206 protein-coding genes are annotated in these 230,686 nt (G+C 50.5%); 140 read left to right on the top strand and 66 right to left on the bottom strand.

Annotated features, from left to right (window positions below; genetic code table 11):
- Positions 1-255 precede the first annotated feature (255 nt).
- The 4 genes from ACN0TT_RS04550 (at position 256) to ACN0TT_RS04535 (ending at position 2,832) form a co-directional block, all read left to right on the top strand.
- A complete protein-coding gene (locus tag ACN0TT_RS04550) occupies positions 256-867 on the top strand; it encodes a site-specific integrase (protein WP_417760960.1) in 612 nt (203 codons plus the stop codon).
- Between the two features lie 112 nt (positions 868-979).
- Complete coding sequence (locus ACN0TT_RS04545; RefSeq protein WP_417760959.1) at positions 980-1,237, top strand: helix-turn-helix domain-containing protein; 258 nt, start codon at positions 980-982, stop codon at positions 1,235-1,237.
- Positions 1,237-2,469 (top strand): type II toxin-antitoxin system HipA family toxin, encoded by a 1,233-nt coding sequence (locus tag ACN0TT_RS04540; protein WP_417760958.1) that lies wholly within the window; start codon positions 1,237-1,239, stop codon positions 2,467-2,469. Before ACN0TT_RS04545 ends, ACN0TT_RS04540 begins: the two co-directional genes overlap by 1 nt.
- 150 nt (positions 2,470-2,619) lie before the next feature.
- Positions 2,620-2,832 (top strand): hypothetical protein, encoded by a 213-nt coding sequence (locus ACN0TT_RS04535; RefSeq protein WP_417760957.1) that lies wholly within the window; start codon positions 2,620-2,622, stop codon positions 2,830-2,832.
- 83 nt (positions 2,833-2,915) lie between these two features.
- On the opposite strand, the gene ACN0TT_RS04530 is transcribed toward ACN0TT_RS04535, so the two are convergent.
- From ACN0TT_RS04530 to prmA, 4 genes are all read right to left on the bottom strand, one after another.
- The gene (locus ACN0TT_RS04530; protein ID WP_417760956.1) at positions 2,916-3,146 is read right to left on the bottom strand and encodes a hypothetical protein; all 231 of its coding nucleotides are present in this window, start codon (positions 3,144-3,146) and stop codon (positions 2,916-2,918) included.
- Between the two features lie 324 nt (positions 3,147-3,470).
- Positions 3,471-3,776 (bottom strand): DNA-binding transcriptional regulator Fis, encoded by a 306-nt coding sequence (fis, locus tag ACN0TT_RS04525; RefSeq protein WP_037441607.1) that lies wholly within the window; start codon positions 3,774-3,776, stop codon positions 3,471-3,473.
- Positions 3,777-3,790: 14 nt separating this feature from the next.
- Positions 3,791-4,762: a tRNA dihydrouridine synthase DusB gene (gene dusB / locus ACN0TT_RS04520; RefSeq protein WP_417760955.1), complete on the bottom strand. Its 972-nt coding sequence runs from the start codon at positions 4,760-4,762 to the stop codon at positions 3,791-3,793.
- 145 nt (positions 4,763-4,907) lie between these two features.
- Positions 4,908-5,795 carry a 50S ribosomal protein L11 methyltransferase gene (prmA, locus tag ACN0TT_RS04515; protein ID WP_417760954.1) on the bottom strand — a complete coding sequence of 296 codons (888 nt, stop codon included), beginning with the start codon at positions 5,793-5,795 and terminating at the stop codon, positions 4,908-4,910.
- Positions 5,796-6,167: 372 nt separating this feature from the next.
- Between prmA and ACN0TT_RS04510 the strand changes: the two genes are divergently transcribed.
- The 5 genes from ACN0TT_RS04510 (at position 6,168) to ACN0TT_RS04490 (ending at position 12,935) form a co-directional block, all read left to right on the top strand.
- Positions 6,168-6,890 (top strand): fumarate reductase cytochrome b subunit, encoded by a 723-nt coding sequence (locus ACN0TT_RS04510; RefSeq protein ID WP_417760953.1) that lies wholly within the window; start codon positions 6,168-6,170, stop codon positions 6,888-6,890.
- Positions 6,891-6,951: 61 nt separating this feature from the next.
- A complete protein-coding gene (locus tag ACN0TT_RS04505) occupies positions 6,952-8,958 on the top strand; it encodes a fumarate reductase flavoprotein subunit (protein ID WP_417760952.1) in 2,007 nt (668 codons plus the stop codon).
- Positions 8,951-9,688, top strand: coding sequence for a fumarate reductase iron-sulfur subunit (locus tag ACN0TT_RS04500; RefSeq protein WP_417760951.1), 738 nt, complete (start codon positions 8,951-8,953; stop codon positions 9,686-9,688). The genes ACN0TT_RS04505 and ACN0TT_RS04500 overlap by 8 nt, the downstream gene beginning before the upstream one ends.
- Positions 9,689-9,954: 266 nt before the next feature.
- Entirely contained in the window at positions 9,955-12,042 is a 2,088-nt protein-coding gene (locus tag ACN0TT_RS04495) for a TonB-dependent siderophore receptor (protein WP_417760950.1), read from the top strand.
- A gap of 236 nt (positions 12,043-12,278) precedes the next feature.
- Positions 12,279-12,935, top strand: coding sequence for an SDR family oxidoreductase (locus ACN0TT_RS04490; protein ID WP_417760949.1), 657 nt, complete (start codon positions 12,279-12,281; stop codon positions 12,933-12,935).
- On the opposite strand, the gene ACN0TT_RS04485 is transcribed toward ACN0TT_RS04490, so the two are convergent.
- Positions 12,932-13,438, bottom strand: a complete 507-nt coding sequence (locus ACN0TT_RS04485; protein WP_417760948.1) for a YbaK/EbsC family protein — start codon at positions 13,436-13,438, stop codon at positions 12,932-12,934. The genes ACN0TT_RS04490 and ACN0TT_RS04485 overlap by 4 nt on opposite strands.
- Positions 13,439-13,827: 389 nt before the next feature.
- On the opposite strand from ACN0TT_RS04485, the gene ACN0TT_RS04480 reads away from it, so the two are divergent.
- Entirely contained in the window at positions 13,828-16,230 is a 2,403-nt protein-coding gene (locus ACN0TT_RS04480) for a TonB-dependent receptor plug domain-containing protein (RefSeq protein ID WP_417760947.1), read from the top strand.
- A gap of 118 nt (positions 16,231-16,348) precedes the next feature.
- Here the strand turns inward: ACN0TT_RS04480 and ACN0TT_RS04475 are convergent, their stop codons facing one another.
- Both ACN0TT_RS04475 and ACN0TT_RS04470 read right to left on the bottom strand, forming a co-directional pair.
- Positions 16,349-16,681 (bottom strand): AzlD family protein, encoded by a 333-nt coding sequence (locus ACN0TT_RS04475; protein WP_417760946.1) that lies wholly within the window; start codon positions 16,679-16,681, stop codon positions 16,349-16,351.
- Positions 16,681-17,445, bottom strand: a complete 765-nt coding sequence (locus ACN0TT_RS04470; protein ID WP_417760945.1) for an AzlC family ABC transporter permease — start codon at positions 17,443-17,445, stop codon at positions 16,681-16,683. Before ACN0TT_RS04470 ends, ACN0TT_RS04475 begins: the two co-directional genes overlap by 1 nt.
- Before the next feature lie 203 nt (positions 17,446-17,648).
- On the opposite strand from ACN0TT_RS04470, the gene uvrD reads away from it, so the two are divergent.
- The 6 genes from uvrD to ACN0TT_RS04440 all read left to right on the top strand — a co-directional run bounded on the left by uvrD (position 17,649) and on the right by ACN0TT_RS04440 (position 26,378).
- The gene (gene uvrD, locus ACN0TT_RS04465) at positions 17,649-19,817 is read left to right on the top strand and encodes a DNA helicase II (protein ID WP_417760944.1); all 2,169 of its coding nucleotides are present in this window, start codon (positions 17,649-17,651) and stop codon (positions 19,815-19,817) included.
- 178 nt (positions 19,818-19,995) lie between these two features.
- Positions 19,996-20,871, top strand: coding sequence for a 4-hydroxybenzoate octaprenyltransferase (gene ubiA / locus ACN0TT_RS04460; protein ID WP_417760943.1), 876 nt, complete (start codon positions 19,996-19,998; stop codon positions 20,869-20,871).
- A gap of 660 nt (positions 20,872-21,531) precedes the next feature.
- On the top strand, positions 21,532-21,993 hold the full coding sequence (locus tag ACN0TT_RS04455; RefSeq protein WP_417760942.1) for a (2Fe-2S)-binding protein: 462 nt from the start codon (positions 21,532-21,534) through the stop codon (positions 21,991-21,993).
- On the top strand, positions 21,990-24,245 hold the full coding sequence (locus ACN0TT_RS04450) for a molybdopterin cofactor-binding domain-containing protein (RefSeq protein ID WP_417760941.1): 2,256 nt from the start codon (positions 21,990-21,992) through the stop codon (positions 24,243-24,245). The genes ACN0TT_RS04455 and ACN0TT_RS04450 overlap by 4 nt, the downstream gene beginning before the upstream one ends.
- A 57-nt stretch (positions 24,246-24,302) precedes the next feature.
- Positions 24,303-25,640 (top strand): c-type cytochrome, encoded by a 1,338-nt coding sequence (locus ACN0TT_RS04445; protein ID WP_417760940.1) that lies wholly within the window; start codon positions 24,303-24,305, stop codon positions 25,638-25,640.
- Positions 25,641-25,778: 138 nt separating this feature from the next.
- A complete protein-coding gene (locus tag ACN0TT_RS04440) occupies positions 25,779-26,378 on the top strand; it encodes a hypothetical protein (RefSeq protein WP_417760939.1) in 600 nt (199 codons plus the stop codon).
- Between the two features lie 41 nt (positions 26,379-26,419).
- On the opposite strand, the gene ACN0TT_RS04435 is transcribed toward ACN0TT_RS04440, so the two are convergent.
- Positions 26,420-27,001 (bottom strand): nucleoside triphosphate pyrophosphohydrolase family protein, encoded by a 582-nt coding sequence (locus tag ACN0TT_RS04435; RefSeq protein WP_417760938.1) that lies wholly within the window; start codon positions 26,999-27,001, stop codon positions 26,420-26,422.
- Between the two features lie 239 nt (positions 27,002-27,240).
- Here ACN0TT_RS04435 and ACN0TT_RS04430 point away from each other — a divergent pair, with 239 nt between their 5' ends.
- Entirely contained in the window at positions 27,241-27,678 is a 438-nt protein-coding gene (locus tag ACN0TT_RS04430) for a YhbP family protein (protein ID WP_417760937.1), read from the top strand.
- An 81-nt stretch (positions 27,679-27,759) separates the two neighbouring features.
- Here the strand turns inward: ACN0TT_RS04430 and hslU are convergent, their stop codons facing one another.
- The 5 genes from hslU to priA all read right to left on the bottom strand — a co-directional run bounded on the left by hslU (position 27,760) and on the right by priA (position 34,474).
- Positions 27,760-29,085, bottom strand: coding sequence for an HslU--HslV peptidase ATPase subunit (gene hslU / locus ACN0TT_RS04425; RefSeq protein ID WP_417760936.1), 1,326 nt, complete (start codon positions 29,083-29,085; stop codon positions 27,760-27,762).
- Positions 29,086-29,106: 21 nt separating this feature from the next.
- Positions 29,107-29,631 (bottom strand): ATP-dependent protease subunit HslV, encoded by a 525-nt coding sequence (gene hslV, locus ACN0TT_RS04420; RefSeq protein ID WP_207354491.1) that lies wholly within the window; start codon positions 29,629-29,631, stop codon positions 29,107-29,109.
- A 158-nt stretch (positions 29,632-29,789) separates the two neighbouring features.
- Complete coding sequence (locus tag ACN0TT_RS04415) at positions 29,790-30,389, bottom strand: SPOR domain-containing protein (protein ID WP_417760935.1); 600 nt, start codon at positions 30,387-30,389, stop codon at positions 29,790-29,792.
- 3 nt (positions 30,390-30,392) lie between these two features.
- The gene (gene argS, locus ACN0TT_RS04410) at positions 30,393-32,138 is read right to left on the bottom strand and encodes an arginine--tRNA ligase (protein ID WP_417760934.1); all 1,746 of its coding nucleotides are present in this window, start codon (positions 32,136-32,138) and stop codon (positions 30,393-30,395) included.
- Positions 32,139-32,278: 140 nt separating this feature from the next.
- Positions 32,279-34,474, bottom strand: coding sequence for a primosomal protein N' (priA, locus tag ACN0TT_RS04405; RefSeq protein ID WP_417760933.1), 2,196 nt, complete (start codon positions 34,472-34,474; stop codon positions 32,279-32,281).
- A gap of 117 nt (positions 34,475-34,591) precedes the next feature.
- Here priA and ACN0TT_RS04400 point away from each other — a divergent pair, with 117 nt between their 5' ends.
- The 33 genes from ACN0TT_RS04400 to ACN0TT_RS04240 all read left to right on the top strand — a co-directional run bounded on the left by ACN0TT_RS04400 (position 34,592) and on the right by ACN0TT_RS04240 (position 73,241).
- Positions 34,592-35,548, top strand: coding sequence for a hypothetical protein (locus ACN0TT_RS04400; protein ID WP_417760932.1), 957 nt, complete (start codon positions 34,592-34,594; stop codon positions 35,546-35,548).
- A gap of 226 nt (positions 35,549-35,774) precedes the next feature.
- Entirely contained in the window at positions 35,775-35,987 is a 213-nt protein-coding gene (rpmE, locus tag ACN0TT_RS04395; protein ID WP_417760931.1) for a 50S ribosomal protein L31, read from the top strand.
- 440 nt (positions 35,988-36,427) lie between these two features.
- Positions 36,428-37,675: a malic enzyme-like NAD(P)-binding protein gene (locus ACN0TT_RS04390; RefSeq protein ID WP_417760930.1), complete on the top strand. Its 1,248-nt coding sequence runs from the start codon at positions 36,428-36,430 to the stop codon at positions 37,673-37,675.
- A 163-nt stretch (positions 37,676-37,838) separates the two neighbouring features.
- On the top strand, positions 37,839-39,746 hold the full coding sequence (gene csrD / locus ACN0TT_RS04385) for an RNase E specificity factor CsrD (RefSeq protein WP_417760929.1): 1,908 nt from the start codon (positions 37,839-37,841) through the stop codon (positions 39,744-39,746).
- A 154-nt stretch (positions 39,747-39,900) separates the two neighbouring features.
- Positions 39,901-40,788, top strand: coding sequence for an MSHA biogenesis protein MshI (locus ACN0TT_RS04380; RefSeq protein ID WP_417760928.1), 888 nt, complete (start codon positions 39,901-39,903; stop codon positions 40,786-40,788).
- A complete protein-coding gene (locus ACN0TT_RS04375) occupies positions 40,785-41,387 on the top strand; it encodes a PilN domain-containing protein (protein WP_417760927.1) in 603 nt (200 codons plus the stop codon). Before ACN0TT_RS04380 ends, ACN0TT_RS04375 begins: the two co-directional genes overlap by 4 nt.
- Positions 41,384-42,040 (top strand): MSHA biogenesis protein MshJ, encoded by a 657-nt coding sequence (locus ACN0TT_RS04370; RefSeq protein WP_417760926.1) that lies wholly within the window; start codon positions 41,384-41,386, stop codon positions 42,038-42,040. The genes ACN0TT_RS04375 and ACN0TT_RS04370 overlap by 4 nt, the downstream gene beginning before the upstream one ends.
- On the top strand, positions 42,024-42,350 hold the full coding sequence (locus ACN0TT_RS04365) for an MSHA biogenesis protein MshK (RefSeq protein ID WP_417760925.1): 327 nt from the start codon (positions 42,024-42,026) through the stop codon (positions 42,348-42,350). The genes ACN0TT_RS04370 and ACN0TT_RS04365 overlap by 17 nt, the downstream gene beginning before the upstream one ends.
- 2 nt (positions 42,351-42,352) lie before the next feature.
- Positions 42,353-44,065 carry a pilus (MSHA type) biogenesis protein MshL gene (gene mshL, locus ACN0TT_RS04360; RefSeq protein WP_417760924.1) on the top strand — a complete coding sequence of 571 codons (1,713 nt, stop codon included), beginning with the start codon at positions 42,353-42,355 and terminating at the stop codon, positions 44,063-44,065.
- A 4-nt stretch (positions 44,066-44,069) separates the two neighbouring features.
- Positions 44,070-44,969: an ExeA family protein gene (locus ACN0TT_RS04355; protein WP_417760923.1), complete on the top strand. Its 900-nt coding sequence runs from the start codon at positions 44,070-44,072 to the stop codon at positions 44,967-44,969.
- Positions 44,966-46,237, top strand: a complete 1,272-nt coding sequence (locus ACN0TT_RS04350) for a tetratricopeptide repeat protein (RefSeq protein WP_417760922.1) — start codon at positions 44,966-44,968, stop codon at positions 46,235-46,237. The genes ACN0TT_RS04355 and ACN0TT_RS04350 overlap by 4 nt, the downstream gene beginning before the upstream one ends.
- Positions 46,234-47,985 carry a GspE/PulE family protein gene (locus ACN0TT_RS04345; protein WP_417760921.1) on the top strand — a complete coding sequence of 584 codons (1,752 nt, stop codon included), beginning with the start codon at positions 46,234-46,236 and terminating at the stop codon, positions 47,983-47,985. Before ACN0TT_RS04350 ends, ACN0TT_RS04345 begins: the two co-directional genes overlap by 4 nt.
- Entirely contained in the window at positions 47,985-49,205 is a 1,221-nt protein-coding gene (locus ACN0TT_RS04340) for a type II secretion system F family protein (RefSeq protein ID WP_417760920.1), read from the top strand. Before ACN0TT_RS04345 ends, ACN0TT_RS04340 begins: the two co-directional genes overlap by 1 nt.
- Positions 49,205-49,690 carry a hypothetical protein gene (locus tag ACN0TT_RS04335; protein WP_417760919.1) on the top strand — a complete coding sequence of 162 codons (486 nt, stop codon included), beginning with the start codon at positions 49,205-49,207 and terminating at the stop codon, positions 49,688-49,690. Before ACN0TT_RS04340 ends, ACN0TT_RS04335 begins: the two co-directional genes overlap by 1 nt.
- 110 nt (positions 49,691-49,800) lie before the next feature.
- Positions 49,801-50,403 carry a pilus assembly FimT family protein gene (locus ACN0TT_RS04330; protein WP_417760918.1) on the top strand — a complete coding sequence of 201 codons (603 nt, stop codon included), beginning with the start codon at positions 49,801-49,803 and terminating at the stop codon, positions 50,401-50,403.
- Between the two features lie 52 nt (positions 50,404-50,455).
- Positions 50,456-50,980: a type II secretion system protein gene (locus tag ACN0TT_RS04325; protein ID WP_417760917.1), complete on the top strand. Its 525-nt coding sequence runs from the start codon at positions 50,456-50,458 to the stop codon at positions 50,978-50,980.
- Between the two features lie 43 nt (positions 50,981-51,023).
- Positions 51,024-51,485: a type II secretion system protein gene (locus ACN0TT_RS04320; protein WP_417760916.1), complete on the top strand. Its 462-nt coding sequence runs from the start codon at positions 51,024-51,026 to the stop codon at positions 51,483-51,485.
- Positions 51,475-52,035, top strand: coding sequence for a type IV pilus modification PilV family protein (locus tag ACN0TT_RS04315; protein WP_417760915.1), 561 nt, complete (start codon positions 51,475-51,477; stop codon positions 52,033-52,035). The genes ACN0TT_RS04320 and ACN0TT_RS04315 overlap by 11 nt, the downstream gene beginning before the upstream one ends.
- Positions 52,035-52,820: a prepilin-type N-terminal cleavage/methylation domain-containing protein gene (locus ACN0TT_RS04310; RefSeq protein WP_417760914.1), complete on the top strand. Its 786-nt coding sequence runs from the start codon at positions 52,035-52,037 to the stop codon at positions 52,818-52,820. Before ACN0TT_RS04315 ends, ACN0TT_RS04310 begins: the two co-directional genes overlap by 1 nt.
- 46 nt (positions 52,821-52,866) lie before the next feature.
- Entirely contained in the window at positions 52,867-53,277 is a 411-nt protein-coding gene (locus ACN0TT_RS04305; protein ID WP_417760913.1) for an MSHA biogenesis protein MshP, read from the top strand.
- Positions 53,264-56,977: a DUF6701 domain-containing protein gene (locus ACN0TT_RS04300; RefSeq protein ID WP_417760912.1), complete on the top strand. Its 3,714-nt coding sequence runs from the start codon at positions 53,264-53,266 to the stop codon at positions 56,975-56,977. The genes ACN0TT_RS04305 and ACN0TT_RS04300 overlap by 14 nt, the downstream gene beginning before the upstream one ends.
- A gap of 279 nt (positions 56,978-57,256) precedes the next feature.
- Positions 57,257-58,306, top strand: coding sequence for a rod shape-determining protein (locus ACN0TT_RS04295; protein ID WP_417760911.1), 1,050 nt, complete (start codon positions 57,257-57,259; stop codon positions 58,304-58,306).
- A gap of 46 nt (positions 58,307-58,352) precedes the next feature.
- Positions 58,353-59,228: a rod shape-determining protein MreC gene (mreC, locus tag ACN0TT_RS04290; protein WP_417760910.1), complete on the top strand. Its 876-nt coding sequence runs from the start codon at positions 58,353-58,355 to the stop codon at positions 59,226-59,228.
- Positions 59,225-59,713 carry a rod shape-determining protein MreD gene (mreD, locus tag ACN0TT_RS04285; RefSeq protein WP_417760909.1) on the top strand — a complete coding sequence of 163 codons (489 nt, stop codon included), beginning with the start codon at positions 59,225-59,227 and terminating at the stop codon, positions 59,711-59,713. Before mreC ends, mreD begins: the two co-directional genes overlap by 4 nt.
- On the top strand, positions 59,714-60,295 hold the full coding sequence (locus ACN0TT_RS04280) for a Maf family protein (protein ID WP_417760908.1): 582 nt from the start codon (positions 59,714-59,716) through the stop codon (positions 60,293-60,295). It begins immediately after the preceding gene.
- A 92-nt stretch (positions 60,296-60,387) separates the two neighbouring features.
- Positions 60,388-61,896: a ribonuclease G gene (rng, locus tag ACN0TT_RS04275; RefSeq protein ID WP_417760907.1), complete on the top strand. Its 1,509-nt coding sequence runs from the start codon at positions 60,388-60,390 to the stop codon at positions 61,894-61,896.
- Positions 61,896-66,149: a YhdP family protein gene (locus ACN0TT_RS04270; protein ID WP_417760906.1), complete on the top strand. Its 4,254-nt coding sequence runs from the start codon at positions 61,896-61,898 to the stop codon at positions 66,147-66,149. Before rng ends, ACN0TT_RS04270 begins: the two co-directional genes overlap by 1 nt.
- Positions 66,073-66,918 carry a carbon-nitrogen hydrolase family protein gene (locus ACN0TT_RS04265; protein ID WP_417760905.1) on the top strand — a complete coding sequence of 282 codons (846 nt, stop codon included), beginning with the start codon at positions 66,073-66,075 and terminating at the stop codon, positions 66,916-66,918. The genes ACN0TT_RS04270 and ACN0TT_RS04265 overlap by 77 nt, the downstream gene beginning before the upstream one ends.
- 34 nt (positions 66,919-66,952) lie before the next feature.
- Entirely contained in the window at positions 66,953-68,401 is a 1,449-nt protein-coding gene (tldD, locus tag ACN0TT_RS04260; RefSeq protein ID WP_417760904.1) for a metalloprotease TldD, read from the top strand.
- Between the two features lie 167 nt (positions 68,402-68,568).
- Positions 68,569-69,969: a TolC family protein gene (locus tag ACN0TT_RS04255; protein ID WP_417760903.1), complete on the top strand. Its 1,401-nt coding sequence runs from the start codon at positions 68,569-68,571 to the stop codon at positions 69,967-69,969.
- Positions 69,959-70,936, top strand: a complete 978-nt coding sequence (locus ACN0TT_RS04250; RefSeq protein WP_417760902.1) for an HlyD family secretion protein — start codon at positions 69,959-69,961, stop codon at positions 70,934-70,936. Before ACN0TT_RS04255 ends, ACN0TT_RS04250 begins: the two co-directional genes overlap by 11 nt.
- Positions 70,936-72,078: an ABC transporter permease gene (locus ACN0TT_RS04245; RefSeq protein ID WP_417760901.1), complete on the top strand. Its 1,143-nt coding sequence runs from the start codon at positions 70,936-70,938 to the stop codon at positions 72,076-72,078. The genes ACN0TT_RS04250 and ACN0TT_RS04245 overlap by 1 nt, the downstream gene beginning before the upstream one ends.
- Positions 72,075-73,241 carry an ABC transporter permease gene (locus tag ACN0TT_RS04240; RefSeq protein WP_417760900.1) on the top strand — a complete coding sequence of 389 codons (1,167 nt, stop codon included), beginning with the start codon at positions 72,075-72,077 and terminating at the stop codon, positions 73,239-73,241. The genes ACN0TT_RS04245 and ACN0TT_RS04240 overlap by 4 nt, the downstream gene beginning before the upstream one ends.
- Positions 73,242-73,245: 4 nt before the next feature.
- Here the strand turns inward: ACN0TT_RS04240 and ACN0TT_RS04235 are convergent, their stop codons facing one another.
- Both ACN0TT_RS04235 and yjgA read right to left on the bottom strand, forming a co-directional pair.
- Positions 73,246-73,647, bottom strand: a complete 402-nt coding sequence (locus tag ACN0TT_RS04235; RefSeq protein WP_417760899.1) for a hypothetical protein — start codon at positions 73,645-73,647, stop codon at positions 73,246-73,248.
- A 102-nt stretch (positions 73,648-73,749) separates the two neighbouring features.
- Entirely contained in the window at positions 73,750-74,283 is a 534-nt protein-coding gene (gene yjgA, locus ACN0TT_RS04230) for a ribosome biogenesis factor YjgA (RefSeq protein ID WP_417760898.1), read from the bottom strand.
- Between the two features lie 158 nt (positions 74,284-74,441).
- Here yjgA and pmbA point away from each other — a divergent pair, with 158 nt between their 5' ends.
- Positions 74,442-75,785, top strand: coding sequence for a metalloprotease PmbA (pmbA, locus tag ACN0TT_RS04225; RefSeq protein WP_417760897.1), 1,344 nt, complete (start codon positions 74,442-74,444; stop codon positions 75,783-75,785).
- Between the two features lie 45 nt (positions 75,786-75,830).
- Here pmbA and ACN0TT_RS04220 read toward each other — a convergent pair whose 3' ends face one another.
- Positions 75,831-76,463 (bottom strand): hypothetical protein, encoded by a 633-nt coding sequence (locus ACN0TT_RS04220; RefSeq protein ID WP_417760896.1) that lies wholly within the window; start codon positions 76,461-76,463, stop codon positions 75,831-75,833.
- A gap of 201 nt (positions 76,464-76,664) precedes the next feature.
- Between ACN0TT_RS04220 and ACN0TT_RS04215 the strand changes: the two genes are divergently transcribed.
- Positions 76,665-76,886: a ribosome alternative rescue factor ArfA gene (locus tag ACN0TT_RS04215; RefSeq protein WP_417760895.1), complete on the top strand. Its 222-nt coding sequence runs from the start codon at positions 76,665-76,667 to the stop codon at positions 76,884-76,886.
- A gap of 49 nt (positions 76,887-76,935) precedes the next feature.
- Here the strand turns inward: ACN0TT_RS04215 and rimO are convergent, their stop codons facing one another.
- Positions 76,936-78,378 (bottom strand): 30S ribosomal protein S12 methylthiotransferase RimO, encoded by a 1,443-nt coding sequence (rimO, locus tag ACN0TT_RS04210; RefSeq protein WP_417760894.1) that lies wholly within the window; start codon positions 78,376-78,378, stop codon positions 76,936-76,938.
- Between the two features lie 205 nt (positions 78,379-78,583).
- Here rimO and ACN0TT_RS04205 point away from each other — a divergent pair, with 205 nt between their 5' ends.
- Positions 78,584-79,285, top strand: a complete 702-nt coding sequence (locus ACN0TT_RS04205) for an oxidative stress defense protein (RefSeq protein ID WP_417760893.1) — start codon at positions 78,584-78,586, stop codon at positions 79,283-79,285.
- Positions 79,286-79,289: 4 nt separating this feature from the next.
- On the opposite strand, the gene ACN0TT_RS04200 is transcribed toward ACN0TT_RS04205, so the two are convergent.
- Both ACN0TT_RS04200 and ACN0TT_RS04195 read right to left on the bottom strand, forming a co-directional pair.
- The gene (locus ACN0TT_RS04200) at positions 79,290-79,811 is read right to left on the bottom strand and encodes a GNAT family N-acetyltransferase (protein ID WP_417760892.1); all 522 of its coding nucleotides are present in this window, start codon (positions 79,809-79,811) and stop codon (positions 79,290-79,292) included.
- A 47-nt stretch (positions 79,812-79,858) separates the two neighbouring features.
- On the bottom strand, positions 79,859-81,367 hold the full coding sequence (locus tag ACN0TT_RS04195; RefSeq protein WP_417760891.1) for a diguanylate cyclase: 1,509 nt from the start codon (positions 81,365-81,367) through the stop codon (positions 79,859-79,861).
- A 166-nt stretch (positions 81,368-81,533) separates the two neighbouring features.
- On the opposite strand from ACN0TT_RS04195, the gene ACN0TT_RS04190 reads away from it, so the two are divergent.
- Entirely contained in the window at positions 81,534-82,046 is a 513-nt protein-coding gene (locus ACN0TT_RS04190) for a GNAT family N-acetyltransferase (RefSeq protein WP_417760890.1), read from the top strand.
- A 76-nt stretch (positions 82,047-82,122) separates the two neighbouring features.
- Here ACN0TT_RS04190 and ACN0TT_RS04185 read toward each other — a convergent pair whose 3' ends face one another.
- On the bottom strand, positions 82,123-84,282 hold the full coding sequence (locus ACN0TT_RS04185) for a methyl-accepting chemotaxis protein (protein WP_417760889.1): 2,160 nt from the start codon (positions 84,280-84,282) through the stop codon (positions 82,123-82,125).
- A gap of 224 nt (positions 84,283-84,506) precedes the next feature.
- Between ACN0TT_RS04185 and ACN0TT_RS04180 the strand changes: the two genes are divergently transcribed.
- The 3 genes from ACN0TT_RS04180 (at position 84,507) to pncB (ending at position 87,207) form a co-directional block, all read left to right on the top strand.
- The gene (locus ACN0TT_RS04180; RefSeq protein ID WP_417760888.1) at positions 84,507-85,175 is read left to right on the top strand and encodes a tellurite resistance TerB family protein; all 669 of its coding nucleotides are present in this window, start codon (positions 84,507-84,509) and stop codon (positions 85,173-85,175) included.
- A gap of 129 nt (positions 85,176-85,304) precedes the next feature.
- Positions 85,305-85,931 (top strand): nicotinamidase, encoded by a 627-nt coding sequence (locus ACN0TT_RS04175; RefSeq protein WP_417760887.1) that lies wholly within the window; start codon positions 85,305-85,307, stop codon positions 85,929-85,931.
- Positions 85,932-85,941: 10 nt separating this feature from the next.
- Positions 85,942-87,207: a nicotinate phosphoribosyltransferase gene (gene pncB, locus ACN0TT_RS04170; RefSeq protein ID WP_417760886.1), complete on the top strand. Its 1,266-nt coding sequence runs from the start codon at positions 85,942-85,944 to the stop codon at positions 87,205-87,207.
- 53 nt (positions 87,208-87,260) lie between these two features.
- On the opposite strand, the gene fre is transcribed toward pncB, so the two are convergent.
- Together fre and ubiD are read right to left on the bottom strand one after the other, a co-directional pair.
- Positions 87,261-87,959, bottom strand: a complete 699-nt coding sequence (gene fre / locus ACN0TT_RS04165; RefSeq protein WP_417760885.1) for an NAD(P)H-flavin reductase — start codon at positions 87,957-87,959, stop codon at positions 87,261-87,263.
- A gap of 52 nt (positions 87,960-88,011) precedes the next feature.
- Positions 88,012-89,493: a 4-hydroxy-3-polyprenylbenzoate decarboxylase gene (gene ubiD / locus ACN0TT_RS04160; protein WP_417760884.1), complete on the bottom strand. Its 1,482-nt coding sequence runs from the start codon at positions 89,491-89,493 to the stop codon at positions 88,012-88,014.
- A 192-nt stretch (positions 89,494-89,685) separates the two neighbouring features.
- Here ubiD and ACN0TT_RS04155 point away from each other — a divergent pair, with 192 nt between their 5' ends.
- On the top strand, positions 89,686-90,219 hold the full coding sequence (locus ACN0TT_RS04155; RefSeq protein ID WP_417760883.1) for a hypothetical protein: 534 nt from the start codon (positions 89,686-89,688) through the stop codon (positions 90,217-90,219).
- 31 nt (positions 90,220-90,250) lie between these two features.
- On the opposite strand, the gene aroQ is transcribed toward ACN0TT_RS04155, so the two are convergent.
- Both aroQ and arfB read right to left on the bottom strand, forming a co-directional pair.
- A complete protein-coding gene (gene aroQ / locus ACN0TT_RS04150) occupies positions 90,251-90,700 on the bottom strand; it encodes a type II 3-dehydroquinate dehydratase (RefSeq protein WP_417760882.1) in 450 nt (149 codons plus the stop codon).
- A 68-nt stretch (positions 90,701-90,768) separates the two neighbouring features.
- Positions 90,769-91,185 carry an alternative ribosome rescue aminoacyl-tRNA hydrolase ArfB gene (gene arfB, locus ACN0TT_RS04145; RefSeq protein ID WP_417760881.1) on the bottom strand — a complete coding sequence of 139 codons (417 nt, stop codon included), beginning with the start codon at positions 91,183-91,185 and terminating at the stop codon, positions 90,769-90,771.
- A gap of 125 nt (positions 91,186-91,310) precedes the next feature.
- Here arfB and ACN0TT_RS04140 point away from each other — a divergent pair, with 125 nt between their 5' ends.
- The 24 genes from ACN0TT_RS04140 to ACN0TT_RS04025 all read left to right on the top strand — a co-directional run bounded on the left by ACN0TT_RS04140 (position 91,311) and on the right by ACN0TT_RS04025 (position 118,628).
- Complete coding sequence (locus ACN0TT_RS04140; protein ID WP_417760880.1) at positions 91,311-91,679, top strand: STAS/SEC14 domain-containing protein; 369 nt, start codon at positions 91,311-91,313, stop codon at positions 91,677-91,679.
- A gap of 29 nt (positions 91,680-91,708) precedes the next feature.
- Complete coding sequence (locus tag ACN0TT_RS04135) at positions 91,709-91,894, top strand: DUF3012 domain-containing protein (protein ID WP_417760879.1); 186 nt, start codon at positions 91,709-91,711, stop codon at positions 91,892-91,894.
- Positions 91,895-91,899: 5 nt separating this feature from the next.
- On the top strand, positions 91,900-92,298 hold the full coding sequence (locus ACN0TT_RS04130) for a hypothetical protein (protein WP_417760878.1): 399 nt from the start codon (positions 91,900-91,902) through the stop codon (positions 92,296-92,298).
- A 230-nt stretch (positions 92,299-92,528) separates the two neighbouring features.
- Positions 92,529-93,641: an efflux RND transporter periplasmic adaptor subunit gene (locus ACN0TT_RS04125; protein ID WP_417760877.1), complete on the top strand. Its 1,113-nt coding sequence runs from the start codon at positions 92,529-92,531 to the stop codon at positions 93,639-93,641.
- Between the two features lie 9 nt (positions 93,642-93,650).
- Complete coding sequence (locus ACN0TT_RS04120) at positions 93,651-96,767, top strand: efflux RND transporter permease subunit (RefSeq protein ID WP_417760876.1); 3,117 nt, start codon at positions 93,651-93,653, stop codon at positions 96,765-96,767.
- 79 nt (positions 96,768-96,846) lie between these two features.
- The gene (gene pnuC, locus ACN0TT_RS04115; RefSeq protein WP_417760875.1) at positions 96,847-97,578 is read left to right on the top strand and encodes a nicotinamide riboside transporter PnuC; all 732 of its coding nucleotides are present in this window, start codon (positions 96,847-96,849) and stop codon (positions 97,576-97,578) included.
- Between the two features lie 2 nt (positions 97,579-97,580).
- Entirely contained in the window at positions 97,581-98,309 is a 729-nt protein-coding gene (locus ACN0TT_RS04110; protein ID WP_417760874.1) for a nucleoside phosphorylase, read from the top strand.
- Positions 98,310-98,935: 626 nt separating this feature from the next.
- Entirely contained in the window at positions 98,936-100,060 is a 1,125-nt protein-coding gene (locus ACN0TT_RS04105; protein WP_417760873.1) for an NAD(P)-dependent alcohol dehydrogenase, read from the top strand.
- Between the two features lie 194 nt (positions 100,061-100,254).
- Positions 100,255-100,755 (top strand): NifB/NifX family molybdenum-iron cluster-binding protein, encoded by a 501-nt coding sequence (locus tag ACN0TT_RS04100; RefSeq protein WP_417760872.1) that lies wholly within the window; start codon positions 100,255-100,257, stop codon positions 100,753-100,755.
- 540 nt (positions 100,756-101,295) lie between these two features.
- Positions 101,296-103,002, top strand: coding sequence for an FAD-dependent oxidoreductase (locus ACN0TT_RS04095; protein WP_417760871.1), 1,707 nt, complete (start codon positions 101,296-101,298; stop codon positions 103,000-103,002).
- A 68-nt stretch (positions 103,003-103,070) separates the two neighbouring features.
- On the top strand, positions 103,071-103,508 hold the full coding sequence (locus tag ACN0TT_RS04090; protein ID WP_417760870.1) for a PaaI family thioesterase: 438 nt from the start codon (positions 103,071-103,073) through the stop codon (positions 103,506-103,508).
- A gap of 234 nt (positions 103,509-103,742) precedes the next feature.
- On the top strand, positions 103,743-104,912 hold the full coding sequence (locus ACN0TT_RS04085) for a methyl-accepting chemotaxis protein (RefSeq protein ID WP_417760869.1): 1,170 nt from the start codon (positions 103,743-103,745) through the stop codon (positions 104,910-104,912).
- Positions 104,913-104,959: 47 nt separating this feature from the next.
- Positions 104,960-105,328, top strand: coding sequence for a response regulator (locus ACN0TT_RS04080; RefSeq protein WP_238895385.1), 369 nt, complete (start codon positions 104,960-104,962; stop codon positions 105,326-105,328).
- 11 nt (positions 105,329-105,339) lie between these two features.
- Complete coding sequence (locus ACN0TT_RS04075) at positions 105,340-105,657, top strand: STAS domain-containing protein (protein WP_417760868.1); 318 nt, start codon at positions 105,340-105,342, stop codon at positions 105,655-105,657.
- Positions 105,658-105,681: 24 nt separating this feature from the next.
- Positions 105,682-107,844 carry a chemotaxis protein CheW gene (locus ACN0TT_RS04070; protein ID WP_417760867.1) on the top strand — a complete coding sequence of 721 codons (2,163 nt, stop codon included), beginning with the start codon at positions 105,682-105,684 and terminating at the stop codon, positions 107,842-107,844.
- Positions 107,845-107,891: 47 nt separating this feature from the next.
- Positions 107,892-109,820, top strand: coding sequence for a HAMP domain-containing methyl-accepting chemotaxis protein (locus ACN0TT_RS04065; protein ID WP_417760866.1), 1,929 nt, complete (start codon positions 107,892-107,894; stop codon positions 109,818-109,820).
- A 6-nt stretch (positions 109,821-109,826) separates the two neighbouring features.
- On the top strand, positions 109,827-110,399 hold the full coding sequence (locus ACN0TT_RS04060) for a chemotaxis protein CheW (RefSeq protein WP_417760865.1): 573 nt from the start codon (positions 109,827-109,829) through the stop codon (positions 110,397-110,399).
- Positions 110,396-111,235, top strand: coding sequence for a CheR family methyltransferase (locus ACN0TT_RS04055; protein ID WP_417760864.1), 840 nt, complete (start codon positions 110,396-110,398; stop codon positions 111,233-111,235). The genes ACN0TT_RS04060 and ACN0TT_RS04055 overlap by 4 nt, the downstream gene beginning before the upstream one ends.
- Before the next feature lie 2 nt (positions 111,236-111,237).
- Positions 111,238-111,747 (top strand): chemotaxis protein CheD, encoded by a 510-nt coding sequence (locus ACN0TT_RS04050; RefSeq protein ID WP_417760863.1) that lies wholly within the window; start codon positions 111,238-111,240, stop codon positions 111,745-111,747.
- Positions 111,748-111,795: 48 nt separating this feature from the next.
- Positions 111,796-112,854 (top strand): protein-glutamate methylesterase/protein-glutamine glutaminase, encoded by a 1,059-nt coding sequence (locus ACN0TT_RS04045; RefSeq protein ID WP_417760862.1) that lies wholly within the window; start codon positions 111,796-111,798, stop codon positions 112,852-112,854.
- 362 nt (positions 112,855-113,216) lie between these two features.
- Complete coding sequence (locus ACN0TT_RS04040) at positions 113,217-116,246, top strand: EAL domain-containing protein (protein ID WP_417760861.1); 3,030 nt, start codon at positions 113,217-113,219, stop codon at positions 116,244-116,246.
- Positions 116,247-116,349: 103 nt separating this feature from the next.
- Positions 116,350-116,715: a response regulator gene (locus tag ACN0TT_RS04035; RefSeq protein WP_417760860.1), complete on the top strand. Its 366-nt coding sequence runs from the start codon at positions 116,350-116,352 to the stop codon at positions 116,713-116,715.
- Positions 116,712-117,290, top strand: a complete 579-nt coding sequence (locus ACN0TT_RS04030) for a chemotaxis protein CheC (protein ID WP_417760859.1) — start codon at positions 116,712-116,714, stop codon at positions 117,288-117,290. The genes ACN0TT_RS04035 and ACN0TT_RS04030 overlap by 4 nt, the downstream gene beginning before the upstream one ends.
- A 3-nt stretch (positions 117,291-117,293) precedes the next feature.
- Positions 117,294-118,628 (top strand): ATP-binding protein, encoded by a 1,335-nt coding sequence (locus ACN0TT_RS04025; RefSeq protein ID WP_417760858.1) that lies wholly within the window; start codon positions 117,294-117,296, stop codon positions 118,626-118,628.
- A 179-nt stretch (positions 118,629-118,807) separates the two neighbouring features.
- Here ACN0TT_RS04025 and ACN0TT_RS04020 read toward each other — a convergent pair whose 3' ends face one another.
- Positions 118,808-120,115: an HD domain-containing phosphohydrolase gene (locus ACN0TT_RS04020; protein ID WP_417760857.1), complete on the bottom strand. Its 1,308-nt coding sequence runs from the start codon at positions 120,113-120,115 to the stop codon at positions 118,808-118,810.
- A 135-nt stretch (positions 120,116-120,250) separates the two neighbouring features.
- On the opposite strand from ACN0TT_RS04020, the gene ACN0TT_RS04015 reads away from it, so the two are divergent.
- On the top strand, positions 120,251-121,384 hold the full coding sequence (locus tag ACN0TT_RS04015; RefSeq protein WP_417760856.1) for an HDOD domain-containing protein: 1,134 nt from the start codon (positions 120,251-120,253) through the stop codon (positions 121,382-121,384).
- Between the two features lie 139 nt (positions 121,385-121,523).
- Positions 121,524-123,623 (top strand): TonB-dependent siderophore receptor, encoded by a 2,100-nt coding sequence (locus ACN0TT_RS04010; protein WP_417760855.1) that lies wholly within the window; start codon positions 121,524-121,526, stop codon positions 123,621-123,623.
- A gap of 59 nt (positions 123,624-123,682) precedes the next feature.
- On the opposite strand, the gene ACN0TT_RS04005 is transcribed toward ACN0TT_RS04010, so the two are convergent.
- Genes ACN0TT_RS04005 through ACN0TT_RS03995 form a run of 3 tightly spaced genes read right to left on the bottom strand, consistent with a single transcriptional unit; the run spans position 123,683 to position 127,619 of the window.
- Positions 123,683-124,396 (bottom strand): hypothetical protein, encoded by a 714-nt coding sequence (locus tag ACN0TT_RS04005; protein WP_417760854.1) that lies wholly within the window; start codon positions 124,394-124,396, stop codon positions 123,683-123,685.
- Positions 124,397-124,453: 57 nt separating this feature from the next.
- Positions 124,454-126,076, bottom strand: coding sequence for an alkaline phosphatase (locus ACN0TT_RS04000; protein ID WP_417760853.1), 1,623 nt, complete (start codon positions 126,074-126,076; stop codon positions 124,454-124,456).
- Between the two features lie 19 nt (positions 126,077-126,095).
- The gene (locus ACN0TT_RS03995; protein WP_417760852.1) at positions 126,096-127,619 is read right to left on the bottom strand and encodes an alkaline phosphatase; all 1,524 of its coding nucleotides are present in this window, start codon (positions 127,617-127,619) and stop codon (positions 126,096-126,098) included.
- A gap of 456 nt (positions 127,620-128,075) precedes the next feature.
- Here ACN0TT_RS03995 and ACN0TT_RS03990 point away from each other — a divergent pair, with 456 nt between their 5' ends.
- Entirely contained in the window at positions 128,076-128,729 is a 654-nt protein-coding gene (locus ACN0TT_RS03990; protein WP_417760851.1) for a YitT family protein, read from the top strand.
- 245 nt (positions 128,730-128,974) lie between these two features.
- Positions 128,975-130,699: a ubiquinone-dependent pyruvate dehydrogenase gene (poxB, locus tag ACN0TT_RS03985; RefSeq protein WP_417760850.1), complete on the top strand. Its 1,725-nt coding sequence runs from the start codon at positions 128,975-128,977 to the stop codon at positions 130,697-130,699.
- A gap of 210 nt (positions 130,700-130,909) precedes the next feature.
- Here the strand turns inward: poxB and ACN0TT_RS03980 are convergent, their stop codons facing one another.
- Positions 130,910-132,766, bottom strand: coding sequence for a DEAD/DEAH box helicase (locus tag ACN0TT_RS03980; protein WP_417760849.1), 1,857 nt, complete (start codon positions 132,764-132,766; stop codon positions 130,910-130,912).
- A gap of 236 nt (positions 132,767-133,002) precedes the next feature.
- Entirely contained in the window at positions 133,003-135,828 is a 2,826-nt protein-coding gene (uvrA, locus tag ACN0TT_RS03975; RefSeq protein WP_417760848.1) for an excinuclease ABC subunit UvrA, read from the bottom strand.
- Positions 135,829-135,924: 96 nt separating this feature from the next.
- On the opposite strand from uvrA, the gene ACN0TT_RS03970 reads away from it, so the two are divergent.
- The 6 genes from ACN0TT_RS03970 to xdhC all read left to right on the top strand — a co-directional run bounded on the left by ACN0TT_RS03970 (position 135,925) and on the right by xdhC (position 143,771).
- Positions 135,925-136,086, top strand: coding sequence for a hypothetical protein (locus ACN0TT_RS03970; RefSeq protein WP_417760847.1), 162 nt, complete (start codon positions 135,925-135,927; stop codon positions 136,084-136,086).
- Positions 136,087-136,666: 580 nt separating this feature from the next.
- The gene (locus ACN0TT_RS03965; RefSeq protein ID WP_417760846.1) at positions 136,667-138,037 is read left to right on the top strand and encodes an MFS transporter; all 1,371 of its coding nucleotides are present in this window, start codon (positions 136,667-136,669) and stop codon (positions 138,035-138,037) included.
- A 697-nt stretch (positions 138,038-138,734) separates the two neighbouring features.
- Positions 138,735-139,127 (top strand): hypothetical protein, encoded by a 393-nt coding sequence (locus tag ACN0TT_RS03960; protein WP_417760845.1) that lies wholly within the window; start codon positions 138,735-138,737, stop codon positions 139,125-139,127.
- Entirely contained in the window at positions 139,108-140,517 is a 1,410-nt protein-coding gene (gene xdhA, locus ACN0TT_RS03955) for a xanthine dehydrogenase small subunit (RefSeq protein ID WP_417760844.1), read from the top strand. Before ACN0TT_RS03960 ends, xdhA begins: the two co-directional genes overlap by 20 nt.
- A 28-nt stretch (positions 140,518-140,545) precedes the next feature.
- The gene (xdhB, locus tag ACN0TT_RS03950) at positions 140,546-142,882 is read left to right on the top strand and encodes a xanthine dehydrogenase molybdopterin binding subunit (protein WP_417760969.1); all 2,337 of its coding nucleotides are present in this window, start codon (positions 140,546-140,548) and stop codon (positions 142,880-142,882) included.
- A complete protein-coding gene (xdhC, locus tag ACN0TT_RS03945) occupies positions 142,857-143,771 on the top strand; it encodes a xanthine dehydrogenase accessory protein XdhC (protein WP_417760843.1) in 915 nt (304 codons plus the stop codon). Before xdhB ends, xdhC begins: the two co-directional genes overlap by 26 nt.
- A gap of 73 nt (positions 143,772-143,844) precedes the next feature.
- On the opposite strand, the gene puuE is transcribed toward xdhC, so the two are convergent.
- Entirely contained in the window at positions 143,845-144,774 is a 930-nt protein-coding gene (gene puuE, locus ACN0TT_RS03940) for an allantoinase PuuE (RefSeq protein WP_417760842.1), read from the bottom strand.
- 431 nt (positions 144,775-145,205) lie between these two features.
- Between puuE and ACN0TT_RS03935 the strand changes: the two genes are divergently transcribed.
- Genes ACN0TT_RS03935 through ACN0TT_RS03910 form a run of 6 tightly spaced genes read left to right on the top strand, consistent with a single transcriptional unit; the run spans position 145,206 to position 152,271 of the window.
- Positions 145,206-146,021 (top strand): MurR/RpiR family transcriptional regulator, encoded by an 816-nt coding sequence (locus ACN0TT_RS03935; protein WP_417760841.1) that lies wholly within the window; start codon positions 145,206-145,208, stop codon positions 146,019-146,021.
- A gap of 12 nt (positions 146,022-146,033) precedes the next feature.
- Entirely contained in the window at positions 146,034-147,041 is a 1,008-nt protein-coding gene (locus ACN0TT_RS03930; protein ID WP_417760840.1) for a bile acid:sodium symporter family protein, read from the top strand.
- A 12-nt stretch (positions 147,042-147,053) separates the two neighbouring features.
- The gene (locus tag ACN0TT_RS03925; protein ID WP_417760839.1) at positions 147,054-148,235 is read left to right on the top strand and encodes an amidase; all 1,182 of its coding nucleotides are present in this window, start codon (positions 147,054-147,056) and stop codon (positions 148,233-148,235) included.
- Positions 148,232-149,806 carry a gamma-glutamyltransferase family protein gene (locus ACN0TT_RS03920; protein WP_417760838.1) on the top strand — a complete coding sequence of 525 codons (1,575 nt, stop codon included), beginning with the start codon at positions 148,232-148,234 and terminating at the stop codon, positions 149,804-149,806. The genes ACN0TT_RS03925 and ACN0TT_RS03920 overlap by 4 nt, the downstream gene beginning before the upstream one ends.
- The gene (locus ACN0TT_RS03915; RefSeq protein ID WP_417760837.1) at positions 149,793-151,016 is read left to right on the top strand and encodes a pyridoxal-phosphate-dependent aminotransferase family protein; all 1,224 of its coding nucleotides are present in this window, start codon (positions 149,793-149,795) and stop codon (positions 151,014-151,016) included. The genes ACN0TT_RS03920 and ACN0TT_RS03915 overlap by 14 nt, the downstream gene beginning before the upstream one ends.
- Positions 151,017-151,038: 22 nt before the next feature.
- Positions 151,039-152,271 (top strand): allantoate amidohydrolase, encoded by a 1,233-nt coding sequence (locus ACN0TT_RS03910; RefSeq protein WP_417760836.1) that lies wholly within the window; start codon positions 151,039-151,041, stop codon positions 152,269-152,271.
- A 64-nt stretch (positions 152,272-152,335) separates the two neighbouring features.
- Here ACN0TT_RS03910 and hpxO read toward each other — a convergent pair whose 3' ends face one another.
- Both hpxO and uraH read right to left on the bottom strand, forming a co-directional pair.
- A complete protein-coding gene (hpxO, locus tag ACN0TT_RS03905) occupies positions 152,336-153,487 on the bottom strand; it encodes an FAD-dependent urate hydroxylase HpxO (RefSeq protein ID WP_417760835.1) in 1,152 nt (383 codons plus the stop codon).
- Positions 153,488-153,969: 482 nt separating this feature from the next.
- A complete protein-coding gene (gene uraH, locus ACN0TT_RS03900; protein WP_417760834.1) occupies positions 153,970-154,326 on the bottom strand; it encodes a hydroxyisourate hydrolase in 357 nt (118 codons plus the stop codon).
- A 111-nt stretch (positions 154,327-154,437) separates the two neighbouring features.
- Between uraH and uraD the strand changes: the two genes are divergently transcribed.
- Positions 154,438-154,968, top strand: a complete 531-nt coding sequence (uraD, locus tag ACN0TT_RS03895) for a 2-oxo-4-hydroxy-4-carboxy-5-ureidoimidazoline decarboxylase (protein WP_417760833.1) — start codon at positions 154,438-154,440, stop codon at positions 154,966-154,968.
- Positions 154,969-155,478: 510 nt separating this feature from the next.
- Here uraD and ACN0TT_RS03890 read toward each other — a convergent pair.
- Positions 155,479-157,215, bottom strand: coding sequence for a sigma 54-interacting transcriptional regulator (locus tag ACN0TT_RS03890; protein ID WP_417760832.1), 1,737 nt, complete (start codon positions 157,213-157,215; stop codon positions 155,479-155,481).
- Positions 157,216-158,066: 851 nt separating this feature from the next.
- On the opposite strand from ACN0TT_RS03890, the gene ssb reads away from it, so the two are divergent.
- From ssb to ACN0TT_RS03840, 10 genes are all read left to right on the top strand, one after another.
- A complete protein-coding gene (ssb, locus tag ACN0TT_RS03885) occupies positions 158,067-158,765 on the top strand; it encodes a single-stranded DNA-binding protein (RefSeq protein ID WP_417760831.1) in 699 nt (232 codons plus the stop codon).
- A 263-nt stretch (positions 158,766-159,028) separates the two neighbouring features.
- Entirely contained in the window at positions 159,029-159,508 is a 480-nt protein-coding gene (locus ACN0TT_RS03880) for an Sbal_3080 family lipoprotein (RefSeq protein WP_417760830.1), read from the top strand.
- A 723-nt stretch (positions 159,509-160,231) separates the two neighbouring features.
- Positions 160,232-160,405: a hypothetical protein gene (locus ACN0TT_RS03875; protein WP_417760829.1), complete on the top strand. Its 174-nt coding sequence runs from the start codon at positions 160,232-160,234 to the stop codon at positions 160,403-160,405.
- A gap of 91 nt (positions 160,406-160,496) precedes the next feature.
- Positions 160,497-161,000, top strand: a complete 504-nt coding sequence (locus ACN0TT_RS03870; RefSeq protein WP_417760828.1) for a MarR family winged helix-turn-helix transcriptional regulator — start codon at positions 160,497-160,499, stop codon at positions 160,998-161,000.
- Positions 160,997-162,460, top strand: a complete 1,464-nt coding sequence (locus ACN0TT_RS03865; RefSeq protein WP_417760827.1) for an efflux transporter outer membrane subunit — start codon at positions 160,997-160,999, stop codon at positions 162,458-162,460. The genes ACN0TT_RS03870 and ACN0TT_RS03865 overlap by 4 nt, the downstream gene beginning before the upstream one ends.
- 21 nt (positions 162,461-162,481) lie before the next feature.
- Complete coding sequence (locus ACN0TT_RS03860; protein WP_417760826.1) at positions 162,482-163,675, top strand: efflux RND transporter periplasmic adaptor subunit; 1,194 nt, start codon at positions 162,482-162,484, stop codon at positions 163,673-163,675.
- 9 nt (positions 163,676-163,684) lie between these two features.
- On the top strand, positions 163,685-165,184 hold the full coding sequence (locus tag ACN0TT_RS03855) for a DHA2 family efflux MFS transporter permease subunit (RefSeq protein ID WP_417760825.1): 1,500 nt from the start codon (positions 163,685-163,687) through the stop codon (positions 165,182-165,184).
- Positions 165,185-165,337: 153 nt separating this feature from the next.
- Positions 165,338-165,586 carry a hypothetical protein gene (locus ACN0TT_RS03850; protein WP_417760824.1) on the top strand — a complete coding sequence of 83 codons (249 nt, stop codon included), beginning with the start codon at positions 165,338-165,340 and terminating at the stop codon, positions 165,584-165,586.
- 115 nt (positions 165,587-165,701) lie between these two features.
- Positions 165,702-166,004 carry a hypothetical protein gene (locus ACN0TT_RS03845; protein ID WP_417760823.1) on the top strand — a complete coding sequence of 101 codons (303 nt, stop codon included), beginning with the start codon at positions 165,702-165,704 and terminating at the stop codon, positions 166,002-166,004.
- Positions 166,005-166,318: 314 nt separating this feature from the next.
- Positions 166,319-166,660, top strand: coding sequence for a hypothetical protein (locus ACN0TT_RS03840; RefSeq protein ID WP_417760822.1), 342 nt, complete (start codon positions 166,319-166,321; stop codon positions 166,658-166,660).
- A gap of 82 nt (positions 166,661-166,742) precedes the next feature.
- Here the strand turns inward: ACN0TT_RS03840 and ACN0TT_RS03835 are convergent, their stop codons facing one another.
- The 3 genes from ACN0TT_RS03835 to ACN0TT_RS03825 form a co-directional block, all read right to left on the bottom strand.
- On the bottom strand, positions 166,743-167,639 hold the full coding sequence (locus ACN0TT_RS03835) for an MliC family protein (protein WP_417760821.1): 897 nt from the start codon (positions 167,637-167,639) through the stop codon (positions 166,743-166,745).
- A gap of 229 nt (positions 167,640-167,868) precedes the next feature.
- Positions 167,869-168,372 carry a hypothetical protein gene (locus ACN0TT_RS03830; RefSeq protein ID WP_417760820.1) on the bottom strand — a complete coding sequence of 168 codons (504 nt, stop codon included), beginning with the start codon at positions 168,370-168,372 and terminating at the stop codon, positions 167,869-167,871.
- 89 nt (positions 168,373-168,461) lie between these two features.
- On the bottom strand, positions 168,462-169,484 hold the full coding sequence (locus ACN0TT_RS03825; RefSeq protein WP_417760819.1) for a Solitary outer membrane autotransporter beta-barrel domain: 1,023 nt from the start codon (positions 169,482-169,484) through the stop codon (positions 168,462-168,464).
- 416 nt (positions 169,485-169,900) lie between these two features.
- On the opposite strand from ACN0TT_RS03825, the gene ACN0TT_RS03820 reads away from it, so the two are divergent.
- The 11 genes from ACN0TT_RS03820 to ACN0TT_RS03770 all read left to right on the top strand — a co-directional run bounded on the left by ACN0TT_RS03820 (position 169,901) and on the right by ACN0TT_RS03770 (position 178,123).
- A complete protein-coding gene (locus tag ACN0TT_RS03820) occupies positions 169,901-170,152 on the top strand; it encodes a hypothetical protein (protein ID WP_417760818.1) in 252 nt (83 codons plus the stop codon).
- 520 nt (positions 170,153-170,672) lie between these two features.
- Positions 170,673-171,077 carry a hypothetical protein gene (locus ACN0TT_RS03815; protein ID WP_417760817.1) on the top strand — a complete coding sequence of 135 codons (405 nt, stop codon included), beginning with the start codon at positions 170,673-170,675 and terminating at the stop codon, positions 171,075-171,077.
- 134 nt (positions 171,078-171,211) lie between these two features.
- On the top strand, positions 171,212-171,373 hold the full coding sequence (locus ACN0TT_RS03810; RefSeq protein WP_417760816.1) for a hypothetical protein: 162 nt from the start codon (positions 171,212-171,214) through the stop codon (positions 171,371-171,373).
- Positions 171,360-171,977, top strand: a complete 618-nt coding sequence (locus tag ACN0TT_RS03805) for a Fic/DOC family protein (protein WP_417760815.1) — start codon at positions 171,360-171,362, stop codon at positions 171,975-171,977. The genes ACN0TT_RS03810 and ACN0TT_RS03805 overlap by 14 nt, the downstream gene beginning before the upstream one ends.
- Positions 171,978-172,280: 303 nt before the next feature.
- Entirely contained in the window at positions 172,281-173,249 is a 969-nt protein-coding gene (gene nifU / locus ACN0TT_RS03800) for a Fe-S cluster assembly protein NifU (protein ID WP_417760814.1), read from the top strand.
- On the top strand, positions 173,239-174,477 hold the full coding sequence (gene nifS / locus ACN0TT_RS03795) for a cysteine desulfurase NifS (protein WP_417760813.1): 1,239 nt from the start codon (positions 173,239-173,241) through the stop codon (positions 174,475-174,477). Before nifU ends, nifS begins: the two co-directional genes overlap by 11 nt.
- Positions 174,478-174,516: 39 nt before the next feature.
- Complete coding sequence (gene nifV, locus ACN0TT_RS03790) at positions 174,517-175,701, top strand: homocitrate synthase (RefSeq protein WP_417760812.1); 1,185 nt, start codon at positions 174,517-174,519, stop codon at positions 175,699-175,701.
- Positions 175,688-175,963, top strand: coding sequence for a nitrogenase-stabilizing/protective protein NifW (locus tag ACN0TT_RS03785; protein WP_417760811.1), 276 nt, complete (start codon positions 175,688-175,690; stop codon positions 175,961-175,963). Before nifV ends, ACN0TT_RS03785 begins: the two co-directional genes overlap by 14 nt.
- A 21-nt stretch (positions 175,964-175,984) precedes the next feature.
- Complete coding sequence (locus ACN0TT_RS03780; RefSeq protein WP_417760810.1) at positions 175,985-176,473, top strand: nitrogen fixation protein NifZ; 489 nt, start codon at positions 175,985-175,987, stop codon at positions 176,471-176,473.
- The gene (locus tag ACN0TT_RS03775) at positions 176,446-177,297 is read left to right on the top strand and encodes a peptidylprolyl isomerase (protein ID WP_417760809.1); all 852 of its coding nucleotides are present in this window, start codon (positions 176,446-176,448) and stop codon (positions 177,295-177,297) included. Before ACN0TT_RS03780 ends, ACN0TT_RS03775 begins: the two co-directional genes overlap by 28 nt.
- Positions 177,298-177,790: 493 nt before the next feature.
- A complete protein-coding gene (locus ACN0TT_RS03770) occupies positions 177,791-178,123 on the top strand; it encodes a hypothetical protein (protein WP_417760808.1) in 333 nt (110 codons plus the stop codon).
- A gap of 119 nt (positions 178,124-178,242) precedes the next feature.
- Here ACN0TT_RS03770 and ACN0TT_RS03765 read toward each other — a convergent pair whose 3' ends face one another.
- Positions 178,243-179,703, bottom strand: coding sequence for a family 43 glycosylhydrolase (locus tag ACN0TT_RS03765; protein WP_417760807.1), 1,461 nt, complete (start codon positions 179,701-179,703; stop codon positions 178,243-178,245).
- 1,038 nt (positions 179,704-180,741) lie between these two features.
- On the opposite strand from ACN0TT_RS03765, the gene ACN0TT_RS03760 reads away from it, so the two are divergent.
- From ACN0TT_RS03760 to ACN0TT_RS03750, 3 genes are all read left to right on the top strand, one after another.
- Positions 180,742-181,908 carry a PepSY-associated TM helix domain-containing protein gene (locus tag ACN0TT_RS03760; RefSeq protein ID WP_417760806.1) on the top strand — a complete coding sequence of 389 codons (1,167 nt, stop codon included), beginning with the start codon at positions 180,742-180,744 and terminating at the stop codon, positions 181,906-181,908.
- Entirely contained in the window at positions 181,908-182,378 is a 471-nt protein-coding gene (locus ACN0TT_RS03755; protein ID WP_417760805.1) for a hypothetical protein, read from the top strand. The genes ACN0TT_RS03760 and ACN0TT_RS03755 overlap by 1 nt, the downstream gene beginning before the upstream one ends.
- Positions 182,379-182,468: 90 nt before the next feature.
- Positions 182,469-184,724, top strand: coding sequence for a TonB-dependent receptor (locus ACN0TT_RS03750; protein WP_417760804.1), 2,256 nt, complete (start codon positions 182,469-182,471; stop codon positions 184,722-184,724).
- A 250-nt stretch (positions 184,725-184,974) separates the two neighbouring features.
- Here ACN0TT_RS03750 and ACN0TT_RS03745 read toward each other — a convergent pair whose 3' ends face one another.
- Positions 184,975-185,481: a MarR family winged helix-turn-helix transcriptional regulator gene (locus ACN0TT_RS03745; protein ID WP_417760803.1), complete on the bottom strand. Its 507-nt coding sequence runs from the start codon at positions 185,479-185,481 to the stop codon at positions 184,975-184,977.
- On the opposite strand from ACN0TT_RS03745, the gene ACN0TT_RS03740 reads away from it, so the two are divergent.
- Complete coding sequence (locus ACN0TT_RS03740; protein ID WP_417760802.1) at positions 185,480-185,755, top strand: DUF3861 domain-containing protein; 276 nt, start codon at positions 185,480-185,482, stop codon at positions 185,753-185,755. The genes ACN0TT_RS03745 and ACN0TT_RS03740 overlap by 2 nt on opposite strands.
- Positions 185,756-185,966: 211 nt before the next feature.
- Complete coding sequence (locus tag ACN0TT_RS03735) at positions 185,967-186,332, top strand: hypothetical protein (protein WP_417760801.1); 366 nt, start codon at positions 185,967-185,969, stop codon at positions 186,330-186,332.
- A 345-nt stretch (positions 186,333-186,677) separates the two neighbouring features.
- Here ACN0TT_RS03735 and ACN0TT_RS03730 read toward each other — a convergent pair whose 3' ends face one another.
- The 9 genes from ACN0TT_RS03730 to ACN0TT_RS03690 all read right to left on the bottom strand — a co-directional run bounded on the left by ACN0TT_RS03730 (position 186,678) and on the right by ACN0TT_RS03690 (position 193,948).
- Positions 186,678-187,214, bottom strand: a complete 537-nt coding sequence (locus ACN0TT_RS03730; RefSeq protein ID WP_417760800.1) for a flavodoxin — start codon at positions 187,212-187,214, stop codon at positions 186,678-186,680.
- Between the two features lie 158 nt (positions 187,215-187,372).
- Complete coding sequence (locus tag ACN0TT_RS03725) at positions 187,373-187,639, bottom strand: RnfH family protein (protein ID WP_417760799.1); 267 nt, start codon at positions 187,637-187,639, stop codon at positions 187,373-187,375.
- Positions 187,636-188,358, bottom strand: a complete 723-nt coding sequence (locus tag ACN0TT_RS03720; protein ID WP_417760798.1) for an electron transport complex subunit E — start codon at positions 188,356-188,358, stop codon at positions 187,636-187,638. Before ACN0TT_RS03720 ends, ACN0TT_RS03725 begins: the two co-directional genes overlap by 4 nt.
- A complete protein-coding gene (locus ACN0TT_RS03715; RefSeq protein WP_417760968.1) occupies positions 188,342-188,965 on the bottom strand; it encodes an RnfABCDGE type electron transport complex subunit G in 624 nt (207 codons plus the stop codon). Before ACN0TT_RS03715 ends, ACN0TT_RS03720 begins: the two co-directional genes overlap by 17 nt.
- A complete protein-coding gene (locus tag ACN0TT_RS03710; protein ID WP_417760797.1) occupies positions 188,965-189,963 on the bottom strand; it encodes an RnfABCDGE type electron transport complex subunit D in 999 nt (332 codons plus the stop codon). The genes ACN0TT_RS03715 and ACN0TT_RS03710 overlap by 1 nt, the downstream gene beginning before the upstream one ends.
- On the bottom strand, positions 189,960-191,447 hold the full coding sequence (gene rsxC / locus ACN0TT_RS03705; RefSeq protein WP_417760796.1) for an electron transport complex subunit RsxC: 1,488 nt from the start codon (positions 191,445-191,447) through the stop codon (positions 189,960-189,962). Before rsxC ends, ACN0TT_RS03710 begins: the two co-directional genes overlap by 4 nt.
- Positions 191,448-191,456: 9 nt before the next feature.
- Positions 191,457-191,987 (bottom strand): RnfABCDGE type electron transport complex subunit B, encoded by a 531-nt coding sequence (locus tag ACN0TT_RS03700; RefSeq protein ID WP_417760795.1) that lies wholly within the window; start codon positions 191,985-191,987, stop codon positions 191,457-191,459.
- 12 nt (positions 191,988-191,999) lie between these two features.
- Positions 192,000-192,575, bottom strand: coding sequence for an electron transport complex subunit RsxA (gene rsxA, locus ACN0TT_RS03695; RefSeq protein WP_417760794.1), 576 nt, complete (start codon positions 192,573-192,575; stop codon positions 192,000-192,002).
- A gap of 362 nt (positions 192,576-192,937) precedes the next feature.
- Positions 192,938-193,948: an alpha/beta fold hydrolase gene (locus ACN0TT_RS03690; RefSeq protein ID WP_417760793.1), complete on the bottom strand. Its 1,011-nt coding sequence runs from the start codon at positions 193,946-193,948 to the stop codon at positions 192,938-192,940.
- A 395-nt stretch (positions 193,949-194,343) separates the two neighbouring features.
- On the opposite strand from ACN0TT_RS03690, the gene nifL reads away from it, so the two are divergent.
- The 5 genes from nifL (at position 194,344) to ACN0TT_RS03665 (ending at position 199,757) form a co-directional block, all read left to right on the top strand.
- Positions 194,344-195,873: a nitrogen fixation negative regulator NifL gene (gene nifL, locus ACN0TT_RS03685; protein WP_417760792.1), complete on the top strand. Its 1,530-nt coding sequence runs from the start codon at positions 194,344-194,346 to the stop codon at positions 195,871-195,873.
- Positions 195,874-195,880: 7 nt separating this feature from the next.
- The gene (gene nifA, locus ACN0TT_RS03680; RefSeq protein ID WP_417760791.1) at positions 195,881-197,458 is read left to right on the top strand and encodes a nif-specific transcriptional activator NifA; all 1,578 of its coding nucleotides are present in this window, start codon (positions 195,881-195,883) and stop codon (positions 197,456-197,458) included.
- A 160-nt stretch (positions 197,459-197,618) separates the two neighbouring features.
- Positions 197,619-198,956, top strand: a complete 1,338-nt coding sequence (gene nifB / locus ACN0TT_RS03675; RefSeq protein WP_417760790.1) for a nitrogenase cofactor biosynthesis protein NifB — start codon at positions 197,619-197,621, stop codon at positions 198,954-198,956.
- Positions 198,934-199,200, top strand: a complete 267-nt coding sequence (locus tag ACN0TT_RS03670; protein WP_417760789.1) for a 4Fe-4S dicluster domain-containing protein — start codon at positions 198,934-198,936, stop codon at positions 199,198-199,200. The genes nifB and ACN0TT_RS03670 overlap by 23 nt, the downstream gene beginning before the upstream one ends.
- The gene (locus ACN0TT_RS03665) at positions 199,200-199,757 is read left to right on the top strand and encodes a nitrogen fixation protein NifQ (RefSeq protein WP_417760788.1); all 558 of its coding nucleotides are present in this window, start codon (positions 199,200-199,202) and stop codon (positions 199,755-199,757) included. The genes ACN0TT_RS03670 and ACN0TT_RS03665 overlap by 1 nt, the downstream gene beginning before the upstream one ends.
- 62 nt (positions 199,758-199,819) lie before the next feature.
- Here the strand turns inward: ACN0TT_RS03665 and ACN0TT_RS03660 are convergent, their stop codons facing one another.
- The 6 genes from ACN0TT_RS03660 to ACN0TT_RS03635 form a co-directional block, all read right to left on the bottom strand.
- A complete protein-coding gene (locus ACN0TT_RS03660) occupies positions 199,820-200,134 on the bottom strand; it encodes a pyrimidine/purine nucleoside phosphorylase (protein WP_417760787.1) in 315 nt (104 codons plus the stop codon).
- 172 nt (positions 200,135-200,306) lie between these two features.
- Entirely contained in the window at positions 200,307-201,287 is a 981-nt protein-coding gene (locus ACN0TT_RS03655) for a diguanylate cyclase (protein WP_417760786.1), read from the bottom strand.
- Complete coding sequence (locus ACN0TT_RS03650; RefSeq protein WP_417760785.1) at positions 201,284-202,243, bottom strand: response regulator; 960 nt, start codon at positions 202,241-202,243, stop codon at positions 201,284-201,286. The genes ACN0TT_RS03655 and ACN0TT_RS03650 overlap by 4 nt, the downstream gene beginning before the upstream one ends.
- Positions 202,213-205,749, bottom strand: a complete 3,537-nt coding sequence (locus ACN0TT_RS03645; protein WP_417760784.1) for a PAS domain S-box protein — start codon at positions 205,747-205,749, stop codon at positions 202,213-202,215. Before ACN0TT_RS03645 ends, ACN0TT_RS03650 begins: the two co-directional genes overlap by 31 nt.
- A gap of 27 nt (positions 205,750-205,776) precedes the next feature.
- Positions 205,777-207,072 carry a PAS domain S-box protein gene (locus tag ACN0TT_RS03640; protein WP_417760783.1) on the bottom strand — a complete coding sequence of 432 codons (1,296 nt, stop codon included), beginning with the start codon at positions 207,070-207,072 and terminating at the stop codon, positions 205,777-205,779.
- Positions 207,073-207,374: 302 nt separating this feature from the next.
- Positions 207,375-208,328: a ketopantoate reductase family protein gene (locus ACN0TT_RS03635; RefSeq protein WP_417760782.1), complete on the bottom strand. Its 954-nt coding sequence runs from the start codon at positions 208,326-208,328 to the stop codon at positions 207,375-207,377.
- A 742-nt stretch (positions 208,329-209,070) separates the two neighbouring features.
- Between ACN0TT_RS03635 and mtgA the strand changes: the two genes are divergently transcribed.
- On the top strand, positions 209,071-209,751 hold the full coding sequence (gene mtgA / locus ACN0TT_RS03630; protein ID WP_417760781.1) for a monofunctional biosynthetic peptidoglycan transglycosylase: 681 nt from the start codon (positions 209,071-209,073) through the stop codon (positions 209,749-209,751).
- Between the two features lie 47 nt (positions 209,752-209,798).
- Here mtgA and ACN0TT_RS03625 read toward each other — a convergent pair whose 3' ends face one another.
- Both ACN0TT_RS03625 and ACN0TT_RS03620 read right to left on the bottom strand, forming a co-directional pair.
- Entirely contained in the window at positions 209,799-210,230 is a 432-nt protein-coding gene (locus ACN0TT_RS03625) for an FKBP-type peptidyl-prolyl cis-trans isomerase (RefSeq protein WP_417760780.1), read from the bottom strand.
- Positions 210,231-210,336: 106 nt separating this feature from the next.
- Positions 210,337-210,951, bottom strand: a complete 615-nt coding sequence (locus tag ACN0TT_RS03620; protein WP_417760779.1) for a glutathione S-transferase family protein — start codon at positions 210,949-210,951, stop codon at positions 210,337-210,339.
- Positions 210,952-211,157: 206 nt separating this feature from the next.
- On the opposite strand from ACN0TT_RS03620, the gene ACN0TT_RS03615 reads away from it, so the two are divergent.
- Positions 211,158-212,303, top strand: coding sequence for a TonB family protein (locus ACN0TT_RS03615; protein ID WP_417760778.1), 1,146 nt, complete (start codon positions 211,158-211,160; stop codon positions 212,301-212,303).
- A gap of 88 nt (positions 212,304-212,391) precedes the next feature.
- Here ACN0TT_RS03615 and ACN0TT_RS03610 read toward each other — a convergent pair whose 3' ends face one another.
- The 4 genes from ACN0TT_RS03610 to crp all read right to left on the bottom strand — a co-directional run bounded on the left by ACN0TT_RS03610 (position 212,392) and on the right by crp (position 215,471).
- On the bottom strand, positions 212,392-213,735 hold the full coding sequence (locus tag ACN0TT_RS03610; protein ID WP_417760777.1) for an ATP-binding protein: 1,344 nt from the start codon (positions 213,733-213,735) through the stop codon (positions 212,392-212,394).
- A 3-nt stretch (positions 213,736-213,738) separates the two neighbouring features.
- On the bottom strand, positions 213,739-214,410 hold the full coding sequence (locus tag ACN0TT_RS03605) for a response regulator transcription factor (RefSeq protein WP_238895312.1): 672 nt from the start codon (positions 214,408-214,410) through the stop codon (positions 213,739-213,741).
- Positions 214,391-214,756 carry a PepSY domain-containing protein gene (locus ACN0TT_RS03600; RefSeq protein ID WP_417760776.1) on the bottom strand — a complete coding sequence of 122 codons (366 nt, stop codon included), beginning with the start codon at positions 214,754-214,756 and terminating at the stop codon, positions 214,391-214,393. Before ACN0TT_RS03600 ends, ACN0TT_RS03605 begins: the two co-directional genes overlap by 20 nt.
- A gap of 79 nt (positions 214,757-214,835) precedes the next feature.
- The gene (gene crp / locus ACN0TT_RS03595; protein WP_037442706.1) at positions 214,836-215,471 is read right to left on the bottom strand and encodes a cAMP-activated global transcriptional regulator CRP; all 636 of its coding nucleotides are present in this window, start codon (positions 215,469-215,471) and stop codon (positions 214,836-214,838) included.
- A gap of 370 nt (positions 215,472-215,841) precedes the next feature.
- Here crp and ACN0TT_RS03590 point away from each other — a divergent pair, with 370 nt between their 5' ends.
- On the top strand, positions 215,842-216,624 hold the full coding sequence (locus ACN0TT_RS03590) for a tetratricopeptide repeat protein (RefSeq protein WP_417760775.1): 783 nt from the start codon (positions 215,842-215,844) through the stop codon (positions 216,622-216,624).
- Positions 216,625-216,764: 140 nt separating this feature from the next.
- Here ACN0TT_RS03590 and ACN0TT_RS03585 read toward each other — a convergent pair whose 3' ends face one another.
- From ACN0TT_RS03585 to ACN0TT_RS03560, 6 genes are all read right to left on the bottom strand, one after another.
- Positions 216,765-217,694: a phosphoribulokinase gene (locus ACN0TT_RS03585; protein WP_417760774.1), complete on the bottom strand. Its 930-nt coding sequence runs from the start codon at positions 217,692-217,694 to the stop codon at positions 216,765-216,767.
- Positions 217,695-217,803: 109 nt separating this feature from the next.
- A complete protein-coding gene (locus ACN0TT_RS03580) occupies positions 217,804-218,058 on the bottom strand; it encodes a YheU family protein (protein WP_417760773.1) in 255 nt (84 codons plus the stop codon).
- A complete protein-coding gene (locus ACN0TT_RS03575) occupies positions 218,052-219,014 on the bottom strand; it encodes a hydrolase (protein WP_417760772.1) in 963 nt (320 codons plus the stop codon). Before ACN0TT_RS03575 ends, ACN0TT_RS03580 begins: the two co-directional genes overlap by 7 nt.
- Before the next feature lie 80 nt (positions 219,015-219,094).
- Positions 219,095-219,667, bottom strand: coding sequence for a hypothetical protein (locus tag ACN0TT_RS03570; protein WP_417760771.1), 573 nt, complete (start codon positions 219,665-219,667; stop codon positions 219,095-219,097).
- Between the two features lie 65 nt (positions 219,668-219,732).
- Complete coding sequence (locus ACN0TT_RS03565) at positions 219,733-220,167, bottom strand: TIGR02444 family protein (protein ID WP_417760967.1); 435 nt, start codon at positions 220,165-220,167, stop codon at positions 219,733-219,735.
- A 141-nt stretch (positions 220,168-220,308) separates the two neighbouring features.
- Complete coding sequence (locus ACN0TT_RS03560) at positions 220,309-222,219, bottom strand: ABC transporter ATP-binding protein (RefSeq protein ID WP_417760770.1); 1,911 nt, start codon at positions 222,217-222,219, stop codon at positions 220,309-220,311.
- Positions 222,220-222,371: 152 nt separating this feature from the next.
- Between ACN0TT_RS03560 and ACN0TT_RS03555 the strand changes: the two genes are divergently transcribed.
- From ACN0TT_RS03555 to ACN0TT_RS03525, 7 genes are all read left to right on the top strand, one after another.
- Positions 222,372-222,563 carry a YheV family putative zinc ribbon protein gene (locus tag ACN0TT_RS03555; protein ID WP_417760769.1) on the top strand — a complete coding sequence of 64 codons (192 nt, stop codon included), beginning with the start codon at positions 222,372-222,374 and terminating at the stop codon, positions 222,561-222,563.
- A 423-nt stretch (positions 222,564-222,986) separates the two neighbouring features.
- Positions 222,987-226,664: an ATP-binding protein gene (locus tag ACN0TT_RS03550; protein WP_417760768.1), complete on the top strand. Its 3,678-nt coding sequence runs from the start codon at positions 222,987-222,989 to the stop codon at positions 226,662-226,664.
- Positions 226,661-227,299: a hypothetical protein gene (locus ACN0TT_RS03545; protein ID WP_417760767.1), complete on the top strand. Its 639-nt coding sequence runs from the start codon at positions 226,661-226,663 to the stop codon at positions 227,297-227,299. The genes ACN0TT_RS03550 and ACN0TT_RS03545 overlap by 4 nt, the downstream gene beginning before the upstream one ends.
- Before the next feature lies 1 nt (position 227,300).
- Positions 227,301-228,518, top strand: a complete 1,218-nt coding sequence (locus ACN0TT_RS03540) for a phosphoenolpyruvate carboxylase (RefSeq protein WP_417760766.1) — start codon at positions 227,301-227,303, stop codon at positions 228,516-228,518.
- Between the two features lie 296 nt (positions 228,519-228,814).
- Positions 228,815-229,954 (top strand): transglutaminase domain-containing protein, encoded by a 1,140-nt coding sequence (locus tag ACN0TT_RS03535; protein ID WP_417760765.1) that lies wholly within the window; start codon positions 228,815-228,817, stop codon positions 229,952-229,954.
- Positions 229,955-229,970: 16 nt separating this feature from the next.
- Positions 229,971-230,279 carry a mercuric transporter MerT family protein gene (locus ACN0TT_RS03530; RefSeq protein WP_417760966.1) on the top strand — a complete coding sequence of 103 codons (309 nt, stop codon included), beginning with the start codon at positions 229,971-229,973 and terminating at the stop codon, positions 230,277-230,279.
- Positions 230,280-230,284: 5 nt separating this feature from the next.
- The gene (locus ACN0TT_RS03525; RefSeq protein ID WP_417760764.1) at positions 230,285-230,569 is read left to right on the top strand and encodes a heavy-metal-associated domain-containing protein; all 285 of its coding nucleotides are present in this window, start codon (positions 230,285-230,287) and stop codon (positions 230,567-230,569) included.
- The last annotated feature ends 117 nt before the right edge of the window (positions 230,570-230,686 follow it).

Genomic DNA, 230,686 nt, shown 5'->3' with positions numbered 1-230,686 from the left:
TTGAAATAATTTTAATAAGGTGAGCCTCTTCAAAATTAAAAATCTAATTAGTAAATATCATTTTTAATGACGTGTATCACACTTAAAATCACTTTTTTGATCAGGTGTTAATTTTTAAAAAATTAAATACAACTTTTATATATCAATAAAATAAATAAAAAATCGAATTAAATGCTAATAATGTCAGGGCAAGAACTTGAACGATTGTGCCGAGTTCGACGGTACGCAATTAGCTGCGAACTTGAAGATTTAACCGTGACGGATGTGGTTACCAAACAACGTAAAAAAGACAGCGTGCAGTCAGAAGTTGAGCTTCATGACCTGCTAGTTTTTATTCAAACTCGTAAATGCAATCGTTACTACGCCGATTTGATTTGGTTGCTGGTAGTCTTTGGCGCTCGCACCCAAGAGGTTCGTTTATCAACATGGGATGAATGGGACTTTGAGAAAGGGCTTTGGACAATTCCACGCGATAACAGTAAGAACTCAGAAATCATCTTACGGCCAATCCCTGATGCAATGCGACCATGGCTGCTCCAGCTTAAAGCCAAAAACCAGAAAAGTGGTTACTTGCTTGGCGAGCTGAAGAATTCCCCCGCTGTTAGTATGCATGGCGGTAATATATGGAAGCAGTTAGGGCATGATGAAAAGTGGACGCTACATGACTTACGCCGCACCTTGGCTACTCGTCTTAACGACCTCGGTATACTGCCCCATGTAGTTGAGCATCTATTAGGTCACACCATCAGTGGTGTTGAGGGCATTTATAACCGTAGCCAGTATATGAACGAGAAGCGTGCAGCTCTTGATTTATGGCTAGCCACTATCACATCAGCGTCATGGGATGATTTCAGGGCGTTTGGTTAAGGCTTATGTTCCGTAATGGGGGCGAATATTGCCTTAAATGGTGTTAGCTATATGGCTAATATTGATGTTTTGAGTTATTTTGTTAGCTATATAGTTAACTTTCGGTGTTTACATGGCAAGCAGACAAGAAATTGGTAAAACGGTCAGCGAACAACGTAAAGCGCTTGGGTATACCCAGCAGCGCCTCGCGGAGTTGACGGGTATCCATAAAGTCACTATTTCAGAAATAGAGAATGGTCGTTTTACTGGCTCGTTTGATATTTTCGAGCGTTTGCTGGATGCGGTTGGCTTGCAGTTTAACGTGACAACTAAACGTCACGAATTACCTGATTGGGATGAGATTGATAGCTTGTTTTCGGAGGATGACTAATGGCTGTCGAAGCGAGTTTGCCTAATAAAATCAGCCGTATCACGGTTCATGCTGATGGTGCAGAGTTAGGCGTATTGACCCATGGCTCAGTGCATCATTACCAGCCAACACAGGATAAATGCCATGTGTCGCTGACCATGACGAAAAAGGGCATGGATGGTTACTCATCCGGCGCATTGCATCCAATATTTGCACAAAACCTACCAGAAGGGTTTAACCGTCGCTTCATTGCTGAAAAGCTGGCGCGCTATGCCAAAGTCAATGACATGTACTTACTGGCGTTGCAAGGCGATCACAGTGTAGGCATGTTGTCTTATCAAAGTGAGTTGGACTTACCAGAAGCTGAGGCTGTATCTCTTAACGATATTCTGTCGTATCAAAGTGCTGAACCACTATTCCCGCAACTGCTTGAAAAATACTACTTGAGAAACTCACTTGCTGGTGTGCAGCCCAAGGTCAGTATTCCTCATGCTGGTGGCGCTAAAACGGATAGAACCGTTGAGCAAAAAGACCTGATTGTTAAGTCATTTGATGAGCAGTTCCCACTATTAACGGTAAATGAGTTTGTTTGTATGGAGGCTGCTCGCCATTGCGGTTTGAATCCACCAGCAACGTATCTCTCAGATAATCTGGAAACCTTTGTGGTTGAGCGGTTTGATAAAACCGCTGAGGGCATAAAGCTTGGCTATGAAGATTTCACCACGTTGTTGAAAAAGCCTAATGATCCCGATGCAAAGTACAGTAGCAGTTATGAAACGTTACTGAGGGCGACGTATCTTTACACCCATAGCCAAACTGAAGTTGAAACCATGTTCCGCTACATTGTGTTTAACAGCTTGATTGGCAATGGTGATGCGCACCTCAAGAATTTCGCCTTGCAGTATTCGACAGATATGTCGCAGATTTTTGTTTCACCGCCATTTGATATCACTCATACGCTGATCTACGACACCATAGATAACAAGATGGCGCTCAAGCTCGCAAGCAGTAAGGCGTTTCCCGATGAGTCTCATTTGCTGAAGTTGGCTGAGGGCAAAGAGTTTCGCATTCGTAGGGCAAAGGAAATCATCGAGTCCACTAGCGATGGCATTATGGATTATTTAAAGCACTCTGATTCAGTGCAGTTATTCGCTGGGTTACGTGATTCGATTGAGCAAGCAGTATCAAGCGTGATGACACCAACCTATACCACCAAAAGCTATCGCCACGACCGCAAGAAGAAGTTTGAGTAAGTGCGTAGATAAGAAGCGTGCGGCACTTGATTTATGGCTAGTCACTATCACTCCAGCATCATGTGAATGATTTCAGAGCGTTTGGTTAACCTTCTAAGCCATAGAGATATCCAAACAATATATGCCCATACTTTGATGAATGGTGAACAGATGATTCAATTATTAGTCGTGACACAGATTGCTAACAATACGCGAGAGCAGGCGATGCTAGGTGATTTCCCTAAAGCGATGGATGATGCCATCTTAAGCAGTAGCGAGGCTCATCAAGAGCAGATGATGCAACTGCTGTCAGATCCTGCTAGAGCTCATGATTTTGCGCGGGTAATGTTTGATATGCTTACCCACATGTCTAGGAGTGAGTAGTCACTCGTATTCATGATGTCTATGATTATATAGGGATTAAAATGAAAACAGCACCTTATAACGGTGCTGTTTGTCTTTCATGGTTACTCGTTCTCTCGCCATTGGTGTTTACGGTGCTTTTTCCAGCTTCGTTGTAGCTTTTGCTGGTGGCTATTACGGGTTTCAATCTCATGGGGAAAGCAGTGAGAGCAGCCCATCTCTTCACCCACGCAAAACCGCGATATCTGCCTACCGGATACTTTGTAAGGCAGTAGTGCTAAACCACCAGCTTCGCTCACACCATAAATGCGAACCAGCCGAGTTTCTTTCTTCATAGTTCTCTCCTAGGTCATTACCTAGAACAGAACCCCTTTGTTGAATTGAATAAACATTCGCCTCCTGAACGTTGTTGCGCCCAGCTTGCTTAGTTGACTAAGCGTCGCTGGTCTCGCCTCGTTCATAACGCGTTTAATTTGAACAAAAATTAAACACTAAAGATAAACAGCCCCTAGCGTGAGTAGTGATTATTGCATATCTATTTTTGTGGTTCGGATGTGCTGGCTCACATAGCTTTAGAAATGGTGAGAAAACGGTTGCTTATAAAAGCAAAAAGCCACTTCCGAGGAAGTGGCTTTTCTTTAAATAACAGGAACTAAATCTTAGTTCATGCCATATTTTTTCAATTTTTTGCGCAGAGTGCCGCGGTTGATACCCAGCATGTTCGCAGCGCGAGTCTGGTTACCACGGGTGTGTTGCATAATGATATCAAGCAGTGGAGCTTCTACTTCGCAAAGCACCATTTCATACACTTCCTGAGCTTCTTGACCATCTAACTGGCTGAAGAAGTTGCTCACGGCGCGTTTTACTGCGTCACGTAACAGTTGAGGCTTGATAGTGCCGTTAGCGGTTTCGATTTTGCCTACGGTAAGCGGATGAGCTTCTGTGTGAGTTGTCTGATCAAACATTCGTATTCTGCTCTTTAATTATCTAAAACACATTCATCAAAATATCGTTCCACCATGGAACATTGTTCAGCAGCGTTTTCTAACCGATTAAAATCGGCGCGGAATTGACGCTGTTCTTCCTGGTCCAGGTACCAACCTATATGTTTTCTGGCGATGCGAACGCCTTTAAGTTCGCCATACAATCCATACAACTTGGCTAGATGCTCCAGCATCACTTGATGCTTTTCAGCATTCCCAACGGGCTCCAGTTTTTCACCGGTATCCAGGTAATGCTGGATTTCACGAAAAATCCAGGGTCGTCCTTGTGCGCCTCGTCCAATCATTAGGGCATCGGCACCGGTGTAATCCAGCACAAAGCGGGCTTGCTCCGGTGTGGTGATATCCCCATTGGCCACCACAGGAATCGACACAGTTTGTTTAATTGCTTTGATGGTGTCGTACTCAGCGTTGCCTTTGTACATGCATTGCCGCGTGCGACCGTGAACCGCTAGCGATGCAATACCACTCTCTTCAGCAATTTGGGCTATTTGAACACCATTCCTGTGCTCTGGGTCCCAGCCCGTGCGAATTTTCAGCGTGACCGGTACATCCACTGCTGCGACAACGGCATCCAAAATCTGTTTAACCAGTTCGGGTGACTGTAGCAAAGCGGAACCTGCCAGCTTTTTATTCACTTTTTTCGCGGGGCAGCCCATGTTGATGTCGATGATTTGTGCCCCTTGCTCCACATTGAAGCGTGCGGCCCATGCCATCTCATCAGGATCTGCTCCGGCAATTTGTACTGAGCGTATACCTTCCTCACCGGAATGCGCCATGCGCAAACGGCTTTTGTCGGTGTCCCAAATATCGGGATTGGCCAACATCATTTCTGATACTGCTAAGGCGGCGCCATAGCGTAAACAGAGGTTGCGGAAGGGCTGATCAGTGACACCTGCCATTGGTGCCACGATCAGCTGATTGTTCAGTTGATATGGGCCAATTTGCATGTCGCGGCTTCACCTCGCTCTTCAAAGGGGCGCTATAGTACGACTTTTTATCGGCCATGAAAAGGTTAAAAAATCACCTGAGCTAAACTTTTTTTCTTGACTTTTAATCGCAACGAAATCAGTGGTGGCGCGCCTTGGCGGCCTATTACTGCGTTTTGCGGGTTCCTGTCAAGCGGCTCCAGTCTTCTTTGTGAGCAGCTGCATCCATGTCAAACCATTGGCTGTAAATTTCGCGTAGCTCTTCTGCTTGTTCGTTTAACAAACCTGATAGCGCCAAAACGCCATGCGGTTTAACTAGGCTAGCGATTTGTGGTGCCAGTTCGCGCAGCGGGCCTGCAAGAATGTTAGCCACTAATACGTCGGCTTGAATATCGCTTGGCTGATCTTGTGGCAGATAGAGTGACAACTTGTCTTCAACACCATTACGGCGAGCGTTTTCTTTAGAGGCATCGATGGCTTGATAGTCGATATCAATACCGGTGGCGTGCGGTGCGCCGAGTTTCAGCGCGGCCACCGCGAGAATGCCGGAGCCACAGCCAAAGTCGATCACTTGCTTGTCGGCGAGGTCTAAACTGTCGAGCCATTCCATACATAAGGCGGTGGTTGGGTGAGTACCAGTACCAAAGGCCAAACCGGGGTCGAGCAAGACGTTAACAGCGTCTGGCTCTGGGGCTTCGCGCCAGCTTGGGCATACCCACAGGCGATGACCAAATTTAATCGGGTGGAAGCTGTCCATCCATTCACGTACCCAGTCTTTATCTTCCACTTGCTCAACTTTGTAGTCAGTGTTGGCTGGTATATAAGGCAGAGCTTTTAGCGTTTCAATCACAGGTGCGAGATCTTCGCCTGCATCAAACAGTGCCACTACGATAGTGCTGTCCCACAGTGGCGTTTCACCCAGCTTAGGTTCAAAAATTGGCGTGTCGAGGCCATCTTCAAAGGTAATCGATACACTGCCTAGCTCCATTAGCAGGTCACTTAAGGGCTCAGCGTGTTCTTTATTGCTGTTGAGGCGTAGTTGGATCCAAGGCATTGGCATTCTCTTGTTAGCTGGGTGGCGGCAGTGGCCACAATCAAAGTGGCGCTATTTTAGTGCAAGGTGGCGGATCATCGCCAGTTTGATAACCGTTTGCGTTGTAATCGGCTTTCTATTTGTGGCGCAAATTTAGGTAAACCACTGAAACTTGCTTTCTTTTTTGTTTTATTTATACAAATAACTGCTTGATTAATAATGGCTAATTGGTATTACCATTGTTCATATTTATGTAAATAACCCATCACTGATACTGCAAAATCTGCTTTTTTATTGAACAGGATCACAAAGGTTAGTTAAGCCGTTTGGCATTTAAGCGCATTTGGATATTTTGAAATGCTCGCTAAATTAACTTAAGTAACTTTGGTAACTATGTTGACGAAATACCATTTGGGTGAGCGTTGGCTCGGCTTTCCTCGCAGTTATCGCTGGGCGGCCTTGGCTGATCGATTACAAAGTGCCAGTGGCGTGTTACTTGGGTTATTCCTGCTACTTCATCTGCACTTTGAGTCATCTATCTTGCTTGGTAAGGCGGCATTTTATCGGGTGGCGCAAGTGCTCGAAGGGGGGCTTTTTACTGCATCCGGCCATGGTATGCCGATGCTCACTCAGCTGTTTTCATTGTTTATGCTGCTGGTGTTAATGGTCCACGCTGCCACCGCTTTACGGCGGTTTCCGGTACAGCTGGGGCAGTGGCGTGCGCTGCATAATCATCTACATCTCATCAAACATAACGATAGCAAGCTGTGGTTTTGGCAGATGCTCACCGGTTTTGTGATGTTTTTTGTCGTGCCGATGCATTTGGTAACCATGATTACCCATCCAGAAATCGGCCCACATCTATCGGCATCCCGCGTTTATCACGATAACTATTGGCTGGTGTATCTAGTGTTACTGCCCGCCGTGGTCGTGCATGCCATGCTCGGCTTGTATCGGGTCGCTATCAAGTGGGGCATCAGCTTTCAACGCCAAGGGTTGCTGCTGCTTGCCAAAATTCTCATCGGCTATCTGTTGGTGCTCGGTGCCAGCAGTCTAGTGGCTTATATGGTGATTGGGTACTCACTGACATTGCCTATCACACCATTTAAGCCATAAGCATGAATAACCATAAATCGCCACAGCGATAAAGCAGAGCAATAGATCTGAAGGAGCACGTGTGAAACTGATTTATACCGATGCATTAGTGGTGGGCGCTGGTCTCGCTGGGTTACGGGTGGCGATTGCTGCTAAAGAGCGAGGTTTAGATACGCTGGTGCTGTCGCTGATCCCCGCCAAACGGTCGCACTCTGCCGCCGCTCAAGGTGGCATGCAAGCCAGCCTGGGCAATACGGTTAGAGGCGATGGCGATAACGAAGATGTGCATTTTCAAGATACGGTAAAAGGCTCCGATTGGGGCTGTGATCAAACTGTGGCGCGGATGTTTGCCCATTGTGCGCCTAAAGCGGTGCGGCAGATGGCTAATTGGGGCGTACCGTGGACGCGCGTCACCGCAGGGCCGCGGCAAGTGGTGGTCAACGCTGAGCGCATCACCATTGAAGAAGCCCAAGCAGCCCATGGCTTGATTAACGCCCGCGATTTTGGCGGCACTAAAAAATGGCGCACCTGTTATACCGCCGACGGCACTGGCCACTCTTTACTGTATGCGGTGGATAACAAAGCCATTTCGCTCGATATTCCGGTACATGAACGCATAGAGGCGCTGAAGATCATTCACGATGGTAAGCGCTGCCACGGGGTGATTGCTCGCTGCCTTATCACCGGTGAACTGCGCGCTTATATCGCCAAATCGACCACCATTGCCACTGGCGGCTACGGCCGCATTTATGAAGTCTCCACCAACGCGATTATTTGCGAGGGCATCGGCCAAGCGTTGGCGTTAGAAACCGGTGTGGCGACGCTGGGCAATATGGAAGCGGTGCAATTCCACCCAACGGCGATTGTGCCGGTAGGCATTCTCACCACCGAAGGTTGCCGCGGCGATGGCGGCTTGCTGCGCGATCGTAACGGCCACCGCTTTATGCCAGATTATGAGCCAGAGAAAAAGGAACTGGCATCGCGCGACGTGGTCTCGCGCCGCATGACCGAACATATGCGCAAAGGTTTAGGTGTTGATAGTCCGTACGGGCCGCATTTGTGGCTGGATATTACCCTGCTAGGCCGCCAACACATTGAAACCAACCTGCGCGAAGTGAAAGAGATCTGCGAGAACTTTCTTGGCATCGATCCCGCCGATGAATGGATTCCGGTGCGGCCAACCCAGCATTATTCCATGGGGGGCATTCGTACTAAGCCCACCGGTGAAAGCCCACAACTTAGCGGATTATTCAGTGTCGGCGAGGCCGCCTGTTGGGACATGCATGGCTTTAATCGCCTTGGCGGTAACTCACTGGCAGAAACCGTGGTGGGCGGCATGATCATCGGCAGCTATGTAGCTGATTTTTGCCAGCAACACGAGTTAGTCGTGGATACTGCGCTGGTGAGTAAATTCAGTAATGAGCTGCAAACAGAGATTGATGAACTGTGCCAAGGTGGTGCGGGCGAGAATGCTTTTACCCTCAAAACGCAGATGCAGCGAGTGATGATGGATCATGTCGGTATCTTCCGTAACGGTGCCGAGTTAGCAGTGGCCGTGGCGGAACTTACCGAGTTACTGCAGCGCTCGCGCAATATTCAACTCAAGTGCACCAAACGTCACGCCAATCCAGAACTGGTAGAAGCACTGCGCGTGCGGCGGATGATTAAAGTGGCACTCACCGTGGCATGTGGCGCGCTGGCGCGTACTGAAAGCCGTGGTGCCCATGCTCGCGAAGACTATCCGCAACGTAATGATAAAGATTGGCTGTGTCGCACGCTCGCCAGTTGGCCAAACGCCAACGATCTCACCCCAACGCTGAGCTACGAAGCGCTCGACGTGATGCAGATGGAGTTGCCACCGGGCTATCGTGGCTACGGTGCCGACAACGCCATCGCTCATCCCGATACCGCCAAGCGGCAAGAGCAAATTGCCACGATTACTGCAGGCCTAGGCAGCCATGTTACCCGCGAGCAACTGCAGCAAGCATTAATGCCGTTTGAATTGCCAGCGGCGCTGCGTCATGCAAATCAACGCCTGCAAGATCAAGTAATGACTTCCACCCAGCATGATGGAACATCCCATGAGTAACAGCCGTACTTTGACCTTTAACATCTTCCGTTACGATCCGCAGCAGCCCAGCGATGCGCCCGCCATGGTGCAATATCAATTGGAGGAAACGGCAGGCATGACGGTGTTTATCGCGCTCAATCGCCTGCGCGCTGAGCAAGACCCGTCACTGCAATTTGACTTTGTCTGCCGAGCGGGGATTTGTGGCAGTTGCGCCATGGTGATTAACGGCTTCCCAACACTGGCGTGCCGCACACTCACCGCCAAATACCCTGATGGCAATATCACCTTGATGCCGCTACCAGGGTTTGAGTTGATTGGTGATTTATCGGTAAACACCGGCAAGTTTATGCGTGAGCTGGCGGAGCGACTCAAGCTATGGTTGCATCCGCACGCTGAGCAGCAGGATATTCACCGGATTGAACAGCCGATGGACCCCGCCGAGGCCGCCAAACTTTACGAGTTGGAACGTTGCGTTGAATGTGGCGTGTGCGTCTCCGCTTGTGCCACCGCGCAGATGCGTGACACCTTTGTGGGGGCGGTGGGCATGATGAAAATTGCCCGCTTTGAACTCGATAGCCGCGACGCTCGTAGTGCGGAAGATTTCTATCATGTCATCGGCACTCAAGACGGCGTGTTTGGCTGTATGACGCTGCTCGGTTGCCAAGACAACTGTCCAAAAGACTTACCGCATATGCAGCAAATTGCCTATCTGCGGCGCAAGTTGTCTAGCACGCTGCTTATTGGCTAATGTCATTCCTGTTTTCTGCTTGTTCTATGTTCCTTGTTGATGTGTTACTGCAAGCCTTGAACTTGTGAAATACCGAATGTTTCCTTGGCTGGAATTGGTGAGATGTCGTGTGATGTCTAGGAGACATTTATCTGCCTAGTTTGTATTGGTCGGTCACATTCTGATGTAAATCTTTTTAAGGTAATATCAATTTAATTGATAACAATATTGATTATCAATACGATTCTTTGCTTATTCATTTTCAGTGGTCGGGGAATATCAAAGAAATGTTCAAACTCAACGCTATTACAGTCAGCCTGTTATTAACGACTAGCGCTTTAAGTTACCTAGCGCATGCCGCAGAAGAACTTGATGCGGATATCGAACACATTAGTATCACAGGCACGCGAGAGAATCGTGCAAGTTCTGGGGCGACTGGGTTAGTACTCGATATTCAAGACACCCCACAATCTATTAGCGTTATTAACGGTGACACAATGTCGTTGTTTGGCGCAGACAATATCAATGACGCATTAGATCTGGTGACTGGTGTCAGTGTTGAACGCTGGGAAACTAACCGAACCAATTACTTATCACGTGGTTTTGAGATTAAAAGCACGCAGATTGACGGTGTTGGTTTACCAAATAGCTGGGGCATTGTCCAAGGGCAGGTTGATGCATATGGCTATGAACAGATTGAAGTTATTCGTGGCGCCAATGGTTTGCTTACTGGCGTAGGTAATAGTTCAGGTACTATCAACTACATTCGTAAACGTCCAAAAAACGATGCCCAAGGGGAAGTTGGTGTTAGCATCGGCTCCTATGCGAACTATCGTGTACAGGCAGATTACTCTACTCCGCTTACCGACGATAAGTCTTGGGCTGCGCGTGTCGTTGTTGCAGCCGAACAAGGTGACTCCTATCTCAGAGGTTATTCATCTGACAGACGTTACTTATACGGTACCGTTGATGGACAACTTTCTGATAATAGTAGTATTGCGTTCGGAGTGTCATATCAAAAAGACAATACTGATGGTGCAATGTGGGGCGGCTTAACGTTAGTCAATGAAGACGGCTCGATGGCTGAGTTTGATGTCAGTGCATCTACGGCCCAAGATTGGACCTACTGGAACACTGAAAATACCAATGCTTTCATTGAATATAACTACTTGTTATCACCAGATTGGCAGTTGGCACTAAGCTACAACTATCGAGAAAGTAATGCTGATTCTAAATTGTTCTTTGCCTATACCTATACTGGATTGACTGACACGGGAGAGGGATTAGTCGGTTGGCCAGGGAAGTATCCGAGTAAAGGGGATGCCGATATTTTTGAAGCTAAGCTGACGGGCTATTATAGCCTGTTTGGTTATGAACATCAGTTATTAGCTGGTGTTTCACGGGCAAAAAGTACTGATGACGAGTACTACTATGATGTCGACAGTAGTGAGCCTGCTTTTGGCAATTTACCAGCCTTTCCTTACGCGTTTAATGCTATTCAAGAGCCCGCTTGGGGTGACAAGTTTCTTGATAGCGCCACCGAAAACACGCTAACTCGCTATTTCCTTGCGACGCACTTAAAGTTTGACGACTTAGCGTTTACCTTAGGGATGAACGTTATTGAGTTTGAACGTACGTCGTCATCCTTACTCACTAAGCTAGATGAGTCAGAAATCAGCCCTTATGCAGGGATCAGTTACCACATGACTCCTAGCATGATGCTTTACGCCAGCTATTCCGATATCTATGAGCCGCAAGATTATTACGATGAAAGCGGAGACTTCTTAGCGCCAACTAAAGGTGAGAATTATGAGCTAGGGTTAAAAACCGACTGGTTCGATAAAAGACTCGCCGCTAACTTTGCGTTGTTTAAAGCTAAGCAACTTGGCTTAGGCGTTTACGCTGGTCTCAACATGGACACCGCGCAGTACTATTATGTTGGTGAAGATGTTTACTCCGAAGGTGCGGAGCTGGATATTACGGGGAAAATTGACGATAACACAGTGATCAATTTCGGTATTACACACACTGAAGTTGAAGATGAACACGGTGCTAAAAGTCATGCTTGGGTACCCAACACCGTAGTTAACTTTTCACTACAACACACGTTAGCCGCTATGCCTGAGCTTACCGTGGGGCTGTCTGGTAAGTGGCAAAGTGACATTTCAAAAATTGAGAGTTACACCGGCTACAAGGTACGTCAAGACAGTTACGCTAAACTCAATCTATTTGCTGCTTGGAATGTATTTGACAATACCACCATCAAGTTGAATGTCGATAATTTAACTAATGAAAAATACATTACCAGCCTATGGGAAATTGGCTATTACGGTGCGCCACGTGAATACAAACTGAGTTTGGATTATCGATTCTAGATAGTCGATTAACAGATAATTAGCGGCCAACTATCGGCCGCTTTTTTTGTCTATATCACATGTTTCATAAAGCTTAAATTGTACCTTCCTTAGCTGTTGGCCAATACAGTGCTTGGTTCATTTAAGCATTCAGCCGATGTTAGCTTGGGCTATGTTAGTCTGACCCTCCAATAAGCTCGTTAATTCACTCAATAGACAACCCGCCACTGGGCAGTTGTCGTTTATTCGGAGGTTGTATGAAACGGATATTTATTGTCGGTGGCAACGGTAAAGTTGCCCGTTATCTGGCACCACGCTTAACTAAGCAAGGTGATCATCCGGTGAGTTTGTATCGTCATTTTGACCAAGAGCCAGAGCTAAAAGCACTGGGCGCGGAACCTGTGTATGGCGATCTGGCTAAGTTGAGCCCAGAGTCGCTGTCACAGTTAATGGCTGGCTGCGATGCAATAGTATTTTCTGCCGGAGCGGGCGGAAAAGGCGGTACGGAAAACACCAAAGCGATCGATGGCGAAGGGCTCGAAAAATCGGTGGAAGCTGCCAAGTTGGCGGGAATTAGCCGCTTTATTCTGGTATCTGCATTTCCTGAGGCGGGCCGTGGTCGTCAGCTATCTGATACCTTTGAATACTACATGGAAGTGAAAAAGGCGGCCGACGTCTATTTGGTGGCAAGCGGTTTAGATTGGGTGATTGTGCGCCCCGGTACCTTAACCGATGGTGCCGCAACAACGTTAATTAATACGGGCTTAGCCATCAGCTACGGCAATGTGTCACGCGATAATGTTGCCGCCACTTTGGCGTATATTCTGGCGCATGACCAGATCAATCATGTCATTCTCGAACTGACCGATGGCGATAAGCCGATTGAGCAAGCGCTGGCACCGTTTCAGCGTTAATGCGTGCTCCTGACAAAATCCACTAACTGTGGCTGGGCGATGCGGCGGTAATCGTCGCTCGCCACAATGATCGACCTGTCTAAACTGCCTGCATTAAACGCCAATTCATCAAAGCGACCAAACAGTTGTGGTGCTGCCACTAAAGTAAGCTGTGGATGGAAACTAAACGGCGGAATGGTGCCCGCAATACAACCGGTAAGTTCACTCATCTCCCGCGGGCTGGCGAGTGAGGCTTTGCGCGCACCAAAATGTGCCGCCAGTTTACTCAAATCTGCCTGCATATCACCGGGTAGCACGGCTAACACATGGCGTTTGACACCGTTGCCTTTTATATGGGTTAACAAGCCTTTGGCACCTTGTCCAAGTTCGGTGCCGCGCAGCGCTGCCACCGCCTCACAACGGCCGGCACAGGCGTGTTCTACCACGCGAAAGCGCGCCTGCTGTTGGCGTAATTGCTGAGTAATAGCGGTAAAAATATCGGTTGTTATGATCTCTGCTAACATTAGAACCTGTTGACTCCTGCGCATGGTTGTCGCTGCTAGGCGCGCATCATATGCGCGTGGCTGTTGCGCTTTGGTGACGCCGTTTTGCGCACTGTATCTACTGTGATATTCATCGCGGCAGCAGCCTGTAGGCAGTCTAAAGGTCAACCGCCTGACGTGGCAACGTCTTATGTTGGTCAGTAGATGAGCAACAAAGTGTTGAGCGTGGTGCGCAATGATTGCTCAATATAACTGGATTGAATTTTCTAGTGTAAATTTGAATAAATTAGTTATAAAGAGAGTGTTAGAATGCGCGCAATTAATTTTTAAGGTAGAAAATTTTTCTACTTGTTATTTTTTATTTCTATTACCCATTGATTTTATTGCACATTCGTAAGGTTCGATAATCTATGAAACGACTTTCTCTTTTAGCTCTGGCAGTCGCTGGCCAGTGGGTAGCGCCTGCAGTTTTAGCTGCGGATGATGCCAACGATAACAACATGGAAAAAATTTCTGTCGTAGGTTCACGCATTGCGATGCGTACAGCTACTGACAGCGTAGCTCCTGTGGACATCATCACCGCCGAGCAGTTGCAAGCCACTGGCTTGACTGATACTGCGCGCGCGTTGCAATTTGCCGCACCTAGCTACAGCTTCCCATTCTCGGCAGTAACTGACGGTTCAGATGCCGTACGTCCGGCTAACCTGCGCGGCTTGTCACCGGATCACACCTTGGTGCTGGTGAACGGCAAACGCTACCACAGCTCAGCGCTGGTGCACTTGTCTGGCACTGTAGGTAAAGGCGCATCCAACGTTGATTTGAACACCATTCCAATGGCGGCGATCAAACGTATCGAAATTCTGCGTGATGGTGCCGCGGCACAATATGGCTCTGACGCCATCGCTGGCGTGATCAACGTAGTACTGAAAGACAACCGTGACGGCGGCATGATCACCACCCAAGTTGGTCAAACCTATCAAGGTGATGGCGAGCAATGGCGTGTGGGTGCAAACAAAGGTTTGAGCTGGAGCGACGACGGTTTTGTGAACATCTCGCTGGAAGCGCAACACAAAAACAAAACCAACCGTGCCGGTCTTGACCCTCGCCAGCAATATCCAACCTTGGCAGATGGCAGCCCAGATCCACGTGAAGAAACGTTTGATCGCAAAAACTTCCACGTAGGTGATGCGGAATACGATAACTTGTCACTGTTTGCCAACGGTGCCCAGTACTTCGGCGAAAACAAACTGTATTTCAGCGGTGGCATTAGTGACCGTGAAACGCACTCAGGTGCGTTCTATCGTAGTGCGATCCAAGATAGCAACGTGCCAGAAATCTATCCTGACGGCTATTTGCCTATTTTGGCACCACGCATTAAAGATTACTCAGCGCTGGTCGGTTATGAATTCGAACTGGGCAAATGGCACGTTGATACCTCAGCGGGTTATGGCAAAAACAGCTTCCAATATCGCGTAGAAAACTCAGTAAACGCATCGTATGGCCCTGAGAGCCAAACCACGTTTGATGCAGGGACCTTGTCTACTGATGAAATCGACTTAACCGTTGATGCATCGCGTTATTTCCCATTCTTCAATGAATCCGACATCATGCTGGCAGTGGGTGCTGCATGGCGTGAAAACGGCTATGAAATTGAAGCGGGCGAAGAAGCGTCTTATGCCAATGGTGGTTATCAAAACAAACCTGCGGGCAGCCAAGGTTTTGGTGGCTTTACGCCAGAATCTGAAGTTGACGAAAGCCGTCACAACACTGCCGTTTATGCTGAATTGGAAAACCAACTGAGCGAAGCCATTTACTGGTCTGCGGCGCTGCGTTATGAAGATTACTCTGACTTTGGTGACAAAGTGAGCTGGAAATTGGCCGGTCGTTATGACTTTAACGACAACTTTGCAGTACGTGCGACGGCTAACACAGGTTTCCGTGCGCCAAGCGTACAACAGCTGTACTTCACCAACATCTCAACTCTGTTTAACCCAGATCCAAACACCGGTGAGATGGTGCCCACGGAATCAGGTACTTTCAACAACTTATCGCCTGTTACTCAAGCGCTGCAAGTGGGTAAATTGCGCCCTGAAGAGTCAACCTCATTCAGCTTAGGCTTTGTTTACACCGGTGATAACGGTCTGACTATTACCCTTGATAGCTACCAGATTGATATTGATGATCGCATCGTATTGTCTAGCTCACTGACGCCAGATGATTCTGTTGTCGTGGGTGACGCACTGGCGGGCACCAACGCTGAATCAGCACGTTTCTTTGTTAACGCAGTTGATACGCGTACGCGTGGTGTTGACTTAGTGGTCGCGCAACAGTTTGATTTGGGTAGCTTTGGTGACTTGAAAGCCAACTTGGCGTACGCCTACAACGATACCAAAATTGAAGGCATTCACCTGCCAGAAATTCTGGATGGTTTGCAGGATGAACTGTTTGACCACATCGAACAGGTGCGTATGACTGATGCTACCTCACACCACACTGGTAGCTTAGGTTTGACTCACCACTTGGGTGATTTCACCACGAGCTTGCGTTTTAGCTACTTTGGTCCTTACACCATTGCTTACAGCAGCACGGGTGATAAAGAGTACGAAGGCAAAACAACAGTTGATTTGTCGGTGGCCTATGCGGCAACTGACAACCTGACGTTCACAGTAGGTGCACAAAACTTGTTTGATACTTACCCAGAAAAACGTCCAGAAAACAACAACTACAACGGTATCTTCCAGTACCCTCTGACCAATACGCCATTTGGCTTTAACGGTGGTTACTACTTCGCAGAAGCCACTTATCGCTTCTAAGATGACCGAACTTGGTGAGGTGTAAACGGCGCCTTATCGAAGTATAAAAACCTGAGTTTTATGGCCGCTCTTTGAGCGGCCTTTTTTATGCGCCGTTGTCGCTAGTTTCCGCCGTCAACTAGGCCAGCAAGTGGCGCAGTAAGCCAGTGGCAACAATGGCAATGATCACCGTCGGCAGCAGAGAAAACCGCAGCGTTGCCAATAAAGTGATCAACACCGCTAGAATATCACTGACATGGCCGGAGAAGATCACTGGGGCAATCACGGCAATGAGTACGCAACCGGGCACCACTTCCATCACCCGTTCCAGCCGTGGATTAAGCGTGCGATTGCGCAGCGCTAAATAGCCAATAATCCGCGTTATATAGGTGGTGATGCCCATCGCCAAAATGGTCAATACTGCCATATGTGCGCTAAATAGCTGCTCAATGGATGCTTGCTCGAAAGCCATTAGCGTTTCCCCCATATCAACGCGGCGACAATGCCTGCCAGCGTACCGCCCGCCACATACCAAGCGCCGGGCAGTAGCTGATATAAAATTCCGGCCACCACTAAGCTCACCAACCACGGCCAGCAGCGGCCGAGACCGCGCCACATGCCTTTGAGTAACACCAAAAACACCGCCGTAAACGCCATGTCAAACCCGTATTGTTCCACATCGCCAATCAACGGCCCCACCGCAGCACCAATGCCCGTAAAAATCACCCATGAGCTATATAAACAGGCGGCAACACCGAGATAAAACGGCACGCTTAACCGCATAGAATCACGCTTTTGGCAGTCGGTAATCCCCATCGCCCACGCTTCATCACACATGAAAAACAGCAGCGGCAGTGATTGCTTGTTGCTGAGATGACGCATAAATGGCACAAATGCCGCCCCCATGATGATGTGGCGGCTATTGACTAAAAACGTCATCGCCACAATCAGCAACAAATGTGGCGGCGATGTCCATAAACTGATGGCAGTAAACTCAGAACCGCCAGCAAAATTCACCCCAGTCATCAGCGGCACTTGCAGCACAGTAAAGCCTTTTTGCACCGCTTGCGCGCCCATCACTAAAGCAAATGGAATAAACCCCAGCGTCATCGGCAGCGCGGTTTTGAGGCCACGAAGAAGTTCACTGCGGGCGCTATGGTGCATTTCGTGGACCACGGTTTCTGTGGCTGAGTTGGATGTCGGCCTGGGCACGTCGTTACTGCTGGGATCAGTCATCTGCGGGCTATCATCTTTTGCAAGTTAGCTGGGCACTCGATATTGCCAGCCAGCACGGCGTTGTAAAGTAAAAAGCGGAAAATGTCTTCGGCTGCGAAGGTTTGCCAAGCTGAAGCTAATGATCGACTACTGCCCTGTAATCTTCGTCAAACTCAGCGGGCTTTTCTTGCTATAATGCCGCCTCGATTTTGACGGAGGCAGTGATGGACGTATCTTCTTTACTTGATGGCCTGAATGAGAAACAGCGCGAAGCGGTGGGCGCGCCGTTGTCCAGCATGTTGGTGCTGGCGGGGGCAGGCTCAGGCAAAACGCGGGTGTTAACTCATCGTATTGCATGGCTGATGCAGGTGGAGAACCAAAGTCCGTACTCGATTTTGGCGGTAACCTTTACCAACAAAGCGGCACGCGAGATGCGCGAGCGGGTCGAGAAAGTGGTTGGCCACAACATGAGCCGCATGTGGATTGGTACTTTCCACGGCCTTGCACACCGGTTGTTGCGCACTCATTGGCAAGACGCCAACCTGCCGCAAAATTTCCAAATTCTCGATGGCGATGACCAATACCGTCTGATCAAACGCATTCTCAAAAGCCTCAATCTGGACGAGAAACATTATCCGCCGCGGATGGTGCAAAACTATATCTGCACCCAAAAAGATGAAGGTTTTCGCCCGAAAGATATTGAAGCGGGGCCGTTTCCGTTAGAGCAAAAATTAAAAGAGATCTATCAGGTTTACCAAGAGTCGTGCGATCGTGCGGGCCTCGTGGACTTCTCCGAAATTCTGCTGCGCGCCTATGAACTTTGGCTCTACAAGCCGCTGATTTTGCAGCATTACCGCGACCGTTTTCAGCACATTTTGGTGGACGAATTCCAAGACACCAACACCATTCAGTACAAGTGGATTCAAGTGCTGGCAGGCACCACGGCGCATGTGATGATTGTGGGCGATGATGACCAATCCATTTACGGCTGGCGCGGTGCGCAGGTGGAAAACCTGCACAAATTCTTAAAAGACTTCCCCGGTGCTAGCACCATTCGCTTGGAGCAAAACTACCGCTCAACGGGCAATATTTTGAAAGCCGCGAATGAACTGATTGCCAACAACCCGGGCCGTTTAGGTAAAGACTTGTGGACTGAAGATACCGCTGGTGAACCTATTGCGGTGTATAGCGCCTTTAACGAACTCGAGGAAGCGCGCTTTATTGTTGGCCGTATTAGCGATTGGCAAGACATGGGCAACGATTTAAAAGGTTGCGCCATTTTATATCGTTCTAACGCCCAGTCGCGGGTGTTGGAAGAAGCGTTATTACACAAAGGCTTACCGTACAAAATCTACGGCGGTTTACGCTTCTTCGAGCGGCAAGAGATTAAAGATGCCATGGGCTATCTGCGCTTAATGGCTAACCACGATGACGATGCGGCATTTGAGCGAGTGGTGAATACGCCGACGCGCGGCATTGGTGATCGCACACTGGAAATTCTGCGCTCGACTGCACGGCAACACGGTTTAACGCTGTGGCAAACCGCGCTGCAAACGCTGGATAACAAGATGCTCAGTGGCCGCGCTGCCACGGCGGTGCAAAACTTCCTCGACTTGATTGTTACCATGGCACGCGATACCGACGAAATGGCGCTGTATCGCATGGTGGACCATGTGTCACAAGCGTCAGGCTTGAAGACCATGTACGAGCAGGAAAAAGGCGAGAAAGCGCAAAGCCGAGTGGAAAACTTGGAAGAGTTGGTCACCGCGGCGCGCACTTTTGAAGTGCCAGAAGAGCTGCTGGATATGGGCGAACTGAACGCATTTTTGTCACACGCTGCGCTGGAAGCGGGCGAAGGCCAAGCGGATGTTAACGCTGATGCGGTGCAGTTGATGACCTTGCACACGGCGAAAGGCTTGGAGTTTCCCGTGGTGTTTATGGCGGGTGTTGAAGAGGGCTTGTTCCCCAGTCAATTGACCTTGGAAGAGGGCGATCGCTTAGAAGAGGAACGCCGTCTGTGTTACGTCGGCATGACTCGCGCAATGCAGCAGCTGTACATCACTTATGCCGAATCACGGCGGATTTATGGCCGGGAAAACTACTCGCGGCCATCACGCTTTATCAAAGAGCTGCCACCTGAGTGTATTCGTGAAGTACGCTTGAAGGCGCAAGTGAGTACACCAGCGTTTAGTACACGTTTTAGCCAGTCAGGTGGTGCTAGCACTAACGAAACAGGCTTACGCCATGGCAGCAGAGTGCGCCACTTCAAATTTGGCGAAGGAACAGTGGTCAATACCGAGGGCGCTGGGGCACAATCTCGCGTGCAAGTTAACTTTGACGATTTCGGCAGCAAGTGGCTGGTGGTGGCCTATGCTAAGTTGGAATCGCTTTAATGTCAGTTGCTGGCGCAGACGGTGAGCACAACCTTGCGTAGTGCTTCAGCCAGCTTTCGCGTCAACCAGCACAGAAGTTTCGATGATGAAAAGCTAATTTGTGGTGTAAATCACATTTTTGCTGCGCCATAATAGGCTGCAGTTAGCAACCACGGCAGCGGTGCGGAGAACCAAGCCAATGACACTCAGGGATAAGTTACACGCCTATGCGCGCCTCGCGCGAATAGACCGCCCAATTGGAACCTTTCTATTACTCTGGCCTTGTTTGATGGCGTTGATGCTGGCGTCTGGCGGCATGCCGGATCTCAAGGTACTAGCCATTTTTATTGTTGGTGTGTTTGTCATGCGCGCCTGTGGCTGCATCATCAATGACTATGCTGACCGTAAGCTAGACGGCCATGTTGAACGCACTAAAATGCGGCCCTTGGCGAGCGGTGAAGTCAGCGTCAAAGAAGCGTTGTTGCTGTTTGTGGTACTGGGCTTGCTGGCATTTGGCTTAGTGCTGATGCTCAATCCGCTAGTGGTCAAACTGTCGTATATCGGTATTGTGCTGACGGTGATCTATCCGTTCACCAAGCGTTTTACTAACATGCCACAGATGTTTTTGGGGGTGGTGTGGAGCTGGTCGATTCCCATGGCTTACGCTGCTGCCACGGGCGAAGTCCCTGCTGAAGCTTGGTGGTTGTTTGCCGCTAACTGGTGCTGGACCGTGGCCTACGACACCATGTACGCCATGGTCGATCGTGAAGATGATCTGCGTATCGGTATCAAATCGACTGCCATTTTGTTCGGTAAATATGATCGTCAAATCATTGGGTTATTCCAAGTGGCGGCGCTGGCGTGCTTTATGACCGCGGGCTTTATTGCCGAGCGTGGTGCGCTGTATGCGCTCGGTTTAGTGGTGTTTATCGGCTTTGGTTTGTACCAACAACGGCTGATCCACGGCCGAGAACGCGCCCCCTGTCTCAAGGCATTTTTGAATAATAACTGGGCGGGTATGTCGCTGTTTGTCGCGCTTGGTATGGATTATTTACTGCACACTGCCGCACTGTAATCTAGGGGCTGTTTATCTTTGGCGTTTAAATGAACCCTTTGGGCAGCGACAGAGCGCAATTTATTCAGCGTTAGGTGCTGTTTGCGGAAAACAAAGGCCACGTCATGTGGTCTTTGTTGTATCAAAAGTCCCATTCGCGGGATTTCATCACTAATAATACTGACGTTAGCCCCCTTTTGATGGCGAGTTTATTAACGCGGAAATGATCTCGAAGATGACTGAATTTACCGTGGCACAATGTGGTATGTATCGTTAGTTATCACAATTCCTCCTCAATAGATCACTCTCACCCACAAAGCACTTTTAAACGCCAGCGCGATTGGCATGCTACCCATCTTGCCTAAATCCCGCTCTGCCTGTTGCAAAAACAACCAGCAAAGATAAACAGTCCCTAGCTGTTTTACTGTTTGTTGGCAACCGTGTATTGTGTTAACCAGCACACAAAATGAGTATTTACTGACTAACTTTACAGTTAACCTTCGTGTGTACGGTTAACTGCTTCAGATCAGACACGCAGTAATTTGGCGATGTTAACCAGCTTAACTGCGACACTGGTATCAACAGCCATTTTCAATAGAAATGGCAGTTTCAAACATACTAATAACTACTTTCGTTAGTGCGACGGCTGTCTGTCGAGCAAATATGGAGCTTTGGAACGACATGAAACTTCAGATCAATCAGCAAACTTATGATGTCGATGTGGCCGAAGATACCCCGCTACTTTGGGTGATTCGTGACAACCTTGGCCTCACGGGAACTAAATACGGCTGCGGTTTGGCCCAATGTGGTGCTTGTTCAGTGCTTATCGACGGTGAGGCCGTGCGCTCCTGCGTTATGCCAGCCTCCAGCGCGGTAGGTAAACAGATCACCACCATTGAAGCTATCGAGCAAGATGCGGTCGGTAAACGTGTGGTACAGGCTTGGGTGAATCATCAAGTGCCGCAATGCGGCTACTGCCAATCAGGGCAGGTGATGGCGGCCACGGCCTTATTAAAAGCCACACCTTATCCAAGCAAAGAAGAGATCACTGCTGCCATCAGCAACTTGTGTCGTTGTGGGACTTACAACGCCATTGATGCGGCGATTGATGAACTGGCTAAACCTGTGGGAGGCAACGCATGAAACCGTTAACCGAACACCCACTCGCTGAACTGGCATCGGAAACGCCGATCAATGTGTCACGCCGTAATTTTTTGTTGTCCTCTGCGGGTGTTGCCGCTGGGGCATTGGTGTTGAGCGTGGGTATTCCGCTCCGCCAAGCGCGCGCCGCAGAAGGCGCTAAGATGGCACCAGGCACGCGAGTACCCGCTTTTTTGCAGATCACGCCAGACAACCGCATCATTCTACAAAGTCCGTTTGTTGAAGGTGGCCAAGGTGTGTTCACCGCCATGGCGCAGATTGTCGGTGAGGAACTCGATGCCGAACCAGCACGCTTTAACGTGGTAAACGCGCCAACTGGTGCTGATTATAAAGTGATGGAAGGCGGTCCCGGTCGTATGACTGGCGGTAGTATGTCGGTACGTACCAGTTACCACAACATGCGTAAACTCGGGGCGTTGGCACGACAGTTAATGCTGCAAGCCGCCGCTAATGAGTGGCAGGTGCCGTTGAGTGAACTGACGACTGAGCCGGGCATGGTGTTGCATAAAACCAGCAATCGCACGCTCAGCTACGGCGAACTGGCGAGCAAGGCTTTGGATCTGCCTGTACCCGATCCGGACAGCGTTAGCCTAAAAGATCCGAGCGCATTCCGCTGGATTGGTAAGCCTGTTGATCGCGTCGACGTGTACGAAAAATCCACCGGTAAAGCCAATTACACCATTGATTTGAAAATTGATGGCATGCTGCATGCTGCGGTGCAACACGCGCCACGCTTGGGATTGGTGGCGGACGACATCGTCAACCTTGAGCAAGTAAAAGCGATGCCGGGCGTGCACTCAGTGCATAAAGTCACCGGTGCTGTTGCTGTCGTAGCACCACATTGGTGGGACGCCAAACGCGCCGCAGAAGCGTTGCAAGTGAAGTGGCAAGCACCCACTTCGCCGCGTAAAGGCATTCGCACTATGCCGGCAGACTTCTCGACAGAAGCGTTTAGCGACATGCTGGCTAATCGCACCGAAGCGGGTAAAGCTGCGGAAACCGCAGGCGACGTCAGCAAAGTATTTAGCGCAGCAGCGCCAGAGAGCGTTATCAGTGCTACTTATCAAACGCAATATGTGCACCATGCGCAGTTAGAGCCGCCATCAACCATTGCACGTTTTAATGATGATGGTCGCTTAGAGATCTGGTTACCGAACCAAGCGCCAGACATGTTCCTCAGTGACATTGCTAAGCGCGCTGGTTTGGCGGAAGAGCAAATTATTCTGCATTCACCGATTTTGGGGGGCTTCTTTGGTCGCCACTTCCTCTATCCCGATGCTAACCCGTACCCACAAGCGATTGAGTTGGCCAAAGCGACGGGCAAAACTATCAAGCTGATTTGGAGCCGTGAAGAGGAGTTCCTGCGTGATCCATTGCGCCCAATGGCGGCAGTACGCATGAAAGCGGCGATTCAAGATGGTATGCCGCAAGCGCTGGAAGTGATCTCATCGTGCGAAGGTCCAAGTGAAGGCATCTCGGGTCATAACCCTGACAAGATAGATGGCTCCGCCGTTGAGGGGCTGACAGGTAAAACCTATAGCATTCCGAACGTGCGTATCGCGCAAGATTACGTGGAAAACCCAACCATGCTGGCCTATTGGCGCTCAGTGGGTAACTCTATGAACGACTTTGTTTATGAGTGCTTCTTTGATGAGATGGCTGATAAGGCGGGAGCTGATCCGTACGAGTTACGTAAGCAGTTACTCAAAGATAATCCGCGTTTGTTGCATCTGCTTGAGACCGTAGTGAAATCAGCGGGTGGTTGGAAACGTGGGCCATTTACCGCAGAAGATGGTTCTAAGCGGGCGCGCGGGATTGCGATGGCATCACCGTTTGGTTCGCACACGGCCACTATCGCCGAAGTGTCGATTGAGCACGGGCAGGTGCGGGTACACGAGATCTGGGAAGCGATCGACCCCGGTTCTATCGTCAATCCCGCCATTATTGAAGCGCAGGTTAACTCTGCCGTTGCCCTCGGTTTGTCGCAAGTGCTGTTGGAAGAGGTGATCTATAAAGACGGTGAACCTCTGGCGCGTAACTACGACATGTACCCAATTTTACCACCGCATATGATGCCGAAAGTTAATGTCAGCATCGTCGAGAGCGGCGAGAAAATGGGCGGGATCGGTGAGCCGGGTTTGCCACCTGTGCCACCAGCTGTGGTTAACGCAGTATCGCAGCTGTTGGGACGTCGTATTCGCCGTATGCCGTTGTCTCGTGAAACCTTCGCTTAAGCGTCGGTTTCGCCTCACGGCTACTTCCATTTGGACTGAATAAGAACGAGGGATTCGGTGAAAAAATTAACGCTATCAATTGTTGTCATTATCGTACTCGTGGCGGCGGGCGCTTGGTACAGCACCCGTATGCCAACCACGCCATTGGCTGATACCAATAGCAGCGAGCTAAACGCTAGCGAACTGATTGCTAAAGGTGAATATGTGGCGCGCGCCAGCGACTGTGTGGCTTGCCACACCATTCCAGATAGTCCTGCGTTTAGCGGTGGCTTGAAGATGGCGACGCCTATTGGGGCCATTTACTCCACTAACATTACGCCAGATAAAACCCACGGCATTGGTCATTACACGCTGGCGGATTTTGATCGGGTGGTGCGTCATGGAGTCGCGCCGGATGGTCATCGACTGTATCCGGCGATGCCATTTCCATCATACGTGAAGCTGAGCGATGACGACGTTAAAGCGCTGTATGCTTACTTTATGCATGGGGTAAAGGCGTCAGATAAACCTAACCAAGAGAGTGATATCCCATGGCCGCTGAACATGCGTTGGCCATTGGCATTTTGGAGCGGATTGTATACTGATAGCGGTAGCTACCAAGCTAAAGCGGACCAAGACGAGCAGTGGAACCGTGGTGCCTATTTAGTACAAGGTGCTGGCCACTGTGGCAGTTGCCATACACCACGTGGCTTAGCCATGCAGGAAAAGGCGTTAGATGAGTCTAGCGAGCAGTTTCTGGCGGGTGCGTTGTTAGATGGTTGGTATGCCCCAAGCTTGCGTAACGATCACAACACTGGCATTGGTCGCTGGAGCGAAGAAGATGTGTATCAGTTCCTCAAAAATGGCCGTAACCAACATGCTGTGGTGTATGGTTCGATGACGGATGCGTACAACAACTCAACCCAGTTTATGTCGGATGAAGATTTGTATGCGATGGCGCACTATCTGAAGTCACTGCCGGGCGATGAGCAGCGCGACGGTAAACCATGGCAGCATGAGCCGACAACGGTAACGGCTAGCATGGCGGCGAAAGATGCGGGTGCTAAAACCTATTTAGCGCGTTGTAGCGCTTGCCACGGTACAGACGGTATGGGCCGCGGTGAATATATTCCACCGTTGGCGGGGGCAACCTCTATGTTGGCAAAAGAGGATGATTCAGCCATCAATGTCACGCTCAACGGTTCAGGCCGTATTGTGAGCCACGGTGTGCCGGATGCGTATCGCATGCCGCCATTCCGCCAACATCTGTCGGATAAAGAGATTGCCGAAGTGCTGAGCTTTATTCGTACCTCGTGGGGTAACCATGGTGGTGCGGTTAAAGTTGAAAATGTTAAAGCGCTGCGGGAAAAAACCGATCCGGCCAGTAGCCAAGTGATTATTCTGCAGATGCGCTAACACCATAGCCGCGTTAACAAGGGTACACTGTGAACGCAGTGTACCTTTTTTTATATTTATCAGTATACTCGGTTCACCAACCGAGCAGCGCTGTAAAGGCTTGCATTACTACATTGCCAAACAGAAAAGGATATCAGGGTGGGGATAGTATATAGATTAGTGGTAAATGATGATGTATCTGCAGCGATAACTTTTGGTGGCATGCCAACCGCTACCGCTGTTCAGCCTGTCAACCCAGCGGGTGATGCGCTAAGTTTATTGGTAGCTATTGATTGTTTTCAGGTTAACCAAGCTATTGGTCAGACGTTGCTACCGAGTGATAAATATATCACGGTGTTTTCCTCTTACAGCCCAACCGACTATTTCCTTGATGAAGTGACCTTTTTTGGCGGAGCTGAAGAACTGGCTAATATTCGACTTGGTTACACGCAAGTGCTGATAACGGATCGCAAGTTGATGCTTGACGGGGTGGTTGGCGGTGCAAAGCTACAGCCGTACGAACTCGATACAGGGGCTTTCCCGGCATTCTCTTTCTTCTCTAATACTGTACCCAATGGGCTAGTAGGTTGCGAATCACTGCTGGATGAATATCTGTTTGTCTGCCAGTTATATTCGGCAGATCTTCCAATATGTGATGGTGAGGCGCTAGGTTTGCGGGATGCGAACGGATATCTGTTTATTCGCAGACAGTGCCGCGGTGACCAACATGATGGTTTGTTCTTTGTGCAGTGCGCTTAGCGCGAGCGTCGGGGCGAGCGCTATGTCACCCCAATATGGCATTAGGCGATTACCAGCTTGGCCAGATCGGCAGGGCGGTAGTACACCGATTTTAATACCTTACCGCGACGCACCAGCTTGCTGCCTTGCTGAAAATCTTCGGCGCATTTGGCAATCAGGTAATCGCCTTTGGTCACGCCCTCAATTTTGATGCCTTGCTCGGCATAATGGGCAATAGTATCTGCCAGCTCTTGCTGAGTGCGGCACACTTTGCTCATGTTGCTGCTGTGTACTTCGTCCCAGCATGGTTCAAATTCAATACCACGGCGGTGCGCCACTTGCAGTAGCACGTCAATCATATAGCTGATGCCAGTGGTGTCATCATCGATATTATCAATGCCCAAGTGCGATAAACGGCCAACCAGCACGTAGATGCTGTCCACAATCGCATCGGCTTGTTCCACTGTGTCTTGTGCTTCGGCCAGCTCTGTTAACTCTTCGGTGATGAGTGAGGTGTGCAGTGTGTCCTGCTGCTCGTTGAGAGAGGCCGCATCGGCCACAGGTAGATCATAGGTGTGGCGAAACTCGCAAATATCATTATAGATTTTGGTAAACAGGGCAGGGGTTAACAGCTGTAATTTCATGGCAGACTCAGCAATATTCAAAACGCGTATGATAAAGGCTGCGCGGCGTGGATTCAAAACTGTGTGCTGTAGCGTGGAGGTTCTAGGTCGGTTGACTCTGTCTCAGCAACTGCGCCTTGTCTAAAACAGGTTTCATCTGCACAAAAATCCGCGCAAGTGCCCTGCTGTGTACGCGCCGCTGATTGGCACTGACAGCGGGGTCACGTACACTATTAGCTTGATAATTGAGGTGAGGTTTCATGGCTGATTTTGAGCAACTGCCACCGGCGATAGTGGCCTATCTGCAACGGCAACACGTGCTGACGCTCGCGACACAGGATGCTGACGGCTTATGGTGTGCCAGCTGTTTCTACTTTTTTGATGCCACCAGTGTTAGCTGTTACTTGATGACCAGCGACAACAGTCGTCACACTCACGCGATGTTAGCTCAGCCGCAGATTGCTGGCACCATTGCTGAGCAAACCCGCAACGTCGCCAAAATCCAAGGGATTCAATTTACCGCCATCGCCAAACGAGTGGCAGAGGCGGAGGAGAAGACGATAAAGGATAAATATTGTGAGCACTTTCCGGTGGCGCGATTAAAGTCAGCGCCGCTGTGGCAGCTTGAACTACACACCATCAAAATGACCGACAACCTGCTAGGATTTGGTAAAAAACATCACTGGCAGCGGGGTTAGCTTTACGTACCGAACGGTTGTTGGCAGAGCAATAAAAAAGAGCACGCTAGGTGCTCTTTTCAGTGAACTGGGTTAACGGCATTACAGAATGAAGCGACTCAAGTCTTCATCGTGTACCAGTGTGTCCAGATGCGCATTAACGTATTCAGCATCAATCACATAGCTGGCGCCAGATTTGTCAGATGCCTCGTAAGAGATATCTTCCATCAAGCGTTCCATAATAGTGTGCAGACGGCGGGCACCGATGTTTTCGGTGCTTTCGTTCACTTGGAACGCCGCTTCGGCAATGCGGTCAATGCCGTCATCGGTGAAGCTAATTTCAACGCCTTCTGTTGCCATCAATGCGCGGTACTGTTCAGTCAGCGCCGCATGTGGCTCGGTTAAAATACGTTTGAAATCGCCCGCCGTCAGTGCGTCTAACTCGACACGGATTGGCAAACGACCTTGCAGCTCAGGGATCAGATCCGAGGGTTTTGACATCTGGAACGCACCCGAGGCGATAAACAGAATGTGGTCGGTTTTCACCATGCCATGCTTGGTGTTAACGGTACAACCTTCTACCAACGGCAGCAGGTCACGTTGTACCCCTTCGCGGGAGACATCAGGGCCGGAGCTTTCGCCACGCTTACAGATTTTGTCGATCTCATCCAAGAATACGATGCCGTGTTGCTCAACCAATTCAATCGCTTGGTCTTTCAGATCTTCTTGGTTCACCAGCTTCGCCGCTTCCTCTTCGGTGAGCTGCTTCATGGCTTCTTTAATCTTCAGTTTGCGACGCTTGGTTGGCGTTTGGCCCATGTTTTGGAACAGGCTCTGCAATTGGTTGGTCATCTCTTCCATGCCGGGAGGCGCCATGATCTCTACGCCCACTTGCGGGCCCATCACGTCGATCTCAATCTCTTTGTCATCCAACTGACCTTCACGCAGTTTTTTGCGGAAAATCTGGCGAGTATGTGATTGCTCGTCTTTCTCACTGTCCCAGTCGTTTTTCGGCTTAGGTAGCAGCGCATCCAACACGCGTTCTTCGGCCGCTTCCTCGGCGCGAGTGCGGCATTTTTTCATCTGCTGCTCGCGGGTCATTTTTACCGCGCTGTCGGTCAGATCGCGAATGATCTGTTCCACTTCTTTACCGACGTAACCCACTTCGGTGAATTTGGTCGCTTCTACTTTGATGAATGGCGCGTTGGCCAGCTTGGCCAGACGACGAGCGATCTCGGTTTTACCGACACCAGTGGGGCCAATCATCAAAATGTTTTTTGGGGTCACTTCATGACGCAGTGCATCATCAAGTTGCATACGGCGCCAGCGGTTACGCAGGGCAATTGCTACCGAACGTTTGGCTTTATTCTGACCGATAATGTGGGTGTCCAACTCATGGACAATCTCGCGGGGGGTCATCTCAGACATATTCTTTCCTCACGCTCCGGCTTAGTAATTCAGTTCTTCAATGGTTTTGAACTGGTTGGTGAACACACAGATATCACCGGCGATGGTCAGCGACTTTTCACAGATGTCGCGTGCGCCCAGTTCAGTATTTTGCAGCAGGGCAATCGCCGCTGACTGCGCGTAGTTACCACCGGAGCCGATGGCAATTAAATCATTTTCTGGCTGCAATACATCACCATTACCGGTGATGATCAGCGAGGCGGAGTGGTCAGCTACTGCTAGCAGCGCTTCTAGCTTGCGCAGGGCGCGGTCGGTACGCCACTCTTTGGCGAGCTCAACGGCAGCCTTCATCAGGTGGCCTTGGTGCATCTCCAACTGCGCTTCAAATTTTTCAAACAGGGTGAAGGCATCGGCAGTACCACCGGCAAAACCGGCAATCACTTTGTTGTGGTACAGACGGCGAACTTTACGCGCGTTGCCTTTCATGACGGTGTTTCCCAATGAAACCTGACCGTCACCCGCCATAACAACCTGATTATTGCGGCGTACTGATACGATTGTGGTCACGATACTTCCTCTCAAATGCTGGTGGGTGAACCAGTGGGTGATACAGCTCTATATGGGGGAGTGCAGTCAAATATCAACTCTCGCTGCGGTAATTCCTGTTGGGTTTAGCCCAAAAAATAAAAAACCGCCACGAGGGCGGTTCTTTTGTGACCGGGCTGTTAACCTTGCCAGTACCAGATCATACAACCGTTAACACCGGCGCGTTGCAGGGTGTGGCGATCGCGTTCGGCTTGGCGTTTTTGATCGTACGGCCCTAATACCACTTTGTACCAATCGCCGCTGGAACCTGCCGATTTACGTACTTGGGCTTCTAAGCCTTGGAAGGCGATCACCGCTTTCAGCTCTTGCGCCTGTGAGTCTTTACGGAATGAACCACATTGCATTTGATATGGACGCGTCGGCTCATTACTGCGTACCGGCACATCCACTTCAACTTGCTTGTTTTCCAGTTCTTTCTGGTAGGTCCATTCCTCTTTTGGCATCGGTGGCAGCGCATCTTTTACTACAGGCGCTTTTACCACCACCTGTTTTTCAGTCGCTGGGGCGACTTTTTCAATCTTTTCGGCTGCGGCTGAAGCCTCATCATCATGCTTTAAAAACCACAACATATAACCAAAGGCCGCAATCACGACCAAGCCCAGTACCAACTTTAAGGGTGATACAGGCCGTGGTGCCGGGGCAGCGGCTTTGGCTGGCGTACTCCGTTTACCGCGCGGCTTGGACTTGCGCGGCTTGCTATTGGCATAGTCGCTTCGCATGAGTTACATCCGCTCCAAAGTCTCAATACCCAGCAAACCTAGACCTTGTTTCAGGGTCTTAGCGGTCAGCTGTGATAACAACAAACGGCTGTCACGGGCGGCTTCATTATCGGCGGCCAATACAGGGCAAGCTTCGTAGAAGCTAGAGAATGCGCCCGCCAGTTCATACAGGTAAGCACACAGTAAATGGGGTTGGCCTTTGTCGACCATCCGCGCCAATACTTCACCAAACTGTGCCAGTTTATTGCCCAGCTCTTTTTCCTTCTCTTCGTTGAGCACGATGGTGGCATTGCTCAAATCGATATCGGCCGCTTTCTTAAAGATGCCCACTACGCGGGTGTATGCGTACAGTAAGTAAGGAGCGGTGTTACCTTCAAAGCTGAGCATTTGGTCAAAGCTGAAGATGTAATCGCTGGCGCGGTTTTTCGACAGGTCAGCATATTTCACCGACGCTACGCCAACCACGCGGGCGATCTCTTCCAGCGTTGCTTGGTCCATATCTGGGTTTTTGCTACGTACCAGTTCAATGGCGCGGCTGTTGGCTTCATCGAGCAGATCAACCAGCTTCACTACGCCGCCAGAACGGGTTTTGAATGGGCGACCATCTTCACCGTTCATGGTGCCAAAGCCCATGTGTTCTAAGGTCATCTCTGGGCGTACAAAACCCGCGGTACGCGCAAGGCTAAATACTTGTTGGAAGTGCAGCGCTTGACGTAAGTCTACAAAGTACAGGGCACGATCGGCGTGCAGCGTACCTGAGCGGTAACGCATGGCGGCTAAGTCGGTGGTGGCATATAGGTAACCGCCATCGGCTTTTTGAATAATAACTGGCAGTGGCTCGCCTTCTTTGGTGCGGAATTCCTCTTGGAACACCACTTTGGCGCCATTGCTTTCAGACAGCAGGCCTTGGGCATCCAAGTCAGCAACAACCTTGGCTAGGTCATCGTTGTAAGCGCTTTCACCGTGCACGTCTTGGCGAGTGAGGCTCACACCTAAACGCTCATATACTTTGTGGCAGTGACTCAGCGAGATGTCATTAAATTCGCGCCACAGTTTATTGCAGTATTCGTTGCCAGATTGCAGTTCAACCACTAAGTGACGAGCGCGGGTAGCAAACGCTTCTGATTCATCAAAACGCACTTTAGCTGCACGATAGAAGGTTTCTAAGTCAGACAGTTCAATGTCAGTGGCTTCACCGTTGGCTGCACGCAACTCTTCCATATAGGCCAGCAGCATACCGAATTGGGTGCCCCAATCGCCGACGTGGTTTTGGCGGATCACTTTATGGTTTAAAAACTCCAGTGCGCGCACTACTGCATCACCAATAATGGTTGAACGCAGGTGACCCACGTGCATCTCTTTGGCGAGGTTAGGTGATGAGTAGTCAACCACCACAGTTTGGGACGTAGGCAAGTTAATACCGAACTTGTCGCTCTGTAGCGCGGCTTGCAGTTGGTTGGCGAGTGCGTGCTCGTCAATAAAGAAGTTGATAAACCCAGGACCAGCAATATCCACTTTGGTCACGTTAGCTGACGCAGGCAGATTGTTGATAATCAACGCGGCCAGTTCCCGCGGATTTTTGCCCGCCAGTTTACTCAGCATCATCGCCAAGTTGGTGGCTAAATCGCCATGTGTTTTATCCTTGGTGCGATCGACCTGAATCCTTGGTGCGGCATCTTCGGGAATAATCCCTTGTTGTTTCAAGGTAGTTACGGTTTGTTCGAGCAAAGATTGAATATGTGCTTTCATTGGCGTTTTATCGACACTGACGACTAATTAGGTGGATAACGGAATAACCGCACATTGTAGCGGTTATCGATTAAAGAAAGCTATGGGGTTAAGTATTTTTATGCGATTGTTGCGCCAATTTTGGTGGTTAAATGGGCAGGCTACAGCAAATCTTGTGGATCGCGGTCGATGGTCCAGCGGCAGCGGCGCGCCAATGGCTGTTGCTCAATGATGGGTAGCACTTGCTCAAAACGTTGTTGCAACAAACGGCGGTCGGCAGCTTGCACCAAGAGATGGCGGCGGTGGAATCCCGCTTTACGATCTAGTGGTGCGGGCATCGGCCCAATTAACTCTAACTGCTCGTGTTGGCCCAACTGCTCAGCAAAATTGCGCAAAAACTGCTCGGCATCTTCGGCTTTGTGCGCCTCAGCGCGGACCAGCACCATGTGCCATACCGGTGGCAGCAGTGCCATGCGGCGGTCTTCCAACTGCGAACGGGCAAACTCGCCATAGCCGCGTTGCAGCAGATCTTGCAGCAGGGGATTATCCCCTTGGTGAGTTTGCAGCAGCACAGTTCCGGGTTTGTTGGCGCGCCCCGCACGGCCAGCCACTTGGGTATATAGCTGACCAAAGCGCTCCGGTGCACGAAAGTCGGCACTGAACAGCGCGCCGTCTACATCCAACAACGCTACTAAGGTAACATCGGGGAAGTGATGGCCTTTGGCCAGCATCTGCGTGCCGACCAAAATGCGAAAACTGCCGCGGTGAATCGCGTTGAGTTGCTGTTCCAACGAGCCTTTGCGGCTGGTGGTATCGCGGTCGATACGCACCACCGGATATTCGGGAAACTCTTTCGTTAAAATGCCTTCGAGCTGCTCTGTGCCGATGCCTTGGCCTTGCAACATGGTGCTGCCACAGTGGTGGCATTGACGCGGAATCGCGTATTGGTTGCCGCAGTGATGACAGCGGATTTCGCCTAATGATTGATGCACGGTAAAGAAGGCATCACAACGGTCACATTCGTGCAGATAACCACATTCGTGGCACAACAGCGCTGGGGCAAAACCGCGACGGTTGAGGAACAGCAACACTTGGTTACCTGCCTGTAGATGGATGCGCATCTCGTTGAACAGCGCTTGCGATACGCCGCCGTGCAGCGGTTGATTGCGAATATCAATCACCCCTTGGCGCGCTTTAACTGCATTGCCCGCACGCTCGTTGAGTTGCAGGTGGTGATAGCGGCCGGAGAGGGCATTGTGCAGTGATTCTAGCGACGGCGTGGCGCTGCCGAGGACGACCGGAATATTCTCCAAATGGCCGCGCATGACGGCTAAATCACGGGCGTGATAACCCACGCTCTCTTGCTGTTTAAAGCTGCTGTCGTGCTCTTCATCGAGAATGATCACGCCGGGCCATGCCATTGGCGTAAAGAGTGCCGAGCGTGTGCCGATGATGATCGCTGCTTCGCCACTACGGGCTTGGCGCCAAGCATCGAGCCGTTGCTTGTCGGTGAGACCGGAGTGGAGCACCGCCATCGGTACTTGAAAGCGATGTTTAAAGCGGTTGATGGTTTGCGGGGTTAGACCGATTTCAGGCACTAGCACTAGCGCTTGTTTGCCCGCACGCAGCATGGTTTCAATCAGTGCCAGATAGACTTCTGTTTTGCCTGAGCCGGTTACGCCTTCCAGCAAACTGCAATGGTAGCCTTGTTGGTGATTTAACGTTGCCACCGCCACCGCTTGCTGCTTATTAAGCTGATGCGGTGTTTCACCCATTTTTAGCTCATCGCGCCAGCTAATATCGGTCGTAGTGGGCCGTTGGTAAATCCCTACCCAATCGCGTTCGCGCAATGCTTTAAGGCCGCTAGCACTGAGTTCCAATGCTTGAAACTCTTCCACGGTCAGTTCGCTGCCTTTGAGTAGCTCTAGAATCTTTTTCTGCGCCGGCGCACGGTTGAGGCTGGTGAGTTCCGCTTGCTCACCTTTGTCTGTCAGCGCGTAGTAGCGGATGCACTCTGGCTGGGCACTCGCGCCTTTGCGTAAGGCGACTGGAATCGCCTGCGACAACATCATGCCGTGACTACAAAAATAATATCTTGCTGCCCATTCCGTCAGTTTATACAGTGGTTCGTTGAGCAGCGGTTCATCGTCTAGCACCCGCAAAATATTACGGATTTTTTGTGGTGGCAGGTCGCAGCTATCGTTGATGTTGGTCACTAAGCCAATCAACTTTTGCGGGCCAAATTGCACCTCAACACGCACGCCCGGTTGCAGTGGTGTGGTGATCGAGTCAGGGATGCGGTAGCTAAAGTTTTGCCGTAACGGGACAGGAAGAGCGATTTCGGCAAATTGCGACATGAAAAATAGCGTCAATAATAAAAAGGGGCGTCGGCTCAGTTTACCTATAGTGGCAAGACAGGGCTAGCCATCGCGGAATAAAACCCACTAACTCATGCTTCACGGAGTAGAAACTTAATGAAATGGACGTCAATGTTTATCTGGTTGTTCGTCACTGTCAGCTGTGGCTTTATGCCGTGCTCCATGGCGGATGTGGCGCACGTTAGCATCAATTTACGCATGTTTGATGTGGGGAAATTGCCGTTATTGAAAATCAATATTGTGTCTAATGTCACCGATACGGATCGCTTTCAATTTATCATGCATCAAGCCAGCGGCGATGAGCGGCTGATGGTCAGCCGTATCAATGACTTTATGTTGTTGGTACAAGGTATTGATGAGGTGACCGACAAACAAGCGGTGCTGCAAGTTAAAGAGTATCGCGACAACTATTGGATGGATGTGGCGACATTGCCGCTGTTTGTTGACTCAGTGCCAGTTGGCTCTCCACCCGATCATAAAAAGCTAGCGCTGTATAAACGGCCACCTGCGACTGTCCCCCTGCACAGCGCTACGTTATCAACCGCTGCCACTCCGGCAACAAGTCAACCCGCTACGTTGGTTGCCTCGGTGTCCACTGTCAGCATGGCAAGTAGGCCTGCAACCGTTACGCCCCCTGTGGTTACGGCCGTTGCGAGTAAGCCTGCCATCGTCGTTGCTGCGGTAGATACTGCCGCTGTAAGCAAGCCCACCACCATTGTTGAACGAGTGGATACAGTGACTGATGCGCTCCCCGTGGATGCCGTCACCGCTGCGGCCAGTCGCGCGCCCGTTGTCACCGTGCCAACGGGCTGCATGTTGGAATACGACGGTGAACAGACGTTATGGCGGCTAGCGTCGCGCTATGCCAAAGAGTGGCAAACCAATGTGTACGCCGCCGCTATTGGCATTTTTGAAACCAACCCCAAAGCGTTCGCCCAAGGTAAGCTGTCTGGTTTGCGCCGAGGTGCCATATTACAGTGTCCCAGCAGCGAAGCGTTGGCTCAGTATGCTGATAAGCGGGTAGCAGAGAAGAAGTTTGATAGCCTGCTGTAACACGCCATTGCTGAGGGCTAGTGGTGTTATCGAACGGCAGGTTGGATGATGCGCGGCTAAGCCTGCCATAGCAGAGTATGCGGCGAACTATATTCGCGTAGTGATGCTTGAATTAACTACAGTGATGGCGTAGAATCCTGCGCCCTAAACATATTGTATTTAACCGCATGTGGTGCTCAACTTCGGGTTGGGAGAGCGACATGGCCTTAAATTTGAGGTAATCCCTATGAAACCAGGTATCCATCCTGAATACGCAGAAATCACTGCTACTTGCACTTGTGGTAACGTGATCAAAGTCCCCTCAACTGCTGGTAAAAACCTGCACTTGGACGTTTGTGGTGCATGTCACCCATTCTACACTGGTACCCAGAAAGTTGTTGATACCGGTGGTCGTATCGAAAAATTCAACAAACGTTTCGGTGCTCTGGGCAAAAAATAATTGCCAACGCACAGATTCTGAAAAAGGCGTTCCAATGGACGCCTTTTTCTTTGCCTATAGCGTGCAACCGTGGCGCCTGTCATTCCTCTGCCGTACAACACTCTCGCGAATTTTAATTAGCACAATCGGTAATATTATTTAAATATATTTCACTAAAGTAATATTATATCGATAAAAGAACGCTTTTTCTGAAAGTAGATTTCAACATTGATTGCTTATTTCATCAGGCCTTATGTAAAGTAACTTTTGAACATAAAATAAATAATTACTGTGGTTGGATGAGCACTGTTTAATAGCGAATAGTGTTTTATTAATGGCCAATTTCAAGTATTGTTAGCGGCCAAATTTGTATTAAGTCACGTCCTATCAAATAATCAATGTGATCTAAATAGCAAATATTGAAGCACAGTATTTTTTGGCTTGAATTTCAGGAAAGATAGATGACCGATTTCCGTCAACGCGCACTCGATTACCATGAATTCCCTGTTCCAGGAAAAACCGCGGTAACGCTCACTAAATCAGCAGAAAGCAGCATGGATCTTGCGCTGGCATATAGCCCCGGTGTGGCTGAGCCAGTACGTGAAATCGCCGATAATGCTGACAATGCTTATCGTTTTACCAATAAAGGTAACACTGTGGCTGTTATCTCAAATGGTACCGCTATTTTGGGACTCGGTAATCTTGGACCGCTAGCATCAAAACCCGTTATGGAAGGAAAAGCGTTATTATTTAAACGTTTTGCCAATATTGATGCCACCGATATTCAGGTTAAACATCGTACAAGTGAAGATTTTATTAATACCGTTGAGTCGATTGCCGATACTTTTGGCGGTATTAACTTGGAAGATATTAAAGCACCAGAGTGTTTTGAAATTGAACGTGAATTAATTACGCGTTGTGATATTCCGGTATTTCATGATGACCAACACGGCACCGCAATTGTTACTGCTGCAGGTATGTTGAACGCGTTAGAAATCCAAGGTAAGAACATTGCAGAAGCGGTGTTTGTTTGCCTTGGTGCTGGCGCTGCCGCGATTGCGTGTATGAGCCTGCTGATCAAATGTGGTGCTAAGCGCGAAAACATCTTCATGTTAGACCGCAAAGGCGTGATCCACAGTGGTCGTGACGATCTCAATGAATATAAAGCACTGTTTGCTACGCCCACAGACAAACGTACTCTGCGTGATGCCATCGCGGGTGCTGACGTGTTCTTAGGCTTGTCAGGTGCCAACCTGCTGGGTGCTGAAGAGTTAGCGTTGATGGCAGAAAAGCCAGTTATCTTTGCTTGTTCAAACCCAGATCCTGAGATCAGCCCAGCTATCGCACATGATACTCGCCAAGACTTGATCATGGGCACCGGCCGTAGCGATTACCCTAACCAAGTGAACAACGTATTGTGTTTCCCATTCATTTTCCGCGGAGCATTGGATGTGCGCGCCCGTGAAATTAATGATGAAATGAAATTGGCTGCGGTACACGCCTTGGCTGAGTTGGCCAAAGAGGACGTGCCAGCATCAGTATTGGCGGCCTATCCCGGGATTGATAGCCTTAGCTTTGGCGCTGATTATGTGTTGCCAAAACCGATGGATCCACGTTTGTTGCCGCGCGTGGCCGCTGCCGTAGCACAAGCGGCTGTGGCCTCAGGTGTCGCCCAATTGACGACGATTCCTGATTACACTGAGCTGTAAGCCAAGCCCGCGTTAGCATAGAGAATGCCCTCAACTGATGAGGGCATTTTTGTTGCTCATGGAGGAGGTTGCGTTTTGCTACCTTCTGCTGAATAATCAAAAGCCTCGCGGGTCAAATGTTGGATTTTGGCCAGAAATTATCGGTGATCAGGAAGGCCAACCGATGGAACTCACCCGACTTCTCACCATTCGCTTATCGCGTTTCTGGTTATTGTCATTAACGTTGACCTTAGCCGTTGGCCTCGTGGTCGCCGCGATGGCCTACTCCCAACTGACTTACCGTTTCCAGCAGCACAATATCACCGCCATTGAACAAGCCTTTAATCGCCACGTGCATCGGCAAGATATGGATGATGCCAACCTGTGGCTGCCTGATCTGCTCAAAGCTACCGACACCCTGCAAGCGCGAGTGTGGAATGGGCAAGAGTTAGTGTATGAATACCACAGTGCTGAGTCGCCCGATCTGCCACGCGTGATAGATATTCAACTGCCGCAGCAACCCAATTTACGGGTGCAGTTGTTGATGCCGCAGCCGTTATGGCGCTATCTGCCCAATCGTTACGAAGTGGGCGTCTTGCTACTGGGGCTACTGTGTTTTGGGGTGATCACGCGTCGCGGCTACTTATGGTATCGCGAGCAGTTGGTCGGCCTCGAAACCATTGGTGAGCGCTGCCACCTCATCCTTAAAGGACGCTTTGAACAAGCGCGCGGGCGCTATAGCAAAGGCCATCCTCGCTTTATCAATCGTGCCATTTCATTGCTGTTAGATGAGTTAGTTGAAGCCAAAAAAGATCGTGCGCGCTTTGATACTTTTATCCGCAGCAATACCTTCCTCGACCACGAAACCCACATCGGTAACCGCTTATTTTTCGATAGTCGTTTAGATGCTTTGAGTAGCCACAGCGGCATGATGTCGCATGGGGTGCTAATGTTATTGGAGTTTGAGGAACTGGATCAGCTACACAGCGAGTTAGGCGATCATGGTCTCAAGGAATATCTCACACTCAATGTGGAGCATATGCGGCGCTTATTGCAATCGCAGGCAAACAGCGTATTTGCGCGCCGTAGCTACAGCCAGTTTGCCATTTTGGTGACACAAATTAACTTGGCAGAAGCTGAACAGTTGGGCTCAAGATTAGTCAAACTCTGTGCGAGTTTAGCGCCTCCGGGGAGTAGCGCTAACCAAAGTTTATGTCACCTTGGCTGTGCCTATTTTAAGTTGGGTGATGAACAGCAACAGATAGTAGAAGAAGCAGAGATGGCGTTGCGCGCGGCGCAAATGCAAGGCAGTAATAACTGGTTCATGTATGACAAAGGCGCAGTAGATCAAGAGTTTGCTCGTGGTTCAGTGCGTTGGCGTACCTTCTTAGAAATGGCACTGACTGACAAACGATTTGTCGCCTTTGCCCAGCCAGTGATTGATGTTGATGGCATAGTGCAACAGCGGGAGATATTTACCCGAGCGCGGGAAACCAACGGTAACTTAGTGCGGGCAACACTGTTTTTACCTATGGCAATCAAGTGTGGCCTGATCGCGCCGATAGAACAGTTAATTGTTGAAAAAGTGATTCAACATCTTTTGGTTGCTGGCAGCGGTGATGAACAATATAGCGTGAACTTGTCGTTTGAAACCTTGATGAATAATGACTTTTTCCGTTGGCTTAAGCGCATCATGTTGGAACACCGTGACCTGATGCCGCGGTTAACTGTCGAAGTTGATGAAGCATTTGCTAGCCGTGAATTAGCTGCGTTAAGCCCAAGATTGCAGAGCATTAAAATGATGGGCGCGCGGATTGCGGTTGATCATGTAGGGCAGGAGTTAGTCAGTACCCAATATATTGTGGAAGTGGGCTTTAACATAGTGAAGCTGCATCGCTCTTTGGTTAAGCAGATTCATTTACGGCCAGAGAACCAACTGTATATTCGCAGTTTATTGGGGAGTTTGCCATTGGCGGATATCAGCGTGGTGGCAGAGGGGGTTGAGTTACTGGAAGAGTGGCAAACCCTGAAAATTCTCGGTGTTGGGGCTGCCCAAGGTGCGCTGTTTAGTGAGCCTGTGGCAGTGGAATAACTGGTTTGCAGGGATGAAAGCAGATCGATCACGCAACTTTTGCATCATTAACAGACTATTCTGTGTAAAATGAACAGATTAGCGTGTAGCATGCTAATTAATTTGTTGGTTATTTAGCGACCAGCGCTCCCGTTCGCCGGTGGCACATTAGCAGATGAGAACCCAAAGCAATATGACAACTGCGGCGTTAAAACGATGGCAATTCTGGCGCGAACGTTGCCCAAAACAGCAACTGGGCGTATTTATTGGTGTACAAGCGGCTTGGGTTTCCAGCACGGCGGAGCCTGATAAAATTCGCTTCTATGCCCATCAGCGCGATTGGAACAAGCTGTGGGATAAAATTGCAGATGATTTTGATGAGTCACAAGTACAAATTGTGCTTGGGGCTGGGCAGTATCAATTGTTAGCGGCTGACAAACCTGCCGTTGCTGATGATGAAATTCCGCAGGCGTTACTGTGGAGCGTTAAAGATATGGTGGCGACTCCCGTTACCAATATTCACCTCGACTATTTTGAATTTCCCTCCAAAGCGATCAATAAACTGCAAGTGGTGGTCACCGAAAAGCAGCAGATGATGCAACTCGCCCAAGCGGTTGAGGCACATGATTTTGCACTGCAAGGGATCAGCATTGAAGAGCTGATGCTGGCCAACCTGTTTGGTAATGAACCACAAGCGCGTTTAGTGCTGAGCCATCTGCCCAGTGAAGAGGTGCTGCTGACGGTAGTACGTGATGGTGAGTTGTGGATGCAGCGCCGTTTACGCGGTTTTAGTGGCTTAGATAGTTTCAGTGCCGATGACTTACAGCAACGCATTGCCGACGCGTTAAGCCTAGAAATCCAGCGCTCAATGGACTTTTTTGAGAGCCAACTGCGCCAAGCGCCAGTGAGTTCTATCGAGTTACTGTGTGGCGGTGAAAAGCAACTGCTTGCCCAATTAGTGGCTGCCAACTTTAATCAGCCAGTGAATCTGGTTGCCGCCCATGATATTGGTGGCAAACTGGCTCAACTTAGTTGCCTAGAATTGGCGCGGGAGGTCGAATGAGCAAGACCCGCATCAATTTATTCAACCATACGTTACTGCCACCCAAACAACGCCTTACTTTAAAAACACTTGGGCTAGCGAGTGCGGCAATACTGCTGCTTGGCGGCGTTGCTATCGGCTTGATGGGATATTTCAACGGCCAACTGCAAGCGGATGCCGCACAGACCAAAGCACAATTAGCCAGCCAGCAAACGCAGTTAGCACAGCTACAAAAGCAACTACAACAACACCAACCTAATCCTGCCTTGCAGGCTGAAGTGAAGCTGCAGCAGCAAGAGTTGCAGCTCAAATCACTGCTGCTTAACGAGCTGGCGCAGCGGGAGCAGTTAAAATCTGTCGGCTTTACCGAAAAATTACAAGAACTTGCCAAGGTATCGAATGGCAATATCTGGCTGACACATCTACATTTTGATGAGCAAAAGATGGTTTTTGAAGGTTATGGCAGTAGCCCAGAAGCGGTACCTGATTGGATTGCTCGATTATCGTTAACTCAGAGCTATCGTGGTAAAGCGTTTGCCTCCATGACCATGGCTAGGGAAGAAGGTAAGCCGTTGGCGTTTAAACTCACCACGGAAGCTGAGGAGAAAGACGCTCAATGAATTTTCTGAGCAAATTAGCGCAGCAATACAATCCGTTATCAATGCGTGAACGGCTATTGATTGCTATTGTCTGCTGGCTGGTTGTTGCCACGGTGATTTTCTTGCCTCTAGATAGCCAATGGAGCCAACATCAGCAACTGGCACAGCAACAAGCGGGACAACAAAAACAGCTTGCAGGTGTTGATACGCAAATCACCTTGTTGCAACAGCGCCTGCTGGAAGATCCCAACAAAGAGCTGCGGGCGCAACAGCTACAACTGGTGAGCCAAATCCATTCTGTCGATCAGCAACTGACCGAACAAACGGTTGACTTGATCCCCGCCGAAAAAATGCCTGCGCTGCTAGCGCAACTGCTTAAACAAAGCCGTGGTGTGACGTTATCAAGTTTTCAATCTATTGCGCCTGTGCCATTGCTGGTAGTGGGCGATAAACAAGCGGGGGAAATGAATCTGTTTAGTCACGGCATAGTGCTGACCTTTGAGGGAGACTATTTTGCGGTGATGAAATTTGTACAAGCAGTTGAAGCACTGCCAGAAAAACTCTATTGGAAGTCACTGGATTATCAGGTCGATGAATATCCTAATGCCAAAGTGGCGTTATCGCTTTACACCCTCAGCATCAATAAGGATTTTATCAGTGTTGCGGCAAATTAGTGGCTTAGCTTTATTGCTGGCGCTGCCGGTGATGGCGGCGGACCTGCGCGATCCGACCTTGCCACCTGCGGGCTGGCAAATTGATACCAGCGCTGCCGCACAAACGGCCAGTGACACAAGTTTGGTGTTGAACGCCATCATTACCGGCGCGGCAGGTAAACGCGCGGTGATCAATAACCAACGCTATCATGTGGGCGATAAGGTCAACGGTGTGACCATTAGCGCTATTGACGACCATCAAGTATCACTGGCGAATGGCAACAAATTACGGTTGTTTGAGCCAGTGACGGCGCCAAATAAGAAGAGATAACAATGAAGAATAAACTGTCCTTACTCTTTTGCTGTCTGACATTCGCGCTCACGGGCTGTCAACTCATTGGCCGTCCGGCGCCGACAGCCTCCAAGGAAGCGCTCAACAACGCCGTGCAAGCGGATAACAGCAAAGCCAATGTTCCCGCCGCGGCACCTATGCCTAGTGCATTGCAGCAAGAGCTGACAGGCGGTGGCTTACTGGCAGGGGTAGAGCAGGCACCGCCAGAGAAACGCTTTAATGTGTCGGCGCATGATGTTGATGCCAAAGTATTTTTTAACAGCCTAGTGGAAGATTCGCCGTTGAGTGTTGCTGTGCACCCCAGCGTCAGCGGCACGATTTCGTTATCACTGAAAGGGGTGACGCTGCCGGAAGTGCTTAAAGTGGTGCAGGATATCTACGGCTACGAGATCTCCCGTTCGGGCAAAGTATTGCAGATCTATCCTGCGGGAATGCGTAGCGAAACCTTCTCGGTTAACTACCTGTATATGGAGCGCGAAGGGTTATCGTTGACTTCCGTTAGCTCCGGTCGCATCACCGACAGCAACAATAATAACAGTGGTTCGTCCAATAATGGCTTTGGTAACAACAGCTTTGGCGGAGGCGATAACGGCAGTAATAATTTTGGTGGTGGTAATCGCAATAACAACAGCAATACCACTAACGGCACCTTTATCTCTTCTAAAACCAAAACGGATTTTTGGGGCAAGCTGCAACAAACCTTAGAATCGATCATTGGCACCAATGGCGGTGGTCGCAGTGTGGTGGTCAGCCCACAAGCTGGGTTAGTGACTGTGCGTGCCTTTCCTAATGAGCTGCGGCAGATCCGCCAGTTCTTAAGCCAATCTGAGCAGCACTTGCAGCGCCAAGTCGTGCTGGAGGCCAAGATTGTCGAAGTCCGTTTGTCTGATGGATATCAGCAAGGGATTCAGTGGGACAACGTGCTTGGCACCGCCATGGCTAATGGTAATACCTCGTTCAATTTTGGCACCTCGCCCGGTACTATCGGCAATAGTGTCAGCCAGAGCTTAGGCGGAGTGACTTCATTCTCGTTTAACCATAATAGCGCCGACGGTAACTCTGATTTTGGTGGCTTGATTAGCCTGCTGAAAACCCAAGGTGATGTGGATGTACTTTCTAGCCCACGAGTAACGGCTTCTAATAACCAAAAAGCGGTGATCAAAGTGGGTACCGACGAATATTACGTGACCAACGTGTCCACCTCGACCATCGCCAGCGCCTCAACTTCCACCATCACTCCCGATGTGGAACTGACGCCGTTCTTCTCTGGTATCGCCTTGGATGTCACGCCGCAGATTGATGCCGATGGCAACGTGCTGTTGCATGTGCATCCGTCAGTGACGGAAGTGTCTGAGCAAAACAAAACCATCAGTGCGGGCAGTGCGGAACCGTTGGAGCTGCCGTTGGCGCAGAGTGAGATCCGTGAATCTGATACGGTGATCCGTGCTCGCTCCGGTGATGTGGTGGTGATTGGCGGTTTGATGAAGAGCGATAGTCAGAATCAAGAATCGAAAGTGCCGTTGTTGGGTGATATCCCCATACTCGGCCAGCTGTTTACCAACAAAGTGACCACAGTGAATAAAACCGAGTTGGTCATTTTGATTAAACCAACAGTGGTTGATGCCAATACGTGGCAGCAGCAGTTGCGTCAGTCGCAATCCTTGTTGGATCGCTGGTATCCAACGAGCCATTAAGCCTATGTACCAGCAGCACTTTGGCTTGCAAACTTTGCCGTTTGCGTTAACCCCCAACACCGGATTCTTTTTCGGTTTAGCGCCGCATGTTGAGGCGCTACAAGTGCTGCAAGTTGCGTTGCAAAGTGGTGAGGGATTCATCAAGGTGACGGGTGAAGTCGGCACCGGCAAAACATTAATCTGCCGGAAATTGCTCAACGATCTGCCCGACAGCTTTGTTTGTGCTTATCTGCCTAATCCCTATTTAACGCCTGCTGAGCTACGCATGGCGGTAGCGCAAGAGCTGGGTATCGACATTAGCAGTGTGCATGACCAACAACAGCTGACAGGCGTGATCCAGCAGCGGCTACTCGCCTTAAGTGCGGCAGATAAACAGATTGTGTTGGTGTTGGATGAGGCGCAAGCACTGCCGGATGACAGCCTTGAAGCGCTGCGATTATTTACCAATTTAGAAACTGAGCTGCGCAAGTTGGTGCAAGTGGTGTTGTTTGGTCAGCCGGAGCTCGACCAACGATTGGCGCAGCCGCAGTTACGTCAGTTACGGCAACGGATCACCTTTAGTTATCAGCTAAGGCCATTAACGCAAGCCGAAGTGGCCGCTTATGTGCGTCATCGTCTGGCGGTCTCAGGTTATCAAGGGCGGCCGTTGTTTAACGCACGCGCTCTCAAGTTGCTGTTTATCGGTTCGCGCGGAGTGCCACGGTTGATTAACATTTTGGCGCATAAGGCACTAATGCTGAGTTACGGTGCCGGCGAAGATGGGATCAACGCCGGACATATTCGGTTGGCGATAGGTGACACTGAAGATGCTCAGCCGCTATCACACTGGCACTGGTGGTTACTTAGCGGCGCGTTATTGTTAGTGATGACGGCATTGATATTGGTATGGCGAGGAACGCTATGAGTGTAGTCAATCGAATGCTGAAAGACTTGGATAAGCGCCAACAGCAACATGCGTTTCCGCCAGTAGCGCAGGCCAATATTCCCGCCGCTCGCGGTCGCAGCGGTTGGCGGTGGTTAGCCATTGGCATTTTGTTAGGCGCGCTGTTATTTGCGGTGGGTTGGTGGTTGCTGAGTCAGGCGAATACGTCGTCAGCCAGTTTACCCGCATTAGTGACCATTGATGCCACGGCACCGAATACTCAACCCACGCCGCCAGCTGCGGCGAAAAGTCCTGCGCCTGAACCCGTTGTCGCGGCCAGCGAGAAAAACGACACGCATGTTGATGTGGCGGCTGCACAGAACGCTGCTCCAGCAGCAAGCATCGCGCCAGCTGATGCTACGGTGACGACAGCCACAGACGATACCACCACCGTAGCTGCAACGGCAGCGCCCGCTGATGAGCCGCCGGTGTCAGTCAAGGCAGCGCAACCGTCTACAGTTGCTGCTTCTGCGGCAGTACTGACGACGGCTGAACCTCTGACCGCTAAGTCAAGTGCTGAGGCAACATCAGCCGCGAATAATGCCAACGGGGCGAACGCGCCGAGCGCCGCCGTGGCTCAGCCTGTTGAGATAGCGACTGACGCGCCAACCCCCGCGGCTAAAACCCGTCGCCAAGCGCAGCAATTACAGATCACCGCGGTAGAACTTACCCCTGCGCAATTGGCGCAAAAGCAGTTACAGCAGGCCAAAACGGCATTAGATCAAGGCGATAACGCCGAAGCCATCGGGCTGTTACGCCAAGCATTGCAGCATGATGCAGGTTTACATGAAGCGCGCCGCCAACTGGCCGCGCTGTATTTCGCTGCGGGCAATCTCAGCGATGCCGAAGCCATTTTGCAATTGGGCGTGCAGCGCTTTCCGGCCCATGAAGAGTTTTGGCTGTTATTAGCACGAGTGCAGTTGGCGGGCAGCCAATGGACCGCAGCCGATGGCAGTCTGTCGCATATCAGTGATACCTCGACGCTGGCGCCGGAGAAATGGCTCGCCAAAATCCAGATCGCGCAACAAGCGCAGCAATGGCCGGCGGTGCAACAAGGTTATGAGCAATTGATTCGCATAGCCCCAAGTAATAGCCGTTGGCACTTTGGCTTAGCCCATGCGCTGGATGTGCAGGGCCAATATGCCGCAGCGGTGAGCGAGTACCAACAAGCGTTGAACCTAACGGGATTATCGGTGGATGCCCGCGCCTATATTGAAAAACGCTTAGTGCAGATAGGAGATTTACGTTGAAACCCAGACTCAAAATGCGTCTCGGGGATCTGCTAGTACAAGAGCAGATTATCACCGAGGAACAACTGCACAATGCGCTGGCGGAGCAACGCAGTACTGGCCGCAAGCTCGGCTATACCCTGATCAATCTTAACTACATCAGCGAAGATCAGATGCTGCAATTCCTGTCGCAGCAGTTAAGTATTCCTGTGATCGATATCAGCCGCCGCGTGATTCCACAAAGCGTGGTGACGCTGCTGTCGGAAGTACAAGCGCGTCGTTTCCGTGCATTACCGATTGAAGCTGATGCGGATTCGGTGCTGATAGCCATGAGCGATCCCGCCGATCTCCAAGCCTTAGATGAACTGGAATTATTGCTCGCGCCACGGCAGCTGAACTTAGCCGTAGTGAAGGAGCGGCAGCTGTTCACCGCCTTTGAGAATCTTTATCGTCTCACCAGCCAGATTGCCGAAATGGCAGGGCAGTTGGAGGAGGAATACTCCGCTGGTGAGCAGTTTGACCTCAGTGCGATTACCGCCGCCGACACTGACAACGAAACCACCGTTGTTAAGTTACTGCAGTCTATTTTTGAAGATGCGGTACAGATCCGCGCTTCAGATATTCATATCGAACCTGGCGAACATACCCTGCGTATTCGGCAGCGGGTCGACGGCTTACTGCAAGAAACTGAGCTGAAAGAGGTCAACATTGCCGCCGCCTTGGTACTGCGCTTGAAGTTGATGGCGGGGCTGGATATTTCCGAAAAGCGTTTGCCGCAAGATGGCCGTTTTCACATCGATGTTAAAGGCCATCACATCGATGTGCGTATGTCGACCATGCCGATTTATCACGGCGAATCGGTGGTGATGCGTTTGCTGGATCAATCCGCTGGCCTGCTAACGCTAGCACAGACTGGGATGCCCGATGATATTTTGCAGCGGGTGCGGCGTCAGATTAAACGGCCGCATGGCTTGCTGCTGGTGACCGGCCCCACAGGTAGCGGTAAAACCACCACCTTATACGGCATTTTGAGTGAGCTTAATAAGGCAGAGCGCAAGATCATCACCGTAGAAGATCCCGTGGAATACCAACTGCCGCGTATCAACCAAGTGCAGGTGAACCACAAAATCGGCCTCGATTTTGCCAACGTGCTGCGTACCACGTTGCGGCAAGACCCCGACGTCATCATGGTCGGTGAGATGCGTGACCGTGAAACCGTCGAAATTGGGCTGCGCGGTGCGCTAACGGGGCACTTTGTGTTATCCACCCTGCACACCAACGACGCCATCACCAGCGCGCTGCGTTTGATTGATATGGGCGCGGCGGGCTATCTGGTGGCGAGCGCCTTGCGGGTGATTATTTCCCAGCGGTTGATCCGCCGTGTGTGTGACCATTGCGCCGAGGATTATCAACTCACCACGCAGGAACGCACTTGGCTCAGCAGCAGTGCGCGGGTGGACTTTAGCCAAGCAAGCTTCCGTAAAGGCTACGGTTGCCAAAGCTGTTCCGGCACTGGCTATCGCGGTCGGGTCGGGGTGTTTGAAGTGTTAGAGCTGGACGAAGCGATGATCGATGCCATGCGAGCTGGCGATCCAGAAAAATTTGCCCGCGTTGCCAAACAATCAGCCTTGTTTAAGCCATTGTTGCAATCGGCGTTGGAATATCTGTTTCAAGGCTTGACCACGCTAGAAGAAGTGGCCAACTTAGTTGAAGATGTATCAGATCCCCAGATCCCCGTGGCTGATGCGTTGAGCACAGGAGCTGAATAATGCCGATCTTCGAATATCGTGGACGAGATGCAAGCGGCCAAGCGGTCACTGGACGCCTAGAGGCGACCAATGCCAACGCGGCTGCCGATCAGTTGATGTCTCGTGCCGTTATTCCGTTGGCGCTAAAGGAAGCTAAGCACAAGCAGCAGGTGGATATTGCCGCGCTATTTCGCCGCCGCATCAGCTTAGATGAACTGCAAATATTTACGCGGCAGATGTACTCGCTCACGCGCAGCGGTATTCCGATTTTGCGCGCCATCTCTGGTTTGGCCGAATCCACCCATTCCAAACGTTTGAAGGCCGCGCTGGAGCAAGTTGCGGAGCAATTGACCTCTGGCTTTACGCTATCGTCGGCGATGAATCAGCATCCCGATATCTTTGATCCGCTGTTTATCTCGATGGTACACGTGGGTGAAAACACCGGTAAGTTGGAAGAGGTGTTCTACCAACTGTCGCAATATATTGAGCGTGAACAGGAAACGCGGCGGCGTATCAAAGCTGCCATGCGTTATCCGATTTTTGTGTTGCTAGCCGTCGCTATTGCGCTGGTAGTGCTCAATATTTTTGTTATCCCCAAATTCGCCGACATGTTTAGCCGTTTTCACGCTGAGTTGCCGTGGGCGACCAAACTGCTGATCGGCACCTCTAGCTTGTTTGTGCATTACTGGCCGCTTATTTTGATACTGCTGGTGGGTAGCTATTTCGGCGTGCGTTACTGGGTGAAAACCGAGCGCGGCCAGTGGCAATGGGACAAAATGAAACTACGCATTCCGGTGGTGGGTTCGATCATCGAGCGCTCCACTTTAGCGCGTTATTGTCGCAGCTTTGCCATGATGCTCAGTGCTGGTGTGCCGATGACGCACGCCTTGAGTTTGGTGGCCGATGCGGTAGATAACCGCTACATGCACGACAGCATTGTGGATATGCGCCACGGTATCGAGGCGGGCGAGTCGATGCTGCGGGTATCGCGCACCAGTGGCCTGTTTACCCCGCTGGTGCTGCAGATGGTGGCCGTGGGAGAAGAAACCGGACAGATTGAACAACTGCTCAATGACGCCGCCGACTTTTATGAAGGTGAAGTCGATTATGATTTGAAGAACTTAACCGCCAAACTCGAGCCGATTTTGATCGGTATTGTGGCGGTGATTGTACTGATTCTGGCGTTGGGTATTTACCTGCCGATGTGGGATATGCTCAATGTGGTTAAAGGTGGCCGCTAATGCCGCTGGCACCGCAGTCTGAAGCTAAGTCGCTTGGACTGTTTCGACAGCTAGTGGCGGTGGTGGTGGTGTTACTGATTTTAGCGGTATTGGCGCAGCGCTATTTTAGTGGCGTTAACAATGTCTCAGCACAGAGTCTAGCGATGGAACATACTCGGCTGATTAACGTATTGGCCATGGTTCGCTCGCAATGGCAGAGCTTAGGCCGCCCCGCACAGTTACAGGCCGATTGGTTGCTGCACCAACAAGCTGCCAGCAGCTTAACCATGGCGAGTGGTGGCTGGCCAACGGTGACGGAGAGCAGCGTCGCAGGTTGTGAGCAGTTATGGACACAACTGCTGGGCATTACCCCAGCGCAAGCCGAAATCGGCGTGGACTTCGTGGCGCAATCGCAGGTGTGCCAGTTTTTTGCGGCGAGTGGCCAACGGTTGGAATATCAACTTAGCACGGGTCAGCTGTATTACTTTGCTGACGGCAACCAATAGCAGGTGTTGAGCAGTTCTTGGCGGGGCGCTGGGCTATTCAAAATTTCCTGAAGTGCATTAGATTTTATATAGTTACCTGCTAGAATCGAACAGATTCAGAGGAGAGCAGCATGCAACGTAAAGTACAGGGGTTTTCACTGATCGAGCTGGTGATCGTCATCATGATCCTCGGCTTATTGGCGGCAACTGCCATTCCACGTTTTCTTAATGTGGCTGATGACGCTGAAAATGCCAGTGTGGAAGGTGTGGCAGGCGGCTTATCTACCGCGGTGAGCTTTGTACGCTCGCAGTGGGAGGTGGACGGACGCCGCAATAACTCCGTGATATTAGACGGCACCAGTATCAGCCTAGATATGCGCTTTGGTTTTCCTACCGGTACGGGGAATACCTCGGCCACCAATATGACCGATGCCAGTTGCCAAAGCGTATTTAACAGTGTGCTGCAAAGCGCGCCCAAAAACGTTATTTACACTGCCGATGCGCGTGATCAACGCTACACTGTCAGGGTTGAGGATGGTGCTGGCGGTACAGTGAACTCTTTGGCTGGCGAATCAGTCAGTGGAGTCGATGTGTGTGTTTATCATCAAGTGGCTTCGTTGCGACTTGATCAAACCAGTGGGGTAGCGAGTCCCGCTCCCACACAAACCACTGCCGACGCAAACGGCATAGTATACAATCCGGCCACAGGTCAGGTGTTTACGTTTACGAATTAGCCTTAATAGGGAAATTCGATATTAATACCAAACGTTCTAAGGAAATTGAAAAATGCAAAAACAACAAGGTTTTACCCTGATTGAATTAGTGGTAGTGATCATCATCTTAGGGATCCTTGCCGTGGTCGCCGCACCTAAGTTTATCAACCTGCAGTCGGATGCGCGTGGTTCAACTTTGAAGGGTATGAAGGCCGCCATTGAGGGCGCTAACTCAATGGTTTATTCAAAAGCCGTTCTTCAAGGTGCTCAAAATGGCACAGGGACAGTTGATATAAATGGTACTGAAACGACCGATGATGACATAAGTACTGTGAATGGTTATTTAGCGGCAACCCAAACTTCACTGCAAGCTGGATTGGATGTCACTTTTGACTCTGGGAATAATCCTAGTGCTACTGGTAGTAATGACTGGGTTATCAATGCTCCAGAGGGTGGTACAACAGCTCAAATTTGGCAACGTGGTGCACCAGCTGATGCAGGAGCAGATGATACTGCAACTTCGTGTAGCTTGACTTATACACAGTCAACTGGGGCAGGTGTTAAGCCAACCATTACAGTTGATACTTCAGGCTGTTAATCACTTTAGGTGAGCCCATATGCTCACCTAATGATTTAGCTTCATGATTCTTAGGACGCGGCGAAATGTTCTAGCTTTCACGCTCATCGAACTGGTCGTCACCATTTTATTGTTGGCGATCATTTCGGTGGTGGTACTGCCGCGTTTTTTTGGCGCGTCTTCCTATAGTGCCTTTGCTTTACGGCAGGAGATCATCGCCGAGCTGCGGCGTGATCAACTGCTGGCATTCAATAATAGTGACCGCTGTTTTCGGCTAAATGTCACTGATAGCGGTTACCAACTCCTTCACTTAACGCAAGATTGCAGCGCCGAAATTTTTCAAGAATCCCTACAAGAATGGCCGCGAGGTGCGCAGTTGCAACTCGATGGCCGTAATCAATTTTCCATTCTGTTTGACACACTTGGTCGTCCGCAACTCAGTTGCACTGAAAGTTGTTTGCAGGCCGTCGCTGATGATGTATTACCGATAGTTGTCGAGCCGGAAGGATATATCCATGAAGGCTAAGCGTGGTTTTACCCTCATTGAGCTGATTGTCGGCATGTTGGTATTTAGCATCGCCATTGTGTTGCTCACTAGCGTGTTGTTTCCGCAAAGTGACCGCGCAGCGCAGACCCTTCAACGCGTGCGCGCGGCGGAGTTGGCTCAGAGTGTGCTCAATGAAATCTGGGGCAAGGCGTACGACGATGAAACCCCCATCGGCGGTGTGCCTGCTGCATGTAATCCGAATGACATTGATAGTCTCTGTAGTAATCCTAATGGTGGTTCGCCTATTGTATGTAAACAAAATGGCAACAATAGTCCGTGTAGAAGTCATATCGGCCCAGAGGAAGGGGAAGGACGCAACGATTTTGACGATGTCGATGACTATGATGGCATGACCGAAACGGCCTCACAGCTTAATAGCAACCGTACTTATGAAGATGATTATTCAGGATACCTACTGCAGGTTAATGTGAGCCATGGTGCGGTGGATAATACTAAGTTAATTCACATTGTCGTCACCACACCGCAGGGTGAGCCAATCGCCTTTGATGCGGTGAGGAGCAACTACTGATGCGCCGCGCCACACGAGGTTTCACCTTAGTTGAACTGGTCACCGTGCTGGTGTTGCTGGGGATTCTTGCCGTTGGTGTCAGTAGCTTTTTGATTTTCGGCACCCGTATTTTTGTTGATTCAGCAGCGATTGACCGGATCATCGGCAGTAGCCGCTATGCCATGGAGCGTATGACTCGCGAGTTGCGTAGCTCGGTGCCGGGCAGTTTGCGCCTGAACGACAACGGCACCGTACAGTGCTTGGAGTTTGTGCCGATTGCAGCAAGTAGTAGTTATCTGGAGATGCCCTTTGAGAGCAGTAGCAACCAAGGGCGCATATTTACCCCGTCCATTCCATTACAGTCTGGCTGGCAGTTAATCATCTATCCGCTGACGAGTGATGAGATCTACGATGATCGGCTAGATAAGCGTTTTACCATCGCCAGTAGTTCCACGACTGGTGACACTACTCAGGTTAATTTTGACCGCAGTGTGCGCTTTGCGGAAGCCTCGCCCGCGCAGCGTTTTTATGCAGCATCCAGCCCCGTTAGTTACTGTTTCTTCGTTAGTGGCGAGTTAGTTCGCTACCAAGGTTATGGCTATAGCCGCAGTCAGAACTTACCGCCTGCCAGCACCGGCGTGTTGATGGCAGAAAATATGGCTAACGATTTTAGCCAACAGTTGCCAGTCACCATCGCCCCTGCCAGCTTAACCAACAATGCCATTGTGCAGTTGTCGCCACGTTTTGCTGTCGCGGGAGAATCATTTACCTATCAACATCAAGTGCAGGTGTTCAATGTGCCATAGTTATCCTAGGCGCCTTGGGTGCCAACAGCAGCGTGGCGCGGCCTTGATGATTGCCTTGTTTATCATTGTGGTGATGGCGATATTGGTCACTAGCCTGATCAACATTGGCTCGGATGCCGATGAAGGCGTCAATATAGAGGTGTGGAGTTTACGCGCGTTTAACGCGGCTAACAGTGGCGCAGATGCGGCGTTAGCACAACTGTTTCCGCTAGATGGCAGTGCACCCAATTGCGCAAACGTCAGTAACAAGTGGGCACCGCCAGCTAGTGTCGGATTCAGCGGTTGCAAAGCTGTCGAGCTAAGTTGTACTACCTTAACAGCGGATAGTTTATCTTTGTATCGGATTACCAGCCAAGCCGTATGCCAAACAGGTGTATGTGATGCGGCAAATACTGGCAATAGCCCATGTTTGCGCGTACACCGCAGTGTGGAGGTAGAAGCACGTGATAGCGAATAACGGTTGGCTCAAATTCCGAGCCACGATGTCGGCATTGGTTTGCGGCGTTACCTTACTGCTATCCCTGCTGGGTGGTTCAGCGCAGGCATTTGAACAGATCAACTATCAAAATGTGTTTCCCGCCGTTGCGCAAGGGACGAGATCCTCTTTAGATTTGTTGTGTCTGCTGGTCGATAGGCCGCAGCTTGGCATATACAACAGCAGTAAAATCAACGGCACTAGGGGCAATCGTTTACAGTATTGTAATTCCAATCTTGGGGCTGGCATGCCAACTGATGCCTGTGATACCGCTGGAGCGAACCGTGATTATTGTCGAATTAATGGTTCATCACAGGTGCGCTTATCAACCAGTGGCAGTAACAGTTTTTTATATTCAGCTAGCCGTTATGACGGTAGTAGCAGTAGCAACATCGGTTATTGTAATTACGGTGACCAGTTACGACTCGGCTACGATGGTCGCAGTCAGTTCAACAGTGTCAGTTTGTACAGCAACTGTGATTTGTCGTTTTCTTCCGCGCAAACGGAATACCGTTTGCGCTCACTCGCTATCGGTGGCGGGGCGACAGTGACGCTCAGTTCTGGCGATTTTTGGATCGAATCACTCTATGTTAATGGCAATGGTCATCTACGTATCGAGGGTACTGCACGGGTGTTTGTTAACCAAGGTGCATTGAACAATGGGCTTATCGATAAAGGTGAAGCCAGTGCGTTAACGTTAGTATCCTACGGTGATTTTTCTATGAATGGCGCTAGCCGCTTGCAAGGCTATGTTTATACTAACAACCGCCTCTTCATGAATGGCAGTTCTGTGCTGGAGGGGCGAGTGACCGTTGGGGCCCTCTCCATGACTGGCAGCAGCGTGATCAATGATGCCGATCGCTATACCCTGCCAAACCTTAGCTGTTTTACTGATGATTTTTCATCATCAACCCTACCTAACTGGGTGGTAGCCAGCAGTAGTGGTAACTTCACTCCTGCACCAGTGAATGGCCGTTTGCGGATGACACAAGCACAATCCAATGAAGCCACCTCTGCCACTTATCAACGGCTGTTTCCTGGCGCGGGAAACTACGTCACCGTAGAGTTTAACCATTACGCCTATGGTGGCAGCGGCGCTGATGGCATGGCATTGGTGTTATCCGATGCGGCGGTTACCCCTCGCCCGGGAGCGTTTGGTGGCCCGCTAGGCTATGGTTACAAGCCCGGTATTGGGGGATTTGCGGGTGGTTGGCTCGGGATTGGCCTCGATGAATACGGTAACTACTCATCCGAAGGGGGAGATAACAACTATGCGGGCATTTTACGGCAAACCGTGGCGCTGCGTGGTTCTGGCCGCGGCACCTCGGGCTATAATTTCTTGGCGGCGGTGTGCGATACATCAACATTGAACTATCGGCTGTATGGCATCTGTATGTCGCCGAGCATTGATAACAACAACGGCCAGAATCATCAATATCGTGTCACACTCGATAGCCGTAACAGTGGGCGCACTGTGCTCAAAATTGAGCGCAATACCGGTAATGGCTACCGCACGATTGTGGATAATTTCAACGTGTTGAACCGTGCGGGTCAGGTGGCTTTGCCGCAAAACCTGCTGTTATCCTTGACGGGCTCAACTGGCCAAAGTGATAACGTGCACGAGATCGATAATCTACGGATTTGCGCATTGAACTCGACCCCCATTACTGGCGTGATCGATCACTTTGAAATTGAAATTAACGACTCACCGCTCACCTGTACGCCGCTGAGTATGACGCTTAAAGCTTGCAAAAATGCCTCTTGCAATGAGTTGTATACCGACCCTGTGACGGCAACATTAGCGCCTGAAGGCAATTCATGGCTGCCGAACAACCCAGTGAGTTTTTCTGGCGGATCGACCACCATTGAGCTTGCTCATACTCAGCCGGGCCCAGTGACGCTTGATGTGATTGGCTCCGCTCCCGTGACTAAAGCCTTTAGCACCACCTTGTGCCGCCAAAACGGCGGGGCACTCTCTAATGCGGCGTGTACCGTGAATTTTAGCGACAGTGGCTTTGTGTTTGATGTACCGGATAAGTTAGCGGCCAAGCCAGCGGATGTGCTGATCAAAGCGGTCAAAAAAGATGACATAACCAAACGCTGCGTCAGTGCTTTTGCTTCGACCCAAAAGAGTCTGAAATTCTGGTCAAATGTGGTCGAGCGGCCGAGCATTGCTGGTTACACACCTCCGCCTGTGACGGTGGATAGTCGTGCGATTGGTACCGCTGCTGCGACCACCCAAGCACAAGTTGTGCAGTTTAATCACCAGGGCGAAGCAACGATAACGGTTAACTACGATGATGCGGGCAAATTGGCGTTGCACGCCCAATATATCGGCAGCGGTATTGATACTGGTTTGGTGATGGAGGGGAATGACGCGTTTGTCAGTTTTCCTGTCGGCCTGTGCGTTAGCGCACCTGAACCTAACGCCGACTGTGCCTCGGCGAGCGCGAGCTGCTCGGCATTTCGTGCAGCGGGGGAGCCGTTCACACTGAATATTAAGGCTAAGCGTTGGCAAAACGATAACGACAGTAATATCTGCAGCAACGGCGATACGCCATCCTTCGCGATGAATTCCATCACGTTGGCACATCAGTTGGTTGCGCCACAAAATGGTCAGCTGGGTGAACTGGCGCAACGTGATTATGTGCAACAGGCGAGTGTTAATGGCACCAATGTGCAGCAGTCGGTCTCTGAAGTGGGTGTGTTCAACTTCTCCGCCTACAGCCAATTGCCCTATTTAGGTTCGCAAGCATTGACTATTGCTGCCTATCCATCTGATGCCGTTGGCCGTTTTTATCCAGCAGGCTTTAAGGCGGAAAATACCAGCGTAACGCCGGGCTGTGGTGCGTTTACCTATATGGATCAGCCATTCGCGCTTAGCACCGATTTGCAGGCGATCAATCGTAGTGGACAGCTGACGCTGAATTACACTGGCAGCTTTGCTGATGGTGCGCCGCGGTTGCAAGCCGCCAATAACCTCGATGGTATTGATCTATCGTCCCGTCTCTCGGCGTTAGCCGGCACATGGACAAATGGAGAAATGAGATTTAGCCAAGCGTCAGTGACCTTCTCGCGACTGCCAGCACCGCAAGCGGATGGGCCGTTCGCTACTTTAGCGTTAGGGGTATTGATCGATGACCGCGATCTGGTACCTATGATTGACGCAGATATGCGTGCCAATGCGGTAGGCAGTTGTACTGGCAGTTGTAATGCGCAGCAATTAGCGACGTTAGACGTGCGCCTTGGTCGCGCCGTGTTATCCGACACCTATGGCCCTTCAAATCAGCCGATCATGATGGCGGGTACTAGCCAATATTGGGATGGACAACAGTGGCGCAAGAACACCGATGACAGTTGTAGTGTGGTTGATGGACAAATGCAGAGCTTAGTGAATGACCACGATTGGGGATATTTATTTGAGCCTGAGTTGCAGTCGCCACAAGTTATTGACAGAGAGGGGGCTCCAGCAGCGGTCAACCAAGGGGAATTTGGTATTCGCTGGAAATCATCGGGGGATTATCAAGGTAAGGTCACCGCCCCTGTTGAAGTGCAAGACTATCTCAAATGGTATTGGCAATTCGATGGTGCAACGAATGTGCTGCAAGATCCGCGTGGCAGTGTCTACTTCGGCCGTTATCGTGGTAATGACCGCATCATCAATTGGCGTGAGCTACCTTAATTTGCCACGAGCAATAGCCGATCGCTATTGCTCGTGCGCTTATGCGCCGATAATTCATCAATGACCGAATTGCGCGATGATGTTATCGAACTGCTGATAAAATAGGCAATTTACGTCACTTTAATGACACTTTGCCATCAATGAGCAACTCAGTTGGAAAAAAATGCCATTCGTCAGCGTTTGTTAGCCTTGTCAGTCTTGTGGAACTAGGGAGGCATTGATAAAGTTAACCGATTTTCAAATCATCTTCTCCGACTCCACAAATTACAGGCTAGTTACATGTTGAAAAAGCTGCGTGGCATTTTTTCGAATGATCTTTCGATCGACTTAGGTACCGCCAACACCTTAATTTATGTCCGAAACGAAGGCATCGTACTGAACGAACCTTCTGTTGTTGCTATTCGAGTGGATCGCAGCGGCAATAGTCAGCGTTCTATTGCCGCCGTCGGGATGGAAGCAAAACAGATGCTGGGTCGTACCCCAGGCAATATTCAAGCAATTCGCCCAATGAAAGATGGCGTGATTGCCGATTTTCACGTGACTGAAAAAATGCTGCAGTACTTTATCAAACAAGTACATAACAACAGTTTTTTACGTCCAAGCCCTCGCGTTTTAGTCTGTGTTCCTGTCGGAGCGACCCAAGTTGAACGCCGCGCGATTAAAGAATCAGCCATGGGCGCTGGTGCACGTGAAGTCTATTTGATTGAAGAGCCAATGGCCGCTGCCATTGGTGCCGGTTTGCCAGTGTCAGAAGCGACAGGTTCTATGGTGGTTGATATCGGTGGAGGTACTACCGAGGTGGCCATTATCTCTTTGAATGGTGTGGTGTATTCGTCATCTGTGCGTATCGGCGGCGACAAGTTTGATGAAGCGATCATCAACTACGTACGTCGTAACTACGGCAGCCTGATTGGTGAAGCCACCGCAGAGCGTATCAAGCACACCATAGGTACTGCTTATCCTGGCGATGAAGTGCTAGAGATTGAAGTCCGTGGCCGTAATCTGGCCGAAGGTGTACCAAGAAGCTTCACGCTGAACAGCAATGAAATTTTAGAAGCATTGCAAGAGCCGCTGTCTGGCATTGTCAGTGCTGTGATGGCCGCACTGGAGCAATCGCCTCCAGAATTGGCGTCTGATATTTCTGAGCGCGGTATGGTGCTCACAGGCGGCGGTGCATTACTGCGTGATTTGGATCGCCTGCTGATGCAAGAAACTGGTATCCCAGTGATGCTGGCAGAAGATCCGTTAACTTGTGTGGCCCGCGGTGGTGGTAAAGCGATTGAAATGATCGATATCCACGGTGGTGACCTATTCTCGGAAGAGACTTGAGCTAACAGTTCAGTATAAGGCGGTCTAGCACCGCCTTCTCTTTATTATGACGCCAATATTTGCTCGTAGCGTTTCACATCAATTTCGTCTCACACTGGCGGTTATTCTGTCGGTGGCTTTGCTATTTGCCAATAAAAAGCTCGAACCAGCACGCGAGGCGCTCGCCTCAGTGCTCAGCCCAATGCAATATGTTGCCACTGCGCCTGGCTCGCTGTTTGATTGGGGCGCTGAAAACCTCGCCTCACTCAGCATGCTGAAAAAGCAAAACCAAGAGCTATTGCGCCAGCAAGTGATGATGAGTGAACGTTTGCAGCGATTTGAACATCTGCGCCAAGAAAACCAACGCCTGCGGGCACTGCTCGGTTCACCGCTGCATATGGACGCCAAAAAGATGGTGGCCGAAGTGGTGGAAGTGGCCAGCGATCCGTTTCATCAATTTGTGGTGATTAATCACGGCAGTAAAGAGGGCGTATTTGTTGGGCAGCCCGTGGTGGATGCGCAAGGGGTGGTGGGTCAAGTGGTGGAGGTGAACGCACTGACGTCGCGAGTCCTGCTGATCTCTGATCCGAAGCAGGGCGTTCCCGTGCGGATTACTCGGAACGATGTGCGGGTAGTTGCTAATGGTACGGGCGAACTCGATCAGTTAGATCTGCGTTATGTGGCCAAAAGCACCGACATCAAAGTGGGTGATTTACTGGTAACTTCAGGCTTAGGCAACCGTTTCCCTGAGGGCTATCCGGTGGCGCGGGTGATGACCATTAACCGCGATGATGGGCAGAATTACTTAAAAGTGACGGCACAGCCAATGGCGGCATTAGATCGTATTCGTTACCTGCTGTTGATTTGGCCGGAGCATCCCCCCGCGGAGGATGTTGCCCCCGCTGCCACTGAGCCAACAACGACTGAGGATGTGAGCCAATGACATTAGAACATGCTCATGGTCGGTTGGTGGTGTGGTGTTCGCTGCTGATTGGTTTACTGTTTGAGTTAATGCCTATTCCCGATGCGGTGATGCCGTTTCGACCGGATTGGTTACTGCTGATCATGATCTATTGGGCGATGGCGCTACCGCATCGCTACAACATTTTGACTGCCTTTGTGATTGGAACTCTGCTGGATGTGCTACTCGGCGCACACTTGGGGGTACGTTCCTTGGCATATTCTATAGTTATCTACCTGATTGTGATGAACTTTCAGCGTTTAAGAACCTTCCCCGTATTGCAGCAATCGGTGCTTATTGGCTTTGCGCTGTGTTGCTATCATCTGATTGTATTTTGGGTGCAGTTTCTATTAGATCGCCCGCCATTCTCGATTGAATTAATATTACCAGCGGTATCTGGCATGATTTTGTGGCGTTGGATCTACTGGATGCTGCGCCGCTTACGCCGTCGCTATAAGGTAAAGTAAATGACATTGATTTTAGCTTCTGCTTCGCCACGGCGACGGGAATTATTGGCGCAACTGGGCCTCGGCAACACGACATTTCAGTTCAGCGTGCAACCCGCAGATATTGATGAATCGTTGCATGAGGGCGAAGCGCCCGCGTCATTTGTGTGCCGTTTAGCGCAAGAAAAAGCGCAAGCTGGCCTAGCGGCAAGTGGCGATGCCGCTGCGGTCGTGCTGGGCTCGGATACCATTGTGGTGTGTGATGACACTATTCTCGGAAAACCTAGCGACAGCGCCGATGCTGTTGCCATGCTGTCGTCGCTCAGTGGTCGAACGCACCAAGTGCTGACCGCTGTCGCTTTGTGTTCAGCGCATCGTACCGAGTCAGTACTCGTATGTACGGAAGTGACGTTTACTGAGCTAACCGCCGCGCAAATTCATGCATATATTGCCAGTGGTGAGCCGATGGACAAAGCGGGCGCGTATGGCATTCAGGGGCTGGGTGGCAGTTTTGTCAAACAATTGCATGGCAGCTACTCTGCGGTGGTGGGATTACCGTTAGTGGAAACCCGCGAGTTATTGCAAAAAATGAACATTATTTAAGGCTTAGTAGGCATAAACCTACCTAATTGAGCAGATTTCACTGCCCGCAATCGATAGAATCAGAACATCAGCGTTTTCAACAGGGGTAAATTGTGAGTTCCACTGGCATAGTCAATAGCAAAACACCGCGTAAGGCAGGTTCAGAGCTGTTGATCAACGTGACTCCAACCGAAGCCAGAGTTGCCTTGATCGAGCATGGTGTATTGCAGGAAGTTCATATCGAACGCCGCATGAAACGTGGCTTGGTTGGCAATATCTATAAAGGAAAAATCAGCCGCGTATTGCCCGGTATGCAAGCCGCCTTTGTTGATATTGGGCTCGAAAAAGCGGCCTTTTTACACGCTTCGGATATTTTCCCACACACAGAATGCGTCGCCGACGTTGAAAAAGGCAATTTCGTGGTGCGAGACATTGCTGAGTTGGTGCGGCAAGGGCAAGACATTATGGTTCAGGTGGTGAAAGATCCTCTGGGCACTAAAGGCGCCCGTCTCACCACAGATATCACCTTGCCATCGCGCTACCTAGTGTTTATGCCGGGTTCGAGCCATATCGGCGTGTCACAACGGATTGAATCGGAAGAGGAGCGCGTGCGCCTCAAAGATATTACGGTGCCGTTTGTGGATGAAGATGGTGGCTTCATTATCCGTACCGCCGCTGAAGGCGCTGGGGCGGATGAGCTACGGCAGGATGCTGCATTTTTACGCCGCGTATGGGCGAAAGTTAGCGAGCGGCGTAAGCGCCCCGGCACCATGCTGCTGTATCAAGATTTAGCTTTGCCAGTGCGTGTAGTGCGTGATTTTGTTGGCCTCGAACTGGATAGCATTCAAGTCGATGCAGGCGGCACTGTCGAAGAGCTGCAACAGTTTGCGCATGAATTTATGCCGGAAGTGGCAGGTAAAATTGAACACTACACTGGTCCAGCGCCACTGTTTGATCTGTACGATGTTGAGAACGAAATCCAGCGCGCGCTGGAACGTAAAGTCGAACTGAAATCAGGCGGCTATCTGATTATCGATCAGACCGAAGCCATGACCACTGTGGATATCAATACTGGCGGTTTTGTTGGCCATCGCAATCTCGAAGAAACCATCTTCAACACCAATATGGAAGCCACGCTAGCAATCGCTCGCCAGCTCAGGTTGCGCAACCTCGGTGGCATTATCATTATCGACTTTATCGATATGACCAACGAAGAGCACAAAGCGCGCGTGCTGAACAGTTTGGCGAACGCGTTGTCCAAAGACAGAGTGAAAACCAATATTTCCGGCTTCAGCGGCTTGGGACTGGTCGAGATGACGCGCAAGCGTACCCGTGAAAGTTTGGAGCATGTGCTGTGTGGCGAATGTCCCGCATGCCGTGGTGCGGGGTCAATGAAGACGGTAGAAACTGTGTCTTACGAGGTCTTCCGCGAAATCATCCGCCTTGACCGTACCTATAAAGCCGATGAATTTTTAATCTACTGCGCTCCTGCGGTGTATGAGACCTTAGCCGCTGATGAAGCGCATTCGCTGGCGGAGTTGGAGGTCTATATTGGCAAACGGGTACGGCTGCAGTGCGAACCTATGTATGTGCAAAGTAAGTTTGATGTGGTGATGGTTTAGTGACGTTACGCTGGCGCTCTTTTAAGTTTGGCCGTTTATTGGGGCAATTTTTAGCCCTCATCTTAGTGCTGTTTGCGCTGATGGTCAGTCTTATTCGCGGTTTGCTGCCGCAGCTTGATGCTGAGCGCTTAGAGCAATATGTGGCTGAGCAATATGGCGTGCAGGTAGAGCTGGGGCGTTTGTCCGCTAAATGGCAGGCCTACGGGCCGTCGGTCAATATCGACTCGGTGACCTTGCCGGAACAGGGTGAACTGCCCGTCAGTTTTAATATCAATAACGTACAGATAAAACTCGATTTCTGGCAGACGTTGTTGACCCTATCACCCCAGGTCGAAAACGTTAATTTTGGTAACGTCTATCTGGCATTAGATCTGGATAAAATCGGTGGCGACGAGCGTAATGCTCCCGCCGTCCAGCCACTGCATAAGACCCATCTTGATTGGCTTTATAGTTTATTGCTGGAACAGTTACAGCAATACTCCATCGACAACGCCACCGTGCAGTTGTTATCCGCTAGCCACCGGTATCGCCCGATCCAACTGCAGCAGCTCCGCTGGCTAAACCATGGTGAAAAACATCGTGCCAATGGTGCGTTATATCTGGATAAAGTCCCCATGGGTGGGCAGCACTTACTGCTCAACGTTGACTTAAGCGGTAACGGCAACAAACCTGATTCCATCAAAGGGCAATTGTATCTGGCGGCGAACGAGCTGAATTTAGGCGCATGGGCCTCTGAACATAGCAAAGCGTTAGATGAACCTTTGTCGATTCCGCTGCAAGGTGTGGTCAATCTGCAAGCATGGTTTGATGTGGCTCATCGCAGCATTGAACGCGGCTTAGTGCAATTTGGCCATTCGGTGTTGGACTGGCAACAACAAGATGAGCAGCAAAATTTCACCATTGATGGTGGTCAACTGTTGTGGCAAAAGCGTGCTGATGGCTGGCAACTATCGAGCCGCGACTTAGCGTTTAGCAGTAACCAACAGCCATGGCAGGATTTTTCTATTTACGCCGCCAAACGGCAACAGCAGCTCTTTGGGCATGTATCCAGTTTTGCGCTGGAGCAGTTACGGCCATTAGTGCCATTAATCCCTGCTATCACCCCTGAGCATCTAAGCCAATTGCTGGCGCTGGACGCCAAAGGACAGGTTGAGCAGCTACAACTCTATCAAGCGGCCAATGAGCCGTTACAGCTACAGGTGCCAATTAAGTCGCTGAGTTGGCAGGCCGTTGCGGCAATCCCCGGTACTGAGCCTATCGACATTGAGCTGGGCAGTCATGGCAGCTTCTTGAGTGCGCGGTTACCGGCACAACATTATCAATTGAGTTTTACTGACCAATTTAACGGGCCAATTGCCGTTGATGGCGAGGCGATTGACGTCGGTTTTGATACTGCCTCGCAGCAGCTGTTGGTGCCATCATTGGTACTCAATAATGCCGACCTCAGTTTAGATGCTAGCGCGCGGCTGAGCTTTGCCGATACACCCGACCTCAGCCTTACCGCCTCGTTAGCCCTGCACGATTTATCGCAGGCACATCGTTACTTCCCGATTAAGGCGATGGGAGAAGATCTGAGCCACTATCTCACCGAGGCCATTAAAGCGGGTCACAGCGAAGATGCGCGGGTGGCATGGCGCGGGCCGTTAAGTGGATTCCCATACGCTGAGCATCAAGGGGTTTTTCAGGCGGCGTTTACCTTGCAAGAAGGTACATTTGCCTTTCAACCAGATTGGCCCGCAGCGGACAAGTTGACCTTAGCGGCTCTGTTTGAAAACGACAGCATGGCCATTGATGTGCAGCAAGGCATGTTGAAAAAAGTGGATATTAGCGGTGCCCAAGTTAGCATTCCGACCATGGACGCGCACAGCCACCTGATAGTTAACGCCGACCTTCATGCTAACGGGCCTGATGTGACCCAAGTGATAGCGCAGTCGCCACTTACTAGCGTCAGTTCAACCTTGAATGTGATTAATATTCGCGATGCCATCAATGGTTCACTCGCGTTAGATATTCCGTTGTATGCCGGCGGTAAGCCGGATATTCATGGCAAAGTGGTGCTAGATAACAATACGGTTTATGTCAGTAAACCGGGGGTGTTACTGCGCAAGCTCAATGGTGAAGTCACCTTTGATAATGACGTGGTGCACAGTGATAAAATCACCGGCTTGATGTACCAACAACCGCTGCGGATGGACTTTACCACTGGCCGCAACAATGATGACTTTGGTGTAACGGTGCATCTCGACGGCGACTGGGATCTCGATAAGTTGCCACAAGAGCTCAACAATCCGCTGCAGTCGTTCTACGCTGGCAAAATGCGTTGGAAAGGTTATTTGCAGCTGATTTTTGATGAAGGTGGTTTTCGCATTCAGGCTAACGCCGATACTGATCTAAAACGCAGCGAACTGACATTGCCTGCGCCGTTTAATAAAGCCAAAGGCCAAACGTTGAAAGTCTCCGCCGAACTGCTTGGCGATAATAAACAGGCGTCGTTGGGGATCCGCATGGCTGACCTCGCCGAGTTTTGGGGCAGCTTTGATGTTACAGAAGAACGACTTAAACATTACGACATCATGCTTGGCCGCCTGTTCCGCAGCGGCGACCAGCTCAACAAAGCGGATGGCAAATTGTGGTTGGCGTTAAAAGACACGCAATTTAGTGATTGGCAGCCAGTGATTGAATCTTTCCTCGACTTTAATAAGCCCGCGGCGGATAGCCAAACGGCAGCAAACAGAGCCGCGAGCGATACACCTGCTACCGCTAAGCCAGCGACCACCGAATCAACCGTTGCATCGACGGCTACAGCATCACACGCGGCGGCCAAACGGGGATTCTTCCCGCCTTTAGTGGCGATTGGTGGCACGGTGGCGCAGCTTGATATGTTGGGGCAACGATTCACCCAAGTCTCGTTAGATGCGCAGGATACCCAATCATCTTGGTTATTCAATATTGACGCGCCAGCCTTTGCTGGCAGTATCGAAATTTTCCCAGATTGGTGGCAGCAAGGATTAAAAGTGGTGGCCTCTCGAGTGTACCTTAATGCCACACCACCGTTGGTGGCCGCCAATGGCGCAGCACCTGCGGTAGACAATGCGCTTACGCAACTACCGCCGTTGGCGCTGGATATTGCCGATTTTAGTTATCAAGGTCGGTCGTTAGGCCACTTAGTTATGCAAGGTGCGCCCGCGCCGAAGGGCTATCATTTTCAGATGTTTTCACTCAATGCTCCGCAAGGAAATCTGCAAGGCAGTGGTGATTGGATTACGGAAGGCAATAACCGTACCTCAGTTAAATTCGCGCTGGATGCCGAGAACTTTGAAAAGCTGGCGGCGGTGTTTGATGTGACGCCAGGGGTGAAAGATTCACCGTTGAAAGTTAAGGCCGAATTAGATTGGGCTGGCGGGCCGAGCGACTTTAATCTGTCATCGCTTAGTGGCAAGGTACGCTTTGATTTAGGCAAAGGCCATATGGAGCAGTTGAGCGATAAGGGCGCGCGTATTTTCTCGCTGTTTAGCCTCGACTCCATTCTGCGTAAGTTGTCGCTCGATTTCTCGGACGTGTTTGGTAAAGGGCTGTATTTCAACTCTTTTAACGGTGATTTAGCGTTAGATAATGGCATCTTACAAACCACCAATACCGAAATGGATGCAGTTGCGGGCACCATGAAAGTGCGCGGTTATACTAACTTGGTGAGTGAAAGCCTGAATTACGACATCAGTTTTGCACCGAAACTCGCTTCCAGCGTGCCTACCGTGGTGTTGTTGAGTACCAGCGCGTGGACCATGGGGATCGGTGCTTTTGCCTTGACGAAAGTACTGGAACCGGTGATTGAGGTGATATCCGAAATCCGCTTCCGCCTAACTGGCACTATCAGCGAGCCCAAGCTGGAAGAGTTAGAGCGTAAGAGTAAAGAGATTGAAATTCCAAAAAGTATTTTGCCTGAAGATAAGCAAGGCGAGGCGGGTGCTGAGGATAACAACTTAGGCCCTGATAGCGATGCAAGTACGGATAGCCAAGCTCCTGCTGCCAATGCCCCTACGCCATCTGAACATACGCCAACGGTTGCTAGCCAAAGCCCGAGTACGCAGGCCAACAGCGCGCCGCTGTCGGTCACATCTGCCGCCAATGATGATACGGTAGCGCCAGTTACTCCGTCACCAAGCAAGGAAACGCAGCATGCAAGTGAGTCTGTTACAGTGCCAGAGCAGCCGCAAGCCCGCCGAGAATCTGGCGTTTATCCAGCAGCAGCTTAAACAACTTCCGCGTCAGCCAGAGCAGCCACAACTGGTGGTATTACCTGAGTGTGCCTTACTATTTGGGGGGCATGAAGGGGAACAATTAGCTTGGTCTGCCGCCGATGCGCCGCTTGATCTTATCGCTGAACTTGCCGCGTTAGCGTGTCAATATCAAGTCTATCTGGTCGGCGGTACAGTGCCGGTGGCGAGTGGTGATGGCCGAGTATACAGTCGTAGTATCTTATTTGATGACCAAGGTTGCGAGGTCGGTAGTTACGACAAACTGCACCTGTTCGATGTTGATGTCAGTGACAACACTGGCAGCTATCGCGAGAGCGACACCTTCTGTGGCGGTGACCATCTTACAGTATTACCTACACCATTTGGCCAATTAGGCCTAACGGTATGTTACGATTTACGTTTTGCAGACCTGTTTCGTGCTCTACGCTTACAAGGTGCGGAGTTAATTGTCGTGCCAGCGGCGTTTACCAAAGTCACTGGCGCCGCGCATTGGGAAGTGTTACTGCGAGCGCGGGCGATTGAAAGCCAATGCTACCTTCTCGCCGCGGGGCAATGGGGCGCCCATAATCAAGGTGGCCGCGAAACGTGGGGACAATCGATGATTATTGACCCATGGGGGCGGGTGCTAGCGCAACAGGCCAGCGGTACCGGTTGGGTACAAGCACCCATCGACCTGTCGCTAGTTGCACAGATCCGCCAAGATATGCCAGTCTGCCAACACAATCGATTTGCTGCACCGCAATTACTGCCGTTGCAGCCTAAATAGTTTTCAATCACAAGATCTTAGTGAGAGTGCATTCATGCCAGTTTTAACGCAAGTCGGAGCCAGTCTACTGCAGCAAGGGTTAGATCTCGAAGATCTGCAGGGATACCTGAAACACATTCACCAGCACCAAGTCGACTTTGCCGATCTCTATTTCCAAGGCAGTCGCCATGAATCTTGGGTGCTCGAAGATGGCATTATCAAAGAGGGCAGCTTCCATATTGAGCGCGGTGTCGGCGTGCGCGCTAACGCGGGCGAAAAAACTGGCTTTGCTTATGCCGATGAAATTACTCCCAATGCATTAACCGCCGCGGCTGATGCTGCTCGCGGAATTGCCTGCAGCGGTGGCAAGCATAAAGTGCACGCGTGGAAACGCCGTGGCGCTGTGGCGCTGTACTCTGAACAAGATCCGATAGCGGCGCTCAACGAAGCCAGCAAAATTGCTCTGCTAAAACAAGCCGACGCTTATATTCGCAGCCTCGACAGCCGCATTATTCAAGTGGTGGTCAGCTTATCTGGGGTGTACGAAGAGATCCTAGTAGCGGCGAGCGATGGCACTTTGGCGGCGGATATTCGCCCGTTGGTGCGTTTTAACTGTTCAGTGATTATTGAAGAAAATGGTCGTCGCGAACGCGGTAGCTCTGGTGGTGGTGGCCGCCATGATTACAGTGTGTTGATGGCAAATGCCGATGATGGTCTGCCGATGTGTTTTGCGTTTGCCCGTGAAGCGGTGCGCCAAGCGCAAGTGAATCTTACCGCGATTGATGCACCTGCGGGCGAGATGCCAGTGGTGCTCGGTGCCGGGTGGCCGGGGGTGCTGTTGCATGAAGCGGTTGGCCACGGCCTAGAAGGTGACTTTAACCGTAAAGGCAGCAGTGCCTTTAGTGGGCGTATTGGTCAGCAAGTCGCATCTGAGTTAGTCACTGTGGTGGATGATGGCACACTGCCAAATCGCCGTGGTTCGCTCAGTATCGACGATGAAGGTACGCCAACCCATCGCACCGTGCTGATTGAAAACGGCATTCTCAAAGGCTACATGCAGGATAAACTCAACGCACGTTTGATGGGACAAGCGCCAACCGGTAACGGCCGCCGCGAATCCTACGCGCATCTGCCGATGCCACGTATGACTAACACCTACATGCTGGCAGGCAATAGCGATCCAAAAGCCATTATTGCCTCTGTGGAAAAGGGCATCTACGCGCCTAACTTTGGTGGTGGTCAAGTGGATATCACCTCCGGCAAGTTTGTGTTCTCTGCCTCAGAAGCCTACTTAATCGAAAAAGGGGAAATCACCCAAGCGATTAAGGGCGCCACCTTGATCGGTAACGGGCCTGAAGCCATGGGGATGATCTCTATGGTCGGTAATGATTTGGCGTTGGACCAAGGCGTGGGCGTCTGTGGTAAAGATGGCCAAAGTGTACCTGTGGGGGTCGGTCAACCAACGCTGAAGTTAGACCGTTTGACCGTCGGTGGTACCGCCTAAGTGATTCGCGGCGTGAACCATGCCTGACAGATAAAGGCACTAAGCCGCTGCAGAGCAGGGACGTTTTTGCACCTAACTAGCTAGCCTACTACCATGGCTAGCTAGTATCGCTATCGATGCGATGGTAGAATCTACACGGAATTAGAGTAAATACTCTAGAGGTATGAATGAAGCTCACTAAAATGTTTGCTGTGGTGGCGTTGAGTAGCTGGGGAGCTGTTGTACAAGCACAACCTGTCACTCTAGCCAACGCTTGGCAACAGTTACAACGAGTTAGCGATAAGCTGGCCGCAGATGGCGAACAAGTCAATGCGGCACAAGCTGAGCAGCAGGGCGCTAAAGATCTCTATCTGCCACAGCTTTCCATCGAAGGCAGCTACACACGGTTAGAAAAGCCCATTGAGCTGGATCTTACTAAGCTCAATCCATTGGCGTCGATGGATCTTTCTTCACTACCCGCCCAATATGCGGCGATTTTTGCCAGTATTCCCCATTCAATGTTTGTCACCCCGTTTACCGAACAAGAGGTGTATAACGCCAGTTTAAGGGCAATGTGGCCTATTTATACTGGTGGGCAGATCACTGCGGCACAGGCCATTCGCGAAGCGCAAGTGGCCGAAAAGCAGCAACAGCATGAGTTGACCCGTCGCGAGTTGTTTACCCAATTGATTGACCGCTACTACGCGGTAGACGTGAGCCAGTCATTGGTGGTGACGCAACAGCAATTAGTCAACTCGCTGACCACTCACTATGAACATGCGTTGAAGATGGAGCAGCAAGGGCAGATTGCTAAGGTGGAGTTGCTCAACGCCGAAGTCGCGTTAGACGATGCCAAGGTGACGTTAGGCAGTGCCAAGCGTCAGTTGGAAATGGCGCAGATCGCTTTGCGACGTTTACTGCATGAGCCGAACGCCGATGCGATCTCGCCGATGTTTGTATTGGATACACCCCCATCGTTACCGCAAGTTACCCAATTGACCTTGGCTCAGCATCCGGCACTGAAGCTACTGCACTCTAAAGAGGAGCAGGCCAAGGGGCTTATCGACATGGAAAACGGCAAATACAAGCCAACCGTGTATCTGTACGGCAATTACACCTTGTATGACGATGACAGCCTCGTGACCGAAATGACGCCCGATTGGATGGTCGGCGTAGGTGTGCGGGTGCCGCTGATCACTCGCGATGGTCGCAGCGGTAAAGTACTGGCTGCCAAAAGTGCCTTGTTGCAGGCGCGCTATACCAAAGCACAGACCACGCAAGATTTGAGCCTGCTGGTGGATCAAAGTTACCGGCAGATGCAGCAAGCGGCAGAGGAGATTAGTTCGCTCAATACCTCACGCAAGCTCGCAAAAGAGAATTTACGTCTGCGGGAGTTGGCCTTTAATCAAGGGCTGGCGACCTCTGTCGAGCGGGTTGATGCCGAGTTGAAACTTAGTGCAGTGAATACTCGGCAATTGGCCGCCAAATATCGCTACATGCAGGCTTATGCTCAACTCATGGCTGTGAGTGGGCAACTGGATGATTTTATTGGCTATAGCAAACAGCAGGAGATGAAGGATGCGCGCTAATCCTTTACTGGCGACAGTGGCGTTGGGTGGTATTGCCGCCGCGCTGATTTATGGACTGATTTTAGCTTATACCCCCGCCCCGCAACCGTTGCAGGGGCAGATAGAAGCGCGCGAGTACAACGTCTCCTCCAAAGTGGCCGGTCGAGTCGAGCAGGTGATGGTACGTCGTGGCGACCATGTTAAAGCGGGCGATCTGCTGTTTTCCATCGACAGCCCCGAATTAAATGCCAAGCTGGTGCAAGCCAGTGGCGCACTGCAATCAGCAAAAGCGATGCAAGCGGAAGCCGACAACGGTGCCCGTAAACAGCAAATTGCTGCAGCGCGTGAGCAATGGCTGAAAGCCAAGGCCGCCGCAGAGTTGGCACAGACCACTTATCAGCGGGTCGAAAACTTATTTAACGACGGCGTGGTGGCACGGCAAAAACGCGACGAAGCCTACACCCAATGGCAAGCGGCGAAATACACTGAACAATCTGCCAAAGCGATGTATGACATGGCGCAAGAAGGCGCGCGTGACGAGCAGAAATTGGCGGCAGAAGGCAATGCCAAACGCGCTGAAGGAGCGGTGCAAGAGGTTAACGCTGTGCTAGCCGATAGCCAGATGCGCGCGCCCAAAGCGGGTGAAATTACCGAAGTGCTGTTACAGCATGGTGAGTTGGCGGGTAGCGGCTTTCCGGTGGTAACCTTAATTGACATGCAAGACAGCTGGGCGATTTTCCAAGTGCGTGAAGATCTGCTCGACCAGTTCCACAAAGGCGATATCAAACAGTTACGTATTCCGGCGCTGGGTAAAAGTTTTGAATTTAAGGTCAGCTACATCAGTGCCTTGGGTGACTTTGCCACTTGGCGTGCCACTGAAAGCGGCCACGACTTCGATATGCGCACCTTCCAAGTTGAATTACGTCCAACAGCACCTATCGCAGATTTACGCGTTGGCATGTCAGTGTTGTTGGCTGGAGCCGAGTAATGCGAGCTTTGCTGCGACGTGAGTTGCTAGCACTCAAGCACGATAACTGGCAGCTCGCGCTAGTCAGCTATGTGCCCTTGTTAGGTTTTTTGTTGTTGTGGTGGCTGTTCTCCGCGGCGTTGCCACGGCATTTGCCTGTGGCAGTGGTCGATCAGGATCACTCCAGCATTAGCCGCATGTTAGGCCGTACCATCAATGCTAGCCCCGTCAATCGCGTGATTGATTATCCCAATCAAACTGAAGCGATTGCGGCCATGCGCCGTGGTGAGGTGTATGCCCTCGTGACTTTGCCAGTGGATCTGCGTCGCGATCTGCTGCTCGGTAAGCAGCCACAAATTGATGTGCGCTATAACGGCCAATTCCTGTTGGTGGGCAAGCTATTATCGGCGCAAATTAGCCTCAGTTTAGCCGATGGTTTGCATCAGATAGCACGAATGAACCTGCTCTCCCAGGGTGTGCCGAGTAAGCTCGTGGCCGCCCATATGCAGCCTGTGTCGACGCAAACCACCGCCTTATTTAATATCAATAACAACTATGTTGGCTTCTTAGTTCCGCCCATTTTAGTGGCCTTGTGGCAGTTAGTTGCCATGCTTACGTTTGCCAATGCCATGAACCGCGAGCTAACGCCTGCACATTGGCGGCACGCCTATCAACAAGGCTGGCTGAAATTGATTGCGGCTAAGGCGTTGTTTTACGCGCCTATCTTATTGTTGCACGGCCAGTTTGTGCTGGCGCTGGTCTATGGCTATTTAGGCTTACCTGCAGAGCAACTGTTGTGGCTACTGCCGTTGCAGTTACTCACCTTGTTGGCCGTGTGGTTGTGGGTGGTTGCGATTTTCTTCCTACTGCGTGATGGCGCACGGGTGATCAGCTTTTGTACCGCGTTGTTTGCTCCAGCTTTTGCCTTCATGGGGATCACCTTTCCCACCGATCAGATGCCACTGCTCGCTAAGTGGTGGCGCGAATTGATGCCTTCAAGCCACTACATTGAGGCGCATGTCAGCTTAGTCAGTTATGGCAATGTCAGCTTAATGTGGCAGCACGGTCTGGCACTGCTAGGCTTTTTGATTCTGCTAGTACCGATAGTGGCGTTAGCTTACTTACATCGGCCCAAAGCTGGCACAGTGGAGGCGTTGTCGTGAGTTATTGGCGCTGGATTGTGACCGACATTATGAGCCTAGCGCGTGATCGTGCGATTGCGCTGACCTTGTTTGGTGGGGTGCTGTTTTACGCGGTGTTATATCCGCTACCGTATATTCATGATGTTGCCACCGAGCAAAGCGTGGCGGTGGTTGATCTAGATAACTCCTCGTTGTCACGGCAGATGATCCGATACGCCGATGCTAGCCCGCAAGTTAAGGTGGTCGCCCGTGCAGGCTCGGTGGACGAAGCAAGAGCAATGATTGACCGCAACCAAGCCAAGGGATTGTTGGTGATCCCTGCGGGCTTCCGTCATGATCTGTTGCGTGGTCAGCAAGTGACCTTGAGCTTTGCGGGTGACGCCAGTTACTTTCTGATTTACTCAGCCATTGTGCAGGGGTTAACTACTGCTGGTTTAGATGTGGGCAGCCAACTGCAACTGCAAGGTTTGCTGGCTAACGGTACGCTACCTGCGGCGGCAGCGCGGCAAGTTGCGCCAGTTGCGTTGAATGAAGTGGCGGTGTTTAACCAAGGTTTAGGCTATCCCGCTTATGTGATCCCTGGACTGTTCCTGCTCATTTTGCACCAAACCTTGTTCATTGGTATGGGCATTTTGGGCGCAGGGCAATGGCGTCAACCCGGCTACTGGCAGCAATTTTCCCCATTGACGACAGTGTGCTTACGCATGGCATCATTTACGCTGGTGTACACCTTTTTGAGCGCTTTTTATATCGGCTGGTGTTATGACTACTATGATGTGGGACGCCAAGCGTCGTTAGGCCAAGTGTTACTATTGATGTTGCCATTTTTGCTGGCTACGGCGGCTGCGGGGATGGCGTTTAGCACGCTATTTGTGCGCCGTGATCTGCCGACACAAGTGATGCTGCTCAGTTCGATGCCCATTCTGTTTGTGGCAGGCTTTGTCTGGCCGCTATCGATTATCCCTGAGCCGTTAGTGTGGCTGTCTCAATGGGTGCCAGCGGTACCGGGCATGATGGCGATGTTGCAGCTTAATCAAATGGGCGCAAGTTGGTCGCAAGTGCTACCGCTGTGGCTACAGCTTTGGGGCTTATGCGGTTTATATCTGCTGCTGGCTGTGTGGGGTGTGCGCCGCCGGCGGCAAGCGTTAGCGGCACAATTAGCTGAAAGGTCAGGGAAGCATTAACGTATTAGAAAAACAGGGTTTCTAGTTTCTTTCCAGAAATATACATATCACATCTATCGGCGCTGCTGGATTTGGCATTTTGTACGGCACTGGCGATGATACCAAAGGCGCCACCTTGGTTGCCTAAGATTGAACCGAAATAGCAATTGCCTTCAAAGTCGTGGTCGGCATATTTGGCTTTGAGGATGAGTTTGGGTGTATAAGGGGGGAATTTACCGCTCATCAGCGGATCACCGTTTATAGTGAGGGTGACTTTACCGTCATCTGGCATATAAACCCCAGCAAACTCATAATTGGTGCCTTCAAAATCAGCGTTTTTGGGTTGTGCAACGATTGGTTTAGCGGCGCAGCCTGTCAATGCAACAGCGACAACAGCCGCTGATATTAGCGAGATAAGTTTGTTCATTATCCATCCTTGAAGTAAGTAAAAGCGCTTCCCTGAGCGTATGAATTATACCGTTTTTGTAAAAAAAAACGCCAGTGGTAACTGGCGTTTGTTATGACTTAGTTACACTCTCGTTTCTGTAAGTAAGTACTTAAATAAGTTAGCTTTGGCTGTTGACTCAGTCCCTTTTTCTAACTCTTTCTTCGCTTGGCGCACCAACTGCCGCAGTTTTTGGCGCTCTAGCTGTGGGTGCAGATCAAGCAACGCTTGAATCGCTTCATCACCTTCTGTTAACAGCTTATCGCAAAGTTTCTCGGTGATCTGTGCTTGTGCTGCTACTTGGTTTTTACGGTTGAGTACTTTATCTAACGCCGCTTTGATCTGTGCAAGATCGATATTACGCATCAATCGGCCAATATATTGCACTTGGCGACGATGAGCATCGGTATTAGGTTTAATTTTTTTGGCTAATGCCAATGCATCAAGCAGGCTATCTTCCAGTGGGATTTTATCCAGCTGGCTTTGACTTAATGTCAGCAATTGTGCCCCTAGATCCTGAGCCGCAGTACTTTCCCGCTTCATAGCGGATTTACTGACGTACTCTTCATCATGGTCATAGGGTTGTTTCATCAGTTCAGAATCGTCGACGATTTTCATAACTCAGTTTTCCAGTGAAATCGCGCAGATTGTAGCAGTTCTGTCAGAATTCGTCTGTAGTGGCGGCAATTTTCATTAGCTTTGCCATGTTTTATACATGAGAAACCTAGCGGGGTTTGTTATGCTCTAAATATCATTTGTTTAAGTTGAGTAACACCGTGTCAGTTCCGTTTATCGATGCTGAGCTGCCTGCATTAAAAGATGCAGTGGCCACCGCGCTTGAATATGCCCGTAGTCTCGGCACTAGTGCCGCAGAAGTTGCGATTAGTAAGCAGCAAGGGTTAAGTGTTTCTAGCCGTCTTAAAGAAGTGGAGACGGTGGAATTCAATAAAGACGGCGCCTTAGGTATCACAGTGTATCGTGATGGCCATAAAGGTAATTCCTCTACCTCTGATCTGTCGCCGGAAGCGATTAAAGAGGCGGTGAGAGCTGCCGATGGTATCGCGCGTTATACCAGTGAAGATCCGTCAGCGGGCCTCGCCGATGCTGAGCTTATGGCAACCGAATTCCCTAATCTGGATGTCTACCATCCACGCGATTGCAGTGCGGAAGAGTTGGCGGAGTTAGGCATTGCGGCAGAGACCGCCGCACTAGCGACAGACAAGCGCATCACCAATTCTGACGGCGCCAGCGCCAATGCCCACAGTAGCATCAAAGTGTATGGCAACAGTCATGGCTTTTTGCACGGCTATTGCAGCAGTCGCTACAGTTTAAGCTGTGTGGTGATTGGTGCGGATGACCAAGGTGATATGCAACGCGATTATGATTACACCGTGGCGCGTCGCTTTGAACAACTGCAATCCGCTCAGTTGATTGGGCAAAGTGCGGCGCACAAAACAGTGAGTCGCCTTGGTGCACGTAAATTGCCTACAGGCAAACTTCCGGTCATCTTTGCTGCGGATATTGCCACAGGCCTGTTAGGGCACTTGGTTGGTGCTATTAGCGGTTCAAGTTTGTATCGCAAATCCAGCTTCTTACAAGATTCCCTTGGGCAGACCTTATTCCCTGAGTGGTTCAATATTCACGAGCAACCGCATCTGCTCGGTGGCTTAGCGAGTGCGATGTATGACAGCGAAGGTGTGGCAACCAAAGATCGTCTGATCGTTGATAACGGTGCGTTGCAGACTTATCTGCTCACCAGCTATTCGGCGCGTAAACTCGGTATGAAAAATACGGGTCATGCTGGTGGCATCTATAACTGGCGTGTTAGTGATAGCGGTAAGAATCTCGCGCAGCTGTTGCAGCAAATGGGGACTGGCCTACTGGTCACTGAAGTGATGGGGCAAGGGGTGAATTCGGTAACGGGAGATTACTCTCGCGGGGCAGCAGGTTTCTACGTTGAAAACGGTGAGATCCAATATCCGGTCGAAGAGATCACCATCGCTAGCAACTTGAAAGATATGTATCGCAACATTGTGGCGGTCAGCGGTGATCGTGAGCAGCGCTCTTCGATCAATACTGGCGCAATCTTTATTGAACAGATGAAGATTGCCGGTAACTAACAAAGCGTGACTTCCAGCAAACAAAAAGGCGCCATCGGCGCCTTTTTAATAGGGGTCGAGTTGTTGCGCCATCGGCAACAGTTGTCGGGAATAGTGTTCCGATACCACGCTAAATGGAGTTTTGTCGTTACGATAGAGCATAGCTTGCTGCTGCAACACTATGGCAGGTAATGAGCCAGCATCAGACTTTGGCCACAATGGGCTATAGCTCAGGTTTTGACGATAGTAGCCCAGTTTACGCAGTTCTCGACCAAAACTGACGGGGTGGTCGAGCATCTGCGCTTCGATCTCGCTGGGCAGCATTTTGGGCAGATACCAGTGCTCAAATACCGCGACGACTTTGTTATCACACTGGTATTGCAGTTTGAGATAGCGCGGTTGTGTTTGTGGGCCAATATGTAGCTGCTGCCTTACGGTATCTGGCAGTGGCGGCGTTGGCTCAGTCACGCTGTTTACTGTCAATGCTGTGGGTGAGGCTAAATAGCTATGGCACCAAGAATCGAGGGTGGCTGGTGCGTTTTTACTGTTGATGAGATGTTGATTGAGCTGAGTGAGTAGCTCTGAAGCGGTCATCAGCGGAGGAATACTTAAAGACACTGCCTGCGTTTGGCCGTTGAACAGCATACAAACTAGCGCCATTCCGCTGTAGCGAATGAATCCTTTTGCGCCAACTGTCATGAAAATGGGTACTCTCTTGTTATTTTAATGGTGATTAACTGGCTAAATTCAGCACAGTCGTGGAGATCTTCACCAATGTAAGCATTGTCGCCATGAATTACAATTAAAAATCGCTGGACATTTAGCCACAACCGCGTAGTCTAGCGGGCGATTTTTAGACACATTGACCACTATTGGTCACCCATTGCTAATGAGGTAGTTATGGCAAAACGTAGTAAGCGGCCGCAGCCGCAACATGAGTTTGGGCGTGGTGAGATAATGGACAACGCGCTCAAGGCGGCAGTCACCAGTGCACTGTTTCGTACGCGAACAGAGAGCGCCAAAAAAGGTAAAGGTGCCTTCCAACGTAAACAACGCAACCAGAAGGGGCAAGCACACAAGGGCTTTGCCCCTTTTGATTTATATGGACTAACGTTTTGTTAAGCAATAAAAAAGCGCACCCTAAGGCACGCTTCTCTCTATCGTTCTAGGTTCAGGCCTGTTCAGTTTCATCCGGCATGTCTACCAACTCTGCCCACAAATCGTGTTCATCAGAGTGAGTGATACGCGCCCGCACTAAGTTGCCGGGTTCCAATTCGGTTTGCTCATTGATAAATACCATGCCATCAATCTCTGGGGCATCGGCATAGCAGCGGCCAATCGCGCCTTCTTCATCAACGTCATCAATCAGAATATCCAGTTCACGTCCCACTAGGCGTGCTAAGCGTTCGGCACTGATCTCTGCTTGCACTTCCATAAAGCGTTCGTAACGTTCTTCTTTTACTTCTTCGCTGATTAGCGCTTCACCGAGCGAGTTGGCGGCGGCGCCTTCTACTTCTGAATATTTGAAGCAACCTACGCGGTCTAAACGCGCTTCTTTCAAGAAATCGAGCAGGATTTGGAAATCCTCTTCGGTTTCGCCAGGGAAGCCGACAATAAAGGTTGAGCGGATTACTAAGTCTGGGCAGATCTCACGCCATTTACGGATCGCATCTAACTGACGATCTACTCGGCCTGGACGCTTCATCAACTTGAGCACACGTGGGCTGGCGTGCTGCAATGGCAGATCCAGATATGGCAGAATCAAACCTTCAGCCATCAACGGAATCAACTCGTCCACCCAAGGGTATGGATAAACGTAATGCAGGCGGATCCACGCGCCCATTTTGCCGAGCTGGCGTGCCAGTTCGGTGATGTTTTGTTTGACGGGCATGCCGTTCCAAAACGCGGTGCGGCCACCTTGGTCTTTGCCGTAGGCTGAGGTGTCTTGGCTGACCACTAAGATCTCTTGCACTCCACTCTCAACTAGGCGTTTGGCTTCATCCAGTACGCTGCCGATGTCACGGCTATCGAGATCGCCACGCAGTGACGGAATAATGCAGAAAGTGCAGCGGTTGTCGCAGCCTTCAGCAATCTTCAGATAGGCGTAGTGTTTAGGCGTAAGCTTCACGCCAGTTTGTGGGATCAGCGAGGTAAACGGGTTGTGTTCTGGCTTGGGTACGTATTTGTGAACGTGCTCTAACACGGCTTCGTAGCTATGTGGGCCAGTAATTTCCAAGACATCTGGGTGCACTTCACGGATTTGGTTTTCTTTGGCACCTAGACAACCAGTCACCAATACTTTGCCGTTTTCTTCCAGCGCTTCGCGGATCGCATCTAATGACTCTTCCACTGCAGCATCAATAAAACCGCAGGTATTGACGATCACTAAGTCGGAATCGTGATAGCTGTTAGTGACTTCATAACCGTCGATACGCAGTTGCGTCAGAATACGTTCTGAGTCTACGAGGTTTTTTGGGCAGCCCAAGCTGACAAAGCCAATACGATTGCCGTTGGCTACAGCGTCCGCAGTCGCGGCAGATTGTGCCAAGGTTTTTTCGGCGGTGTCCAATGTAGTGGTTTGTTTGGGATCAAAAGTCTCAACTGAATTTTTCAAGATAAGCGTTCCGCAGTGCTATTAACTTAATGGGCAGGGTTACCCCAAAAATAAGGCGGCGATTATACCGCAGCCATATAAAAGGTACAGCGTGGGTGGTTAAAAAATATCCTGACGTGATACTGAACAGTTTAGTGGTAGCCCTTGCCAAGTTCGCTTAACTCTCATAGCGTTAGGCTATTGTGCCTAACGAGGAAAGCATGCGATGAAATTTACCTCTTCAAACAAGTTGTTATTATTAGGTTTACCCTGTTTATTCGTGTCATCTGCGGTATTGGCGGCAGAGCAACCGCTACTGGAAACTGTCGGTGTTAGCCAGATCCAAGCGGAGCCAGATCGGGCGGAAGTGACCGTGGCCGTGGTGGCCAAAGGTGACAATGCTTCAAGCGCTAAACAGCAAGCCGATAAAGCGGTATCAGCCTTTATCGATCGTTTGTTGAATTCTGGGGTTCATAAAGATGATATCAGCAGCGCCAATTTAAATTTAACGCCGCAATACCGTTATCCAAAAGAACAGGAGCCAGTATTGACCGGTTATCGCGCTAGCCGCGATGTCACGCTAACGCTGTCTTTGCCGCAGTTGAATTCGGTGCTTGATAAAGCATTGGCAGAGGGTATGAACAACGTACGGCAGATCAATCTCAAATCGAGCAAAGAGGCTGAACTACGGCTCAAAGCGCGTGATGCCGCCATTGCCGATGCCAAGCAAAAAGCCAAAGCCTTGGCGAAAGGTTTTGATACTGAACTCGATGGCGTCTGGTCGATTCGTTACTTTGAGCAAACGCCAGTCACTACGCTGCGCTTCAACGTCGCAGAAATGAAGCAGGCATCGACCGACCAGAGCTACCAATATGGCACGGTGGAATTTTCTGATCGGGTTGAAGTTAGCTACAAATTGAAAGACTAAGCCGCTAGTCGTCGCAGGGTGCGTTCGGGGTTGGCAGCAGTTTTTGGTAGAAGGCCAGATCCAGCCAACGACCAAACTTGAACGCCACTTGCGGCAAGGTGCCTGAATGGCTAAAGCCCAGTGTCTCATGCAGATGAATGCTGGCGCCGTTAGCGGCATCAATGGCACCTACCATCACATGCAACTGCTGCTGTTGCGCTTGTAACAGCAGCGCTTGCATCAAGGTTTTTGCTACTCCTCGACCACGAAATTGCTGGTCAACATACACTGAATGCTCTACCGAATATTTGTTAGCGGGATAGCCACGAAACGGCCCATAGCTGGCAAAGCCCAGCAACTGCCCATGTTCATCTACAGCACCAATGACAGGAAAATTGCCTGCTTGCTTAGCAGCAAACCATTGTTGAATGCGCGCATGATCCCGCGGAGCGTATTCATATAACGCGGTGGTGTTGGCGATGGCATCGTTAAAAATCTTCAGAATAGCATCGCCATGAAGGGCGTATTGGCAGTCGATAATGTGCATGGAACGGTGGTAGCAGTCGAATAATGTGCCAGTATGCCATAGCTGTTTTATGAGCGTGATGCCTCGGCATCAATTTTCAGTTGGTTAGAGGCAACTACCTGATTGCGGCCCTGTTTTTTGGCGGTAAATAGTAAGCAATCGGCACGCTCAAACGCGCGGATGAGTGAGTCTTCCGGTTTCACCTCTGTCACGCCCACACTGCAACGCAGGCTCAGTTCAAGTTGCCCCAATTCTAATTGGCTGACTTCGCTAAAAATGGTCGAGAGCTTTGATTGCGCTTGTGCCAATGACGTCGCGGGCAGCAGCAGCATAAATTCATCGCCACCAAAGCGCCCTAACAGCTCTGCTGGTCCAAGCCGCTGGTCAATCTCTGCGGTGAGAAATTTCAACGCACCATCGCCAGCGCTGTGGCCGTAGGTATCGTTGATCGCTTTGAAATGATCAATATCAAATACCGCAATACATACAGGCTGTTGATAGAAGTTGGCACGTTGCACTTCCTGCTGTGCTAAGTGAAAGAAGTGTTGGCGACTGAGCACCTTAGTTAATGGATCTTTGTAGGCTATCTGTTGCAGGCGCTCGTTATTGGAGGCTAACACGGGAATTAACAAGCCAAAGTAGGTACTGGCGGCCAGTACACTCATTGAAAACTGATAGATCAAGGCGTCTTCACCTAAATCCAGCCATTTCACTAATATCGCCGTTAGACCGCTGAGTAACGCAATCGATACCGCACTGCGCAGTGGGGTTTCGGTATAGACAATCCACATCTGCGCGATACCGATAAAGAAGATGGCAAAGGCGAGTTCACGAATATCCAAGCGCGCGGCGGCCACCATAATCAAGCTCGAGAGTACCAACGCCAGCAGCAGTTTAACCAGAAAGGTGTATATCGAGCCCGGTGTTTGCCGTAAGCCTACCTCACTGAGCCAAATACCGCTGGTGGGATAGATGCGACTGATTAAGCCAATCGCTAATGGCGTCAGTACGATGATGCCAATCAGATCGCCTATCCATAGCGGTAACCACAATAGATGACTTTCATCGGTAATGGCGCCAGTAATGTGCAGCGCAACCTGAATACAGTAGGCGGCGCTGAGCGAGGCCAATGGGCCGATGATCATAAAGGCGAGAATCATCCGCGGTAGTTTTTGCTCATCATTATGTACAAACACGCGTAACAGGCTGGCCGCGGCGTAGTAGGGCACGATATGGGCAAAAGCAAACAAGCAGCCAATCATGATAAGTTGCGCTGAGCTGGTATCTGACTGATACAGCGTTGCCTCCCAGAATGTCGCCAACATACAGCTGATGGCAACTGAGGGGATAGCGCGCAACCCAAGTAATAAAAAGGCAGCAAAGCTTACACCGGCTGGTGGAAACCACACGCTGGCATGAGGGGCATATTCCATTAATGCGGATACACGCCATAATCCCAACCATAACAGCAGCAAAAGCACGTCGCTTAATAAAGGTTGCTGCACCAGCAGGCGATTCAACCAGAGACGATGGCCGAATACCGAAGTTGGCGGAAGATGGCTATTGGTTGATGGCAATGCGCTGCTCTCGTGTGACTACGCCGTATTGGCCTAAAGGGTTAATACATCTTGAGTTTAGTTGCCGTGACGCGAGTTTTGCTAATTTACAAAAAATTCCTCATTATCTCGACCATGACTTGTCGGATATTTGTGCAGCTTTGAGCTTAGCGTTATGGGAGTAGAAATGCAGCTAGTGATACCAAGATTGGAACATGAGTCAGCTTTTCGTGCTTTTTATGACGATTTTGCCGCACATGATGCGGTAAATGCACCCTACTATCAGCCTGGTATCGTAGATTTTGGCGAGTATATTGCCAGTATCACGGCGCAAATGCGTGGTGAGCACTTGGCGGATGGCCAAGTGCCTTGCCATCACTTTTGGTTACTGGAACAGCGGCAATTAGTGGGGGCCATTCGCGTTCGGCACCATATCGATACGCCTTATCTTAATTGGGAAGGTGGCCACATTGGTTATGACGTCGCTCCCTCTCAACGGCAGCAAGGCTACGGGAAACAGCTGTTAAAATTGGCATTACCCGAGGCCAAACGTTTAGGTTTGTCGCGGGTGTTACTGGTCGCAGAGGAAAGTAACCGCGCCTCTCGAGCGGTGATAGAAGCCAATGGCGGTGTGTTGGAGGCGACGATTGTTGGCCTTGACGAGCCGACGCCTCTGGTACGTTACTGGATTGAGTTGTAAGCCAGTAACGAGCGCAGGGTAATAAAAAGCCACTCCGATTAAGTGTGGCTAGGTTGATTGCGAGCTCTGCCGTGGCTTATTTCACCTTGAAACGTGCCACTAAGGTATTGAGCTGTTGTGCTTGTCGTTGCAACTCCGACGCTGACGCCTTACAGGCATTGGCGTTTTCGCTGTTGCGTTGGGTGACACCATCCACTTGATTGAGACCTTCAGTGGTTTCAGTAATCCCTTGCACTTGTTCCTCGGATGCAATCGCAATATTGGCGACCAGCGCAGAGACTTCCTCGGTGGAGGCGCGGATCTGTGTCAGTGCCTCAGCGGTGCGTTGCGAGATATTAATCCCTGCTTGAGTATTGCTGGAGCTTTCATCAATTAACTTGGCTGCGTCGCTTGCCGCATCAGCACTACGCTGTGCTAGTTGACGGACTTCATCTGCCACCACCGCAAAGCCGCGGCCAGCATCACCAGCGCGTGCCGCTTCAATCGCCGCGTTCAATGCCAGCAAGTTGGTTTGGGCGGTAATTTCATCAATCGAGTTAATGATTTGATGAATGCGTTCTCCGGAGTCATGTATCGCCCGCATCGCTGCCACCATCTCCTCCATATGACTAGCGCCTTTGTCGGCTGCGGCTCTGGATTCGTTGGAGAAGCGATTTGCCTTGTCTGCGTTTTGAGCGTTAGCAGAGGTTTGACTGGAGATTTCCACCATTGCGGCGCCCATTTGAGTAATAGATGAAGCGGACTGCATCGCACCATCAGACAACACATCACTGAGGTCAAATACTTGGGTAGAGTTTGCTGCGATACCGTCAGATGTCGCTTGAATTTGACTCACTAGCTGGCTCAGGTGATGCACCATCTCTTGCAATGCTTTGCCGAGTTGGTCGTTGTTGGAGGCGAGCTCGACGTTAACCGTCAAATCGCCTTCACTGATCCGTTTGGCTAAGGTGGCTCGTTCATTCAGGCTGGTGCCCATCTCATTGAGCGCATCTGCCAGTTGACCCACTTCGTCACTGGAGCTGTGTTTCATTCGCTGGGAAAAGTCGCCCAAACGAATGGTACGGGCAACATTTGCCGCTTCACGGATGGGGCGGGCGATGCTACCGGCAGATATCCACAGCGCCGCTAATGCCGCTAAGGTAACCACTATTCCCACCACAAACTGCCACACCATAGTGCTGTGGCCGTTATCGGCGAGTTCGTTACCTAATGCCATCGCTTCAGCGAGCACTTGCGTTTTAGGCACTTTGATTAAGATGGCCCATGAGCGGCCAAGATCACCCATTACAATCGGCGCAAGCACGCGCATGTTGTCACCGCTAGGATCGGTATCGAGTATTGGCTTACCTTGCTGCACACGTTCAATGGCTTGTTTAGCTTCGGCATCACCTAATAATTGGGCCAGCGGTTGGCCGATTTTATCTGGATGGGTGCTACTTGCCACCACCATACCTTGGTAACTGACAATAGTTACTTCTGAGGCGCCGTTATACAGTTCCTGCTGGAGTTGATTGGTCAACTTCTGCACAAAATTCAGATCATAGTCGACCCCTACGACACCATAAAATTTACCATTTTCAATAATCGGCGTGGAGATTGTCGCTAACCACACCTGTTTGCCTTGCACTACATAGGGAATGGGATCTAGCACGCTAGGTTGCATGGTGGTTTTGGGGCCAATATACCAACCGCCTTTGAGTACACCGTTAGGATGGCGCGCATCAGAGTCATACTCCACCAAGGCTTGTACGGCAATGTTGCCTTGCGCATTGCGGGTCCAATAGGGGGTAAATCGACCCGTTTCAGGATGGCTCCCCTCGTTGCCACCAGTGAAATCGCTGTCTCTGCCATCTAAGGCGTTGGGTTCCCAACAGGTGTAGGTACCGTTCAGATCTTTATATTGGGTTAATACGTTATAAAGAATGTTGTTAACCTCAGCACGATTAATATCAATCGGATGAGTCTTGGAGTGCACGAGGTCAAAATTACTGGCAAGTGTTTGCGTGATATCGAGCGCATGTTCAAACTCTACTGCGATAGTTCCCGCACGTTCTTGAGCTAGCGTCAGAAGGCTATCACTGGCCTGCTTTTCCACCAAAGTGCCTACCCGATCAGCCACCAGCTGTTCGTTTGCATTGGCACTGTATAGCGCATAGCTGATTAGAGCGATGGCTGAGATGAGCAGGCATATCCCTGCCACAGAAGCAATTTTCCCTTGAATGGAAGCAATTTTCATTAACAAACATCCTACTTGGACTATCGAAATTAACGGAGGTTTAGGGGGCACTAAGATAGTTTGGACGATATTGTTTCGATTGCCACTTTTTCGCAGATGATAATGTCGGTTAAGGCGCTAACCGTTGAATAATTGTGCGGTAAGCTGACATCATCTCTATTTCATTCTTGTTTCAGTATTTATTGCTGAGATGTGGCTGTTACCATCAACCAGAGGTATGCAGCATGGATTTACGTGGGTTACTCAACCAAGCGCTTAATTCAAATATCGTACAAGTTGGCAGTCAACAAACACGCGAGATTGTTGCTGGCGTTAATCGACAACAACTCGCCACGCTAGGCATTGGCGCCGCTGGCGGTACGTTAATGGGGTTATTGCTAGGCTCGCGCAAGAGTAAGAAATTTGCGGGCACCGCGCTGAAAATTGGTGGCGCTGCCGCGTTAGGTGGTGTGGCTTATAAAGTGTATCGCGATTGGCAAGCCAAGCGTGGCAACAGTAGCGCTGAATCTGCCGCATTACCGAGCGACACGGCCACCGCTGAAGCACAGATTGCACATGAAGTGTTGATCGCCAAAGCGATGATTGCTGCCGCCAAAGCCGACGGGCATGTGGATGAGCAGGAGTCGGAGAAAATCAGACAAACCTTAGCCTCGTTGCAAGCCAACGGCGAGGTACAGTTGCTGTTTCTGCAAGAGCTATCTAAGCCATTGGATGTTGGCGAGATTGCCAAGTTGGCTCGTACGCCAGAGCAAGCGGCGGAGGTCTACCTTGCGTCGCTGTTGATGACTGATGGTAACAATTTTATGGAACGCGCTTATCTCGATGAGTTGGCTCGGCAGCTAGCGTTAGCCCCAGATCTGGTACAGCAGTTAACGCTGCAAGCGCGGCATTAGCTGTCAATTTAAGCTGGCAGTGTCTGCCAGCTTAAAATTGGCTTTAAGACACTTTTTACTTAGCGGTCATCGTTAGCTTTGGTATAGTGCCTTCAGGAAAAATGTTAATGGTTCCGAAGGAATGAGCTTATGATCGCTGCATTTGACGTTGATGCTCAGCGCACCTTTACTCCACTTTGTCCCAATGAACTCCCTGTTGCTGGCGGTGCCGATATCGCCGCAGAACTCAATGCCCAAGCGGCACTCGCCCATTATCGCGTTGTGTCAAAAGATGCGCACAGCGCCCATGCAAAATGGGTCGTGGATGCGCCTGACAAGATGCTACAACCTCTGCCCTACGCGGATGCTGACCTGACATGGGTACGGCATGCAGAACCCGGCACTGATGGCTTTGAGTTGATCCCAGGCTTGCCCGATCCGGCGGAATATGACTTTCTGGTGTATAAGGGCGTTGAATCCGCCATGCATCCCTACGGTGCCTGTTATCACGATCTGAATAATCGTATTTCTACTGGCGTGATTGAATGGTTACAGTGTCGCAATGTGGACACAGTGCTTGTTGGGGGCTTAGCGTTAGATTTTTGCGTAAAAACCACCGCGTTACAGCTGGCTGAAGCGGGATTTCGGGTCTATCTAAACTTGGCCGCCTGTCGTGCGATTTCGCCGCAAGGTGCCGAACAAGCCTGCAATGAGATGCAAGCCGCTGGCATTATTTTAATGCAGGATGCGGCGTTAATCTCTGCCATGCTAGGTTGAGGTAACTACCATGTTTACACCGCTTGCCGTTCGTAGTTTGCTGGATACTGACTTTTATAAACTCACTATGCAGCAGGCTTACCTGCACCAACAACCCAGTACTCAGTCACGTTGGACTTTCCGCTGTCGCAGTAATGAAGACCTCAGCATGTACGTTAAGCCGCTACAAGAGCAGTTTGAACGTATGGCGGAGTTGACTGCAACGCCAGAACAGCTGGAACAGATGCGTCGCTATCCGTTTCTCAAGAGTGACTATTTAGAATTTCTGCGCTTATTCCGTTTTAACCCCAAGTTTCTTAATGTAAGTGCTGAAGATGGTCAACTGGTGATTGAAGCCGACGGGCCGATGCTGCATGTTTCGCCGATGGAAATTCCGGTGCTGGCAACTGTCTCTGAGTTGCGTAACCGCCATCGTTATCCGCAGATTGATTGCGATAAAATCTATCAGGCAACCAAACAGAAGATCCAAATTTTAGAGCGCTTGGGTGATGATGTAGATCTGAGTGAATTCCTGTTTACCGATTTTGGTACTCGGCGCCGTTTTAGCTTTGAAGCGCAAAAACAGGTGCTGACCCAGCTGCAAGAATCGTTACCGAACCATTTTGCTGGCACCTCGAATCCCCATTTAGCGATGGAACTGAATCTGCGCTGCCAAGGCACCATGGCGCACGAATGGCTGCAGAGCCATCAAGCGTTGAACTATCGCTTGGTCGATAGCCAAAAGATGGCGCTGGAAAACTGGGTGAAAGAGTATCGTGGCGACTTGGGCGTAGCACTGACCGATGTGATTGGTGTGGATGCTTTCTGCCGTGATCTCGACCGCTACTTAGCCAAACTGTATGACGGTTTCCGTCATGACAGTGGTGACCCAATTGTGTGGGGCGAGAAGATTATCAAACGCCTCGAAGCGCTGGATGTTGACCCAACCTACAAGCGTTTAGTGTTCTCTGATGCGTTGGACTTTGAACGGGCGGTGCACATCTATAAGCACTTTCGTGGCCGTATCAATACGTCGTTTGGCATCGGCACTTGGTTGATGGGCGACATGTTTGAAAATAAGCCGATCAATATTGTGATGAAGCTGACCCAATTGAACGGTATGCCTGTCGCGAAAATCTCCGATACACCAGGTAAAACCATGTGTGATGATGAAAACTTCCTGCGCTATTTAATGCAGGTGTTTCAGGTGGAAGATGGTGCGCAGCAAAAAGTGCTGCAGCAGTTTTTTAAACGCGACAAGCTGATTGACGATCGTGACCCAACCTACATCGCGTAGTGCTCAAACATAAAAAATCCGCCAACTGGCGGATTTTTTATTGTGGCGATGCGTTACTTAATAAAAGCGAATGCATCACCGTAAAGGTGCTGCTCGTCTACGCCTTTTTGGCGGAACAGTTCACGTGCCGCGCCTACCATGGGGAAGCGTCCCGCAATATAGATATCGTAGCCGCTGAGGCTGACAAAATCTTCATCGATCTGATCGAGCAAACGGTTGGTGCGGCCTTGCCAGTCGACTGGGGCTTCCTCAACCACGGGCACAAAGTGCAACCATGGATGGGCGTCGTGCCACTCGCGCGCGATGGACTCATAGTACATCGCTGCGGGAGTACGGCAGCCCCAATACAGGAGGGTTTCTACGTGCTGGCCCAAGGCAATCTGCTGCTCCACAATACTTTTGATATAAGAGAAACCTGTGCCACCCGCAATCAAAATACGTGGGCGTTGGCTTTGATCGCGCAGATAGGCGTCTCCCGCTGGCGCTTCAATGGTGATTTCACCTTGCTCACGCAAACGATCAACGACTTGCATCGGATAGCTTTCGGTAACCGCAGCGCCAATGTGCAGCTCCAGTAATTCACTGTTAGGCGCAGAAGCGATAGAGAATGGGCGCTTATCCTGCTCACCCATAACAATGCTGAGGTACTGGCCTGCTGCAAACTCAAACGGCTGCTCTGGGCGCAACGTTACCTGATATACGGCATCATTAAATGGCGCGAGATACTCTACTTTGCAGCGAATGCTGTTCATGCGTTTTCCTCATCAACTCAATTTTACGTGCGCTGGCTTACTGTTTGCACTGTTATAGGGTGGGGGCGTCATCCAGGCCTAACTGGTCCCAAATGGCATCCACTTTTTGTTTGACGGCATCATCCATTTTAATTGGCGTGCCCCATTCGCGTTGGGTTTCGCCCGGCCACTTGTTGGTGGCATCCAGCCCCATTTTGGAGCCAAGGCCCGCCACTGGCGAAGCAAAATCCAGATAATCGATCGGCGTATTATCCATCAGCACCGTATCACGGATCGGGTCCATACGGGTGGTAATAGCCCAGATCACATCGTGCCAATCACGGCAGTTCACATCATCGTCCACCACCACAATAAACTTGGTGTACATGAACTGGCGCAGGAACGACCAAGCGCCCATCATCACCCGCTTGGCATGGCCAGCATACTGTTTGCGAATCGAAATCACCGCCATACGGTAGGAACATCCCTCTGGCGGTAGATAGAAATCGACAATCTCTGGATACTGTTTACGCAGGATTGGCACAAACACTTCGTTCAGCGCCAGACCCAGCATCGCTGGTTCATCTGGTGGACGGCCAGTGTAGGTACTGTGGTAAATCGCATCTTTACGGTGGGTAATGTGGGTCACGGTAAAGACGGGAAACTTATCGGTCTCGTTGTAATAGCCGGTGTGGTCGCCGTAAGGCCCTTCCTCTGCCAGCTCATCTGGATCAATATAGCCTTCTAAAATGATCTCACTGGTGGCCGGAACCTCTAAATCACACGTCAGCGATTTTGCCACTTCGGTACGTTCACCACGCAGTAAGCCCGCAAATGCATATTCACTCATGCCATCTGGAACAGGGGTGACCGCACCAAGAATGGTCACAGGATCGCTGCCCAAAGCCACCACGACGGGATATTTTTCGCCAGGGAATTTCTCTTTAAAATCTTGAAAATCGAGCGCACCACCGCGATGAGATAACCAACGCATGATCAGCTTGTTTTTACCTAACAGCTGTTGGCGGTAGATACCGATATTTTGTCGTTTCTGCCGCGGGCCTTTAGTAATCGTTAAGCCCCAAGTGACTAAGGGCGCCGCGTCACCCGGCCAACAGTGCTGAATGGGCAGTTGCGTCAGATCGACATCATCACCGCTAATCACCATCTCTTGGCAGGGCGGTTTACGTACTGATTTGGGCGGCATATTCAGCGCTTGTTTGAACAGCGGTAATTTTTCCAGCGCGTCCTTAAAGCCCCGTGGCGGTTCGGGTTCCTTTAAAAACGATAGCAGTTCGCCCACTTCACGCAGCGCCATTGGGTCATCTTTACCAAGTGCCATAGCCACCCGTTTGGTGGTGCCAAACAGGTTAAGCAGCACTGGCATAGATTTGCCAATGGGGTTTTCAAACAGCAACGCGGGGCCACCAGCACGTAGGACGCGATCGCCAATTTCGGTCATCTCTAAATGAGGATCGACCGGATGGCTGATCCGTTTTAATTCACCCTGACTTTCTAGATGCGCTAGAAAGCTGCGTAAGTCCTTAAAACTCATGTGGATACCGATCTGATATGCAAAAATGTGATGTGGCGCACTATAGCATTTTTCTGTCAAGCGGTTAACCATTTGCCGTCAAATTGGTGCGAGGGCTAGGAATTATCCGTGCGCTTAATTTTTAAGCGCGGTAAAATGTGGCGATAACGCAGTCTTCTCTATCTTTGATTGCAAGCGTTGCAGGAGCAGATCATGAAAGCAAAAACCATGACGTGGTTGTTATGCGCTGCGCTAACTATAGCGTGCAGTACACCGGCCGTGGCTGGTCATCGGCACGGCGGACATTATTATGAGCATTATCGTCCCCATCACAGCCATCACCATCGTTGGGGCAATGATTTTGGTTGGTTTGTGGGCATGAGCGCCTTAGCGATATTGCCGCAGGTGCTTTATGCGCAACAAATGCAAAGTGAGAGTGTGTCGGTGCCTTATCAATATGATGAAGCGCCGTCAGTGTCGATGACGCCAACCAATCAGGCGATTGTGGTCAGCAATAATGATTACGGTGATGATGTCGGACAGTATCAAACGGCGGTTGCTAACGAAGTGATGAGCCGCGTCAATGCGGATGATAGCGCTGCTCGCCGCCAGTATGTGGAAGCGGTGCGCAGTTTGCCAGCCAATGCGCGGGTGATTCAGACTGCTAACGGCACTGAATATGAGTGGTTAGGTCAACGTTATCATTATGATTGGCAAAGCGATCTCTACCAGCCTGTGAGCCAGTAACGCTGGCTCAACAGTGGCGGTAGTGTGCAGGTTAGCTCAGTTTTTTGACGTAACGCATGGCGGCGGTAAGGGCAAATTCATAGCCTTGGGCGCCTAAACCGACAACCGTGCCTTGTGCTTTGTCGGACAGATAAGAGTGATGGCGGAACGGTTCGCGCGCGTGGATGTTGGACAGATGTACCTCAATAAACGGCAAATCTACCCCTAAAAATGCATCGCGGAGCGCCACACTCGTGTGCGTAAGGCCGCCGGGGTTGATGATGGCAAATACCGCGTCGCTGGCGTGAATCGCTTCAATCAATTCGTACTCCGCATTGGACTGCAGATGTTCCAACTGAAAACCCCCACCTGATGCTTGCGCCCGCAACACGCCAACAATGTCATCCAAAGACTGGCTACCGTAGATTTCTGGCTCACGGCGACCTAGTAGATTCAGGTTAGGGCCGTTGAGTAGCAGAATTTTTCCTTTATTACGTATCATCTCGTTTGCCTTAAATTGCTGTGGCAGGTGCTATTGATTTCAGCACTTCCTCATCCGCTTGTCGATGACTAACCATTAAATTTTTGTTGCCGTAGTGCCTTGGTGGTGCCGCGTTTTTTCTTGCTGTCCAAACGGCGCTGTTTGCTGCCGTAAGTGACTTTGGTGGCAATGCGTTTTTTGGCGACAATCGTCACCGATTGCAGCAGTTGGATAAACTGTTCCAGCGCTTGCTGGCGGTTGCTGTCTTGGCTGCGGGTTTGTTGGCACTTGATGATCACCTTACCACTGGGCGTGATACGGTGGTCGCGTAGTGTAAGTAATTTTTGTTGATAAATTTCCGGTAAGCTGGAGCTGCGAATATCGAAAATCAGCTGTACTGCGGTGGAGACTTTATTGATGTGTTGGCCGCCTGCGCCGCTGGCACGGATAAACTGCCATTCGATTTCATTTTCTGAAACTTGCACACGGTTTGAAATTTTAATCATGGCAAACTACCGCCAGTCGAAGTGTTCCTGTTTAACATCGGCAATCGAACGATGTTGTTAGCAACTCCAGTCTAACACTGTTATTATCGGGCCGGTCGCGTTTCCGGGTTTTGGAGCCAATCTATATGTTGTGTCAGATCCCAGATATCTCCAAAGGGATTATCAGTTTATTTGCCAGCGGTCGTATTTCAGCGCTGGATTATCGCACCAAACTTCAGCCAGCGATCAAAAGTTACCGTCAGGATTGGGGACAAGTGTGTCTCTATATTGAAGCCGATGTGTTACTCGAAGGTTGGGACATGCAGTCTCTGTCTGGTGTTGGTGAAGTACAGCTGCCTGCGTTTGATGCGTTAGTGTTTGTTGGCGGCCCCGATTGGGTCGGCAATGCGGTACGTTTACTTGGCCCATTTGTGAGTGGCGAAATCGCGTGGTTTCCGCTAGAACACAAACAAGATGCGGTCAGTTGGATCTGCAAACGTTCGCATACTGCGTAACTTAGTGCACGATATTAGGAGCGTTGAACATGCAAAAACTCACGGGATTGTTGCTAGGTGTTATGGCGGTAACTTGGTTAAGTGCTTGTGCGCCAGAAGTCGGCAGTGAGGCTTGGTGCAAGCAGATGAAAGCCAAAGATGCAGGTGATTGGACGGCTAACGAAGCCACCGATTACGCCAAGCATTGTGTGTTCAAATCGGACGATAAAAAGTAACTTACATGCGGCAGCGTAGTTACTGGTTATTACTGATTCTGGCATTGCAGGCGTTGTTGCCTGCAATGGCGCAGCATCAGCTACATGCGGGTAATCGCTACGAAGAGTCGTTGCAACATGCCCATGTACAATTGACCCAGCAAATCCTCGCCGTGAATGATTGCGCTGTGCACGGCTGCGATCCGCATGATGCCAATGAGCAACACCATCGTTGGCATCAAGACACCCAAGAGATAGACCTCTGTCTAGACTGCCCCTGTCATGGCGGTCACGTTCCACTACCTTTGGTGGTTCAGACCAGTGCTTCCCTCAGTTCATCACTGTTAGTGGCGTTGCCCGCAACCCATTACTTTGGTTTAGCCAGTGAACCCGCTTACCGTCCTCCCATTACTGCTGCTGTCTGAAAAATTTACCCAGTAACTCGCGAGTTACTGTCTCAATTTCTTAGACGCGTCACTTGGCTCGGCACGGTGCAACCAATACTTCGTGGCAGGTTGTCAACGTAAGCGACTCTCTGCTAGCTCGTTAACTGCAGGCATACCTGTGTTGACGTCGGTAGTGCGGTGAAGGCTTATCCATTGCATCACGCGGTTGGCATAGCCAACTCTGCTAAGTGAACGCAGGAGTATTTTCTGTGTCTGTTTTTCATTTATGCAAACTAGCAGTGTCATTACTGCTAACCTCGGCGTTGCCTTATCTGTTGGCATTCGCGCCCACAGCGCTGGCTGATACCGCCGATGAACACGTCCCCACCGTGCTGCAACTTAGTGCGGCACAACGCCAGTTGGCTGATATTCAGGTCGGGCTACCACAACGCGGCTTTAATCCAACACTCTCCGCTAATGCGGTGCTCAATGTCGACCGCGATCTGAGCTACACCATAGTGCCGCAACTTGATGTACGCGTACTGCAACGGCATATCTCACCTGGGCAATTGGTCAGCAAAGGCCAGCCGTTGTTGACCTTAGGCGGTGTGGCAGTGGCACAAGCGCAAGCCACATTTATTAATGCCGCCAGTGATTGGCAGCGCATCAGCGCGATGTCGCCCACGGCTGTGAGTGATAGCGAACGGGCGCAAGCGCAAGTGGCGGTAGAGCAAGCGCGGGCGATATTAGAAGCGTTACCCATGACGGCCGAACAGATTGCGCAGCTGCGAGACCGCCCTGAACTGATCGGCCGCTTTCAGCTATTAGCGCCGATGGCGGGCACAGTGCAGCAGGATCATAGTCAGCTCGGGCAACTGCAACAAGCGGGGGAGTTGTTGCTGCAACTCAGTGATGAATCTTCCTTATGGGTTGAAGCGGAGTTGACCCCGTCGCAAGCGACCCGCTTAGCCGAAGCCACTGAAATCTTGGTGCGTATTGATGAGCAGATGGCCAATGCCACTGTTATTGGTCGTACACATCAATTTAATGCCAGCACTCGTACCGAACGGTTGCTCGCACGCATTGATAACCGCCAAACCCGCTGGCACCCGGGGCAGTTTGCCGAGGTGCTATTGCCGCAAGCGGGGATAGATGGCGTGTTGCTACCCGACAGTGCGCTCACCCGCAGCGCCGATGGTGATTGGCAAGTGTTTATCGACACGCCCGCTGGGTTTGTGGCGCAGGAAGTGGCGGTATTACAGCGGCAGCGTGGTGTAAATCTGGTGGATGGTGTGCAAGCGTCGCAGCGCGTGGTGTTGAACGGCGCCTTCTTTCTGGCGGCCGAGTTGGCTAAGTCTGGCTTTGATATTCACAATCACTAGGAGGTGCCGATGCTAACGCAATTAATCGCTTTAGTGCAGCGGCAGCGCTTGCTGTTACTGCTGCTACTTATGGCATTGGTGGCTCTCAGTTGGTTTATGTTGCCACGGCTAGAGCTAGATGCCTTTCCTGATGTCACCAACGTGCAAGTGACGGTCAACACTGAGGCAGAAGGTTTAGCTGCTGAAGAGGTCGAGCAACTGATCAGCTATCCGGTCGAGTCGAGCATGTATGCGCTGCCGGGGGTTACCGAAGTGCGTTCCTTGTCGCGCACTGGGCTGTCGGTGGTTACTGTGGTGTTTGAAGAGGGCACCGACATCTACTTTGCGCGGCAGCAAGTGTTTGCTCAGTTAAGTGAAGCGCAAGCGGCGATCCCGAGCAACTTGGGCGTGCCAGAGATGGGCCCCAATACCTCGGGACTTGGGCAGATCTATCAATACACGCTACGTGCCTCGCCCGATAGTGGCATTGATGGTGCGCAGCTACGTAGCCTCAATGACTATCTGGTGAAGCTGTTGCTGATGCCCGTAGCGGGCGTAACGGAAGTGTTGTCATTCGGTGGAGAGGTGCGTCAATACCAAGTGCGCGTTGACCCCAATAAGTTGCAAGCCTACGACCTGAGTTTGGCACAGTTACAGGCTGCGCTGGCCAACAATAATCGTAACGCTGGGGGTTGGTATATGCCGCGTGGCGACGCGCAACTGGTGGTGCGTGGCTACGGTTTTCTGCCTCCAGGCGAGGCGGGATTGGCGGCAATTGCTGCCATTCCGGTCACTGAAGTGGATGGCGTACCGATCAGTGTGGCCGATGTGGCGGAGGTGGGTTTCGGCGGTGAGATCCGCGTCGGTGCGGTCACCATGACCCAACGGGATAGCCAAGGCGAACCGCAGTCCCTGGGGGAAGTGGTCGCCGGTGTGGTGCTAAAACGCATGGGCGCCAACACTAAGGCCACGATTGATGATATTAAAGCGCGCGAGTCATTGATTCGACAGGCATTGCCCGACGGGGTGATGTTTGAGGTGTTTTACGATCAAGCCGATTTAGTCACTCAAGCGGTCAATACCGTGCGCGATGCGCTGCTATTTGCCTTTGTGCTGATCGTGGTGATTTTGGCGTTGTTTTTGGTCAATCTACGCGCCACCTTATTGGTGTTGCTATCGATCCCTCTTGCAATCATGTTAGCGCTGTTGGTAATGGCTTACTTTGGTGTGTCGGCCAACCTGATGTCATTAGGCGGGCTGGCGATCGCCATTGGTATGCTGGTGGATGGCTCGGTGGTGATGGTGGAGAACATCTTTAGCAAATTGGCGGCGAAACACGATCCGTCAGTCACTCGGCGGTTATCGCAACAGATTTTGCTGGCTGCCAATGAAGTCAGTCGGCCGATTCTATTTGCCACCGCCATTATCATCATCGTCTTTGCTCCGCTGTTTAGTTTGCAAGGCGTCGAAGGCAAGCTGTTTCAGCCGATGGCAATCAGCATCATTTTGGCGATGTTAGCTGCGTTACTGGTGGCATTATTGGTGGTGCCAGCAATGGCCACCTATCTGTTTCGCCAGCCAGTACGCGCACGGCGTAGCCCTGTCATGCAGCTGTTATTGCCACTCTATCAGCGGCTACTGCGCCGAGCGGTGGCGCATCCGAAAGTTGTGCTATCACTGGCGTTGCTGGCACTAGTTGCCAGTGTCAGTTTGCTACCGCGGCTAGGCACAGAGTTTGTGCCAGAGTTGGAGGAGGGCACCATTAACTTAAGGGTCACCCTAGCACCTGATGCTAGTTTGGCGACCGCCTTAATGGTGGCGCCTAAGTTGGAGCAGATGTTGCTGGAGTTTCCAGAGGTGGACTATGCACTGTCACGCATTGGCGCGCCTGAGTTAGGCGGTGACCCCGAACCGGTAAGCAATATCGAAATCTACATCGGTCTCAAGCCGTTAGCACAATGGCGCAGTGCTGATTCGCGCTTGGCGTTGCAACGTTTAATGGCCGAGCGGCTCAATCAATTCCCTGGTTTGCTGCTGACGTTCTCCCAGCCGATTGCGACGCGCGTGGATGAGTTGCTCTCGGGTGTGAAGGCGCAGTTGGCGGTCAAGCTATTTGGCCCCGATCTGAAGGTACTGGCCAGTAAAGGCGAACAGCTAGCAGAGCTGATTAAACAAGTACCCGGTGCGGTGGATGTGGCGTTGGAGCAAGTCTCTGGCGAAGCGCAGTTGGTGGTACGGCCGAAACGGCAACTGCTGGCGCGCTACGGTATTAGCGTGGATGAATTGATGGCGTTAGTTAGCACCGGCGTAGGCGGCAATAATGTCAGCCAAATCATTGATGGGAACGCGCGTTATGACATCAATTTACGCTTGGCAGCGCCGTTTCGTACCAGTGCCGATCAGCTTGCCGATGTGCGTTTTACCGCGGCCAACGGCGCATTAGTGCGGTTAGGTGATATTGCCGATATCGTCGAGGAAGCCGCGCCACCCAATATTCGCCGTGATGACGTGCAGCGCCGCGTGGTAGTGCAGGCCAATGTCTCTGGTCGCGATATGGGCTCGGTGGTGGCGGACATCTACGCCTTAGTGCCGCAAGCGCAACTCCCCGCAGGTTACACCTTAGTCGTCGGCGGCCAATACGAAAACCAACAACGGGCACAGCAGCGGTTACTGCTGGTGGTGCCGCTGTCGGTGTTGTTGATTGGCTTACTGCTGTATTTGGCCTTTGGGTCACTGCCGCAAACCTTGCTGATTATGGCGAATGTGCCACTGGCATTGATTGGCGGCGTATTGGCGCTGTGGTTGAGTCATACCTATCTGTCAGTGCCCAGTGCAATCGGCTTTATCACGCTGTTTGGCGTGGCAATCTTAAATGGCGTGGTGTTGGTGGATGCCATTAATCAGCGGCGTCAGCAAGGACAGACTCTCGCCGATGCGGTCTATTGGGGCGCGGTAGGGCGCTTGCGGCCAGTGTTGATGACGGCATTAACCTCGGCCTTGGGTTTGCTCCCCATTTTGCTATCGCATGGTGTGGGCAGTGAGATCCAACAGCCGTTGGCGGTAGTGGTGCTTGGTGGCTTGGTCAGCAGTACCTTATTGACCTTATTGGTATTACCGACGCTGTACTCGTTGCTATACCGTAAATAACGGCGGCAGGCGCAGCAATCAATAGCCAAGGATGGCGTTCCATGGAAAAATAGCCGCAACTAAACAGTAAGGAAAACAGATGGATATTGTGAGCTGGTTCGATATTAATAACACCTTAGTCAATATTCCGTTGGGTGGTGGTTACGCCATGTCGTGGATTGAAGCGGTGGCTACCGTGTTTGGCTTGCTCTGTATCTGGTTAGCGAGCCAAGAAAAGACCATTAACTATCCGTTTGGCTTAATCAACGTGACGCTGTTTGCGGTGATTTTTTTCCAAATTCAGCTGTACGGCTTGTTGCTGCTGCAGCTTTTTTTCTTCTGCGCCAATGTCTATGGTTGGTACGCTTGGACGCATCCCAGCGCCGCTGGCAAACCCTTGCAGGTGCGTTGGTTGTCGCGCCGCAGGTTGCTGCTGATTATCGGCATCGCTATCGTGGGGATTGGTTTGCTGGCACATTATATCGACCCGGTATTTGGCACCTTGGCAACCTGTAGTGTCGATCTGCTGAATCTGCTTGGGGCTAACATTGATATGCCGCCACTACAGCCGGACGAGTTTCCCTTATGGGATGCGCTGATCACTGTGTTATCGCTGATTGCCCAAGTGCTGATGACCCGCAAATATGTGGAAAATTGGATGCTGTGGGTGTTGGTTAATGTCGTCAGTGTTGGCGTGTACGCTGCGCAAGGGGTCTATGCCATGGCGATTGAATACGCCATCTTAACTTTTATTGCCGCTAACGGAACTCGTGGATGGATGGCGACCGCCAAAGCCAATGGCAGTCGCTCAGCATTCACTCAAGGAGCGTGATCATGAGCCTACAACCGCATATTTTATTAACGCCAAGTCAGGTAAGTGAACGGGTGATTTTGTGTGGTGACCCAGCGCGAGTGAATCGCATTGCAGTATTGCTTAGCGAGGTTAAACCGCTGGCGAGTAACCGCGAATTCACCAGTATTACTGGCGAGTTTCATGGCCAGCACATCACGGTGTGTAGTACAGGTATTGGCGCGCCATCGGCAGTCATCGCACTCGAAGAGCTGGTTAAATGTGGTGCCAAATATCTGATCCGTGTCGGCTCTGCCGGCGCGTATCAATCACACATCGGCTTAGGCGATATGATTATTGCCGAAGCCGCCGTACGTGATGAGGGTGGCAGTAACAGCTATGTGCCACTGAGTTTTCCTGCGGTTGCTAATCGCGCGTTGATGAATGGCTTATGTGACTACATGCAGCACCAGCATGAAAACCATCACTGTGGCGTGGTGCGCTCGCATGACAGTTTTTATACCGATGATGAGTTGGATATCTGCCGCAAGTGGCATCAGCTCGGTGTTCTCGGTGCCGATATGGAAACCGCGGCACTATTCACGGTAGGGCGGTTACGTCGCGTGGCTGTGGCATCAGTACTGAATAATGTGGTGATGTACGGCGAGAATGTGGCTGACGGCATCAATGATTATGTCAGTGCTGAACGAGCGATGATACACGGTGAATTGCTTGCAGCACGGGCAGCGCTAGCGGCACTCACCTCAGTGTAAATTCTGACGCTGCTGTGGCGATATCATCGGTATTGCCATCGCCGCATTTCGGCGCTGATTCATAGGCCTCGTTCATTGCGCTACTATAAATTTCATGATTTTCGAAATAATTGAATAATTGCCGCTGGCCAGCATTTGGCTGGCTGATTATTGAACGCTTATCGTCATTTAATGCGACTAAAAGCTAATTGATATATTCAGCTTAACGAAATAAGTAAATTACTGTTATAGGTAATATTGTCTAATGCGAAATTAGTATATTTTTATTAATTATTAGGTGATTACAGGTTTTGGTTGTGAAGGGCTATTCACGATTTGCTTTGGTCAGTTACATAATATGACAGTCGCTGATATCTGTTTTTCTTTCTCCTTAGAGCGTTGTTGATCTACTCCTTAAACGTAAAATCATTCTAAAAAATAGAAATAACCTATAGAAAAAACGCAATGTTTTTTTGGCAGCTTCGGCGTTATTTTTGTGACTAAGTTAACAAAATACGTTGCGGTTTGAGCACTTCTGTCAAAGTATCTCCACAGCAGCGTTTTGCCTTGTCACTTGCTCTGGCTTCAGCCTAATCGCTGGCCCGCAAGTCGGTCTTTTAACCTTTTGTAGTCAAGGAAGGTGCAGTATGAGTTCTCCAGCTTTTTACGATATCCGCGCAGCCGTCACTCGTGAACAGAGTGCGCCATTTGTGATTGAAGACGCGCGTATTCGTGCGCCCAAGAACGACGAAGTCTTAGTCAAAGTGCTCGCTACCGGGATGTGTCACACCGATATGATCGTGCGCGATCAATACTATCCAGTGCCGTTGCCTGCGGTACTCGGTCACGAAGGTGCCGGTATTGTTGAAGCGGTGGGCCCACAAGTGAAAGACCTCAAAGTGGGTGACCACGTGGTACTGACCTACGGTTACTGCAGCCACTGCCATCAATGTTCTGATGGTCACGCGGCGTATTGTGATGAATTTTACCCACGTAACTTCCAAGGTTCGGGCACAGATGGCAAAACTGCGCTACAAGACGCTAAAGGTGAACCACTGCATGACCACTTCTTTGCACAATCGTCTTTTGCTTCTTACGCACTGAGCCTAGAAAGCAACGCCGTGAAAGTGCCAACTGATGCGCCATTGGAACTGCTTGGCCCATTGGGTTGTGGTATTCAAACCGGTGCTGGTGCGGTGATTAACTCACTGAAAGTCGCCCCTGGTAGCAGCTTTGCATCATTTGGTGCAGGTGCTGTCGGTCTGTCAGCGGTATTGGCGGCGCGTGTTGCTGGTGCGACCACTATCATCGCCGTTGACGTAGTGCCTTCACGTCTGGAACTGGCGTTGGAACTGGGGGCTACCCATGTCATCAACAGCTTGGAAGAAGATCCGGTTGCTCGCATCAAAGAGATCACTAACGGCGGCACTAAGTTCGCGTTGGAATCTACTGGTCGCCCACAAGTGTTGCGCCAAGGTATTGATTCACTTGGCCTGTTGGGTGCTATTGGTGTTGTTGGTGCGCCTAAATTGGGCACAGATTCAAGCTTCGATGTGAACGATCTGCTGCTGGGTGGTAAAACCATTCGCGGTATCGTAGAGGGTGATTCTAATCCTAAGCAGTTTATCCCAATGCTGGTGGAACTGTTCCAACAAGGTCGTTTCCCATTCGACAAGTTGGTGAAATTCTACGATTTTGAGCAGATCAACGAAGCGGCGGCTGATAGCGAAAAAGGGATTACTTTGAAGCCAATCGTGCGTATCGCTAAATAAGCAAAACTGCTTTGCGTCAAGGAAGCCCGCGGGCTTCCTTTTTTTATGGCAGCTCACAATGTGAGCTGGATCGAACAATGATCATTTTGGCGTTAAAATACTTAGCATATGCCATTTATTAGCGTTATAAATTGCATATGCTATTTATTAAAACGTAAATGTTAGCGATAGTAGCTGACAATAAGGAGCAAAAGATGATCACTGCTATTCCGATGACGGGCGATAAAATCGCAAATCATTTCAGCAAGGCTGATAGCTTTTTATTTATTGATGAGCACGGCGCAACGTTGGCTGAGTCGGACAATCCTGCATTAGCGCAAGGTTGTGCCGCCAAAGCCAACATTATTAAGTTACTGCAGCAACAACAGGCGCAGCGGGTGGTTGTGCGCAACATCGGAGAGCGCTTGTTAGCACGGCTAATACAGAGCAAGTTCGCGGTATTTCAAATCGGTTCCAGCCGCTGGGATAGCCAACAATTTCTGGCCGATGCGCCGCGTTATCTGCTGCCACTAACCTCTGCGGATCAAGGGCGTCCGTCGGTGAATTTTCAACACAAGCACGCAGCTGGAACCTGTGGCTGCGAGCATGGTGGCGAGCAGGGCTGTTGCAAGCAGCAACAGGGCGACGGACAGCCAGCCGCAGGGCATAACTGCCAACATCACCGTGAGCATGGACATTGTTGCCATCAGCATTAGCGGCCGAAACCGTGGCGCTTTAACGGTGCCACATCAACTATTCAATGGCGTCGAATGTCCAATCTTTCTCGGTTATCTTAGCTCTCCTCGCTTAAGGGAGGAGGGGCGGTCTATCCTTCGTGGACCGCACCTTTTTTAGCTTATGTTAGCTATTCATAAAATAAATCTAATGTAGAAAAATCTTTTGGATTCTGCCACCATCATTTTTATGCATACTGCGCGGCAGTCGCCGAGTCACTGTAATGGTTGGCAGCAGCGCCAATGTTGGGCTAAACATCAACTCAATGAGTTGAGGGGTGTTAACCCGTTAGCGTCTGACTTTTCAAATTAAATACGTTATGAACAAGGCGCGGCCCGTGCTGCATAGCCAACTCAACGGGTTGGATGCAACCAAGGTTCGCCGCCCTCAGCGTTTACCGTTGGCCTCAACGGTGGTGTGGCATTGGGCTTAGGCATTTGCTACGACGACATCGACACTGGGCTGTTGTGCGATCAGCGTTGAGTAGGCCTGTCTGCAGGAATGGATAAATAGGAGTGAATATGAGCAGAATTGTCATTATTGGCGGTGTAGCGGGTGGTGCCTCAGCCGCTGCACGGGCGCGTCGCATGGATGAACATGCCGAAATTATTATGTTGGAGCGCGGCGAATTTGTGTCGTTTGCCAACTGTGGTTTGCCGTATCACATCGGCGGTGAGATTGAGTCGCGCAATGCATTACTGCTGCAAACTCCTGAGAGTTTTAAGCAACGGTTCAATGTGGATGTGCGGGTATTTAGTGAAGTGACCGCCATCGATTGTCAGCAAAAAACGCTAACGGTGACGTCCCAGCATAGTGGCGAAGCCTACCAGTTAACGTATGACAAGCTGTTACTCAGCCCAGGTGCCGCACCGATTAAACCGGCCATTGCTGGCAGTGATCATTCGTTGGTATTCACCCTGCGAAATATTCCCGATATGGATGCCATTCTCGCGGCTATCGCCACCCATAAACCGCGCCATGCGACCGTAGTCGGTGGTGGTTTTATCGGATTAGAGATGGTGGAAGCGCTGCGCCATCGAGGTTTAAACGTGACATTAGTCGAATTGTCTGCGCAGGTGATGGCCTCTGTCGACCCAGAAATGGCCAACATGCTGCATCAAAAACTGCTCAGCAACGGTGTAGATTTGCGGCTTAATACAGGCCTTGAAGCCATTACGCCGATTGAGCGGCATCCTGCTGAAGCGGATGCTACCGCTCAGTATGATGTGGCGGAAACCGCGCAACACGAACTGCAATTGACGCTATCCCACGGCCAAGTAGCCACCGATCTCGTGATCATGGCGATCGGCGTACGGCCAGAGACGCTACTCGCCAGCAAAGCCGGACTCGCATTGGGCGATCGCGGTGGTATTAAGGTGAATAGCGCCATGCAGACCTCAGATCCCGACATCTATGCCGTGGGCGATGCGATTGAAACGGCGGATTTTGTCACGGGCAACGCCACCTTAGTGCCACTTGCTGGGCCTGCCAACCGCCAAGGCCGTATCGCCGCCGACAACATGCTGGGTGGCGATAAACATTACCGCGGAACGCAAGGCACGGCGATTTGTAAACTGTTTGATATGGCGATCGCCAGTACTGGGCTCAACGAGAAAACTCTAAAGCGCCTTGGGATGGCCTACGAAAAAGTCTATGTGCATGCGGCGAGTCATGCGGGGTATTATCCCGGAGCGCAGCCGGTCACCCTCAAGCTATTGTTTGCCCCTGACAGCGGCAAAATTCTTGGGGCGCAAGCCGCAGGATTAGATGGGATTGACAAGCGTATCGACGTGCTGGCGGTGGCGCAGCGTGCGGGATTAACCGTGCGTGATTTGCCAGATCTTGAGCTGACGTATGCGCCACCATTTGGTTCGGCGCGAGATGTGATCAACCAAGCTGGCATGGTGGCAACCAACTTACTCGATGGCGTAGATCCTGTGTGTCAGGTCGAAGATGTGCTGGCGTTGACTGACGAACAGTTGCTGTTGGATGTGCGTAATCCACCAGAGCTTAGCAACATTGGCGCGTTTCCCCACGCGTTAAATATTCCACTCGACCAATTGCGGCAGCGCTTAGATGAATTGCCGAAAGATAAAGAGATTTTAGTGACCTGTATGGTGGGGCTGCGCGGTCACGTGGCAAGCCGTATGCTGCAACAACACGGCTTTAAGGTGCGCAATCTGACGGGCGGCTACAAAACCTATCAAATGAGCATCGCCAGTTATTAACTGAGCGGTAGTTAACTTTAAGCAGCCGCTCAGATTGAGTGGCTGTTTTTGTATCACAAGGATGAAAAATGACGTTTATTTATGCAGAGAGTCATCGAGAATGTGTGGTGTGTGCCACACCACAGCACAATAGAGCATCGCTTCACTTACGGTTTCGAGCAATGCCGCCACAACAGGTGCAAGCACGTTTTGTGGCTGTAGCTGCTTATCAGGGTTACCAAGGAGTATTGCACGGTGGTATTGCGGCAACCTTGTTAGATGCGGCCATGACCCAATGTTTGCTGATGCAAGATATTGAAGCGATGACCGCCAGTTTGAATATTCGTTATCACTATCCGATTGCTGTCGGCACACGGTTAACGGTGATTGGTCGGCAGCTTGCGGTCACTCGTGGTATCTATTCGATGGAGGCTGAGCTGGTGGCGAATGGGCGTTGTTATGCCAGTGCTCTGGCTAAGTTTATGCAGCCTAAGGTCGTGAAATTGGTAACAGAGGCGCTGCAGTGACTGCTAACCAACTCAGCTAAAATTCTTATAAAACAACTGTGTATAGCAATACAGCTCACAAATGAAAAGCATGAGAGTATTTACGTAAATTTTAACTTGCTGAAAATTAAACAATATTTTTTGTGATTTAAGTATGTGATTAAAAAACACACTTAAGTTTTCTTGTAGAGCGTTAATGTTCTGCAATACTCAATTGATGGATATTTCAACATATAATCAATTGAGTCGATTGTTATGATGCTTTGGTTAGTGGTTATTGCCCTTGCACCGATTGTGCTTATTGCGTTGGTGCTTACGGCGTTTAACTTAACAGGGACAGCGTGGTTAGCAGTGCTGATTGCCAGCGTTATTGGCGCAATTATCAGTGTGTGGGCGGCGCAGCGTTTAATGGTAATGGCGGCTTCGGCTTCCCCCCAAACACAGACCAACGCCAATAGTGCGCAGGTAGCGGCGGCCGCGACGACCACATCATCGACAGCGTTAGAGCTGCTATTAGATAAATCGTTGCCGATTTGGCAGAGGCATATCGATTACGCCGACGACCAATCCACCGCCGCCGTTGCTGGCTTATCCACTCTCTTTGGTCAACTGGCCGAACATCTATCCCATGCGGCCACCATTTCATCGAGCAGTAATCAACACGGTGAACAGCAGGTGGTTGATGTGATCCGTAGCAGCAGTAACCGTCTTACGGAAGCCATTTCAGCACTGCGTGAAACCCAATCCTCCCGTGCTGCCATGTTAGAGCAGATGCACCATTTGGAAAATTACACGACAGAACTCAGCGATATGGCTGCGGATGTGGTGGTGATAGCCAAAAACACCAACTTATTAGCATTGAATGCAGCCATTGAAGCAGCTCGTGCTGGTGATTCAGGCCGTGGCTTTTCCGTGGTGGCCGATGAAGTGCGTTCCTTATCCATTCGCTCGCAAGAAACCGCGACCAAGATGACCGAAAAAGTCGGACTGGTGAATGAAGCGATTGAAACAACCTTCACCACCGCCCAGCAGGCGATGGAGCAAGAGTCACAACAGATCTATCAAACCGAGCAATGTATTGATGAAGTGACCTCGCACTTTACTGACATTGTAGTGGCGCTGGAGCAGCAATCACGCGACCTGCTCAACGATTCCGAAGAGGTTAGAAACGCCATATCTGGGGTCATCATGGAGCTGCAATTCCAAGACCGTGTCAGCCAAGTATTACAGACCATAAAAGGTAACTTGGCCGATTTGGCGAGTTTAGTTGCTCAATTTCAAACATCACCCGATGAAGCGACTAAGCTTGATGTTGATGCTTGGTTAAGCAACATGACGCAGCGCTACACCATGATTGAGCAGCACCATATTCATAGTGGTGAACAGCGTGCCAAAGAGGAAGATGATGACATTACTTTCTTCTAGTTTTCCCATAAACATCGTCGTTTAAATAAGCAGAAGGGATATCGCATATGAGTAAAACCATACTGGTAGTGGATGATTCAGCCTCGATTCGTCAAGTTGTCAGCATGACACTCAAAGGGGCGGGCTACAGCACTATTGAGGCAAGTGATGGACGCGATGCCTTAGCTAAACTGACGGGCAACCGTGTCCATTTAGTGATCAGTGATGTCAACATGCCCAATATGGATGGCATTACCTTACTCAAAGAGTTGAAAGCGCGGCCTGACACCAAATTTACCCCCGTCATCATGTTGACCACTGAATCAGAAGCCGCGAAAAAGGAACAAGGGCGTGCGGCTGGCGCTAAGGCTTGGGTGGTTAAGCCTTTCAATCCGCAGCAACTTATGGCCGCCGTTGGCAAGCTGATTATGCCGTAAGGAGTGGTCGAATGATGACGCATACCCACGCCGCTGGCGTCGATACCGTGAGTTTTGCGGGTGAGATGACCATCTATGACATTGAAGCGCTAGCGCAGGCATTTACCCCTTGGGTGGGGCAAGCAGCGAGCTTAGTGGTTGATCTCAAAGATGTCTCCGAGATCGACAGCAGCGGTGCACAACTGTTGATGATGGCGCGGCAGGAACGGCAGCGGCTAGATAAAGCCTTTAGCCTCGTTAATCATTCTGCAGCGGTAGTCAATCTCTTCAAACTGCTGGGATTACTTAACTGGTTTGATGATCCGGTATTGCTATCAGGTGAAGCCTAGTTCAGAGGGCGAGGAGACTGTGCGATGAACATGGATGCTGCGCTGCAAACGTTTTTCACCGAGAGCCTTGAGCTGTTAGAGGATATGGAAAACCAGCTGCTGCAACTGGAAGGTATTGAAGAAGCTGAGCGACAAGAAAGCCTCAATGCCGTTTTTCGAGCCGCGCATACCATTAAAGGCTCGGCGGGGATCTTTAACCTCGATGCCATCGTTGCTTTTACCCATGTGGTTGAAAGTGTGTTGGATCGGCTGCGCAATCAGCAAATTGGCATTGATGAATCACTGGTGTCACTGTTGCTGTCTTGTCGAGACCACATCGCCTCATTAGTTGAAGCCGCAGCAGCGAACATTGAGGCCGACGCCAGCGCTGGAGAGCCATTGCTGGCGCAGCTGCGACAACATTTGGCGGCCGAGAGCCATAGTGCCGCAAATTCCTCCTCTACCACCCAAGTAGCGAATGCACCGCCGCCCTATGAACGTATGGGCTCGGACGCTGTTAGCAACGATTGCTGGCATATCTCGATTCGCTTTGGAATTAACTCCTTTCGCGATGGGATGGACCCGTTATCGTTTCTTACCTACCTCTCAACCTTGGGCGAAATCGTCTCGGTAACGCCGTTGGCAGAGTTTATACCTGCGTTGGAAAAGTACGACTGCGAAAGTTGTTACCTCGGGTTTGCCATCCAGTTTGCTTCACAAGCTAGCAAACAGGAGATTGAAGACGTCTTTGAATTTATTAAAGAAGATAGCGAATTACACATTATTTCGCCGAACAGCCAATTGGCAGAGTACATCCAGCTGATCGAATCCATGCCAGAGATCGATCAGCGTTTAGGCGAGATCTTAGTGCAGTGTGGCGCGCTTACCGAGACGGAGTTGCAGCGTGCCTTATCCCAGCAACAGCAGTCTCCTACAGCCCCCATCGGCGAAATTCTAGCGCACAGCGACGTCACACTAAATCCGGTGCTGGATGCGGCGCTCACCAAGCAAAGTAAAGTGCGTGAATCGCTAGCCAAAGAGCAAAAAAGCCTGCGCGTGGATGCCGATAAACTCGACCATTTGATCAACTTAGTCGGCGAGTTAGTTACCGCTGGCGCGGGCACCTCACTGCTCGCAGATAGTTTAGGAGACGGCAATTTGTGTGAATCGGTGTCGATCCTTAACGGCTTGCTGGAAGAGGTACGCGATGCCGCACTGAAACTGCGCATGGTGCCGATTGGCGCGACTTTTAGCCGTTTTCAGCGGGTGGTACGAGATATCGCCAAAGAGTTGGACAAAGACATCGAACTACAGATCTCCGGCGCTGAGACTGAGTTAGATAAATCGGTGGTCGAAAAAATTGGCGACCCGTTGATGCATCTGGTACGCAACGCCATTGACCACGGCATCGAAGCACAAGCGACTCGCGTTGCCCGCGGCAAGTCTGAGCGTGGTGTGATTTCGCTCCATGCCTTTCATGACTCCGGCAACATCGTCATTGAGGTCGGTGATGATGGCAAAGGGCTAGACCCTGAGATGATTCGGCGCAAGGCGATTGAAAAGGGGCTGCTCGACGAGCAAAGCAACCTCAGTGATGAAGAGCTGTTCAACATTATTTTCGAACCCGGTTTTTCCACCGCGGCCCAAGTGTCCAATTTATCGGGTCGTGGTGTCGGTATGGATGTGGTTAAGCGCAATATCACCGACTTACGCGGCCGTGTGGAAGTGATCAGCAAACTCGGGCTCGGCTCAACTATGCGTATCATTCTGCCACTGACCTTGGCGATTATCGATGGCTTCGTCATCGGCGTTGCCGATGAGCAGTACGTGCTACCACTCGATAGCGTATTGGAATGTTTAGAGTTGACCCCAGGCGAACTTGATGACGTTGACGAGCCTTATATCAACTTACGCGGACAGGTGTTACCGCTGATTTTTCTACGCGAATACTTGGCAATGCGCGGTGGCAAACCGCGACGGCAAAGCATCGTCGTGGTGCAGTCTGGTGGGCAAGCTGCGGGCATTGTGGTGGATCGCTTATATGGCGAGTTTCAAACGGTTATCAAGCCGCTAGGTAAGCTGTTCTCGCGCGTGGGGTGCATTAGCGGTTCAACCATTTTGGGGAATGGCAGCGTGGCGCTGATCCTCGATATTCACGGATTACTTGATTCAGTCATTGCATGTGAGCAGTTGCAATATCGGCGTTAATGGCAAGCAAAACAAGTCACACAGCGGTTTAAGGAAGGTACACGGATATGCTGAAAAATATGAAACTTGGCGTAAAACTGGGGGGCGGTTTCGGTATTGTGCTCATACTGCTGACGCTAGCCGTCGTCATCTCCTTTAATGCGCTGTATACCGCAGACAGCGGCTTTAATACTTACCGCAGTTATGCCCGAAATACCGTAGAGGTTGGACGTATTCAGTCCAGCATGCTGTCGATGCGCTTAGCAACCTTGTATTACTACAATCAACCTTCGCCAGAGGCTCTACAAGCGCAAGAACAAAGCTGGACCAGTTTATTAGATATTATTCCTGAAGCTAAAAAAATGGTGGTAGAAGAGCGTCAGCTAAAAATCTACGGTCAAATGGAAAAAGAGCTAGCGCTTTATGATGAAACCTTTAAAGAGATTGTGTCTCTAGTGAGAAAACGCGAGCTGTTGGTGAAAGATCAACTCGATAAGCTTGGCCCTGAGATGGAAATCAACATGGCCGAGTTGTTACGTACTGCGAAGGAAAGCAAAAACGGCGAGCTATCCTACACTGCCGCGCTTACCTTACGTAACTTGCTGTTAATGCGCCTCTATGTGGTGAAATTTTTGGATAGCAACAGTGAAGAAAACGTACAGCGAGTGACCAGCGAACATCTCAAGTTTGAAGAGGATCTAAAGCAACTTGACCCATTGCTGACCAGCGACAATGATCACGAAACATTGAGAACACTCGAAGCCGCCAGCAACCGCTATATCAAAACGTTCGAGGACGTGGTGGCGACTATTAAGCAGCGCAACCAACTGATGGAAACTAAGTTGACGGCTGGCGGCCGTAACATCGCCACGCTGCTGCAAGAGCTGATGATGGATATCAAAGGCCAGCAAGATGCGCTTGGCCCACAACTGCAACAATCCAATAAACAGGCACAATGGTTGTTACTTATAGTCAGTGCGATTGCCTTGCTGATGGGCTGCATTGTTGGGTACATCATCACCCGCTCAGTGCTGCGTCAAATCGGTGGTGAACCCAATTACGCCGCGGCCTTGGTGAAAAATATCTCCGAGGGCGATCTCACGGTGAAATTTGATCTGCGGGAAAACGATCAAACCAGCCTAGTTGCCAATATTCAGACCATGGTGCGCAAGTTATCGCAAATTGTGGGCGATGTGAACAGCGCCAGTGATGCGTTAGCTTCCGCCTCTGAGCAGGTGTCCGCAACGTCACAATCGTTGAGCCAAGGTGCGAGCGAACAGGCTGCCAGCGTAGAAGAAACCACGTCGTCGGTCGAGCAGATGTCGGCTTCGATCGAACAAAACACCGATAATGCGCGAGTGACCGATGGCATGGCATCGAAAGCCGCTAAAGAAGCACGTGAGGGTGGCAATGCGGTAGAGAAAACCGTGGCTGCGATGAAGTCGATCGCGGAGAAGATAGGCATTATTGATGATATTGCCTATCAGACCAACCTGTTGGCATTAAACGCCGCAATTGAAGCGGCGCGTGCTGGCGAACATGGTAAAGGCTTTGCCGTGGTGGCGGCTGAAGTACGTAAGTTGGCCGAACGCAGTCAAGTTGCATCGCAAGAGATTGGTGAGGTTGCCAAAAATAGTGTGGGACTGGCCGAGCAAGCGGGCAAATTGCTGCAAGAAATGGTGCCATCCATCGAGCGTACGTCTGACTTAGTGCAAGAGATAAGCGCGGCCTCGGCTGAGCAATCTACTGGCGCCACACAAATCAATCAAGCGATGGAACAGCTCAATAGTATTACCCAGCAGAGCGCCTCGGCGTCGGAAGAGTTAGCCTCCACCGCTGAAGAGATGAGCAGCCAAGCTCAGCAATTGCAGCAGTTAATGACCTTCTTCAAAACGGCACATTCCTCTCATCAACGACCTACGCGCAAAGCACCACAGACACCGATTGCGCCGAGTAGCAGCGCTACTGACGATGACGGGGAGTTCGTTCGATTTTAGGAGGCGATGATGACAGCAAAAAAAAACAACGAGGTAGGGCCTGCCAATCACGCGCTGAGCGAACTGGATTATGCCAACTTTGATGAGAGCTCGCAGTATCTAACGTTTTTCCTCAATCAGGAGCTTTATGCCTTTGGCATTTTGCACGTTAAGGAGATTTTGGAATACGGCAAAGTCACCAAAGTGCCGATGATGCCGGAATTTATTGAAGGCGTGATCAACCTGCGCGGTGAGGTGATCCCCGTGGTGAACTTGGCGCGGCGCTTTGGTTTAGCTGCCACCAGCGTGACACGTCGTACCTGCATTGTGATTGTTGAAGTGAGCAGCAGTGACGATAGCGCACAAGTTATAGGCGTGATGGTGGACAGTGTGTCGGAGGTGTTAGAGATCAGCAGCGATAACCTGCGTAATGCTCCCAGTTTCGGGGCTGCCATTCGTACCGACTTTATTCGTGCCATGGGCAAAATTGACGATGACTTTGTAGTGATTCTGGCTGAGGATAAAGTGCTGTCGATTGCCGAGATGGCGATGGTAGAGCAAGTGCGCGACTTTGCCGAGCAGGAAGGCTTAGCACCATGATGGCCAAGCCCGCACAGGACCAGCCATATCTACAGGTGAACCTGCTCGACAAAGAGTTCGAGCAGATCAGCCGTTGGGTCTATCAAGCGGCGGGCATTCGGTTATCTAACAATAAAAAAGCGCTGGTCAGCAGTCGGCTTGCAGGGCGACTGCGCGAGTTACAGTTCAGCAGTTTTCAGCAATATATCGACATGCTGACCCATCCTAAACATCCACTGTCAGTGGTGGAACGCCAAACGGCGATTAACTTACTCACAACCAATGAAACGTTCTTTTTCCGCGAAATTGCCCATTTTGATTTTATCCGCGAGGTGATTTTACCGTTGAAGGCGGAACGTAAACTGCGCTGCTGGAGTGCGGCCAGTTCAACTGGCGAGGAAGCTTATTCACTGGCGATGATGTTAGCGCAATACCACAACGGCCCGTGGGAGATCGTCGGTACTGACATTAATGCAGAGGTGCTGGAGAAAGCTCGTAATGCCATTTATCCCATGTTGCGAGCAGATAACATCCCCAAAGCGCAGTTGCATCAGTTTTGTCTAAAAGGCACTGGCAGTAAGGTCGGCACCTTTAAAATTGCTCGGGAGCTGCGCCGCCATGTGAGTTTTCGGCAAGCCAATCTGCAACAGCTACCGGACGATCTGGGGCAATTTGATCTGGTCTTCTTGCGTAATGTGATGATCTATTTTGATGCGGCATCCAAAGAAAGAGTGATCGCCAATGTACAACGACAGATGAAACCGGGCAGCTATTTGCTCATTGGCCATGCCGAGAGTTTAAATGGCATCGCGAATCAGCTAACGCTCATACGACCATCTATCTATTTGGTGGCGTGACGATGAATGGCTTTCCCGGTGACCAAGGTTTTAAGCGAATTTCATTGCAGCCTGGTGAACTGCATTTTGAGCAGCATAGCTCAGAGTTAGTGGTGCACACACTGCTGGGTTCCTGTGTGGCGATGACCTTCTGGCATCCTCGCGACAAAATTGGTGGCATGTGCCATTACCTGTTGCCCGAACGTTACCAGTTTTGTAAGAACGCCCATCATCCACACGGCTATTATGGTAGTGATGTGATGGAATATTTTTTACAACATATTGCCAGCACGGGGCATAAGCCGTCGGCGTTTCACGTGAAGTTATTTGGGGGTGGTCATGTTATTCAGCTTAATGATCGGCTCAATCCCGAGCTGAATGTGGCTGATGCTAATGTGCGCTTTGGCCGCACTCAGTTGATTGCCGCTGGCTTCAGTATTAAAGCGGAAGATGTGGGGGGGAAGCGCTATCGCAAGGTGCATTTTGAATTAACCAATGGCAATGTGTGGGTGCAATATGGTTATTACAGTTAATGTGGCGCAGCGCCTGTCACAATGTAGCTGGATAAGGATAGAACACAGATGATGACGGCGACTCATGGAGTAAATGTACTGATAGTGGATGATTCAGCCGTCGTCCGGCAGGTGATGAGTGAGCTATTACTGGGCGACAAAGCTGTTGCTTCTGTGGCGTCGGTCGCCGATCCTATTTTTGCCATGCGCCGCATGGAAAAAGAGTGGCCGGACGTTGTGGTGCTGGATATTGAAATGCCACGCATGGATGGATTGACCTTTCTTAAACAGATTATGCAGCAGCGGCCAACGCCAGTGATTATCTGCTCTACACTGGCAGAGCAGGGTGCAGATGTCACTATGAAAGCCATGTCGCTAGGGGCCTTTGGCGTTATCACTAAGCCGAAAATGGGCCTGAAAGGCTTCCTACTAGATAGTGCCAACGATGTGGTCAGTGTGGTCAAAGCTGCCGCCTCGGCGCGCCTCAAAAACATTGTTAAAGCCGCCGCTAAGCCGCCAATGCTCAAAGCCGCTGTCCCCCGCAATTCCGCCGCGCCGCGTCAGCATCGGCGCAACATCGTAGCAATTGGTACCTCTACGGGCGGCACCCAAGCGTTGGAGCGCATCTTGGTCGCCTTACCTGTGGAAGTGCCAGGCATCGTTATTGTGCAGCACATGCCGGAGAAGTTTACCGCCATGTTCGCCCAGCGTTTGAATTCACTGTGTCAGATTGAGGTCAAAGAGGCCGAAGACCGTGACTTAGTGTTACCCGGCCGCGCCTTGATCGCTCCCGGTGGCCGCCATATGCAACTGGTTAAGATCGGAGGGCGTTACTCGGTTAACGTGATTGATGGGCCACTGGTGAATCGCCATAAACCCGCGGTTGATGTGTTGTTCCGCTCGGTAGCAAAAATTGCGACCACAGATGCTGCCGGCTATATTCTTACCGGTATGGGTGATGACGGCGCCCGAGGTTTATTAGAGATGCGCCAAGCAGGTGCCGATACCATCGCCCAAGATGAAGCCAGTTGCGTGGTGTTTGGTATGCCAAAGGAGGCGATTGAGCTAAATGCCGCTTGCCGTATTATCACCTTAGATGATGTCGCAAGCGAAATCACTGAGTTGTAACATGCCGCGTTAAATCCCCCACTGAAAGCCATAACACTATTACGTGATCTGCTATACATTTTTGTAAATGATCATGACAATTAATTGAGCTAAGACTAAATATCCCATAGCATAAATTCTTTATGTTTCAGCAAGTAACACATATGGCTCACTGCATTTATCACGATAATGAACGTGGCATTCTCGATGTGTCGGTATTTATATATCGACGGTGCGAGTAGGATGAACACCCCAGAAATAAATGTGCGCTAACAACTATCGACAAGGGATGCGATGTGGGTGAACTAACAAAAACGATAACCCAGCTTTTTAATCATTACCGAACCACTTGGTTAATAGTTTACGCGCTAACGTCTGTCCTGATGGCGACAGCGTTTGCGTCGCCGCATCAGTTTATCCCGCTGGAGCCCAGCGGCGCGTTGCTCTGCTCAGCCTTGTTACTGGTGCCACGGCGTATGCAACAAGACGTGCCGTTTATTCTTGGTGTATTGTTGCTTAGCGTGTTGTCACAACGACTGCTGTACCAACAGCCATTCGCTGATGCTGTGCTTATCGCGTTGACCTTTTGGCTGCAAGGTTTGGTCGGTTTTTTCCTGTTTCGTATCTTCAATCTAGAGCACATTAATTTTGAACGCATGGAAGTGGCGTTTAACTATTTAGCGCTAGGCTGCTTATTGCCCAGTGCGCTGCTGGCCTGCATTCCTGCGGTGGTGCTCAATCCTGAGCCGCTGCCATTGCCGTTAACCTGGGCTTACTGGTTCAGTCAGTTGTCACTGGCCGCGGTCCTGTTCAGTTCGGTGATCCTGCTGATGGAAATTGGCAAACATCAAGCGCGGTGTTGGCCGTTAGTGCCCTTGCTAGCGTGGCTGGCAACCGGCGCTTTGACCTTTGCCATTTTCAACCAAGCGTGGGTGCTGAGCTACGGCGTACCGCCGGAGAGCTTTATCTTTGTGCCGTTGTACGGCATTTTTACTGCGTACTTTTCAATGAGAATCAATGCGTGGATTCTGACCTCTAACGGCTTGCTGGCGCTCTATCTATTGCAACGTGCACAGGGCAGTACCAGCATCGAACTTGAAATCCGCAATTACTTGTTGCTGTCGCTACTGATCATTGCCATTCATACCTTAAATTTGCTGATTACCGCCTTGCTTACTGAACGAGACCGCAGCTTGGTGCGCATTCGTCGCAGTAAACGCATGTATGAAGCGTTGAGCGCGATTAACCAAGAGATGGTGGGTGATAACTATTCAGAAGCCGAAGTGTTTGAGAAAGTTTGCCGTATCGTCACCCATAAAATCGGCGTAGAGCAGACCAGTGTGGCGGTGTGTGGCTTCCCGCCGACTGCGGCGGATGAGCCGCAATTAGTGCAGATGTCGCAACTGTATATCTACCCTACCAATCAATGTTTAGACACTGGGGACACTCTGCAGCTTGCACCGGAGCGACTGCAACAATCGGCAGGTTTTAGCCGCTTTGAATATGCTACGTTATGCTCACCTTGCCAAAAAAACTGCCAATTCAATCAAGTATTTGCTTACCCAATTTATAAACATGGCCGACTCTATGCGCTGCTCAGCGTATTTGATTCTACTGGCTTTGAGTTTGATGAAGCCGTGCAGGCGCTGTTTGAACGGCTGGCAAAAAATATCACTTTTGCATTGAGCGCCATTGAGAGCCGTCAACAGCTGAACTTGATCAATGAAGTGTTTGAATATGGTCATGAATCGATTGTGATCACCGACCCGAGCGGCCAGATCATCAAGGTCAATCCCGCGTTTAGCCGCATCACAGGCTATAGTGCAGATGAAGTTATCGGTCAAAATCCACGCATTCTCAAGTCCGGCCGACAAGACCCGCACTTCTATCAAGCGTTATGGCACAGTTTGGTGGAACAGGGCAGTTGGTCTGGCGAGTTCTGGAATAAGAAAAAAAGCGGCCAGCTCTATCTGCAACGCGGCACTATTTCGGTAGTGCGCAATGTGCAGGGCGAAATTGAGCACCTGATTGCCATCATGGAAGACATTACTGAACAACGGGCCGCCGCCGAAAATATTCGTCGTTTAGCCAATTTTGATATGCTCACCGGTTTAGCTAATCGTAACTCGTTGATGGAGCAATTTTATTTGCTGACGGAGCAGGCGTATCAACGTGATAAACAATTGGTTGCCATGTTTATCGATCTGGATGATTTTAAACATGTAAATGATGCCATGGGGCATCAATTTGGCGATGCGTTGTTAAAAGCGGTGGCGCTGCGCTTTCAACGCGTATTAACCGCAGGCGAGCAACTATATCGGTTTAGTGGCGATGAATTTGTACTGCTTGCTCCCTATGACAGTATCAGTTCGGTTGATTTAGCCGAAGCAATTATTCAGACCCTCAGTTATCCGTTTGAGATTGGGGAGCAGACGGTCAATATTGGTTGCAGCATCGGTATTGCGATCTCTGGCACCGACGGTACCTCATTAGATCAACTGGTGGGGAGTGCTGATGCAGCAATGTATCGGGCGAAGGCTAGTGGCCGTGGCACTTACGCCTTTTTCTCGGCGGAAATGCAAACGGATGCTATGGAAAAATTCACCCTCAAACGTGCGTTAGCGCAAGCGTTGGAACAGCATGAGTTTGAGCTGTATTACCAGCCCAAAGTGCGCATCATGGATAACGAAGTGATGAGCGCAGAAGCGCTGGTACGTTGGCAGCATCCGCAGCGTGGACAGATTTCGCCAGCGTATTTTATTCCGCTTGCGGAACAGTCCGGCCAGATCGTGCAGATCGATCTGTGGGTGCTGGAAACCGTCATTGCTCAACTAGGGCAATGGTTAGCGCAAGGGCTGGCAGTGAAGCCGGTAGCGCTCAATATGTCACTGCCGATGTTCCAGCGACCACAATTTATTGAAGAGCTGAAATACCTGTTAGAACGCTACGGCGTGCCGTCGCATCTTGTCGAACTCGAGATTACCGAGCGGGTGGCGATGGGCGATTTCAACTACACAGTATCAACGCTCAAAGCACTGCGTGCTTTGGGGGTGACCATCGCTATTGATGACTTCGGCACGGGTTATTCCAGCATGTCTTATCTATTTGATTTTCCAATCAGTACGCTCAAAATTGACCGTGCCTTTGTCACCGATATTGACCAAGACAGTAAAAAGCAGGGCATAGTTAACGCCATTATCTCGCTGGCGAATACTATGGAACTGACTACCGTGGCAGAAGGGATTGAGTCGGAACAGGAAAAACAACTGCTGATGCTACTCGGTTGCGACTACTACCAAGGTTTCCACTTCTCCAAACCCATCCCCGCCGCAGATTTTGCCGCACGCTACTTAGCGCCAGCCACGCAACGCGATCAGCCTAGCTCAGCTATATCTAAGGGGGTAACCGCTTAACATTCAAGGTAATAGCAAAAGGTATAAGCGCTCACGCTTTGACAAATCTCCAACTGGCGAAAATACTTTTTAGCATTAGTTCTTCGCAAATAGAGGAGATTCCATGTCAGTTCCTGTCACTATTGCCGATGATTCGGCCTTCTCACGTAAAACTGTTATGCGAGCATTACCAAAGGAGTGGGACGTATTAGTGCATGAAGCTGTAAATGGACGAGAAGCCATTGATGCGGTGAAGGCGGGGTTAGCCGATGTGCTATTCCTCGATTTGACCATGCCAGAGGTCGATGGTTTTCAAGTGCTGCAATACCTCAACGAACACCACAACAAAACCATTGTGATTGTTATCAGCGCTGATATTCAGCCAGAAGCGGTAGAACTGGTCAATTCACTCGGTGCTTACCGTTTTCTCAAAAAACCTTTATCACCTAATGAGCTACATCAGGCGCTATCTGAGGTGGGGTTGATATGAACGACAGACTTGGTGAAGAGCTGCGCGATGTTTTACAGGAGTTGATGAACATCTCGATGGGGCAGGCGGCCAATGAACTGGCCAAGCTTATCGAAACTAAAATTGCGCTATCGATTCCGCATATTGTGACCGTCACTCCCTCGGAGTTTGCCGAGATTTTTGACTCAGATGATCGCTATTGGTTTTCCCGCCAATCCTTTTTGGGATCGCTGCGTGGTGAAGTGATAGCGCTGTTGTCAAAGTCGGGTACCGATACCATGGCGTCACTGATGGATTATCCGTTGCCACTCGATGATAGTACCACCGAAGAGCTGATATTGGAGCTGGCCAATATTCTCGCAGGCGCTTGTCTCAAAGGGTTTGCCGACCAATTGGAGCTAAAGGCCAATCTGAGCATGCCTACCGCATACCGGCCTGCGCAAGATAAGGAGCAGCAGTTTCGCTGGGATTCTGCACTGCTGATGGAGGTCGAATTTAACGTCGAAAAATCGATGTTTGGCTCGAAGGTGTTAATCTGTCTTGAAGATAAATCCGTTGATAGTTTAATCAGCCGCCTCAACGCCTTATTGGAGTAAGCCATGGCCGACACCTTAATATGCGATGCCTTAGTTGATAAGCTGCCGTTGGGGATTTGCGTATTAGACCGAGATTTCAATATTCGCTACTGGAACAGCTTTTTTGCCGACCGCATGGACATGCCCAGCGAGGCCGTGATCGGACGCAATATTCTCGAATTGTTTCAAGATGAAGCCGCTTTTCTGAAAAAGAAACTCAAGAGTGTGTTGGTACTCAATAACCCCAGTTTCTCCTACTGGGAGCATCGTCCACATATTTTCAAGTTCAAAAGTAGTCGGCCGATCACCGGCGAAGAAACCTTGATGTACCAAAATATGGAGATAGTGCCGCTAGAGATTGTGGGGGGTGAAGTGCAATCTATCTGCCTGATCCTGCAAGATGTAACCGCATTGGCTGGTTACTTTAATGCGCAAAAAGAGTTGGCGCTGCAACTGGAAGCGGAACATGCAGAGCAGCGCGCCTTGATTAACAAATTAGAGATGGCGCAGGGGCAGTTGTTACAAGCGGAAAAAATGGCCTCTATCGGTCAACTGGCCGCTGGGGTGGCACATGAGATCAACAACCCGATCGGTTTTATTAACTCCAACCTGCAAAGCCTGAAAGACTACGTCGGCAACCTGCTAAAAATTGTTGAATTCAGTGAAAAGGTTATCGATAAAGCCACGCCAGATTCCTACCATAAACTCAAGGCTGACTTTTTTGAGCGGCAGCAATATCGCTTTATTCGGCAAGACATTACTGAGCTGGTGAACGAATGTTTGGAAGGCACCAGCCGTGTGGCGGCTATCGTAAAGAATCTCAAGTCGTTCTCCCATGTGGATAACAGCGAGTGGCAATATGCCGACCTGCGTGATGGTATGGAAAACACCTTGAAGATCGTCAATAACCAGCTGAAATATAAAGTGGCGGTACATCGCGATTACGATGAAGCGCTGCCACAACTCTATTGCCAACCGATGCAACTTAACCAAGTGTTCATGAACCTATTGGTCAATGCGGCACAAGCGATTGAGCACAATGGAGATATCTATATCAGCATTCAGCGCCATAACAACGGCGTACAGGTGGTGATCCGCGATACGGGGAGCGGCATTGAAGCACGCCATCTGGATAAGATTTTTGACCCGTTTTTTACTACAAAACCTGTGGGGAGCGGCACGGGGTTGGGGCTATCGCTATCGTATTCCATTGTGCAACGACACCAAGGGCAGATCGTCGTGACTAGCCAACGGGGTAAGGGCACAGAGTTTACTATTACTCTGCCAATGCTGACCGAGCAGCAGGTGGCGGAGAACGAGCAGCGGGCTTTGAACGCGGCTCCCCATTTGGCCGACTAGGGGATGTTTATCTTTGCTGGTTCATTTAAACGCACTCTGAACGTTGTTGCGCCCAGCTTGCTCAGTTGACTAAGCGTCGCAGGTCTCGCCTCGTTCATAACGCGTTTAATTTGAACAAAAATTAAACACTAAAGATAAACAGCCTCTAGGCGAAGGTGGCTGGACACCAACGCATCGGGCTATTCCACCACTAACCGCAGCACTTCTCGGTGTTTAGTCAGATACAGATTTAGCTTATCAATGGTTTCTTGGCTGATCACATGCCCTTTGGGCAACATCAACATTTGGCGACTGTTGTACAAATTGCGTTTCAGCTTCATGCCCACGCTCACTTGGTCGACGGTGAGCCCCTCATTGCTAGGTTCCGCTTGTGCCACTTTCTTATTACGTTTGATCAGCTCCGCCAGCAGTGCGATCACGTCTGGATCGTAGCTATTGCCTTGTTGTCGCTTGAGAAATTCGTAGGCTTCATCATGGCTCATGTCACGTGGATTGAGCTGTTTAAACAGCAAGCCCCAAAAGTCACGGGCCACGGCTAAAATACGTGATCCCACGGGAATCGTGCGGCCCGACAGTTGTGCTGGCTCGCCATCACCATTAAATTTTTCATACTGATGCACTATCACTTCAATCATCGGCTGCAGGTGTACGGCGGGACGCAGAATATCTTCCGCCAGCTGTGGGTGTTTCAGGTAGGAGTTCAGCTCAGCACCGACCATTTTATGCATCGGTTTTTCCAACAAGGTGGTGGAAAAACTCAACTTACCCAGCTCGCAATACAGCCCCGCTTGTTCAATGGTATGGCACAAGTCTTCATCTAACTTGGCCATTTGCGCCAGCTCCAGCGACGTTTTTGCCACACAACGGGCGTAGTCACCGCTAAGTTGCGGGTTGATGCTGATGATGTTGTACAGCACTTCGAGAATGGCATTGTTTTCAGTTTCGCGGTCGGCCAGCAAACTTTTAACTTGATTGATGGTGCGTATTAGCTGATTGGTGCGCTGCTCTACCAACTGTTCCAAATTGTGGTTCAGCTCCTTTAGCTGCCTATTTTGTTTGGCAACTTTGGCGGTGAGTAACTTATTGGCAGTCAGTAGGCGAAAATAATGCAGCCCTTCATCCACCAAGGCGAGAAGTTCGGTGTTGTCCCACGGCTTTTGCACATAACGGTGAATTTTACCTATGTTAATGGCGGCCACGGTTGAAGCCAGATCGGCATAGCCCGTCATCAGAATCCGATAGGAGTTAGGTTGCAGCTTGGCCGCCTCACTGAGGAACTGTGCGCCATTCATCTGCGGCATACGCATATCGCTAATAATCACTTGTACCGGTGTTTTCGCCATGATCTCAAGCGCCGCTGCACCGCTGGTGGCCAGCTGTATATTGAACGACTTTCCCATAAATAAGCGTTGTAATGACTTCAAAATACTCGGTTCATCATCAACACATAACACGGTGGCTTGGGGCTCACTTTCTACTTGAGTCATGCGGTTTCCCCTAAGAAAACTGGTCATTTAGCTCGCAAATTAAATTTATGTTGTAAACTGAGTATTATCAAGTTGATAGCGACTTATTCTGTTGTCGCTATTCGGGCAGTCAAACGCGGTTAGATGGGGAAGAGTATGGCGACCCTGAAGGTACTCTTTGTTGATAACGATATGCTAGTGCTTAAGGCGTTGCAACGCGCTGCGCGACGTATTCGGCCGGATTGGCAAATTCTGTTGTGTGATGACCCCAGCGGTTGGCAGCAGCAGATAACGCAAGCCGTGGATGTGGTGGTGTGCGATTATTTGATGTTGGGGCTGCGCGGCAATGAGCTATTGCAGCAAGTGCGCGAAGCGATGCCCAGCGCTATTCGCGTGTTACTCACCGGAGATACCTCGCCCACAGTGCTGGAAAGCCTGAATCACTGTAGCCATTTTATGATTGGCAAACCTTATACGGAGCAAGATCTCGCCTATCTATTTGCTTGTGCCGAGCGGTTGCAAAAGTTGCCGTTTACCGCCGATGAACGCCACTATCTTGGCGGCCTACAAGAGCTGCCGGTCATGCCCAAACTGCTGATTAAGTTTAAACGTATCATGCGTGAGCCTGAGGTAGATCTAGAAAAACTCACCGCATTGATTTCTCACGATGCGGTATTGAGCGGCAAACTGCTGCAATATGCCAATTCGGCGTTTTTCGGCTTTGGCCGTAAAACCACCTCATTGTTTGAAGCCATCATGCGCTTAGGATCAAAACTGACCGAAGCGATAGTCACCTCGATGTTGGTCGATAAAACGTTTGCCGCGCATATTCCTGTGGCGGTGTTGCGCAGTATTAACGACGCGGCTTTTCAACACGCGCAGTTAGCGCGGCAGATTGTGGAAACCTTGGATTGGCCCACCGAAGCCGCCGACGATATCTTTTCCGCCGCGATGCTCAGTGGCTTAGGACGCTTGATAGTCGCGGCGCGTCTGCAGCACCAAGCACTGCTAAAACCTGAGATGGTCAGTGGTAATTTATCGCTGACTCACTTTGAAAATAGTGCGCTGGTGAGTGCCTACATTCTCACACTGTGGGGCTACCCAGACGACTTCTGCAATATGGTGTTAAAGCAAGATACCGCCGCCAACGAGCATAACGAGCAGCAGTTGAAGCAGTTTATTCTGTTTATTACTAAGCACTGGTTACTGGCCAACGGCGGCCAACGGCGCAACTTGCTCAGCATGATTGAAACGCCCGCGCTACATGCCGCGTTGCAGCATAGGTTGTAACGCGTAACAATCTATATCGACGTCTCAGATTGGCTCGATTATTTATCCCATTGATAGTCAGTTGGATATTTCTTGATTGTAATGATAATTACTATCATTTACACTCGCGTCAATTTTAGCAACCTCTAAAGGTTTACTGATGAAAGCTGCTGTATTACCGCTAGCGTTAGCGGTATTTGGTGCGCTTTATGGCGCAGATTCGCTGGCGGAAGAACAAGCAAGCAACACCCGTGATATTGAACGTATTACCGTATCGGGTCGTGCTCAATCGTTGTATCGGGTCAATGATGGTTCGTTAGCGATGAAGACCAACACGCCGATTGAACGTACGCCGCAAGCGGTGCAGATTTTGCCGTTGTCTTTGATTGAAGACCAAGCCGCCACCGAAGTGACTGAGCTGTACCGCTCTATCAGTGGGGTGAGCCAATACAACTATGCGTCAGTAACCTTCCGCGGTTTTCGCCAAAATGACGTGCGCTATGATGGCGTACGCGGCGACCCATACGGCGATGTGTCAACGCCGCAGCTGTTTAACATTGAACAAGTGCAAGTGCTGAAAGGCCCCAGCGGCGCTTTGTATGGCGCCGGTGACCCAGGTGGTTTGATCAACTATGTCACCAAAAAGCCATCGTATCAGCGCAACAATAAAGTGAAACTGGCCACTGGCTCAGATGACTTTGTTAGCGGCAGTGTGGAACTGTCTGGGCCGCTAATGGACAACGATAGCCAGCGTTATCGCGTGGGGATTTATCAAGATCATGAAAATCCTTATCGTGCGAACACCGATAAGCGTAACCGTACCATCGACTTGGGTTATGCCTTTGATATCGGCGAAGACACCTCATTAACACTGCAGTACACCAATGTGATGCAACACAATGGTGGCGAGCGTCTGCGGGGGTTACCTGCCGATATGGATGGCAACTTCCTCACTGCGCGTGATTTCAACTTCAACGAGAAATCGGACTTTTTGGATCTCGATGCCGACGTCTTCCAACTGAGTGTGGAGCACAACGTCAACTCATGGCTGTCGGCCAGCATGAATGTGCGTTACTTTGAAGATACTGAGCGGCAGAAATATCATGAACCGCGCAGTGCCACTGATACCGATGGTGATGGCGTTGCAGATTTTGCTGAGCGCGAATATCGCGACCAAGACCGCCATACGCAAACCACCTCGGTGGCGCTTAACTTAGTGGCCGAACTGGGCGATCACACGGTATTGCTGGGTGGTGATGTGTCACGTCAGCAGGAAGACTTCTTCTACATGCGAGCCCGTACCGCTGATGGCGTGGTCGGCATTAGTTACCAAGATCCGCAGTATGGTGTCACCGACCCAGACAGTTACAACATGCGTCTGGCGGGGGATAACAACACTGAAGCACTGCGTTACGGTTTTTATCTGCAAGACCAATGGCGCATTACCGACGCGTGGGATGTGACTGGCAGCGTCAGTGTCGACGGTTTTAATGATGAAGCGCAAGATCATCTGGACGATTCCGAAGAGAAGTTTAACGACCAAGGGTTCTCTTATCGCTTAGGCAGTACCTACAAGATCAATGAGCATTTTCACCCCTACTTGAGCTGGGCCACGGGCTTTACTCCGCAAACTGTCTCGTCGCAACTGGCGACCAACGGCGGTCCGTTTGATCCAGAACAGAGCAAGCAAGCGGAGATTGGCTTACGTACCTTCTGGTTGGATGATGCTATCAATGTCAACTTTGCTGGCTACCATATCGTGCGTGAGAATATTCTGCAGGTCGATCCGAATGACACCGACAAGCAGCAAGCGTTAGGTAAAGTGCGGGCGCGCGGTTTTGAGGTCGATCTGATGGGCGATCTCACCGATAACTGGGTGATCAACGCCAACTACGCCTACAACGACACCGTCGTGAAAGACGCGGTAGATGGTATCAGCCGTGCCGTCGGCGACCGTTTTGCTAACGCGCCACGCCATCAATTTGGTTTGTGGAGTCGTTATGATCTGAGCGCGATTAACTCCTCTATCGCTTTCGGTGCCGATTATGTGTCAGAGCAGTTTGACCAAGACGGCGGCAAGATTAAGCCGTACACCGTCTTTGACCTGTCGTGGCAAACTCAGTGGCAAGCGTGGCAGTTCCAGTTGAACGTGAAAAACCTGTTCGACAAAGAGTATGCGGTCAGCGGCTTGCTGAATCGTACCGGTTTGTATCCGGGCGAACACCGGCGCGTTTATGCGTCAGTGGCTTATGCCTTCTAAGGAAGGTGCGAGTTAAAAACGAAAACGCCGAGCATCGCTCGGCGTTTTGCTATGGTCACTTAGTGATGGTGGCCACCTTGGACGGGCTGGCCTTGGCTGTTATACACCGCGTGTTCGCTGTGTTCGACAAAGCCTTGGTTGATCATCTGCGCTAAGAATGGGTCCGTTTCATTGTCACCAATATCGGCGTAGTCGGTATCGCTAAACTGCTGCCATTGCTGCAGCTGTTGCGCCACTTGTTGGCCGCTAAGTTGCGCTTTCGCTTGCCATTGTTGACTGCGGTGCTGGTCGGTGATGGTCAGTGTTAGCGGCAGTTGTAAGCGCTGACTCCACACCAACTGATAATGGCGACCTTGGTAATCGCCCTCAAAGCGCTGACTTGCGGCGCAGGGGCCATCACCTTTTGGCGTTAACTGTTGGCGCAGGGCGCTGGTGGCAAAACTTTCAATTTCGCTTTGCGCCACATGAATATTCAATGTGCGTAAGTCACCAGTGTAGTAATCAATGCGGCGTTGCTGTTGGCTGAATACACGGGTGAAATTTGGGTGTTTGGCTTGGCGGAAGTCCCACCATTCGGCAACGCCATTGGCGGGATTGTAATACGCCGTTTGCGCTTGGCTGCGTAACAGTTGCAACAGGCCTTGTTGGGTGCCAGTTAGTTGATATTCAATGCCAAACGGTTGAGTGTCTGTGGCGGTAGGGCAAAAATCCGCGGCTGACGCCTGACTACACCAAAGTGCCAACCCGCTGAGTAACAAAAGAGTGCGTGGCATAAAGTCTCCTTAAAATGGGCTGCCCGAGCCACGGTGGCGTGACTCGGGCATGGCACGTTATGGCTGATTGGCTTCAGCGCGGTTCACTAGGTCGGAAGCATAGTTCATCACATGGAACAGCATATTTTGCTCTACTGAACCGGTGACTAACTGTGCGCCTGGGCCTTTGGCGTATACCGCCACATCTTCACCTGCGTGGGTTTCACTATCTAACGGCACAGTGGCTTCCTGACGGTAATTCACGTCGGTGACATCGTACAGATTGAGGTCAGGACGATAGCTGTCAGTGTTGATTGGGTCGTTACCGTAACCAAAGCCGGGGCCGTTGGCATAACCTAAGGTAGTGTAAGGCATGCCGTTGCTGTCGGTGCTGTAGGTGGTTGAGGCTGAGCCGTTGTCATCTACGCCACGGACTAAACCGAGGATCGGGTTGCCACGCACTGGATAACCCGCAATGGTAAATACATGGCTGTGGTCGGCGGTAACCAGAATCAGCGTATCGTCGTCGGCCTTTTCCATCGCTACGCGTACGGCTTCTGACAGTGCGACAGTGTCTTGTAAGGCGCGGGCGGCATTACCGGCGTGGTGGGCATGGTCGATACGGCCAGCTTCTACCATCAGAAAATAGCCTTTGTCATTTTGCTTGAGCATGTCTAATGCGCGGCTGGTCATCTCTGCCAGCGACGGTTCTCCGGCCACATCATCTTGGCGGTCGGCTTCATACTGCATATGAGAGTTTTCAAACAACCCCAGCAGATGCTTCACATTGCGAGTATCCACCGCTAAGAACTGCTCGCGATTCCATACATAAGCGCTGTCGCTGTATTTGCTGGTCCATTCAGCGGTGAGATCGCGGCCATCGTTACGGCGACCATTACTGCCGTTTTCTGGGTCGGTTTCGGTGTTAGCCATAAAATAGGTACGGCCGCCGCCGAGTGCGACTTCAATACCATCGCCGTAGGGAAAGTCGATCAGCTGTGCGGCGATATCGGTACAGCCCGCGTCAATCGCTGCTTGCGGCATGTTGCTGTCAGCTTCCCAGTTCCGTTCCACTGCGTGAGCATAAGTCGCCGCTGGTGTGGCGTGGGTGAGGCGTGCGGTTGATACCACGCCGGTGCTCATGCCAGCAATTTCAGCCAGCTGCAAGGCGGACAATACCGCTTGGTTTTGCCCTGAGGCACAATTACCACGAATCGCTTGGTCATCCACGCCGATAATGCCGTCTTTGGTTTTCACCCCGGTGACAATCGCGGTCATGGTCGGTGCGGAGTCAGGCGTTTGTTGGTTGGCCGAGTAAGTTTTTACTAAGCCGGAGTAGGGGAAGGTTTCAAAGCTCAGACGGTTTTCTTCACCGCTGTGGCCTTGTTGTTGCCCTTGATAGATGCGCGCAGCGGTAAGGGTTGAGATACCCATGCCATCGCCGACAAACAGAATCACGTTTTTGGCTTTGCCTGCTGGGTCACTAATGCTGCGTTGGCTGGCTTGGCTTACCGTGGCTTGCCCTTCAACAAACCATTGGTTTACGGCGGTGTAATCGCGGCCATCATTGCCGTTTTCGCCAGCGCTACCATCTTGCCCTGCAGGGCCTGCGGCACCAGTGTCACCATCGTCACCGCAACCTGTGAGTGCTAGCGCCGCTAAGGCGGTGGTCATCGCCAGTACAATTGCTTTCAGTTTCATTATTAGCATCCTTTCAAAATTAGTACTTATTCGCGCCCAGTGCGGCAGCTTGGTTAATGACATGGAAGATCACGTTCTGTTCTACAGAACCTTGGAACAGATAAGCCCCTGGGCCGGCAGCATAAATTGCTACGTCTTCCGCTGCATGGGTTTCACTACTCAGTGGCACTTGCGCTTGCTGTAGAAAATCGACTTCTGTGGTATCGGTAGCGCTCAGATCTGCGCGACTGCCTGTTTTGGCGCCGGGACCATTGGTGTAGCCCAGTGTGGTGTATGGCAAACCATCGGCGGCCAAGGTGGGATTAGTTTCAATAGCTTCATCATCTGGTGCGTGCACTAAGCCCAAAATAGGGTTGCCACGTGCGGGATAGCCCGCAATGGTGAAGGTGTGGCTGTGGTCGGCGGTAACGATGATCAAGGTGTTGCTCAGGTCGACCTTGTCCATGGCCGCTTGTACAGCATCAGACAGCGCCACCGTATCTTGCAGCGCCCGCGAGGCATTACCAGCGTGGTGCGCATGGTCGATACGGCCAGCTTCAACCATCAAAAAGTAGCCGTTATCGTTTTTCGCTAGCAGATCGATAGCTTTGCTAGTCATCTCCGCCAGTGAAGGTTCGCCACCAACATCATCAGCGCGATCGGCTTCGTACTGCATGTGAGAGCTTTCAAACAGCCCCAGCAGGTGATCGACACTGGCGGTGTCTACCGCATCAAACTCTGTTTTGTTCCACACATAAGCGGCATTGCTGTAGCTGGTAGTCCATGCGCTGGTCAGGTCGTTACCATCGGCACGGCGACCATTGCGACCTTCACCATCTACTACCGTATTTGGCAAGAAGTAACCACGGCCGCCGCCGAGCGCGACTTCTAAACCATCACCGGGAGCATCCATCACCATTTGATAGGCGATGTCATGGCAGCCATCCGCGAGCGCTTCGGCTGGCATATCGCTGTCAGCTTCCCAGTTACGCTCTGGCGTATGGGCATAGGTGGCTGCAGGGGTCGCGTGAGTGAGGCGGGCGGTAGAGATGATACCGGTAGATTTACCGGCCTCTTCGGCATATTCCAGCGCGGTTTTCAGCTCGTGGCCTTGGCTAGATAAACAGTTACCGCGGATAGCATCGGCAGATACAGACAACATGCCGTCTTCGGTTTTTACGCCTGTAACCATCGCAGTCATGGTTGGCGCTGAGTCAGGCGTTTGTTGGTTAACCGAGTAAGTTTTGGAGAGCGCGCTGTATGGGAAGGTTTCAAAACTGAGTCGGTTTTCCTCCCCAGTATTCCCCGCCGCTTGCCCTTGATAGATACGGGCGGCCGTCAGCGTTGATACGCCCATGCCGTCACCCACAAATAAGATGACGTTTTTAGCGGTGCCAGTGTTACGTGCAGTGGCGACTTTGGTGGCCACTGCCTCTGCGCCTGCGGTAAACCAGCTGCTTTGGCTTTGCGATTCCGGTAACACTGCGGCACTTGCGCTATGGCAGACCAATGCTGCCGCGATAGCGGTTGCTACCGTAGCCTTAATGTGGGGTAGGGTTTTCATTGCTTTCCTCGCGTTATTATTCCTGTAGGGTCGTACCGATGGCTGCATCGGCTTGGGCAAGATTGTGCGCAAGACAAGTGACAGAAATGTTTCTTGAACGTTAATTTTTATATGCGGTCAATTATCGGGAGGCTGTGTGGTAAATAAACGGCGGCTTATCGTGGTTTAACGACGACTTTTGGCGGGTGTATCAGTAAGTTTACATAGTAAATGTAGGTGAACGTTATGTGAACAATGTTGCGCAAACGTGCTTGCCAATTGGACTTTTTACGTTATACGACCAAAGGAGTAGTTGGCATCTGCTACAACTGTCCATGAATCATTCCAGTCTAAGCCAATCCTTGGCGCAGTTATTTATAGATACTTGATTGACTAATATATGCCTGATGGCGCATTTAATGGTGGGAAAACAAAAAAATAACGACCCCCCATTAAATTTATATTAGGTAACTTGTTATGAAGGCTGAACAATCGATAAAAGCTGACCATTCAGTGAAACAAGATAAACCAATAACAAGAGCCGCGGGCCATTCGGTTGTTGAAGATATCACCGGTTTGTTTGTTGGATGCTGTTTTGTATCGCTAGGTGTGTTCTTTCTGCGCCAAGCGGGTTTGCTGACCGGTGGCACTGCGGGAGCTGCATTGTTGTTGACCCATCTGAGTCACTTGAGCTTTGGTACGCTGTTTGTACTGCTTAATCTGCCGTTTTTCTGGCTGGCGTGGACCCGCATGGGCAAAGATTTCACCATCAAAACCTTTGTTTGTATCGTCGCGGTGGGTGCCATGACCGACGCGCTCGGGTTGGTACTGCATTTTGACTATATCAATGTCATCTACGCCTCGGTGATGGGCGCATTAATGCTGGGTAGCGGTTTACTGATCTTGTTCCGCCATAAGGCTAGTCTCGGTGGCTTCAATATCTTTGCGCTGTATATGCAAGATCGCTTCAACATTCGCGCGGGCAACATCCAGATGTTGCTCGACTCGGCGATTGTGGTCGCCTCATTTTTTATTATCTCACCATGGTTGTTAGCGCTGTCAGTGTTAGGGGCGGTGATCACTAACATCGTACTGACGTTCTATCACAAGCCAGGACGTTACACGCCGTAACGGCTTCATGCCCAAAAGTTATGAAGGCCATTCATAGGGGTGGCCTTTGTTATTCCCAAAAGGCATCTATTATGTCGATGTTATAAGAACATCGCCTAACTTAAGTCTAAGTTTGATATTGATCACGAATTTATGCAGGAGGATAATTTGTATTGTTAGCTTAAAAGGTATTTTTTCAATCAGCATATTTATTAATTTCAACATAAATTACTAAATATTCTGGTTAATACAGTGGAGTATGTTGTATGAGTCAGAGCGTTGCACACTTTATTGCAGAAACCCTGGCGCAAGCTGGTGTTAAACGTATGTGGGGAGTCACTGGTGACTCGCTCAATGGCATCAGTGATAGCCTACGTAAACTGGGTTCCATCGAATGGATGGGGACTCGTCATGAAGAAGCTGCCGCCTTTGCTGCGGGGGCCGATGCCCAGCTCGCTGGAGGTTTATCGGTCTGCGCTGGCTCCTGTGGCCCAGGTAACATGCACTTAATCAATGGGTTATTTGACTGTCACCGCAACCGAGTACCCGTGTTAGCCATTGCTGCGCACATTCCGTCTGCCGAAATCGGCACTCACTATTTCCAAGAAACCCATCCGCAAGCGCTGTTCAAAGAATGCAGCGTATTTTGCGAGTTATTATCAAATCCTGAGCAGATGCCGTACCTGCTGGAAACCGCGATGCGTCAAGCCATTCTGCATCGCGATGTTGCGGTGATTGTCTTACCCGGTGACGTGGCACTTAAACCAATGCCAGAAGGGGTGAAGCCCAAATGGAGCCTGCCAGCGCCTGCCATCTACACGCCGGCTGCGGCCGATATCGAAACCTTAGCGCATGAGCTAAACAGCAGTAGCAAAGTCACCATTCTGTGTGGTGCCGGTTGTGCCGATGCCCATGACCAAGTTGTCGCGCTCGCTGCCAAACTGCAAGCGCCGATTGTGCATGCGTTGCGTGGTAAAGAGTACGTGGAATACGACAACCCATATGACGTGGGGATGACTGGCCTGATTGGCTTCGCCTCTGGCTACCACGCCATGCGCCAAGCCGATACCGTGTTGTTGTTAGGCACTAGCTTCCCTTATCGCGCGTTTTATCCTGAGAAAGCCAAGATCTTGCAGGTAGACAATAATCCTGCCGCGCTTGGTCGTCATGTACAGATCGACTACGGCGTACTCGGCGATATCTCTGCCACACTGGATGAACTGGTGCCACAGATCAACGACGGGCGTCCGCGCTCCCACCTCGATCAGTGTTTGAAGAACTATCATGAAGCACGCAAAGACTTGGACGATCTTGCCGATGGTAAAACCAGCCATAACTTGATTCACCCACAATACTTGGCGCGGTTGATCAGTGAAAAAGCCGCCGATGATGCGGTGTTCACTTGCGATGTGGGCACACCAACTGTGTGGGCCGCACGTTATCTGCAAATGAACGGTAAACGCCGCTTGCTGGGCTCGTTTAACCATGGTTCGATGGCTAACGCGTTATCGCAAGCGATGGGTGCGCAAGCGGTCGATCGTAACCGCCAAGTGGTCGCCATGTGTGGTGATGGTGGTTTCTCAATGTTGATGGGCGATCTGCTCTCCCTCAAGCAGCTCAATCTGCCGTTGAAAATTGTGGTATTTAATAACCGCTCACTTGGGTTTGTGGCGATGGAAATGAAGGCGTCTGGCTATCTTTCTAGCGATACGGATTTGGATAACCCAAGCTTTGCTGAGATTGCCAAAGCCTGTGGTTTGCATGGTATTCATGTGAGCAAACCGGAACGCTTGGAAGGCGCACTATGCGAAGCGTTTGACCATCCAGGCCCAGTAGTGGTGGAAGTGGACACCGCCAAACAAGAGTTGGCGATGCCGCCACAAATCAAGTTTGAACATGCCAAAGGCTTTAGCTTGTATATGATGAAAGCGATCATCAACGGCCGTGGCGATGAGCTGGTTGAGTTGAGTAAAACGAATTGGTTTAGGTAGAGCAGCGGCGAGTCGCGAGCTGCGAGATACGAGCTGAGCTGTAAGTTGTAAGCGATAAGTTTTGAGTTAAGAAGTCGCGAGATACTAGCTGTAAGTTGTAAGCGATAAGTTTTAAGTTAAGAAGTCGCGAGTTGCGAGCGAAAAGCGTGGGCCATAAAAAAGAGCAAGCCTAGGCTTGCTCTTTTTGGTCAATCATCGCAGGTAACGAGCTTATTTGCTGTCGCGACGACGTGGCTTACGTTCACCGCCTTCACTGCGGCGTTCACGGCGTTGACCATCACGGCCTTCACTGCGACCTTCGCTACGACGAGGGGCACCACCGTCACGGCGTGGGCGACGTGATTGTGCCGCTTCAACTTCAGCACCCGCTTCGCGGATGTTGATTGGGCGACCACATACACGCACGTTGCGCAGGTGGCTCAGCACTTCTTTTGGCATGCCAGTAGGCAGGTCTACAGTACTGATCTGATCCAACAGTTGGATCTGACCGATGTAGCGGCTGTCGATGTCTGCTTCGTTGGCGATAGCGCCAACAATGTTGCCTACACCCACACCGTGCTCACGACCCACCTCGATAACATAGCGTGCCATCTTGATGTCTGGATTGTCTTTCAGCTGTTCAGCACTACCCAGATCACCTGTTGGACGTGCGCGACGTGGCTTGCGATCGCCATTACGATCATCACGACGGTTGTTGTCACGGCCTTCGCGACTATCACGACCATCACGGCTGTCACGTACACGTTCTTGGATAGCTGGTGGCTGCAGTGGACGCTCTTGTTGTACCAAGAACAGTAACGCCGCGGCCAGCGTTTCAGTTTCAATCTCTAACTGTGAGCTCAGGGTGCCGATAGCACTCTGCATAAAGTCCAGCTGTTCATTGTTGATTACTGTGCCAATCTGCTCACCTAAACGTGACAGACGACGTTCGGCAACCACTTCTGGGCCAGGGATCTTCATTGGTGAAATACGGCTGTTAGTGGCGCGCTCGATGGTGCGCAGCATGCGCATTTCGCGGCTGGTCACAAACAGGATCGCCATGCCTGTACGTCCAGCACGGCCAGTACGGCCGATACGGTGTACGTAGGCTTCAGTATCGTATGGAATATCGTAGTTGATCACGTGGCCGATACGTTCAACGTCCAAACCACGAGCAGCAACGTCAGTTGCAATCAGAATATCTAGCTTGCCAGACTTTAACTGTTCTACAGCACGTTCACGTGCTTGCTGGTTCATATCACCATGCAGTGGTGAACTCGCATAACCGCGGGCTTCCAGCTTCTCAGCCAGTTCCACACAGGAGTTACGAGTACGTACGAAGATGATGATACCTTCAGTGTTTTCCACTTCCAGTACGCGTACCAGTGCTTCCAGTTTATTGTGCTGTGATACCTGCACAAAACGTTGTTCGATAGAATCAACGGTAGTGTGGCTAGCAGCAATGCTGATGTTTACTGGGTCAGTCAAATGTTTGTTAGCCACGCGCTTGATCTGCTCAGGCATGGTGGCAGAGAACAACGCCAATTGGCGAGTATCTGGCGTGTGCTCAAGAATCCATTCAATGTCATCGATGAAGCCCATTTTCAGCATTTCATCGGCTTCGTCGAGCACTAACGCTTGCAGATTTTCTAATTTAAGTGTGCCACGACGCATATGGTCCATAACACGGCCAGGAGTACCTACAACTACCTGGGCACCACGACGCAGAGCTTGCAACTGTTGATGCATGCTTTGACCGCCATAAATTGGCAGTACGTGGAACCCTTTCATAAATTTTGCATAGCTGGAAAAGGCTTCGGCAACTTGTACGGCAAGTTCGCGTGTTGGCGCCAGTACCAGAATCTGCGGGGCGTTGAGGTCACGTTTAATTGCGTTCAGTAACGGCAACGCAAATGCACCGGTTTTACCGGTACCAGTTTGGGCTTGACCAAGGATATCCTTGCCATCCATCAGCGGTTTAATACTCGCTGCTTGGATAGGGGTTGGGTGCTCGTAGCCTAGCTCGTTAAGCGCGACCAAAAGCTCCTCGGACAAACCGAGTTCACGGAAAGTAAGTTCAGATGACATTGAATTTTGTAGCCTTGTGGATGTGCCAAAATTGACACAGGAATGGTTTCACACAGACGGAAAATCCGACCCCGCGCCGACTTTTCCGTTAAAAGGGGGCGGATTATAGCGCTGTGACCAACAAATATCCACAAAATTGTAGTGCAAACCGCTAAATTTACCAGTTTGCACTACAGTTAACTGTCATTTTTGCTTTACTAGGGGGACTAATTAACTGATTGTTTAAAAATAAAAAATCAGTCAATCATTGGCTTCAAAAATCGCGCTGTATGCGACGTCGGGTGCTGAGCGACTTGAGCTGGTGTTCCTGCCGTTAAAATGGTGCCGCCGCCAGCGCCGCCCTCAGGGCCTAAATCGACAATCCAATCCGCCGTCTTAATCACGTCAAGATTGTGCTCAATGACCACAATAGTATTGCCTTGGCCTTTGAGGCGATGCAGTACATCTAGCAGCAGTTGGATATCCGCAAAGTGCAAGCCAGTCGTTGGCTCGTCGAGGATATACAGCGTCTTGCCGGTATCGCGTTTCGACAGCTCTTTGGCCAGCTTCACCCGCTGTGCTTCACCGCCTGATAGCGTAGTCGCACTTTGGCCTAACTCGATGTAAGACAAGCCGACTTCCATCAGCGTTTGCAGTTTACGGGCAATGGCTGGCACGGCATCAAAGAAGGTACGCGCTTCTTCAACGGTCATCTTCAACACTTCGTGAATGCTCTTGCCTTTGTATTTTATTTCCAGCGTTTCGCGGTTGTAGCGTTTGCCTTTACACACGTCACAAGGCACATAGACATCCGGCAGGAAGTGCATTTCCACTTTGATCAAGCCGTCGCCCTGACACGCCTCACAGCGGCCGCCTTTGACGTTAAACGAGAAACGTCCCGGCTGATAACCGCGGGTACGTGATTCTTGGGTTGCGGAGAACAGTTCACGGATCGGCGTGAAAATGCCAGTGTAGGTCGCTGGGTTAGAGCGCGGTGTCCGGCCAATTGGACTCTGGTCGATATCGACCACTTTGTCACACAGCTCCATGCCTTCGATACGTTCATATGGTGCCGGTTCGTTGACCGTAGCACCGTTCAGCATCTTATGTGCGATGCGGAAGAAGGTATCGTTAATCAGCGTCGACTTTCCGGAGCCGGACACGCCAGTAATACAGGTGAGCAAGCCGATAGGAATCTCTAAATCGACGTTTTTCAGGTTATTGCCGGTTGCGCCGAACAGCTTGATCATCTTGGTCGGATCGCATGGTGTTGGCAGTGAACCCACCTGAATTTTCTTTTTACCTGAGAGGTATTGGCCAGTGATGGAATCGTCACAGGCGACGATCTTGGCTAGATTGCCTTCACACAGCACTTCACCGCCATGCACACCAGCACCGGGGCCAATGTCGATGATATGGTCAGCTATGCGGATAGCATCTTCATCGTGCTCAACCACAATCACGGTATTGCCGAGATCGCGCAGGTGGGTCAGGGTACTGAGCAAACGTTCGTTATCGCGCTGGTGCAAGCCGATGGACGGTTCATCCAACACGTACATCACCCCCACCAACCCCGCACCAATCTGGCTGGCGAGGCGAATACGCTGCGCTTCACCGCCTGACAAGGTGTCTGCCGAACGTGACAAGCTCAGATAATTCAGCCCGACGTTGACCAGAAAGCCTAAGCGATCACCAATCTCTTTCAGCACTTTTTCGGCAATCTGCGCTTTTTGCCCTTCAAATTGCAAATTGATGAAATAATCACAGGCTTCGGCAATCGACCAATCGCTTACGGTTGGCAGGTTGATGTTGCCAATAAAGACGTTGCGCGCTTCTTCGCGTAGGCGTGAACCGCCGCAGCTAGCACACGGGCGCGTACTGATAAATTTCGCCAGTTCATCTCGCACGGTGTTAGATTCGGTTTCGCGATAGCGGCGATCCATGTTGTTGAGGATGCCTTCAAACGGGTGGTTACGTATTACCACATCGCCACGGTCGTTGATGTACTTAAAGGCGATGTTCTCTTGGCCAGAACCGTACAGCACCACTTGTTGGATCTTGTTTGGTAGTTCGGCAAACGGGGCTTCGACGCTGAATTTGTAATGCTCGCCGAGCGATTTCAACATTTGGAAATAATAGAAATTACGGCGATCCCAACCGCGGATCGCCCCGCCGGCTAGTGACAGTTCATCGTTAGTGATCACCCGTGCCGGATCAAAAAATTGTTGTACGCCTAAGCCGTCACAGGTTGGGCACGCGCCAGCAGGATTGTTGAACGAGAACAGCCGTGGTTCTAGCTCCGCCATTGAGTAACCACATTGCGAGCAGGCAAAGTTGGCTGAGAACAGCAGCTCCGGCGCCTTTTCGTCATCCATGCTCACCACTGTGGCAATGCCGCCGGACAGTTCTAACGCCGTTTCAAATGATTCCGCCAGACGTTGCTGCAGGTCATCGCGCACTTTAAAGCGATCAACCACGACTTCAATGGTGTGTTTAATCTGTAACTCCAGCGCAGGTGGATCGGACAGATCGCACACCTCGCCATCAATACGGGCGCGAATATAGCCTTGTGCCGCCAAACTTTGTAGCAGTTTAACGTGTTCACCTTTACGGGCTTGAATCACTGGTGCCAACAGCATCAAACGTTCGCCTTCTGGACGGGTCAACACTTGGTCGACCATCTGGCTTACAGTTTGTGCCGCTAACGTTTCGCCGTGGATTGGGCAGCGCGGTTCACCCACGCGAGCAAATAATAAGCGCAGATAATCATAGACTTCGGTAATGGTGCCCACGGTTGAACGTGGGTTATGCGACGTCGATTTCTGCTCAATCGAAATGGCTGGGCTAAGGCCTTCAATGTGATCAACATCAGGCTTTTCCATCATGCTGAGGAACTGCCGAGCGTAAGCTGAAAGCGACTCGACATAACGTCGTTGTCCTTCGGCATAGAGCGTATCAAAGGCTAACGACGACTTGCCCGAGCCTGATAACCCCGTGATAACAATCAGTTTATCCCGAGGAATGGTCAGATTGATATTTTTTAGATTATGGGTGCGGGCACCGCGGATCTCGATGTTTTCCATGTTGAAAAGGCTTTTACTGCTAGCTGGAGGAAAACGAGCAGTATTGCATAAATTCAGCGCAGCTGATAGCGGCAACTGCAATCAAACTAGGCTGGCATGCGCTACATTTTTGCCGCTATTGGTGATGAACTTCAGCGCAATATTTGGCAGCACGGCGGCGTGAATAGCCACTCAGCACTTAAGTTGATTGCGCAGATAGGCGACCACGCGCTCGGCGCGGCTGGAGCGTGGCCATTTGCGGCGGTGGATCAGCCATAAGGTATTGCTCACTGATACATCGGTTTTAACCGCAGAAATCACTGCTTGCTTGGCAAAGCTGCTGCAGGCGAAAGGCGAGCAGCCCAGTCAAGCTCAAATCACGGACGACTTTTTACGTCGGTCGCTGCTAAAGGCGGTTGGGCTTTGGTGAGCATGTTTGCGACGCTGTGCGTGCTCGCTGGGGCCATTGAAACGCACGCTGAAAATTGTATTTGAACCTGCAAGATCAACAGTCCCTAGGGGCTGTTGCTGGGGAATGACTACACGGCACATCACCTGCCTTGCCTAAATCCCGCGCTGCCTGCGGTAAAAATGATCAACAAAGATCAACAACTCCTAAGCACTCGATAACGAATACTTATCTTTCTTTTTGTGGTTCGTACCGCAAAATAATGCGCAGATAGATGAGTTATCGCAGTATATGAACAGAATTTAATTATGCTATCCATTTGATAAGTTAAGCTTTAATTAATTTTTTAGCGGTCGACCTCGCAACTGACGGATTTTGCTTTTGGGCGAACATTAGCCTCGTGTTAACATTTGCTTTATTAAGTTTTTAATTATTAAAAGGCATTAGCAAATGGCCAATAACGGGCTTTCCGGGACCGAGAAACGGGTCGCGTTTTCGCTCGCGAGTGTGTTTGGATTGCGGATGATGGGGCTGTTTATGATCATGCCCGTGTTTGCACTCTATGGTCAGCACCTGCAGGGTTTTACTCCATTTTGGGTTGGTATTGCGATTGGCGCATATGGGCTAACTCAAGCGATTTTACAAATTCCTATGGGCATCCTCTCCGACAAAATCGGCCGTAAACCGGTGATTTTGGGCGGCTTGCTGCTGTTTGCCTTTGGTAGTGTGGTTGCGTCGATGTCAGACACCATTTATGGCGTTGTGGCTGGACGGGCGCTGCAAGGTATGGGCGCGATTGCGGCCGCAGTATTGGCGCTCGCGGCAGATTTAACCCGTGATGAACAACGCACCAAAGTGATGGCGATTATCGGCATGTGCATTGGTGGCTCATTTGCACTGTCCTTGCTGGCTGGGCCGGTGATCACCCAATATTTAGGTTTGTCTGGGCTGTTTGGATTAACGGCGGGGTTGGCGTTAGTGGGCATGGTTATCATGTACCTGTTTGTGCCTAATCCGGTGGCCTCTGCACCGAGTGGTGATACCACGGCTGATGCCGGTAAACTGCTGAAAATGCTGCGAGATCCACAGCTGTTCCGCTTAGATGCCGGCATCTTTTTGCTGCACTTAACGTTGACCGCAGTGTTTGTGGCTTTGCCGCTAGATCTAGTCGATGCTGGCCTCGCAAAAGAGCAGCACTGGATGCTGTACTTTCCCGCCTTTGTGCTGTCATTTTTGATGATGGTGCCGATGATCATCATCGGCGTTAAACGCAATAACACTAAGCAGATGTTCCAAATTGCGCTGGTGATTATGCTGTTGGCCTTGACCATTATGGCAGCGTTTTCACAGTCGTTGATTGGGCTGTGTATCGCCATTGTGGCGTTCTTCACCGCCTTTAACTATTTGGAAGCATCGCTGCCAAGTTTGATCTCGAAATTCTGTCCGATTGGTGCCAAAGGCTCGGCCATGGGGGTGTATTCCACTAGCCAATTTTTAGGGGCATTTTGTGGTGGCGTGTTAGGTGGCGGCGCTTATCAATTGGTGGGGGCGCAGGGCGTATTCGGTGTCGGCATTGTGTTGATGCTGCTGTGGCTGGCTCTGACGTTCGGCATGAAAAATCCAAAACTGCTAAAGAGTTATACCTTGCACGCTAAGGTGTCTGGCCGTGATGAAGCGCAATCCATGGCGGCGCAGTTATCGCAACTTGCCGGTGTGGCTGAAGCCATTGTGGTATTAGAGGAGAAGGTGGCTTATCTCAAAGTAGATGACCAGTTCGACCTCACTCAGGCGCGAGCGGTACTCAATTCTAGTTTCAGTTAACCCCTCGCTGTGTCGCGCAGCCTATCTCGCTGCGCGACAGTCTTGTCGCTGTGTTCCATTAGCTTTATCTCCCAGCTATTTGTCGCGGTTTTGCTAACGTCGTATTGACGGCGCGGTACCTCTTTTTCTGTTGTCGCCGTGTCACTGTGATAGTTGGGTGTGCTGGCGGCTATCACTATGATAGATATCAACCGTGATTTGATAGCGGTCGTGTCACTAGAGGTTGTTTATCTTTGCTGGTTGTTTTTGCAGCAGGCTGCCCGAAAGGTTCATTTAAATACCTCCTGAACTTTGTTGGCCCAGCTTGCTTAGTTGACTAAGCGTCGCAGGTCTCGCCTCGTTCATAACGCGTTTGATTTGAACAAAAATTAAACACTAAAGATAAACAGCCACTAGGGCGCTGTTGGCACGCGTAACTTCCTCTCCATAAAAAATTAATTTGCCATTATTTGCGGCTAAAAATGAAGATTCGATAAAATTTGTCGCTGTAAAATTATTAATTTCTTATTTATGTCCTCAAACGTTAATCTTTTCTAAATTAGGCCTGGTTATTGCTTGTCTACTCTATGGTGTGAATTACATCACGCGGTGGGTGAGGGCTCGGCTAGCCGTATCCGTGTGTGAGTCTGAGCAAACGCGACATAGTGCACTCAGAGATGACTCAACGTAATTAAAACAAACATCAATAGATAAGTTGGTGATTGCCAACCCCTGCATTGATGCCACCAATGCAGGTTTTAATACTGAGCAGTTGAGTGAATTTACCCTGCTCAAAGCCTATGATGAATGCCCCAAGGCATGGTTTGTGCGGCACTTATTGGAAGCGGTGTTTGACGGCAAAGCCATCCATGCCGACAAACAGTTTGTATTTAACATGCGCGTCGGCTATGACCTCACTGGCATTAAAACCGATGTCATGCAGGCTTATATCGGCGATAGGTTGGATGCTTCTTACCACCCGAAATTTACCAGCTTGCGAGCAACTTGGCGCAACGTTTATGGAACACCATGGACTAACAGGATTAAGCGTCACCAATCCAGCAGGGACCCAATAAAACATAGAGGATATTATGTTAGAGCTGATGATTAACAGTGAGGTAGTACGGGAGGAGCATCTTGCGCCCGATACTATGCTGCTCAATTACTTAAGGGATAGCAAAGGTCTGCGTGGCACCAAAGAGGGCTGCGGCAGTGGTGATTGTGGTGCGTGCACTGTAGTGATAGCCGACATGGATACACAAGGTGAGTTACGCTATCGGCAAATTAACGCTTGTATCACCCCGATACATGCCCTGCATGGTAAGCAAGTGATCACTGTTGAACATCTGCAGCAGGGCAGCCAACTGCATCCAGTGCAGCAGATTGTGGTGGAGCAGCATGGCACTCAATGTGGCTTCTGTACGCCGGGCTTTGTTATGTCACTGTATGCCCTGTTTAAACAAAAGCATAAGCCTGCCAATCCAGTGTCTTATCTGTCGGGCAACTTATGCCGTTGTACTGGCTACGGTCCATTGATCAATGCCGCCAAACAGGTGGCGGCGACGTCGAACGCAGCGGCCAGCGCTGATGAACCACAACTCAAACAGTGGCTGAGCCGTGTGCCGCGCGCCGATGATCCGCACTATCTCAAACCGCTCAATCGCCAAGAGTTAGCCGCTGCAAAACAGCGGCTGCCGCAAGCGTGGCTGATTGCTGGCGGCACTGATTTAAGCTTGGTATTCACACAAAAATATCAATCCGCTAGCGCGCTGATCGATGTCTCACAAGTGGATGATCTACTGCAGATTAGCGCTACCGAAAAGGGTTGGCGCCTCGGTGCAGCTGTCACTTTGGCGCAAGTGCATGAATTTATGCAGCAGCACTATCCTAGCACCTCAGAGCTGTTTGAGCGCCTAGGCAGTTTAACCATTCGCCACCGCGGTACGCTGGGTGGCAGCCTAGGCAATGCGTCACCGATTGGCGATATCGCGCCGCTAGTGATCAGTCTGGGCGGTCAAGTGGAACTGGATGACGGCCAGCAGCGCGAGCTTTACGCCATTGAAGATTTTATTACTGGCTATCGGCAAACCTGCTTGAGGCCTGAGCAATGGATCAGCGCGATACATCTACCCAAGCTCAGTGCGCAGCAAACTCATGCGGCCTATAAAGTCAGTAAACGGGCAGAAGATGATATCTCAACGGTGGTGTTGGCTTTAAGCGTGACGCAAGACAGTGCCGGAGTGATCAACGCTTGTCATATCGGCGCTGGCGGGGTCGCCGCAACGCCAGTGCGGCTGGGTGCTTTGGAACAGCTGTTGATTGGTCAGCGGTTGAGTCAGGCGGTAATTGAGCAAGTAAAACAGCAAGTGCCACATTTGCTCAAACCTATGTCTGATGTGCGCGGCAGTGCGCAGTATCGTCTGCAGTTGGTACAGAACTTATTTCAGCGTTTTTATATGGAATATAACAACATAGAAACAAGGGTGGTGACTCATGCATAGAACGACTCATTACGCCGAGCCACCAACCATGGTGGCCGAACAGCGCGTTAGCCAAGTCGGCAAGGCGGTTAAACATGAGAGCGCGGCCAAGCAGGTCACGGGCGAAGCTTTGTTTACCGATGATTATGCGGTGCCAGTTGATTGCCTGCATGCGGCGGTGATCACCAGTAGCATTGCCCACGGCAGCATCGACAGCTATGACTTCAGTGAGGTGGAGCAGGCCGCGGGTGTGGTCAAGCTACTCACTTACCAAGATATTCCCGGCAAGAATGATATCGGCGCGATCTTCCCTGGCGATCCGGTGTTGAGTGATGGTGAGATTAAATACCATGCCCAGCCGATTGCGTTGGTGCTGGCGCGTAGCCACCAACAAGCGTGGCAAGCGGCGTTAAAGGCCAAAGTCAGTTACTGCAATACCGCGGCTGCGGTGGTGGATTACGCTCATGCCCGTGATGGCCGCACGGTGCGCCCGTCGCTCACCATGGGGGAACCGCTGAGCGAAGCACAACTACAGCGCTCAGATCTGGTGCTCGAAAGTCACGTTAGCGTGGGCGGTCAAGAACACTTTTACCTTGAAGGGCAGGTGAGTTTGGCGCAACCCACCGAAGACGGCGGTATCTTTTTACGCTGCTCCACCCAAAGTCCCACCGATGTGCAAGAAGCGGTAGCCGAGGTGCTCGGATTACCGTTTAACTTAGTGACGGTCGATATGCGCCGCATGGGTGGCGGCTTTGGCGGCAAAGAAACCAACGCTGGTCAGTGGGCCTGCCTTGCCTCGTTAGGCGCGCTAGTCAGTGGCCGCACGGTTAAACTGCGGCTACCGCGATTTGTTGACATGAGCGTGACTGGCAAACGCCATCCGTTCTATGACCATCTCCAACTGGGGGTTAGCCACGACGGCATTATCGAAAGTGCTAAGATTGAGCTTAATGCGCTTTGCGGCCACTCGCCGGATCTATCGCCGTCCATTTTATCTCGCGCCATGTTCCACAGCGATAACGCCTATTCGCTAGGGCATGCCAGCATTACCGGACACCACTTGCTGACTGACACGGTCAGTCAGACGGCATTCCGTGGTTTTGGTGGGCCACAGGGCATGGTCGGTATTGAAAAGGCGATGCAAGATCTCAGCATTCGACTGGGGCAAGACGCGCTCGATCTGCGCCTGAAAAACCTCTACCGTCCTGGGCGTGATGTCACCCCGTATAAGATGCCGGTCGAGCAAGCCGATATGTTGCGCGATATTGTCACCCAGCTGGAAAGCAGTGCCAATTACCGTGGCCGGCGGGTCGAAATTGAGGCCTTTAACCGCCACAGTCCGGTCATTAAAAAGGGCTTAGCGTTGACGCCGGTGAAGTTTGGCATCGCCTTCACCGCCACGCATATGAACCAAGCGGGCGCGCTGATCCATATCTTTACCGACGGCAGTGTGCAGGTATCTCACGGTGGCACCGAGATGGGTCAAGGGCTGCACACCAAAGTGCAACAGATTGTGGCGGATACGCTGGGCGTGCCGTTAGCGCAGATTTTGGTGACGTCGACCCGTACTGATAAAGTCCCCAACACCTCACCGACGGCCGCTTCGTCGGGCGCCGACCTGAACGGTATGGCGGCGCATAATGCGGCGTTGACATTGAAACAGCGACTGCTGGAGTTTGCCAAGCAGCACTATCAGTTAGCGGCCGAACCGCAGTTGTATCAGGGAGAACTGCGCTGTGGTGAGTTCAGTTTAAGCTGGAACGAACTGGTGCGGAGCGCCTTTTTCAATCGGGTTGGGCTGTCCGCTACCGGATTCTACAAAACCCCGAAGATCTGGTTTGATGTTGAAAAATCGGAAGGGCATCCGTTCTTCTATTTCTCGCTCGGCGCAGCTTGCTCAGAGGTGAGCATAGATACCCTGACGGGCGAGATGAAAGTTGAGCAGGTCGATATTCTGTTTGATGCTGGTAACAGCTTAAATCCCGCGGTTGATCTCGGCCAGATTGAAGGCGGCTTCATTCAAGGCATGGGGTGGTTAACTAACGAAGAGCTGTTGTGGGATCAGCAAGGTGTGCTGCTCAGTAACAGCCCGATGAACTACAAGATCCCATCGATTGGCGATTATCCCAACAGCATGAATATCCAGCTCTACGACAAGCCAAATCCGGAATATAGTGTTTATCGTTCCAAAGCGGTGGGCGAACCGCCGTTTATGTTGGCGATAAGTTTGTGGTGTGCCATCTACGATGCCATCGCGTCGTTGAGTGAGCACCAGTTGCCAGTATCGCTGGATGTGCCAGCCACCGGCGAGAAGATTTTGGCAGCGTGTATGCAACAGCAACTCGGGAGCAACGGTGAAGATGAGCAGCGAACCAAGGTTGAATAGCCACTCGCCTGCGGGCGAAAAGTATAACTGGTCAACCGCCTGCCAGTTATTGCAGCAGCGCGGTGCCGCCTTTTGCATCGCCACCATCGTCGCGGAAGCGGGGTCACTGCCACGTGGCGCCGGCGCCAAAATGGTCATTGCCGAGTTCGAGCAGTTTGATACGTTAGGTGGCGGCCAGTTGGAGTATGAAGTGGTGAAACAGGCACGTGCGGGATTACAGCAACGGCATCGCTCAGCGTCGATGTCGTGCGTTGCCATTGAGCGGTTCGCGCTGGCGGCGGATCTTGGCCAATGTTGCGGAGGTGCGGCGCAGGTTATGTTTGAGTACATCAATACCCATACGCCTAAGCTGGCGATCTTTGGCGCGGGTCATGTGACGCACGCCTTGGTGAAGATCATCAAAGAGCTGCCGTGTAACTTAATCGTGGTGGATAATCGCCAAGATTGGTTAGCATCGATCGCGCAGCAAGGGGTGTACACCGAATACCATCCGCAGCCCGCCGATGCGGTCAACAATTTAGCGGAAACGTCACATATTGTGGTGATGAGCCATGATCATAGCGTCGACTATCAAGTGGTGTTGCAAGCCTTGGAGCGCCAGTGCTTTCCGTTTATCGGTTTGATCGGCTCAGCCTCGAAAAAGCAACGCTTTGAACAACGGTTGCAGGCGCAGTTATCGCAGCCGCAGCTGTTGTCGCAGTTGACTTGTCCAGTCGGCAATAGTGATGTGCCGGGCAAGTTGCCCATGCAGGTGGCGGTGTCGATTGCCGCGCAATTGATCCATTTGTTTGCAACCGCGCCCCATGGCGTGCAGCCAGCGGCGACAGCGCTGGCAAGCGAACAGTGGCACGGCGTCAACGCGTTGCGCAACGCCCTAAAAAGCCGTTAATCAGTGCCGTTTGTTTACCGAGACCGAGAGAAAATGCAGTGAACAACGGTGGTTGAACACTGCGTGGTGTGGTTTATGGTGCTGGATGATGCGCCAACCAATGCTGGGCGATATCCTGCCGGCGGGCGATCCAAATATCGTCAAATGATTGCACATAGTCGAGGAATTTCTTCAGTGCGACCATGCGACCAGGGCGACCGAGCACGCGACAGTGCATCCCGACCGACATCATTTTAGGTTGTTGCTGTCCCTCGGCATATAAGCAGTCGAAGCTGTCTTTCAAGTATTGATAAAACTCTTCGGCATGGCTGAAGCCATAAGGTGAAGCAAAGCGCATGTCGTTGGTATCGAGCGTGTAGGGAATGATCAGGTGCGGGCGTTGTTGTCCGGGATGGGCGCCGTCGTCTACCTTGGTCCAAAACGGCAGGTCGTCGCCATAATAGTCTGAGTCGTAGCAGATTTCGGGATGTTCAGCCACGAGCTGGCGGGTGTTGGGCGAATCGCGGCCAGTGTACCACCCCAACGGTTTACTGCCGAACAACTGCTGTATGATCGCCAACGCTTCTGCCATTTGGGCGCGTTCCTGCTCGATTGGCATCTCTTGGTAATGAATCCATTTCAAGCCGTGACAGACCACATCATAGTTGTTCTGCTTGATGGCGGCGACCACGTCGGGATTACGTTGCAGCGCGGTGGCGACCCCAAAAATGGTCAGCGGCAGGCCGCGTTGTTGAAATTCATTAATAATGCGCCACACGCCAACACGTGAGCCGTATTCATAAATAGATTCCATGCTCATGTGGCGATCTTTATATGCTGCGGCACCAAACACCTCAGATAAAAACACTTCGGAGTGTTCATCACCGTGCAGAATACAGTTTTCACCGCCTTCCTCATAATTGAGGACAAACTGTAGCGCCAATTTGGCATTATTAGGCCAACAGACGTTGGGCAGGTTATTACGGCCGTAGCCGATATAATCGCGTGGGTTATTCACTGTCATTTATCTATTCCTTAATTATCTGGCAAGGTGCAAATAACTCCTGAGCGTGTGCTGCGTTGGCAGACAACATCAGCGATGTACAGCGCCCTTTTCCTTGTTAACTTCCTATGTCGCGCGGCAATACGGCAGGTCATTGGGGGCCGTATCCTCATTTGTACGGATTAGCCATAGCGGCCAGGCCTGTGTGGGCTTAGCACCAGCAACAGTGGATGCTTTGGACTGCCATCAGCGGCGCTATGAGCTGATCGAATGTGCTGCAGTAAATGGTGAATGGCGCGCCGAAAGCGCGTGGTGTTATCCGCCATGTTACGGCAGTTGAGCGACCAAATGAGCAAGGCATTAATCACGAATGAAACAATCGTTGCCTTTTGGTTTTCTCATGTTACATTTGTTTCTATCACGTGTTGACTCTTTTTGTGATATAGCAATAGATGACGATAAATAACGTACTTAATTCCCGTATTACCGAGCATTATCATTCGTTTTCATACAGTAATCGGAAAATAGCAGACTTTCTACAGTTGAATCCAGAGAAAGTATTAATGCTTTCGACCAGTGAAATTGCTGACATCTGCGGTGTCTCTAAAACTACCATCAGCCGCTTTATTCGTAAGCTGGGGTTTAAAGATCATTTGGAACTGCGCAGTGAGCTGATGTTAGAGCGCGACAATGGCGATCCGATGATCACCTCTGAGCATAGTGATAGCGGCTTTAGTCAGGATGTGACAGCATTAGAGCGCTTATGGGCACAGCTAAACGCGGGTGCTGCGGCGCCGATAATCGACAAGCTGATCAGCGCCAAGCGGGTCAAAATCATTGGTTATCGTAATAGCTATCCGCTAGCGCTGCATTTTCGGCAGCAACTGATCCAGTGTCGCGCTAACGTGGAACTGCTACCGTTGCCGGGACAAACCATTGGTGAGGATCTCAGCGGCATTGAGGCCGATGATTTTGTCATCTTGCTGGGTATTCGTCGGCGGGTGAGCAACTTTCGGCAGATTGTTGATTTTCTCAAGCCGTTTGATTGCCTGCTGATCACCGATCAATCGGGGCAAAAATACGCCGCCGATGTACAGCAGATGTTGGTATGCCATATGAATAACCAACAGCCACTCGATAGTTACGCCGTTCCCATGAGCCTTATCTCTTATTTGGTCAATCAGAGCTTTTTAAAATTAAACGAACAGGCGTCGGTGATGAGCAAACATATCAGTACCAATTATCGACGCTTAGGCGAGTTGGAGTAGGAAGTCGTTCCCATGAACCTTGTGAGCAAAATAAAAAAGGAATGGTTTATTGTCGGCATGCTGTGCGCGATTGCGCTGGCGACCGTCAGCGAGAATATCGGTAAAACTGACGGCATTATTCATCTTGATCAGTTAACCGGCATTGGTGTTGCCATCGTGTTTTTCCTTCATGGCCTCGGGCTGTCACCGCAGGCGATTCGAGCGGGCATCAGTAATTGGCGGCTACATATCTTTATTCAAAGTGCCACGTTTGTTGCGTATCCGGCATTGTGGTTGTTATTGGGTAAAGGCTTCACCGCCGTGTTGCCGATGGCGTTAGCGCTGGGGTTTTGTTATCTGTTTGTGCTGCCCAGTACCATCTCTTCGTCAGTGGCGATGACCAGCGTTGGCAAAGGTAATGTGCCGGGGGCGATTTTTAACGCCTCGCTGTCGAGCATTCTCGGCGTGTTTCTTACGCCACTGCTGATCCAACTGTTTATGGGGTTTGAAGGGCTGCAACTGGACTTGGCTCAATCAGTGATGTCGATTGGTAAGTTGCTGCTGTTGCCGATGGTGGCAGGGCAGTTACTGCGTCCGTTGCTGGTTGCTTACGTTGAGCGCCACAAATCGGTGGTCAATAAAATTGATAAGTACGTGATCATCTTGATTGTGTACAACGCCTTCTGTGACTCCGTGGCGCAGCATATCTGGAGTGACTTTTCGCTACCGCTATTACTGTTGTGTATCGCCGCGTGCTGCGTGGTGTTGTTGATCATGGTGCACATCATCCAATGGAGTGCCCGCAAAGTTGGTTTTGCTCGGCCTGACGAAGTGGCCGCAGTGTTCTGTGGTACTAAGAAGACCCTTGCCGCTGGGGTTCCCATGGCCAAAGTGATCTTTGGGGCGGACCCGAATCTGGGCATGATTTTATTGCCGATTATGTTGTACCACCCGCTACAGATTTTCTACTGCGCCATGTTAGCTAACCGCTATGCGGCGCAACATAACGCCGCTAATACGGCGATATCTTCCGAAGCGTAACAGGAGTGTCATATGGCGAGGGATGCGACCGTATTTTGTACCCAAGGGCCTGATGGGTTAGCACCCACCGCAGCGGGCGTCTTGTCTGGGTTTAGCTTTGTGTTTAAAGATCTGTTTGATGTGCAGGGCTATGTGACAGGAGCGGGTAATCCGGCATGGTTGCAAAGCCATGCGCCCGCGAGCGACACCGCGGCCATCATCACCCGCTTGTTGGCGCAGGGCGCACGTGGCGTCGGCCGCGTACAAACCGATGAGCTGGCCTACAGCCTCAACGGGCAGAATATCCATTACGGCACGCCGTGCAATCCCAAAGCGCCCGACTGTATTCCCGGTGGTTCGTCCAGTGGCTCGGCAGTGGCGGTGGCTCGGGGTGATGCTGATTTTGCTATCGGCACTGATACGGGCGGTTCGGTGCGAGTGCCTGCCAGCTACTGCGGCATTTACGGCTTGCGTCCTAGCTTGGGCAAATTGCCGTTAGCGGCGACTTTTGCCTTAGCCAGTAGTTTTGATACCGCGGGTGTGTTTGCGCGGCAATTGCCACTATTAAAACGGGTTTATCAAAGCCTCACTGGCGAGGCTGATGTGCCAGTCGCCACGCGCATTGGTGTGTTGCAATCGCAGTTGTGCGATCCCTATCTAGCGCGGTTGGAACGCTTCGTTAAAAAAGCGCAGCAACAATATATTGAAGTCAGTACCGTGGCCGATGAGCTGAATGCTGCTGCATTGGCGGAGCTGAGTGAGTTGTTTCGCACCATTCAAGGGTTTGAAATTATTCAAACGCACGCGCCATGGTTGCAGCAACATCTTGACTCGCTCGACCCTGCCATTGCGGCGCGGGTGCAGTGGTCTCAAAGCATCACACCAGCGCAGTATCAAGCCGGATTGCAGCAGCAAGCGGCTTTTAAAGCAACGTTCATCGCCTTACTGCGCCGTTGTGGTGGCCTGATTGTGTTGCCAACCACCCCGGGCGCGCCGCCACGACTGGATACGCCAGCAGAGGTGTTGGCTGAGTACCGTTCATGTTTGATGGGACTGACCGCGTTGGCGGGGTTGGCGGGGTGTCCGCAGCTGCATATTCCGCTGCTCGATGGCACGCAACAACCCTATGGCGTGTCACTGCTCGGCGTACCCGACAGTGAGATGACCTTGCTTAATACCGCCTTGGCATTAGTGGGCGAGGGGGAGAGCTTATGACGCAAGTTGCCTTTACCGCGCCACACCATATTGCTGCCAACACTGGGCTAGCGGTACTGCAAAAGGGCGGCACCGCCTGTGAAGCGATGGTGGCTGCGGCGGCGATGATCGCCGTGCAGTATCCACATATGAACAGTATCGGCGGTGATAACTTTTGGTTGATCAGTGAAGCGGGTAAACCGCCTATCGCCATTGACGGCTGCGGTGCCGCAGCCTTGAGTATTGAGCCTGACAGCTATCGCGAGCAGGGTATTCCAGACAGCGGCGGTGCGGCGGCGATCACTATGGCTGGCACGGTTGCAGCATGGCATAAAGCGCTACGCCACAATCACTCCGGTATGGCGCTGCAAGATCTGCTGCTGCCTGCGGCCAAGGCTGCCAGCGAGGGGATTGAGGTAACCGCCAGTCTGGCGCAGGCCAGCAGCAAGACGTTTGCGCGTTTGGCGGGCATTCCCGCTTTTGCTGAGATATTTCTCAACCACGGTCAGCCATTACAAGTCGGCGATATTGTTAAAAACCCCCGTTTGGGCGCGACCTTAACCCAGTTAGCGACCTTTGGACTGGACAGTTTTTACCGTGGAGAACTGGCCGAGAGTATTGCCCGCGACTTAGCACAACTTGGCAGCCCGTTACGTTTGGCCGACCTGCATGAACATCAAGCGCGGGTGGCCGAACCGTTGCGAGTGACGACCTCACAAGCCAACTTATACAACCACGATGCGCCGACTCAAGGGGTGGCATCTTTACTGATTTTAGCCATCTATGATCGGCTCGCACATCGGGTGCGCAGTGAAGCAGACCATGTGCATCTGCTGGTCGAAGCCACCAAACAGGCGTTTATCATCCGCGATCGCGAAGTGGTGGATCGACAGGCTTTGCGGCAACCGCTGCAGCAGTGGTTGACCGATGCAGTGATTGAACAGTGTGTGCAACAGATTGATATGCAGCGAGCGCTGCCGTGGCCGCATGTTGCCAAACTCGGCGATACCGTGTGGATGGGCGCGACCGATCAGTACGGCACTATGGTGAGCTTTATTCAAAGTGTGTATTGGGAGTTTGGCTCGGGGGCGGTGTTGCCATCTTCCGGCATTGTGTGGAACAACCGCGGCAAAGGGTTCGCCGTTGCCGCAGAGCATCCGAATGTATTGACCGCGGGCAAAAAGCCGTTTCACACGCTCAACCCTGCCTATGCCGAGCTGCTCGATGGGCGTCGCATGGTGTATGGCACGATGGGCGGCGAAGGCCAACCGCAAACGCAGGCGTGCATTTTTACACGCCATATCTATCAGCAAAAAACGCTAGCCGATGCGCTGGCCGAGCCACGCTGGTTATTGGGACGCACTTGGGGCGATGACACCCATCAGTTGCGCTTAGAGCAGCAGCTTTATCAGTCCCTTGCTACGCCGCTAGCGGCTAGAGGACACGAGCTGACAGCCGTTGCTGATAACAATGAATTAATGGGCCACGCTGGCGCTATTGTGTTAGACACGCAGGGAAAGGCTTGCGCTGCCAGCGATCCTCGCAGTGATGGCTTAGGTGTACATGGAGAGAAGCATAATGAATACGTTTGAATCACTTAATCCGCCACAACGTTTACTCATGGGGCCAGGGCCAATTAACGCCTATCCGCGCGTGCATCAGGCGCTGTCCGCAGCGTTGATCGGCCAGTACGATCCGGTAATGACTGGCTACATGAACCAAGTGCAAGCCTTGTATCGTGAGGTATTTTTTACGCAAAACCCACAAACCATGCTGGTGGACGGTACGGCGCGCGCGGGCATTGAGGCGGTGTTAGTCTCCTTGCTGCGCCCCGGTGACAAGGTGTTGATTCCGGTCATTGGTCGTTTTGGTCATCTGCTGAGTGAGATTGCCCAACGTGTGGGTGCTAAGGTGCGTACCGTGGAGTTTGCGTGGGGCGAAATTGCCACGCCAGAACGGATTGAGCAAGAGATCAAACAGTTTCAACCTAAGCTGTTAGCCACTGTTCAAGGTGATACTTCCACCACCATGAATCAGCCATTGGCGGAGTTGGGCGAGATTTGTCAGCGTCACGGCGTATTGTTCTACTGTGACGCTACCGCCTCCATTGCTGGGAACGAACTGCTGGTGGATGCATGGCATCTCGATGCGGTCTCGGCGGGTTTACAGAAATGTCTCGGTGGCCCATCTGGCAGCGCGCCGATCACCTTAAGTGACGCGGCAGTGGAGGTCATCAACCGCCGTAAGCATATTGAAGCGGGTATTAAAGCGGCGCATCACACCGCTGGTGAAGATGAGATCATCCACTCTAACTATTTCGATCTGGCCATGATTATGGATTATTGGGGGCCGGAGCGTCTTAACCATCACACTGAAGCCACCAGCATGCTGTATGCCGCCAGAGAGTGCGCGCGTATCTTCCTCGAAGAGGGGCCAGCGCAAGTGATTGCGCGGCATAAGTTGGCGGGTGATGCCATGGCGTATGGCTTACAAGCCATGGGCTTAACCCTGTTCGGGCAACAAGACTACAAAATGAATAACGTGGTCGGCGTGTATATTCCGGCGCAAGTGAACGGTGATGCGATTCGGGTTGAGCTGTTACAGCGCTTTGGTATCGAAATCGGCACCTCATTTGGCCCGTTGGCCGGCAAAATTTGGCGCATCGGCACCATGGGTTATAACGCGCGCCAAGAGTGCGTGCTGGCAACCTTGGCGGGCTTAGAAGCGATTTTGCTGAAACACAAAGCGCCTATCGCCGCAGGACAGGCGGTGGTGGCCGCCATGGCACATTATTCATCATAATCCGGCGATTTAAGGAGCGAAGATGCCTGCTGTGAGTCTTGAGAAAGCACAACGTATCATGCGTCGAATTGACACTTTGGCTCAATACAGCGCCATGGACGGTATGGTCACGCGCGCCTATTTAACGGCACAGCATAAGGCGGCGCATCAGCAGTTGGCTGAGTGGATGCAGCAGGCGGGATTGCAGACCTGGCAAGATGAAGTCGGCAACCAGTGGGGGCGATTGGTATCTGCTAATCCAACACAGGGCACGCTGATCATCGGCTCCCATAGCGATACTGTGGTCAATGCGGGTAAGTATGATGGGCCGCTTGGCGTGATTATGGCGATTGAAGCGTTAGCCAGTTTGCAGGGACAAGCATTGCCATTTCATGTGGATGTAGTGGCGTTTGCTGATGAAGAGGGCACGCGCTTTAACACTACGCTACTTGGCTCTAGCGGTGTGTGTGGTTGTTGGAACCCCGCTTGGCTGGATATTGTGGATGCTGACGGCATCTCTATCGGCCAAGCGCTGGCGGAATTTGGTTTAGAAGCCGCAGCTATCGGCCAAGCCAGTCGGCAAGCCGAATCGCTCAAAGGCTATCTGGAAGTGCATATCGAGCAGGGCCCCATGTTGGAAAGTCTCGATCTGGCCGTGGGCGTGGTGACCGGCATTGCAGGCGCAAAACGTTATCTGATTGATATCAAAGGTGTGGCTGGTCATGCGGGCACTGTGCCGTTAGCGCTGCGACATGATGCCTTGTGTGCGGCGGCAGAGATGATTAGCTGCACCGAAAGCTTTGCCCAACAGCAGCAGATTGTGGCGACCGTTGGTAAATGCCAAATTCGCGGTGGCGCCGTCAATGTGATCCCCGGCAATGTGCAGTTCAGTCTGGACATTCGTAGTCAAGATCAAGCCCAGCTAGAGCTGTGTTGCCAGCAGCTGCTTGAGCAATATCGCACCATCGCCGCCGCGCGTGCGGTGACGATCAATATTGAGAATATCTACCAAGCTAGCGCGGTGCCTTGTGATGCTAAGTTGCAAGCGCAATGGGGCGAAGCCGTGGCGGCGGTGACCGGAAAACCCGCGTATTACCTAAGCAGCGGCGCTGGCCATGATGCGATGATGATGGCCAATATTACGCCGATGGGGATGTTGTTTTTACGTTGTGAGAAAGGTATCAGCCACAATCCGCGTGAGAATGTGCAGCTCGATGATGTGGCGGTTGCTTTGGCGTGTTTAATACAGATGTTGCACTCGGCTAGCGCTTGGTAAATGTCACACCCGTAAAAACCAACAAGGGCAGCGCCATACTCCCCTTGTAGTCGCTAGCGCCTGACTAAATCGGCGCGCCTAAAATGGTGGTTGCCAACCCCTGAATAATATTTTCGCCCGTCTCACTGCGTAGCTCTTCATACCAAGCATGGGTTAATGCCAGTTCCTTACCATGGGTAATGTCACAACGTTTTCTGGCTTTCAGCACCAGATCTTTCACTCGCTCGATGCGTTGTTGTCCATAGTTGTGCAACATCTCCTCAATGCTGAGCCGATAAGCAAAACACTGGCCCAACACCACGGCGTCTTCCAAGGCGGCGCAAGCCCCCTGACCAATATCTGGCGTAGTGCTGTGTCCCGCATCGCCCAGCAGTGCTACTCGACCGTTGACCAGTGGTGAGAACGGTTCGATATCATGGATCTCAATGCGGTTGGTGCTTGTAGGCTCAATGGCATCGATCAGCGTTTGTACCGGTTGGCACCAGCCGCTGAAATAGCGTTTTAGATCGGCTTTCACGGTGGAGCGATCTTCAGCCAGACCAGCTGGCAACGGTACATCAAAGAAGAAGTAGAAACGGTTATTGGCGATGGGCATCACTGACACCCGTTTACCATCGCCCACAAACGTGGTCCACTGATTGGCGGGTGCAATGGCGCTATCAACATCGACTAAGCCGTTCCAGTTAACATAGCCAGCGTAACGACGCTCGGTGGGATAACCCAGCACGTATTCACGCGCGACAGAGTGGGTGCCATCGGCAGCAATCATGAAATCGCCGCTAGCACTACTGCCATCGGTAAATGTCGCGGTGACGCTGGATTGATCCTGCGTCACACTGGCTAAGCGTTTGCCGAAATGGATATTGGCATCCCCCCACCATTCGATCATCAGGCGTTGCATATCAGCGCGCGACACCGGGCAAGGACGTTCGCCCACTTGCTCTACTAACGGCAGTAAGCTGAACTGCGTCATGGTGTTACCACTCACGCCCTCCTGATAGCTCATGAAATGCATCGGCCCGCCCAGTTGATCCATAATGCTGCCCATGCCGAGATGGTTCATACATTTCACCCCATTTGGCCAGATAGAAATGGCTGCGCCGACGGGTTTAATGTCTTTTACCGCTTCAAAAATTTCGCACTCAATACCTTGTTGCTTTAATGCCGCTGCGGCCGACATTCCGCCAATTCCTGCTCCAATAATTAACGCTTTCACCCAATGCTCTCCATTTCATTTATCGCTGCTATGTAGGAATTAAAGCAAAATCTGTACCTAGAGAAGGTGCGAATAAGTCCCGTGCGTACTCTGCGTGGGGATACAGCTGCGCAGTTTGCCGCGAATGGTGACCCCTTTGCAAAAGGCAGATGAAGCTGTATGCCACGCCCTACGGGGACTGGTAAGCTAACACACTTCTTCGTTAGCCAACTTTGCCATGCTCCAGCATGCCCGCAGTTAGCTGCCTTGAACTGCTATTGCCTACCAATCCAGAGTTCGCGAAGACTTGTCCACACCTTCCCTAAAAAAGGTCGCCACCGCTTTTTACAGAGCATGGATGAGACTTATTTGCATCGCTGCTTGATGACCGGTTAGTCGGTATCGAAAATATTGCGATATTACAATCGTTTCATAATATGTGTTTTTATGAAACGATTGTGCACTATTTTGGTTCGTGAAGCACAAAAACAAGGCAGAAAATGTTAACTACCGCGGTAAGTGCTGTAGGAATAAGGGCTCACAAGCAGTGGAATATGGTAATGCGCTTGCTGCTGATCTAAACCGACTCGCAGCACCACAGTGTCAAGGAATCTTGGCGTATCAAGGGTTACAGCGCGCGCGGCGAAATAGTCACCAATATCAAACTCCAACTCATAATTTCCCGAGATAAAACCGGCGCCTTCTAGCAATGGAGCATCACAACGGCCATCGGCATTGGTGCGTGTTTCGCTGACTAATGTTTTTGCTGTTTGTTGGTCAATTTTATAAAGTCGAATGACGACATTGCTCGCCGCTTTACCGCAGGTAGTATCCAAAATATGTGTGGTAAGTTTTCCCATATTCCACTTCTTTTAATTAAATTAATGCTCGATTAAATAATGATAGACAGCGTAGAAATTCTTAGTAAATATGTCAATTAGTCGATGATGTAAACATAGTGAATAACAGCCATGGGTGTAGATAAAGATTATATTCAATCTCTGAATAAAACGGATTTTTTGAAAATATTCTCCTCAGTATATGAACATTCTGCTTGGGTGGCTGAGCAGCTGTGGCCTCAATGTCAGCAGCTTACTAACAGTGACGTACCGTTGGCTGAGGCTTTTCAGCAAGCGATGGCGGCAATTGTGGATGCCAGCCATGATGAGCAGAAGCTGAGCTTACTCCGTGCGCATCCAGATCTCGCTGGCAAGGCGGCGCTAGCAGGAGAGCTTACGGCCGCATCGACTAACGAGCAGGCCAGCGCAGGGCTGGATAGCTGTACCGAACAGGAGTTAGCCGCGTTTCACACACTCAATGGTCGCTATAAAAGCCAATTTGGCTTCCCATTCATTATGGCGGTAAAAGGTGCAAATAAGCATATGATTCTCAATGGCTTTAACACACGGCTAGACAATAGTTATGCCGAGGAATTTAACACCGCCTTGCGTGAGGTGCATAAAATTGCACGCTTTAGGCTGCAAGATATCTTTGCTGCATAAGTCTGTCTTGTGACGTTTTACTCTGTCCTTTAGCGTTAATAGGGGACGGTAACGGCAGTGATATTGCCTAGGATGATTTTATTCAATCACGGCGTAGCTAAAAATGCGACGCCGTGCGTTTTGTAAAATCCACGATGATTATTTTTTAAATCTATCCGTTGCAGTTTTATAAGTTTTTTGATTATTTAATGCAGTGTTTATTGGTTATTTTTACAAGCTTAGTTATTGCTATTCTAAAATTTCCTTTTGTGTTGCTTTTATTAGGTTATTTTCAACATTTAATGGCCGCTGATGTGCACCTGTCGTGTATCACTTTGGTGGCTGCTGTTGGCCGATAACACTCAAAATCAAAGAGAACATCTTTAATTTCGCCTGACACCGACACCCAGAGGAATACCGTATTATCTGTGCGCTAGCAGCGGAGTTTACTCACTAAGCTGAGGGCAATAACCCGGCTGCGCTGGCGCTGATTTGCACCAACGTAGCCGCGCACTTCCTCCGAGGTGCGGCTTAGTCGTTCAGTCCATATTTTTTGATCTTGCGATATAGCGTCGCAATCCCAATACCCAACTCATCGGCCACCGCTTGGCGACTGCTTAAGCGTGTAATGGCATCCTCAATCTTGAGTCGTTCCATATCTTCCAAACTGAGTGCTGCATGGTTGCTGATGCTGGCAGGCGCTGTACTTTTCACGGTCTGGAAATTGGGCGGCAGCAGATCTAGCGTGATCTTTTCGCCCTCGGGCACGATATTGATCAGGTATTCCACTAGGTTACTTAACTCGCGCACATTGCCCGGCCAAGCATACTGGTTGAGGCAGTCCATCACTTCATCAGTAATGCCCGGATAGCTCACGCCTAACTTTTGTGTATGTAAGCCAATAAAGTGAGTCACCAGTAGATCGACATCACCTTGGCGTTCTCGCAGTGGTGACAGGTGCAACGGGATCACATTGAGGCGGTAAAACAGATCTTCACGAAACGCGTTGCTGGTAATCAGCTCTGAAAAGTTACGGTTGGTGGCCGAGATAATGCGGATGTCGACCGGAATCGCCTTATTAGAACCGATCGGCACCACCTCGCGTGATTCCAGTACCCGTAGCAATTTTGCCTGCAACTGCATCGACATATCACCAATTTCATCTAGAAATAGCGTGCCTTCATTGGCCGCTTGGATCAGCCCTTGACGACCTTTGCTTGAGGCGCCGGTAAAGGCGCCCTTGGTGTAGCCAAACAGCTCGCTTTCAAGCAGTTGCTCGGGGATTGCCGCGCAGTTAATTGCGATAAACGGCTTTTGCGAACGGTTGCTCAACTTATGGATGATATTGGCGATGACCTCTTTGCCTGTGCCGCTTTCGCCATTGATTAACACACTGGAAGGGCTGGAAGCGATGCGGGTCATCAATGACTTGATGTGGCGCATGCTAGTGCTTTCGCCAATCACGTCCGACAGCTCGGTATTGGTCTCATAGGTAATGGCGGAGTGATAAGGCTGAAAAAAAGACATGAGAAACAGCTTATGCGCATGCGAATTATGGAACTGCCCCACAATCAACTCTTCACGATTATCGAGTGAAATGATGTGCTGTTTATTGTCCATCTTATTCTTGCTGTTAGATAACGGACGAATATTGATTTTAATCTTGGCGAGATCTTTGCGGGTCAGATTGAGGTTTTTTAATGCGGGTTGATTGCCATATTTAACGCTGTTGTCTTCATTCATCACCAACACGCCTTGGTCCATATTATCAATCAAGTTGATAAATACTTCTTCAAGCCCGTGCGGTTGTTTACTGCGTTCTAAAACATTGGCCACCAATAATTGGGCAATATGTTTAATGTAATCGGAGAATAGCCCCGAGTTTTGCTTAATCCGTTGTTTTGATTGTTCATTAAAGGCGACCAGACTAATGACGCCAATACAGCGTTCTTCGATGATGATAGGGACGCCGACAAAGGCCTTTTCGGCGCGCTCACTGTGTGAGATGCAACCGTGACATAGTGGGTCGGAGTGGCTTTCGGTAATGATTTTTTCTTGTTTATTTTCAATTATATAGTTAAAGATGTGTGAGTCGGTTTCTAACCGATTACCTAGATGTTGACTGTAAGGGCCAGTGCCAGCAACGCGAATCAAATTAGCATCGACCACCTCAGCATCGACTTTAAGCACCGCAGATAGCATATGGGTGAAACGGACAATTGTTGGTTGAATTTCCATTAACTCGGAGGCGTTATTGATAGCTAGCATACCGTTCCATTTATTCTTCTAATGTCGTACTCCGCTTACTGTGGTTGCCACTCTCTGTCTACGGGTAAAACTTTGTCTTTATTGTATTGTTGGCGAAGTAAGTGCGCCTGCCTTAACTCCTGCCCAAGGTGCGACTTAACCTTACCTTGCTTCAAGCAACCACATATCAAAATGATAAAAACATCCACGCGTTATTGATGGATATCAACCCGTTTGATAGCTGGCGGTTACCCTCCGTTATATGCTGTTTTGCTGCATAAATCTACTATTGCCGTGCCGTTGGGTTTGGGCGTTATTTGCGTTCGCTCGTGAGTGGTGGGCACAAACATTGGCAACGCTCAGTGGGGGGGCAGCAGCCAGTCGCCAGCTAAACGCTGACAACTGGCCGTACATGGTGCATCCAAATTTGTGGCAGTCGCCACATTTAGCTGCGGCAAGCTGGAGGTGTATCAAGGTGAGATTTTGGGCTCGGCGGGGGCAGGGCGTTTTATCAAACGTCAGCCGTTTTCACCGTAGCATTAAAAGTGATGCTGTTGCGCGAAGGTGACTATGTCTCATATTTTTTTAACAGCGGTCATACTGCTGTCATTGCCGCAGGTTGTGAGAGGGACACCAGCAACTTGTCATTATTTCTCATGAGCTTAGTGAACCACGTTTTCAAGTTGATAATCGGGAGGGCGCGAACATGTGCTGCTTGAGGTCGAGAAAGGGCAAATCGCCAATTCCCCAGCCGTACAGATATTTGGTACACTGCGTCGCTAAGCAAGAATCTTTCCTAGTTATTTAATCGCGTGAACCTCGCGAATCTGGGGGATTACTGATAACTAATTGAAATCATTCAGGAGAGTTAAATGGCCAGTCGTGGTATTAACAAAGTCATTCTGGTAGGTAATCTGGGACAAGATCCAGAAGTACGTTATATGCCAAACGGCAATGCCGTTGCCAATATCACAGTCGCTACCAGTGATACATGGAAGGACCAGCAAGGTCAGCAACAAGAGCGTACCGAATGGCACCGTGTGGTGTTTTTTGGCAAGCTGGCTGAAATCGCAGGTGAGTATCTGCGTAAGGGCTCTCAAGTTTATCTGGAAGGTAAACTGCAAACGCGTAAGTGGAAAGATCAAGGCGGTCAAGATCGTTACACCACTGAGATCGTGGTTGATATGAACGGCACCATGCAGATGCTAGGTGGCCGTGCTCAAGGTCAGGGCGGTCAAGGTGGCAACATGGGCGGCGGTTACAGTGCACCACAGCAAGGTGACGCTAACCAATACAATGCTCCACAACAGTCAGCTCCTGCGCAACAGTACAACAACGCACCGCAGCAGCCACAATATAATGCACCGCAGCAGTCATCTGCACCGGCTTATCAGCAGCCACAACAAAACAGTGGTTATGCGCCAAAACCGCAACAAAATAGCGGTTACGCAGCTAAGCCACAGCCGTCTGCGCCTGCGCAACAAGCGCCAGCACAGCAGCCACAACAACCACAACAACAAAACTACACGCCAGATTTGGATGACGGTTGGGACGACGATATCCCATTCTAAAATACACCTGAGAGCAAAACGGTAAAAAATACAATTTAAGGCCCTGTTATTCAGGGCTTTTTTTTTGCTCTGAAAAAATGAAAAGTAGCAAAAATTACCTTACTGCTGTTGTGATATGTCATGCCTTGATAAAGTAACGCTTGATTGATAATTAACCAATTGAAATAACGGTAAAAAATGTAAATTTATTCATCGAAAAACTCAACATTTAGCTAATCCATGGTAGCATTCTCCCCGACAAAAAATTATCGAGAATATGCACAATGTTTATAAAGCAAGCTTTGGTTTTAACAACTTTGTTACTGGCTGGATGTGCTAATAATGCGGTTATTCGGCTTCAAAAATTAGATTCAACAACGATTGCTAACAAAAATATACAAGTCCTTGATGATGGGCGGACGAGAGATTCAATTAGAAACATCATTGGAAGCAAGTTAGACGAGTATGGTTTTCAGTATCAAGTCGTGGATATTTCCAAAACTAACAATCAGAATGCTGATGATGGCCCCAAGCTGACCTATTCGGCGAACTGGTGGTGGGATATGGCCACATACATGCGGTATCTCAATGTCGAAATAAAGGATGAAGGGAAAACTATCGCTCTGGTAAAAATTGATACAGTAAGATGTGGTGGTTTTGATAAGTTCGGTTCAGCCCAGCGAAGAACAGAAATAACGCTAGACCTGTTATTAAGTGACCTTACTGCAGAAGAAGCTAACGAGCTGATCTGTCTGGGTGAATAATCCACTAGCTTACAAATCCCCGTAGGGCGTGGCATACAGCGTTATCTGCCACGTTGCAGTTTTTGCAAAGGATTCACCATTCGTGGCAAACCGCGCCTTGCATCTGAAAGCTGTATTCCCACGCAGAGCACGCACGGGGCTTATTCGCACCTTCCCAAGGCCTCTACCTATAGAGGCCTTGGTATTAAAGGGATTTTAAACTCCGTTGACAGCCTTGATTGGCATAGCGACTTATCTGAAAAATCGCACGGATTTGCGAGCATCACTTCGGCCTACGTAAAGGTGCTAAGTGAAAACCTTGTACACCATGCATCATGTAAGTTCACTTCTCGCATCGGATACATTTAAAAGTGCATGAACGATAACAAGATAACTAACAAACTCAGAAAGCTGGCAGGGATTTATCTGCTCTGTTTGCTGCTTCCCTTTGTCGTGGCTGGGTTTACACATAAGACACATGGAAAGGGGCTATTATTTATTGTCTGGCCGTTGGCATCGGCATGTTACTTCATCGCTTACCGGCAGACAGCCAAAGCATATGAATGTGCAATAACCAAGCGAGTAGCATTCAGTAAAGCGGGTGGTGGTTCATTGCACGGTGTTTTATACAGCTTGTCCTCATTCATCATCTTTATGTTGGTTGTTTTATTGGTAGCTTATCCCTATCTATAAATAGTAAAGCCATTGAGGGCTTAATGATGATGCTTCAAGGAGGAAGATAACATGTTCTGGAAAATCATGTTTTGGCTAACTTTCATGCTGCTGGTACTGCCATTTCCATTTAAATTAGCCGCAATGCTAACGGGTAAGGATAAGCGGGCTACCGCAGTTAAACTCGAAGAAATGTGCAATGCCGTGTTCTTGGCGATTGGTTTGATCGCGTTCGGGCTTTATTAAAATAGTCTTAAATTTGGTTGACATATTTGTCTCAAATCTCTAAATTCGTTGCTCACACAACAGTTGCGATAGCAACTAGATGGAATAGACAATGTCAAACCTATCTGAAAAGTCAGAATTATTTCCGTTACTCCTTGATAATTTGGGATTTTTAATCGGTAGAACCGGGCATATCAAAGACCGCCTGCTAGAGCGTTATATGGCGTATCCCGCATTAGCGGAGGAGATAACCGCCACGCAAGCCAAGGTGCTGTTCCAAATTTATAAGTTTCAAAGTTACCGTCCGTCAGATATCGGCAAGATGTTGAACGTCGATAAAAGCAATATCACCCGCATGGTGGAGCGTTTGGAGAAGAAAGATCTGATTCAACGTCAGCCAGATCCGGAAGATCGCCGTTCGTTTTTGCTGTACCTCACTGATAAAGGGCGAGCGCTGGTGGAGCAAGCGGTGCCATTGGCGATGAATGCATTAGCTGAGCTTGAGCAAGTATTGAATGAAGAAGAGCAGGCGCAACTGCGTCATTGTTTGCGGAAAATCGTCACCGCTCACAGCGGGGCAGAGTGTCCTACTCACTTAGTCAAAGGAACAAAATGAGCAAATTAACGGCTCTTGCGGCGGTGATATCCGTGGCTATGCTCTATGGTTGTGCCGCGCCTAGCGACATCCAGCCGACCAATCAACTAAATGATCAATCAGTGTTGGCACATAGCACACAGCTATCGGATAGCACGTTATCTGCGGCCGACTGGCCGCAAAGCGGTTGGTGGACAGCGCTGAATGATGCGCAGCTCAACGAACTGATCCAACGCGCTTTGGTGAATAGCCCAACGCTGCAATTAGCTAACGCCAATCTCAATAAAGCTTCGGCGGCCGTAATGGCGGCAGATGCGCAGTTTGATCCGCAACTCGCCGCTAATGCGGGCGCGACACGTTCGCGTTTATCCCGCTCGGAAGATTACGGCTACCAAGGCAATCGCTACGGCACCGTGTATAACTTAGGCCTGAGCGGTAGCTACAACGTGGATCTGTGGGGCGGTGAACGCGATGCGTGGGAAGCCAGTGTAGATGCGCAACGGGCGGCCCAAGTTGACCACCAAGCGGCGCGGATCTCGCTGTCTAGCGGTATCACAAGTACCTATATTCAACTCGCCAACGCCTACCGTTTGCTGGATATCGCCAAGCAAGATCAAGCGCGTACCCAAGGTATTGTCACCATTACCCAACGGCTGTTGGATAACGGCCTTACCTCGGAAGACCGCCTGTATACCGCCCAAAGTAATGCGGCCATGTCACAGCAAACTGTGAAACAACGCTTACTGGCGATCAAACAGCTGAATAATGCGCTCGCCACCTTGGTCGGTGAAGGCCCCGATGTTGCCACTACCATTCAACGTCCATCGGCGTTGATGAACACCGCCTTGGCATTACCGAGCGAATTACCGGCCAACTTGCTGGCACATCGTCCCGATATCGTGGCGGCAAAATGGCGCGTGGAAGCTGCCGCCAAAAACATTGCGGCCGCTAAAACTAAGTTCTATCCGAACCTCAATTTAACAGCGATGGCGGGGTTTCGCTCAGTGTTGGGTGACGCGATGTTTGCAGATGTCAGCCGCCAATGGCGCGTGGCTCCGGCGATCTCGTTGCCGATATTTACTCGCGACTTGAAAGCCAACCTGATTGAAAACACTGCCGAATACGATGCCGCCGTTGCTCAGTACAACCAAATTTTGCTGAGCGCCCTTGGCAACGTCGCCGACACCGTGTTGGCGCTGCAATCGGCCGAACAACAGCTAAACGATGCGCAAGATAGCGTGCGTTTAGCCACCAAAAGCTATCACATTACTGAACAACGTTATCAGTCGGGCATGGGCAGCCAGTTGGAGGTGTTGCTGGCCGAAAATCAGCTGCTGCAAGCCGAGTTTTCGCTGACCACACTGCAAAATCAGCAACAAGAAAAACAAGTGACATTGGTGAATGCCTTAGGTGGCGGTTTCTATGATGCGCCCGCCAATGCACCACAACCGAATGACCAAGCAACTATCGAGATGCAATAAGCTCCCTGAGGTTTATAAGACATGCAACAGAATCAAAATGATAACGCGTCTGCTGATAACAAGCATAAGCGCAAGAAAAGCCTCGCCATTTTTGCTGGCGTATTGATTGTCGCAGCGGCGTGTTCGAGCTTTTACTACGTTAACTACGTGGTGGGTGAACAGAGCACTGAAGATGCCTACGTTAGCGGTAACTTGGTGCAGATCACCCCAGAAGTCACTGGCACTGTGACCCGTATTGACGTTGATGATGGCGACTACGTTAAACAAGGGCAAGCATTGGTTTACCTCGATGATGCTGATGCCAACATCGCCTTTGAAAGTGCTGAAGCTAACTTGGCACAAACCGTGCGCCAAGTGCGAGCGCTGTTCAATGACCTTGAGCAAGCCAAAGCGGTAGTGCAAACCCGCAGCATCGCTTTAGCCCAAGCAAAAAGCGATTACGAACGCCGTAAAAATATGGTGGCTGCTGGTGGCTTGTCGCGCGAAGAGTTGAGTCATGCGCGCGATGTAATGAACTCAGCCACACAAGACTTAGCCGCAGCTAAGCAACAACTGCAAGCACGCGAAGCCGCTGTACATAACACTACCGTGGCAACGCATCCCATGGTGAAATCGGCCATTGCCCAAGTTAAACAAACCTATTTGGCACAACAACGTACCGTATTGAAGGCACCCGTAAGCGGCTACATTGCCAGACGCAATGTGCAAGTTGGACAACGGATTTCGCAAAACTCCGATCTGATGGCGGTTGTGCCACTGCACGAGGTGTGGGTAGATGCCAACTTCAAAGAGACCCAACTGCAAGACATGCGTATCGGCCAACAAGTGGCGCTGATCGCCGATCTGTACGGCGACGACGTGGTGTTTCACGGTGAGGTGGAAAGCCTAGGCATTGGTACTGGCAGCGCGTTCTCGGTATTGCCAGCGCAAAACGCTACCGGTAACTGGATCAAAGTGGTGCAACGCTTGCCTGTACGCATCAAACTGCACGATGACGAGTTGCAAGCTCATCCACTGCGTATCGGCCTGTCGATGGTGGCGGAAGTGAATACCCTAGATCAATCGGGTCCAATGTTGCCACAACAATCTGCCGACCAAGCACTGTATAGCACCAATGTTTACAGCCAATCGCTTGCTGGGGTGGACGCGCTAGTGGCACATATTATTGCTGCCAATGACGCGAGTGATAACGGCTACTTGGCAAAAAAATCATAAGGCTCGGCCATGAGTGAACAGCAACAATTTCGACCAGCGAACATGGCATTGTGTGTGTTTGCCATTTCGCTGGGGGTATTTATGCAGGTACTCGACTCGACCATTGCTAACGTGTCGTTGCCAACGATAGCAGGCAACATGGGCGTGAGTTTGAGCCAAGGGACTTGGGTCATTACCTCGTTTACGGTGTGTAACGCCATCGGCTTGCCGATTACGGCTTGGCTCAGCCGTCGCGTGGGTGAAGTGCATCTGTATGTCGGTGCCTTGGTGCTTTTTAGCTTGATGTCGTTTCTCTGCGGTGTTTCGCAAAGCATGGGCGAGCTGGTAGTGTTTCGCGCACTGCAAGGCTTAGTGGCCGCGCCGTTGTTCCCGATGAGCCAAGTGCTGTTGATGTCGATTTTTCCAAAAGACAAACGGCACATGGCGCTGGCGTTGATTGGTATGGTGGCGGTGGTCGGGCCGATCTTGGGCCCAATCTTAGGGGGTTGGTTAACCTACGATTACAGCTGGCCGTGGATCTTCTTTATCAACCTGCCCATCGGTGCATTCACTGTGATGGTGGTGCTGAAACAGCTCAAAGACCGACCACACAAACCAGAGAAAGTGAAACTCGACGTGATTGGTCTGGCGACCATGGCGCTCGGGGTTGGCGTGCTGCAAGTGGTGCTCGATAAAGGTAACGACTTGGATTGGTTTGCCAACTCGTGGATTGTAGCCGGTTCGATCTTCGCAGTGATTATGCTGGCCTTTATGGTGATTTGGGAGCTGACCGACGATAACCCGATTATCAATCTCCGACTGTTTAAAAACCGTAACTTCTGTATTGGTACAATTTTGCTGACCTTAGGCTATGCGGGCTTTTTCAGTATCAACCTGATCTTGCCACAGTGGCTGCAAAGTCAGATGGGGTATACCGCACTTTGGGCTGGCTTAGCCTGTGCGCCGATGGGGGTCATTCCGCTGTTTTTGACACCGATACTCGGCCGCTTTGGGCACAAAATGGATATGCGCATGTTAGCGGCAGGTTCGTTTGTGGTGATTGGCGTGAGTTGCTATGCGCGTGCGCAGTTTAATACTGATGTCGATTTTGGTTCGATCGCGATTATTCAGCTGTTTATGGGCATTGGCATTGCACTGTTCTTTATGCCGATGACCACGATTTTGCTATCAGATCTGCATGGGCCGGATATTGCTGATGCAGCATCGTTGTCGACGTTTATCCGTACCATTGGCGCGAGCTTTGCGTCATCGCTGACCACTTGGTATTGGTCGCACGATGCCAGCTTGCATCATTCGGTGATGGCTGAGCATATCTCTGTCTACAATCCGTTGGTGGCGGGCGACATTCAGCAGGGTGGTTTGTCGTTCCTAGAACGTATCAATGGCACGATTACCAACCAATCGTTCATGATGTCGACTATCGATCTTTTCACCTTACTGATGGCGTTGTTTGTGCTGTTGGTGCCGTTCATCTTCTTCACCAAGAATGTGGCCGCAACCCACGGTTAAGCACGCGGATTAGCAAGCGTTGGATGAAAGCCACTGCAATGTCAGTGGCTTTTTTGCGAGCGTGGCCGTCATTGCTCTAGTGGTCGCCATCAGCGGCGTAATACGGTAGATTTGGTCAATCATTTACCCACTACATAGAGCGTCAGTTGGCATATGGACACTGAGATTATTCACTTAGCACCGCATGAGGTATGGATTGTCCGCCGTCAGCATAAATGCTTTATCCGCTATGATGCTGGGGCGCATACGCACATCTGGCGTGAAGATGAGATAGCCGCTGCCGATGCAGATGCGATTTTAGCTGCTCCTAAAAACACCGTGATAGACGCCATAATGAAGGTGCTGCGGCAACTGCAAAAACAGCAAGTTAACGCACCTAAGTCAAATTGGTGTCGAGAGTAACCGCCAGTGAGAGACCGCGAGCAAATCAGCGTTAATCACCCCGATAACCCCGCCAAGTGGCGTCATTCTATGGCAAGAAAAAGCGTCTAGCTGTGTGTGCTGTATGGATATAGAAATGTTAAAAGTTGAAGCGTTAACGCCGCTATTGGCAAAGGTGGCCGTGTTAAACCAGCGCAAGCGAGCAGAAGATATTTATGCCGCGGTGACTCAAGGTTGTGAGCGTGCCGATTCACCTTCAATGGCGCAGAGCTTGTGTGAACATGTCATTAGCATGTGTCACCCAAGAGCATGGGGCGACCGAGATGTTGCAGGTTTTGATAGCCTCACGGAATGGCCCCAATATTTAGCTGAATTGAGCCATGTCGCACAAACTTGCTGGAATCAGCTCAGTGAGCATAGTGGCGCTAACCCATTATAGTTAATAGGTTTTGTAGACTCAGCGAGTCACTCAAGTGACATGATTAACTGCCAAGGATGGAACAGGTAATGTGTGTAGGTCTAGAGGATAGATAACGTTAGCGGTATGCCTCGTTCTACGGCGATTTTAAGCTGCGGCGTTTCTGCGTCAGCCGCCTCGAACTGTAATGTGCTGCCAATCCAGCGGGTTGCGCAGATTTGTTCACACCTTCATTGGCTTTAGTTAACATTTATACATTGGATTTGACGCTGAGGTTTTATTTATGGTTCAGTGTGGTGTTATTTCACTCTGTGTTAATCATTAAAGGGAAGCCAATGAAACACCTCACTACTATTTGTATCGCTCTGCTATTCTCCGCTTTTCTCACCGCTTGTGGCGAACCTGTGCCACCAGAAAAAGCCGCTTATGTGGGGGAGTGGCAAGACAAGGCCATGTATCTGCTTATCACTGAAGACGGTAGTGTGAGCTATCAGCGGCTGAAAAATGGCGGCAATGTTTCGGTCGATGGGCCATTGAAAGGTTTTACCGATGAGGGTTTTGAAGTCGGTATCGGCCCAATGAGCACCACCTTTGTGGTTAACCAACCTCCGTTTGAAGACGGTGGGGAATGGCATATGGTGGTGGACGATGTGCTACTGACCAAAACCGCAGATTAAGTTAAGCGCTGCAAGCGTTAGCACTTGAATGTAAACAGCCCCAAGCTTTGGGGCTGTTTGGTTACTAGCGTTTGCTGCCGAATTAGTCACTAGCCAGCGTACAGGTCTTTACGGCTTCTGCTGGCGTCCAAGTGAATTTTGCTTGCTGTCCCGTTACCCAAAACACTTTGCCAAAATTACCTACATAGCGTGTGCCACTTTCTGCCGGTTGTTGAGTCAACACCGCGCGGCTATCGCCGTAATCAATTGCCACTCCTGGTACCTCAGCATCAGGGAAAAAATAGGCGGTAAGCTCGTCTGTTTTGGCTGCGTTGCAGCTATAGCGCGCGGTTGTAGTTGGTTTAACTAACTGCCATTTAACTTGCAGATAGGCCATGCGTTGTCGGTACTCATTGATTGTGCAGGAGGTTCTAGCATCCAGTGCTTTCCAACATTCATTGCGTCCTTTTAGCCAGCCGGATTGTGATTTTTTCAGCGTATCAATTGCTTGTGCTGTATCGGCATCTAGGGCGTTGGCGGCATTAAGTGCCGCCTGATATCGCTGCTGCATTTTGTTATCTAGCGCAATCAGTTCAGGGTTACCGCAGATTAATATCTCAATTTCATGCGGGCGAGGTGCGGTGCAATCAAAGCTAGGCTTTGCTGTTACCGCACTGCCTTCGGCTAAGAACTGCTGTTTAATCCAACCTTGACGGCTATTTACATCGATTTTGCACCACGAGTTTTGTTTGGCCGCCTGTCGTTCTGCTTCAGTCATGTTCTGCCATGCTGAAAACGTAGGAATGCCAGTACAACCTAAATTTTTTAAACCGTCAGTGTCTGGGGGGAGCAGGAGTATTAATTGACTAGTTTCCGCTTTAGCCGCATACATTGGTGCGGGTGTTGTTCCCGTTATGCGGTAAAAATCGGGGCCATCGGCCTCGGCATGTGCGTGTGATGAGGCGAAGAGTAATCCAAGAAAATAGCACACCTTTTTCATACACTGATCCCTGTTCTGGTGATATTTGTTAGTCATTCCGAACGACTTATCTATGCCTGTGTTCTTGCTGCGTTGCCGTTTTTATACTGCCCAAGATAGTTAAGATTTATAAGCCGTATGCTGATGTGTTTACTTAAAAGATGTCTGCGCCCATACGCATAGGGAGCTGTTAGCCAATGCTTTGAGCGCTATCGACGTTGCCGTAAAGTGTTCAACTTTCCTTAGGGAGTTAAAACAGCGGTTTGGCATTCTCATCAATTTTTTTACAGTCGCCCGCAAATTCATTTAAGCCGTTAGCCACGGTAATTGTACCCGTCGTACGATCAATTCTGAGCTCAGGTTTATTTAAAAAGTTAATGCGAACTTGACCGGTGATTTCCGTATCAGAAACTTTGTAATCATTAATGGGAAACCAGTCAGCGGCCTCATCTTTTTGTAGCGGTGGCAGCATGGCAACGGGGATCTTGACTTGCCCCATGTTGGAGTGAATTTCTACCAACATTGAGCCCTTAAATTCACGCTTTATCATCGCTTGCTCAGTACCCGTTTCTCTTGAATGTTCGCTTTTATTACGGGTAGTTTTATAAGTCGTCTCAGTATCGCTCTTACTGCCAGAACCATCGCATTTTAGACTTATCTTTAAATCATCAGCCTGTGCAGCCGTTGCTAGCAGTAAAAAAATCGGAACGATAGATAATTGCCGTGCTTTATATCTCAGCGAAAATTTATTCATATCAACATCCAAGTTGTTATTTAGTATCAAGACAGAATAAATAGTAGTTTATCAATACGGTGTCAGTGGGAATTTTGTACATTTAACGACTACAAATCCTCGTTAAACAGCAGCACTACGCTGCCGCCGCTTAGGTCACTACCAATATTGAGCGAAATCCCAATGCCAATGCTATCGAGCAGACTTGAGTCTTTACTAGTATCGACAATCCAGCCGAGCCCAAACTCGTAGTAGTGGCTGGTGCCCAGTGGGGTAATGGCGTCGTGGTCGATGTCGATACGCCGCGCTAGTACGCGTAATTGGTTGGGGCGTTGCCATAGGGTACCCGTTTGGTAATGCAAGATGACGGTGTTGCTTAAGCGACCGGCTTGCATATGTGTCTCTTGTGCTCGGTAGTCGCTGGTGATGGTGTGACCCAAAGCATAGCGATACTCTGCTTGGTACTGCCAATGATGTTCGCCAAGTTGGCCGCGATACCTAACGCCGACACTGGGATCTAGCAGCAAAGCCGAATAGGAGGTGTTTAATAGCCGTCGCTCAAATGTCGGTTTAAGGGCCGTCATTGTCGGCGTTTGGTAGTCAAAATTGTTGTGGTAGAACAGGTACTGCAGCCCTACACCAAAATGGATTGTCCAGTTCGGCGTCGCTTGATAACGCCAGGCATTTTCGCCGTAGACCAGATAGTTTTTCTCATCTAACGGGTTAATACCGTCTTCTTGCTCCAGCTGAAAATTTTGTTTCACACCGATATAAGACGCGCGCAGTTTGGTCTGATAGCTGAGCTGTTCCGACAGCTGCTGCCGGGCAAAGGACCAAGGCAAACTATAGTTAGTTAAGCTACTGCGTAGCTCTAAAGTATCTTCATTACCTACGTCTAAATCGCCAGTATCAATAAACTCGCTCGGATTAAAATCCATAATGCCTAGCGTGATTAGGTTGGCGTCTGCTACCACCACCGAACGGGCGGTGTTTTCCGCCACAAAGTTTTGCACTATTCGGTCAAACTCTGGCGAAACAGGAGGCTGCTGCGCGAAACTGTTGTTGGCAAACCCGACGGTTATCATCAAGTAGCAACAGACTGGGACAAGACGATTAAGGGACAATCGGTACACACTATTTCCTTGTAAACGTGGGCATATTAGCTCGCGGATCCTGCTTACTAACAGCAATCAGCAATGTGCTAACGCGACAAAAGTAAGTGACGTCATCCTAGCATTTATTGATTGTCACCATGTAGCATTGTGACTTGTAGGTATAGTGCGCTTAAATAAAGCGCTGTGTTTAGTTGCGGTTGGTGGAGCGTGCTACGTGACACATCATAGCCTTGCCTAAATCACGCCTAATGAACATTTGTAAGCTAATGCATTGCTGCGTTAGCCCACTTTTACTTGACGACTACACAAAGCATGCCCGCAGTTCGTTGCCCTGAACGGTTATTGCCTACATATCCCGCGTGTTGCCAAGACGTGTTCGCACCTTCCTTGCAAAATCTTTACTATAAGTACACATTCCAACTTACTGAGGCATCATGGCAAAACCCAATAAAAAGCTACCGACTCGGACCGTAGATATTAGTTGCGCTAAGTGTCAGGCCGCCATTTTTAAATACCATAAAGGGGGCAAGGGCGCATTGGTGAAATGCTTTGTTGAACGTATTGCCGAGGATTACACCGAGCAGCCTTGCCATTGCCCCGGTTGTGGTCAAGAGTTTGCTCGAGAGACACTGATCCGCGGCACGCCAGCATTTAAGATGATCGGCGGCAAAGTACGTATGAAATAGCTTGGGATATGGCGCAGTCTGTTGGTGTCATTCGCAGGTGATAGTGAGCAGACATTGCCTGTATTTTGTCAACTCCTGCCAACGGAATATCGCCATCGAATCATCTGCTTTATCGATTTAACTGCCTGAATTAAGATTAAATTCTCATCATGCAACCGGCTTAGTTCACATAATGCTGATATTCGTTATTGCCCTCACAACTCACTCACAAACTCTGCGCCAGCCTATTAGCCAATGGTCTATAAGTGACCAATATCGCGGAATCAGCATGGAAAAAGGCGTCTACTGCGACCACACTTGAGGTGGCAAAAGTCGTATGCATTTAAGTGTTTGATGCAAGATGGCATTTTTATCGGTTTACGCCGTTTAAACGGGTTGAGATTGACAGGATTTACCGAATCAAGGGCGCACCAAATGCCATGTAGCCACCTGGCTTGTGTCGTGGGGACATAAGTCAATGTAGAAGATGGACAACATTTCTTATGTTCTAAAGCCAATGGGGTTGGCATTTGGAGGATATATGGCAGTAGGTAAAGTTCTGGCAGTCTTTTCACCAGTGGTTTTGGCACTATCACTGACAGGTTGTGGCAACCAAGTACAAAGTCAATTTAAAGCGGCGGATATCTGTAAGGCCAGTATGGCTACCGCACTTCAAAAAGATGTAAACGATATTACAGTGGTGGACCGAAACGGCCAGTTGATCTATGTGAAATACACCAACAAAGAGGATTGGAAAACCGATTTCTATCGTTGCCGCGTGGATGATAATCATGTGGTTTGGGCACCAAACAAAGGTGAATGGCAAAACGAGAAAACTGGCATCATTACCGTGAGTGGTAACCGTGATCAGTTGACTGTGACTCAAGCCTCTGACCAAGGGGATATCACTAAGCAATACAGCTTAGATGAATTGCGTGGTTCATAAGCTAAGCCAGTTTAACGTGAAGAAGGCAGCCTACGGGCTGCCTTCTTTATGGCGTTTGCGGCGATGTGAGCAAGGAGGGGAAATGACAAATAACGGCTGCTAACGTATAATTTAGCAGCAATTTAGGAGGCTCTATGACAGCAAGCGCTACGGCGAAATCCCCGCAACCTAAGCCCAAATTTATGCCGAACATGGAGAATTGTAAAACCAGTTTGATGTACGAAGGATTAGCACTAAATAAAGCCGATGAAAACCTCACCATTGAGGAGCTAAAACGGAAATATGCAAAGACATGATGTGGCACAAGACAAGTATGGCGTCGCTCAAGACAAATACTGTTATCCCAGCTCAGGCGTATTAATCAACCTGCTGCATATTCATCGTGCTGAGGAATTGGCGAGCGCTGAGGCTGCATTTTCTGCCGCCCGCTACCGCAGCTACAACGCCCCGCCACTGAACATTGCCGACTTTACCTTGCACCACCTGTGTGAATTGCACCATTATCTATTTCAAGATGTATACGTTTGGGCAGGTAAAATTCGCGATGTCGATATTGCCAAAGGCACCACGCGTTTTTGCCACTGTGACCGCATTGCACCGGAAGCTGACAAACTGTTTGCCCAAATTCCGTCATTAGCCCTATTGAGTTATTCCAGTACGCTGATAGAAGCGATTGCTGACCTGTATTGTGAAATCAACTTGTTGCATCCGTTCCGTGAAGGCAACGGCCGCGCGCAGCGATTCTTTTTTGAAGAGATGTTGTTCTGCCTCGGGTTTGAGGTACATTGGCCACATATCACCAAAGCGCAGTGGGTAGACGCCAACATTGCCGGTGTACACCTCGACCTTGGCCCACTGATTGAGATCTTCGAGCAGAGCGTGACGCCGTTGGTTGAATAACTCCGTCCCGTCATCATTGCTTTCCTTGTCTGTACGCTTGTCGAGTATGCGACAAGCGCATCCCCTACAAAATTGTTGGCTTTACTACAAAATGCTGACATTGGTGAAAATGCCATGATTGACCTCATTGGCATAAGCTAAAAAAGTTTGATGAATGTCGCATTTATTCAATCAGTTACTGGCTGATTAAAAAACAAACTTGGCTGGTGTGCCATTTGCACTACTCCCTAAACCAATGAGAAATCGGTGAGGCTCTTCGACAGGCCGTAGCTAGCACCGTCACACAGGTTAGGGAGTGAGTATATGTGGGACTATTCAGAAAAAGTGAAGCAGCATTTCTTCAATCCGAAGAACGCAAAATTGGTGAGTGATGCCAACGCGCGTGGCGATGTCGGCTCTATCAGTTGCGGTGATGCGCTCAGTCTGAGCCTCAAAGTCAATCCTGATACTGAGATCATTGAAGATGCGGGGTTTCAAACTTTTGGTTGCGGCAGCGCCATCGCCTCCTCATCGGCATTAACCGAAATCATCATCGGCAAAACCTTGGACGATGCATTGAAGGTGACCAACCAAGAGATTGCCGATTTCCTCGATGGCTTACCGCCGGAAAAAATGCACTGCTCAGTGATGGGCATGGAGGCATTACACGCTGCAGTGGCCAACTATCGTGGTGAAGTCATGGCAGATGACCACGAAGAGGGCGAACTGATCTGTAAATGCTTTGCCATTGATGACTTGATGATCAAACGGGTCGTTAAAGCTAACGGGCTGCAAAGTATCGAAGAAGTGGTGAACTACACCAAAGCGGGTGGCGCTTGTACATCTTGCCACGAAAAAATTGAATGGGTATTGGATGAAGCGTTAGCTGAAATGGCCGAGGCGGGCATTGATGTGGCCGCGGTGGCGCGTGCTAAGCAAAAAGTAACTGTTGCCCCACAACCGATAGCCGCCACTGCTAAGCCAAAAATGGCGGTAGTCAGTGATGCCAATGACCCAGAACAGGCTAAACGCATAGCACTGATCGAACAGGTGATAGATGAAGTGCGGCCTGCGGTGCAAGCCGATGGCGGTGATATCCATCTGGTGGATGTGGAAGATCACTTAGTGTTTGTCAGCATGTCAGGTAACTGTTCAGGCTGCGGTTTATCTGGCCTGACCTTAGCGAATTTGGAAATTAAGATCTCAGATGCACTGGGGGAAACGGTGACAGTCTTTCCGCTGCAACCTAGCCGCGAAGACGCTGAGAAAAAGGAGGCCACTTATGATCTATGAAGCCGTTAACACCAAGGCGTTGCCAAAAACTGTCTATCTGGACAATAACGCCACTACCCGCATTGATCCCAAAGTGCTGGAAACCATGTTGCCATTTTTGAGCGACTACTATGGCAATCCATCCTCGATTCACGAACTGGGGGCGACGGTTGGGCATGCTATGGCGAAGGCGCGTGAGCAGGTGCAGATGCTGCTGGGGGCGGAACATGCAACCGAAGTGGTGTTTACCTCCTGCGCCACAGAAGCCACCGCCACCGCGATTATGTCAGCCGTTGAAGCGCTGCCAGATCGCAAAGAGATCATCACCTCAGTGGTCGAACATCCCGCCACCTTGCAGCTCTGCCAACACCTTGAACGTAAGGGCTATAAGATCCATTGGATTGGCGTTGATAACAAAGGCCGCCTTGATGTTGCCGCGTTTCGTCAAGCGCTGAGCGAGCAAGTTGCCGTGGTCTCCATCATGTGGGCTAACAATGAAACTGGCACGCTGTTTCCGGTCGAGATGCTCGCCAAGCTCGCCAAAGCGGTGGGAGCACAAGTGCATGTAGACGCGGTGCAGGTCGCTGGTAAATATCCGATTAACGTGCAGCACACCGATATCGACATGATGTCGATTTCGGGGCACAAATTTCACGCGCCTAAAGGCATTGGTGCTTTGTACCTGCGCCGTGGCACTCGGTATCGGCCACTGCTGCGCGGTGGTCATCAAGAACGTGGCCGCCGTGCAGGCACTGAAAATGCGGCGTCGATCATTGGCTTAGGCATGGCCGCGGAGATCGCTTACCACGCGATGGCGGCGGAAAACGCCCGCCAATCGATGCTGCGTGATCGGCTTGAACAAGGTTTGCTCGCGCGTATTCCAAGCAGTTTTGTTACCGGCAATCCGCAGCAACGAGTGGCTAACACCACCAATATTGCCTTTGAATATATCGAAGGGGAAGCGTTGCTGCTGATGCTCAATCAAGTGGGCATCGCCTGTTCGTCTGGCTCGGCCTGTACCTCTGGTTCGCTGGAGCCATCCCATGTAATGAAAGCGATGAACATTCCCTTTACCGCGGCACACGGCACCTTACGTTTCTCGCTATCGCGCTTTTCCACCGATGACGACATCGATGCGGTACTCAATGAGCTACCCGCCATCGTAGCGCGGCTGCGCATGTTGTCACCGTACTGGGATAACGACAGCAATACGGGTTCGGCAGAGATGTTTGCTCCAGCCTATGCCTAATTGGCTGAGCACGTTATGGACGGGAATGAGGGTGAGCGAATGAGCCAGACGCTGCCATATGTACGCATAAACGACACCACGCTGCGCGACGGTGAACAAACCCCCGGCGTGGCATTTACCACCGACGAAAAAGTGCAACTAGCTTTGCGAATGCAAGCGGCGGGGGTGCCGGAGTTGGAGATTGGTATTCCGGCAATGGGCGCTGCTGAGCAGCATACTATCCAAGCGATCACGGCTGCATTGCTGGCGGCCAATCCATCGGCCACGCAAACCATGGCGTGGTGCCGCATGACCGAATTTGATATCAGCCAAGCGCTGAATTTGGGCTTAGATTGGGTTGACCTTTCAACGCCAGTATCGCGGCAGCAGATCCACAGCAAACTGCATAGTACGCCAGAGCAAGTGCTGGCGCGCACCGATCGCTATGTCAAACAGGCGCTCGATTTCGGCTTTCAGGTTTGTGTCGGCATGGAAGATGCCTCTCGGGCGGATATGGATTTGCTCTACTCGGTGGCCGAAGTGGCCGAGCGTGCTGGTGCGAGTCGCCTGCGCTTTGCCGATACGCTCGGCATCCTTGAGCCGTTTCGTACCCATCAAATGATTAGCCAACTACGGGCGCACACCGGGTTAGCGCTAGAGATGCATGCCCACAACGATCTCGGTCTAGCGACGGCTAACACCTTGGCCGCAATTGATGCGGGGGCTAACTCCATCAACACCACAATTAATGGGCTAGGCGAACGGGCCGGTAACGCGCCGTTAGAAGAGGTCGCCGTGGCGCTTAATGTGCTCAACAAAGCCAATACCGCGATAGATCTGGTGCAACTGCCCGCGATCTGCCAATACGCCTTATTGGCATCGGGTCGGCAAGTGTCATTACAAAAAGCGATTGTCGGCGCCGGCGTGTTTACCCATGAAGCCGGCATCCACATTGATGGTTTACTCAAAGATATTGATAACTATCAGGGTTTTTCTCCAGCACTGGTGGGGCGGGAGCACACACTGGTGTTGGGAAAACACTCTGGTGTTCACGCCATTAGCACAGTGTATCGCCGCTTAGGTATCGAGCTGGATAACCAGCAATGCCAGCAACTGCGCACTACCTTGCGGCAATGGTCAGAAACCCACAAATGTAGCCCTGATGATGTTGCGTTACGGGCTTTGGCGCAATCGGTGGCGATCCTCGGTGTCAGCCCATTAGGAGAAGAATATGGAAGCAACTAATAGCGCTGTTCTGCCTGAAAACTTGCAGACAGCGGAGGATTTTCTCAACTTCTTTAACGTGAAATACGACCCAGAAGTGGTGCAAACCAAACGGGTGCAACTGCTGCGGTTATATCACGGCGTGTTGGAACGTTACGACCCGCCACTGACCATGGAACACTATCGCAAAGCGGTACGGATTGCGTATGGCAGCATCAAGCTCGGCCAAGAGTTAGCATTCGCCGATATGGGCTGCGGCACTTGCAGCGGCTGTGACGTGTAAGCAATAGAAGGAAGAACCCGCATGGATGATGTGCGTTTTGCCCCCGGTGCTGAGGTGCGTGTGGTGCGCAATGTGCGTAACGACGGCAGCTTTTTCGGCATGGAAAAAGGGGAACTGATTGTGGCTGAAGGTGCCATTGGTGTGGTGCGTAAACACGGTTGGTTTTTGCAAGACCAGATCATTTATGACGTGTTTTTCCCTGACACAGGGCGGTTAGTGGGCTTGCGTGATGTGGAAGTGATTGATGCCTCACTACCATTTAGCCCCTGCCGCTTTCACCTGTTGGATTATGCCTGTTTGACCTTATCGCTGGCGAGCCAAGGTGAGCTGCTGGCGCGCAAGGGCGATCGGGTGCAAGTAATATGGATTGATCGCTCGTTGGAGAGCGGTGAGTTAGCCTTTACCGTCAAAATCGGTGACACCGAAGTGACAGTACCCGATCGGGCGCTGGAAGATGTGCCGCCAGAACAAGAGGGCAGTCGATGGAGACGCAAAAGCGCCGTTATCTAACGGTGAAAGTGGCCACTGAGCTGTTTAAGCTCAACCCCGAGTTATTAAGCGCGCAGCAACAGCTGCAGGTAGCTAGCCAAGTGCAGCGCTTAATGCAGCTGCAACAGGCGATACTGCATAGCCACGAAGCGATGGGCATCGGTGTATCTGCCAGCCAGCTTGAACAGGCGTGGGCGCAATGTTTAGCGCAGTTTGATGGGGAGGCCAGCTTTGCGCAATCGTTAGCTAAGCAGGGGCTTACCAGCGAGGGCTTACGTGCCGCGCTTTACGACGAATTGCGCTGTGAACGGGTGCTTGAACACGTCAGCGTGGATATTCCACCGTTAGCGCTTGAACAAGCACAAGCCTATTTTGATGGGCATCGACAGGAGTTTAGCCGCGCCGCGATTTGGCAACTGAGCCAAATTCTTATCACCGTTAATCAAGATTATGCCGAAAACCGTCGCCACGCTGTGTTAAAGCGGATTTGTCACGTGCGGCATCTAGCACAAACACATGACTTTGCTCAGTTGGCGCTACAATATTCCGAATGCCCGAGCGCGATGGAACAAGGTTTTCTCGGCTGGTGTGAGCAAGATAAATTATATCCACAGATTGCCGCGGTATTGCCCAGTCTTGCCGAAGGCGCGGTAAGCGATCCGATTGAAACTGAACTCGGCTTTCACTTAGTGCGCTGGCATCAATTCAAACCCGCTAAAGTCGCCAGTTTTGATGAGGTGTTACCGCTGTTGCAGCAACGCCATCAGCAGCGGGCAAAAAAGTATCTGCAAAAGCAGTGGCTTAACCGTGTCTTCATCAACAAAGTGGCTGCTGACCTTGGCTGAGCGTTTTTGTCGTAGGCGGAGGAGCGGGATTGGGGCAAGTCAATTGCTATGCTGTGTATTCATGCTCCAGCACTAGATCTTAACGCTCCAAAATATTGCGCGCTGCCGTTGGCCGAAAGCGACAGTTAACTGCCAGCTGCACTTAGTTTTTGGCATCCACGTCACTTGGTTCGTAGCACGTTTCATTGGAACCCAAATCACCCCCGAAAGCTCAAGAAACTCGCATTTGCATGCATGCAGGCTGTGGCTTGGTTTGCGGCAAGCTAGCATGCTAGGCTGCGCTAGCTATTACTTTTGAGAAGTTGCTAGGGGCTGTTTATCTTTAGCGTTTAAATGAACCCTTCGGGCAGCGACAGCGCGCAATTTATTCAGCGTTAGGCGCTGTTGGTGGAGAATAACTACACGGCACATCACCTGCCTTGCCTAAATCACGCGCTGCCTGCTGCAAAAACAATCAGCAAAGATCAACAGCCCCTAACTATTGAACCGTTTCTTGTTGTGGCGTTGGTTGTCTTACATTGAAGCGCCGTTGATCAGCCTGCTGTTGCTGGTGATCGTTATTCCAATCGCACTGCCAAGCTACTTGCTTTCACTCACTATCAACTACTGGTCAGCGTTAGCCATTAATGCACTACCGTTAGCGGGATATATCACTTTTGCGGTGGTATACAGTCCTGTGCATCATAATCGTATCTTGGCGTGGATTGATGATCCGCTAGGGCGGCGGCCGCACGAGAAAAAGGCAGGCTTGGGGATCGCCATGGCGATGAGTTTAGCCACCATCACGCAGTTTATTTCGCTCGTGGTATTGGCATTTATCGCTTGAGTTAATCTGCTACAGCGTGTTGAGTGGCGGCTGTACTTGCCAACCAAGGGCGTAATAATGCTAGTGGGAAATGAACAGACGGCAACGTCACTTGCCGTCTGTTGGGTCACAACGGTAGGTTAGTCGACGTAATTGATATTCCAGAGCTGACCATCGCCGCCCCAGAAATCCCACTGCACGACATCGGCGCCATCTTCGGTGTCCATGTTGTACACATCTAACGCCAAACCGCTCCAGTAACTGTAAATCGCATAGTGGCCGTTCCCCGCGTATTGCAGCAGCCAACGTTGGCCTTCTCCGCCCCAGAAATTCCATTGACGGATCTCACCACCGTTCACGGTACTCCAATCATACACATCAACGGATTTACCACTGAGCACATTGGTGATGCTGTAATAGCCTCCGCCAACATGGACGATGTCCCATTGCTGGTTGGTGCCACCCCAGTAATTCCACAAAATAATATTGTCGCCATCATTCAGACCAGCGTTGGCAACTTCTAGCGCTTTGCCACTCAATACTGAGGTAATACGCACGCGACCATCGCGCAAGCGGGTGTCGCTACTGAGGTTGTAATTACGGTTAAAGTAGGGCCAACCGTCGTTACCAAACTGGATACGCAGCAGATCTAATCTTGCTGGCCAGCCATTTGAGGTAGTGCCGTCATAATAGTGAATACTGGCCAAGTCTTGGGAGCCTCGGCGAATGTAACCGAAGTGGCCGGGGCCGATGTAATTGCCTGAGGTTGACAGCACTGTGGTGCCGCCGTAATTCCACATATTGACGCCATTTTTATCAACAAATGGCCCAGTCGGTGAGGTCGAGCGCCCCATCACAATGTAATAGGTGCTGTCGCGCCCTTGGCAACAATCGGCGAGGTTGGCAAACAAGTAGTAGTAACCGTTGAGGTATTGCACTTGTGCTGCTTCAAACTCGTGCCAGTTGCCGTTATTGCTGACAACAGCATAGCGGTTGTTGTTGGCGAGCAGCCCAGTATCGGGATTAATCTGGCGCACATAAATGCCCGCATAATGGGAGCCATAGATCATCCACACTTTGCCCGCAGTATCACGGTACAAGCCAGCATCAATGGTATTTACCGCAAAACCACCGGATGAAAGAGGTTCATCTACCGTCGACACCACCATGCCCAGATCGCGCCAGTTCGGGTTATTGAGTGAATCAGTCACCATCACCCCAATGGCGGAATGCATGCCATTACTGGCAGAGAACGCCGAGTAATACAGGTAATATTTACCTTTCATCTCAATGAGGTCTGGCGCCCAAAAGTTGCCATCAAAGCCGGGCACTTTGGCATTGATCCAGCTCGGGTAACTGTTTGGTGCAATGGGTGAGCTACCACGATGCCAGTTGACCATATCGCTTGAGTACAGCGCGTTTATCGGTAAGGTGGCAGCTCCGCCACCGGTGCCGAAGGTCCAATACACGCCGTCCTCTCGGACAATGGTGGAGGGATCGTGAATATCCGTGGTGCCAGTTAAAACTACATTTGCGTTAACTAGGGTACTTACTACAACACAAAGTAAGCTTAAGAGATAGGTAAGCGATTTACTTATCATATTGTTATTCCGTTATATTTTAGCTGTTCATTATGAACAAATTAGACTCGGTATTTCCCCCGTGTTTTGCAGACGATAAGCGGGTGACAACTGGTTGGTTCAGTGCGTTAACGCAGACATACCCCAACATGACTTACGTTAACGGCCTTGAATAGCTATCGCTCCATCCTGCTCATGGTCACACCGGTGCGTACCTCGCTGAGCCCCCTGAACGAGCACAAACATCGATCGTTCGGCTAAAAGATAGTGCAAATTAGCCATATTTGTATGATAAATGAATGTACATGTTAACAATATCCTAGGGGCTGTTTATCTTCAGTGTTTAATTTTTGTTCAAATTAAACGCATTATGAACGAGGCGAGACCTGCGAGGCTTAGTCAACTAAGCAAGCTGGGCGCAACAAAGTTCAGGAGGCGTTTAAATGAACCCTTCGGGCAGCGACAGCGCGCAATTTATTCAGCGTTAGGCGCTGTTGGTGGAGAATAACTACACGGCACATCACCTGCCTTGCCTAAATCACGCGCTGCCTGCTGCAAAAACAACCAGCAAAGATAAACAGCCCCTAGGGTTTTAGATGGTGCTGCTGATTGGATAGATGGTGCTCACCGTATTCCAGTTCAATAAACTGGACTTAATGTGATGGTCCGCCTCCCTTCTCAGCGACTATGCTGAGATTAGGCTTAGACAAGAGGTAGACCATCACATTAAGCAACAGCGAATAATCCCCTACAACTTGCCATTACACGGGTATGAATCAACAACTCCTTTTGTTGCATTTTGGCGGTAAATAGCGCAGATGGTCATCAGCAGTTACAAATTATCATACTATTTATATTGGCGAGAATAGCACCATTGTGTAGCGGCTCAAAAAATACAATACATCATATATATTAATATCTTAGTCTTATTTGGCCTAAATTCCTCCAGACAGCACTCAATGCTAAATATGTGAACCATGACCAAGATTTACCTTTGATATATTGATAACGTTTCTCATTTTTATTAGCATCCATAACTCTTAAGTCTGGGAGTAGGTTATGCGCAAGTTGTCCAACCGTTTTTGGTTTGCTTTTCATGGCTGGTGTTCGTTACCCATTTGGGTGCTGTTTTGCTTTATTTGCTTAACGGGCACTATCGCAGTGGTAAGTCACGAACTCACTTGGCTGACCAATCCCAACTCGCGCGCCGTCAACCCTGACAACCTGCCCGCAAAAAGTGTGGCGGAAGTGACCGAAATCGTCCAAAAGGCCCATCCCACCGCTGATATTACTGGTTTGATGCAATATGAGCCTTACATCATTAACGCAGTATTTTTCAGCGATAAAAACGTGCCTGCCGCCGTGGCTTACGTCAACCAATACACTGGTGAGATCCAAGAGGTAAACCAAGGTTTAACCTTTACAGGTTTTATGCGATCGTTGCATGGTTGGCTATTGTTTCCATGGCAACATGCCTACAGCGTTGGCTATTACCTCGTGAGTGCCATGGGCTTTGTACTCCTCGGGGCGCTGGTAAGTGGCTTGATGGTGTACAAGCAGTTTTGGAAATCCTTTACCCAACCACGTATTCGCTTTAATCAAGGGACGAAAACGTTATTAGCTGATTTACACCGCACTGCGGGCGTATGGTCTATCTGGTTTATGGCAATCATGAGTCTGACCGGCTTGTGGTACTTAGTACAGGGCATTTTAATGCATGCCGATATTGAAGTGGAACCGCATGCCCCTATCGTCGCAGTAAGCGAACTGCCAGCCCAACCAGTAGAACATTTTCCTGTGAGTTTGGCGCAAGCGATCAGCACTGCTGAGCAACTGTACCCAGATTTCAAAGCCAATTATGTGGGTTTACCGGAACACAACCGTGATAACTACCACCTGTATGGTAGTGGCGCTAATCCATTTTATGACCTTTATGCCTATCAGGTATCTATCAATCCTTGGAGTGGCGCTATTAGCCACCAATTGGCCCCAGATTCGATGAATGCCGTACAAACAGTGATGCATGTGGTCGATCCGCTGCACTACGGCACCATTGGCGGCATCTGGACTAAAATCATCTGGTTTTTGTTTGGCATCATGCTGACAGGCATGTCTATCACTGGTTTTATGATGTGGAGTAAACGCCTCATTACGGTACGTAAAGAAGCGAAAGTGAAACCCCAAACCGCTACCAGCGAGGCAAACACCGCAGGAGAATCGCTCTAATGGCACGATTAAAAGCGACGTTTTGGCACCGTAATAAGTTCAAGTTAAGCGGCCTATTACTACTGCTGCCGGTGTACTACCTATACCAATCATTGCATCCGACCTTTCCTGACAGCTTGCAGGAACAGCAAATTGGTGACTTCAAAATTGCCGCAATGCCATTAGATATGGATGGTGCTTATCGGCATGATGGTGAATACATCAAAGACTTTATGGTGTTGTTTAATCAAGGCAACCCAGAGCAGATCCGCCAAGGATTTATGAGCATTGGCCCTGCGCCACTGAGCTTTGACACCTTGCAAGATGGTGATTTGGGCATTCTGCATGGTAGCCGCTACGGCAAGCATGTACACGCGCTCGCCGCAGCCGAGTTCAGCGCCAGTGACCGCATCTGGCTCACAATTGAGACCTGGCAAGGAGAACTCAACACCATCTCATGGCCCCTTCCAGCCCAGTGGTTGTCCAACTAAACCACAGGCACTAGGCAAGGTACACCAGCCTAGGTGTACCTTGCTCAAACTCCCCACGCGCATTAGATCCTAATTCTTACGGAGAAGATTATGGTTACTCTGCCAAATCGGCCGGCATTACTGCCTCTGGTCGTCGGCTCACTGTTGCTGCCATTCAGCGCCGCCCATGCGGACGACGCCAATAATGCTATTGAGAAGATTACTGTGACAGGTGAAAAAGGCCGTCGCAGTATGCAAGATACCGCCGCCAGTGTGGACGTCACCACCGCATGGCAAATAGAGCAGGAAAACATTCAATCACTGTATGACATCCTGAGCAAAACCCCCAACGTCAGCCAGATGTATGGCAACCGCGGTTTTACTATCCGCGGCATTAGTGATGAAGCTGGAGCGGTTAACCCTCTCACCACTATTTACCTAGATGGTGTACCCCTGCCGAGCCAAATCGCCGATACCGGGCCAAGTGATCTATGGGATGTGGCTCAAGTGGAGGTATTGCGTGGACCACAATCCACCATTCAAGGGGAAAACGCCTTAGCGGGAGCCGTAGTCATTAACACGCAAGCTCCCACCATGGACTGGCGCGGTAAGGCACGCGTACAGTGGTCAGATCCGGATGACAAACGTCTATCGGTCGCCACTGGTGGCCCGCTGATCCAAGATGAACTGGCCTTCCGTTTTGCCGCGGATAAACACCTATTTGATGGTTTCACCGATAATCCCACCCGAGGCAGTAAGGAAGATCGCCTCAACTCATTAATGCTGCGCGGTAAACTGCTGTGGACGCCCAGCGCCATATCCGGTTTGTCGGTCAAACTGAGTTACACCCGCGATGATCGTGACGGCCCCTATATGTACACCTACAACCGACTCGACCTGCCCGGTCGAGTTAACACCTCCGACTATGCCAACCGCTCCAATGCCCAAACCGATCTGCTGGCATTGAATGTCGATTATCAACTCAATGAGCACTGGCTATTATCGTCCAATACCTCCCATAGCGAGTCGGACGTGTACCGCCGATACGATGTGGACTTGCGTGCCGATGACATAGGTTGGGCTAACCGCAAGGAGCACTATCAAGTGCTCACTCAAGAGTTTCGCGCCAACTACCAAGGCGAAGAACTCACGGCAGTCATGGGATTGTATGCCTCGCAGCACAAAACGCGCTCAGATTTAGCTACCCTTAACAGCATAGTGACACCACTACCGACCATTAATGCCCTGTTGCAGAGCTATGGCCTCGATAGCGATACCGCCGGCACGATTGCCAACAACTATGGCGCGGCTTTGCCGATTATTCCGGTGGATTACCAATCGTTTGACGATACCAAATCGAAAAACCAAGCGCTGTTTGCCGACCTAGATTATCGCCTAAGCGATAATTGGAGCGTACAGTTGGGCTTCCGCTACGATCACCAAACCTATGATTATCGCTCGATCACTGCAGGCCGCTTTACTGGTAGCCTACCCGATCCCGATGCGTTTGCCCCCAGCGGTAGCATGCTCAATCAGCTCGTAGGTGGCATCAACGACGCGGTACTCAACCTAGTGATGCAAACCAACGGCGATAATCCGCAAACTAGCACCACCAACGATACCTTCCTGCCTAAATTCGGTTTACGCTATCGCATTAACGATGACACATCGGTGACAGCAACCTACCAACAAGCCTATCGTTCAGGCGGCAGCAACTTCAACATTGCTCGTAGTCAGGTGTTTGAATACGCGCCGGAATACACCGATAACTACGAAATTGCGTGGCGCCAAGAGCTGCCAAACTTAAACGCGGTGTTTAACGCCAACCTCTATTATGTCGATTGGCAAGATAAGCAAGTCACTGCCACCTTTGGGCTGAACAACTACGACACTCACACCGTCAATGCAGGCTCGGCGCATCTGTATGGCTTAGAAGCCTCCATCAAACAGCAACTCAGCGCCGATGTAGATTGGTATCTGTCGTACGGCTATAGCAAGACTCAGTTTGATCAATTTGCCGCTGTACTAGGTGGTAATATCAACGACTACTCTGGTGAAGAGTTTAGCTATGCCCCCAACCATACGGCGTCGGCAGGGGTAAATATCTACCTGAGCGATAACCTCAGTTGGAATATTAACGCTAACTATCGTAGCCGAGTGTATAACGACTTATCCGCTAACCGAATTGAGCTGGCGTCTCGTACCCTGTTCAATACGCGCATCGCCTATGATGCCGACAGTTGGAGTACCTATCTGTTCGCGCAAAACCTATTTGATCGTGATTACGTACAATATATCCGTTCAGCCAACGACGGCATTATTGGCGCACCACGGGTGATAGGAATAGGCGTTGAAGCCCGCTGGTAAGCCCAATTAGGCTTACTCTCACAAAGAGAAAGGGAGCCGAGGCTCCCTTTCTACATGCTGTGGATTACAGAGAGTTAGCAACTGAGAACAAACCTACGGGTGACAAGTTCTGGTTGAAGTTCACCACTAAACTCTAAGTAGCTCGTAGCTCGTAGCTCAAAATACTAAAAGTGCTGTTCCCTGCAAAGCCCGCTGTTTAAGGACATTAACGGTGGGCTTTTTCATACACTAGACCGCAAAGCAATGGCCATTACGCTTGCTGCAAATTAGCGAGCAGTGCTGTGAGCCCGTCTCCTAGCTGTTGTTGCTGCGTTGCGCTCATCCCGAGCAACATCCGCTGTGACAACTGCTGTTCCAGTACCAAGGCCTGCTGCAGCAATACTTGCCCTTGCTCCGTCAGTAGCAGCTGCACACTGCGCTTATCTTGTGGATGCGGTTGTTTGCGTAGCCAACCTTTATCGACCAACTCAGCCAGTAGCCGCGTGACCTGTGCTTTATCACGCCGTAGCAACTGCGCGACTTGTAAAGGCGTTACCTCGCGAGTGCCACCAATCAGGCGCAGCACACGAAAATTCAGCAATGATAGCTGTGGTAGTTGTTGTGCTAGTGTCGTCTGTAACGCACTTTTATAGGCATCAAGTACCGTAAAGAGTTGTTGATTGACGCTCATATAGTTGACTTTATCAATTAAATTGAATTTAATGTGATTGATTTTATCAACTAACTCATCAAGTGCCAAGGGCACAGGAGTCAACATGCGACACCAATATCGAATCACCCTAGAAAAACTCGATCAGCAACAACAACCCACACAAGCGCTGAGTTTTGAAACCGAAAACCATGACGATATCTTTGCCATCCTCAACAAGGTGGATGGCAAGTTTGGGTTCAGTGATGAACAAACCAAGAGCTTCATTATCGGCCTAAAACTGTTTGGTGAAGTGCTGATGCAAGAACGCAAACATCCATTATTTGAGGAGCTTGGGCCACAGTTCAAACAGTTTATGATGAAGCTTAAACGTAGCAATTAGCCACAGCGATTGGACCGTGCGAATGGGAATAGCAACATCAACGCTTGTGCGCACAGTTCCCTTAATAAATCGCAGCAAACACGCCATTTTTTGTTTAAAAAACATACCTAAGCTGTTACAAAGGAGATGAGTATTTAGTATCAGGGATGACACATGAACATAAACAAACTATTGGCCCAGCGCCGTATTATTCGCCATCTGTGGCAGCGCCTTGGCCGCCAGTGAAAAACCTCAATTCAACAACTGTTATAAGGCCGAGCTAATCTATAACAGCAGCAACCCAGCCCTATTCAACGTGCTGACGCAGGGCAGCCAACTTGAAAGTCAGCTCGATAGCAATGTGCCAGTACACGTTGTTTATCAACGCAACCAATGCAGTGCTGAACCGATTCAGCCGATAAATCCTGATGCCTCAACGGGTGAGCCATTAGTGGTTGCCGAGGACGGGGATATACGCACGCTTAGCCAAACCCAAGCCGATGTGCTTTACCACGTTAAACAAAAATATCAGCAGCAAAAATGGCGAACTATTGGCGTTTCGCGCGAAGTCGTCAGCCAAGCCGCAGTTGGCAAATAACACTTTGTTAGGGGCTGTTGGCCGTGCTTGATTGTTGTGGCAGCAAACAATGTAGAATGTAGACTAAGCAGCTGAGGTCCCGTGTAGTCATGCTCGACTACTCGCACCGAACGAGAAATAATTGGCGCACTCCCTCGCTGCCCAAAGCCGTCATTTAAACGCACGCGGCACTTTGTTTTGTTGCATCCCGCTTGCTTGGTTGACTAAATATCACTGGTCGCGCCTTGGTCATAACGCGTTTAATTTGAATAAAAAAATCAAATACTAAGGCTCAACTATTACCTCATCCATCAATATAGAAAAGCCACGCAAGCGTGGCTTCTACGGGCGCAGTACTACCGTTAACTACAGTGCAAGTTCCGCTTTCAGTTGTGCCACCCAAGTAGCACAACGATCGTCGGTTAGGCTGGCTTGATTATCTTTATCGAGCACCAAGCCGACAAAACGCTCATCCAACACCGCAGCAGATTGGTTAAAGTCATAACCATCCAACGGCCAACTGCCGACCACTTCAGCGCAGCATTCAACAACCACGTCATACAACTCACCGAGCGCATCAACGAACTCATCAGCGTAAGAAACTTGGTCGCCCAAGCCAAACAAAGCCACTTTTTTGCCCGCCAGATCGAGCTCGTCAAAGTTAGGCATAAACTCTTCCCAGCTTTCCTCTTGGCAATCGGCAGATAAGCCGGGCAGTTGCCCATCACCCAGTGTTGGCGTGCCGAGAATAAGAATGTCGTATGCCGCTAACGCTGCCGCATCAGCACGGTTAATATTCACGGGCTTGTCAGCTAATTCGTCACCCAGTAACTTGTGTAGTTGTTTGGCGACTTTGCGGGTACTACCAGTATCACTACCAAAAAAAATGCCAATCTGTGCCATGTTGCTCCCCTTGCCAAAATAGATATTCACGGACGTTCATTGACTAAATTGCAATTCGCATTCCTTATATATCTAATTGAAAAATAATAATTATTTAATAAAACCCTATATAACAACCGACAAAATTGTCGTAAAGCTGACAATTAGTCATCGTCGTCTTAGTCATCATCGTCTTCGTCATCATCATCGGGGGCGACCCAAGTAATTGACCGATAGATCTCTACGCGGTCCCCCGCTGTTAACTCAGTGTCTAGTGAACAAATCTTGCCGAACACGCCGACTTTGAGCTGATCGAGCCGAATGGCAGGAAACATCCGCAACACACCCGAGGCTTCAATGGCCGATAGCAGCGTGGCATGTTCATCCACGTTGACTGGCAACCACACCTGCTCATTCGGTTTGGCATACACCACACTCACTTTCATGATTGTGCTCCTGTCACCTCAGCCGCAGCTACGGCGCGCCTTTCGGCCAACACTTGCTCGGTTTTCTGTTTGATTGCCAATACAGCGCCTAAGATCAAAAAGCCGCCCGGCGGTAAGATCACTAGCAGCAATCCGCGATATTCCGGAATGACAGTGGTTTCCAAAAAGGCAAAATGCTGTCCCAACAGTAGCGAGGCGTTGGCAAACAAAGTGCCACTGCCAATCACCTCACGAATTCCCCCCAGCATGGTTAACACCCAAGTGAAGCCCAGCCCCATGGCGAGGCCATCTAACATTGACGGCAAGGCGGCAGATTTGCTGGCGAACGATTCAACACGTCCAAGAATGGCGCAGTTGGTCACAATGAGCGGAATAAAGAGCCCTAGCACCTTGTGCAGCGGATGCAGCCAAGCATTGAGCAGCGCATCAATCAAGGTCACCAAGGTGGCAATAATGATAATGTTAGCGGGAATACGCACCGCTTTACTGATAATGCCTTGGGCGAGTGATGTCAGCAGATTGGCCGCCACCATAACCACCATAGTGGCGAGCCCAAGCCCCAAGCCGTTAGTCGCGCTGCTCGTCACCGCCAGTAACGGGCACAGTGCCAACGATTGTTTGAGTACGATATTGTTATCCCACATGCCAGCGGCCCAAATCTGCCGATAGCGATTTGGCTGAGTAGCAACGGGCTGCGGAGCATTACTGTGATTGTGCATGTTGACCTGCTCCCTCAAGGTTATTGGCTAGCGCCTGCATCGCGATGTGGACACCATTTACGACCGCGCGCGGTGTAATAGTGGCGCCAGTAAATTGATCAAACGTGCCGCCATCTTTTTTCACGCCCCACAGTGGCGTATTCGCCAACGAGTGTTGGTTAAACTCGGTCACCCACGGGCTTTTGGCGAATTCAATCTTGTCACCCAATCCAGGCGTTTCAGTGTGGCTGATGATGCGAACGCCGGTGATCACCCCATCGGTATCCACCCCGACCAGAAAGCGGATGGTGCCGCTAAAGCCCTCTTCGGCTCCTCGCACCACATAATGGGTCGCGCCTCCCGCTCCGTCTTTGACGGTGAAAATCTCATATTGGCGCTGCTGCAAAGTGATGGTTTGCGACTCACCAAACACCTTATTGGCGTAGCTGGCACCATTGAGCACTTCATCCAGCAACGCGTTTTGGTCTTCCTCAATGCGCAGATTGATCAGCGGCCGCGTCCACAACTCCATGGTCATCAATAGCAATGCCGCTACGCCGCAAATTGCCGCCAATAAACCGCTTTGATAACCGATGGTTTCTTTCCATTTATCCAGAGCTAACTGCATCACGATTTCTCCACCACCGACTTACTGCCAAAAATCGTCGGGCGCAGATAGTGGTCAATCAGCGGGCTGGCCGCATTCACCATCAACACCGCAAACGCCACGCCTTCGGGATAGTTACCAAAACTGCGGATCAGCCAGATCAACAAGCCACACAGGCCACCATAGATCAGCTGCCCGCGCACGCTGGTGGGTGACGTGACTAAATCGGTGGCGATGTAGAAGGCGCCGAGCATGGCGCCGCCACTCAACAATTGCGTCAACGGTGAGCTAAAACTGTCTGGCGCAATCAATGAGGCAAGCGCAGCGGGAAGGCATAATCCGGCGATAAACGACACCGGGATCGCCCAATGGATAATGCGGCGATACAGCAACACTAAGCCGCCCAATAAAATCAGCAGCGCACTGGTTTCACCTAAACTGCCACCAATGCTGCCAAAGAACTGCGCCGCCAAGGACACAGGCTCATACTGCAAACCGCTGAGCGAGGTAGCCGCAGTGACACCATCAAAGTGCAACCAAGCAGATGGCACCGTGACCTGATTACCACTGAAATCAATCGGCGTCGGTACCGCCCAAGTGGTCATCTCAACCGGAAAACAGATAAGCAGCATGACCCGCGCGAGCATGGCGGGATTAAATAAATTTTGCCCCAAGCCGCCATAAATCTGTTTGCCAACCACAATGGCAAACACGCTACCCAATGCAGCCAACCACATCGGCACAGTGGCCGGTAAACTCATCGCCAGCAACAATCCCGTAAGTAATGCGGAACCATCTAAGCAGGCACTGGTGGCCCGTCCGAGTAGCTTAAGGCAGATATACTCGGCGATAATCGCTACCACGCAGCACACAACTAGCGTTTGCAAGCTGGCGATACCGAACTGATATACGCCCATCAAGGCCGCGGGTAACAAGGTCAGTACCACGGTATACATGATGCGGTTGCTGCTATTGCTGGTGTGCGCAAACGGCCCCGATTTAGGTTCAAAATCGATCATGATTCGCTCTCCTGTGCAGTGGCTCGGGCGGGTCGTTTACGCGCTGCCGCTTTGGCAGCTTTGGCAGCTTTGGCGGCGGCTTTAGCTTCCGCCTCTTTCGCTAAGCGCAGTACCCGCTCCTCATTAAGCTGCTTTGCGGTAGCCGAACGCTGCGCCTTGAGGCGATTGGCGTTGATCGAGCCTTTGGCAAATTGAAAATACTGCACCAGCGGTAGCGCTGACGGGCAAACATAGCTGCAGGCGCCGCAGGAGAGACAATGACCGACGCCGAGCGCCTCGGTCTTGCTGAAATCATTGAGTCGCGCATAAGCGACCATTTGAAATGGCATCAGCCCCATAGGGCAGGCGCGTACACATTGGCCACAACGAATACATTCACTTTGCGGACGCGGCCGTACCTCTTCCTCCGTCAACGCCAGAATGCCGCCCACGGTTTTATCAATCGGAATATACGGTGAGGAGATCACCTGCCCCATCATCGGCCCACCAAATAGCAAGCGTGCGGTGCTGTCGCTAACGCCGCCGCAGTATTCCAACAATTCGCTGACGGGAGTGCCAATTGGCACTTCCACATTGCGAGGAGCCGCAATCCCTTTGCCAGAAACGGTGATAACACGACTGACCAACGGCCGCTGAAAACGTACCGCTTGATAAACGGCGCGCGCAGTGGCGATGTTATGCACCAGAATGCCCAACATGCCTGCATGACCACCAGCGGGCACCACGGCACCGGTCAGATATTTGATCAAATGTCGCTCTGAGCCCATGGGGTAGATGCTGGGAGCTGCATGAACTTCAATCTCTTCGCTCTCAGCCGCCGCCAGCCGTAACTGCTCCAGCGCCTTGGGCTTATTGTCCTCCACGCCAATCAGCGCTTTTTTGGTACCACTGGCCTTGAGCAACAACTTCACCCCGGCGACCACTTCGGCGGCATACTGCTGCATCGCCACATCATCGCACGTGAGGTAAGGCTCACATTCACCACCGTTAATCACTAGCGTGTGGGCACCGCCTTTGCGGGCGAACTGAATTTTAGCGACGGTCGGAAAACCTGCACCGCCCAGACCAACAATGCCGGCATCGCGCACACGGGCAATGATTTCCTCGGCATCGAGCGTGAGATAATTCTGCGGTTTATGTGACTCCCCCCAACGGCGATCGCCATTAGCGCGAATGATGATGGTGTCGCATTTCAGCTTGGCCGGATGGGAGCTAAAATGTGGGGTAATGCCAGTGACCACGCCATTCACTGGCGCATGGATCGGCGCCACCATGTCATTATGCCCCTTGGCGAGTAACTGCCCACGGCTCACGGTGTCACCCGGTTTAACCAAGGGCATTAACATCGCACCATTGCGTAGTTGCAGAGACAGAAACACATTGCGCGGCCAAAAGTGCTGATCAATGCCATGCTCATTGGTGAGCTGCTTATAGGTTTCTGGATGAATCCCCCCCCGAAAACGCCGACTGAGAAACTTCAACATAATGCCTCCTTATGCCGCCGACACTTGCGGTTTTGGCCAGAACCAAGTGCGGGTATCTGGCTTGACTTGTGCCATGGTTAAACACCCTTGAGGACAGCTCTGCGTACACAGTTTGCATCCAGTACATACGTCGCTAATCACCGTATGCATCTGTTTGGGCGCACCAACAATGGCATCAAATGGGCAAGCTTTATAACAGCGACCACAGCCTGAACATTCGGCTTCTTGGATATGCGCGACCCATTCAATATCGTCATCGCTCATGGTGACTGACACACCTAACATGTCAGCAATCTGCTGGGTTAATGACTGCCCGCCGAGGGGGCATGCGTTGGGGTTAAGCTCACCGCGTACCATAGCTTCTGCCGCTTGTCGGCATCCAGCCACGCCGCATTGGCCACACTGACCACCAGGCATAATCGCCTCAATGCTGTCCACCAGTGGATGACTTTCCACCTTGAATACCTGTGAGGCATAACCCAACGCTGCCCCGAGTACCGCCCCCAGCAGCACAAAGAAAATCACCGTTGCTATCATCATCTGTCGCTCCCGTTACACAATGCCGGCAAAACCCATAAAGGCCATTGACAACAATCCCGCGGTAATAAAGGCAATCGGGTTACCTTTAAACGCAGCGGGGATACGATTGAGACTGAGCTGACTGCGTAGCCCAGCAAACAGCACCAGCACCACCATAAAGCCGATGGAGGAGCCAAAACTGTACATAAAAGTCTGCATAAAACTGAGTTGTTCCTGCACCGCCAGCAATGCCACGCCCAGCACGGCACAGTTGGTGGTAATCAATGGCAGGAACACGCCAAGGGATTGATAAAGCGCAGGAAAGCTTTTTTTGACATAGAGCTCGGTAAGTTGCACTACGGCGGCAATCACTAAGATAAACACGATGATGCGCATAAACTGCAGGTTGAGCGGCTGCAATACCGCGACTTCTAGCACCCAACTAAGCATGGCTGCGAGGGTTAATACAAAGGTGGTGGCCAGCCCCATGCCAACCGCACTATCAACCTTGCTGGACACCCCCATAAACGGGCAAAGTCCTAAGAACTTGGCTAACACCACGTTATTGACAAAAGCAGCCCCCAGAAAAATTAACAGCCCGTCAGACATTGCCTATCTCCCTAATACATCCGTTGCTAGGGGGAATTGCATAGCCTATGCCAGTGAAAAGAGAACAAATAACTAGCATTAACACACTGTTAAATAATGACTTTGTTGATTTTTACGAAAAACAGCAACACACAAGCATTGTCGTAAAGCTAACAAAGCTGCGACAGCATTGGCATGGCATGCGAAGGAGTAACGCCTCAGCAGAAGCGCCACAGGCGCGGCTTGAATAGTGCGAATAAAAAACCACAGGTGACCGATGGATCAACTGTGGTTTTCATAACAGATTTAGCGCGGGGAAACGGCCCCCAAACTATGCAGGCATGGCGGTTTTGAGCCTCACTCGCCTGCGATACATTGCTTCATTAAGATTTACTGCCAATTAACTGTGTCAGCAATTTTTGATGAAACTCTTTCGGCGCCTGCATCTGCGGCGCATGGCCGTAGTTAGGGAACAACACTAGCGTGGAATGCGGCATGCGCTTAGCCGCTTCACGCGCCAATACCGGATAGTTACCTAGGGTTTTGCGAATCGGCTCAGGCGCCAACGCTTTACCAATTGCCGTGGTATCTTTTTCACCAATCATCAACAGGGTCGGCACTTGGATCTGCTCAAACTCGTAATACACTGGCTGGGTATAAATCATGTCGTACAGCAACGCGGAGTTCCACGCCACAATCTCTTTGCCTTCACCGCGATACATACCTGCTAACATCTGCACCCACGGCTCATAATCGTCGCGCCATTCGCCTGCATAATAGGTGTTGCGCTCATAATTGCGGATGCCAGTATCGGTCTTTTTCAGCTCGCTTTGATACCAAGCGTCGACATCATTAAACGGTACCCCCTTCACTTTCCAATCTTCTAAACCGATGGGGTTAACCAACACCAGTTGCTCTGTTTCGTCTGGATATTGCAGCGCATAGCGTATGCCTAACATGCCACCCGTGGAGTGGCCCATCACAATCGCTTTATCAATGTTCAGTGATGCCAGCAACGCATGAGTATTAGCGGCTAACTGTTGGAAACTGTATTGATAAGCTTCAGGTTTGCTCGACTTGCAAAAACCGATCTGGTCAGCGGCAATCACTCGATAGCCTGCGTCTGTTAATGCAGTGATGCTGTCCTGCCAGGTGGCAGCACAAAAGTTTTTGCCATGCAGCATCACCACCGTGTGCCCATTAGGCTGCTTCGCTTGCACATCCATATAGGCCATATGCAGCTGGGTGCGTTGCGACTCAAATTGAAACTGTTTGACTGGCCAAGGGTAATCAAAGCCTTCTAATTCTGCGCCATACACAGCAGGCTCTGCTGCTTGGCTCGAAAAACTTGCCCATAAGGTCAGCGCCAACAGCGCTCGCCATGTCCTTACCATTACGTAACTCCTTGATAACTTGGGGAGAGACAGGCTAACACTCAGAGGTTAGCCGAAGATGAATGCTAATTTAGCAGATTCTCCGAGGGGCTGTTGACCTTTGTTGCTCGTTTTTGTCGCCAGCAAGATTGTGCAAATTTGCACCAATTTGACACATGACGGCACAACTTAAGGGCTTGCTTAAGTGCGATATGCGCCGCGTATATGTGGCTAATCGCTTTGTCGGCTTTACGACAAAGCCAATTTGACCAAGCAAAATTGTGCTAAATCAAACAAAGGTAAAATATCTTCATTAACTCATGTATATCAGCATGTTAACCGAACACGGTGCAGATAATGGTCTAATTTATGCACTCATTGTTAGCATACCAAGTGCGACAACATAAGGAAGGCTAATGGAACAACCACATGAAATGCAGCAACTGTTGCCAACGCCGGAAATTGGTTTAGAAGCCTTTGAACAGATCCTGCAGTTTGCGCCCATTGCCATTAGCATTACCGATAAATCCGGTAAGCTGCTGCGCATCAATAAAACCTTTGCCGATATCACTGGCTATCAACAACATGAGTTGATTGGTAATAACTGCTCAATGTTGTCCTACAAAGCCACACCGCGCAGTGTGTACGACAGTTTATGGGGAGCGATTACCCGTGGCGAACACTGGCACGGCCAACTGATCAATAAACGCAAAAATGGCCAACCTTATATTGCCGACATCTCGATATCAGGCTTTCGCTGCCAAGATGGCTCACAGCTGTATTACTCCATTCATAAAGACATTACCGAACAGCACGAGCTGCAAACGCATCAAAAAAACCAGTTCACCATGTTTCAGGCGGTGCTGAATTCGGTGCCGATAGCCATTGCCATGATCGACAACCAACACCGAGTGCTGTTCAGTAACCGTCGCTTTGAACAGCTCGCCAGTAGCATTCAACAATCACCGATTACCTTATTAGCCGATAGCCTCAAAGAGGAGAGCGGCATCAACAGTATTGATGCTTTTATTGGCTCGCGTCCTAGCCGCTATAAAGGCATCCACATTGAACAAGACGGGCCATCGGGCGAGCGTTGGTTTGATTACGCACTGGCAAAAATCCCGGTCACTGACACCACCGCTGAAGCCTATTTTCATCCGGCAGATGAGTACTACAACGTGGTGGCGATCAGCGATCGCACCAAGGAAAAACTGCTGGTAGAGGAGCGCCGCATTCACTCGGTCAAACTGATGGCTAGCGACAACCGCTACGTACACGCCATGCAAGAAGCGCTGATGGCAACACTGCATCAATTGCAGGGGCCGTTCAATATGATTGAGTCGGCGGTGAAGATCCTCAAAAAAACCAGTCATGCTTGCCCTGGGTTAAGCGCCATGGATGAAGCGATGATCAATGCCGTTGATGCGATGAATGAGATCAAACAAGCGATCCCTGAGCGCAGCAACGAGGCCTTTCAGCCCGTCAATATCAACCAAGTGGTACGCGATGCTACCGCCATCAGCACCGATGAGCTGCTACTCACCAGTACCCACTTAGCGCTGTCGCTGTCGCCCACATTGGCGTCGATTTCTGGCATGCCACACCGCTTAGTGTTGGCACTGAAACAGATTATCGACAACGCCATTGATGCCATTCAGGCATCGAAAAAAGATGAGCGTACCTTGCAGATCAGCACCGTTGAAGACGACAACGACATCAGCATTATTGTTGAAGACAGCGGCGCAGGCGTGGACGAACAGATCCGCCTTAAAGTGTTTCAACCGTTCTACAGCACCAAGCCACGGCATCAATCGGGATGTCGGGGTATCGGCTTGTCGATTGTGCAGCAAGTGCTCAATGAGCACTCGGCGACCATCTCAATCAGTGACAGTCAGCAACTGGGCGGAGCCTGTATCTGCCTAACATTCCCAAAACATAGTTGGTGAGGGGCTTATGGGGTTAGAGATATCGTTATTTGACCTAGAGCGCCAACTGTTAGCAGCGATGTACAGCATCAGTAGCGAGCTCAACAGCAGCTTAAACTATGCAGAGTCAACCAATAACGTACTGAAAATACTGCACAATCAATGCAAATTGCTGTGCGGCATGTTGACGCTGCTGGATGAAGAACGCGATATTTTGATGATTAAATCGCTGCACAATCCTAGTCAACCGCTCGCCAGTGACGATAAACCGGTGTTCTACAAAGTGGGCGAAGGGATTGTCGGCGAAGTGCTTCAGCACGGCAGCGCGATTGTGATCCGCCAAATCGGCCACGACTCGCGTTTTGCCGATAAGTTAGCGCTGTACGATTACGACAAACCGTATATCTGCGTGCCCTTGCGTGATGGTAATAATAAGGTGGTTGGGGCACTGTCAGCGCAACCGCCAATGTGTGGCGATGCGGAGCTTAGTGCCCTATCGCGCTTTTTGGAGATGGTGGCCAATCTGATCGCCAAAAACGTACAGCTGGCCTATAAAGTCGAAACCAAAGAAAAACAGCTGGTGGACGAACGCGATGGTCTGCGTCGCAAGGTGCGCAACAATTACAGTTTTAAAAATCTCGTCGGTCACACCAAAGCGATGCGGCAGATCTTCGAACAGATCCGCTTAGTATCACGCTGGGATTCGACCGTGTTACTACGTGGAGAATCGGGCACCGGTAAAGAGTTGGTGGCGAATGCGATTCACTACAATTCGCCGCGTGCCAACAACCCATTTATTAAACTCAACTGCGCCGCCCTGCCCGATAACCTGCTGGAATCTGAGTTATTTGGGCACGAAAAAGGCGCCTTTACTGGCGCGGTAAAACAGCGCAAAGGCCGCTTTGAGATGGCGCACAATGGCACTATTTTCCTCGACGAGATTGGGGAGACTAGCCCAGCCTTTCAAGCCAAACTGCTGCGCGTATTGCAGGAAAAAGAGTTTGAACGTGTTGGCGGTACCAGCACCATTTCAGTCAATGTACGCATTATTGCTGCCACTAACCGTAATCTCGAGGAGGAGGTCAGTCAGGGCACATTTCGTGAAGATCTGTATTATCGCCTCAATGTCATGCCGATGTACCTGCCACCATTGCGGGAACGTACCGAGGATCTGCCCGAGTTAGCCGAACATATGATTAAACGGCTAGGGCTGGCTCAACAACGCGAATTGTCACTGACCGACAGTGCCGTGCGTGCCATGATGGCCTACAGCTGGCCGGGCAACGTGCGGGAGCTGGAAAACACCCTCGAGCGCGCCTCAGTGCTCAGTGAGTCCGGCACGATTGGCCCTGAGCTCGTGAGCTTTAGCCAGTTAGAAACCGTTGGCCAAGCGAGTGCTAGCCTCAGCAAAGTGCCACTGCCATCGAGCCCACACAATGGCGCACCAATGGTGCGAGAACGAGTGTTAGATGAACGGGAACAGGTCATTGATGCGCTGGAACGCTCTGGCTGGGTGAAAGCCAAAGCCGCACGTCTGCTCAACATGACACCACGGCAAATTGCCTATCGCATCCAAATTATGAACATCGAAATGAAGGAGTTGTAAGCCTGTTTCGGTGCTTGTCGCGTTTGCGACAATTGTCGTCAACGGACATGACACAAACACCAATAAGACTAGCTAACTGCATGATTTATATAAGCAGGAGTAACGGAACAGAGCTTGCAACCTTGAGGCAGTATCGTGTTTTTGCATGCCAGAGGTCTTTATGGAACATCGTGTCGATGAGCGTCAGTCAACTTGTGCAACGGCAGCCGCCCCAAGCGGTTCTGTCAGTCACTTGCTTCCCAAAGAGATACAACAACAGATCGAGCGCCATCCCTGTTACTCCAAACAGGCGCATCAATATGCGCGGATGCATCTGCCGGTAGCGCCTGCATGTAACATTCAATGTAATTACTGTAACCGCAAATATGATTGCAGCAATGAATCGCGCCCCGGTGTGGTATCGCATTTAGTTGACCCACATGGCGCACTCAAACAGTTTAAAGCCATCAAAAAACGGGCGCCAAACCTGACCGTGGTCGGTATCGCTGGCCCTGGTGACGCGCTGGCGAATCCAAAAGCAACCTTTAGTGCGCTCAAGCTTATTCGGGCAGAAGACCCCACAGCACAGTTGTGTATTTCAACTAACGGTTTGATGCTGGCCGAATACGCTGCCGAGCTCGCCGCCCACGGCGTACACCATCTCACCATCACCATTAACACCATCGACCCAACAGTGGCCGCCAAGATCTATCCATGGGTCTACTACGATCATCAAAGATTGCGCGGCTTGGCCGCAGCGGAGCGTTTGATTGGTAATCAGCTGGCTGGGCTGGAAGCCGCCGCCAAACTGGGCATGTTAGTAAAAGTGAATACGGTATTGATCCCGGGGATCAACGACCAACACATTGCTGCCCTGTCTGATGCGGTGAAAGCACGCGGCGCGCTGCTGCACAATATTATGCCGCTGATCTCCGCGGCCGAACACGGCACCTACTTTGGCATGACAGGACAGCGTGGCCCCACCGAGGAAGAACTCACACTGGCGCGTAACGCCTCCGGCCAATTTATGGCGCAGATGACCCATTGCCAGCAATGTCGTGCTGATGCCGTGGGCACGTTAGGCGGTTGCTCTAGCGAGGCCACAGACGAACCGACACCACAGACAGCCGCACTGCGCGTAGCAGTAGCCACCAATGGCGAGCCGCTGCTAAGCACTCACTTTGGCCATGCGCGCCAATTTGAAATCTACCAGTTGGATCACCGCAATAACCGCTTCAACCTGCTGGAGCGGCGGCAAGTGGCGCAATATTGCAGCGGTGCCAGTGAATGCCCCGAAGAGGAAAGCGATAAACAAGCGCTGTTTAACACTATCAGCGATTGCCAGATGGTGCTCAGTGCCCGTATTGGTATTAGCCCATGGCGCACCTTAGAACAACTGGGGATCACACCCAATGTCGACTTTGCCTATCAAGCCATCGGCAAGGCATTACAACAGTTGGCACTGCAACAGCAACCGAGCCAACCACAGGAGCACAATGATGAAGTATGCCATTACTGAGCAATGCGTTGGCTGCCACGCCTGTTCATTGGCGTGCCCTAACAATGCCGTATTTGCCGATCCAGATAATCCACAGCAGTTTATGATCCATCCTCGCCGTTGTACTGGCTGCGAAGATCAATACGCCACCCCGCAATGCGCCACTATCTGCCCGGTGGAGCTGGCAATTGTTGATGAACTCGCCATCGCCGTGAATCCCCTTGGCAGCTTAACCGGTATTCCAATGCAACTAAGGGGGCAATAATGACAACGGCGGCCTACAGCCAAGCCCAAGAGTTAATGCAATTCTGGCGACCAATTTGCCAAAGTTATCAGCAAGGGTTAACCGCATTTCCGCCGTGGTTGGGGCTGGATGCCATAGGTTTTCAAGCGCTAAGCGATGACTTTGCTAACGCAGGAGCACCGCTCTCGATTGACCCCGCGCAACACCAAAGCCCTGTGCGCCAGTTGCGCAAAGACTTAGTGGTAATGCGCGAACAAGAGTTACAAGAGTTGCTGCAACTGTTGCAGCAACATATCAACCCACAAGCGCATTACCAGCAGTTAGCCGCGACAGTCATCGGCTACGGTTGCTTGGGCAGTCAACATTTGTGGAAAGACCTCGGCCTGCCCGAACGTCCTCGCTTGAGCCAGCTGTTTGCGTGGTACTTTCCGGCATTGTTTCAACGCAATGATCGTAATATGCGCTGGAAGCGTTTTCTGTATAAGCAATTGTGTGAGCGTGGCGGTGACTATGTGTGCCGCGCGCCCAGTTGCGAGCAATGCAGCACTTACGCCGAATGCTTTGGCCCAGAAAGCTAGCAAAGTGCGAATAACATCAGTGGAGGATATTCACACCTTGCTCGGTGCCCCCAACAGGCGGATTAGTCGAGGTAGGAACAGCAGTAATCGGTGAGTTGATAGATTTTCAATTTAAAGCTGGCATTGGCTGGCACGTTGAAGCTTTCACCACCCACGACTTTTTGCCACTCAGTGCTATTCGGCAGCAAAATCTCTAGATCTCCGGCAGTGATCTCCATCAGCTCCGCCGCTGCAGTACCAAACTCGTACTCCCCCGGTTGCATAATGCCTAAGGTTTTTACGCTGCCATCAGCAAAGGTCACTTTGCGGCTAGTGACCTTGCCATCAAAATACACATTGGCTTGCTTAGTCACACTTACATTATCAAATTGCGCCATTACGACTCCCCAAATTATTAACGTGCTTAATCATGATTACTGCGCAGCAGTGTGCCGAAAGCGGCGATGACCACCAAGCGCTTACAAACCACACGCTAACAAAAAACTCGTTTGATTATCAAATAGTGATAATTTATGCGATTTCATTAAATAAACAACAGAAATTATGTCATTAACGACCAGATGAAGCAGCAAGGGATTGCTCAGCTGCGGGGCCTGACCAAGTGTTAATGCGGTTACGTCCCTGCTGTTTACTTTGATATAAAGCCGCATCGGCGTTTTGCAGCAGTTGCGGTGCACTCGCGTCGTCATGGGGTGTCATGCAGCTAATGCCAATGCTGACGGTAACAATTGAGGCGGCATCGGAGGTTTCATGCGGTAACTGTAACACCGCAATATTTGTGATTATGCGCTCTGCGCAGGAACGTGCACCGGCAGCGTCGGTAAAGGGCATCAAGCAAGCAAACTCTTCACCACCATAACGGCAACAGATATCAGCCGAGCGCCGCACTGATTGTTTCACCGCATCGGCCACTTTGCGTAAGCAGGCGTCGCCCGCTAGATGACCGTAGTTGTCGTTATAACGTTTGAAGAAATCCACATCTAACATGATCAACGCTAAGCTACGCTGTTCACGTAAACACAGGTGCCAATTGGCGTTGAGTGCTTCATCAAAGCGGCGCCGATTGAACAAGCCTGTCAAACCATCCACCAACGCCATATTGCGCATCATATCCATCTGCAATTTCAGCGTCAGGTGCGTCATCACCCGCGCGCTGACCACCAGCGGATTAAATGGCTTGGTAATAAAGTCCACCGCCCCCACCTGAAAACCACGGGCTTCTACGTCGGATTCGGTTTCCGCGGTAACAAAAATCACCGGAATATCTTGCGTAGCCTCAGTGTGATTGAGGGTTTCACACACTTGATAACCATCCATGCCCGGCATGACAATATCGAGGAGAATCACATCGGGACGATGCTGAATCGCTTGCTGAATCGCACTTTCACCGTTGGTAGCCATCAGCACATCAAAATCCGCTTTAAACACTTCATGTAAAGCGCGAATATTAATGGGTTGATCGTCAACCACCAGCAATACTGGCCTTAATCCATTACGGTAATATTGCTCGATTACGGCATTACGTTTCATAACTGCTCCATCAATTCTTTAAGCTGTGCCACGGCTAGCTCAAATTGCAGATTCTCCGTCATCTGTAACAGCTGTTGGGCGGCATCCTGGTGGGACTCATCTATCTGCGCTACCAATTGTTCAGCCAGATCTATCGCTTTCATGTTACCCACCTGCAAGCTTTCCAACAGTTCACTCAACAATTGCGGCAGATCGACTTGTGCCACGGGGCTGGTACTTTGCTCCGCCTTGCCAGCGAGCTGCTGCTGTATCTGTTGATACTCGTGCGCAGATAAGTTTGTCAGCTGTGCCACGCAATCGGCCATCGTCACTTGCAACTCTGAGGGCGACTGCTGCTTGTTATGACGCTCTAGCTCGACAATCGCATCATAAAGCGACACTAATCCCGCCGTGCCAGATGTCCCCTTCATGGTATGCAGTATAGTCTGTACTTGCGGCCATTGCTGGGCGTTAATCGCCGCGTCCAACTGCTGCAATGACTCCGTAAATGACTGCTTAAACTCCACCAGCAATTTTCGGTAAAGCGCCACATTGCCGCCGAAACGTTGCAATATTTTAGCCAGAGGGTCCGTGGTTTGATTAGCCTCATTGACGGGTACAGGCGCTCGCGCGGTTAAGCGCTGTAACGTGGCGACCACTTCAGGAAAGTCCAACGGCTTCGCCAGATGTTCGTTCATGCCCGCCTCATGGCAGGCATCGCGATCTTGCTGACTCACGTTGGCAGTCATCGCCACAATCGGTAGGTCGGCAAAGCGTGGGTCTTGGCGCAGCAGTCGAGTCGCCGTCAGACCATCCATCTTCGGCATCTGCATATCCATCAACACCACATCAAAGGCTTCTGGATGTTGCCGTAATTGATTGACGCCATCTTGACCATCAACCGCCAGTGTCACTTCCGCACCTTCGCCCGTCAGCAGTTCGGTCGCTACCGCTTGGTTAAAGCTATTATCTTCCACCAGTAACACGCGCAGCCAAGTAGGCTAGCGCTCGGTGCTTCATGTTCAATATCAGTCTCAATCGTACTGATGCCAGCCAATACATTGGTGACGGCCTGTGCGAGATGGGAGATAGTGATCGGTTTTGATAGCACCGCATCAAATGGACTGCTGGCGGATAACGTCGGCAGATCTTCGTGATTTGCGGCACTGAGCAGGATCATTTTGGGCAGGTTTGGCAACGCAACTTGCTCGCGAATACTCATCGCCAAGGTGACACCATCCATGTGTGGCATCAACCAATCGAGCAACACACAATCATAAGGTTCGCCTTGCTGCTCTGCTTGCTTGAGCAGGTGCAGCGCGGCATCGCCATTATCCACCGCATCCACTTTGGCCTTAAGACGCAGCAGCGATTCCGTAGCTAAACGACGCGATACGGGATTATCATCCACCACTAGCAGTTTCGGCTGGCTAGCAATGTGCTCAGGCTGCCATTCAATATCTTGATTGACGGGCAATGTCAGCGTAAAGCTAAAGCAGCTGCCTTTGCCCAACTCACTCGATAACAGCAATTCACCACCCATTAACGCCACCAATTGGCGGCAGATCACCAACCCTAAACCGGTACCGCCAAAACGCCGCGTGATGGAGGCTTCCGCTTGGGTGAAGCCATCAAAGATACGCGACTGCTGTTCGGCAGAAATCCCTATCCCAGTATCTTTAATACTAAATGTTATCGTTGCTTCCCCGTCATCGCTGAGGGACACCAACCGCGTTTTGACAATAACTTCGCCCGTCTCCGTAAACTTGATGGCATTACTGAGCAGGTTCATGAGCACTTGCTGAATACGCAGTTCATCACCGATCAGATGCGGCGGCATGCGCTCATCAAAGTCGAACAGCAACTCAATAGATTTATCACGTAGGTTGCCGGTCATCACCACCGCTAGATGCTGCATTAATTCGTTGAAATCGAATGGATAGGGGTCGATTTCCAACTTGCCCGATTCAATTTTCGAGTAATCTAAAATATCGTTGAGCAACGTAAGCAACGAAGTCGCGGCCATGCGGGCTTTGGCGGCAAAATCGCGCTGCTTAGGTTGCAGTGACGTTTTTAGCAAGAGCTGCAACATGCCCAACACGGCATTCATTGGCGTACGAATTTCATGGCTCATGTTAGCTAAAAACATCGACTTAGCCTCGCTGGCGGCATCGGCACGCTCTTTGGCTTCAATCAGACTTTGCTTTAAGCGCCGATCTTCAGTGATGTCGATATTAATACCGATCATTCGCAGTGGCAGGCCATTGACATCACACTCAATGGTGGCCGCTCCTTGAACAATGCGTTCATTACCATTCTCGAGTACCACCCGAAATGCAATGCTGTACTCTTCCTCCTCTTTTTGGGCATTCTCTACTACCGCCAGTACAGCCTCAATATCATCGGGATGCACCATAGCTGCCCAGCGGTCAAAGGTCATCGGCTCGGCATTTTGCTGCTGGTGGTACAACTCATACATTTTATCGTTCCAGGTCACCGAGTAGTCGCTATATTGGATCTGCCAAATGCCCAGCCCCGCGGTGCGTGATGCGGTGAGCAGTGTTTGCGATGAGGTGAGTAACTGCTCCTGAGCTTCGTGCAGCGCAGCCTCTGCCGCCTTTTCTTCAGTGATGTCAGAAGCGATTCCCAAATAGCCAACAATATCGTTTTTCTCATCACGCATGGCAGTGACTACCAAGCGAACGGGGAAGTGACGGCCATCTTTAGCAATGTAGGTCCACGCTTGATATTCCGCCTCATTGCTACCACTTTTAGCTTTATAAACAAAGATATCAAAGCCACTCACAACATCGCCTATTTCCTGCAGTAATCGGTCAGCATGGGCTTGTAATTCCTGCTTATCATGGAAAAGCTCTGGCGTTTGTTTGCCAACCACCTCTTGCGCGGTATAGCCCAACATGCGCTCGGCACCTTGGTTGAAAAACTGGATAACGCCGCTGGTATCAGTAGCAATAATGCCAAACTCTGAAGCGGCAGCCAGCACAGTTTTAAAGAGTAGATTGACTTCGGCCAGCTCCGCTGTGCGCTGGACAACTTGATGTTCCAAATTGCTATTTAACTCTCGGATTTTGGCATCAGCTTTTTTCTGCTTGGAGATATCACGCACCGTTTTAGCGGCGCCCACCACGCTGCCATCGGTAGCAAAAATTGGCGATACGGTGGAGGCTATCGGAATTTCATGCCCATCTTTGCAACGACGCATACTCTCGTAGATGTGAACGGTTTCGCCTTGGCGAATCCGACGGAGGATCTCATCCTCCTCTGAGCACAACCGTTCAGGAATAATCAATGATTTTAGTGGCTTACCTATGGCTTCATCTGCCGTAAAACCAAAGATCTTCTCGGCGCCGCTGTTCCAACTCATCACAGTACCATCGATGGTTTTACCGATAATGGCATCAGCGGAGCTTTCAACAATGGCATGTAGCTTGGTTTGTTCCTGCAGCAACTTACGACGGCTGCTGATCTGGCTGTTGAACAAATTCACCGAGACCGCCGCAAGAATGGTAATCATGACTCCGACAAAACTGATGAGTAACTCGGGGAATAGATGTAACCGTTTGATATATTCCGGCCCGACACTGATATGAAAGCGCCACACCCGTCCCATCATAGCGATATCGCGGTCAAACTGATGGAGCCCCTCAGCAGCACCATTGGTAAAGAATGGTTTTTCGTCAATCCCCTCCGTGACATCTTGCAGAGAAAACAACATGATTTCTGAGGAAGGCACTAGCCCTTGTAACACTTGAGCAAGTTCTAACGGTGCCACTAGCCAGCCAAAACAGGTTAGCTGGCGCTCCTCAAAGCTGCTGGGCGTTACCCCATTTTCGTAGACGGGCATCAACATCAAAAACGAGTCATCAGGTCGAGGAACCGTGAGTCTAAAACGGATAGGCGGGGTAATCCGAATCTGCCCAGATAGCATGGCTGCCACAGCGGTTTGCCGACGCCGCGTTTCTGAAGCAATATCGGTTCCAATGGCTTGTAGATTGGTACTGACTTGGTAAGGCTCTAAATACTGCAGAATAAATCGCTCACCACTGTTCGGGGAAAACTCCTTCAATTCGAAATCGCTGCGGCCTTCAGCGTGCATCTGCTCGATAAACGCTGTGACATCACTCGCTGGCACTCGCCGTACAAAACCAAAGCCGCGGCTACCCGGAAAACTGCCTTCCAAGTCAATGGTTTGACCGAGCCGCCTAAAATCATCTAATGGCACATCGAGGTTACCACCGGCAAGCACCGCAATACGCGCTTCCTGCAAGCCGTATTGATAACGATTGAAGCGGTCAACGATTCGCTGCAATAACGGCTCTGCCGTGTCATTGATGGACTCGACAATGTGGTGTTGATTGACATCACGCACAATAGTCGATGCAAATAATGTCAGCAGCAACCCACTGATTAGTGTAGAGATGACCCAGCGATGTTGGTGTAAACGCGATAGCCATGAACCCACTACGTTGCCCTCCCTAAGCTACCCGCGTTATGGTTTCAGTTCTTCCACCATTTCTACAAAACGTTCCACGTCGCGGCCAACATCTGTCAGCCCCATCGATACGTTGTGAATACTTTCCTGCCCTTCAGAGGCAATGCCATTGATCAACTGCAAGCGCCGATCAATATCGACAATTTTGCTCGAGTTGCCGGTCACCACTCGAGTGATCTCTTCCGTTGCCACAGACGAACGTTGTGCCAGCTTGCGCACTTCATCGGCAACCACCGCAAAGCCACGACCGAGATCGCTAGCCCGTGCCGCTTCAATAGCCGCATTCAACGCCAGCAAGTTGGTTTGATCAGCGATACCACGAATGGTGGTGACGATGTTGTCGATACTTTGCGATTGCAGTTGCAGCTCTTGTCCAATACAGGTCGCGGCGGTGACTTCTTTCGCTATGCTGTCTGAGGTTGCTACCGCTTCTTCCAACACTTGAATCGCTAATGAGGTAATTTGCGAGGTTTGTTCCGAGGTTGCCGCAGCCATCTCAATCGCTTGCATCGCTTTGGTCATGCGCTCAGTGATATCGGTAGCAAACTTAATCACTTGGAACACTGTGCCGTTCTCATCCAGAATCGGGTTATAGGTAGCCTCTACCCAGATAACTTGCCCCATGGCGTTTTTACGTTTAAAGCGCCCAGAGACGTGCTCACCACGTTGTAAAATCTCCCAAAAGTGGGGATGCTCTTGATAAAACTCTTTAAAGCAAAACATGCGGTGATGCTGCTTCTGAATATCACTCAGCTTGTAGCCCATGATGTGGAGAAAGTTGTCATTAGCCTCAATGATGGTGCCATCAGGCTCAAATTCGATAACAGCCAAAGAACGATCTAACGCGGTTAAAATCGCCTGTTGTGATTTGCGTTGCAACGTGTCTTTAGTAACATCGTTGGCGATTTTAAATACCTGAAAAACCACCACTTTATCGTCCGTCACCGGAAAATAGCTCGCTTGCAAATAGACAGCTTCGCCCGACTTATTAATGCGCTTATACAAGCCACTCTCGCCACGCCCTTGCGCTAAATGCCGCCAAAACTGGCGATAGGCATCTGACTCAGCGTATTTGGGCTCACAAAAGATACGATGATGACGGCCAATAATGGCATTGCGGTCATAACCCACCACATTTAAGAAATTTTGGTTAACCTCCAAAATTGTGCCATCTGGGGTGAAACAGATATAAGCGGTGTGTTCGAGAATGGCTTTGAGTTCAAACGCTTTTTTACTACTTTCTTCTACCATAGCGATATTTTTAGCTTTATTTGAGCCTTGACCAAACCACATAGGTTTATCCCCTGCCAACAATGAGATCCCTCAAAAAGCGATAGCCGCTAAGGGCTTATCCTTGCCTAGGTGCATTTTTACGCGCTTGAATTGCCCACGGCTTCCACGGCACAAAAAATCCACTCTAGAAAGTTATAGCACAGGAAAAGAAAAGCTGTAGTAATCGGTAATTCATTGATTGTTGGTGTAATCCAAGCACGAGCAAGAACATGCCTCGGCACCTTATCTAAGCGTATTTAGAGCAGTGAAATCGACGCAAAAAGCGGTAAGAGACATGGCGGTGACACCTAGAGCATTCCAGCTTAGGCGGTAGCAGTGGCCACCGTATTAAGCAGTAATGCTTGGATAAGTTCGGTGGTGGTTGCGGGTTGGCCAGCCGCCTGACAACCGCGAATGACGGGGCCACAAATATCGGCCAACTCCATCGGACGGCCTTTTAAGCGATCCACCAACATGGAGGTTTTTATGGCATCAAAGCCACAGATTAGCTGGTACATCTCGTCAACATCGGCAGCGGTTAACGCCACACCTTCCGCATTAGCAGCGCGAGCGGTTTCCTGCATCATCGCTCTTACTGTGTGGCTAAATACCGGATGCTGAGTCAGTGCTTGCGTATCAAGTAAAGTCAGCGCCGTCAGCGGATTCACCCCATTGTTAATCACTAACTTACGCCACAGCGCATAGTTCACATTGTCGTAAATAGTGTTGGGGATTTTTGCTTCGGAGAAGATTTGCGACAGCAGCGGCAACTTGGCGTGCAGCATTGGATTGTCTCTGGCCTGAGGCCAAGCGCCAAAATCAACTTGACCGATACCGGTCGCATCGACCTGTCCTGGGGCGGTAATATGCGCGCCAATTTTCACAGCTAAGCCACCAATAGTGCGCTGCTTGCCGATAGCGGCGGCAATATGGGCTTCGTTATCCACACCATTTTGCAACGATAGCACGGGCAAACTCGCATGAGCGGCTAGCCACACCTTAAGCTGCTCTAGCATCGGCTGAGTGGCGCTACTTTTAGCACAGAGTAATAACCAATCGACACTGGTGGCAGCATAATCGCGCACCAGTCCATCAATATCGGTGGCAACCACCGCTTGCTGAAAACGAAATTGCGGATGTTGTACCTGTAAGCCATGCTGTTGCAGCGCTTGAAGGTGGGCGCCGCGCGCCACCAGTACTACCCGATGACCCGCTGCCACCAGTCTGGCCGCGTAGTAGCAGCCAATACCACCAGCGCCTAACACCACAAATCGCATCGATTAGCCCCTCAGCTTAGTTGACGATATACGTTAGCACCATTTAGCGCGCTTAGTTGCGATTAATACTCATACAAAAGTCCACTGACAGCCATCATCAAGGCACCGTTTTACTTGATATGTTCGCTGAATACGCAACCCTATTAAAGCTAATCAGATATGGGGTAGCGTGAAATGCATGACGTCTGCGAGTATTCCCCCGCGCCATAACAGTGATATACCTAGGGGCTGTTTATCTTTGCTGGTTGTTTTTGCAGCAGGCAGCGCGCGATTTAGGCAAGGCAGGTGATTTGCCGTGTAGTTATTCTCCACCAACAGCGCCTAACGCTGAATAAATTGCGCGCTGTCGCTGCCCGAAGGGTTCATTTAAACGCCCCCTGAACTTTGTTGCGCCCAGCTTGCTTAGTTGACTAAGCGTCGCAGGTCTCGCCTCGTTCATAACACGTTTAATTTGAACAAAAATTAAACACTAAAGATCAACACACTCTAGCAGCGATTAAGCAGTTTTTGGATGAAAACTTGCGTTAGGTAAGCGGAGCCCCAGTCCGTTTCAATGCTCCGGATGGGTAAGCTTTAGCACTTCAAGGAGATTAACTGCACGCATGCTGCAGCTGACAAAGTTAACTTATGCAGAGCAGGTGACTTATTCGCACCTTCCTTAGCCTTTGCAGCTGTTTCCGCTGTATCATGTACTGAAGTCGATGTTACATCGGCTTTTTTTGGGCAAGGGAGATGGGCAGTTATGTGGAAAATCATCAAACGTTGGTTTTGGCGTATGGTTATCGCCTGTTTGTTGCTGTCCATTGTGCCGGTGCTGACATTACGTTTTGTTGACCCACCAACTTGGAGTTGGCGCATCGCCCGTTATATTGCACCACCGGCGCCCATTGCTCAGGTAGCGCAGCAGTGGCGGCCACTATCACAGATTTCGCCCAACATGCAGTTAGCGGTGATTGCCAGTGAAGACCAACGCTTTCCTGAACACTTCGGATTTGACGTGAAACAGATTAAAAATGCCATTGAAGATGCGCAAAATGGCGAAGGACTGCGCGGCGCGAGCACCATCAGCCAGCAAACCGCGAAAAATCTGTTTATGTGGCCATCACGCAGCTTTGTGCGCAAAGGTTTTGAGGCGTGGTTTACCCTACTGCTGGAGTTGTGTTGGGATAAGCAGCGCATCTTAGAGGTGTACCTTAATGTGGTCGAATTTGGTCCCGGCATTTATGGTGTCGAAGCTGCGGCGCAACACTACTTCCATAAACCTGCCGCCAAACTTAACGCTTACGAAGCCGCCTCGCTAGCGGCGTTATTACCTAATCCGTGGACGTTACGTATCGGCTCTTGTTATATTCAGCAGCGTAGTGGTTGGATCCGCCAGCAGATGCGTCAGTTAGGCCAAATCACGCTAAACAAGCTGGACTAAAGCGCACTCGCCAAATACAGCGCGTAGATGCCTTGTGGCTCAGTTGGCTATGAAAAATCGACTAAACGTACATCCATCTGCATCACCGCATTCGGACCAATCTTGCCGCCGTTGCCTTTGCGTCCCCAAGCTAAATCGGGTGGAATAACAAACTCATAGCGGGCGCCTTTGCTCATCAGCAGTAATCCCTCTTGTAACCCTTCAATACCTTCACTCAAGGCAAACTCTTCGGGTAGCCCTTTGCGGTAAGTATCATCAATCACGCTGCCATCGGCGAGTAAGATGCGTTGATGGATTTTGACGGTATCAAACTCACTAGGTTTGGCGCCATCGGCATCTTCAATGATGCGAAATAACAAGCCTGAGTCGGTTTCGGTAACGCCCGCTTTGGCAGCGTATTTTTTGATGAATTCCTCAGTGAGATTTTTGTTGTGGCCGGTAGAGCCTTTCGCGGATTTTTTACTGTTGTTACGCGCCATAAAAAAGCAAACCATGTGAAAGGTGAGCGCTGCTAACCCGCTCACACGATAAAAATAATGGCGTGCATTCTAGCCTGTGATGCGGCTAAGTGCACGCCGAGCACGATTACGCCGCAAACGCGGGGCGCTGCGCCAACTGCTGATACCAAGCCGCAATGGCCGGATATTGTGACTGTACCGGCAAGCCAAGGCGGTTTTCACAAAAGCTCACAAAAATCCACGCGGTAATATCGGCCACGGTAAATTTAGCGCCAATGATAAAGTCCGCTTTGCTGAGTTGCTGCTCCAGTTGTGGCAGAAATGCCTGCACGCGCAGTTTGCATTCTTCGCCCCATGCCGGAATGCAGGTTTCGCGATCTTTATAGACGCCGGTGATATTGCGCAGCGCGGATGATGCCATCGTTAACCCATTAAACTCGACGATACGGTTCCACATTTCTACTTGCGCGCGTTCTACCGCGCCGTGGCCAAAGAGTGAATTTTCACTCAACTGTAGTTCGTCAAAGTAACGGCAAATAGCGATGCTTTCACAAATAAAGGTGCCATCATCCAGTTGCAGTGTTGGCACTCTGCCGTTGGCACTTTTGCTGGCAAAATCTGCGGTAAGGTTTTCACCTGCACGTACATCAACATGCACATGCTCCAGCGTGATGCCTAATTCGTTCAGAAAAATATTGACGCGGTGACAGTTTGGCGTCACTGCCATTTCATACAGTTTCATGGTGTGCTCCGGGTAATGAATCATCCAGCATTGGCATGCTCGGGGTTATGGCATCTTAGGAAGTTGTGCGGGTTAGCGTCAAATTACATTTGGAAACGTAATTTGCGTTGGTTGTTGAGATAAACCCAGTTAATTTTAACGGAATGAGTCGAGGTGCTTATTTTCTCTCTATCAGGTAATTAGCGCTAATGTATAAGGAAATACCGATGTTTTTCTCCTCCCGTGCCCGCCGCACTGTACTTTCAAGTTCTGTTTGCTCGCTGAAAACGTTAAGTCTTGCTGTGGCGTTAAGCAGCACATTCGCCGTATTTACCAGCACAGCTTCCGAGCAGACGTTTGCCGACGCCTATCAAGCTTATAAAGTGTCGCTGCAGCAAAATGACAAACAGCAAATTGAAGATGCAGCCAGTGCTGCTTTTGAACTGGGTAAAGCTCAATATGCGGCTGACAGCATCAATTACGCCGCATTAGCGATGAACTACGCCAAAGCGATCGTTGATGATTCCTTTCCGTCAAAAGAGAATGAAGCGCGTTATAAGCAGGCCGAAGATTTGTACCAGCAAGCGCTCGATATTTATCAAAAACATTATGGCGAGGATGCACCGCAGCTGGCCGATGTATATCTCGGTTTGGCATCCTCGGTGCGTAACATGCGTCGTGTAAAAAGCTATGCCTATGATGCAATTGATGTGGCCAAAAACAGTGACGACCCGCTGTATCAAGCCGGCGTGCAGATGGCAGCGTTTGATGTGTTAGTTGACTCTGCTAATTACGATCGCCATGCGCAGCGTGTCGCACTAGCGGCCTATGATTTGTATCAGAAGCATGCGCCAGCAAACAGCGTTGAGCGAATTAAAGCGGAATATCGGGTGGCACAAATCTATTTTTCGAAGCGTGATTACGATAAAGCCGAAAGCATGTTTAAGGATGTCATCGATCAGTTCGCGGTCCTCAAGTTTAGCCATCCTTATGCGTTATCAGCGCATATGATGTTGGTTCAGCTTTATGAAAAAGAAGGCGAGCCCGATAAAGCCAATGAACATTGCCAGGCGGTAGGTAAAATGCGTCCTTGGTCTGCAGAGCAGGAGCAGATGCCGCTTTATCGTGCAGAACCTAAATACCCTCGTATGTCGTTGATGTCTGCAAACAATGGTTACGTGCAAGTTGAGTTTACCGTAGATACCAACGGTTTTGTTAAAGACCCAGAAGTCGTTAAATCTAAAGGCGGTGACGGTTTTGTGCGTGAAACTGTAGCGGCGTTAAAACAATGGCGTTACGCGCCTAAATTTGAGCATGGTGAAGCCGTGGCTGCAAAAACTATGGTGCAAATTGATTTTGAAATTCGCCACTAATTAGCTTGGTCTTAGTCAATGAAAAAGCGCTACAGCAACAGCGCTTTTCTATGGAGCTTGCAGCAAGTTAGCCACTGACGTGTAAGCATTAAACCGCAGCATTGCTGCTGGGTGTGTGGGTCAGCAAAATCCGTAAGCCGCCCAGTGCGGGACTGCGATCAAAGGCAATATCAAACTGATATTGTTCGGCGATATCTTTCACTATCGATAAACCAAGCCCATGGCCAGCGACCTCTTCATCTAAGCGTTTACCGCGGCGGGTCAGTTTATGTAGCTCGCCATCTGGGACGCCAGGGCCATCATCTTCCACGGTAATCATTAATTGTTGTTGCTGTCGCCAAACGCGTAACAACACTTGTGATTCGGTCCACTTAAAGGCGTTATCTAGCAGATTGCCGAGCAGTTCCATACCATCTTCGCGATGCATCGGCAGACGGGTTATTTGTGGTGCGATATCATATTTAACTTGCACTTGCTTGTAGTGGTAAACCTTGCACAAGGTGTTACGCAGCGCATCAATATCACGCGGTACTACCATTTGCGCCGCCGGTAGCATATCGCCAGTGGCGCGTGCGGTAGCCAGTTTGCGCTCAATCATATTGTGGATCTGTTGCAGCTGTTGATCTAACTGTTGCGCCGTTTCTGGATCTTTTAAACCAAGTACTTCTACCTGTTGGCGCATTATCGCCAATGGGGTTTTGAGGCCGTGGCTCAGATTGCCCAAATTATTGCGGCTCCTCTGGATCTGCACACTGGTGTATTCCAACAGGCCGTTATAGGTTTCTGCTAGCGGTTTAATCTCGGTGGGCATCTGCTCGATATCCAGCGAGTTGGTTTCCCCTTGGCGCAATTTGGCGAGTGCTTGTTTGACGCCCGCAATCGGTTTAAAGGAGTTATGCAGAATGATAAAAATACCGACAATCATGGCAATCAACATGGCAAGGTTACCAAGTAACTTGGAGCCATAAACTTCACGAAATACCTTACGGCCGATACTTAAGTCCTGCGCCACAGTGAGTGTTGCCACGCCGTCGTCGTAGGGGATGCCTTGTGATAACAGCTGAATATCGTGTTTTTTCGGGCCTTTCGCTTGCCACACGCGAGTTTCACCGGCACCGAGTGGGGTGATATCTAAATGTTGATCCCACAGCGAGCGGGAGCGGATCTCTAACTCACCGGCATTTAACTGGTAATAGCGGCCAGAATAGGCGGGTTTGTAGAAGCTAGAAAGCTCTTTGGTCTCGATGCTGATATCGCCATTATTGAGGTGGGTTACCAGTTCGACTTCACTGATATCTTCATGCAGGCGATCGATGATGGAATCGTGAAATGCTTGCCGCAACATAGATTCGATATAAATAAGGCTCACTAATGAGCTGATGAGCACCAGCGATGTGAGCCATATCGTTAACTTGAGGCGAATCGACATCATGGCTTATTCAAGGCCATGAAAGATGTAGCCCTGTCCTCGGCGGGTTTCAATAGCGCTTTTGCCGAGTTTTTTGCGCAGATGAGTAACATATACTTCCACCACGTTACTCTCTTTCTCATCATCAAATTGATACAGCTTGTCGCTGAGTTGATTCTTCGACAGCAGCTTTTTAGGTGACAACAGGAAAATGCGTAGCAGACGAAACTCCATGGCGGTGAGTTCGAACCGTTGTTCGCCAACTTCCACCGTTTGTTCGGATTCATCCAAGGTAATGCCACCAAAGCTCAGCTGTTTGCTTGGTGATAACGCTCGGCCGTTGCTACGGGAGATCACTGCTTGCAAGCGAGCCAGTAACTCTTGGGTATGGAATGGCTTACCAAGGTAATCGTCGGCACCGGCATTAAAGCCTTCGACCTTCTCATGCCATTGGCTGCGGGCGGTTAGCATAATGACTGGCGTGGCTATCTCTTGCTGACGCCAATGCTGCAGCAGCTCCAATCCGTTACCGTCGGGCAAGCCGATATCCAAAATGACACAGTCATATGGGCTTTCTTTCAGTAGGTAGTCGGCATCCATTGCACTGGCGGCAACATCGGTAACATAGCCTGCAGCTTTGAGTTGCTTGGTGAGTTCTTTAACCAACAACTCATTATCTTCAACGAGCAGTAGCTTCATCGGGTAAACAATCTCCTGGTAGTTTGTCTGGGCTGATTAGCGCACCATTACTCGCGTCGACTAATAGGCTCTGCACTATGCCTTGACGAAACTTGATATACAAATCATAACGCCATTGTCCATCAGATTGATACAGATGAGCGTCTAAAAGCTCTGCATCACATTGATGCAGTAACTCAGTTAAGGTTTGATCTAATGAGCGAATCTCGCCTGACGCTACCAGTGCTTTGGCAAGCTCATGGTCGGGTTCTAGCGGATAAGATGGTTCGTGGGCGAGCGTCTGAAGTGGTGCAATTAGCAGGCATGTCTGCAGGCTAAAGATCGCAGCCTGATAATGTCGTGTCATGGTTGCTCCACTTACAAAAATGGCCAGAATTTTCATTCCGGCCATTCTAGGGATACAGCATTAACTCAAACTGAAGTTGTTAGCGAGTGCCATAAACCACAATCGTTTTGCCATGAGCTTGGATAAGGTTTTGTTCTTCCAGCATTTTCAAAATGCGGCCAACGGTTTCGCGTGAACAACCTACGATCTGACCAATCTCTTGACGAGTGATCTTGATCTGCATGCCATCTGGATGAGTCATTGCATCTGGTTGCTGTGCGAGATGCAGCAAGGTTTGGGCAATACGGCCAGCTACGTCCAAGAACGCTAAGTTACCCACTTTCTGGCTGGTGTTTTGCAGACGGTGGGCCATCTGTGCTGCCAGTTTCATCAGAATTTCGGGGTTAACTTGAATGAGCTGTTTGAATTTCTTATAGGAAATTTCAGCAATCTCACATGCCTGTTTTGCTCGTACCCAAGCGGTACGTTCAGCTTGCTCTTCAAACAAACCTAATTCGCCAATGAAATCACCCTGGTTCAAATATGACAGGATCATCTCTTTGCCTTCGTCGTCCTTGATCAGTACAGCGACAGAACCTTTTACAATGTAATACAAAGTATCGGAATCTTCGCCAGCATGGATCAATGTACTCTTGGCTGGATATTTATGAATGTGACAGTGAGATAAAAACCATTCCAGCGTTGGATCTGGTTTTGGCTTACCAATCAGAGCCATGCCTGTGTTCCTCGATTGATTGAAGTTAAGTTAGACTATTCTAAAGTTCTCAGCTGAGTCAAATAGTAGGTAAATTTACTTATCTTTCGAAAACTTGCCTTCATTGACTTATTTCTGATACTGAATTGTCAGTTCATGCAACTATTCTGATACTTTAGTGATATATGTCAATAAATACCTATTTAAAACAGGGAATAGGATTCGCGTCTTGCAGGGCAAGTCACATCGCACCTGTTTAACGCCACCTTCTATCGCACATTTGCTCTGCTAGAATCCGCCCTTATCACTGAGATTCCGCCGTGTCGCGCTCGACATTAACAGGCAAATCTGGCTAACTGATGGGCATTAATCCGTTAACGGAGATGCAGTTTTGAGATATTCAGCGTTAATCTGCGGTGCCATTAGCAGTCTGTTGCTGGCGTCCTCTCAGGTGGCCGCGTTTAGTTTGCCGCAGCCGCAGCAAGAAGTGGTGGCGGGGCGTATTGCTCTGATTGAAGTCAACGCCGCACAGGGCTATGCCTATTCCCAATATCTACTGGGGTTGATGTACGTCTCTGGTCGTTATCAAACGCAGAATGTTGAGCAAGGGCTTATATTACTGCAACAAGCCGCCAACGAAAACGTTCCTGACGCGCAGCGCGCGTTGGCCGATCTTAATTTTGAAGGCCGCACCGTGCCGCGTGATCTCGCGGCGGCTGAACACTGGTATTTGAAACTGGCGCAAAGCGGTGATCACTGGGCCAAGTTCCGCCTCGGGTTTGTGTATGCCGCTGGCGGTAGTGGTGTCTCACGTGATTGTGGTAAAGCGGTGCAGTTTTTCTCTGACGCTGGCGACAAAGTATCGATGGGCAATGTCGCGTGGATTTTGGCAACTTGCCCTGAGCAGCAATATCGCGATGGTGAACGTGCGGTAGCGCTGGCGACTGAGTTACTGAAATCTAATGACGCCGACCCAACCTACTTAGATAACCTTGCGGCAGCATATGCCGAGCAGGGCGATTTTGCCTCGGCGGTAGCGACACAGAAACGCGCCTTAGCTCAGTTAGAAAATGCTACTAGCCAGCATCTGCAAGGCAAAGCAGACGAGTTTCGTCAGCGGTTAGATGATTACCGCAATCATAAGCCTTATCGGGAAGTGTTACCGCTGGAATAACGAAAGATAGGGATGATGACATACTCAGTTAAACAGACAGATTGTGGTGGGGGAATCCGGTCAAGCTGAGTATGTCATCTATCAGTATTTCGCTGAAATCCTGATGCTGCTCAGCATACGGAGCACGACTTAACCAAACATTAATTAGGGTCTGGTTGCTGCGGTTTATTTTGGCCTTGTTGTTCAAGTGCTTCCATCGCCAAACAGGCTTGGCGTCGCTCCATTAACGCGCGGATCAGCGGCGTTAAAATCAATTCCATGGCTAATGACATTTTGCCGCCCGGCACCACTAAGGTATTCACGCGCGACATAAATGAACCTTGGATCATTCTGAGGTAATACGGAAAGTCGACGTTCTCCATACCGCGAAAGCGGATCACGACAAAGCTTTCATCCAAACTGGGAATATCTTTGGCGCTGAATGGGTTAGAGGTATCTACCGTTGGCACCCGCTGGAAGTTGATGTGGGTGCGCGAAAACTGCGGCGTGATGTGATTAATATAATCATCCATCGAACGCACGATTGAGCTCATTACTTTCTCTTGGGTGTGGCCGCGTTCTGAGGTGTCACGGATGATTTTTTGAATCCACTCCAAGTTAACAATCGGCACCATGCCGATCAGTAAATCCACATGTTGCGCTACATTGTGTTCTGGCGTTACCACTCCGCCGTGCAACCCTTCGTAATAGAGCATGTCAGTATTGTCTGGCAGTGGTTGCCATTGGGTAAAGGTGCCCGGCATCTGGTTGTAAGGCACGGCTTCATCGAAGGTATGCAGGTAAGCACGGGTTTCGCCAATGCCGCTGTTGCTGTAATCGGTAAAACATTTTTCGAGCCGCGCAAAGTCGTTGGCTTCTGCCCCAAAATAGCTGATGTTGCGGTTTTCCGCCTTCGCTTTACGGATCATTACTTCCATTTCGGCACGGGTGTAATGATGAAAACTGTCCCCCTCGACAAACGCGGCGTTGATGCCTAGTTGTCTGAAGATATGACTAAACGCCGTGGTGGTGGTGGTGGTGCCAGCGCCAGAGGAACCAGTAACAGCGATAATTGGATGTTTTACAGACATTATGAATACCGTATGTTGTGCAACTGCAGTGGGGAGGTGATATTGCTTGATGGGCAATACAGCAAATCAGGCGCTATTAATTTATAAGGTACTGCACCGCTTAGGTCAATCATTCACTCAGCGGCGTACGGCGGTTGATCTCCTCGCGGCTGCGGATTGCAATGGATTCATCCTCTTCGCTGTATTCCACTAACAGCTCTTTTTTCTTTAACATCATCATGCATTTAGCGATAGCCTGCTGGATTGATTCATTCCCCATCTCCACAAAACTGCCATCTTCAACTTGTGAAAATAGGTACTCGCGGATCAGGTTGTCCAAGGTTTCTTTCGGTAAGGTTTGTAGCGCGTCAAATGGCACTAACATGGCGAATACTCCTGCAAAAAGTTGAGCACACGGTGTTCTAAATAATAACGCGGCCGCCACGGCGTACCACCATTAATAAACCCCACATGGCCGCCATGTACGGCTAATTCATAGTGCACTGTGGCGGGCAGGTGTCGGGTATCTGGAATGACCGACTCACTCATAAAAGGGTCATCCGCGGCATGTAGAATCAACGTCGGTATCGCGATCTGCGCCAACAGCGGTTTGGCGCTGGCGCGCTGGTAATAGTCATCGGCACCGGCAAACCCATGCATGGGCGCGGTGATGCGATCATCAAAGCGATAGAAGGTATTTAACGCGCTTAAGCCTGGCATCGTCAACGATGGATGGCGCTGCTGTTTTAACTGCATTTTGCGTTGTAACTGCTTCAGTAGATGACGTTGATACACCCGCGAAAAACCGTGCTCCAGCTTGCGAGCACATCCCGCCAGTTCCAACGGCGCTGACACCACGGCTGCCGCTTGTAGCAGACAGTGCTCACCTTGTTCGGCGAGATATTTGGCCAACACATTGCCACCTAAGCTGTAGCCAACGGCCCACAATGGCTGCTGTGGCGCGTCTTGTTTAATGCGGCTGAGAGTGACGTGCAGATCGGAAGTATCACCGCTGTGATAACTGCGCGGTAGGCGGTTGTCCTCTCCAGAGCAGCCACGGTGATGGTGCACCACGGCATTGAGCCCTAACTGCTGACACTGCAACAGCATACGCCGTGCGTAATGAGACTGTGCGCTGCCTTCGAGCCCATGCACGATCACCACGGTGGCGGCATCGGCACGACGTGGCACTAACCAATCGAGATCGATAAAATCGCCATCGGCCAGCTCCAATCGTTGCCGTTGCAGCGCTGGCAATGGCTGTTTAGTTATCACTGGCAGAATGGTTTGTATATGGGGATTGCGCGCCCACCAAGGCGGACGAAAATGGCTGGCAGTCATAGTGTGTTCAACGTCGGTCACTCAAATTATCGCGCTGTACTTTACCAGTAAAGCGGTGGCAATATCACGTTTAACTGTGGTCAGTCGCTTCGCGCCGCCACATTGAACGCAAAGCGTGCTTCGCGTGGGTCTTGGTAGTCGTCAAACTCGGGCACTTGGGTGCAGTGCAGCCAATAACCGAATTGAGCAGTTTGCTGATGTTGTAATGCCACTATGGCGACTTGGTAGTTACCGCGCGGCAACTGCAGCCGACCTGCTTTGTTGAGTGTTTCACCTTGCCACGTTTGATAATCGATAACATCGATATCGGCGTGAAAGTTGGCCGCTTGCCAGCGATTCATCATGCCGGACGTCACCGCCCAGAGGCCTGCATCGTCAGCGATGCTGAGGTTAAAGGGCGCATATTGTGTGATGTGTTGCCAGTGTTCATCCGGTGCTTGCTGACAAAATATCTGATATTTCATCGCGTTAATTTCGGGAATAGGGAGCCAAGCGCCAGTGGCCAGACTGTCGAGATAGAGCGCGTGCTCATCGCTAAACAGATCGAGTAGCTTTTGCTTGCGCACTCGGTGAGCTTTAAGAAAGCTGCCTAAAGCGGAGGAATTGAAAAACGCGATGCCATAATCGGCGAGGGCTAGTTCAAACTGCTGCAACAGAAAATCCTTTTCTTTGAAAACGAAAAAGCCGCTAATCAGCGGCATAGAAATACGATGAATGGTTACGCTTGCAACTGCGGAAACTGTTGCTGATCGATATTGAACAGCGATAGGTAATCGCTCAAGTTGCAGTTATCTTCCGATATTTCTGGCGAGATAGCTTCAAGCTGGTGTGAGACAAATTGCTGGCCTTTGCGCTCGAGCATCAGTTCGACGTCTAACATCTGTTGATATTCAGTCGCAGCCACATTGCTTTTTGAGAGTTTGCGCAAGCGCCTAAATGGAGTGAGCACCCGCGATTGCCAACCATCGACCTGCTTATGCAGTTCCTGCCAAGTATCATGCGGTAAGCCAATCTGCTTTTGATCGAGTACAAAAGCAAGTAACAGTAGGTTGGCGATTAAGCCGTACTGATCCTGTAACTGAAGGCACACCTGTTCCAAGGTTGGATAGATAGATTCACACTCTTCCCATAATGCGGGATTAAATACTGACATGCCTGCCACTTCGTATAATTCCTTCTACTTCTTTTGACCTTGCCTTCAGCTGGCTTAGTGGACTAAACGTCACTGGTCACGCTGAGTTCATAAGGTGTTTAGTTTTAAACACTAAAGGTCAATAGCCCAAGGTGAGTCTTCCTACAAAATATCGGCTTGTTGCTCAATGTTGTCAATCTGCTCTTGCAGCTCTAACCATTGCAACTCGCTTTCTTCCAGCTGTTGCTGTAGCTCAGTACGCTCAGCTAACACTTCCGTTAAGGTAGCTTTGTTTTGCGCTTCATACAAGCTGGTATCTGCCAGTTTTTCTTCAAGCTCGGCCAAGCGTTGACTGAATTTTTGCTGCTGGGTTTCAAACTTAGCTTGTTGCTTTTTCAGCGGTGATAATTTCTGACGCAGTTCCGCTTCCAAGCGCTTCTGCTGCTTTTTATCTTGCTGTGGTTTGCTGTCGTCGACACTGGTCGGTGCCGCTTTGGCCGCCTTGGCGGCATCGAGTAACCACTGATGATAGTCATCCAAATCACCGTTGAAGCTCTCTACATCGCCGTTATCAACTAAGTAGTAATCATCACAGGTTAACCGCAGTAGATGACGATCGTGCGACACGATGACCATAGCGCCTTCAAATCCTTGCAGCGCAACGGTAAGCGCATGACGCATATCCAGATCTAAGTGGTTGGTGGGTTCGTCGAGCAGCAATAGGTTAGGGCGTTGCCATACCAGCAGCGCTAATACCAAACGGGCTTTCTCACCGCCGGAAAATGGCCGCACGGGGGCCAGTGCCATATCACCGTGGAAACCAAAACCGCCGAGGAAATCGCGCAGTTCTTGCTCGCGAGTATCTGGCGCAAGGCGTTGCAGGTGCATCAGCGGCGTATCGTCCAAGCGTAAATATTCGATTTGATGCTGGGCAAAGTAGCCGATTTTCAGGCCGGGGTTCGGTTCATATTTACCACGTTGTGGCTCCAGCTCACCCGCCAGTAGTTTGATCAGCGTGGATTTACCTGCGCCGTTACGTCCCAGCAAACCGATGCGGGCACCGGGGACTAAATTCAGATGTACTGAGTTGAGAATAGTGACATCGCCATAACCCACAGCGACTTTCTCCATCGCCACTAACGGATTGGGCAAGGCATGGGGCGCTAAAAACTCCATGTGGAATTCGCTATCTGCCTTAGCTGGCATCAGCTCAGCCATTTTCTCCAACGCTTTTAAGCGGCTTTGGGCTTGGCGCGCTTTACTGGCTTTGTAGCGGAAGCGATCCACAAACGATTGCATATGCGCACGTTCGCGTTGCTGGCGTTCAAAGGCAATTTGCTGTTGTTCCATGCGCTCAGCGCGAATGCGTTCAAAGGCGCTGTAGTTACCTTTGTAGTAATTGAGTTGCTGGTTTTCCACGTGAATGATTTCATCCACAACACCGTCGATAAAATCGCGGTCGTGGCTGATCAGCACCAGCGTGCCTTGATAGCTCTTGAGCCAGCTTTCCAGCCAGAACATGGTATCGAGATCTAAGTGGTTGGTGGGTTCGTCGAGCAGTAATAGGTCTGAACGACACAGCAGCGCCTGCGCCAAGTTCAAACGCATGCGCCAACCACCGGAGAAACTGCGCACTGGGTTGCTTTGCTTGTCTTCACTAAAGCCCAGCCCCGCTAACAACATGCCGGCGCGAGCGCGAATACTGTAGCCTCCCACTGCATCTAATTTGCCGTGTAAGTCGGCAATTTTGTGGCCATCATTATCTGCCTCAGCTTGGGAGAGCAGTTGTTCTAGCTGACGGAATTCTCGGTCGCCATCCAATACATATTCCAATGCGGAGACGTCCAGCGCTGGGGTTTCCTGCGCCACGGTGGCAATTTGCCATTGGCTTGGCACTTGGATTTCACCCATATCCAGTTGCAACTTGCCCATGATCAACGCCAGCAGTGAGGATTTACCTGTACCATTGGCACCAACTAGCCCCACTTTGTGGCCAGGATAAAGGGTCATGGAGGCGTCATTGAGCAGTGTTTTACTGCCACGGATCAGTTGAGCTTGGGAAATGGTGATCATCTACGGCGTCAAATTCATGGTCTGGAAAATTGAGCGCCGATCATAGCCTAGACCCCACTTGCAGTGCTACCGTTCAACGCAAGGAAAAACTGCCGTGATAGCGACGAATGTGGCAAAATGCCGCCATTCGATTGCTAATGCCCATAAACCCTATGACCAGAAAACGATTTGTTGCTGGCGCTAAATGTCCTAAGTGCCACGCTCAAGACAGCATAGTGCTGTTCAAAGAAAACGGTATTGAAACCGTAGAATGCGTTGAATGTGATTACCGCGAACAGCAAACAGAAGCCAAAGTCAGCCAGAAAGCCAAAAGCGAAGTGATCGGTTTATTCAAGCCGGAGTAATACCTACGCCGAGTGAGTAACTGCCCAATAACTGGGGCGGTTAAGCGTTGCAGCAGCTAGCGCGGAATGTAGTGTAGGTAAGGCAGGAGATATGTCCGTGTCGTCCTTCTTGCTGAATAGCTCCCGCGCTGTCGCTGCTAGACAGCTTCATTTAAATAAACGCGCGCATCTGGCTTGCTTAGTGGATTAAACATCACTGACGGCGCCTCGGTTATAACGCGTTGACCGACAATCACACACGCGAGGTGCTCAGCCACTAGCATTGTTCGCAATGGCGGTGGTTCGCCTGTGGCTGCGTTGCCAATGTTTGGGGTTTTAAGTACTTTAGGAAGCTTGCGTTTGTGGGCGGCTTCAGACCGTTTGCGAAAGATGGCATTGGAAAACAATAATGGAATGCCATCTTTATGAATAATAAGGATAATTATGCCAAGCCTTATCAGAATTATACTGATTGATACACACTTGCCCGGCGTGGTTGAACTGCGTCTTGATGGCCATACCAACATCTGCGGTACCAATGCTTCAGGTAAAACGACTTTGCAGCGTTTGGTGCCCGTTTTTTACGGCGAATATCCCAGCCGCGTGGTGCCGTCCACGCGTGACAGCTTTGAACGTTGGTACTTACCGCACGAAGCCAGCTACATTATCTACGAATACCAAAAAGCCGACGGCCATTTTTACCAAGCGATTATGGCTTCTGCGGGGGACGGCAAAGGGGTGAACTACCGCTTTGTCGCCAAAGAGTTCGAGTTAGACGATTACGTTAAAAGCCGCAACGGTGACACCATTCTGTGCCATCCGATGGGTGAGTTGCGCAGTGTATTCAATAAGCTCAATGTGCCTTATACCAACTTGCTTAATACCCGCGAATACCGCGCCATTATCCAAAATGATCGCGGTCTACTAAGTAGCGGCAGCAACCGTACCGAGCTGCGTAACTACGCCCGCACCTTCTCATTGTGTGATGCTGAACATTCGCTGCGCCACATCGAAAAACTCGCCAAAGCGGTGCACTCGAAGGAGGGCAAAATGGAGACGATCAAATCGATGATCGCCGCTATTTTGGAGGAAGATGGGGTGAATCCGCCAACGTCATCAATCAATCCGCAGCGGGTGGAAAGCTGGATTCGAGAAAGCCAGTTGATTGCTGGCTTCGACAAAATTCGCCCAGAATATGAAAAACTTGAGCAGGAGTTTAACGAGTTGCAAGCCGCCGAGCTGCGGCTGGCAAGTTTGGCGGGTGGTTTCCGTAACGACGAAGTGCTGCAAAGCGAGCGCGCAGAGAAAGAACAAACCCGTGCGCAGGAGCTAAACCTGCAACTGAAAATGCTCGATGAGCAATGGAAAGAGCAGCGCGATGAGCTGAGTCTGGATCTATCCGCCGCCAAAGGCGATGCCAGCAATGTTGAGCAAGAGCTGGACAACATCGAAAACCAGCAAGCCGCCTATTTGGATGCCGACATCGAGCAAGCGAAAGCGGATCTGGAGCAACTGCCACACTGGCGCAGTGATTTAGAAAACCTCGGCGAACGCCACAAACTGCTGACAGAAAAACACCAAGACGTCGAAGCGGCCTACAACGCCCGCCGCAGCAAAATTGGTGAGCAGCTTAACCGCGAGCTGGAAAAACTGCACAGTGAGCAGGACGAACAACGCGCCGCGCTCGACAAGCAGAAGCAACTGGCCAGCGATGATTTAGCCGCCGTTGATAGCTACTGGCGTGAGCAGATGGATGCCGGTAAACAGCGTCATCAGCAACAGCAATATGACTTAAAACTGCAAGCCGCCGAGCTGAAACTAAAAGTCGATAGCGTCACCTACACCGAAGAGGAAAAGCTGTCGCTGGCTGTATTCGATGAACGTATTGACCGTGCCGATGCCGAGCAAGAAGCGGCAAACCACAAGGTTGAGCGGCTAACGGCCGACGAGCGCAAGCTCAAAGCCGCGCGCGAACAAGCCACCGAAACCCTGCGGTTGGCATCGCTGCGGGTTAACGATCGCCAAAACGAGCTGGAAGAGATCAAGCAGATGCTGTTCCCGCAGTCGCACACGCTGTTGGAATTTTTACGCCGTGAGCAACCGGGCTGGGAGCAAGCGCTCGGTAAAGTGATCAACCCCGAGCTGTTGTATCGCACCGATCTGCATCCGGTCTCTGGCGAGATCACCGAATCGTTGTTTGGGTTGCAGTTGGATCTCAAAGCGATCGATCTGCCCGCGTATGCCGCCAGCGAAACCGAGTTGCGCATTCGCCTTGCCAGTGCCGAGGAAGCGCTCACCAGCGCTGAAGCATCTAAGCAGCAAGCGGAAGAACAACTAGTTGAAGCCAACAGTGCTTTAGAGCAGCTTAACCGCGAACTGACCTTTGCCCGTACCAGTTACAAAAATCTACGTGATGATGTGCGCCGTTTGTTTGAAGAGCGCCGCAACACTCAAGCCGACATCAACAAAGCGTTGGCCGAGCGCAAAGCGCAAGCGGGTAAACGCCTGACCCAACTCGACCATGAGCTAAAACAACTGCACAACCAACATTTAGATTGGTTAGAGCAGCAAAAAGAGCTGGCGCTGGAAGCGCGCATGGAAAAACAGGTGTATTGGCAAGATGTGACTGGCGCGATTGAGCAGCAGTTGCAGCATCTGCGTGACAGCATCAACCAACGTCGTGAACGCGCGAAAGAAGAACAAAAAGCTTGCGAAACTTGGTACCGCAATGAGCTGAAATCACGCGGTATTAATGAAGATGACATTGTGGCACTGAAACGGCAGATGCGTGATTTAGAGGCGCAGATCGCCAAAGCGGAGCAGCGCCGCAGTGAAGTGTTACGTTACGAAGATTGGTATCAACATGTGTGGCTCGTCCGTAAGCCAAGCTTAGTGACCGCTCTTGCTAAAGCCAAACAAGCCGTAGCCGATTTGGATACGCAGTTAAAACAACGTGCTCACGAAGTGAAACAGCGTCGCCAAGAGTTAGAAACGGCTCGACGCCAATCGGATGCGGCGCAGGTAGAAGCCTCGGAATACCTCACCAAACTGCGCAGTTTGCTGCGTAAACTGAGCGAGTTAAAACTGCCACGCACCAGCGAAGAAACGCCGGGCAGCTTGGCGGAACGTCTGCGCCAAGGCGAAGACTTGCTACTCAAGCGTGAACATATGCTCACCGAAGTGAAGCAATATGTGGATCACTTCGACCAAGTGATCGCCAGCAAATCAGGTTCTAGTCTGTCTGAAACGTGGGAGCGCTCACGTGAAGGTGCCGCCTACGTGACCGATAAAGGTATTCGTCTGCTCAATTACCATAAACTGGTGCCGGAGCTGGGCTTGCTGCTGAACGAAATGGTGCCGCAAGTGGTCACTGGTCTACGCGAACAGGGGCGTAACTTTGGTTTGAACCTCAACGCGTTCTATGACGTGTTGGCGGATATCGACCGCCGTATTGCCTCGCAAAGTGCCCGTATCACTCGTGAAGTGGGTGAAGAGCTGTTCCTCGAAGGCGTGTCAGATTCTGCGGTGCGTATCCGTTCACGCATCAGTGAATTGGAGTTTTGGCCGGAGCTGGAAACCTTTGTTAAAGCGTTCCGCGCTTGGAAAGCCGATGGCTTCAGCACGCTGCCAAATGAGCATTACACCGACAGCATGCGGCGCGCGCTGGATATTATCGGTCGCTCGGCGCTGACCGGCGGCATCGCCAAACTGCTGGAGATTGAGCTGCGCTTGAAAGAGGGCAACTCTGATTTGGTGATCCGCACCGACCGCCAACTGAACGAATCTTCTAGCCACGGTATGGCTTACCTGATTTTGTGTAAGTTCCTGCTGGCATTTACCCGCTTGTTGCGTGGCAAAGCCAATGTCACTATTCACTGGCCAATCGATGAATTGGGCACGCTGCACCACAGCAACGTGAAGAAGATTTTTGATGCCTGTGAAAACAATGACATCAGCGTACTTGGTGCCTTCCCGAACCCAGAATCTGAGGTGCTTGGCCTGTTCGTTAACCGCTATATCATCAATAAACAAACCCGCAAGCTGCAAACGGTGAAACCGAAAGTGGACCCGATTGCCGAATTGCTGAAACAACGTCAAGCCGCTGAAGGAGTCGCACCATGAGTGAAATAATTGCTACCGGTGAGCTGATTGAACGTCTGTTGCGCGGTGAGTTTATCTGCCGGACTACCTTTGAAGATGGCTGGCGCGCGCTGAAAAGCCCAGCAACGCTCGATAAAGTAGAGAACTACCTCAACCAGATCAACCGTACCGTGGCGCAAGCGGCGGAAGGCGAGGTGTTTTTTGCCGGTTACGTCAGCCTTGGCGAGAACGAGCGCAAAGTGATTTCGGCACAGTTTCGCGAGATCTGCCAATCGCTGATCCCGCTGGTGGAATGGCTGGTGCTCGTGCAAGAAGCTAGCGGCCAAGATGCGCCGTTGTCGCAAGGCGCACCAGTGCGCTTAACTGAGCTGCAAACCCGTATTGAAGATACACCAGCGTTTCGCGAGCAACTGGCCAAACTGAGCCAATATCGTTTGTTTGGCTCCAGTGCTAGCAGCGTCGATGGTCAGATCAAGTTGGTGTTTAAGCGTTTGGTCGAACTTGGTTATCTGATCAAACCTAACCCAGAGAAGCAGATCTTTATCGCGACTGGCAAGCTGGATTATCTCTACGAAGTGATCCGCTTTATTGATGAAACCGAAAGCCTAAGCCTCGAAGCGCAAGCCGAAACCGCCACCCAACGGGAGCTGATCTGATATGAGCAATAACCTGCATCAATCCGGGGTTAAGCTGCTTAGATTGCTCGGCCGTAACGCCGAGCTGGTGATGGACGCTTACCTCAACGGCAGCGTGGATGAGCAGACATTAGAACCCGCCACGGTTAATAAGCTCACGGAAAATGGCATTTTGTGGCGGCCTGAGCCGAACGAACCGCTACGCTTATCGCGCAATGTGCGGGCGCTGTTGGAAGATGGCCTCAAAGATGAGCGCAACCGCCAGATCAACGCCAACGTCGGCTCGGCGCTGGCGACCATTAAAACCCTTGCTGGGCATTACCGCGAAGCGCGCGGCAGCGTCGATTACAGTGCTGCCGAAGCCTATTTGGCAGATCTATCTGAGCAAGTGTTCAGCTTTACCGAAAGCCTGCGTTATTCGGTGCGGGTGCTTTGGGGCCGCATCAACAACGAGTTTGGTTATGTCGGCTCGCTCAGTGCCAAAATCCGCGAAAACGAGTTAGCCCAAAGCCAAGTGACCGAACTGCTCAACGGCTTGGAGATGTTTGAGTTTGCCGAACTCAGTGAACTGGCGGGCGACATTCGTGAGTTGCGCCGCTTGCTGGTGACGAGCTTGCAAGAAACGCTGACCAACTGCGCCCAAGAGTTGAGTGTGGTGCAAAGCCGCTTATTGGAGTTGCTGGGGCGTTTCCGTCAAATCCAAGGCCGTACGCGCTTACTCAAAGGTTGGTTGTTGTTTACCGATCTGCATCCTGAATATGAAGTGGCCGATCACGTTGCGCACAAGCAGATCCCCACACTGTTTAATCAAGCGGAAGCCTTGTTGGCGCCAGCCGCTGCCGATGTGCATAACATTCACCACGAAGCGGATTTAATGCAGGTGGTGGCGAGTATTCGCACCATTAGCCGTGAACAAACCACGACGGTCGTGGCTGAGCCAACGACAGTTGAGCTGGTAGAGAATGAAGAGTTTGATATTCCGGATAACCCACTGAAACAAGCGGTAGAGCAGTATTTCTGTGCGGTGATTGAATCGGGGCAGAATCAGTCAGCACTGGATTACCTCAGCGCACAAGCGCTGCCGTGGGATAGGGAAAGTTGGCTGTTCCAAGTGATTGGCGGTTTTGAAGGGCTCAGCGACGAGCATAAGCAGTTCTTTGCGCTCGAACCGCTCGGCATATCGCATGATGTCTATACCGGCAACTTTATTATTCAGGACGTTGAAATCGGTTTGCGTTAAGCCTCGTGTGGCGTGAGTTAGGGCAGCTTGGCCGCCTTACTGAATGTGACCTAGGCACGCTTTACAATGCAGTAATTGCGACAATTTGTCCTAGCATGCTTGTTTAGCTGTGGCTAATGTCATTATTTATCTTTTTGACGGTGTTATTCGTTCGCTAAGGCCGTTAGCCTATGCTAGAAATGCGATGCCGCAATAGCGGAAACACCGACTCTAGCCCATTGATGGCGCGGTATCACACGGCGTAGGCAAGGGCGTGAAAAGATTAATAGCAAAGATTCAGAATTAAGGATTGAGTAATGCTAAGACGTGAATTTTTAAAAGGTGCTGCGGTTATGTCAGCTGCTGGCATGGTAACACCTGTGATGGCGAGCGCTGTTACCGCTGGTGCAGCTAAGCAAGATACCGTTGCTGCTCGTCGTCGTTTCACTTTGGCTCAAGCATACGACGTCAAGCCGCCAATGGGCTCGGCTGGTAAAGTGAATTTGTGGATCCCACTGCCAGAAAATACCGAATTCCAAAAGCTGAATCATATGGATGTGAAAGGCAATCATGATGATGCATATATCACTGTAGAGAATAACTACGGTGCTAAAGCCTTATTGGTGACTTGGAAAGATTCTAAAAAGCCAATGAAGCTCAATGTTGAGCTGGATATCTCTACCGAAGATTGGGAACCTATGGCCAGCGGTGCATTAGCGTTCTATCGCGCACCGAGCGAAATTGCGTATCCAACAGATGTACAACGTTATCTGCAACCCTCAGCCCACATTCCAACTGACGGTATCGTTAAGAAAACTGCCGATAAAATTGTTGGCAATGAAACTGACCCATTGAAAAAAGCCCATAAAATCTATCTATGGGTGAGTGAAAACATGGAACGTGACAACAGCGTAGTAGGTTGTGGTCAAGGTGATGTGCGTGCCATTTTGGAAAGCGGTAAGTTGGGCGGCAAATGTACTGACATTAACTCAGTATTTGTGGCACTAGCTCGCGCTGTTGGTCTACCAGCACGTGAAATGTTTGGTGTGCGTTTGGGCCAAGCAATCAAGATGGGTAAATACTCGAAAGCCTTTGGCTCTGCCGATGATAAAGGCGTAGCAAGTGAAACCGGTGGCCAACATTGCCGCGCTATGTTCTTCCTTGCTGGTTTCGGTTGGGTGCCGGTTGACCCAGCAGACGTCACTAAAATGCGTTTGGCTGAAAAAGCAAAACACACGGATGACAACGTGCAAGCCGTCAATAAATACCTGTTTGGTAACTGGGAAATGAATTGGGTTGGTTTCAACTATGCGCGTGACTTTGAGCTGGCTCCTGCCGCGGCGCAAGGTAAAATGAATAACTTCGGTTATCCATATGCAGAGGTTGATGGTGATCCACTCAACTACTACGATGCAAAAGCTTTTGCTTATGACTACCGCTCAACCGAGCAACGCTAAGGGATTATTGGCGACCATGGCGGCTGCGATTGCGGCGGCCGTGGCGTCCAGCTTATGCTGCATTGGACCGCTAATCTATTTAGTGTTTGGTGTTTCAGCGGCCAGTGTCGCGGGATTATCCCAGTTTGCTTGGTTGCAAGTGCCGATGTTGCTGTTATCTAGTGCACTGATTATTGCTGGATTTTGGCGCTTATATTTTGCCAAACGCCCGGTGTGTAGCGGTCGCTTCAGTCGTGGTCGTATGCTGGTGCTGTACTGGATAACGGTGCCCATTGTGCTGGCATTTCAGCTGTATCCTTACGTGTTGCCTTGGTTATTGGAGTGATGTTGATGAAACGTTTTCTGTTATTGAGCCTGTTGCTAGTGTCGCCACTGACATGGGCCGCCAACGTTAAAGTGGTGATTGATATTGCCGCCATGCATTGCCCTTTGTGTGTCACCATGGTGAATAAGGCGTTGCGTTCGACTGATGGCGTTATTAGCGCCAAGTCATCGCTAAAAACCCGTCAGGCTGATGTGGTTGTCGCTGAAGGTTATGATACCGATAAGTTGCTAAAAGCGATTGCCACTACCGGTTATGAAGGCGTAATTAATCACACTGAGCCGCCAGTATAAACGGCGTTGTACCACAAAAAGCGATGTCTTAGACATCGCTCAGACTGCTGACAAAGTCCTGGACGTCAATCTAGGACTTTGATCTAATGAAGTGAGTTGATTTGAAGGCTCACGCTT

This window comes from Shewanella sp., from assembly GCF_048265805.1.
GTDB lineage: Bacteria > Pseudomonadota > Gammaproteobacteria > Enterobacterales > Shewanellaceae > Shewanella.
The sequence above is the reverse complement of the archived record's forward strand: the minus strand, read 5'-3'. Positions and strand labels throughout refer to the sequence as shown.

What these genes read in the sequence shown, in the direction of transcription:
- rpmE (WP_417760931.1), top strand. Translation starts at nt 35,775, where the DNA reads ATGAAACCAGGTATCCATCCTGAATACGCAGAAATCACTGCTACTTGC.
- ACN0TT_RS03865 (WP_417760827.1), top strand. Translation starts at nt 160,997, where the DNA reads ATGAGCAAATTAACGGCTCTTGCGGCGGTGATATCCGTGGCTATGCTC.
- ACN0TT_RS03740 (WP_417760802.1), top strand. Translation starts at nt 185,480, where the DNA reads ATGCGACACCAATATCGAATCACCCTAGAAAAACTCGATCAGCAACAA.
- ACN0TT_RS03665 (WP_417760788.1), top strand. Translation starts at nt 199,200, where the DNA reads ATGACAACGGCGGCCTACAGCCAAGCCCAAGAGTTAATGCAATTCTGG.
- puuE (WP_417760842.1), bottom strand. Translation starts at nt 144,774, where the DNA reads ATGACAGTGAATAACCCACGCGATTATATCGGCTACGGCCGTAATAAC.
- ACN0TT_RS03930 (WP_417760840.1), top strand. Translation starts at nt 146,034, where the DNA reads ATGAACCTTGTGAGCAAAATAAAAAAGGAATGGTTTATTGTCGGCATG.
- ACN0TT_RS04180 (WP_417760888.1), top strand. Translation starts at nt 84,507, where the DNA reads ATGGATTTACGTGGGTTACTCAACCAAGCGCTTAATTCAAATATCGTA.
- ACN0TT_RS04325 (WP_417760917.1), top strand. Translation starts at nt 50,456, where the DNA reads ATGCAAAAACAACAAGGTTTTACCCTGATTGAATTAGTGGTAGTGATC.
- ACN0TT_RS04435 (WP_417760938.1), bottom strand. Translation starts at nt 27,001, where the DNA reads ATGAAATTACAGCTGTTAACCCCTGCCCTGTTTACCAAAATCTATAAT.
- ACN0TT_RS03870 (WP_417760828.1), top strand. Translation starts at nt 160,497, where the DNA reads ATGTCAAACCTATCTGAAAAGTCAGAATTATTTCCGTTACTCCTTGAT.
- xdhC (WP_417760843.1), top strand. Translation starts at nt 142,857, where the DNA reads ATGAGCAGCGAACCAAGGTTGAATAGCCACTCGCCTGCGGGCGAAAAG.
- ACN0TT_RS04415 (WP_417760935.1), bottom strand. Translation starts at nt 30,389, where the DNA reads ATGCGAAGCGACTATGCCAATAGCAAGCCGCGCAAGTCCAAGCCGCGC.
- ACN0TT_RS03615 (WP_417760778.1), top strand. Translation starts at nt 211,158, where the DNA reads ATGTTTTTCTCCTCCCGTGCCCGCCGCACTGTACTTTCAAGTTCTGTT.
- ACN0TT_RS03655 (WP_417760786.1), bottom strand. Translation starts at nt 201,287, where the DNA reads ATGAAACGTAATGCCGTAATCGAGCAATATTACCGTAATGGATTAAGG.
- ACN0TT_RS04095 (WP_417760871.1), top strand. Translation starts at nt 101,296, where the DNA reads ATGAGCAGAATTGTCATTATTGGCGGTGTAGCGGGTGGTGCCTCAGCC.
- ubiA (WP_417760943.1), top strand. Translation starts at nt 19,996, where the DNA reads ATGACACTCAGGGATAAGTTACACGCCTATGCGCGCCTCGCGCGAATA.
- nifV (WP_417760812.1), top strand. Translation starts at nt 174,517, where the DNA reads ATGAGCCAGACGCTGCCATATGTACGCATAAACGACACCACGCTGCGC.
- ACN0TT_RS04105 (WP_417760873.1), top strand. Translation starts at nt 98,936, where the DNA reads ATGAGTTCTCCAGCTTTTTACGATATCCGCGCAGCCGTCACTCGTGAA.
- ACN0TT_RS03585 (WP_417760774.1), bottom strand. Translation starts at nt 217,694, where the DNA reads ATGTCTGTAAAACATCCAATTATCGCTGTTACTGGTTCCTCTGGCGCT.
- ACN0TT_RS04090 (WP_417760870.1), top strand. Translation starts at nt 103,071, where the DNA reads ATGACGTTTATTTATGCAGAGAGTCATCGAGAATGTGTGGTGTGTGCC.
- poxB (WP_417760850.1), top strand. Translation starts at nt 128,975, where the DNA reads ATGAGTCAGAGCGTTGCACACTTTATTGCAGAAACCCTGGCGCAAGCT.
- ACN0TT_RS04070 (WP_417760867.1), top strand. Translation starts at nt 105,682, where the DNA reads ATGAACATGGATGCTGCGCTGCAAACGTTTTTCACCGAGAGCCTTGAG.
- ACN0TT_RS03915 (WP_417760837.1), top strand. Translation starts at nt 149,793, where the DNA reads ATGAATACGTTTGAATCACTTAATCCGCCACAACGTTTACTCATGGGG.
- ACN0TT_RS04490 (WP_417760949.1), top strand. Translation starts at nt 12,279, where the DNA reads ATGAAACGGATATTTATTGTCGGTGGCAACGGTAAAGTTGCCCGTTAT.
- ACN0TT_RS04135 (WP_417760879.1), top strand. Translation starts at nt 91,709, where the DNA reads ATGCAAAAACTCACGGGATTGTTGCTAGGTGTTATGGCGGTAACTTGG.
- ACN0TT_RS03780 (WP_417760810.1), top strand. Translation starts at nt 175,985, where the DNA reads ATGGATGATGTGCGTTTTGCCCCCGGTGCTGAGGTGCGTGTGGTGCGC.
- ACN0TT_RS04480 (WP_417760947.1), top strand. Translation starts at nt 13,828, where the DNA reads ATGAAACGACTTTCTCTTTTAGCTCTGGCAGTCGCTGGCCAGTGGGTA.
- ACN0TT_RS03690 (WP_417760793.1), bottom strand. Translation starts at nt 193,948, where the DNA reads ATGGTAAGGACATGGCGAGCGCTGTTGGCGCTGACCTTATGGGCAAGT.
- ACN0TT_RS04545 (WP_417760959.1), top strand. Translation starts at nt 980, where the DNA reads ATGGCAAGCAGACAAGAAATTGGTAAAACGGTCAGCGAACAACGTAAA.
- ACN0TT_RS03845 (WP_417760823.1), top strand. Translation starts at nt 165,702, where the DNA reads ATGTTAAAAGTTGAAGCGTTAACGCCGCTATTGGCAAAGGTGGCCGTG.
- ACN0TT_RS04390 (WP_417760930.1), top strand. Translation starts at nt 36,428, where the DNA reads ATGACCGATTTCCGTCAACGCGCACTCGATTACCATGAATTCCCTGTT.
- ACN0TT_RS03620 (WP_417760779.1), bottom strand. Translation starts at nt 210,951, where the DNA reads ATGAAACTGTATGAAATGGCAGTGACGCCAAACTGTCACCGCGTCAAT.
- ACN0TT_RS03830 (WP_417760820.1), bottom strand. Translation starts at nt 168,372, where the DNA reads ATGAATAAATTTTCGCTGAGATATAAAGCACGGCAATTATCTATCGTT.
- ACN0TT_RS03550 (WP_417760768.1), top strand. Translation starts at nt 222,987, where the DNA reads ATGCCAAGCCTTATCAGAATTATACTGATTGATACACACTTGCCCGGC.
- rsxC (WP_417760796.1), bottom strand. Translation starts at nt 191,447, where the DNA reads ATGTTGAAGTTTCTCAGTCGGCGTTTTCGGGGGGGGATTCATCCAGAA.
- ACN0TT_RS03745 (WP_417760803.1), bottom strand. Translation starts at nt 185,481, where the DNA reads ATGTTGACTCCTGTGCCCTTGGCACTTGATGAGTTAGTTGATAAAATC.
- ACN0TT_RS04060 (WP_417760865.1), top strand. Translation starts at nt 109,827, where the DNA reads ATGATGACAGCAAAAAAAAACAACGAGGTAGGGCCTGCCAATCACGCG.
- ACN0TT_RS04530 (WP_417760956.1), bottom strand. Translation starts at nt 3,146, where the DNA reads ATGAAGAAAGAAACTCGGCTGGTTCGCATTTATGGTGTGAGCGAAGCT.
- yjgA (WP_417760898.1), bottom strand. Translation starts at nt 74,283, where the DNA reads ATGAAAATCGTCGACGATTCTGAACTGATGAAACAACCCTATGACCAT.
- ACN0TT_RS03535 (WP_417760765.1), top strand. Translation starts at nt 228,815, where the DNA reads ATGCTAAGACGTGAATTTTTAAAAGGTGCTGCGGTTATGTCAGCTGCT.
- uvrA (WP_417760848.1), bottom strand. Translation starts at nt 135,828, where the DNA reads ATGGAAAACATCGAGATCCGCGGTGCCCGCACCCATAATCTAAAAAAT.
- ACN0TT_RS04025 (WP_417760858.1), top strand. Translation starts at nt 117,294, where the DNA reads ATGGCCGACACCTTAATATGCGATGCCTTAGTTGATAAGCTGCCGTTG.
- ACN0TT_RS04035 (WP_417760860.1), top strand. Translation starts at nt 116,350, where the DNA reads ATGTCAGTTCCTGTCACTATTGCCGATGATTCGGCCTTCTCACGTAAA.
- ACN0TT_RS04085 (WP_417760869.1), top strand. Translation starts at nt 103,743, where the DNA reads ATGATGCTTTGGTTAGTGGTTATTGCCCTTGCACCGATTGTGCTTATT.
- ACN0TT_RS03600 (WP_417760776.1), bottom strand. Translation starts at nt 214,756, where the DNA reads ATGACACGACATTATCAGGCTGCGATCTTTAGCCTGCAGACATGCCTG.
- ACN0TT_RS03565 (WP_417760967.1), bottom strand. Translation starts at nt 220,167, where the DNA reads ATGTCAGTATTTAATCCCGCATTATGGGAAGAGTGTGAATCTATCTAT.
- ACN0TT_RS04205 (WP_417760893.1), top strand. Translation starts at nt 78,584, where the DNA reads ATGAAATTTACCTCTTCAAACAAGTTGTTATTATTAGGTTTACCCTGT.
- ACN0TT_RS04470 (WP_417760945.1), bottom strand. Translation starts at nt 17,445, where the DNA reads ATGACTGATCCCAGCAGTAACGACGTGCCCAGGCCGACATCCAACTCA.
- ACN0TT_RS04355 (WP_417760923.1), top strand. Translation starts at nt 44,070, where the DNA reads ATGTACCAGCAGCACTTTGGCTTGCAAACTTTGCCGTTTGCGTTAACC.
- nifL (WP_417760792.1), top strand. Translation starts at nt 194,344, where the DNA reads ATGGAACAACCACATGAAATGCAGCAACTGTTGCCAACGCCGGAAATT.
- ACN0TT_RS04020 (WP_417760857.1), bottom strand. Translation starts at nt 120,115, where the DNA reads ATGACTCAAGTAGAAAGTGAGCCCCAAGCCACCGTGTTATGTGTTGAT.
- ACN0TT_RS04140 (WP_417760880.1), top strand. Translation starts at nt 91,311, where the DNA reads ATGTTGTGTCAGATCCCAGATATCTCCAAAGGGATTATCAGTTTATTT.
- ACN0TT_RS04120 (WP_417760876.1), top strand. Translation starts at nt 93,651, where the DNA reads ATGCTAACGCAATTAATCGCTTTAGTGCAGCGGCAGCGCTTGCTGTTA.
- prmA (WP_417760954.1), bottom strand. Translation starts at nt 5,795, where the DNA reads ATGCCTTGGATCCAACTACGCCTCAACAGCAATAAAGAACACGCTGAG.
- fre (WP_417760885.1), bottom strand. Translation starts at nt 87,959, where the DNA reads ATGAACAGCATTCGCTGCAAAGTAGAGTATCTCGCGCCATTTAATGAT.
- ACN0TT_RS04350 (WP_417760922.1), top strand. Translation starts at nt 44,966, where the DNA reads ATGAGTGTAGTCAATCGAATGCTGAAAGACTTGGATAAGCGCCAACAG.
- ACN0TT_RS04320 (WP_417760916.1), top strand. Translation starts at nt 51,024, where the DNA reads ATGATTCTTAGGACGCGGCGAAATGTTCTAGCTTTCACGCTCATCGAA.
- ACN0TT_RS04005 (WP_417760854.1), bottom strand. Translation starts at nt 124,396, where the DNA reads ATGCCACGCACTCTTTTGTTACTCAGCGGGTTGGCACTTTGGTGTAGT.
- ACN0TT_RS03805 (WP_417760815.1), top strand. Translation starts at nt 171,360, where the DNA reads ATGCAAAGACATGATGTGGCACAAGACAAGTATGGCGTCGCTCAAGAC.
- ACN0TT_RS03700 (WP_417760795.1), bottom strand. Translation starts at nt 191,987, where the DNA reads ATGATGATAGCAACGGTGATTTTCTTTGTGCTGCTGGGGGCGGTACTC.
- ACN0TT_RS04540 (WP_417760958.1), top strand. Translation starts at nt 1,237, where the DNA reads ATGGCTGTCGAAGCGAGTTTGCCTAATAAAATCAGCCGTATCACGGTT.
- ACN0TT_RS04380 (WP_417760928.1), top strand. Translation starts at nt 39,901, where the DNA reads ATGAGAACCCAAAGCAATATGACAACTGCGGCGTTAAAACGATGGCAA.
- ACN0TT_RS03970 (WP_417760847.1), top strand. Translation starts at nt 135,925, where the DNA reads ATGCGCTACATTTTTGCCGCTATTGGTGATGAACTTCAGCGCAATATT.
- ACN0TT_RS04130 (WP_417760878.1), top strand. Translation starts at nt 91,900, where the DNA reads ATGCGGCAGCGTAGTTACTGGTTATTACTGATTCTGGCATTGCAGGCG.
- ACN0TT_RS04215 (WP_417760895.1), top strand. Translation starts at nt 76,665, where the DNA reads ATGGCAAAACGTAGTAAGCGGCCGCAGCCGCAACATGAGTTTGGGCGT.
- ACN0TT_RS04400 (WP_417760932.1), top strand. Translation starts at nt 34,592, where the DNA reads ATGAAATGGACGTCAATGTTTATCTGGTTGTTCGTCACTGTCAGCTGT.
- ACN0TT_RS03580 (WP_417760773.1), bottom strand. Translation starts at nt 218,058, where the DNA reads ATGTTAGTGCCATTTGACGCGCTACAAACCTTACCGAAAGAAACCTTG.
- ACN0TT_RS04280 (WP_417760908.1), top strand. Translation starts at nt 59,714, where the DNA reads ATGACATTGATTTTAGCTTCTGCTTCGCCACGGCGACGGGAATTATTG.
- nifB (WP_417760790.1), top strand. Translation starts at nt 197,619, where the DNA reads ATGGAACATCGTGTCGATGAGCGTCAGTCAACTTGTGCAACGGCAGCC.
- ACN0TT_RS03875 (WP_417760829.1), top strand. Translation starts at nt 160,232, where the DNA reads ATGTTCTGGAAAATCATGTTTTGGCTAACTTTCATGCTGCTGGTACTG.
- ACN0TT_RS04010 (WP_417760855.1), top strand. Translation starts at nt 121,524, where the DNA reads ATGAAAGCTGCTGTATTACCGCTAGCGTTAGCGGTATTTGGTGCGCTT.
- hslU (WP_417760936.1), bottom strand. Translation starts at nt 29,085, where the DNA reads ATGTCTGAGATGACCCCCCGCGAGATTGTCCATGAGTTGGACACCCAC.
- ACN0TT_RS03840 (WP_417760822.1), top strand. Translation starts at nt 166,319, where the DNA reads ATGAAACACCTCACTACTATTTGTATCGCTCTGCTATTCTCCGCTTTT.
- ACN0TT_RS04000 (WP_417760853.1), bottom strand. Translation starts at nt 126,076, where the DNA reads ATGAAACTGAAAGCAATTGTACTGGCGATGACCACCGCCTTAGCGGCG.
- ACN0TT_RS03980 (WP_417760849.1), bottom strand. Translation starts at nt 132,766, where the DNA reads ATGTCATCTGAACTTACTTTCCGTGAACTCGGTTTGTCCGAGGAGCTT.
- ACN0TT_RS04255 (WP_417760903.1), top strand. Translation starts at nt 68,569, where the DNA reads ATGAAGCTCACTAAAATGTTTGCTGTGGTGGCGTTGAGTAGCTGGGGA.
- ACN0TT_RS03540 (WP_417760766.1), top strand. Translation starts at nt 227,301, where the DNA reads ATGAGCAATAACCTGCATCAATCCGGGGTTAAGCTGCTTAGATTGCTC.
- ACN0TT_RS03525 (WP_417760764.1), top strand. Translation starts at nt 230,285, where the DNA reads ATGAAACGTTTTCTGTTATTGAGCCTGTTGCTAGTGTCGCCACTGACA.
- ACN0TT_RS03730 (WP_417760800.1), bottom strand. Translation starts at nt 187,214, where the DNA reads ATGGCACAGATTGGCATTTTTTTTGGTAGTGATACTGGTAGTACCCGC.
- ACN0TT_RS04175 (WP_417760887.1), top strand. Translation starts at nt 85,305, where the DNA reads ATGATCGCTGCATTTGACGTTGATGCTCAGCGCACCTTTACTCCACTT.
- ACN0TT_RS04335 (WP_417760919.1), top strand. Translation starts at nt 49,205, where the DNA reads ATGCCGCTGGCACCGCAGTCTGAAGCTAAGTCGCTTGGACTGTTTCGA.
- fis (WP_037441607.1), bottom strand. Translation starts at nt 3,776, where the DNA reads ATGTTTGATCAGACAACTCACACAGAAGCTCATCCGCTTACCGTAGGC.
- ACN0TT_RS03760 (WP_417760806.1), top strand. Translation starts at nt 180,742, where the DNA reads ATGCGCAAGTTGTCCAACCGTTTTTGGTTTGCTTTTCATGGCTGGTGT.
- ACN0TT_RS04265 (WP_417760905.1), top strand. Translation starts at nt 66,073, where the DNA reads ATGCAAGTGAGTCTGTTACAGTGCCAGAGCAGCCGCAAGCCCGCCGAG.
- ACN0TT_RS03660 (WP_417760787.1), bottom strand. Translation starts at nt 200,134, where the DNA reads ATGGCGCAATTTGATAATGTAAGTGTGACTAAGCAAGCCAATGTGTAT.
- mreD (WP_417760909.1), top strand. Translation starts at nt 59,225, where the DNA reads ATGACATTAGAACATGCTCATGGTCGGTTGGTGGTGTGGTGTTCGCTG.
- ACN0TT_RS04155 (WP_417760883.1), top strand. Translation starts at nt 89,686, where the DNA reads ATGAAAGCAAAAACCATGACGTGGTTGTTATGCGCTGCGCTAACTATA.
- ACN0TT_RS04185 (WP_417760889.1), bottom strand. Translation starts at nt 84,282, where the DNA reads ATGAAAATTGCTTCCATTCAAGGGAAAATTGCTTCTGTGGCAGGGATA.
- ACN0TT_RS03710 (WP_417760797.1), bottom strand. Translation starts at nt 189,963, where the DNA reads ATGATCGATTTTGAACCTAAATCGGGGCCGTTTGCGCACACCAGCAAT.
- ACN0TT_RS04045 (WP_417760862.1), top strand. Translation starts at nt 111,796, where the DNA reads ATGATGACGGCGACTCATGGAGTAAATGTACTGATAGTGGATGATTCA.
- ACN0TT_RS03610 (WP_417760777.1), bottom strand. Translation starts at nt 213,735, where the DNA reads ATGATGTCGATTCGCCTCAAGTTAACGATATGGCTCACATCGCTGGTG.
- ACN0TT_RS03560 (WP_417760770.1), bottom strand. Translation starts at nt 222,219, where the DNA reads ATGATCACCATTTCCCAAGCTCAACTGATCCGTGGCAGTAAAACACTG.
- mtgA (WP_417760781.1), top strand. Translation starts at nt 209,071, where the DNA reads ATGTGGAAAATCATCAAACGTTGGTTTTGGCGTATGGTTATCGCCTGT.
- ACN0TT_RS03530 (WP_417760966.1), top strand. Translation starts at nt 229,971, where the DNA reads ATGGCGGCTGCGATTGCGGCGGCCGTGGCGTCCAGCTTATGCTGCATT.
- ACN0TT_RS04190 (WP_417760890.1), top strand. Translation starts at nt 81,534, where the DNA reads ATGCAGCTAGTGATACCAAGATTGGAACATGAGTCAGCTTTTCGTGCT.
- uraH (WP_417760834.1), bottom strand. Translation starts at nt 154,326, where the DNA reads ATGGGAAAACTTACCACACATATTTTGGATACTACCTGCGGTAAAGCG.
- ACN0TT_RS04040 (WP_417760861.1), top strand. Translation starts at nt 113,217, where the DNA reads ATGGCGACAGCGTTTGCGTCGCCGCATCAGTTTATCCCGCTGGAGCCC.
- ACN0TT_RS04375 (WP_417760927.1), top strand. Translation starts at nt 40,785, where the DNA reads ATGAGCAAGACCCGCATCAATTTATTCAACCATACGTTACTGCCACCC.
- ACN0TT_RS04055 (WP_417760864.1), top strand. Translation starts at nt 110,396, where the DNA reads ATGATGGCCAAGCCCGCACAGGACCAGCCATATCTACAGGTGAACCTG.
- ACN0TT_RS03990 (WP_417760851.1), top strand. Translation starts at nt 128,076, where the DNA reads ATGAAGGCTGAACAATCGATAAAAGCTGACCATTCAGTGAAACAAGAT.
- ACN0TT_RS03625 (WP_417760780.1), bottom strand. Translation starts at nt 210,230, where the DNA reads ATGGCGCGTAACAACAGTAAAAAATCCGCGAAAGGCTCTACCGGCCAC.
- ACN0TT_RS03720 (WP_417760798.1), bottom strand. Translation starts at nt 188,358, where the DNA reads ATGCACAATCACAGTAATGCTCCGCAGCCCGTTGCTACTCAGCCAAAT.
- pncB (WP_417760886.1), top strand. Translation starts at nt 85,942, where the DNA reads ATGTTTACACCGCTTGCCGTTCGTAGTTTGCTGGATACTGACTTTTAT.
- ACN0TT_RS04295 (WP_417760911.1), top strand. Translation starts at nt 57,257, where the DNA reads ATGTTGAAAAAGCTGCGTGGCATTTTTTCGAATGATCTTTCGATCGAC.
- ACN0TT_RS04370 (WP_417760926.1), top strand. Translation starts at nt 41,384, where the DNA reads ATGAATTTTCTGAGCAAATTAGCGCAGCAATACAATCCGTTATCAATG.
- ACN0TT_RS04220 (WP_417760896.1), bottom strand. Translation starts at nt 76,463, where the DNA reads ATGACAGTTGGCGCAAAAGGATTCATTCGCTACAGCGGAATGGCGCTA.
- ACN0TT_RS03605 (WP_238895312.1), bottom strand. Translation starts at nt 214,410, where the DNA reads ATGAAGCTACTGCTCGTTGAAGATAATGAGTTGTTGGTTAAAGAACTC.
- pnuC (WP_417760875.1), top strand. Translation starts at nt 96,847, where the DNA reads ATGGATATTGTGAGCTGGTTCGATATTAATAACACCTTAGTCAATATT.
- nifS (WP_417760813.1), top strand. Translation starts at nt 173,239, where the DNA reads ATGATCTATGAAGCCGTTAACACCAAGGCGTTGCCAAAAACTGTCTAT.
- ACN0TT_RS03815 (WP_417760817.1), top strand. Translation starts at nt 170,673, where the DNA reads ATGGCAGTAGGTAAAGTTCTGGCAGTCTTTTCACCAGTGGTTTTGGCA.
- ACN0TT_RS03935 (WP_417760841.1), top strand. Translation starts at nt 145,206, where the DNA reads ATGACGATAAATAACGTACTTAATTCCCGTATTACCGAGCATTATCAT.
- ACN0TT_RS04110 (WP_417760874.1), top strand. Translation starts at nt 97,581, where the DNA reads ATGAGCCTACAACCGCATATTTTATTAACGCCAAGTCAGGTAAGTGAA.
- ACN0TT_RS03545 (WP_417760767.1), top strand. Translation starts at nt 226,661, where the DNA reads ATGAGTGAAATAATTGCTACCGGTGAGCTGATTGAACGTCTGTTGCGC.
- ACN0TT_RS03855 (WP_417760825.1), top strand. Translation starts at nt 163,685, where the DNA reads ATGAGTGAACAGCAACAATTTCGACCAGCGAACATGGCATTGTGTGTG.
- ACN0TT_RS04030 (WP_417760859.1), top strand. Translation starts at nt 116,712, where the DNA reads ATGAACGACAGACTTGGTGAAGAGCTGCGCGATGTTTTACAGGAGTTG.
- ACN0TT_RS03555 (WP_417760769.1), top strand. Translation starts at nt 222,372, where the DNA reads ATGACCAGAAAACGATTTGTTGCTGGCGCTAAATGTCCTAAGTGCCAC.
- priA (WP_417760933.1), bottom strand. Translation starts at nt 34,474, where the DNA reads ATGTCGCAATTTGCCGAAATCGCTCTTCCTGTCCCGTTACGGCAAAAC.
- ACN0TT_RS04340 (WP_417760920.1), top strand. Translation starts at nt 47,985, where the DNA reads ATGCCGATCTTCGAATATCGTGGACGAGATGCAAGCGGCCAAGCGGTC.
- aroQ (WP_417760882.1), bottom strand. Translation starts at nt 90,700, where the DNA reads ATGATACGTAATAAAGGAAAAATTCTGCTACTCAACGGCCCTAACCTG.
- ubiD (WP_417760884.1), bottom strand. Translation starts at nt 89,493, where the DNA reads ATGAGTTTTAAGGACTTACGCAGCTTTCTAGCGCATCTAGAAAGTCAG.
- rsxA (WP_417760794.1), bottom strand. Translation starts at nt 192,575, where the DNA reads ATGTCTGACGGGCTGTTAATTTTTCTGGGGGCTGCTTTTGTCAATAAC.
- ACN0TT_RS04075 (WP_417760868.1), top strand. Translation starts at nt 105,340, where the DNA reads ATGATGACGCATACCCACGCCGCTGGCGTCGATACCGTGAGTTTTGCG.
- ACN0TT_RS04100 (WP_417760872.1), top strand. Translation starts at nt 100,255, where the DNA reads ATGATCACTGCTATTCCGATGACGGGCGATAAAATCGCAAATCATTTC.
- ACN0TT_RS04485 (WP_417760948.1), bottom strand. Translation starts at nt 13,438, where the DNA reads ATGTTAGCAGAGATCATAACAACCGATATTTTTACCGCTATTACTCAG.
- ACN0TT_RS03755 (WP_417760805.1), top strand. Translation starts at nt 181,908, where the DNA reads ATGGCACGATTAAAAGCGACGTTTTGGCACCGTAATAAGTTCAAGTTA.
- ACN0TT_RS04315 (WP_417760915.1), top strand. Translation starts at nt 51,475, where the DNA reads ATGAAGGCTAAGCGTGGTTTTACCCTCATTGAGCTGATTGTCGGCATG.
- ACN0TT_RS03820 (WP_417760818.1), top strand. Translation starts at nt 169,901, where the DNA reads ATGGCAAAACCCAATAAAAAGCTACCGACTCGGACCGTAGATATTAGT.
- ACN0TT_RS03640 (WP_417760783.1), bottom strand. Translation starts at nt 207,072, where the DNA reads ATGTGGTTTGGTCAAGGCTCAAATAAAGCTAAAAATATCGCTATGGTA.
- ACN0TT_RS03725 (WP_417760799.1), bottom strand. Translation starts at nt 187,639, where the DNA reads ATGAAAGTGAGTGTGGTGTATGCCAAACCGAATGAGCAGGTGTGGTTG.
- ACN0TT_RS03750 (WP_417760804.1), top strand. Translation starts at nt 182,469, where the DNA reads ATGGTTACTCTGCCAAATCGGCCGGCATTACTGCCTCTGGTCGTCGGC.
- ACN0TT_RS04245 (WP_417760901.1), top strand. Translation starts at nt 70,936, where the DNA reads ATGCGAGCTTTGCTGCGACGTGAGTTGCTAGCACTCAAGCACGATAAC.
- ACN0TT_RS03910 (WP_417760836.1), top strand. Translation starts at nt 151,039, where the DNA reads ATGCCTGCTGTGAGTCTTGAGAAAGCACAACGTATCATGCGTCGAATT.
- ACN0TT_RS03925 (WP_417760839.1), top strand. Translation starts at nt 147,054, where the DNA reads ATGGCGAGGGATGCGACCGTATTTTGTACCCAAGGGCCTGATGGGTTA.
- tldD (WP_417760904.1), top strand. Translation starts at nt 66,953, where the DNA reads ATGCCAGTTTTAACGCAAGTCGGAGCCAGTCTACTGCAGCAAGGGTTA.
- ACN0TT_RS03920 (WP_417760838.1), top strand. Translation starts at nt 148,232, where the DNA reads ATGACGCAAGTTGCCTTTACCGCGCCACACCATATTGCTGCCAACACT.
- ACN0TT_RS04080 (WP_238895385.1), top strand. Translation starts at nt 104,960, where the DNA reads ATGAGTAAAACCATACTGGTAGTGGATGATTCAGCCTCGATTCGTCAA.
- mreC (WP_417760910.1), top strand. Translation starts at nt 58,353, where the DNA reads ATGACGCCAATATTTGCTCGTAGCGTTTCACATCAATTTCGTCTCACA.
- ACN0TT_RS03775 (WP_417760809.1), top strand. Translation starts at nt 176,446, where the DNA reads ATGGAGACGCAAAAGCGCCGTTATCTAACGGTGAAAGTGGCCACTGAG.
- xdhB (WP_417760969.1), top strand. Translation starts at nt 140,546, where the DNA reads ATGGTGGCCGAACAGCGCGTTAGCCAAGTCGGCAAGGCGGTTAAACAT.
- ssb (WP_417760831.1), top strand. Translation starts at nt 158,067, where the DNA reads ATGGCCAGTCGTGGTATTAACAAAGTCATTCTGGTAGGTAATCTGGGA.
- arfB (WP_417760881.1), bottom strand. Translation starts at nt 91,185, where the DNA reads ATGATTAAAATTTCAAACCGTGTGCAAGTTTCAGAAAATGAAATCGAA.
- uraD (WP_417760833.1), top strand. Translation starts at nt 154,438, where the DNA reads ATGGGTGTAGATAAAGATTATATTCAATCTCTGAATAAAACGGATTTT.
- ACN0TT_RS03835 (WP_417760821.1), bottom strand. Translation starts at nt 167,639, where the DNA reads ATGAAAAAGGTGTGCTATTTTCTTGGATTACTCTTCGCCTCATCACAC.
- ACN0TT_RS04455 (WP_417760942.1), top strand. Translation starts at nt 21,532, where the DNA reads ATGAAACTTCAGATCAATCAGCAAACTTATGATGTCGATGTGGCCGAA.
- uvrD (WP_417760944.1), top strand. Translation starts at nt 17,649, where the DNA reads ATGGACGTATCTTCTTTACTTGATGGCCTGAATGAGAAACAGCGCGAA.
- crp (WP_037442706.1), bottom strand. Translation starts at nt 215,471, where the DNA reads ATGGCTCTGATTGGTAAGCCAAAACCAGATCCAACGCTGGAATGGTTT.
- ACN0TT_RS04495 (WP_417760950.1), top strand. Translation starts at nt 9,955, where the DNA reads ATGTTCAAACTCAACGCTATTACAGTCAGCCTGTTATTAACGACTAGC.
- nifU (WP_417760814.1), top strand. Translation starts at nt 172,281, where the DNA reads ATGTGGGACTATTCAGAAAAAGTGAAGCAGCATTTCTTCAATCCGAAG.
- ACN0TT_RS04015 (WP_417760856.1), top strand. Translation starts at nt 120,251, where the DNA reads ATGGCGACCCTGAAGGTACTCTTTGTTGATAACGATATGCTAGTGCTT.
- dusB (WP_417760955.1), bottom strand. Translation starts at nt 4,762, where the DNA reads ATGCAAATTGGCCCATATCAACTGAACAATCAGCTGATCGTGGCACCA.
- ACN0TT_RS04305 (WP_417760913.1), top strand. Translation starts at nt 52,867, where the DNA reads ATGATTGCCTTGTTTATCATTGTGGTGATGGCGATATTGGTCACTAGC.
- ACN0TT_RS04235 (WP_417760899.1), bottom strand. Translation starts at nt 73,647, where the DNA reads ATGAACAAACTTATCTCGCTAATATCAGCGGCTGTTGTCGCTGTTGCA.
- ACN0TT_RS03890 (WP_417760832.1), bottom strand. Translation starts at nt 157,215, where the DNA reads ATGCTAGCTATCAATAACGCCTCCGAGTTAATGGAAATTCAACCAACA.
- ACN0TT_RS04450 (WP_417760941.1), top strand. Translation starts at nt 21,990, where the DNA reads ATGAAACCGTTAACCGAACACCCACTCGCTGAACTGGCATCGGAAACG.
- xdhA (WP_417760844.1), top strand. Translation starts at nt 139,108, where the DNA reads ATGTTAGAGCTGATGATTAACAGTGAGGTAGTACGGGAGGAGCATCTT.
- ACN0TT_RS03670 (WP_417760789.1), top strand. Translation starts at nt 198,934, where the DNA reads ATGATGAAGTATGCCATTACTGAGCAATGCGTTGGCTGCCACGCCTGT.
- ACN0TT_RS03785 (WP_417760811.1), top strand. Translation starts at nt 175,688, where the DNA reads ATGGAAGCAACTAATAGCGCTGTTCTGCCTGAAAACTTGCAGACAGCG.
- ACN0TT_RS04310 (WP_417760914.1), top strand. Translation starts at nt 52,035, where the DNA reads ATGCGCCGCGCCACACGAGGTTTCACCTTAGTTGAACTGGTCACCGTG.
- ACN0TT_RS03635 (WP_417760782.1), bottom strand. Translation starts at nt 208,328, where the DNA reads ATGCGATTTGTGGTGTTAGGCGCTGGTGGTATTGGCTGCTACTACGCG.
- ACN0TT_RS03810 (WP_417760816.1), top strand. Translation starts at nt 171,212, where the DNA reads ATGACAGCAAGCGCTACGGCGAAATCCCCGCAACCTAAGCCCAAATTT.
- nifA (WP_417760791.1), top strand. Translation starts at nt 195,881, where the DNA reads ATGGGGTTAGAGATATCGTTATTTGACCTAGAGCGCCAACTGTTAGCA.
- ACN0TT_RS04065 (WP_417760866.1), top strand. Translation starts at nt 107,892, where the DNA reads ATGCTGAAAAATATGAAACTTGGCGTAAAACTGGGGGGCGGTTTCGGT.
- ACN0TT_RS04475 (WP_417760946.1), bottom strand. Translation starts at nt 16,681, where the DNA reads ATGGCTTTCGAGCAAGCATCCATTGAGCAGCTATTTAGCGCACATATG.
- ACN0TT_RS03575 (WP_417760772.1), bottom strand. Translation starts at nt 219,014, where the DNA reads ATGACTGCCAGCCATTTTCGTCCGCCTTGGTGGGCGCGCAATCCCCAT.
- ACN0TT_RS04330 (WP_417760918.1), top strand. Translation starts at nt 49,801, where the DNA reads ATGCAACGTAAAGTACAGGGGTTTTCACTGATCGAGCTGGTGATCGTC.
- ACN0TT_RS03880 (WP_417760830.1), top strand. Translation starts at nt 159,029, where the DNA reads ATGTTTATAAAGCAAGCTTTGGTTTTAACAACTTTGTTACTGGCTGGA.
- ACN0TT_RS04050 (WP_417760863.1), top strand. Translation starts at nt 111,238, where the DNA reads ATGAATGGCTTTCCCGGTGACCAAGGTTTTAAGCGAATTTCATTGCAG.
- ACN0TT_RS03860 (WP_417760826.1), top strand. Translation starts at nt 162,482, where the DNA reads ATGCAACAGAATCAAAATGATAACGCGTCTGCTGATAACAAGCATAAG.
- ACN0TT_RS03965 (WP_417760846.1), top strand. Translation starts at nt 136,667, where the DNA reads ATGGCCAATAACGGGCTTTCCGGGACCGAGAAACGGGTCGCGTTTTCG.
- ACN0TT_RS04250 (WP_417760902.1), top strand. Translation starts at nt 69,959, where the DNA reads ATGCGCGCTAATCCTTTACTGGCGACAGTGGCGTTGGGTGGTATTGCC.
- mshL (WP_417760924.1), top strand. Translation starts at nt 42,353, where the DNA reads ATGAAGAATAAACTGTCCTTACTCTTTTGCTGTCTGACATTCGCGCTC.
- ACN0TT_RS04500 (WP_417760951.1), top strand. Translation starts at nt 8,951, where the DNA reads ATGAGTAACAGCCGTACTTTGACCTTTAACATCTTCCGTTACGATCCG.
- ACN0TT_RS04510 (WP_417760953.1), top strand. Translation starts at nt 6,168, where the DNA reads ATGTTGACGAAATACCATTTGGGTGAGCGTTGGCTCGGCTTTCCTCGC.
- ACN0TT_RS04200 (WP_417760892.1), bottom strand. Translation starts at nt 79,811, where the DNA reads ATGCACATTATCGACTGCCAATACGCCCTTCATGGCGATGCTATTCTG.
- ACN0TT_RS03850 (WP_417760824.1), top strand. Translation starts at nt 165,338, where the DNA reads ATGGACACTGAGATTATTCACTTAGCACCGCATGAGGTATGGATTGTC.
- ACN0TT_RS04430 (WP_417760937.1), top strand. Translation starts at nt 27,241, where the DNA reads ATGGCTGATTTTGAGCAACTGCCACCGGCGATAGTGGCCTATCTGCAA.
- ACN0TT_RS03715 (WP_417760968.1), bottom strand. Translation starts at nt 188,965, where the DNA reads ATGCAGTTAGCTCTGGATAAATGGAAAGAAACCATCGGTTATCAAAGC.
- csrD (WP_417760929.1), top strand. Translation starts at nt 37,839, where the DNA reads ATGGAACTCACCCGACTTCTCACCATTCGCTTATCGCGTTTCTGGTTA.
- argS (WP_417760934.1), bottom strand. Translation starts at nt 32,138, where the DNA reads ATGAAAGCACATATTCAATCTTTGCTCGAACAAACCGTAACTACCTTG.
- ACN0TT_RS03765 (WP_417760807.1), bottom strand. Translation starts at nt 179,703, where the DNA reads ATGATAAGTAAATCGCTTACCTATCTCTTAAGCTTACTTTGTGTTGTA.
- ACN0TT_RS04535 (WP_417760957.1), top strand. Translation starts at nt 2,620, where the DNA reads ATGATTCAATTATTAGTCGTGACACAGATTGCTAACAATACGCGAGAG.
- ACN0TT_RS03995 (WP_417760852.1), bottom strand. Translation starts at nt 127,619, where the DNA reads ATGAAAACCCTACCCCACATTAAGGCTACGGTAGCAACCGCTATCGCG.